This window comes from Rathayibacter sp. VKM Ac-2759 (assembly GCF_009834225.1).
GTDB lineage: Bacteria > Actinomycetota > Actinomycetes > Actinomycetales > Microbacteriaceae > Rathayibacter.
Map to the genome: position 1 here is coordinate 3,229,624 of NZ_CP047176.1, position 225,748 is coordinate 3,455,371.

The following is a 225,748-nucleotide window of genomic DNA, read 5'->3' on the forward strand; positions in this document are numbered from 1 at the left end:
CAAGGGGAAGTCGCTCGACCAGGTCCGTCCGATCCGCGACGACATCAAGGCTCGCGTCGAGGCCCTGCTCGCCGAGCTGCTGCCCGCGAAGGTCTGACGACGGCCGACCCGCCGCGCTCTGCCCGGCGTGGTCCACCCGGAAGCGTGACTCCTGCGTCTCGCCGGTGATCTCAGCGAGAGGTTCCACGGCGTCGTCGCGCCCGACCGGCTCACCGACCTCGCCCAGGCGAAGGGCGCGTGCGCGCACGACGTGGCGCCCTACCGCGAGGCGGCGACCGCCCCCGCGACGAGCGCCTCGTCGAGCCGGTAGAACTCCTGCGCCGTCCCGCCCCAGAGACGCGCCGACTCGGCCTCGCTCCAGCCGGCGGTCGCCTCGTGCAGCGCCGCCCAGATGCGGGCGTAGCCTCCGGCCGTCAGCGAGACCGGCCAGTCGCCGCCGTACATCAGGCGCTCGGCGCCGAACGAGGCGAGCGCGTGCTCGACGACGGGCACGAGCTGCTCCGTCGTCCACGACGCGGCATCCGGAGTCGCCGAGTACAGCCCGGAGACCTTCGCGAAGACGCGCGGGTTCTCGGCGGCGCGGGCGATCAGCGAGCGCCACGGCTCGTCGGAGGAGAGGCCGATCGGAGGCTTCGAGAGGTGGTCGATGACGATCGAGAGCTCCGGATGCCGCTCCGCGAGGACCGGCAGGTGCTCGAGGTGGCGCGGCAGCACGGCCACGTAGTCGAACGGCACCCCCGCCGCCTCGAGCACGCCGAGGCCCTCGTCGACGTCGGGGCGGAGGATCCAGTCGGGATCGGGCCGGTCGTGGATCAGGTTCCGGACGCCGACCACGTGCGCGTCCCGCCGCAGCTCGACGAGGCGGTCGTGCGCCTCCTGCGGCCGCTCGAGCGGCACGTGGACCACCACACCGGCGATCTCGGGGTTCGCCGCCGCCACCCGCAACATCTCGTCGGTGTCGGCGGCCTCGTCGGCCGACTGCACCAGGACCGTCGCGTCGACTCCCGCGGCGCGCAGCTGCGGCCGGAGCTCGTCGAAGAAGATCGAGCGGTCGATCTCGGGCAGGTCGGGGCCGAGCCAGTCGTAGCGGGCCCTCGTCCTGTCCCAGACGTGCTGGTGGGAGTCGATGACGACGCTCACGCGACGCCGACGCGGGTCGCGGCGGCCGGGTGCTCCTCGAGCGGCACCACGTCGGCCGTCACGATCGGATGCGCCCGCCCTGCCCAGTAGCTCCCGGCCGGGAACGTGTACTCGTCGAGGGTCGACTCGAACATCTCGGCGCTGTAGCCGGGTGCTCCCGGCAGCCGGTACGCGCCGTCCTCGACGATGCACGGCTCCACGAAGTGCTCGTGCAGGTGGTCGACGAACTCGGTCACCCGTCCCTCGAGGCTGCCGGAGACGGCGACGTAGTCGAAGACCGAGAGGTGCTGCACCAGCTCGCACAGCCCGACGCCGCCCGCGTGCGGGCAGACGGGGACCCCGAACTTCGCCGCCATCAGGTAGACCGCGACGATCTCGTTGACGCTGCCCAGCCGCGCGGCGTCGAGCTGGCAGAAGTCGAGCGCGCCGGCCTGGAACATCTGCTTGAAGAGCACCCGGTTCATCCCGTGCTCCCCCGACGCGACGCCGATCGGCGCGACGGCCCGGCGCACGGCCGCGTGCCCGAGCACGTCGTCCGGGCTCGTCGGCTCCTCGATCCAGAGCGGCCGGAACTCGGCCAGCGACTGCACCCAGTCGATGGCCTCCGGCACGTCCCAGACCTGGTTCGCGTCGATCATCAGGTCGGCATCCCAGCCGATCACCTCGCGGGCGATGCCGAGACGGCGGTGGTCGTCGGCGCGGTCGGCGCCGACCTTGAGCTTGATGTGCCGGTAGCCCTGGTCGACCGCCTCCTGGCACAGGCGCCGCAGCTTGTCGTCGCTGTAGCCGAGCCAGCCGGCGGAGGTGGTGTAGCAGGGGTAGCCGTCGCGCTCGAGCTCGGCGATGCGCAGGGCGCGGGTGGGCTCGAGCGCCCGCAGGATCCCGAGCGCCTCGTCGCGGGTCAGGGCGTCGGAGAGGTAGCGCAGGTCGGCGGCGTCCACGAGCTCCTCCGGGGTCATCTCGACCAGGAGGCGCCACAGCGGCTTGCGGGCGACCCGCGCCGCGAGGTCCCAGACCGCGTTCATCACGGCGGCGAGCGCGAGGTGGATGACGCCCTTGTCCGGCCCGAGCCAGCGCAGCTGCGAGTCGCTCTGCAGCGTGCGGTAGACCCCGCCCAGGTCGGCGACCAGCTCGGCGACGTCGCGCCCGATCAGCGGCTCGGCCCGCTGCAGGGCGGCGGCCACGCAGAGGTCGTTGCCGCGGCCGATGGTGAAGGTGAAGCCGAAGCCCGAGAGCTCGGGGTCGTCGGTGCGCAGGACGACGTAGGCGGCGGAGTAGTCGCCGTCCTTGTTCATCGCATCGCTGCCGTCGGCGCTGAGCGAGGTGGGGAACCTGACGTCGTAGGCGTCGACGGCGGTGATCGTGGTCATGCGGGGAGTCCTCTCGTGGTGACGGTGGCGGCCTCGGAGCGCGGCGCGGTGCCGTGCACCTCCGGGCGCAGCAGCCCTGCGCGGGCGAGATCGGTCCAGAGCGCGTCGGGGACGTCGACCGACGCGCGCCGCGCGTTCTCGACGGCCTGAGCCCGGTCGCGCTGCCCGACCACGACCGAGACGACGGCCGGATGGAGCCAGGGGAACGCGAGCGCCGCCTCCGGGAGGGTGACGCCGTGGCTCTCGCAGACGTCGGCGAGCGCGTTCGCCCGCGCGATCAGGGCGGCGGGGGCGGAGTCGTAGTCGTACTTCGCGTCGGCCGGCGGCCTCTCGCGCGAGAGCAGGCCGGAGTTGTAGACGCCGGCGATGACGATCCCCACTCCGCGCTCCTCGGCGAGGGGCATCAGATCGTCGAGGGCGTCCTGCTCGAGGAGCGAGTAGCGACCGGCCAGCATGATCAGGTCGATGTCGCACTCGGCGACGAAGCGGGCGGGCAGCGCCGACTGGTTCATGCCGGCGCCGACCGCTCCGATCACGCCCTCCTCGCGCAGGGCGATCAGCGCGGGCAGGGCCTCGGCGATCACCTGGTCGCCGAAGTCGTCGGGGTCGTGCACGTAGACGATGTCGATCCGGTCGAGGCCGAGGCGGCCGAGGCTCTCCTCGAGCGAGCGCTTCACACCGTCGGCGCTGTAGTCGAGGCGGCGCACGACATCGGCCGGGACGGCGAAGCCCTCGGTGTCCTGGTGCTCGGCGCCGCGCGGGTCGGGGTTGGGCTCGAGGAGGCGCCCGACCTTCGTCGAGATGGTGAACTCGCTGCGGGGTCGGCCGCGCAGCAGGGCGCCGAGGCGGCGCTCGCTGAGGCCGAGCCCGTAGTGCGGCGCCGTGTCGAAGTAGCGGACCCCCGCGTCCCAGCTCGCCTCGAACGCTCCGGCGACCTCGTCGTCGCCGGTCGGCCGGTACAGGTTGCCGAACTGGGCGGTGCCGAGGCCGAGTGCGGTGACGGGGACGCCGTCACCGACGGTGGTGATGCCGTGCATGGATCCTCCATGATCGCGAGAGATATGATGATTAGACACTCGACCGCGCGTCTTCCGCAAGCTGGTGGAGATATCGGGTCTATTCAGCAGACAAGACGCGGGCGGCCTCCTGCACCGCGAGCGCGAGTCGCGGCGAGGCGTCGACACCCCGCCAGACGACGTCGTCGACCAGCCGGTTGAGCACCTGCACCAGCTCGGGCAGCTCGGGCACCATCGGCAGCGGGCGGGAGGCGCGGTGCGCCTCCTCGAAGAGCGCCGACGTGCCGGACACCGCCAGCACCCGGGGATCTCGCCACGTGTCCAGGCGCGTCCCGGAGGAGCCCGCCAGCGTCGTGCGGACGTCGGCCTCCGCGGTGGCCAGCTCGCGCACCACGGCCCAGGCGTCGCCGAGGGACGGCGCCCCCGTCGTGACGGCGAGCGCCCAGAAGGCGTTGACGACCGGCAGCGGCGAGCCGTCGGAGCGGGCGGGCGCGATCCCTACGCCGACCCTCCCCTCGACCGCGCTGCCCGGCGCCTGGGCCCGCTGCGCGTAGCCCGCCCAGTTGACCATCACGGCGATCCGGCCCTCGGCGAAGGCCGCGCCGCTGCCGACGCTGTCGAGCTCGTGCGCATCGGGAGGCACGCGGCCGGCGACCACCTGCGCGCGCAGCCGGCCGAGCGCGGCGAGCCCCGCCGCGCCTCCGAAACCGGGCGCCCCGTGCTCGTCGAGCACGTCGGCCCCGAGCACCCGGAGCCGGGTCACGAAGTCGTAGACGTTGTTGTGGCCGTCCGGGGCGCCGGCGAGCACCGTGCCCCACAGCCCCTCGTCGGGCCGGGTGAACCAGGCCGCCTGGGCGTCGAGCTCCTCCCACGTGCGCGGAGGCGCCAGGTCGCGCCCGGTCGCCGCGCGGTAGCCCTCGCGCTCGCGGGTCGACTCGTAGAGGTCGGTGCGCCACACCAGCAGCGGCGGGCCGTCGTGGAACGGGATCCCCCAGACCGAGCTGCCGCCGCGCGACGGCACGGCGAACGAGACGACGTCGGTGAACGCGGGCGACCACGCCTCCGGCCAGTCGTCGATCGGAGCGTCGTCGAGGAGGTCGTCGAGGGGGCGCACGGCGCCGCTCTCGGCGAGGCGGGGCAGCCAGTCGGCCGGGACCAGGACGAGGTCGGCGGAGCCGTCGGTGCACACGCCGGTCTCGAAGAGGGCGTGCTCGAGCTCGGGCAGCCCGATCCAGTGCTCGTCGAGCACGAGGCCCTCCTGGGCGCGGATCGAGGCCTGGAAGCCGTCGCCCGCGCGGCCCCAGAACGAGGCGGTCACCGCTGCACCGGCTCGCTCGCGGTGAGCAGCGCGAGATCGGAGCGCCGCGGCAGCCCCTCCCAGTCGCCCGGGGCGAGGCACTGGAACGCGCCGACCGTCACCGCGGTCGCGAGGCAGTCCTCGGCCGGCAGGCCCTGCACGAACTCGGCGAGGTAGCCCGCGACGAAGGCGTCGCCCGCCCCGACCGTGTCGACCGCCGTGATCGGCAGGGCCGAGCGGCGGAGCTCCTCTCCGTCGACCACCGCGACGCAGCCGGCCGGGCCGAGCTTCACCACCGCGTGACGCGGGCCGAGATCGGCGAGGCCGTGGGCGAGAGCGAGCGGATCCAGGTCCGCGCCGACCAGCAGCCGCGCCTCGTCCTCCCCCGCGAACACCAGCGTCGCCGCGCGCGCGATCTCGCGGTAGGCGGCGGCGGCGTCCCTCCCCCGCCAGAGCGACGGGCGGTGGTTGACGTCGAACGAGACCGGTACGCCGGCCGCCACCGCGAGGCGCACGGCCTCGAGGGCGGCCTCGCGCGCGGAGTCCGACAGGGCGAGGGTGATCCCGGTCACGTGCAGGCAGGAGGCGCGCCGCACCAGCTCGGCCGGCACATCGCCCGGTCCGAGGGTGCTGCCCGCGCTGCCACGGCGGTGGTAGGTGACCCGGGCGGTCGTCGGCGTGGGCCGCTCCTTGAGCATCACGGCGGTCGGCGCCTCGGAGTCGCGGCGGACGACCAGGTCGACCCCCTCGCCGCGCAGCTCGCGGAGCACGCGGTCGCCCGCGCTGTCGGTGCCGAGCACGCCGATCCAGGTCGCCGCCGCACCGAGGCGGACGAGCGCGATCGCGACGTTCGACTCCGCCCCGCCGATCCCGACCTCGGCGGTGCCGGCGTGTGCGAGCGACCCGTGGGTGTGGAAGAGGGCGAGGGTCTCGCCGAGGGTGACGATCGGGCCGCTGGAGTCGCGCTGCTCGAGGGCGGGGAGCGGCAGAGCGGGCCGCCGCACGCGCTCGAGCGCGGCGCGAGCGGTCTCCGCGAGGGCGGAGGAGTCGCCCGCCGCCACGTCGGCGCGGGAGGCGAGCCAGCTCGCGCCGACGGCGAGCACGAGCGGGCTCGCGAGGAGCAGTCGCGCCTCCTCGACGTCCACCCCGCCGCTGGGGAAGAAGCGGACGCCCGGGAACGGACCTGCGAGCGCCTCCAGAGCCGGCAGACCGCCGAGCAGAGACGAGGGGAAGAACTTGAGCACCGAGAGCCCGAGGCCCACTGCGCGCTGGAGCTCGCTCGCCGTCGCGATCCCCGGCAGCGGGAGCACGTCGAGGGCGAGGCAGCGCTCGACGAGACTCTCGTCGAGCCCCGGGCTGACCACGAACCGCGCGCCCGCCTCGACCACGCGGTCGACCTGCTCGACGGTGAGGACGGTGCCCGCCCCGACCACCAAGTCGCCCCGCCGCGCGAGGCGGCGCAGCGCCTCCAGCCCGGCCCCGGTGCGGAGCGTCACCTCGACGGCGACCACCCCGGCGGCCACGAGGGCGTCGCCCAGGGCCTCCGCGCGATCGGCGTCGTCGATCACGACGACGGGCACGACCCCCGAGCGGGCGAGCGCGTCGATCGTCGACGCGCTCACCGCCCGAGCCACCCTCCGTCGACCGGCAGGGTGATGCCCGTGACGTAGGCGGAGGCGTCGCTCGCGAGGAACACGGCCGCGCCGCCGAGATCCTCCGCGGCCCCCCAGCGACCGGTGGGGATGCGCTCGAGGATCGACCGGGAGCGATCGGCGTCGCTCTGCAGCGCCGCCGTGTTGTCGGTCGCGATGTAGCCGGGCGCGATCGCGTTCACCCGCACGCCGCGCGCCGACCACTCGTTCGAGAGCGCCCGCACGAGCCCCGCGACCGCCGACTTGGAGGCGGTGTAGCCGGGGACGGTGATGCCGCCCTGGAAGCTCAGCAGCGACGCGGTGAACACGATCGACCCGCGACCGCGCTCGAGCATCGGCCCCGCCAGCGCCTGGGTGAGGGCGAACGGGCCCGAGAGGTTGACCTCGAGCACCCGGTCCCAGAGCTCGAGCGGATGATCCACGGCCGGCACCCGCTCGATGGTCCCGGCGTTGTTCACCAGGACGTCGATCGGCCGGCCCAGGCCGTTGAGCCTCGCGCCGAGGGCGAGCGTGGCGTCGCGGTCGGCGAAGTCGCAGGCGATCCCGGTGAACTCCCGCCCCGCCGCGCGCACCCGCTCGCCGACCTCGCCGCCGTCCGGCGCCATCGCGGCACTGACCCCGACGACATCGGCTCCCGCGCGCGCGAGCGACTCGGCCATCGCGAGGCCGATCCCCCTCCGCGCCCCGGTGACGACGGCGAGGCGGCCGGAGAGATCGAACGGCCCGCTCATCGGGTGCTCGTCCCGCGGACCTCGATCAGGATCTTCATCGCCTGGCCGGCGTCGAGTGCCGTGAACGCCTCCTGCACCGCCTCGAGGGGCTCGATGCGCGTGATGAGCAGCTCGGCGGGCACGACGCCGCGGGCGACCAGCTCGACGGCGGTCTCGAAGTCGGGGCGCTCGTAGACGCGCGCTCCGATCAGGGTGAGCTCGCGCCAGAACACGCGCTGCAGGTCGATCGGGCGCGGCTCGGGGTGGATGGCCACGACCACGACCCGGCCGCGCACCCGGGCGAGCGAGGTCGCGCCGAGGACGGCGGCCGCCGCTCCCGACACCTCGAACACCACGTCGGCGCCGGCGCCGCCCGTCCAGCGCTCGACCCACTCGACCTGGTCGACGGCCCGGGGGTCGAGCACCTCGAACCCGAGCTCGGCGACGGCCGCGCGGCGGGTGGCGTCGAGCTCGATGACGACCACGTCGCCGCCGAACTCGCGCGCGGTCGTCGCGATGAGCACGCCGATCGGTCCACCGCCGATCACGACCGCCTTCTCGCCGGGGACGAGGCCGGAGCGGCGCACGTCGTGCACCGAGACGGCGACCGGCTCGACGAGCGCGGCGTGGTCGAGGCGCAGCCCCTCGGGGAGGCGCACGAGCGTGCGGGCGGGCACGCTCCAGTACTGCTGCAGGGCACCGGGCGAGTCGATGCCGATGAAGTCGAGGTTCTGGCAGATGTGCTCGTTCCCCGCGAGGCAGGCGGGGCACGTGCCGTCCCAGTCGAGCGGCATCACGGTGACGCGGTCGCCGACGGCCCAGCCGTCGACGCCCTCGCCGATCGCCGAGACGGTGCCGCTCATCTCATGACCGATGACCGCGTCCCGGGCGACCCGGCCGTCCATCGAGCCGTGGAAGATGTGCAGATCGGTTCCGCAGAGGCCGACGAAGCCGACCTCGATCTCGACGGATCCGGGACCGGGCGCCTGCCGGGGCTGCTCCGACACCGCGAAACGGCGATCTCTCCTGTACTGGACGGTGCGCACGCTGTCTCCTTCGACGGGCCGATTCATATTACGTATCAGCCTATATCGCCGCCGGACGCGCGCAGAAGCCGCGTGAAGCCCGCAGTGCTCACATCTTTGCCGGGGAGCGGCGTGCGACGGCTCAGGCGGAGGCGCGAGCGCGGCCCGCGAGGCGCGACTTCGCCGACCAGAAGCGCATCAGCGCGCCCGCCAGCAGCGAGCCCGCGGCCCCCGCGGCCAGATCGCCGAGCGTGTCCTCGTAGCCGACGAAGATCGAGGCGTCGACGAAGCGGTGCCCCGCCCACTCGCCCCACTCCCACAGCACGCCCGCGGTCGTCCCGAAGCAGGCGCAGAGCACGATCGCGGGAGCGAGCGGCCCGCGCTCGCCGACGACGGAGGAGACGACTCCGGCCCGTGCGGCGACGAGGTAGGCGACCGCCGCGACCAGACCGTTGAGCACGAAGTGCACGACCAGGTCCCACGACGCCCAGGCCTGGTAGAGGTCGAGCACGCTGCTCCAGGAGGCGACCAGCAGCGCGACGCCGAACGCCGCGTCCAGCGCGGGACGGATCCCGAGGAAGCGCGGGATGACGAGCCCGATCGCCGAGAGCGCGAAGACCATCACGTCGACGAAGCCCCAGCCGATGCCCGCGGCCACCATGCTCGCCACGCCGGCCAGGCGCACCGCGTCGGCGAACCACTCGCCCCGGGTGCTCGGCGGCGCGAGGAAGGTCTCGACGAGGACGTCGGTCCTCACGGCGTCGTGAAGCGCAGCAGCGCCTGGACCGGCTCGTGGTCGGACGCGGCCGCTCCGTCGTAGCGCACCGCGTTGATCCCGGCGGCGACGACCTCGAAGGCGCTCGCACTCTGGACGAGCCAGTCGATGCGGCGGCCGGGCTTCGGGGCGCGGTAGTTCGAGAAGGTGCTCCAGGGGCGGGTGAGGTGGTGGCCCGCGACGACCCACGAGTCGGCGAGGCCCGCCGCGTCCAGCAGCGCGCGGTAGGGGGCGGTCCCGGCGTCGGTGTTCGCGTCGCCCATCACGATCGCCGGGCGCCCGAGCGCGAGCACCCGCTGCGCGACGAGCTCGGCCGAGTGCAGGCGCGAGCGCCGCGAGAGGTGGTCGAAGTGGGTGGAGACGACGGTGAGGTCGCGGTTCGTGCCGTAGTCGGTGAGCTCGGCGATCACGGCCGTGCGCGGGATCCGGTTGCCCCAGCTCCGCGAGCCGGCCACGTCCGGAGTCTCGGACAGCGCGATCTGCGTCCAGTCGCGCACCGCGAACCGCCGGCGGTCGACGAAGAGCATCACGCGCTCGCCGCCGCGGTCGGGATCGCGGCCGAAGCCCATGCCCTCGAACGACGCGCCGAGCACCTCGTGCACGAACGCGGCCTGATCCGGCAGGGCCTCCTGGATCGCGAGGATCGACGGCTGCTCCGTCTGGAGCAGGCGGCGGACGAGCGGACGACGGCGGTCCCACTGGTCGACCGATCGCGAGGTGAGCCGCGGCATCCTGCGCCGGATGTTGTAGGTCATCACGTGCAGCTCGGGCGCCTCGGTCCGGCCGATCAGAGGCGTCGGGTCGGTCATGCTCCCACCCTAAACGGGCGTCGTCCAGTCATGAGGAGGCTTGCGGTGGCGAGCGCCCGCGGCCATACGCTTCGAGGCATGACCCTCTCCCCCGCCCTCTCGGCGCTCAGCGACGAGTCCTTCGTCTCGCTCACCACGTTCCGCAGGACGGGTGCCGGCGTCTCGACGCCGGTCTGGATCGCCCGCGACGGCGCCGAGCTGATCGTCACCACTCCCCGCAGGAGCGGCAAGGTGAAGCGGCTGCGGAACGATCCTCGCGTGACCCTCGTCCCGTGCGACCGCCGCGGCCGCGTGCAGGAGGGGGCGCCCGTGATCGAGGCGTCGGCGCGCATCGTCTCGGACGAGGACACGGTCGAGCGCCTCGGCGGCGTCTTCGCCCGCAAGTACCGGCTCGAGTACCGCGTCTTCCTCTTCATCGAGCGGATCGCCACCCGCGGCGACCGCACGCGCGTGATGCTGCGCCTCTCGGACCGCTGAGCGGGCCCTACACCGCCGCGGGCCGCCTCCGGTAGGCCCTCCGCGCACCGCGGGCCCGGGTCTAGCGTGGGGTCGCCGGTGCGGATGCGCGCTCCCGCGCGCACACCGGCGTCCGCAGAAGGAGCACGTATGAGCATCGGAGCAGGGATCTTCCTCCTCGTCGTCGGCGCGATCCTCGCGTTCGCCGTCGACGTGCAGGTGGCGGGGATCGATCTGAAGACGATCGGCTACATCCTGATGGCGGCCGGCGTCGTCGGCCTGATCCTCGGCCTCGTGCTGATGACGCGTCGCCGCCAGGCCGTGTCGACCACGCGCTCGGCCGTCGACCCGGCCAGCGGCGAGCACGTCACGCGCCGCACGAGCGAGGGCGACGGGCCGCTGGTCTGAGGTCGCAGGAAGGGCGGGACGCTCGCGTCCCGCCCTTCCGTGCGCCCGTGGCGCAGCGCTACTCGTCGGCGTCGCCGCCGGAGACCGTGTCGGTGTCGCCGCCGCCGGGCGAGGTGTCGGTACCCGTGCCGTCGGGCAGCTCCTCGGTCTTCTCGGTGTCCTCACCGGGGGTGCGGTCGTTCTGATCCGTGTCGTTCTGGTCCATGCGGGCCTTCTCCTTCCGGCCGGCGACCTGCCGACTCCCCCTACTCTCCTCCGGCGCCGTCGGCCGGGGCAGGGGGTAGCGGAGGCGAGCGCCGCGTGTCAGGTCGCGTCGTCCCAGCCGAGGTTCCCGGCGATGCGGCGGAGGGTCTCCACGGTCCGGTCGTGGTCCTCCTCGGTCACGCCCTCGGTCAGCGCGGTGCGCGCGGCCCCGACGACCTCCTCGAGGCGGGCGGTCGCGGCTCCGCCGTGCTCGGTGAGGGCGAAGACCTCGCCCTCGTCGACCACCCACCCGCTCTCGACGAGCTCGGCGAGGTGCTCGGCGACGCTTGCGGGCTCCTCCGCCGGCGCGGCGGGCAGGAACGGGGCGAGCGCCCGGTCGAGCGCGCCGACCGCCGCCGGCCCCCGCCGCAGCAGCTCGAGCAGCTGCCACTGCATCCGGGTCACCCCGTGCTCCTCGAGCGTCGCCGCGAAGCGCTCCTCGAGGAGGCGGGCGGCGAGAGTCAGCCAGTATCCGATCGGTCGTTGATCAGCCATGCCGTCACGATACGCCGGGTGCATCGGAGGGGGTACCGCCCGGCGAGCGCACAAGGCCCTCTCGGAGGCGGCCGCGTTCCGCTTGACTGTCCTCGCACCGCCGACTGACGGCGGCACCCGGGAGGCGACATGGCGAACCACCGTTTCGAGCTGCGGTCCGGCCGCGGGATCGGCGTCTCGGCGGCGGGAGATCCGATCGCGGACCGACTCGTCGTCTTCTGCCACCCCACTCCCGGCGCGGGCGGATTCGATCCCGATCCGCTGGTCACCGGCCCCTGGGGGCTGCACCTGCTGATCCTCGACCGCCCCGGCTACGGCGCCTCCGACCCGGTCGACGCCGCTCACTCGAGCGTGCAGGACCGCGCGGACGACCTCGCCGAGTACCTGCGCCGCTCCGAGCGCACCGCGCGCATGGTCGAGGGCGCGCGCTTCGGCAGCGTCGGCGTGGTCGGCTGGGGCTCGGGCGGCGTCTTCGCCCTCTCGCTCGCGGCCCGGCACCCCGACCTCGTCGACCGGCTCGCGATCGTCGGCACCCCGGCGCCCCCGCAGGCGGGCGTGCTCGTCCGTCCGACCGGGGCGTGGGAGCGCCGCGAGATCCTCGAGGGAGAGGACGCCTCGGCCATCGCGGCCGCCCTCCCCGCCGACGTCCCCGGGCTCGCCTCGCTCGGCGTCGACTCCGACGACCCCGTCCTCACCAGCCACGGCGGGCTGCGCAACCGCCTGCAGCGCATGCTCGGCGAGGGCTGGCGGCAGGGACCGGGCGGGGCCGCGACCGATCTGGTGGCGCTCCGCGACGGATCGTGGGCGGACGAGCTCGACCGGGTGACCGCCTCGAGCCTGATCGTGCACGGCGACGCCGACCCCGTCGCGAGCGCGGAGGACGGCCGCTGGTACCGGAGCCGCCTCGCCGACGCCCGGACCGCGACCGTCGACGGCACGGGACGCCTCGCTCTGGTGCGCGAGTGGCGCCGGATCCTCGACCACGTCGCTCCGCTCGAGCGCGGCGCGGAGGACCGGTGACCGTCCGCCCGCTCGGCACCGGCCCGCTCGTGCTCGCCTCGGCGATGGCGGTCTCGGGAGTCGTGCACCTCGTGCACCCGAGCACCTTCGACGCGGTCGTGCCGCGCGGGATGCCCGGCTCCGCGCGCGGCTGGGTGCTCGCCTCCGGTGCCGCCGAGCTCGCGTGCGCGGCCGCGATGCTCTGGCCGCCGACGCGGGCGGCCGGCGGTCTCGCCTCCGCGGCGCTGATGGCCGCCGTGTTCCCCGGCAACGTGCAGATGGCCCGCGACGCGCGGCGGCCGCGGACCCGTGCGATCACCCTCCTGCGGCTCCCCCTGCAGATCCCGCTCGTGCTCTGGGGGCTCCGGGCGGCACGCTCGACGGGGCGCTGAGCGCCCGGCGCAACCCCGAGCGCACCGCTCGTGCGCGCTGCTACCGTCCAGGCATGAGCGACCAGATGGCGGATGATCGCCGAGACCAGTTGACCAGCGCCCCGAAGGCGACCGAGGCCGATGCCGCGCCCCGCATCGACGTCTCGACGACCGAGGCCGGCGACACGCACATCGAGATCCGCGAGGACGCCGCGGTGCGCCCGGGCCGCCTCGACGAGGACGAGGACGGATCGGATGTCTGAGCGCCGCCGTGCCGCGATGGTCTACAACCCCGTCAAGGTCGACATCGAGGCCGTGAAGGCCGCTGTCGCGCGCGCCGAGGAGGCCGCGGGCTGGGACGAGACGCTGTGGTTCGAGACCTCGGTCGAGGACCCGGGAGCCGGGCAGACCCGCGAGGCGCTCGAGGCCGGCGCCGACATGGTGATCGCGGCGGGTGGAGACGGCACGGTCCGCGTGGTCGCCGAGGCCCTGCGCGGCTCCGACGCGTCGCTGGCGCTGCTGCCCTCGGGCACCGGCAACCTGCTGGCCAGGAACCTCGACCTGACGCTCGACGACGTCGACAACGCGCTGACCGTGGCGTTCACCGGCACCGATCGCGCGATCGACATCGGCATGATCGACATCGAGACCGGCGAGGGCCGCGAGCGCCGCGCCTTCGTCGTGATGGCGGGCCTGGGCATCGACGCGAAGATGCTCGCGAACACCGACGACGACCTGAAGAAGCGCGCCGGCTGGCTCGCCTACGTCGACGCGCTGCGGAAGGCGCTGCTGGACAAGAACCAGCTCGAGTTCCGCTACCAGCTCGACGGCGCGAAGACCCGCAGGGTGCGCGCGCACACGATCATCGTGGGCAACTGCGGCTCGCTGCCCGCCAACATCCTGCTGCTGCCCGACGCGGCGGTCGACGACGGAGTGTTCGACATCGTGCTGCTGCGCCCCGAGGGGTTCCTCGGCTGGGTGCAGATCATCTTCAAGGTGGTGTGGGAGAACGGCGTCCTGCGCCGCACCGGCGTCGTCGGCCAGAAGCTGATGGGCCTGACCAAGGAGGTCGCGGCCCTGCGCTACGTCAAGGGACGCGAGCTCGTCGTGCGCCTCGAGCGCGCTCAGGAGATCGAGCTCGACGGCGACCCCTTCGGCTCGACGTCGGCGTTCCGCACCTGGATCGAGCCCGGCGGGCTCACGGTGCGCGTCCCGGCCTAGCGGGTGCCCGCGAGACGCCTCTCCGGTACGCGGCACGCCGGTGGCGTCGTACCGGAGAGGCGTCTCGCAGCGCCGATCAGTAGGCGGTGTCGCCCCAGGAGGGGGCGGCCACGGTGTCGGCGTTCGGTGCGGTGGCCGTGGCCGAGAGCTGCACCTGGCCGGGGACGTCGGCGTTCAGCGTGTACGTCAGCTCCGGGGTGGAGCGCGACGGCGCCAGGGCCGCGCCCGACCAGGTGAAGACGTACTCGACCGCGCCCCGGGCGTCGGCGGTCGCCGCCGTCCAGCTCCAGCCGTCTCCGGCCAGGGCCACCGGGCGCGCGCCGACGCGCGCCGACGCCGGGTAGCGCACGCGGACCGACAGCGTCGGAACCGGTGCGCCCACCGTCGTGAGATCGCCGGTGCCGGTCCAGTAGCGGTTCTGCACCTGGATGCGGGTGTCGATGCCGGTGCGGTGCCCGGCTCCGTCCCAGTGCACGTTGTTCTGCCAGGTGTCGAAGACGAGCGTCGACGTCGCCCGGGTCACGGGCGGGGCGACCGTGGCGGAGGCGGCCGCCGCGGGCGCCGCGAAGGCGACGGCGACCACGGGGGCGCTCCAGAGCGCGGCGCGGACGAGGGAGCGGCGGTCGGTGGACGAGGTGCCCGAGGGCACAGCGGAGAGCTCCGGCGCGCGGGAGAGCGCGCCGGAGTCACCCCGCAGAGGGGTGGTGGGCATGGGGTCGTACTCCAGGGGGTGCGGGTGTTCCGGGGGATGGATCCGCCGTGGCTCCACCGGGAGTTTCGGGTTCCCGATCGAGCTGCGCGAGAGTTTCGGGTTCTCGACGCGGCGGTGTCCTCGGGTGGACGGGAGTTTCGGGTTCCCGGCCGTCGAGGCGATCACGAGCGGGCGCGGATCTGCGGTGCGGCTTCGGGTGCTGCACCCCATGCGCCTGCATGGACATCCGCACCTTAGTGCGCATTCAGTCGCCGCAGCAATGGATTCAGAACCGAAATCGATGCATTGCCCCGCTTGGGGGTCGAGAACCGCCGTGATCCGTCGGAACGGCGAAGGATTCCGCACTCCGACCGCTCGCGTCGGACCGCACGAGCGGCTCGGGTTCTGCAGCCCCGGCCCACCCCGTCAACCCACGGCGCCCGATCGGGCCCTCCAGTACCTTTCACCCCATGGGCTTCTTCGACCGCACCGACTCCACGACCCCCGAACGCGAACCGCGGCCCGAGCCGGCTCCGACGGTCTGGCGGGACGGAGCAGGCCGCTTCGCGCTCCGCTGCCTCCAGGTGATCATCGTCCTGGCGCTCGCGACCGTGCTCGTGTTCGCGATGACCCAGCTCACGATCGTGCTGATCCCGGTGATGATCGCGATCATCCTCGCCTCCGCGATCCACCCGGTGCTCTCCTGGCTGCGCCGGAAGGGCGTGCCGTCGATCCTCGCGACCTGGCTCGCGCTCCTCGGCCTCCTCGCGATCCTCGGCGCGGTCGCCTGGCTGATCACGGTCGCGGTCCGCAACCAGTGGGACGAGCTGGTGAGCAGCGCCTCCGACGGCATCGCCTCGCTGCAGGACTACGTCCAGCACCTGCCGTTCCAGATCGACGAGCAGCAGATCGAGGACGCCCGCCAGAGCGTCGTCGACTTCCTCACCTCCAGCAGCTTCGGCTCCGGAGCGCTCGCCGGCGCCGCTGCCGCCGCGAACTTCGTGACCGGCCTCGTGCTGATGATCGTGGTCCTCTTCTTCTTCATGAAGGACGGCCCGAAGATCTGGGAGTTCCTCCTCCGCCCCTTCACCGGCGCGAGCTACGACCGCGCCAAGCGCGTCGGCGCCAAGACGGTCGACGTGCTCGGCGGCTACATCCGCGGCACGGCGACGGTCGCCGCGGTCGACGCGATCGGCATCGGCGTCGCCCTCGCGATCCTCCAGGTCCCGCTGGCCATCCCCCTGGCCGTGGTCGTCTTCCTCACCGCCTTCATCCCCATCGTCGGAGCGACGGCGGCCGGCATCCTCGCGGCGCTCGTCGCCCTGGTCGGAGTCGGTCCGGTCGCCGCCCTGATCGTCATCGGCGTCGTCATCCTCGTCAACCAGCTCGAGGGCAACTTCCTCCAGCCCGTCGTGATGGCCCGCTCGCTCAAGCTGCACCCGCTGATCGTCCTGATCGCCCTGACCGTCGGCACCGTGCTGGCCGGCATCGTCGGCGCGGTGCTCGCCGTGCCGATCGCCGCGGTGGCCTGGGGGATCGTCACGATCTGGAACGGCCCCGACCAGCCCGCGGAGCCCGCTCGGCAGAAGCGGCGCGAGAGCGTCTGACCCCGACGGGGGTCAGTGCCCCCCGATGATGCCGTCCCGCCGCGCCTGGGCGCGCAGCGAGATCTTGGTGCTGACGCTCCGGCCCGCCTCGCGGTACTTGGCGCGGGCGCTGCGGAGCGAGCTGCGCGCGGCGTCCTGCGTGATCCCGAGCGAGGTCGCGACCTGCTTGAGCGACATCCCCTCGACGAAGAGGCCCACGATCCGGCGCTCGCGCGCACTGAGCGTCGCGGTCCCGGCCCCGCCCGGCGCCGCCCCCGCGGTCGGCACGCGCTCGCCGGCGGCGGCCCGGCGGATCGCGTCGATGATCACCTCCGTCGGCTCGCTCTTGACGAGGTAGCCGCGGGCACCGGCCTCGAGCGCCCTGGCGACCGTCGCGGGCTGCGAGTGCGTGCTGATGATGACCGTGGCCGCGCCCGCCGCCGTGATCGTGCGGATCTTCATCGCGAGGTCGAGATCGTCGCCGAGGTCGATGTCGAGCAGGACCACATCGGTCGGGAAGGCGGGATGCGCGAGCAGATCGGTCCAGCGGCTCGCCGTCGCGACGACCCGGATGGGCGCTCCGGAGTGGTTGATCCACTCGGTCAGAGCGGTGAGGAGGATGGGGTGGTCGTCGAGGATCGCCAGAGCGATCTCGCCGTCGGGGAGGGCGGCGGTCTCCTCCGCGTGACTCGTCATGAGGGCCTCCGTGCGACGGCGTGGTCGAGGCGGAGCGTCGTGCGCACGCCGGCTGCGGTGACCCGGTAGTCGCCCAGCTCGCTCAGGATGCCCCAGATCGCCGGGTCGAGGTCGCGCGACCGGACCCCCACTGCCTCCAGAACGAGGGTCACGACGGCCCCCTCCCCGGGCGACAGCGACAGGGCGATCGCGGGCCGCCTCGACGCGACCGACGGAGCGGAGAGCAGCCAGAGCACCGACAGCAGCCGGGATCGATCGGGCGGGCGGAGCGCGGCGGCGGCGTTCCCGGGGTCCTCGAGCGAGACGGTCTCGGAGAGGTGCGTCGACTCCTCGATCGCGATGCCCAGCCAGGTCTGGTCGTGGCTCCTCGTCAGTGCGGTGCGCAGCTCGTCGCCGAGACGCCGCGCCCGCTCGCCGAGGACGTCGTCGAGCGGCTCGGTGCGGACCGCTGCGAGCAGCTCCTCGACCCGGGCGTCGACCCGCGAGATCTCGGAGGCGGCGAGGCTCCCCGGCCCGGTGCCCGGCCCGTCCACCACGCTGTCGGCGATCGTGCGGTCGAGCGAGCGGTGCACGTGCCGCTCCAGCGTCGTCAGCAGCGAGACGCAGACGCCGACGGGGGCGAGCGCGAGCAGGATGGTGGTGACGGCCAGGCCGGGACTGCGATGGCCGATCAGCGCCTGCGCGAGCATGCCGGCAAGGCTCAGGCCCACCAGGAGGCCGACCGCCGCCCACGTGCGCGAGAGCGGCTGGAACGAGATCAGCGCCATCAGCGTCGCGCCGATGCCGACGCAGACGCTCGGGTAGTACGACCGCGACGGGTCCGTGAGGCCGAAGTCGGAGAACTCGAGGAGCAGCGCCGCGGTGTCCACTGCGAGGACCGCGACGAGGACCGCCCTCGGCAGCTCGCCCCGCCGGAGCAGCGCGACGGCCGGCCCGACGACGAGACCGGCGATCACCATCAGCCAGGCGGCGCCGCTCAGCCAGGTCGCCGAGTGCGTGGCGAGGGCCCAGAGGAACGAGGCGAGCCCGCGGATCATGAGCAGCACGGCCATCCCGACGAAGCCGAGGCCCAGGTAGCTCGCGCTGAGGCGGTGCGTCCGCGTGATCCGGTGACGGACCGACTCGAGCGTCCGCGAGCCGGTCTCGGCGGCGCGGACGAGCTCGAGGAGCGTCCCCTCCCCAGCCCGGCCCTCGCGCCGCCTCATCGCGGCACGCTCAGCAGGACCGTCGTGCCCGAGCCGGGAGCGGAGAAGACGCGGACGTCGCCGCCGACGGCGTCGATGCGCGCGCGCACCGACTCGGCGAGCCCGAGCCTGCCCGCCGGCACCTCGTCGGGTGCGAAGCCCCTGCCCGCGTCCGAGACGGCGACGCGGACCGTCTCGTGGTCCTCCGCCACGGTCACATCCACCGAGAGCACGCCCGCGTGCCGGCGCACGTTCTCGAGGCACTCCCCCGCGGCGCGCACCAGGGCGTCGAGCGCGGAGGGGGCGAGCGGACGGTCCGCGGCGCCCCGCTCACCCGTCGTGTGCCAAGTGATCTCGAGCCCGACGGCCTCGAAGCGCCTCTCGAGCGCAGCGAACGCGGCGGGCAGGGGGACGGAGTCGGAACCGGAGCCGGAGTCGGCCCGCCGCCCCTCGTCGGCGCCCGGCCGGCCCAGGCGCCGCAGCAGCCCGAGGTCGGCCGCGGCCTGCGCCTGCACCGTGTCGGGAGGGACGCCCTCGCCGCGGTGCGCGACCAGCGTGAGGGTGCCCAGGATCGTGTCGTGCAGCAGCCGTGCGTCGTACCGGCGGCGGGCCTCGCTCTCGCTCGAACGGCGCTCCGCGGCGTGCGCGGTCCGCAGCCGCGCCGTGCCGACCTGCGCGCGCTCGACGCTCGCGGCGATCCAGCGCGCGGCGGCGGTGAGCACCGCCCAGCAGACGACCACCGAGAGGGCGACGTAGAACCCGCGGCCCGACTCCCGGGTGGCCGCGAGGGCCAGGAGGAGGACGGGCACCATGCCCGTGAGGGCGATCAGCGGGAGCCGCCTGACCGCTCCGATCGCGAAGAGCGCCGACGGCAGCGCCATCGACGCGATCATCGTGACGCCGCCGATCACCGCGGGGATCGTCCCGTCGATCCCGGGGGCGAGCGAGGCGGCGAGAGCGGCGAGCCCGAGAGCGGTGCCGATGATCACGGCGAGGGCACCGCCCGGCCCGGACCGGCTCCCGACGAGCAGGACGACGGCCGCGGCCGCGAGCAGGAGCAGGGTCGGCAGCGCGGCGAGGAGGCCCGGCGCGTCGAGGGTGAGCAGGTGCAGCGCCGAGGCGACGGTGAAGACGCCGCCCGCGAGCCGGGCGCACACGACTCCGACGTCGGCCTGCTCTCGGCGGAGCGCATCCCCGGGTGAGCGGCCGAGGGTCCTCGGAGCGGGCAACAGCGACCTCGGCGGCGGAGGCTCCCGAGGGCGCGGCGGCCCGGGAGGCGGTGGACGGGAGATCATCGTGGCACACCGGCGCGCGCGACAGCACCGGGCGCTCCTCGGCCTCGGCGGCGGGGCGTCGTCGGGCGCGCGCGACGGGCGCGTTGCGCCGGACGGTCGCATTCGGGGCGCCCCATCCCGTAGGCTGGGGTCATCTCCTGGGCACTCGCCCGAATTCCACGGCTGAGAAGTCGCACCACGACGAAGAGACTCAGCCCCTGATAGAGACCGCGACGATCGAAGGCACCGTGTCACACGGCCTCGCTCCCGCGGTTCGAACGCCCGCCTCGCACGCGGGTACCGCCCTTCACAGGACGCCGCGGAAGCCGCGCCGTTCCTCGTTCGACCCCCGCCCCACCGACTCCGTCGGCTCGCGGGACGTTCTCCCCCGCGCAGCTGCCGCTCCCTCGCGGAACGGCATCCTCCGCCCCCACAACGACCCGTACGACTCCCTCCCGACGTGTGATTCATCCACGCAGGGGCGGAGGCGGACGGGTACCGCACAGTCGTGCGGAATATAGAAGACGTCGGCTCCGGCCGCGTCACCATCACGTAAGGAAAAGACATGCCTACTGGCACCGTTAAGTGGTTCAACTCCGAAAAGGGCTTCGGCTTCATCGCTCCCGACGACGGAGGCGCCGACGTGTTCGCGCACTTCTCCGCCATCGCGAAGCAGGGCTACCGCGAGCTCGTCGAGAACCAGCACGTCGAGTACGACGTCGAGCAGGGTCGCAAGGGCCCGCAGGCCGCGAACATCCGCGGCGTCGGCGAGTAATTCCCCGACTTCGAGCTCTGCGGCCCTCCGGGGCCGCCGGACTCCACGAACGCCCCGTCAGCCGTGATCCCAGGATCCGGCCGGCGGGGCGTTCGTCGTCGGTGCGGAGCGCGCGGGGATCGGTAGGCTCGGGTCCATGGGACGACTGATCTACGGGCCGCAATCACTCGAGATCGACTTCGACGATCGACTGCTCGCGCACCTCAAGGTGGCGATGCTCACCAAGATGCGCCGCAACGAGTCGTTCAGCCTCTCGTGGGCCGAGCCCGAGTCGACCGGCTTCGGCCGCAGCTCGGTCTGGATCCACCCGACGACACCGCTGCACTTCCGCTTCCACGTGGCCAAGCGCCCGGCGCTCAACCGCACCTGGATCGAGCAGTTCGTCTCGGTGGCGAACAACACGGGCGAGATGGTCGTGGGGCCGGAGCCCGAGGGCGACTGAGCCCGAGGCTCAGACCACGCGGGGCCGCGCGGTGTGCACGAGCTCGTCGTGCGGCAGCGCGCGCAGGCGCTCGGCGATCTCGGCCCGGGCCGTCGCGTCGACGCTCGCCCACGCGTACTCCTCCGGCCACAGCGGCGTGAGGGGCACGAGTTCGGCGTGACCGGTCGCCAGGTCCATCCGCTCGGGCAGGCCCGCGTTCCGCAGGCCCAGCAGCACGCCGACCGCGCCGTCCTCGTCGGCCCAGGCCGGTGGCGCCGCCACGCCGGTCAGTCGGCAGGTGTCGACGCCAGTGCGGCAGCAGACACCCTGCAGGGCGGCGAGGCGGGCGGCCTCGTAGAGCAGCCGGAACTGCCAGTGGTTCCAGAGCTCGGCGGTCGGCACCCCGCGCAGGGCCGAGGTCTCGAGGCACAGCTCGAGCCCGAGCCCCGTTCCCGGGCTCGCGAGCCGGTCGAACGGGTCGCTCAGGCCGTCGGTCGCGAGCACGACGGAGGCGCCGCGGTCGACGCGGAGGAACGCGCGGTGGTCGGTGGGCCAGCGGGCACCGCCGCGGACTCCCGGGTCCTCGGTCGAGACGACGACGGTGCGGTCGAGCTCGCCGATCCCGCGCCACAGCTCGGCGCGGTCCTCGGCGACGGCCTCGGCGAGAGCCCGCCGCTCGTCCGGGGTCCAGCGGACCTCTCGGGTGCGATGGAGGAACAACGACATGGCACTCCCTGTCCGCGCGGCCGGACCGACCGCGCTCCCGGCACGCTACGGGGCGCGCCGGAGCGACTCCTCCGAGCGACCGGGGTAGTTCCTGGACGCGCGGTTCGGGACCGCCGACCCCGGGAGGTCAGCCGAGGGGGTCGACGCCGTTGGTGCGCCAGCGCTCGTCGGCGAGCTGGCCGGCCGAGCCCTCGGCACGGAGGGGCTGCTCGTGCTCGGACGGGACGGCGCCGAGCGAGGTGCCGGCGCCCTCCGCAGTGCTGCCGGGAGCGAGGAGTCCCTCCTCGTCCTCGGAGTCGGCCACCTCGTCCTCGGCCGCGTTCTCGGAGCCGCTCTCGGCCATCGGGTCGTAGCCGTGGTCGGGGTCGCGGCTCTCGTCGGGCGTCGTGTTCTCCTCGACCTCGGCGCCGGCGGGCTGCACGTCGTCGGGGCCGGCCACGCTGCTCGGGCCCGCACCGCTCGGATCCGCTCCGCTCTGGCCCTCGCCGTTCCAGCCGGAGAACTCGGGACTCGTGTCTGCGCTCATGGGGGCACGGTAGCACCGGCGCTCCCCTCCCCCGCAGGGGTCGACAGCGAGGCCTCCCGCACCACCGCCTAGGCTCGATGAAGAGCCGCGACAGCGGTGCAGGCGACGGGAGCAGCATGCGACGACTCGGATACGAACGGTTCGGCGGACCGGACGTGCTGTCGTGGCGCACCACTCCGGTGCCGATGCCCGGACGCGGCGAGGTGCTCGTGCGCACCCGCGCGGCGAGCATCAACGCGACCGACGAGAAGATCCTCTCGGGCAGCGCCCGGATCATGACGCTCGGCCGCCGGCGGCCCTTCGGCTTCGGGCTCGACATCGCCGGCACGGTCGAGGCGCTCGGCCCCGGCACCCGGGGCTTCGCGATCGGCGACCGCGTCGTGGGGATGACCCGTGACGGCGACGCCTTCGCCGACGCCTCGATCGCCAGGGGCAGCGCGCTCGTCCCGCTGCCCGACTCCCTCGACGCCGTCCAGGGCGTCACCCTCGCGATGTCGGGCGGCACGGCGATCGGCACTGTCGACGCGCTCCGCGTCCGGGCGGGCGAGCGGGTGCTCGTCGGTGGCGGCTCGGGGGCCATCGGGAACCTCACGGTGCAGCTGCTCCGGCGCGCCGGCTGCACGGTCGCGGCGACCGGATCCGCCTCCTCGGCCGACCTGCTGCGCGAGCTCGGCGCCGAGCCGCACGACTACCGGGCGCTCGATCTGGGCGTGCTCGCGGGGCGCTTCGACGCCGTGATCGACGTCTCCGGCCATCTGCCCGCCTCCGACGCCGCGATCCTGCTCGCCGACGGCGGCCGCTACGCGACCCTCGTGCCCAGCGGAGCCGCGCTCGGCGCCCAGGCGGCGAGCGTCGTCCGCCGCGACCGCCCGCGCGTGCAGAACCTGCTCCTCCCGGCCACGGCCGAGCGGATCGGACGCGCGGTCTCGCTCGCCGCCTCCGGCGACCTGCGCCCCCTGGCCGGCGCCGTGCATCCGCTCGAGGAGATCGTCGCCGTGCTCGAGCGCCGAGCGGCCGGCACCGACACCGCCCACGGCAAGATCGTCTTCACGGCCGACGACTCGGCTCCGCTCAGCTGATCGGCGCCGGGTCGTCCCGAGCCGGGCCGCCCGCCGGCACCTCCTCCGTGCGCCCGCTGCCGAGCGACAGGGTCGCGACGAAGCCGATCGCGAGGAAGCCCGCGGCCGAGAACGCGGCGTAGCGGGTGCCGTCGGAGAACGCCTCCCCGGCGGCGCGCGCGACCTCGGCGGTGGCGTCGGAGGCGGCCAGCCCCGCGATCGCGGCGCCCGAGGAGTCGACGACCGCGTCGACCGTGCTCGAGACCTGCTCGGCCGGCAGCCCCTGCTCCTCGAGAGAGGCCGTGAGGACCCCTGCGGTCGAGGTGTAGAGGACCGTCCCCAGCACCGCGATGCCGAGCGCCGAGCCGATCTGGCGCGCGGTCGACTGCGTGCCCGAGCCCTGACCGCTCCGCTCGACCGGGACGTCGCGCAGCACGACTCCGGTGAGCTGGGCGGTCGCCAGCCCGACGCCGAAGCCGTACACGGCGAGGAGCGGCACGAGCGCCCACCACGGGGTCGAGTCCGAGATCACCGCCCCGATCCCTGCGACACCGATGATCTCGGCCGCGAGGCCCACGCGCACGATCAGCACCGGCGAGACCCTGTTGCCGTAGGCGCCCGCGAAGCCGGAGGCGACGAACGAGCCCAGCGCGAGCGCGATCAGCACCAGCCCGGTCTGCACCGCCGAGTAGCCGAGCACGTTCTGCAGCCAGATCGGCAGGGCGAGGATGATGCCGAACTCGCCGAGCGAGACGATCATCGCGGCGAGGTTCCCGTTGCGGAACGACGGCAGCCTGAAGAGCTCGAGTGCGAGCATCGCCGAGCGGCCGGCCCGCTCGCGCGCCCGGGCCCAGAGCACGAACGCGACGGCGGCGAGCGCCGCCACGGCGAAGGCGATCGGCACGGGCGAGAGGTCGAGCGGCCAGCTCCAGCCGCCGATCGAGAGGCGCTCGTCGACGCCCCACCAGCCGAGCGTGCGGCCCTCGATCAGCGCGAAGACGAGCGAGGCGGAAGCGACGACCGACAGCAGGGCGCCCACGAGGTCGACACGGCGGCCGTCGGCCTGCTTCGACTCGTCGACGAACAGCAGGGCGCCGACGACGATGACGATCCCGAGCGGGATGTTGATGCCGAAGGCCCAGCGCCACGAGAAGTCGGTGGTGAGCCAGCCGCCGAGCAGCGGACCGACGGCGGTCATGCCTCCGATCGTCGACCCCCACACGGCGAAGGCGACGGCGCGCTCGCGCCCGCGGAAGGTGGCGTTGATCAGCGAGAGCGTGGACGGCAGCACCATCGCGCCGCCCACGCCCTGCACCACCCGCGCGAGGATCAGCAGATCGCCGGTCGGAGCGGCGGCGGCCGCGATCGAGGAGAGGGCGAAGAGCGAGACGCCGAGGACGAGCATCCGGCGCCGGCCCCACCGGTCGGCGAGCGTGCCGAACGCGAGCAGGAGGGCGGCGAAGACGAGCGTGTACGACTCCTGCACCCACTGCACCTGCGTCGAGGTGATGCCCAGATCGGCGACGATCGACGGGATCGCCACGTTCACGATGGTCGAGTCGACGATGATCGTCGCCACGCCGAGGCTGATGACGACCAGCCCGATCCACTTGCGGTTGCGCATCCGCCGCTCCTCTTTTAGTCAGCCGGCTGACTATATGCCTGCGGAGGGCCGGAGCGCCAGTTCGGGGGCAAGGAGGTTACCGGCTGCGAGTGCGCCGGGCAAGGACGAGAAGCGCCCGGAGGCGTCCGGACAGGATGGTCGCATGCCCGCTTCTCCCCGTTCCTTCCCCTATCCGCTCGGCGTCTCCCTCCGCGGCGACGACGGCGCCAACGTCGCCCTCTACTCCGAGACCGCGGACAGCGTCGAGGTCTGCCTCTTCGACGAGTCCGGAGCCGAGACCCGCGTCACCCTGACCGACCGCACCGGCCACGTGTTCCACGGCATCGTCCCGGGCATGACGATCGGCACCCGCTACGGCCTGCGCGTCGACGGCCCCTGGGACCCCGCCAACGGCCTCCGCCACAACGCCGCCAAGCTGCTCCTCGACCCGCACGCGACCGCGATCGAGGGCTCGTACACCTGGTCCGAGGACGTCTTCGGCCAGTTCTACGAGGACGCCGACACGCGCAACGACGCCGACGACGCCGACGCGGTGCCCCGCTGCGTCGTCACCGACCCCGCCTCCTTCGACTGGAGCGGCGACGTCGCACCGCGGATCCCGCTCGAGGAGACCGTGGTCTACGAGGTGCACGTGAAGGGCTTCACCAAGCTGCACCCCGACATCCCCGAGGACATCCGCGGCACCTACCGCGCACTCGGCCACCCCGCCGCGATCAAGCACTTCACCGACCTGGGCGTGACCTCGGTCGAGCTGCTGCCCGTGCACCAGTTCGTGCAGGACTCGCACCTCGAGGAGAAGGGGCTGCGCAACTACTGGGGCTACAACTCCCTCGGCTTCTTCGCCCCGCACAACGAGTACTCGCACGCCGGCGACGACGGCTCGCAGGTCGACGAGTTCAAGGCCATGGTCAAGGCGTTCCACGAGGCGGGCCTCGAGGTCATCCTCGACGTGGTCTACAACCACACCGCCGAGGGCAACGACAAGGGACCGACCCTCTCGTTCAAGGGCATCGACAACGGCTCCTACTACCGCCTCGTCGAGGACGACCGCGCCAACTACTTCGACACCACCGGCACCGGCAACAGCCTCAACGTCGCGCACCCGGCGGCGCTTGGTCTGATCATGGACTCGCTGCGCTACTGGGTCACCGAGATGCACATCGACGGCTTCCGCTTCGACCTCGCCACCACCCTCACCCGCCAGACGGGCGAGGCCGAGGTGCACAGCGCGTTCCTCGACCTCATCGCGCAGGACCCGGTGCTCGCGCCCGTCAAGATGATCGCCGAGCCGTGGGACACCGCCGGCTACCAGGTCGGCGGCTTCCCTGCCGACTGGTCGGAGTGGAACGGCAAGTTCCGCGACGACGTGCGCGACTTCTGGCACGGCGCCGACTCGGTGCTCGGCACCACCGCGCAGCGGATCCTCGGCTCGCCCGACGTGTACGAGGCCGACAAGCGCTCCCCCGTCTCGAGCGTCAACTTCGTCACCGCGCACGACGGCTTCACCCTCGCCGACCTCACCGCCTACTCGCGCAAGCACAACGCGGCCAACGGCGAGGACAACAACGACGGCGAGAGCGACAACCGCTCCTCGAACAACGGGGCGGAGGGGCCGACCGACAACGAGGCCGTGAACGAGCGGCGCGCGCGCATGCGCCGCAACTTCCTCGCGACCCTGCTGCTCTCGGCCGGCGTGCCGATGATCCTCGGCGGCGACGAGATCGCCCGCACGCAGGGCGGCAACAACAACGCCTACTGCCAGGACGACGAGATCTCGTGGTTCGACTGGGAGAACGCGGACCAGGAGCTGCTCGCCTTCACCCGCGAGCTGATCGCCCTGCGCCGGGCCGAGCCGGCGCTGCGCCCGAAGTGGTTCCGGCGCGCGCCGGGCGACGGCGGCCCCGACACCGTCGACATCCTCCGCTCCGACGCCGAGGGCTTCGCCGACGAGGACTGGGACAACCCCGACGCCCGCTCGATCACGTTCGTGTTCGAGCACGAGGGCAGCGACTCCTTCGCCCTGCTGATGAACGCGGCCGAGAACGGAGTCGAGTTCACGGTCCCGAAGGCACCGGGCGCGGAGTGGGTGCTCGCCTCCTCGAGCGACCCCGGCCAGGTCGTCGAGGGCGAGGTCACCACGCTGATCGTGCGCGACGGCTCGTTCACGCTGCTCCGCTCGGCCTCCTGATGCCCGGCCGGGCCCCGCGGCGCCTCCGCTTCAGCGGGCGCATCGCGGGGTTCGGCACGGCCTCCGGCACCCGCGTGGTGCTGGGGATGTGGGAGCGGACGCCGCTCGGCCCCTTCGCCGACGCGATGATCGAGGACCCGGGCGGGCACCGCCTCCTGATCGCGCCGTCTCCTGAGGCCGCAGATCTCATCGCAGCGACGTACTCGTTCGACGAGGTGCGGATCGCCCCGGTCGCGTGGCGGCGGATCGACGGCGGGCTCTCGCTCACCGCGGGCCCGCTCGCCGTGACCCTGCGCCTCGGCGGGCTGACTCCGCTCGGCCGCCTGCTGCGCGTCGTGCCGCGCGCGCTCGCCGAGCACCCGGCCTGGCTCACCGCGATCTCGCCCGTCGCGTCCCTGCTCGTGCGCGGCGTCCGCACCGCGGGCTCGGCCGGCAACGGCCGGCGCGAGTACTACGGCGTGCGCGCGATCCGCCGCGTGCTCGCGGTCGACGCGGCGCTCGACGGAGGCGGCCTCGGGCCGCTCGGGCCGCTGTCGCCTCCCGTGCGCTTCGGCTTCTCGTCGGCTCCCGCGACCCCGGCGATCGTCGACGTCACCACCACCATCGTGCTGCCGCGCGGAACCGCCGCACCGGCAGCCACCCGAGAGAGAGGAAGCGCCTCGTGAAGAAGGGCGACAAGATCAGCTGGAACACCTCGCAGGGCGAGACCCACGGCGAGCTGGTCGAGAAGAAGACGAAGGAGTTCCAGTTCGAGGGCCAGAAGTTCAACGCCTCGGACGACGAGCCGTACTGGATCGTGCAGAGCGACAAGACCGACGCGAAGGCCGCCCACAAGGAGTCGTCGCTGACGAAGAAGTAGGGCCGGGGGAACTCCGGCTCGAGCGGATCGATCCGTCACGGAAGGCCCGTGCTGCGCACTCGCACGGGCCGTTCGTGACGGATCGATCGCGCTCTGCCCCTCGCCCCGGGCACCGCGCGGAACCACGTACCTGTCAGCAGGAGGTCAGTCCCCGTCGCGGAGGCGCTTCGGGGCGCGGACGTCCCACGCCTCGCGGAGCAGCTCGGCGAGACGGTCGGGCGCGACGCGATCGAGGCGCACCAGCACGCTCGGGTGCCCGTCGTAGTGGCTCGTGGTGAAGAACGCATCGGGGTCGCTCTGGAGGAGCGCCTCGCGGTCGCCGAGGTCGGCGCGCCAGACGAGGAGCACGCCCGGCTGCTGGTGCAGCCGCGCGAACATGGCAGGTCCTGCATAGAAGGCGGGGGTCCTGTAGGCGGTCCGCTCCTCGGTGCCCGGGAGCGCGAGCGCCAGCCGGCGCACGTCGTCGTCGCTGCTCATGCCGCCAGTGTGCGCCCCGCCCGCGGCGCCGGCCAGGGGCTGGTCCCCGGCAGAGGAGGATCGATCCGTCACGAAAGGCCCGTGCTGCGCACTCGCACGGGCCGTTCGTGACGGATCGAGCACCGTCAGAGTGCGCCGACGAGGTGCTCCTGGCGGCCGTCGCGCGCGAAGACCGGGACGACCGGGAGCGGCGCGGCGGCGGTGATCCACCGGCCTCCGTCGTGCTCGGCGCCGGTCGACAGCTCCGTCCAGCGCGCCCCGGCCGGCAGGTAGACCTCGCGCGAGCGCGCTCCGGCCTGCGTGACGGGGGCGACGAGCAGGTCGGGACCGAAGAGGTACTGGTCCGCGAGCGTCCACGCCACCGGGTCGTCGGGGAAGCCGTGGAAGACCCCGCGCATGACCGGCTGGCCCGACTCGTGCGCCTCCCGCATCACCTCCCGCGTGTAGGGCCGCAGCAGTTCGCGCAGCTCGAGCAGCGACGTCAGCACCGGGGTGACCTCGTCGCCGAAGCTCCAGATCTCGTTCGCGGCGCCGGTCGCGGCACGCCGCGTCCCGTTGGCGGCCTGCACGGGCTGCGAGGGCGCCCGGTCGCCGTGCAGCCGCATGACGGGGCTGAAGGCCCCGAACTGGAACCAGCGCACCAGCAGCTCGCGGAACTCCGGATCGCCCGGGTCGCCTCCTGCGAAGCCGCCGATGTCGGTCGTGAACCACGGGATGCCGGCGACGCCCATGTGGATGCCCGCCGTGATCTGGTGCCGCAGATCGGCGAAGGTCGAGTGGATGTCGCCCGACCAGACCAGGGCGCCGTAGCGCTGACTCCCCGCCCAGGCGGTGCGGACGAGGTTGACGATCTCGGTCTCGCCGCCCTCTCGCTGCCCCTCGTAGAACCCGCGCGAGAACGCCTGCGGGTACAGGTTGCCGACCTGCACCGTCGGGCCCGCCGCGTAGCGGTAGTTGTCGAAGTCGTAGACCCCGTACTCGGGCTCGGCCTCGTCGAGCCAGAACAGGCGGATCCCGTGCGCGCCGTAGTTGCGGCGGCACGCGTCCCAGACGAACCGCCGGGCCGCGGGGTTCGTCGCGTCGTAGAACGCGCTCGGGCCCTCGAACTGCATGTGCAGATCGAGCCCGCGCTCGGCCTTGACGAGCAGATTGCCCCGCTTCATCGCGACGTAGTTCTCGGAGTCGACCGAGACCTGGGGCCAGACCGAGACCATCAGCTCGATGCCCAGCTCGCGCAGCTCGGCGACCATCGCGGAGGGGTCGGGCCAGAACTCCTCCTCGAAGCGGAAGTCGCCCATGTGCGGCCAGTGGAAGAAGTCGGCGACGATCACGTCCATCGGCAGCCCGCGCCGCTTGTGCTCCCGGGCGACCTCGAGGAGCTGCTCCTGGTTCCAGTAGCGCAGCTTGCACTGCCAGAAACCGAGGCCGTGCTCGGGCATCATCGGGACGTGCCCGGTCGCGTCGGCGTAGGCGCGCGTGATGTCGGCGGGGGTGTCGCCCGCGGTCACCCAGTAGTCGAGCTGCTGGGACGACTCCGCGAACCACTCGGTGCGGTTCGCGGCGAACGTCGCCCGGCCGATCGCCGGGTTGTGCCAGAGGAACCCGTAGCCGCGGCTGGAGAGCACGAACGGGACGCTCGACTGCGAGTTGCGGTGCGCGAGCTCGAGCGTGCAGCCCTTCAGATCGAGGATGTCCTGCTGGTACTGCCCCATGCCGTAGAGCTTCTCGTCGGCGGCCGTCTCGAACAGCGCGGTGAGGCGGAAGTCGCCGCCGAGGTGCGCCCGCTGCTCCCGGGCGCGCAGCTTGAGCGCCCCTCCGCTGCCGAGCTCGGAGAAGAGCAGCTCACCCCGGGCGTCGAAGAACGAGAGAGCGCAGGACATCTCGTGGTAGCCGGTCTGGTAGCCGTAGCCCTCCTTCTGCTCGAGGACGACCGTGATCCCTCCGTTGCGCAGCGTCGCCCGCGACCCCTCGATCGTCACCTCGGGGTCGAGGTGCTCGGGGGTCACGAGCGCCCAGTCGGTGTCGAGCACCTCGCCCATCACGATCGCCCGGACCCGGACGCTGTCGGCGCCCCACGGTTCGACGACGATCGTCTCGCCGTCACCCCTCCAGACGAGGCGGGTGCCGTCGACGTCGAACGCGTGCTGAGTCATGTGTTCCTTCGAGTTCGTCACGGGATCAGTCCTTGACCGCGCCGGCCGTGACGCCCGCGGCCACGTAGCGCTGGGCCACGATGAGCAGGACGGCTGCGGGGATCGAGGCGATGACAGCGGTGGCCATGATCCCGTTCCAGTTGGTGGTGGTCGATCCGATGTAGCGGTAGAGGCCGAGCGTGAACGGCACGATGCTGTTGCCGGACGTGAGCGAGTTCGCGTTCAGGAAGTCGGCCCAGGCGAACAGGAACGAGAACAGCCCCGCGGTCACGATGGAGTTGCGGCTCAGCGGGATCACGATCGAGACGAACGAGCGCCAGTTGCTCGCTCCGTCGATCCGGGCCGCCTCGATGAGCTCGTCCGGGATCCCGAGCATGAAGGCGCGCAGGATGATCACCGCGAACGGGACCGAGGCGGTCGCGTCGGCGAGGATCAGGCCCGGATAGGTGTTGAGGAGCCCGAGCGCGTTGTAGATCGCGAAGAGCGCGGTCACCAGGACGATCCCGGGGATCATCTGGGCGAGCAGGAACACGAACATCACGAGGCCCGTGCCGCGCACCCGGAACTTCGCCATGGCGAACGCGGCGGGCAGCGCGATGGCGAGCGTCAGGATGACGCAGCCGATCGAGATCACCAGGCTGGTGACGAGGTTCGGCAGCTGGGTCGAGAACGCCTGGATGTAGCCGTCGAGCGTGGGATCCGAGGGGAAGAGGCTCGGCGGGGTCTGGATGAGGTTCTGCGGCTTGGTCAGCGAGACGTTGACCATCCAGTAGAGCGGGAAGAGCAGGAAGCCGCAGAGGACGATCGCGATGGCGACGTCGATCCCGCGTCGCAGCGGTGTGGTGGTCGGATTCATCCGAGGGCCTCCTTGCGCTGGGCGCGGATGTAGATGAAGCCGAAGACGAGGGCGACGATCACGAGGATCTGGCCGGCGGCGGCTCCGACTCCGAACTGCAGGTCGGTGAAGGACTGCTCGTAGGCCCAGGTCGCGAGTGTGTGCGAGCTGTTGGCGGGGCCGCCCTTCGTGAGGATCCAGATCACGTCGAAGACCTTGATCGTGTAGACGAGACCGAGCAGGAGGGTCACCGAGGTGACCGGTCGCAGCAGCGGCCAGGTGATGCTCCAGAAGGTGCGCCACCGGCTCGCCCCGTCGAGGGCCGCCGCCTCGTAGAGGTTCTCGGGGATCCCCTGCAGGCCGCCGTGGAGCAGCACCATGTTGAAGGGGATGCCGAGCCAGATGTTGGCGATGATGACCGACCAGAGCGAGACGGACGGATCCGTCAGCCAGCCGATCTGAGCGCCGAGGGCGGCGTTGAGGATGCCGAACTGCTGATCGAAGATCCAGCGCCACGCCGTCGCCGAGACGATCAGCGGCAGGAGCCAGGGCAGGAGGATCAGCGAGCGGAAGGTCGCCGACAGCGGGAACCGGCGGCTGAAGAAGAGGGCGAGGGCCATCCCGATCGTGAACTGGCCGGCGAGCGAGACGACCGTGAAGACGACCGTGTGCCAGGCGATGCTGCCGAAGATCGGATCGGTGACGACCGTGATGTAGTTGCCGAGTCCGACGAAGGGCGCGTCCCCGGTGACGAAGGCCCTGGGGCCGAAGTCCTGGAAGCTGAGGATGACGCCCCGGATGATCGGGTAGACGAAGAAGACCAGGAGGAAGATCACCACGGGGGCCATGAAGCCGATCGCGGCGAGCCTCAGGTGGGAGCGGGGCCGGCGGCGGGCGGGAGGCGGCGTCGCCGTCCCGCCCGCGACCGGCGCCGTGAGAACGGCGGAGTCGGTCATCCGGCCGCTACTTCAGGCTCGCCGCGGCGTCGTCGAGAGCGGCCTGCGGCGTCTTCGAGCCGGTCAGCGCCTCCTGGATGGCCGTGTAGAGGGCCTTCGAGGTGTCGGGGTAGGCGACGCCGAGGTCGCTCGTGCGACCCTGCGCCACCGTGATGGCCTCGACCCACGGCTCCAGCGCCGGGTCCTCCGTCGCCTGGTCGGCGGCGGCGTCGGCGTACGGCATGATGTACGACTGGCCGGCCGCCCAGGCCTTGAGGCTGTCGGGCTCGATCACGCACTGCGCGAACTCGGTCGCGAGCTTCTGCTTCGCGTCGTCGGCCGTGACGACCTCGATGAACTCGCCGCCGAGCGGGCTGGGCGCCGCGCCGCCGTCCTTCGCCGGGAGGGGGACGACTCCGTAGTTCATGCCGGCCTCGTCGAGGGCCGAGAGCTGCCAGGTGCCGTTGACCATCATGCCGAGCTTGCCGGCGAGGAACTGGTCGCGGACGTCCTGCTGGTTCGAGTTGACGTTGGCCTGGGAGGCGGAGCCGGCCTTGACGAGGTCGGTCCAGAGCGCGAGCGCCGAGACGGCGTCGTCCGAGGAGATGTCCTCGAGCGTGGCGCCGGAGCCCCAGAAGAAGGGCAGGAACTGGAAGGTGCCCTCCTCGGAGGCGTTCGCCGAGAAGCCGATTCCCTTGACGTCGCCCGAGGTGAGCGACGCCGCCGCGGCGGTCAGCTCGTCCCAGGTGGTCGGCGGCGTGATCCCGGCAGCGTCGAACAGATCCTTGTTGTAGAAGAGCGCGAGGGTGTTCGACCCGATCGACGAGCCGTAGGTCTTCCCGTCGAGCCGGCCGGCCGCGAGCACGTTCGGCAGGACGTCGGAGGTGTCGAGCCCCGAGGTGCCGTTGTCGACGAGCAGCCCCGTGTCGGCGAACTTCGCCACGTTCGGGTTGTCGAGGATGACGAGGTTCGGCGTGGTCTTCGACGAGGCCGCCTGCAGCAGCTTGGTCGTCAGATCCGGATCCGAGGTCCGCTCGAGAGTGACGCCGGTCGACGCCTCGCAGCTCGAGAGGAGCGTGCCGTAGGGCGACGAGGCGTCGTACTGGGTGAAGCCGTCCCAGATGGTCAGGGTGGTGTCGGAGCCCTCGGAGCCTCCGCCCGCGCTGCACGCGCTGAGGGCGACTCCGGCGAGGAGGACGAGGGAGGCGGCGCCTGCCGCCCGTCGGGTGCTGTTCTTCACGGTATTCCTCTCTGAATACGGTCGGTCCGAGCCGTTCGCTCGCGCCGAAGAAGCCTCGAGTGATCCGCGTCGAACCGGTTCACCCGAGAGTACGGCGAGCATAACCAGAACGGAGAACCGGTTCAATAGCGAATAGAGAACCGGTTCTCCACTGGGGCCGGACGAGCCCTCCGCGGCGAGGCGCGCCTCAGCGGCGGGCCCGATGCCAGGAGGCGATGAGGCTCGCGCCGCGTCCGGGGTCGAAGGGAGCGGTGGTGCCGAGATCCGCGATGACCGCGGGAAGGAGCTCGACGACGCCCGGCGCGGCCGCGCCGGTCAGCTCGTCGAGCACGAGGTTGACGGCTCGCGAGACCATCTCGTCACCGGGCAGGTCGATGACGGTCACGGGACGGTCGGCGTGCCGCATGACCGCCTCCGGAGCGACGGTCATGATCGAGCAGTCTCCCGGAACGGACAGCCCGAGCTCGGTGAGCCGCTCGACGAACGGCTCGAGGACGCCCGGCCCGTGCGTGACGACCGCACTCAGACCGGGGAGCGCCTCCTGAGCCTGCTCGAGCCAGAGGTCGACGGTGCCGGCGCTCGGGATCACCGCACCACGGACCCCGCGGAGGCGGCACTGGTCGAGGAAGCCCTCGCGGAACCGCAGCGCGAACGCGTATCCGCTCTCGTAGGCGTCGGGCCCCATCCCCAGGACGGCGATCTCGACGTGCCCGAGATCGGCCAGGTGATCGACCGCGACGCGAGCGGCGCCGTCGAAGTCGAGGTCGATGGCGCTGAACGGGCTCCCCTCGCCCGGATAGCCCACCAGCGCCGTCGGAAGTCCGATCCCGGCGAGCACCGGGAGGCGCGGGTCGTCCCTCCGGATGTCCATCACGACGAGCGCATCGGCGAGGACATCGCGCGCCAGCTCGCCCTCGCCCGTTCCCATCATCAGGAGGTCGAAGCCGCGTGCGCGCGCCGCGTACATCGCGGCGCGCACGAACTGCATGAAGACGTCGACGTCGGTCTGCGCGGAGTCCGGGTCGACCGAGGCGAAGAAGCCGAGGATGTTCGTGCGCCGGAGCGCGAGTGCCCGCGCCATCGGATCCGGCCGGTAGCCGAGGCGCGCGACGCTCTCGAGCACGCGCATCCGCGTGGCCTCCGGCAGCTTCTTGTTGCCCGACAGGACGTACGAGACGGTGCTGCGGGCGACCCCCGCATCGGCCGCGACATCCCGGATGGTCACCATGTGCTCAGCGTAGCCAGCGCTCCCAGCGCGTCGGAGCGGTGGGGCCTCCGGCTCGTCGGATCCGCTTCGGCTCGCTGCGATCGGCCGATCCTGCGAGCCGAGCGCGATCCTGCGAGCCGGAGGTGCGCCGGGAGCCGTCAGGCCGAGCGGCGCACCAGCTCGTGCACCCAGCCCAGCTTCTCGGCGATCACCGGAGTGATCACGAACGGGTAGAGGTCGTCCTTGCCCATCGAGCGGTTCACGCTGTTGAGCGCGAGCGAGAAGCCGTGCCAGCGGCCGAGGATCTCGGGCATCTCGAGCGACGAGACGCGGTCGGCGCCGACCGCGTGCACGCTGCCGACCAGCGACTCCGGCAGGCGGCCCCACGGCCCCGCGACGGTCATGCCGACCGAGGCGGTCGTCTCGAGCGCGTCCGCGATGTGCAGGTAGTGGGCGAAGGTCTCGGCGAAGTCCTCCCACGGGTGGGTGGTCGCGTACTGCGAGATGTGGTCGTCGGCCCAGTCCTCGCTCCCCGACGCTCCGGAGTAGTGCGTGTCGAGCGCCGCCGCGTAGTCGGCGCGCTCGTCGCCGAAGAGCGCGCGGAAGGCGGGGACGAGATCGGTGCCCTCGACGAGCAGCTGCCAGTAGTAGTGGCCGATCTCGTGGCGGAAGTGGCCGAGCATCGTGCGGTACGGCTCGCCGAGGCGCGCCTTGAGGGCCTCGCGGTGTGCGTCGTTGCCCTCGGAGAGGTCGACGGTGACCACTCCGTCGGCGTGCCCCGTCGTCACCTTCGGCCCCTGACCGGAGGAGAGGAGCTCGAACGAGAGCCCGGAGCCTCCCGAGCGGCGCCGGACGGGCAGGTCGAGGTGGCGCAGCTGGCGCACGAGGCGCCGCTTCGCGAACTCGGCGACGGTGAGCTGGCTCAGGGTGGCGGCGTCGTAGACCGCGGGACGCACACCCGTCAGGGCGCAGGACGCGCAGGCGCCGCCCGTCCCCTCCTCCGCGAGCCAGGTGCAGCCGATCGTGTCGCGGTAGCGGCAGAGCTGCCGGCCCTCGGCCTCGGCCAGCTCGTCGTGGTCGAGGTCGTAGGCGAGCGCGGTGCGGCAGCGGAGGCACACCGCGTCCTCGAACTCGACGCGGGCCTCGCAGTGGGGGCAGCCGAACACGCGCATGCGGAGGGGGCCTTCCGGGGTGGTGAGGCGGCGGCGGGCGCCGCAGTCCGACCCTAGTCAGCCGCCGGGGAGTCCGCGCGGGGTTGCCGCGCGCACTCGCCGCCGCCTACGCGATGCGGATCAGCTTCTTGTTGACGAACTCCTCGAGCGCGCTGCGGCCCATCTCGCGACCCGTGCCCGAGCGCTTCACGCCGCCGAACGGCAGCTCGACCGCGTCGCCGAGGACGAGGTTGATCCAGACCATGCCCGCGTCGATCCGGTCGGCCAGACGCAGCGCCTGCTCGGAGTCGGTCGTGTAGAGGTAGGAGCCGAGACCGAACGGGGTGTCGTTCGCGACCGCGATCGCCTCGTCCTCGTCGCGCACGCGGTAGAGCGCGGCGACGGGTCCGAAGAACTCCTCGCGGTAGGCGTTCATCTCGGGAGTGACGTCCTCGAGGACGGCGGGCGGGAAGAAGTTGCCCGTCACCTCGCCGCTCGCGCGCACGGTCGCGCCCTGCTCACGGGCGGTCGCGAGCTGCTGCTCGAGGCGCGAGGTGGCGGCGGAGGAGGAGAGCGGGCCGAGGAGGGTCCCGTCGGCGAACGGATCGGCCGGCTGGGCCGCGGTGAACGCCTCCGTGAACTTGGCGGCGAACTCCTCGTACAGGTCGTCGACGACGATGAAGCGCTTGGCCGCGTTGCAGGACTGGCCGTTGTTGTCCAGGCGCGCCGAGACCGCGTCCTCGACGGCCTTGTCGAGGTCGTCGGTCGACAGCAGGATGAACGGGTCGGAGCCGCCCAGCTCGAGCACGACCTTCTTGAGGTGGCGCCCGGCGATCTCGGCGACGGCCGCGCCGGCGCGCTCGGAGCCGGTGACCGACACGCCCTGCACGCGCGGGTCGGCGATGACCGTCGCGGCCTGGTCGTTCGAGGCGTAGAGGTTCACGTAGACGCCCGCGGGGGCGCCCAGCTCCTCGGCCGCGGTGCGGAAGATGTCGGCGATCGCGGCGGCCGACTCCGGGCACTGCGGCGCGTGCTTCAGCAGGATCGTGTTGCCCGCGACGATGTTCGGACCGGCGAAGCGGGCCACCTGGTAGTAGGGGAAGTTCCACGGCATGATGCCCAGCAGCACGCCGAGCCCTGCGCGGCGGACGAACGCGGAGCCGGTGCCGTCGGACAGCTCGATCGGCTCGTCGGCGAGGAACGCCTCGCCGTTGTCGGCGTAGTAGCGGTAGATGTCGGCCGCGAAGCCGACCTCGCCCTGCGCCTGCTCGAGCGGCTTGCCCATCTCGCGCACGATGATCTCGGCGAGGGCGTCGGCCCGCTCGACGTGCAGGTCGGCCACGCGCGCGATCAGGGCGGCGCGGGTCGCGACGGGCACGGTCCGCGACCACGTCGAGTACGCGTCGTGCGCGGCTCCGATCGCCTCGGTGAGCTCGGCATCGCCGATGCCCGGGTACTCGCTCAGGGTCTCGCCGGAGGCGGGGTCGATCACGGCGTAGTGGGTGCTCATGCGGGCAGTGCTCCTTCGCGGTGGTGGGCCGGAGCGGTCGCGCCGTCCTCGTCGATGATCTCCTGCGCCAGCCGCCGGCCGACGCGGATCGCGCCGTCGACGTGCTGGTAGCCCTCGGCAGCGAGGTCGCTCGAGCCGAACCGGAGGGGACCCTCTGGCTCGAGCTGCAGCGCGCCGTAGCGGGTCAGCCCGCCCAGGTCGAAGCTCGCAGCGTAGGCGCCCTGCGTCCACTCCTCGGCGGCCCAGTCGCTCTCGTAGTAGACGACCGGATCCAGCGCGGCCGGCCCGTAGTAGGCGGCGAGCGAGTCGAGGATCGCGGCCTTCCGCTCGGCCTCGGGCAGGCGGAGCAGCCGATCGGCCTTCTCGTCCGAGACGAAGCCGACGAGCGTGCCGCGCTCCTCGCCCGCGTTCGAGTTGTCGTAGGCCTCGTGCACGAGGGCGTGCGGGCTGAACGCGGTGCCCGAGAGGCCGTCGGCGCGCCAGAACGGGGTCGCGTAGGTGGCGTGCACCTTGATCACGAGACCGAGCGACTGGTGCTGCAGCGACTGCTGGCGCAGGCGCGGCAGCGGCGGATCGAACGCGATGCGGCCGACGAGGTTGGGCGGCACGGCGACGACGGCGTGGCGGGCGCGCACCGTCGCGTCGTCCGTCCGCACCTCGACTCCGTCGGCATCCCAGTGCACCGAGCGGACCGGCGCGTCGAGCACGACCCGCTCGGCACCGAGGCGCTCGGCGAGGCGCTCGGGCACCTGCTGCAGGCCGCCGAGCACGCGCTTGTCGAGGATGAAGTCGGCGTCGACGAGGTGGCTGAAGCCGCCCGCGCTGGCCGCCATCAGCAGCGCCTGGAGCAGCGAGAACGAGTGGGCGGGCTTGGTGAGCATCGCGTCGGCGACGAACAGCGCGATGTTGGCGCGCGCCTCCGCGTCCTCTGTCTGCTGCTCGAGCCAGGCGCTGAAGCTGATGCGGTCGTAGTCGTGGGCGAGCGGATGCGCCCACGGGGCGGCCGGGTCGGTCTCGGACACGAGGCGGTCGAGCAGCCCGATCAGGCGCTCGATCTCGGCCTCGGTGGTCTCGGTGCCGGGGAAGATGTCGCCGGTGAAGCGGAGGGCACGGCCGTCGGCGCCGATGTAGACGCTCTCGCCGTCGCGGTAGCGGGAGTAGGTCGCGAGGCCCAGCTCGTCGAGCGTCTCGAGCAGCGCGGTCTGGTCGGGCGAGACCCACTGGCCGCCGAGCTCGAGCATCTGACCGTCGACCACGCGGGTCTCGAGGCGGCCGCCGACGCGGTCGCGGGCCTCCAGGACGAGGACGCTGCGGCCCTCCTCGTGCAGGCGGAGGGCGGCGGTGAGGCCGGTGGCGCCGGCTCCGATCACGACGACGTCGTACTCGCGCTCGATCCGGTGCATCTCGCTTCGGTGCATGACAACTCTTTCCGTCGGTGATCGCCGCGCTGCGCGAGGGATTACGAGCCATTTTGCCACACGGACAGCGGAGATGGGCGGTACACGGGGAGCCCTCCGAGAACTACATAGGCGTGCTATGTTTATGGACGTGCCCGATTCCAGCGCCCCCGTGCGCCTCGCCTCCGCCGCCACCGCCCTCGCGCGGTTCGCCGGCCGGTCCAGCGGTGCCACGGGTCTCGGCGCCCAGTCCGGCGCGGTCTGGTCGACGCTCGCCGAACTGCGCACCTCGCCGCCCGTCCGCCTCGGCGAGCTCGCCGAGCGCGTCCGCGTGACCCAGCCGACGATGACGGGCCTCATCGCCCGCCTCGACGAGACCGGCTGGATCCGCCGCGTGCACGACGAGAACGACGGCCGCGCCTGGCTGATCGAGGGCACCGCGGAGGGGTTCGCCGCACTCGGCGAGCACCGCCTCCGCCTCGAGAGCGCCCTCGCGCCGCTCTTCGACGGCCTCGACGACGACGAGCACCGCGCCCTCGAGCGCGCCGCGTCGATCATCGAGAGCCGCGTCGCCCGCACCCGCTCCCCCTCCCCCGAGAAAGGCCCCACGCCGTGACCCCCTCCCCCTCCGCCGCCGGCGGCTCGATCCTGAAGCAGCCGCTCGCCGTCTGGGCCGTCGCCTTCGCCGCGGTCATCGCCTTCATGGGCATCGGCCTGGTCGACCCGATCCTCCCCGCGATCGCGGAGAGCCTGGAGGCGACGCCGACCGAGACCTCGCTGCTGTTCACCAGCTACCTGGTGATCACCGGCGTCGTGATGTTCTTCACCAGCTGGCTCTCGAGCCGCATCGGCGCCAAGAAGACCCTGATGATCGGGCTCGTGCTGATCGTGGTGTTCGCCGCGCTCGCGGGAACGGCCGGGAGCGTCGAGGGCGTCATCGGCTTCCGCGCCGGCTGGGGCTTCGGCAACGCCCTCTTCATCTCGACCGCGCTCTCGACCATCGTCGGCGCGGCCAGCGGAGGCTCGTCGGCCGCGATCGTCCTCTACGAGGCGGCGCTCGGCATCGGCATCGCGATCGGCCCGCTGCTGGGGGGCCTGCTCGGCAGCGTCTCGTGGCGCGGACCGTTCTTCGGCACCGCCGTGCTGATGGCCGTCGGCTTCATCGCGATCGCGACCCTGCTCCGCGAGGACGGACCGCGACCCGCACCCACTCCCCTGTCGGCGCCGTTCGCCGCACTGAAGGTCCCCGCGATCCGCACCCTCGCCGGCGCGGCGCTCTTCTACAACATCGGCTTCTTCGTGTTGCTCGCCTACACGCCCTACCCGCTGGGGCTCGACGAGATGGGCCTCGGCTTCACCTTCTTCGGCTGGGGTCTCGGAGTCGCGATCACCTCGGTCTTCGTCGCCCCGCTGCTCACGCGGCGCCTGCCCCGCACCGTGGTCCTGCGGTCGGTGCTCGTGCTGCTCGCCCTCGACCTCGTCGCCGGCGGCCTGGCGATCTCGTCGCGGGTCGGGCTCATCGTCTGCATCATCGTCGGCGGACTCCTGCTCGGCATCGTGAACACCGTGCTCACCGAGTGCGTGATGGAGGCGACCGACCTGCCCCGCTCCGTCGCCTCCTCCGCCTACTCGGGTGTGCGCTTCCTGGGCGGCGCGATCGCCCCGCCCGCCGCCTCCGCGCTGGCCGCCGCGATCTCGCCCGCGTTCCCGATGTACGCCGCCGCCGGCGCCGTGCTGGTGGCGTCGCTGATCGTGCTGCTGGGCCGGAAGACGCTCACCCGGGCGGACGCCCACGGCGAGGAGCCGGCCGCCGTCGAGGCCCAGGCGATCGCTGTCGGCGAGTCGCTCTGAGTTCTCTGGGAGGGGCGTCCCCGCCGCCCCTCCCGCGGTCGGCTCGTCGAGGTGGTCGGGTACCGCAGAGCGTCCTGCGTTCGCTGCGCGGAATCGCCTGGCACGCGATTCCGCGGTGCGCTCGAGGATCCTGCGGTGAGCGACAGGTCGAGAAGACCGCCCCTCCCGCGGTCGGCTCGTCGAGGTGGTCGGGAATCGCAGAGCGTCCTGCGTTCGCTGCGCGGAATCGCCTGGCACGCGATTCCGCGGTGCGCTCGAGGATCCGGCGGCGAGCGACAGGTCGAGAAGACCGCCCCTCCCGCGGTCGGCTCGTCGAGGTGGTCGGGTACCGCAGAGCGTCCTGCGTTCGCTGCGCGGAATCGCCTGGCACGCGATTCCGCGGTGCGCTCGAGGATCCGGCGGCGAGCGACAGGTCGAGAAGACCGCCCCCGCCCGCGGTCGGCTCGTCGAGGTGGTCGGGTACCGCAGAGCGTCCTGCGTTCGCTGCGCGGAATCGCCTGGCACGCGATTCCGCGGTGCGCTCGAGGATCCAGCGGCGGCGGGAGGCCCGGAGACGGTCATCATTGCGCGCACCATCAGCTGAGAGGGGGCGGCCTCCTCCACTGAGCGAGGCCGACCTCTCTCAGCTGATGGTGCGCGGCGCTCAGGCCGCCACCTCGAACATCCTCGGGCGCAGCGGGGCCGTCAGCGGATCCGCCGCGCACGCCGCCAGCGCCGCCGCGAGCACCCCGGGCGCCGGGCGCGCCGAGCGCACGTACACGTCCACTCCGGCCGGCGTGAACGGCGAGCGGGCGAAGCGCGTCAGTGCCCAGCCCGCGTCGGGATCGGCCGCGACGAACGACCACCGGCTGCGCGCGAGCAGGGTCAGCGGCTCGACCCCGCGCCAGCGGAAGCCGAGCGGATCCGCGGGATCGGGCGTGTCGATCCCGACCACGTAGCGCGTCCCGCGGCGCCCGCGCCAGCTCACGACATCACCGACCTCGCCGCTCGGCAGCGGGGCGTAGGTGATCGCCACTCCGGCCCGCGAGCGCCAGAGCGGCAGGCTGGAGCCGCGCACGAACCACGTGCCCGTCGCGAGAGCGTCCCGGTCGATCACCGCAGGGCGTGCTTGATGTTGGTGCGGGCGAGCGCGACGGCCTCGCCCGCGCCTCCGTTCATCACGATCTTCGACATCGCCAGCGCGAAGCCCTTCACCTGGGCACCGGTGATCGTCGGCGGCAGCGACAGGGCGAGCGGATCCGTCACCACGTCGACGAGGACCGGCCCGTCCTCGGCGAGCGCCTCCCGCAGCGCACCCTCGACCTCCCTTGGGTCCTCGACCCGGATCCCGCGGATGCCCACCGCCTCCGCCACCTTCGCGTAGTCGACCATCGGCACGTCGACCGCGAAGTCGGGGAAGCCGTCGACCAGCATCTCGACCTTGACGAGCCCGAGCGTCGAGTTGTTGAACAGGACGATCGTCACCGGCAGCCGGTACGCAGCCACGGTCACCAGCTCGCCCATCAGCATCGAGAGGCCGCCGTCGCCGCTCAGCGAGACGACCTGCCGGCCGGGGTGCGAGAGCTGGGCGCCGACCGCCTGGGGCAGCGCGTTGGCCATCGACCCGTGCAGGTACGAGCCGATCAGTCGCCGCCGGCCGTTGGGCGTGATGTAGCGGGCCTGCCAGACATTGCCCATGCCCGTGTCGGCCGTGACGATCGCGTCGTCCGAGAGCAGGCCGTCGAGGGTGGAGGCGACCAGCTCGGGGTGGATCGGGCGGCGCTTCTCGACCTCCGTGTACTTGCCGACCACTCCGGTGACGAGCTTCTCGTGCTTCTTCAGCGTCTTGTCGAGGAAGCGGTGGTCCTTCGGCTTCACCAGCGGCGTGAGGGCGGTGAGGGTCGCGGCGACGTCTCCGTGCACCGGGTGCGCGACGCTCACGCGCCGGCCGAGCTTCGAGGCGTCGGTGTCGACCTGCGCGACGACGACCTTCCCGTCATCGGGCAGGAACTGCTCGTAGGGGAAGTCGGTGCCGAGCAGGATCAGCAGATCCGCGTCGTGGATGCCGGCGTGCGCCGCACCGTAGCCGAGCAGGCCCGTCATGCCGACGTCGTACGGGTTGTCGTACTGGATCCACTCCTTGCCGCGCAGCGAGTGCCCGACCGGCGCGCCGACCAGCTCGGCGAACGCGACGACCTCGTCGTGCGCATCGCGCACACCGGCGCCGGCGAAGATAGCGACGGTCCTCGCCTCGTCGATCGCCGCGGCCAGCGCCCGCACATCGGCGTCGGCCGGCACGAGCGTCGGAGTCGCGGGCAGCACGAACGCGGGGAACTCGCCCACCGCCTCCAGCTCGGCGATGTCGCCCGGGAGGGTCACCACGGCCACGCCCTTCAGCGCCACCGCGCTGCGCAGCGCGGCGTTGACCACCCGCGGAGCCTGCGCCGCGGTCGACACCAGCTCGCGGTAGTTCGAGCACTCGACGAAGAGGCGGTCGGGGTGCGTCTCCTGGAAGTAGGAGGAGCCGATCTCGTTGCTCGGGATGTGGCTCGCGATCGCCAGCACCGGGGCGCCGGAGCGGTGCGCGTCGTAGAGCCCGTTGATCAGGTGCAGGTTGCCGGGGCCGCAGCTGCCCGCGCACACCGCGAGCTTCCCGGTGAGCTGGGCCTCGGCGCCGGCGGCGAACGCGGCCGCCTCCTCGTTGCGCACGTGGATCCAGTCGATCCCTCCCTTCGCCGACCCGCCGCTGCGGCGGACCGAGTCCACGATCGGATTCAGCGAGTCCCCGACGATCCCGTAGATCCGGGAGACGCCGGCGTCGATGAGCTGGGCGATGAGCTGGTCTGCGACCGTCTTCTGAGCCATGGCCCTATTCGACTACTGTCCGCTGAGCGTCCGCCACTGCCGAGTGTCGGGAATCCGCCCTCGGAGGGACCCCCGCGCCCCCGTCCCGCCCTAGCCTGGGGGTCGATCCGTCCCCGCAGCCTCGTCTGGAGCAGCCCATGAACCGCCGTCGTACCGCCCTCGTCCTCGCCGCCTCCGCTCTCGCCCTCGGCCTGACCGGATGCTCGGGGATCAACAGCATGATGGGCGGCGAGACCCGCGACGACACGTCGGGCGAGATCGTCGAGGGCGGCACGACCGACGTCTTCCAGCTGCGCGTCGGCGACTGCCTCAACGACGAGTTGACCGAGACGGCCACCGAGGTCACCGACGTGCCGACCGTGCCGTGCACCGAGCCGCACAGCTACGAGGTGTTCCAGAACGTGACGATGGCCGAGGCGGACGAGTACCCGGGCGAGACGGCGACCACCACCCAGGCCGAGACCGACTGCACGGCCGCCTTCGAGGGCTTCGTCGGCCTCAGCTACGAGGAGTCGCAGTACGACTTCAGCTACTACTACCCGACCCAGCAGAGCTGGGACGGCGGCGACCGCACGATCAACTGCCTGATCACCGACCCGGCGGGCCCGAACTCGGGCAGCCTCGCGGGCGTCGCGGCCTGATCGTCTGCAGAAGTAAGGCTGGATCGCTCGAATCGCCGATTCCTGGCAGAGCGAGCGGATCCAGCCTTACTCGTGCGGCACCTTCGGCTGAGACGCGATTCCCGGGCGCGGGAAGAGGCGCAGCAGCAGGCCCGAGACGATCCAGATCGTCGCGATGCCGACGACCAGCCAGCCGGCCGGGAGTCCGGAGGCCGCGCCCGCGAGCACCGCTCCCACGGCGGCGGCCGCGGCGCGCAGGCCCGCGCCGATCGTGAACACCTGCGAGCGCACCGCCGCCGGGCTCTCCTGATCGCGCAGGAGCAGCATGGCCGCGTTGGCCGGGGCGGTGAAGATCCCCGCCACGGCGAACGCGACGACAGCGACGACGATCCCGAGATCGGGTGCGGCGATCAGCAGGGTGGCGCCCGTCGCGACGAAGCCCGCGCCCATCACCCAGGCCGGGGGCCGGCGGGTCCAGCGACGGGCGGCCACCGCGATCGCGCCGACCAGACCGCCGACGGCGAAGGCGGTGAGGATCCACGCGGCGCCGGCCGTGCTGCCGAGCCGCTCGAGCGAGAGCCCGATCGCGGCGACTCCCGCGGCGCCGCCTCCGACCTGGCTCAGCGTCCCCGCCAGGGTGACCACCGCGATCGGGCGGTGACGGACCAGGTGCGTGACGCCGGCCGCGATGGTCCGGCCGACGCCGACGGTCGGCATCGGCCGCGGCTCCATCACCAGCGCGAGGGAGCCGAGGACGCCGACGAGGGCGAGAGCGGCCATGGCGAGCATCGCGACCTGCGCGGAGCCCACTCCGATCGCCAGCCCCGCGATCGCCGGGCCGCTGATCGAGGCGACCGTGTACGAGAGCGAGTCCTGCGCGTACGCCCGCCGCGGGTCGGCGATCGCACTGGTGACGAAGCTCGACATGCCGCCCATGTAGACCGGAGTCGAGAGCCCCGCCAGGAGCAGGAGCAGGGCGATCAGCGGAGTCGGCACGTCGCCGAGGAACGCCGCCACGGCGAACGCGGCGGCCGTGACCAGGGCCGCGCCGACCAGCAGGCGGCGGGGCTTCCGGATGCGGTCGAGCACCGTGCCGACCAGCGGTGCGGCGACGACGCTCGGGAACAGCGCCGCGCCGGTCAGCAGGGCGCCGAGCGCCACGTCGTCGAGCCGCTCGACGGCGAGGACGGGCAGGGCGACGACCATCCCCGAGCTCGCGAGGCGGAGCGGGATCGACGCGGCCTGATAGGTGAACGCGCTCATGCGGCTCCGGAGGACATCACCCTCGATCGTGTCATGCCCGCAGGCCGGCCGCGCACACGCACCGGCGCGACGTCAGGGCAGCAGGATCACCTTGCCGTTGAGCGTCCGCGACTCGGCCAGCTCGAGGGCCGCGACGACCTCGGTGAGCGGGAACCGCGCGGCGATGTTGGCCGTGACGGTCCCGTCGGCGAGGAGCCCGAAGAGCCGGCCCAGATCCTCCTGGAGCCGCGCGCGGAAGCGGGCAGGCCGCAGGGAGTGCCCCGCCCAGAGGTTGTAGAACGTCGCGGTGCGGCCGTTGGGCGCGAGGCTCCAGAGGGCGACGCGGCCCAGCGCCTTCAGGAAGGGCACCCAGACGTTGCCGGTCGCGGGGGCGGAGACGATCGCGTAGGCGACGAGCGCGCCTCCGGGAGCCAGGAGCGACCAGGCGACGCGCGTCGTCTCTCCGCCCACGTTGTCGAACGCGGCGTCGACCCCGCCGGGCGCGAGCGCACGGACGGTCGCGGCGAGATCCGGGTCGGCGTAGTCGACGGGCTCGACGCCCGCCGCCCGGAGCGCCTCGTGGTGCCGCGGCGAGGCGGCGCCGATCACGCGGATGCCCGCGTGGCGTGCGAGCTGGATCAGGATCCCGCCGACCCCGCTGTTCGCCCCGAACAGCAGGATCGTGCCGCCCCGCCGGACGCGGGCCGACCGGTGCAGCATCTGCCAGGCGGTCACTCCGTTGACGGCGACCGCCTCGGCGTCCTCCGAGGTGATGCCGTCGGGGACGACGACGGAGTCGCGAGCCTGCACGCGCACGTACTCGGCCCAGCCGCCGGTCTTGGTGATCGAGGCGACGCGACGGCCGATCAGGGCGTCGTCGCCTCCCGGGCCGACCGCGAGGACGCGGCCGACGAGGTCGTACCCCGGGGTGAACGGGAAGGCCGGCTGGCCGAAGTAGCGGCCTCGGCGCATCGACTGCTCGGCGAAGGCGATGCCGGTCGCCTCGACGGCGACGAGCAGTTCCCCTGATCCGGGCTGCTCGACCGGGGCGTGCTCGAGCACGAGGCCCGAGGGCTCGACGAGCCCGGGGAGGACGACGCGGAGGGTGGTGGCGGGGAGATCGGACACGGTAGACTCCTTTGTTAGTGATTGAACAGTCACAAATGCGGACATGGAAAAGAGAAGGAAGAGGAGGGCGGGGCTCAGTCCGGGTGCCGGATCCCGGCGGTCGCGATGCGCGCCCACTCGGAGTCGACCCCGTCAAGCTCGGCCTGCACGATGAGGTGGCAGAGCTGCCCGTAGGCGAGGAACCGCTGCACGGCGGGGCCGTCGGCGCCCGACACGACCGAGACGGAGCGCACCAGCTCCGAGAGGCCGCGGCGGACCGCCTCGCGGATCTCGGGCACCTCGCAGGCGCTCTGCGCGTGCACCTGGAGCCGGATGAGATCGCGGTCGGCGACGAGGGCGATGTACGCCTCCGACATCGCCTCGAGGCGGTCGGCCGGATCGGAGGAGGGCGACGCCTCCCCCGCCGCCGCGAGCGTCGACGAGACCAGCGCGTAGCACCGGTCGACCGCGGCGACGAAGAGGCCGAGCTTGCCCGGGAAGAGCCGGAAGACGTAGGCGGGCGAGACGCCCGCGTCGGCCGCCACCTCGGTGACCGGAGTGGAGGAGTACCCGGTCGCCGCGAAGACGCGGAGGGCCGAGAGGGTGATCCGCTCGCGCTGCGCCTCGGCGGTGGAGCGGAGTCCGGTGGCTGACATGTGACTGATCACACACTAACAAAGCGCCGGTGTCAAGACCTCCGACGACTCCGGAGCGCGAGCTGCAGCGCCGCGAGCAGCAGCAGGGCCGCGAAGAGGACGCCGGAGAGCTGCGCGGGCAGGAGGAACGAGAGCGCGACTCCGGCGAACGAGAACGCCGTCGCGGCGAGGCCGACGACGAGTCCGGCCCGCACATCGAGCAGCCCGCGCCGGGCGTTCGCGATCGAGCCGGTGACGGCCGTCGGGATCATCGCGGCCAGCGACGTGCCCTTGGCGAGCAGGTCGGCGAGGCCGAACGCGCCGACCAGCACGGGCACGGCGATGGCGCCGCCGCCGATGCCGAAGAGTCCGGAGGCGACGCCCATCCCGATCCCGAGGCCCGCGAACCCGGGCCAGACGCCCCAGCCCTCCGCGACGTCGCCCGTCTCGTTCGATCCGAAGACGGACATCCGCACGGCCGCGGCGACGAGGAGGCCGACGAACATCCACCGCAGCACCCCGAGGGGCAGGCGCGCCAGCAGCCACGAGCCCAGGACCGCGCCGAGCATGGCCGCCGCGGCGATCACGGCGGCGGGCACCCACGCGACCTGCCCCGAGAGCGCGTAGGCGAACGCGCCAGCGACCGAGGTCGGCGCGATGGCGAGCAGCGAGGTGGCGGAGGCGCGGCGCTGGTCCATCCCGGCCCACGCGATCAGCATCGGCACCATCACGATCCCGCCGCCGACGCCGAAGAGGCCCGAGAGCACCCCGCCGATCGCGCCGATCAGGGCGAGCAGGAGCAGGGTCCGCGGCCGCACGCGCGGCGCAGGCGTCAGGGTCGTCGCATCGTCGGTCACGGGTCCATCGCATCACAGCGCGGGCCGGGCGGCGAATCACCGGGCGGCGTCGCACGGGCGGGGCCCCGGGTGCGTACCCTTCGTCGTGCGGGGCGGGCCGCGGGCGGGGGCCCGCGTGATCACGGCGGAGACGGATGACTCGTCCGATCCGCGGGAACAGGGGGCACGGATGGCGAGGACAGGTGTGCTCGCGGCAGCGCGCCGCCCGTCGGCCCTCGCGATCAGGGCCGTGTTCGAGCGGGAGGCCCGGCGCACGGCCGCCGGGATGCGCCGGCACGCGCCGGAGGGGATCGCGCGCGTCGCCGAGGTGATCCCGGCCCGCCGGGGAGTGCCCGCGACGACCGCCGACGTGTTCCGCTCCCCCGGCGCCGGCGCGCGCCCGGCCGTCGTCTGGATCCACGGCGGTGCCTGGATCTCGGGGCACCGGCGCGACGTCGACCCCTACCTGCGCCTCCTCGCCGACGCGGGGTACACGGCCGTCGGCCTCGACTACAGCCGCGGGCCCGAGCAGGTCTACCCGACCGCGCCCCGCCAGCTCCTCGCCGCGCTCGAGCACCTGCGGAGGAACGCCGGCCGCCTCGGGATCGCCCGCGACCGCGTCGTCCTGGCGGGCGACTCCGCCGGTGCGCAGCTCGCGAGCCAGCTGGCCACGGCGGTCACGAACCCCTCCTACGCCCGCGACGCGGGCCAGACGACCTCGCTCCCGGTGGACGCCGTGCGCGCCGTCGTCCTGCACTGCGGAGTCTTCGACCTGGGCGCGATGGCGAAGGTGACCGGAGTCGCCGGCTGGGGTTTCCGCTCGGCGCTCTGGGCGTACACCGGGCAGCGGAACTGGTCGGAGTCGGCGGCCGGCGCCCAGATGTCGACGATCGACCACGTCACTCCGCGCTTCCCGCCGGTGTTCATCAGCGGAGGGAACGCCGACGCCCTCACGGCCCGCCAGTCGCGCCCGTTCGCCGCGCACCTGCGCTCGCTCGACGTCCCGGTGACCGAGCTGTTCTGGGGCGCCGGCCACGAGGCGCAGCTCGGGCACGAGTACCAGTTCGACCTCGACCTCCCCGACGCCCGGACCGCGCTCACGCGCACCCTCGCCTTCCTCGACCGCGTCACGGCGCGCTGAGACCGCCCTCGTCTGGCAGTTCCCTGGGCGCTCCGGATCGGACCGTGACGTTCGAGAGCCGTCCAGCGTCCTATCCGCAGAAGCGCCCGGTCACGGTGACCGGGCAGAGAGCGAAAGAGGAGATCATGGCCGAGAGCATCACCACCCCCGCAACCGGAGCCGGACGCACCGTCATCGACGACGGCGTCATCGCGAAGGTCGCCGGCATCGCCGCGCGCGAGGTGCCCGGCGTCCACGCTCTCGGCGGAGGCGCCGCACGCGCCATCGGCGCCCTCCGCAGCGCGATCGGCAGCGACGACCGCGCCCAGGGCGTCAAGGTCGAGGTCGGCGAGCGCCAGGTCGCGGCCGACGTCACGATCGTCGCCGAGTACCCGATCCCGCTCCAGGAGGTCGCCGAGGGTGTCCGCTCGGCCGTCGCCGGGGCGATCCAGCAGATCATCGGCATGGAGGTCGCCGAGATCAACGTGACCGTCCAGGACGTGCACATCCCCGAGGACGACGCTCCGGAGGCCGAGCCTCGCGTCGCCTGACCCCAGTAGTAGTCCCTTTGCGCGACGCCTCGCGGCTGGACGGCCGCGAGGCGTCGTCCGTGCGTCAAGATCGGGAGCGCGAGATCCCCGGACCCAGGATCCCACCCTCCCCGACCATCGATTCCGAAGTGGAGGTGCGTCGTGGAGCGATCCAGCACCCGGCCCCTTGATGTGGACGACGCCGTCACCCTGGTCGCCGTTCTGGCCGCCCTGGAAGCCCTCGTCGCATCCGGGCGGGTACCGGACGGCGATGTCGCCGTCCTCCAGCACAGCCTGGCGCTGGGCGGAGCCGTGCTGCCCGGCGCCGATGCCGACGAGATCGTCGCCGCACTGGGCGCGCTGAACGGGCGACTCCGTGACACGATCGCCTGATCGGCGCGCCGCTCGGCGGCTAGTCTGGGCTGGCCCGTCGATGAGGGCCACGTCGACGCGCGGAGGACTCCCGACGGCGCGGCGGCGGACGAGTGCGGAGGAGCAGCGATGAGCGGAGACCACTTCGTGCTCTCGACCGCCACCCCCTGGGACGACCGCACCGAGATCATCGGCGTGTACGCCTCCGAGGCCTGGGCCCGGGAGGCGGCGACCACCTGGCTCCGGGCGCCCGACCGCGAGGCGTTCCCCCGCTGCGTCGTGGAGCGCTGGAACGGACCGCACCTGCTCGACCGCGCGCTGATCGAGGGGATCGACGCGGAGGACGCGGACACCCGCGTCGACTGAGCCCGCGGCTCCGGCCTCCGCGGCTCAGCGGGCCCAGTGAGACGGGCGCGCGAAGTCGTGCGGCAGCACCGTCGCCGCGTCACCGCGGGTGCTCGAGACCTGCGACTGCGTGAGGTAGATCGCCTCCGACAGATCCGCTCCCGAAACATCGGCGTCGCGCAGATCGGCCCCGAGCACGTCGCACGCGCGCAGATCCGCTCCGCGGAGATCCGCGGCGATCAGCAGCGCGCCCCGGAGGTCGGCGCCGCGCAGGTCGGCGCCGGCGAGGGCTGCCGCGACGAGATCGGCACCGGGCGAGAGCCGCTTCCGGGTCGGCCCGCGCCCTCGCCGCCCCGCCCTCGCCGCCGCGCTCGCCGCGATCAGCGCCGGGCGCGACGCCGCGTACTCCGCGTCGACGTCGAGCGTCAGAACGGCCGCCGCGTCCTGCAGCGTGAGCGCGTGCACCGCGTCGAACCGCTCTCGGACGCTCCGGCGGAGGCCCGCGTCGGCGCCGGGCAGCGCCAGGGCGACGTCGAGGTACCAGAGCAGCTCGTGCAGCCGCCGCATCAGCGGGAAGACCGCGAACATCTCGGCGCGCACCGCGTCGTCGCCGCGCCACGAGACCCCGCCGAACGTCTGCATCGAGACCTTCTGCCCCGCGCCGAAGCAGTCGAAGACCGTGCAGCCGACGAAGCCCTCGGGGCGCAGGCGCCGGTGGATCGAGCACGAGTCGTCGCCGGCGAGGTTCGTGCACGGGTCGCCGGCGGGCTTGTCGAGGGGGAAGTCGGCCGAGCGGGCGAACGCGAGCGCGACGCAGCACAGGGCGAAGCAGTTCGCGCAGTCGGCGCCGAGGTCTTCGCGGCGGCCGAGCTCGACCCTGGTGCGTGAGGACATCGCCTCCGAGACTACGCGCGGGTGCCGGTCAGTGCGCGAGCGCCAGCACACCGACGACGAGCGCACCGAGACCGACGAGGCCCAGCAGCGAGACGAGGCTCTGCCGCCAGCCGAGTCCCGAGCGGGCGACCGCGATCAGGGCGATGCCGGCGAGCGTGGCGACGTAGACGCCGACTCCGATCCAGAGGCCCGTCCGCGGCTCGATCCAGCCGAGCGCCGCGGCGGCCAGGGCGAGCACGGGCACGGAGGCGGAGGCGAGCGCGCCGCCCGCGATCCGCAGCATGGTGCGCGCCTCGGCGGCCGAGGGCGTCGCCGCGTGGGTGACCTGGTGCGCGATCACCTCGGCGACGAAGCCCGCCGCCGAGATGCCGACGATCGAGACCACGAGGCTGCGCAGCGCGTGCGCCGCGTCGGGTTCGTCGCCGACGGCGTAGATCATGACCACGGCGAGGCCGGTGAACGCGGCGTAGACCCGCTCCTTGAGCGCCCGGGCGATCTGGTCGAGGGGGACCCTGGAGTCGGCGAGCCGCCGCGACGCCGGACCGCCCGGTCCGGGCCGGCCGCTCACGCCCGGCCGCTCACGCCCGGCCGCTCACGCCCGGCCGCTCACGTCAGTAGGAGGCGGCGTCGACGCGCGCCGCGCTCGAGTCGCCCGAGAGCCTCGCGGCGAGGTCGCCGAGGATCGTGGCCGAGCCGCTCGTGCCGAAGCGGGTCACGCCCAGCTCCCGGTAGGCGAGGAGCGTGTCGAGGTCGCGGACGCCTCCCGAGGCCTTCACCTCGACGGCGTCGGAGACCGCGCCGCGCATCAGCCGCAGGTCGTGCTCGTTGGCGCCGCCGCCTCCGAAGCCCGTCGCCGTCTTGACGAAGTCGGCGCCGGCGCGCTCGGACGCCTCGCTGCCCGCGACGATCTGCTCGTCGTCGAGGTAGCTGGTCTCGAGGATCACCTTGACGACGTGGCCGTCGGCGGCCTCGACCACCGCGCGGATGTCGTCCTCGACGTCCTGCAGCAGGCCGCTGCGCAGGCGCCCGATGTTGACGACCATGTCGAGCTCGGAGGCGCCGTCGGCGAGGGCCTGGCGCGACTCCGCGACCTTCGCCGCCGTCGAGGTGGTGCCGTGCGGGAAGCCGATGACGGTGCCGACGAGGACCCCCGAGCCCTCGAGGCGGGCGACGGCGTGCGCGATGTCGGAGGGGCGGACGCAGACGCTGAAGACGCCGGACTCGCGCGCCTCGTCGAGCTGCGCGTCGACCTCGGCGCGGGTCAGCTCGGGCTTCAGGATCGCGTGGTCGATGAGCGCCGCGATCTCGGCGACGGTCGGAAGGCTGCGTGTCATGCGCCCCATTTTACGCGGCGCCTCGGGCGCCTCTCCTACGGACGGTGGTGGATCTCGATACGCCCGCTGCGCGGGCTACTCGATCAGCAGGCATGCGGCGGGTTCCGACCGATCCGTCACGAACAGCCCCCTGAGCCGAGCCAGGGCAGCCCTCCGCGACGACTCGATCCTCCGGAACGTGGACAGCAGGAGGGAACCCCGAGCGCATCGTCGAATCGCGTGCCAAGCGATTCGACGCAGCGGACGGAGGACGCTCTGCGGATCCCGGCCACCTCGAGGAGCCGACTGCGGCGAGGGGCGGCGGGGACGCCCCTCGCCCGGGAACACCGAAGGCCCCGGATCGCAGGATCCGGGGCCTTCGGTCGTGAGCGCAGCGGCCGCTGGTGGTCAGCAGCGCTGCGCGCTGCTGACTACCAGCTCGACTTGGTGATGCCGGGCAGCTCGCCGCGGTGCGCCATGTCGCGGAAGCGGACACGCGAGATGCCGAACTTCGAGAGGTTGCCGCGGGGGCGGCCGTCGACGGCGTCGCGCGAGCGGACGCGGACGGGCGAGGCGTTGCGGGGCAGCTTCTGGAGGCCGACGCGGGCCTCCTCGCGGCTCTCGTCGGTCCCGGCCGGGTCGACGAGGGCCTTCTTCAGCTCGAGGCGCTTGGCCGCGTAGCGGTCGACGACGATCTTTCGCTGCTCATTGCGGGCGATCTTGCTCTTCTTAGCCATACTTAGCGCTCCTCGCGGAAGTCGACGTGCTTGCGCACTACGGGGTCGTACTTCTTGAGCACGAGACGGTCGGGGTCGTTGCGACGGTTCTTCTTGGTCACGTAGGTGTAACCGGTGCCTGCCGTCGAACGGAGCTTGATGATGGGACGGACGTCCTGCTGCTTTGCCATTAGATCTTCACCCCACGAGCGAGAATGTCCTTGACGACGGACTCGATGCCACGGGCATCGATGACCTTGATGCCCTTGGCCGACAGCGTCAGGGTGACGTTACGGCGGAGCGAGGGGACGTAGTACGTCTTCTTCTGCACGTTCGGGTCGAAGCGGCGCTTGGTGCGCCGGTGCGAGTGCGAGATGGCGTGTCCGAAGCCGGGGACGGCTCCGGTCACCTGGCAGACTGCTGCCATGGTTTCCTCCATGTGTGGTTACCGTGGGCCACGCGCGGCACGAGGCCCCGCCCGACCCACCCAAGGTCACTTGTCGGCGCACCACCCGCCCACGACGAGACTCTCGCCGGTTGGGCAGCACGCAAGCGCGTGCAGATGCACGCAACCTGAGTAGCTTAGGCGAGGGCGGACCGGGCCGCAAGGATCGCCGGGCGGCACCGCGTTGCGGGGTGCGCCCGCGCCCCGCTACGGTCGCGAGTGGCGCCGGGGGTCGAGCGCCGCGAGGGGGACGGCGTGGAGCGGATGAGGCGGCGCGCGCTGCTGCTGGGGATCGCCTCCGCCGCGGTGACCCTGACCGCGTGCACCCCGCAGACCGCGACCCCGACTCCGACACCCACGCCGACTCCGACGCCCACCCCGACTCCGACGCCCACTCCCCCGCGGCCGTCCCCGACGGTCACCGCCGCCGCGGCTCCGGTGCGGGCCCGCGTGCCCCTGCCCGAGGGGACGATCACCGAGCTCCCCGGCGAGGGGAACCTCCTCGCGTGGACCGTCGACGACGGCTCCGACACCGAGGTGGTCGCCGCGTACGCGCAGTTCGCGAAGGACACCGGGACGCGGCTGACGTTCTTCCTCAACGGCCAGTACGACTCCTGGACGGCGTGCGCGCCCGCGCTCGCACCGCTGGTCGAGTCGGGTCAGGTGCAGCTCGCGAACCACACCTGGTCGCACGCCGATCTCACGAAGCTCTCGTCCGACGGGATCCAGGAGGAGCTCGGCCGCAACGGCGACTTCATCCGCTCGACGTACGGTGTCGAGGCGGCGCCGTTCTACCGCCCCCCGTTCGGCTACACCGATCCCGCGAGCCGCGCCGCCGCGGCCGGTATCGGCTACACGGCGACGACGCTCTGGTACGGGTCGCTGTCGGATTCGGGGCGCATCACGCCGGAGCAGGTGATCGACTTCGCCGACCAGTGGTTCCTGCCGCAGCACATCGTGATCGGGCACGCGAACTTCGATCCGGTGACGCAGGTCTACGCGCAGCTGGTCGACATCCTCCGCTCGCGCTCCCTCGAGACCGTCACGCTCCGCGACGTCTTCGCGGTCTGAGGCGCGGGGGCGCTCCGCGGGGTCAGGGGCGGAGGGTCGCGCGGGCGGCGGAGGCGATCGCCGTCGCGACCCTCTCGAGGCTCGGGGTGCGCAGCGCCCACTGCTGCCAGTAGAGGGGGACGTCGACGGGCGCGCCGCCGAGGGCGATCAGGCCGGGGGCGCCGACGGGCGCCTGCAGCTCGGGCAGCATCCCCCAGCCGAGTCCGAGCCGGACGGCCGCCTCGAAGTCGGCCGACCCGGGCACGCGGTGCTGCGGGGGCCGTCCGTCGACTCCGCGCGTGTGCAGGTAGCGCTCCTGCAGCCGGTCCTTCTCGTCGAAGACGACCACGGGGGCGCGGTCGAGGGCGGCGAGGTCTCCGGAGGGGAACCAGCGGTCGGCGAAGGCGGGCGCCGCCATCGCGCGGTACCGCATCACTCCGAGGGACGCGACGGTGCAGCCGAGCACCGCCTCCGCCTCCGCGGTGACGGCGGCGAGCACCGTGCCGTCGCGGAGGAACGCGGTCGTGTGCTCCTGATCCTCGCGATGCAGCTCGAAGACGACATCGGGCACCTCCGCGAGCGCCGGCAGCACCCAGGTCGCGAGCGAGTCGGCGTTCACCGCGAGGGGCACGACGACCGGGCCGGCGGCGTGCACCCCGTCGCCGTCGAGCGCGCGCACCGCGTCCTCGGCGAGCAGCTCGATCTGTCGGGCGAGGCGGAGGAGCCCGGCGCCCGCCTCGGTCGCGACGACGGGCCGCGATCGCACGAGCAGCACCCGGCCGGCGGCCGACTCGAGCGCCTTGATCCGCTGGCTGAGCGCCGAGGGCGTGATGTGCAGCGCCCGGGCCGCCGCGTCGAAGGAGCCGTGCCGGACCGCGGCGGCGAGGGCGCGCAGGCGCGAGAGATCGAGGTCGTCGGTCAGCATCAGTACTGCTTACGCTACTGAAGGAGCATCAGCTGGTCTACAGAACCGTGCCGCCGTACGGTCGTCCCGTGTCCTCCCTCCTCGCCGCCGCCTCCGGTCTGGGCTTCGGCCTCTCCCTCATCGTCGCCATCGGCGCCCAGAACGCCTTCGTCCTGCGGCAGGGGCTGCGGCGCGAGCACGTGCTCGCGGTCGTCGCGATCTGCGCCCTGGCAGACGCGGCGCTGATCGTCGTCGGCATCGCGGGGATCGGAGCGGTGCTCGAGTCGGCGCCCTGGCTCCTCGTGGTGATCCGCTGGGGCGGCATCGTCTTCCTCCTGGCGTATGCGCTCCTCGCCGCGAGGCGCGCCCTGCGGCCGGGGAGGCTCGAGGGAGATCCGGCCGGCGCCTCCACCACGCTCCGCACCGCGATCGGCACCTGCCTGGCGCTGACGCTGCTGAACCCGCACGTGTACCTCGACACGGTCGTGCTGCTCGGCTCCGTCGCGAACACCCACGGCGACGAGCGCTGGTGGTTCGGCGCGGGCGCGGCGCTGGGCAGCGTGCTCTGGTTCACCGCGCTCGGGGTCGGGGCGCGGGCGCTGCGACCGCTGTTCCGGAGCCGCGGGGCGTGGCGGGCGCTCGACGCGGGAGTGGCGGTGGTCATGGTGGCGCTGGCGGTGTCGCTGGCGCTGAGCTGAGGCAGCGGCCGGGACTGTCGACATCCGTCCACCCGGCCGACCCGGAGTCGCCGCCCGCCGCTAGCATGCGGCAGCGGCCGGCCCCGAGCGGCCGCGGACGGAGGACGGCACGGGCCATGCGCATCGCCCTCGTCGACGACGACCCGCGGGTCAGGCGCGCCCTGGGGGATCTCCTCCGCCGCTCCGACGCGGTCGACGAGCTGAGCGAGCACGGGGACGTGCTCTCGCTGCTCGACCTGATGCGCGAGCGCGCCGTCGACACGGTGCTGCTCGACATCCGTCTCCAGCACAGCAACGCTCTGGCGGCCGTGCCCGCGATCCGCCGTGCCGGGCCGCGCACGAGGATCGTCGCGATGACCGCGGTCGCCGACGCCCCCTTCGCCGCTCACGCGAGGAACGCGGGGGCCGACGCGGTGATCGCGAAGACCGCCCCGAGCGCCGACGTCCTCGACATCGCCGTAGGGAACCCGCCCCGGACGGGCCTGCCCTGGGACACCCTGACCCCGCGGGAGCACGGGATCGCGGAGCTCGTCGTCGCCGGCTTCTCGGACGCCGAGATCGCGGTGCGGCTGGGAGTGCCGGCGATGGCGGCGCGGGCCCGCGTGGCGGCGGTGCTCGCGAGGCTGGGCCTCGACGTCCGGGCTCAGCTCGCCTCGGCCGGGCGAGGCTCTGCGTGACGGCCGGGCGCGAGGTCACCGACCGGAGGCGAGCAGCGACCGTCCTGTGAGGAACCAGACGAGACCGACCGCGATCAGCGAGAGCGTCTCGGCGACGGAGCCGATCGCGTAGAGCGCGAACAGCAGCTCCTGCGCCGGTACCGCGACGACGAGACCGGGGATCGAGGTGATCACGCCGCCGAGCACGTGCAGCGCGAGCGCGACGACCGCGACGACGACCGCGCGCCGCGGGACCGAGCGGGCGGCGGCGAGCGCCGTGAGACCCAGGGCCGCCGCGATGACCGACAGCGCCAGGATCGCCCCGGAGAGCACCGACGAGCCGACCATGATCCCCAGCGAGTCGCTCGCCGGAGTGGCCAGGCGGACGACGGGGCCGAGCACGAGCAGCACGGCGAAGGCGATGAGGGCCGCGCCGCCACGACGGCCCACCAGTCCGCCTCCGGCGTCGGCTCCTCGTGCGAGGACGACGGCGGCGGAACCGAGGAGCCCGGCGAGCAGGATCGGCGCGACGCGACCGGCCCCGACGAGTCCCAGTGGCGCGAACCAGAGCGCGATCTGGAGGAGCCCCGCGGCCCCCACGAGGACGCCTGCGAGTCGCAGCGCGGCTCCGCGCGAACGGACGGTCGGTCGGACTGCGGTCATGCGATCCCCTCCCCCGAGGTCGTCGGCCACGTTACCCGACGAGAATCGGGCGACGTCGTGCTCTGACTCACTTGTTCTAGTAACATTGCAAACATGTTGTTCCGCGTCGACCACTCCTCGCCGCGCTCCCTGGCCGACCAGATCGAAGCGCAGGTGCGCGCCGCCGTCGCCGACGGCGTGCTCTCGGCGGGCGACCGCCTGCCCCCCGCCCGTGAGCTCGCCGACTCGCTGGGCATCAACATGCACACCGTGCTGCGGGCCTACGGCGCACTGCGCGACGACGGCCTGCTGCAGATGCGGCGCGGTCGCGGCGCGTGGATCGCGGAGTCGGCGGGGCCGGGCCTCGTCCGCGTCACCGCCCTCGTCGAGCAGCTGCTCGCCGAGGCCCGCCGCAGCGGGATCAGCCCCGCCGACCTCGTCCGCCTGATCGAGAGGACCACCCCGTGACCACCCGCCTCCGCCGCCTGCTGGCCGGCGCCTCCCTCCTGCTCCCGGCCCTCGGAGTCGTCGCCTCGCGCCTCGCACTGGCCGACCGCCTCCCCGGGACCCTCGCCTCGCACTGGTCGAGCACCGGCGCGGCCGACGACACGATGACGGTCGGCGCCGCGCTCACGCTCTCGCTCGTGATGGCGGGCGGGGCGGCCGTGGCGGGGATCGTGCTCGTCGCGCTCGGCCGCGCACCCCGGCTCGTCCTCGCGACCGCCGGCGGCGTCGCCGGCCTCGGCGCCTCGACCTGGGCGACCTCGGTCGGCACCACGCTCGCGGCCGGATCCGCCGAGGGCGCCGTGCTCGGGCCGTGGCTGCTCGCGCTCCTCGCCGGTGTCCTCTACGCGATCGCGCCCGCCCTGATCGCGCCGGCGACCGTCCGCGAGCCGCGCACCGCCGTCGACCGCCTCCCCCTCGGCAGCGCGGAGACGGGCGCGTGGTCGTCGACGATCACCGGCCGCGTGTTCGCGGTCGTCGGAGTCGTGCTGATCGGCTCGGCCGCGATCGCCACCTCGACGCTGCTGGCGGAGGGAGCCGTGGGCCCGGCCGTCGCGATGGCCGTGCTGCTCGGGGCGAGCGCCCTGGTGACGCTCGGCTTCGCGCGCCTCCGCGTGACCGCCGACCGCCGCGGCCTCCGGGTCGTCTCGCGCGTCCTCGGGATCCCGCTGCGCCGCATCCCGCTCGCCGACATCGCCTCGGCGAGCACGGCGCAGCTGCGCCCGTCGGAGTGGGGCGGCTGGGGCTACCGCATCATGCCGGGCCGCTCGGCGCTCATCCTCGGCGCGGGCCCCGGCCTCGTGATCACGACGGCGAACCAGCGCGAGTTCGCGATCAGCCTCCGCGACCCCGAGACGCCGGCGGCGCTGCTGGAGGCGCTGCGCGAGCGCGGCTGACCCCCGCGTCCGCCGCGTGCTGACTGCCGCGTGCCGCCTGCTGATCGGGGAGCCCGCGCAGAGGGTCTGGACAAAAGTCGGAACATCGGGGCCGGCCGTCCGCCGGGCGATCGCCCGGCTCTATCGTGGAGCCACTCTCCGCCCCCAGGGGGAGAGATCACCCTGGATTCGACCCGGGCGGGGCTCGGGGTCGACCTGAACACGGAGGTTGAATCATGCCGTTTGTGACGACGGACGATGGCGTAGAGATCTACTACAAGGACTGGGGCAGCACCGACGCGCAGCCCATCGTGTTCCACCACGGGTGGCCGCTCTCCTCGGACGACTGGGACGCGCAGATGCTGTTCTTCCACGCCCGCGGCTACCGCGTCATCGCGAGCGACCGTCGCGGTCACGGCCGGTCGACCCAGGTCGGCACCGGGCACGACATGGACCACTACGCCAGCGACGTCAACGCCGTGGTCGAGCACCTCGACCTGCGCAACGCGATCCACATCGGCCACTCGACCGGTGGCGGACAGGTCGCGCGCTACGTCGCCCGGTACGGCGAGCCCCAGGGCCGCGTCGCGAAGGCGGTCCTCGTCTCGTCGGTGCCTCCGCTGATGGTGCAGACCGACGCGAACCCCGAGGGGACGCCGATCTCGGTCTTCGACGGCTTCCGCGAGGCGCTCGCCGCCAACCGGGCCGAGTTCTACCAGGCCGTCGCCTCCGGCCCGTTCTACGGCTTCAACCGACCGGGTGCCGACGTCTCGGAGCCGGTGATCGCCAACTGGTGGCGTCAGGGCATGACGGGCGGAGCGCTCGCGCACTACGAGGGCATCAAGGCGTTCTCCGAGACCGACCAGACCGAGGACCTGAAGGCCATCACCGTGCCGGTTCTCGTCACGCAGGGCGACGACGATCAGGTCGTGCCCTACAAGGACGCCGCGCTGAAGCAGCACGAGCTGCTGCAGAACTCCACCCTCAAGATCTACGAGGGCTACCCGCACGGCATGCTGACGGTCCACGCCGACGTCATCAACCCCGACCTGCTGGCCTTCATCCAGGCCTAGCGGGAGCGGCACCGGCACGACCTGCGCGGGTGCGCCCCGGACGTTCCGGGGTGCACCTGCGCGTGTCGGCCGGAGACGTCGGCAGCGGGACGAGAACGGCTCGGACCGGGGAGGGAGGCGCGGTCGCCCGACCCCCGCATCCACTCGTCTTCGTCATTTGTCGAGTCCTTCGCACGGTCCGATGCGCGAGCCCGCCGCGGCTTCGTAGTGTTCGACCATGTCCTCACCCTCTGCACCTCCGCCGGCGCAGCCGTCGGCATGGGCACCCCTGGCGATCACCGCCTTCAGGGTGCTGTGGTTCGCCCAGCTGGGCAGCAACATCGGCACGTGGATGCAGACCGTCGGAGCCCAGTGGTACCTGGTCGAGGCTGCTGCGGGCGCGGCGGTCATCGCTCTCGTGCAGACGGCGAGCCTGGCGCCCTCCATCCTGGTCGCCCTTCCCGCGGGCGTCCTGGCCGACTCACTCGACCGACGACGGCTGCTGATCTGGGGGTCATCGGCGAGCGCGCTGCTGGCGGGCGCTCTGACGGTCGTCGCAGCCATCGGCGCTCTGACGCCGTGGACGATCCTGGCCTTCACCTTCCTGCTCGGCATCACCTCCACACTGACCTCGCCTGCCTGGCAGGCGATCCAGCCGGAGCTCGTGCCCCGAGATCTGATCGCCGCGTCGTCCGCTCTCGGCGGCGTGACGGTGAACGGCGCCCGAGCGGTGGGACCTGCGCTGGCAGGAGTCGTCCTGTCGGTGTTCGGGGCTCCCGTCGTCTTCGGCATCAACGCGCTGAGCTTCATCGGGGCCGTGATCGCCCTCCTCTGGTGGAAGCGTCCCGCGCAGGCCGGCCTCGACGACCGCGAGCAGTTCGGCGCTGCGCTGAGGGCGGGGATCCGCTACGTCGCCTCGGCGCACCTCGTCCGCCGGATCCTGCTCCGGTCCGCGCTCTTCGCCCTGCCGGCCAGTGCGCTCTGGGCTCTCCTGCCCCTCACCGCCAAGCGACTCCAACTCGACTCGAGCGGCTACGGCGTCCTCCTCGGTGCTCTCGGCGCCGGTGCCGTGCTCGGCATCTTCGCCCTGCCGCTCGCTCGGCGCCGGTTCTCGGACAACATCGTCATCGCGGCGAGTTCGGTGCTCTTCGCGGCGGGGTCGCTCGCGGCGGCGTTCCTCCCTTTCGCGCCGACCCTGGTCCTGCTCGTGCTCGCGGGGCTGGCCTGGATCGGCACCCTCACCGTGCTGAACGCGGCCCTGCAGCTCACCCTGCCGCAGTGGGTGCGGTCCCGCGGAGCCTCGATCTACATCTTCGTCTTCATGGGAGTGATGGCCGTCGGCTCGATCGGCTGGGGCCTGGCAGCGCAGGCGCTCGGCACGTCGCTCGCCTACGCGGCGTCGGCCACCCTGCTGCTCGTCGTGGCGGCCAGCGTGCGGGTGCTCCCGCTGCTCCCCGGAACGGGCACCGTCGATCGCAGCATCTCGATGTCGTGGCCCACACCCACGCTGGTGTTCGAGCCGCAGCCGGCGGACGGGCCAGTGCTCGTGCAGATCTCCTACACGGTCGACTCCGGCTCCCTCGCCGCGTTCCGGACCGCGATGCGTCTCGTGGAGAGCTCTCGACGCCGCACCGGCGCCTCGAGGTGGGCCCTCTACCGGAGCGGCGAGGAGTCCGACGTGCAGCTGGAGACCTTCATGGTGCCGTCGTGGGGCGAGTTCCAGCGGCAGGAGACTCAGCGTCTCACCGGCCGCGACCGCGAGATCCGCGCTGCAGCGCTGGCTCACGCACAGGGCGACCCCACCGAACGCCACTTCTTCCCGAGCAGGACCTCCTCCCCGTGACGAGGAGCGTCGCCGCGGCGGTGTCGGACCGGCACTGTCAGCGCAGCGGTGTGATGCCCTGCGTGCCGGGCGGGAAGGTCCGGAGGACGTCCTCCGGGATGTCGAGGTGCTGCGCGACCAGCGACGGCGGGAGGTGGCTCAGCCACTGCGCGAGCGACACCTCCTCGTAGCGGGAGGCGATCGCCGGGTCATACTTGACCTGACGCGATGTCCGACTGCCGCTCGTTCCGGCAGGTTCTCCGACGGAGTCAGACGATGAGCACCCGCAGCCCCCTCGCGGACTTCCTCCGTGCGAGGCGTTCGGCGCTGCGGCCGGAGCAGGTCGGCCTGACGACCGCCGGGACCAGGCGGAGGGTCCCGGGTCTCCGCCGGGAGGAGGTCGCCGACCGCGCGAAGATCAGCCGCGACTACTACCTCCGCGTCGAGCAGGGCCACGACATCACCCCCTCGGACCAGGTGCTGAGCGCTCTCGCTCACGCGCTCGACCTCGACGAGTTCGAGCGCGCCTACCTGTTCCGTCTCGCCAGACCGCTCCCTCCGCTGCGCGGCCCCGGCTCCCGGACCGCCGCGCCGTCGATGGAGTCGCTGCTGGAGCACTGGCCGATGACTCCCGCGTTCGCGTTCGACCGGAACCTCGACGTCCTGGCGACGAACGACCTCCTGAGGCGTATCGCCCCGGACAAGGGGGTACCCGGCGCGAACCTGCTCCTCTCGGTCGCGGAGGGGTACGTGCGCGCCCGCGAGGACGGCATCCCGGCGGACCAGCTGGAGGCCTGGGACAGCATCTTCCGCGAGCTGATCGCGGCCCTGAGGTTCTACAGCGATCCCGACGACCCGCGTCTGCAGGAGATCGTCGGCGAGTGCTCGGTGCGCTACCGGCTGTTCCGCTCGGTCTGGGCCGAGTACGAGGTCCGCCCGATCACGCAGCGAGCACTGCGGATCGACGTGGCCCCGTTCGGGTGGCTCGACTTCGACATGCAGACGTTCGAATCGGCTGTCGCGCCGGGCCACTACGTGGTGACGTACCTCGCCCGAGCGGGGACTCCCGCCGCCGCCGCGATCGACCACTTCGCCGCGCTCCGTCCCGCCGCTCGACGGACGGAGGCCGACGTCACGGCGAATGCGGCGCCCGCGGTTCCCGAACGGTGACGGCCAGGCGCCCGAGCGCGTCGCGGGCCGCGGCGTCGGCGGGCTCGAACACGAGCAGCGTGTGCTCGTCGTCGTCCGGCGGCCGCGTCAGGCGGTAGCCCAGCGGCACGGTGCCGACGGCGGTGTCGAGGAAGCGGACGGATCCGCTCCCGCGCGCCGGAGCACCTGCGGCCCACGCCGTTGCGAAGCCGGGACTCCTGGCCGAGAGCTCACCCACGATGCTCCGGAACCCCCGGTCGGCGTCGTGCCGGTCGAGCGAGTCGCTCAGCAGCGCCGTGACCTGCCCCGCCGCCTCCCGCCAGCAGGCCCGGTCCTGCTGAGCCCGCGGGTCGAGGAACGTGAAACGGGCGATGTTCACGCCCTCGAGGAGACAGGGCGAGAGAGCCCGCGCGAGAGGCGTCGCGGACAGCACCTCGAGGTGCCGGTCGAGCACCACGGCGGGCTGGTGCGCCCACGGCGTCAGCAGCGCCCGCGCTCGGTCGCGATCCAGCGGCACGTCCGGCCCGTTGTGGTCCACGACCGTCACGGTAATCCGCCGTCCGCACCCCAGCGTGGCTGTCGGAGGGCCAGGGAAGCGCTCGTTCTGCTCGGAGAGTCATCCGACGCTCACCGTGACCCGCTCGTCCGTGATGGACTCGTCACCATGGACGATTCTCTGCACGAGGCCCCTTCCGGGCTCGACACGACGGCCGGCCTCTGATGGCCGAGGAGCGCGCGATCCTCGCGGGCGGATGCTTCTGGGGACTCCAGGAGCTCATCCGCGACATGCCGGGGGTCTTCAGCACCCGGGCCGGCTACGCCGGTGGCAGCACTCCGAACGCCACCTACCGCCACCACGGCGACCACGCGGAGGCCGTCGAGATCGAGTTCGATCCCGAGCAGCTCTCGTACCGCGACCTGCTCGAGTTCTTCTTCCAGGTGCACGACCCGACGACGAAGAACCGGCAGGGCAACGACGTCGGCACGGCCTACCGCTCCGTCGTCCTCTTCCTCTCCCCCGAGCAGGAGCGGATCGCCCGCGAGACGATCGCCGAGATCGACGCGTCCGGGCGATGGCCGGGCCCGGTCGTCACCGAGGTCGAGCCCGCCGGCGAGTTCTGGGACGCCGAGGAGGAGCACCAGGACTACCTGCGCAAGCACCCCGGCGGCTACACCTGCCACTGGGTCCGGCCGAGATGGACCCTCGACGCCTGACCCCGGGTCGGCAGCGGCGGCACACGGAGCCCGGCTCGCGCGAGGTCGTCGGAGGCGACGACGGTCAGATGCCTGTCCCTGACGAACGCGGGCGTCTCCACCCCTCCGTCGAGCAGGGCCCGGATCGAGTCGGGGATCTGCGGGAGCGCTGCGTCGTCCACCACGGCTCACACGGTAGGACCGCCCGCACCGGTGAAGGTGACCCCGCTGGACCCACCCCGGCCGCAACGCCCGCCGGATTCCGGGCCCCCGGGAGCCGGACCACCAAGGGGGGCCTGCGAGGGTCACGCTAGTGGAGCCGACCCTCCACAAAGATCGCCGCATGACCCCCCACCCGGACATCCGCCGATGAACCTGCAGGACGTGGTCGACGAGCTCGCCGGAGCACTCGGCCGGCCGGTCGCGATCGAGGACCCCCGCCACTTCGTCCTCGCCTCCAGCTCCGGATCCACGGTCGGCCGGCGCACGCCGGTGCGATTCCGCGAGGATCCCGCCCGCACCGCGGCGAGCGACGCCCGCCGGCGCGGCGTCTTCCCGGTGGGCGACCTCCGCGGCCGGCTCGCGGTGCTGAGGGTCGGCGACGACCAGCTGCCGCCGCTGGCACCCGAGCACTACTCCCTCATCGACGCGGCCGTCGACACCGTCCGCCGCATCCTGCGCCCGACGGCCCCGGTCTCCGAGAGCTCCCGGCGCGCAGAGGTCGTCTCGGGCCTGCTGGCGCCGGACGCGGGGAGGCGCCGGGCGTCGCTCGCCGAGGCCGTCGAGCGGCACTGGCTGCGGCGCGATCAGCACACCGTCGTCCGCGCGGTGCTGCTGGGCGGGGCGGGCGCCGCGCTGCAGCGGGCGTCGCTGGCCCGTCGGCTCGACGCGTCCCCCTCCTCCGGCCTGGTGCACCTGGCCGACGAGGGCGGGATGCTGCTCTTCGTCAGCACGGAGACGCCGGGATCCGACCACGGCGCCCGGACGGACGCGATCCTCCGCGCCGAGGTACGCGGCCACGGCACGAGCGTGCTGGCCATCGGGTCCGCCCGGCACCGACGCGAGGACGACGATCTGCGAGCGACCGCGGACCACGCCTCCCTCGCCGCGAGCATCGTCAGCTCGCTGCCGGACGGCCGCGACCGCGGAGACATCGCCGATCTCGGAGCCTGGGTGCTGCTGTCCAGCGTCGCCGCCGACAGCTCGCAGCTGGCGATGCTGTCGCCCGCGGCGGCGACCCTGCTCGAGAAGGGCGACGACGTCCAGCGCCAGACCGTCGAGGCCTACCTCGACGTGCGCGGCAGCGTGCGGGAGGCGTGCGCGATCCTGCACATCCACCGCACCACGCTCTACTACCGGCTGGAGAATCTGCCGGCAGCGGTCAGAGCCGCCCTCGACGACGGTCTCGCACGGAGCGCGCTGCACCTGTGCCTGAAGCTGATGAGGTTCCGCGGCGGCCACGAGAGGCTGAGGGCGTCGTGACCGGCCCCGTGCCCGCCCGCTCCACGCGCGAGCCCGAGCTCCCGCAGGTCCGGCTCTACGGACGGCGCGAGAGCCGCGACGCCTGGGAGATCCGCGACTTCCTCTCGCGCAGCGTCGTCTCGTTCGCGTGGACACCGCTCGACACCGACGAGCAGTGCCTGGCCGTCGCCGGCCGGCCCCTCGCCGAGGCGTCCCTCCCCCTCGTCCTCTTCCCCGACGGGACCCGGGCCTTCGATCCGAGCATCGCCGAGGTGGCCGGCCGCCTCGGCTGGGTGGGCTCGCCGCGCCTGGCCGAGTACGACCTCTCGATCTACGGCGCCGGACCGGCGGGTCTCTCGGCCGCCGTGTACGCCGCCTCCGAGGGGCTGCGGGTGGTGGTCCTCGAGCGGTCCGCGATCGGCGGGCAGGCCGGCTACAGCAGCCTGATCGAGAACTACCTCGGCTTCCCCCACGGCATCGCAGGCGCGAACCTCGCCGAGCGGGCGCGCCAGCAGGCCGTCGCCTTCGGTGCCGAGCTGCTGATGATGCGGGAGGGGATCAGGGCGCGCTTCGCAGACGACCGGATCCACGCCCTGCTCGCCGACGGGACGACCGTCGTCGCGCGCGCCAACATCTGCGCCACCGGCATCGAGTGGCGCCGCCTCGGCCTCGATCGGGAGGACGAGCTCCTGGGCGTCGGCGTCTACTACGGGGCGGGGACGAGCGAGGCGCCTCTGTGCGAGGGAGAGGACGTGGTGGTCGTCGGCGGCGGGAACTCGGCGGGTCAGGCGGTGATGAACCTCGCCGGGCACGCCCGGCACGTGACGATGCTCGTGCGGGGACGCGACCTGGCCGACAGCCTCTCCTCCTACCTCGCCGATCGGGTCGTCCGGCAGCCGAACGTCACGATCATGCTCGACTCGAGGGTGACCGGCCTCCACGGCGCAGAGGCGCTCGAGTCGATCGACGTCGAGAACACCGCGACGGGGGTGCACGGAGCCCTCGGCACCTCGCACCTGTTCGTCTGCATCGGCGGCGCGCCCGACACCTCCTGGGCCGAGGGGACCGGGATCGTCCGCGACGCCTCCGGGTACCTCGTGACGGGTCCCGACCTCACCGGCGCGCACGCGGCCCCCGACTGGCCGCTCGAGCGCGCCCCGTTCTACCTCGAGACGAGCGTCCCCGGCTCCTTCGCGGCCGGAGACGTGCGTCGCAGCTCGGTCAAGCGCGTCGCCTCCGCCGTCGGCGAGGGCGCCATGGCCGTGACCTTCGCCCACCGCCACCTGCAGGAGACGTCGTGACCCGCACGCCGCCGTCCCTCCGTCACGGAGCAGGGTCCTGGATCGTCGCGACGACGTCCCTGCTCGTGATGGCGCGCTCGACGGTGCCGAGGCAGTGCGGCGGTGGCCCGGTGATCGGGGCGGGGTCAGAAGTCCTCGCGCCGCTCCCGCTCGGCGTCGGCGACCGGCTCGAGGGCGGCGAGATCCTCGAGGGCGAGCCGCAGCTGGCGCACCAGCCAGCGCGAGGTGAGCGCGTCGCCGTCGAGCGCCTCGAGCTGGCGGAGCCGGTCGAGCGCGGACCCGGACAGGTCCCGCGCGGTCTCGTCCGGCGCGCTCATGCCCGGCACCCCGCCGCGCGCGGCGTGCGCCGCAGGGGAGTGTCGCGCTGGTTCGCGTCGAGGAGAGGTGCGTCGGTGGTCATGGGCTGCCCTTCGGGTTCGACGGAAGCGCCTGTGCGGCCTCCGGCATCGCCTCCGACGCTAGGACCGGCGCCGGCGCCCGCGCGCGAGTCGGATGACTCGACCGCCGCGCGCCTCGAGGGGCGGCGGCCGTGAACCCCGAGCCGAGCGAGCGCCTCGACGAGGAGGAGCCGCCGCAGTCGGCCGCCCTGCCCGATGCCGCCGTGTCGGCCTCGTCCCTCCCCGACCGGCCGGCGGCGTTCCTCAACGCCCTGCTCACCGAGCACTTCGTCCTGGAGTCGGCCAGGGGCATCACCGTGACCGAGTCGAGCAGCAGGGCGTCGCTCTACCTGACGATGCTGTCGAGCTCGCTCGTCGCCTTCGGATTCCTCGCGCCCACGAAGTACGCGATCGGGTTCCTGGCGGTGATCATCCCGGTCGTGGTCCTGCTGGGCGTCTTCACCTACGAGCGCCTCGTGCAGACCTCGATGGAGGACATCGCGGCGCTGACCGCCATCCAGCGCATCCGCCGCTACTACGGCACTCTGCTGCCCGGCGCCGGCAGCTACTTCACCATGCCGCGCGGCAGGCACGCCCCGAACGAGCTGCTCGAGATCGGACGGCGCCGCAGCTGGCGCGGGATCTTCTTCACCATGTCGTCGGCGATCGGCGTCGTGAACTCGATCGTCGCCGGGGCGGGCGTGGCGCTGGCGCTGGCCGAGGCAGGCGCCGACGAGACCCGCGCCATCGCGGCCGGGATCGCCGCCGCCCTCGTGCTCGCCGTGCTGCACGGCGTCTACCAGTTCCACCGCTACCGGCAGATGCGACTGCGCATCGCCGAGGCCGAGGCGCTGGACGGCTTCGAGGAGGCCTGAGTGCGGCCCGGGGCGCCTCCGGTCAGCGGCGCTCGGCGAGGAGGAGCTGCCAGTCGCGCGGCACACGGTCGGCCGGCCCGGGAGTGGTCTGGCCGGCCGGGTGGCTCTGCGGGTCGGCGAGACGCGGACCGTCGGTGTAGTCGTCGGCGGTGAAGTCCCAGAACCAGTCCTCGCCCGGCTCGAAGCTCTGCATCACCGCGTGCCCGGTGGTCCGGTAGTGCGCGGTCGCGTGACGGTTCAGGGAGTCGTCGCAGCAGCCGACGTGCCCGCATCGCGTGCAGCGGCGCAGGTGCAGCCACCACGAGCCGGTCTGCTCGCACTCGACGCAGCCGGGGCCGCTCGGGGGGACGGAGGGATCGATCATCTGCGACGTCATGCACCCAGGGTGCCGCGAAGGGGCCGGCTCGCGCCAGGTCGGATGACTCGATCAGCGACCGGTCGGGCCGCCGCCGCCGTCACTGCTCCGCGCGCTGATCGCGCTGCAGAGCCAGCAGCGCGTCCCTCAGTCCGGCCCGCGACGTCACGCCGAGCTTGGGGAAGACGCGGTAGAGGTGGCCGCTCACCGTTCGCGGTGAGACGAAGAGCCGGTTCGCGATCTGCTTGTTCGACAGACCCGCCGCAGCGAGAGAGACGACCCGGCGCTCCTGCTCGCTGAGCTCGGCCCCCGCGGCGGCGGCAACAGGGGTGGTCGGGCCTCCGCCCGCGGCCCGGAGCTCCTGCTGCGCCCTGGTGTGCCAGAGCTCGGCCCCCAGGGCGGTGAAGCCCGCCGCGGCGAGCCGGAACTGGGCCCGCGCCTCGAGCGGACGCGTCCGCCGCCGCAGCCACTCGCCGTAGCAGAGGTGGACCCGGGACCGCTCGAGCGGGAACTCGTCGGAGGCCAGTCCGAGGGCCTGCTCGAAGACCGCGCACGCTCCCTCGGTCGTGTCGAGGACGGCGGTCGCCGCGGTCACGAGCATCCGCTGCCGGGGAGTCGTGACTGCGCCCGCGAGGTCGTCCGCCGCCTCCCGGAGCGCGGCCGCGTGCTCGATCAGCCGCAGTCGGGAGGCGGCCTCGGCGGCGTCGAGCAGCTCGAGGGGGCTGTAGCCCGGCCCGGGGCCGATGGTCGCGGTCGACGGTCGGGCCGAGAAGCGGGCGTGCGCCTCCTCGAACCGCCCGCGAGCCAGATCGAGCGACGAGCGGGCCTGATCGGCCGCCCGAGCGATGGTCGGGGCGCCGTGCTGCAGAGCCCACGAGGTCGCGCGCTCGGCGCTGCGACGGGTGCCGGCGTCGTCGCCCCGCACCGCGTGGAGCAGAGCCCGGGTCGCCTCGATCAGCGCCGTGACCGTCGGCAGCTCCCGCGCCGAGAGCGCCGCGCTGTCGAGATCAGCGGCCGCCTCGTCGAGCCGACCGCGGTGGAGGGCTGCCACCGCCCTGCGGGTGAGCGCGAGGGTCGCGGGCAGGCCGCCCTCCCGCTCCGCCGCGTCGAGGGTTCCGGCGAGACGGGCGCTGCGCTCGTCCGACACCTCCAGGAGAGACCAGGCCAGGTGCAGCGCGACCTTCTTCCAGGGGTCGCCGGAGGCGGCCGACTCCTCCGCGAGCCGCATCCGCCGCTCCCACTCGTCGGGGGCGGTCGGCGCGACGCAGGCCTCGACCAGGCGGAGGACCGGGTCGAGACGACGTTCCGCGCCCAGATCGAGGGCCTCCTCCCACCACTGGGCGTCGCCCCGGAGCACGCAGGCGAAGTGCAGAGCGGTGAGGAGCAGGTCGGCGCTCGCGGAGTCCGGTGGCGCCTCGGCCAGAGCGGCGACGACCGCGCGTCTGCTCTCGCGGACGTCGCCGCGACGCGTCAGCGCGTCGACCTGCCGGGCCGCGTCGAGGAGCCGGGACGGCTCGCCGAGCGCGGCTCCGCCGTCGAGCGCCCGCTCGAGGGAAGCGGCGTCGCCCTCGAACGCCGCGATCACGGCGGTACGGGCGGTGATGCCGTCGCGGACGGTGCCGGTGGGCGCGAGTCCGCGCGCCTCCGAGAGGAGCACCAGCGCCTCCTGCGCCCGGCCCGCCCTGAGGCGCTCGTCCGCCGCCCTCTCGAGCAGGTCCACGCGCTCCTCGGGCGTCGCACCACTCGGCTCGCCCAGCAGCAGGCGCAGGTGCTCGGGTGCGCCGAGGCGGTCGGCGACGAGCACACGGGCGGCGCGCAGGGCGGCGGGTGCTGCCGTCGAGAGCACCACCGCTCGCACGACCGGATCGCGGAAGACGCAGCCCTCCCCGGCCGGGGCGAGCAGCCCCGCCTCGGCGGCCTCGCGCACGGGCCCCGGCTCCCCCACCCACGGGCCCGCCCCGGGGAGCTCGGCGGTGGCCACGGCCACCAGCAGCAGCTCGTCGCTGCACTCCCTCGACAGCGACCGCGTCCGAGCGAGAACCCTCTCCTCGGCCGCAGGGATCCGCGGGTGGGGGCGGAACGGCGAAGGCCCTGCCGAGGCGTCCTCCGCCCACGCCCGACCGATGACGTCGAGGAGCAGCGGGTTGCCCGCAGTGAGCATCAGGAGGCGCGAGACGAGCCGGAAGGGCAGGTCAACGTCGCGCGCACTCAGCAGTCCGCGGGCCGCCGCGGCGTCGAGCGGATCGAGCCGCCGGTGCGGCAGCTCGGTCCACCCCGTGACGGTTTGACGGTCGGTCGTCGCGATGATGCAGGCGGCTCCCGCCTCGGTCACGAGCTGGGTGAGGAGGGCCTGGAGGCTGGTGCGGGCTGCGGCATCGAACCGCTCCCAGTCGTCGACGACGATCAGGAAGGCGCGCTCCGGCGAGCTCGGCCGCGCCGCGCCGTCGCGCACCCGGTGCAGATGTCCGATGAGCGCCGCGAAGAGAGCGAGGGAGGAGGCGCTGATGACCGGATCGCCGCGGTCGGGCCGCACCTCGATCACCTCGTGTCCGGCCGCGCGGGCCGCCGCCGCGGCCGTGGTCAGCGCGTGCGTCTTCCCGCAGCCGATCCCACCCTCGACCACGAGGAGCCGCTCCCTCGCCGAGGAGCCGGGCGTCAGCATCCGAACGACGACGTCGGGCGATGCCGTGCCACCGCGGAGCGGAGGAGGCGCTGGGATGCTGATCGTCATCGTGACTCCCGGGTGCTGTGGACCGAGCCTGATGACCCCATGCTGTCGCGCGGTCGCGCCGCCGCCCTCCTCGGATCGTCGGAACACCCTCCGGGACGGCGACCGTCGACCCGGGCGCGTCTCCTCAGCCGCCGAGGGACTCGAGCAGGTCGCGCGACGGGACGAAGTAGACGCCTCCCGTCATCGCGGTCGAGAAGTCGAGGAGTCGGTCGTGCCGGCCGGCGGGGACGCCGACGAACATGCGCGTGAGCATCGTCTCGATCACCGAGAGGTCGGCGGCGAGACCGAGGAAGTACGTGCCGAACTCGCCCCGGCCGGGCCTGCCGAAGGGCATGTTGTCGCGGAGGATGTCGTGCTCGGTTCCTCCCTCGTCGACGACGGTCGCCAGCCCCCGGTGCGAGAGCTGCTCGGCGTCGTCGTCGGGTCCCTCGACGTTGTCCGCCTTGCGGCGGCCGATGACGCGCTCCTGCTGCTCCGTCGAGAGCGAGTGCCACGCGTCGAGGTCGTGCAGGTACTTCTGGGCGACCATGTAGGTCCCGCCGGCGAACGCCTCGTCCTCGGCGCCGATCAGCGCGACGCTCGGGAGCGCCTCTCCCGTCGGGTTCTCGGTGCCGTCCACGAAGCCGAGCAGATCGCGGTTGTCGAAGTACCGGAAGCCGACGACCTCGTCGCGCACGACGACGTCGGCCCCCAGCGCCTCGAGGAGGAGCCGTTCGAGCTCGAAGCAGGCGTCGTCGCGGTCGGAGCGGATGTGGAAGAGGAGGTCGGTCTGGGTCGAGACCGCCGTGTGCTTCGCGCCTGCCACCTCGCGGAACGGGTGGAGCTGCCCGGGCCTGGTCGTCGCGCCGAACCGGTCCCATGCGTCGCTGCCCACCCCGACCAGGCACGAGAGCTTCGCACTGAGGTCGCGGAAGCCGACCGCGCGGATGAGGCCGCCCACGTCGGTGACGACATCGCGCACGCGGTCGGCCGCGTCCTGCCCACCCACGATGTCCACCGACAGGAACACGGCGGAGCGGCTCAGCGGGGCGATGACCGCCTGCGGCTCGATCGGCACTCGGTCCGCGGTGGTCATCGCGCACTCACCGGTGCGGCCGTGTCGCGGCGCGGCTGGTTCCTGGACATCGTGACCTCCGGTCCGCGCGCCCTGGCGGGGCGCGCTCGTCGCGATCCTGTCAGGGCGGCGCGCGCCCGGCACGAGTCATTCGACCCGACCCGGGAGACCGGGGGACGCAGCGGGGTGCGCGAGCCGGTCGCGCCTCCGCGATCTCGCTTCGATCGCCCGGGCGATGTCGATCGGAGGGTGGGCGTCAGCTCGCGACGGCGGGCAGCTCCGCGACGGCGACGGTCGCACCCGAGTCGTCGGTGATCTCGACCGCCGAGACCGACTCGCGGAGGATCGCGGCGTTCATCTCGCAGTCGATCTCGACCGCGCTGCCCAGGAACGACCCGGACGGCAGCCGCTCCCCCTCGTCGGTGACGAGGACGAGGTCGTAGCTCTCGCCGACGGTGAAGCCGCTGGCCCGCAGGATCGTCTCGGTGCCCCAGGTGTGCGCGACGAGCGAGCCGTCGACCTCGACGCCCTCGGGGGCGCCGTCGAAGGCGATCGTCTCGACGGCGCCCAGGTCGCCCGGCGCGCCCTCGACCGGGCGGTCGCCGAGCAGGTACAGCCCCGCACCGCCGACGGCGCCGAGCGCGAGGCATGCCGCCGCGGCTCCGATCATCAGGGCACCGCGACCGCGCGCGACCGGCGCGACGCCCGCGAGGGTCTGGATGCGCCGGCGCAGATCCTCCGACGGCGCGACCTCGTCCCACCGGCCGACGGTGCGCAGATCGGCGAGCACGACGCCGAACGAGGCGAGCTCGCGGTCGATCGAGGGGTCGGCGGCGCGCAGGAGGTCGAACTCGGCGCGCTCGTCCGGGGAGAGCTCGCCGGCGAGGGCCGCGGCGATCAGCTCCCCGCGGCGATCACCGCGAGGGTCGTCGGTGTCGGTCATGATCGCTCCTCGGCGGTCGGCTCGGCGTCCGCGAGATGCTCGCGGAGCGCCCTCAGGGCGTAGAAGGCGCGGGTGCGCAGGGTCGCGACGGGGACGCCTGTCGCTGCGGAGACCTCGGCGTAGCTCTCGCCGCGCACGTGGACGGCGACCACGATGCCGCGGTGCTCGGCGCTCAGGCGCGCCAGCGCCTCCAGCATCATCAGCGGGACGAGCGGATCCGCCTCATCGCCGGGCAGGTCCTCGAGCACCTCCGCCGCGACCAGGCGCGGCAGCCGCTGCACCGAGCGGTGCACGTCTATCACGACGTTGCGCGCGATCGCGAAGAGCCAGGTGCGCTCGCTCGCCCGCTCGGCCGAGTAGCGCTCGCGCGAGCGCCAGGCGCGCAGGAACGTCTCCTGCACGCAGTCCTCGGCGAGACCGCGGTCGCGCAGGGCGTTGACGGCGAAGCCGAGCAGCGCGGCGCCGTGCTCGTCGAAGGCGGCGGTGAGATCGAGGTCGGCGCGACGACGCGATCGCCGGTCGGGCTGGGTCACGGCCTGCCCCTCTCGTCGTCGGCTCGTCGCAGCGAGTGCGATCGCCATCGGCCGCCTCCCCTCGGACCGGACGGTCCCTCTCAGAGGGGTACGGACGACCGGGCCCCTCCGTTCACCGGCGACGCGGGGTGGCACCCGATTGTAGGAAGAGAATCTCAGGACGCTCTGAACGCGCGGGGTGATCGCGGCGCACACCCCTGCATCGAGCGCTCAGAGGCGCGCGCGGAGGCCCTGCACCCGCGCGCGGATGTCGTCGCGCACGAGCCGCATCCGCTCCATGCCCTCGATGCCGCGCTCCGAGGGCTCGTCGGTGATCCAGGTCTCGTAGCGCGGACCGGGCACCTCCTCGACCTGCGCCTCGGCGCCGAGGACGACGACCACGTCGGCCGCGCGCAGCATCTCGTCGGTCAGCGCCTTCGGGTGCTCGTCGCCGAGGTCGATGCCGAGCTCGGTCAGCGACTCGACCGACTGACCGTTGAGGGCGTCCCCGGGCGCGGTGCCCGCCGAGACCACCGCGACCTCGTCGCCGGCGAGATCGCGGAGCAGGGCGGCGGCCATCTGCGACTTGCCGCCGTTCTTGCGGCAGACGAACAGGACGTGCGGGAGGGAGTCGCTCATGAGCGACACCGTACCGGCGGGAAATGTCCGGAACGGGTCGGCGAGGGGCGGATCAGAGCGTGACGACGAACTTCTCGGCGGAGGCCCCCCGGCGCAGCCGCGCGAGCGCCTCGGGGATCGCGGCGAGTCCGTGGCCGACGACGCGCGACTGCGGGGCGGCGCGGTGCCGGCCGTCCACGAGCGCCGCGGGCAGGTAGTGGTTCCAGATGCCCTCGCCGACCGGGGTGTCCTTCGGGCTGCCGCCCCAGATCGCCGACACCTGCACGCCGCGGCGACGGGCCAGCGCCGCCCGCAGGGTCGTCACCGGAGTCGGGTGGGCCGAGGCGATGCGCCGCACCCCGCCCACTCCCCGTGCGGAGTCGACCGCGAGCGCGATCGGCAGGGATCCGCTCGCGACCGCCATCGTGCCCGCGAGATCGTGCCCGTCGAGCGCACGGACGAGCTGCGCCACCGCGTCGGAGTCGTGGTAGTCGACGACCGCATCGGCGCCGAGCCCCCGGAGGAGCCCGGTGTTGCGCGACGACGCCGTGGCGACGACGCGATGGCCGGCGCTGCGGGCGAGCTGCACCGCGTTCATGCCGACGCTCGTCGCCGCCCCGAGGACGAGCACGGTCGTCCCGCGCGCCGGGGTGTCGACGCGCGGGAGCTCGAGCGCGAGCTGGTCGCCCTCGAAGAGGCCGGCGGCGGCCGTCGTCAGAGCGAGGGGCAGCACGGAGGCGTCGGCGAACGAGAGCGCATCGGGGATCGGCGCGCACAGGGTCGCGAGCAGCGTGACATGGGTCTGGAACGCGCCCTCGGCGGGTGAGTTCCGGCTCCGCTCCGCCCCGACCGCGAAGCCGGCGACCCGGTCGCCGACCGCGAGGGTCGTGACACCCGAGCCGACGGCGACGACCTCGCCCGCGACGTCGCTGCCGAGGACCGCCGGGTAGCTCAGCCACGGGTAGACGAACCCGCGGGCGATCCCGGGGAGGGCGTCGACGGGGTTCACCGCGACGGCGCCGGCCCGGACGACGACCTCGCCGGGGCCGGGAGTGGGCACGGGTGCCGCGCCCACCTCGAGCGAGCCGAACCGCGACCGCAGCCGGAGGGCCTCGTGCGCGGCCATCAGTGCGCCGCCCCGGGGCGGGCGTGCGAGTGGCGGGTGGGGTGCTGCGGCATGACGACTCCTTCGCGACGGTCCGATGACACGCCGTGTCATGAGTATCGATGATGACACGGCGTGTCGTCAAGTAGCATGTCGGTCATGACGCGATGGGCTCCGGATGCGGCGAGCCGACTCCACGAGTCGGCGATCGAGCTGTTCCTCGAGCAGGGCTTCGCGGCGACGACCGTGCCGCAGATCGCCCAGCGCGCCGGGCTGACGACGCGCAGCTTCTTCCGCTACTACGCCGACAAGCGCGAGGTGCTCTTCGTCGGCGAGGAGGAGCTGCCGGCGGTCGTCGCCCGGGTGGTCGACGAGGCCGATCCCGCGCTGGCTCCGATGGCGGTCATCCACAGCGGGCTGCGCTCGGTCGTGGTGCCGAGGCTCGAGCTGTACCGCTCCGAGCTGCTGCGGCGGTGGACGATCGTCCGGACGGACGAGGCGCTCCGGGAGCGCGAGCTGCGCAAGCTCGCGATCATCCACGACGGAGCGACGGAGGCGTTCGTCCGCCGGGGGCTGGCGCCCCTGCAGGCCGAGGTCGCGGGCCGCCTGGCCGTCGCGGTCTACGACCTGACGCTCGAGCGGTGGCTCACGGGCGGGGCCGTGGAGCCGCTCGCGGACGTCCTCGCGCAGGTGGTCGAGGTGGTGTCGGCGACGGTGACGGCCGACTGACCCGCTCACCGATCCATCGCGGAGGCGCTGTCGGAGCGGCCCGCGCGGGTCGATCGCACCGCCGCCTCAGGACGCGAGGTAGCGGCCCCGGGCCGTGATCAGGCGCTCGAGGTGGCGGGCGAGCACGAGCCTCTCGACGAGTCGCCCGAGCACGCCGAACGGGGCGGCGAACGAGACGCAGTCGATCATCACCGAGCCCGCACCGTCGGACTCGAACCGGTGCTCGTGCCGGAAGCTGCGGAACGGACCCCTCGTCTGCTCGTCGACGAAGCTCCGCGGGGCGTCGAGGGCCGTCACCGTGCTCGTCAGCGTGAGCGGCACCCCGAAGTGGCGGGCGCGGAACGTCACGTGGTCGCCGAGCCCGATCAGGCCCGACGTCACTCCGCCGATCGCGCGCTCGCGGGCGCGGGCCTGCGACGCGCGGTGCAGATCGATGTCGCGCGCGCGGTCGAACAGCTCGGCGGCGGGGCGGGCCGAGCGGGTGCGGCACTCGAACGAGACGGTCATGGCGGAGCGACGGGGCCGGGTCAGGCCGGATCGTGCGTGATCTCGAGGTGGCTGCTCATCGCGGAGGAGGTGTAGCGGCCCGGCGCGACGACGACGTGGCCCTCGTCGCCGTCCGCGTCCTCGCCTCCGGGGCCGCTGCCCAGCAGCAGCCGGGTCAGCGCCTCGCCGGAGGAGAGCAGCGCGTCGAGGGCACCGGCCAGATCGTCGTCGTCGGGCGTCGCGCCGCGGAGGGCGGCCGAGAGGACGCTGCGCCGCATCAGCTCCTTCGCGAAGGACCCGGTGGTGCCCTCCGCCCGGTCGGCCGCGCGCTCGAGAGCGGCGTCGCTGAACGGCAGCGAGCCCGCGTACCGGCGGAAGAGGCGCCGGCGCGCGGCCTCGCCGGGCAGCGGGATCTCGACCCCGAGATCGACCCGGCCCGGGCGAGCGGCCAGGGCGCGCTCGAGCACCTGCACCCGGTTCGTCGTCATCACGAACGCCACGTCGGCGTCGCCGTCGAGCCCGTCCAGCGCGTCGAGCACCTCGAAGAGCAGCGGCTGCGGACTGTGGCTGCGCTCCATCGCGACGAGATCGATGTCCTCCAGCACGACGAGCGAGGGCTGGAACGTGCGCGCGACCTCGGCCGCGGCCTGGATGAACTGGATGCTGGATCCGGTGAGCAGCACGGCCGTCACCCCGGGCGTGCGGGTCAGCAGGTGCCGCACGGTCAGGGTCTTGCCCGTACCGGGCGGGCCGTAGAGCAGCAGCCCGCGCTTGAGGTGCTGACCGGCCTCGAGCAGCTCGGCGCGGTGCTCGCCGATCCCCACGACGTGGTCGACGACCGACTCGAGCACCCCCTCGGCGAGCACGACGTCGCCGGAGGGGACCTCGGGGCGCGCGAGGAACGTCGCCCCCGCCTGGTGCCCGTACTCGGTGCCCGAGAACGACAGCACCTGCCCGCGCAGCACGCTGTGCTCGACCATCAGCTCGTGCAGGCGCCGGAGGAATCCGGGCACCGCGCTCTCGTCGGCCGCGACCACCTCGAGGGTCGCGGTCATCCGGCCGAACTGCGGCGAGGCGTCGCGCTGCAGGACCGCCACCGGCACGCCCTCGACGCGGAGCAGCCGCACCCCGAACGCGACGACGCGACGGTCGGAGTCGGGACCGGTCGCGCGGGTCGCGTAGGTCACGGGGCCGGGGGCGAAGCGGGTGTGCGGGTTGCCGAGCAGCTCGCCGATCGCGGAGTGGAAGCGCTGCTCGCCGCCGCCCACGCCGAGGACGCTCGGGCCGACCCCGCCGGTGCCGACCCCGTCGGTGCCACCCTCGCCGGCGCCGCCCTCGCCGGCCATCAGCTCGAGCGCGATGTCGGCGTCGACCAGGCGGTGCGGAGCGATCTCCTCGGTCGTGACGGCGAGCGCGGTCGCGTCGGCGCCCAGGAACTCGCTCACCGCGTCGCCCAGCGGCGTGCGCGCGGCGGCCTGCTCGGACATCTCGAGCGCCTCGATGCGCTTGAGGTAGCGGGCGACGGCCCGCATCAGATCGCGGTCGGTCTCGTCCAGTGGCACGGTGAGGTTCCCCCTTCGTCAGCGTGGTCCTGGGGGAACGCTAGCGGGGAGCGTCGCGCCGGTCCTCCACAGGTCTTCTTCGGGCGTGGGTCGTCCCGTTCCGGCCCTCGGGCCGCCCGGGTGTCGGTGGTCCCTGATTCAATATCGGTATGGCAGGAGCGGGTGTGGTGGAGGCGGCGGTGACGTCGCTCGAGGAGGTGCGCGAGGGCGCCGGCGAGGTCGGCCGGCTCGCTCGGGAGGCGTCGCCGAGACTGCTCGCCTCCGATGTCCGGTTGTACGAGGTGTATCGGGCGGCGCTGGCGATCCCGCTGTCGTTCGCCCGCGGGGGCCTGTCGGCGCGGGAGTCGAACCATCTCGTGGAGCGGTCGATCCGCGCGGAGCTGGCGGTCGGGTCGGGGGTGTCCGAGCGGGACGTGGCGCGCGATCTGGAGCGCGCGCACCTGCTCGTGGAGGATCTCCCGGTGACGCGGGCGGCGCTCGCGGGGTCGAGGATGCGGTGGGAGGCCGGGAAGGTGATCTGCTCCGTCGCGGCGACCCTGCCGAAGGAGTCGCTCGCCGTGTTCGACGAGCGCGCGGCCGACGCGGCCCTGACGAGGACCCCGACCCAGCTGCGCCGTTTCCTGGCGCGGCTGCGGGAGGAGCTGCACGAGAAGCCCCTCGCCGAACGGCACGCCCGAGCCAAGGAGGACCGGGCGGTGTGGCTGACGCCCGACCTCGACGGGATGGCGACCCTGTCCGCGTACCTGCCGGCGCCGATCGCCGTCGGCGTCTACGACCGCCTCGACCGGATCGCCCGGACACTCCGCGACGGTGGGACGGGCGCCGGTGACGGCGACCCCGGGGACGAACGGACCCTCGCGCAGCTGCGCGCGGATGCCCTGGCCGATCTGCTCTGCGACGGCGACATCTCCGGGACGACGCCCCTCGGCGACGAACGCGACGCCCCTCCGACGTTCGTGCCGGGCGTGCGCGCCGAGATCCGGTTGACCCTGGCCGCGAGCACCGCGGCCGGTCTCGACGACGCCCCTGCCGACCTCGACGGCTACGGCCCCGTCCCCGCCGACCTCGCGCGCGACCTGGTCCGGGTCGGGGCGTCGTTCACGCGGATCCTGACCGACCCGGACACCGGTGCCGTCACCTCCGTCGGCCGCACCCACCGCCTCCCACCCTCGCGGATGCGCCTGCACCTCCAGCTGCGCGACCAGACCTGCCGGTTCCCCGGCTGCACCCGCCGAGCGTCCACGGCGGAGGCCGACCACACGATCGAATGGCGCCACGGCGGACAGACCACGCTCGAGAACCTCGCGTCCCTCTGCACCGCGCACCACCACGTCCGCCACGGCGACCGGTGGACCTACCGCCTCCACCCCGACGGCACCACGGAGTGGACCACCCCCACCGGACGCCACGTCACCACCTCTCCACCCGCCCTCCCCGGCAGGCCACCCGCACCACCCCCGCGGTTCGACGACGACCCGCCACCGTTCTGACCGATCAACGGTTCCCGCGCGCGCGGATCGGTCCGGCGGCGCGCAGTGGCGCCCGGGGAGCCACCCGGCGGCGCGGATCAGTGAAGACACGGAACGGCAGCCCTCCACGGCACCGCCCGCGCAACCCCTCCGCGCTCGGATCGACGGCACAGGCGGGGTGCGGCACGATCGAGTCATGCCGCTCCCCCGCTTCCTGCGCCTCGACCGTCTCGCCGGGTCCCTCGCGCGCCTCGCGCGGTCGCAGGACACCCCGGCCGCGCCCGCCGGCGACGCGCCGACCGCGGTCGTCACGCAGGACGCGATCGAGCAGAGCACGCGGGTCGCGCAGTCGCTGCTCGACGGCGGCGGGCTGAAGGCGGGGCAGACGGTGACGATCGAGGGCCACCGGCCGATGACGGTCACCGTCGAGAACGAGAAGGTCGTCCTCGTGCCGCTCGAGGAGCCTCCGGCCGCCGACTGAGCCCCGGCGCGTTGCACGGCTGCTCGGCCCGCGCAAGTGCCGAAAACACCGGTCGGCCTGTGGTCGCATGGAAGACGTCGCGCCGGACGCGACCGCGATCAAGGAGCCAGCATGCCCCCGAGTGCCGCCGACACTCCCACCCTCTTCGCCCTGCACGGTCTGGGCCTCAGCCGACGCCTCTTCGACGCCCTCGCCCGCGAGCTCGACGGCGCGGTCGACGTGATCGCACTCGACCTGCCGGGGTTCGGCGACGAGCACGAGAGCCCGGAGACGTCCGTCGAGCAGATGACCGAGTCCGTCGTCCGCCGCATCCGCGAGCACTCGGCCCGCCGCTGGCTGATCGCCGGCCACAGCATGGGCGGCAGGATCGCCTCCCTCGTCGCCGAGCGGACGATGTCGGGCCGCTCCGGTCTGTTCGGCCTCGCCGGAGTCGTGCTCATGGCGGGCTCGCCGCTCTCGCCCGAGCCGATGGACGAGGAGCGTCGCCGCACCATGCTCGACTGGGTCGACGACGGCCCGCTCGACGACGACCAGGCGCGCACCTTCCTCGACCAGAACGTGGGAGCGCCGCTGCCGTCGGCGCTCGAGCAGCAGGCCCTCGCCGATCTGCGGCGCACCTCGCCGGACGCGTGGCGCGAGTGGCTCGAGACCGGGAGCCGCACCGACTTCTCGGGCGACGTCTCCGCCCTGCCCGCTCTGCTGATCGCGGGCGGCGAGGACGGCGACCTCGGCGAGGACGCCCAGCGCCGCACCAACGGCCGCCTCTACCCGCGCTCGCGGCTCGTCACCTTCGAGGGGGCCGGCCACCTGATCCCCCTCGAGCGCCCGGTCGAGCTCGCCGCCGAGATCCGCGCGTTCTGGGCCCAGGAGGCGGGCACCGGCCCGATCGTGCCGGGCGACGCCTCCCGCGCTATCGCCTCGGCCCGCACGAGCAGCCGCGTGCGCGCCGGGCTCGCCGAGCGCGCCCTGTCCGACGACCCGGACTACCAGCCGCAGGTGCTCACCTCCGCGCAGCTGACCACCCTGCGCGCCGTCGCCGACCGGGTGGTGCCGCAGGACGGCCCCCCGATCGATCTCGCCGCCCGCGTCGACGCCCAGCTGGCCGAGGGCACGGGCGACGGCTGGCGCAACGCCGAGCTGCCCGCCGACCCGGTCGCCTACGTCCTGGCGCTCGACGCGCTCGCCGGGTTCGAGTCGCTCGCCGATCAGGACGCGGCCCTCCGCGACCTCGGCACGAGCGCCCGAGGCGCCCTCTCGGCCGATCAGCTCACCGCCTGGTTCGAGGACTGCCGCGTCGACCTCGTGCGGCAGTGGCTCGCGCACCCCGCGACGATGGCGCGCGTCGGCTATGACGGCTACGCCACGGGCGGCGACACCGCCCTCATCCCCGGCTTCCGCCTGCTCGGCGCGGAGGAACGGGAACCCTGGGAGCCGACCGCGAGGAGCCGCCGATGAACACCGCAGGCATGCGCCGCTTCGCTCTCGACGAGGTCGTCGACGCCGTCGTGATCGGCACGGGCGCGGGAGGCGCGCCGCTCCTCGCCTCCCTCGCCGCGCGCGGCCTCCGCGTCGTCGCGCTCGAGGCCGGCCCGCACTTCGACCCGGTCGACTACACGGCCGACGAGGACGCGGCCACGCAGATCAACTGGATGGAGGAGCGCCTCAGCGGCGGCGAGACCCCCACCGCCTTCGGCCCGAACAACAGCGGCCGCGGAGTCGGCGGCGCGACGCTGCACTGGGGCGCCTTCACCCCGCGCCCCGACCCGCGCGACCTGCTGCTGCGCACCGAGTCGGGCCTCGGCCGCGACTGGCCGGTCGCGCACGCCGAGCTGACCTCCTACATCGAGCAGGTGGAGGCGACCATCGGCGTCTCGGGGCCGGCCGACTACCCGTGGGACCCCTCCCGCCGCTACCTGCAGGGGCCGGTCGGCCGCAACGCCTCGGCCGACATGATGCTGCGCGGCTGCGAGGCCCTCGGCATCCGCGCCACCGATGCTCCCGCCGCCGTGCTCAGCCGGGGCCGCGAGCAGAGCGCCTTCGGCGACCGCCCCGCCTGCGTCAACTGCGGCCAGTGCCACCAGGGCTGCCGCACCGGCGCCAAGGCGAGCACCGAGAACACCTACCTCCCGCAGGCCGTCCGCGACGGGGCCGAGATCCGGGCGGAGTCGTTCGTGCACGGCATCGAGCTCGATGCGGCCGGTCGCGTCAGCGCCGTCGTCTACACCGCCGACGGCGTCGAGCGCCGGCAGCGCTGCGCGGCGCTGTTCCTCTGCGCGGGCGGAGTCGAGACTCCGCGCCTCCTGCTGCACACGGGCCTCGCGAACAGCAGCGGGCAGGTCGGCCGCAACTTCCTGGCGCACGGCGCCACGCAGGTCTGGGGCACCTTCGAGAGCGAGATGCGCGGCTACCGCGGCTATCCCTCGTCCGTGATCACCGAGGACACGGTGCGCCCCGCCGACGCCGACTTCGCCGGCGGCTACCTCATCCAGAGCCTCGGAGTGATGCCGCTCACCCTCGCGACGACCCTCGCCCGCGGCGGAGGCCTGTGGGGACGCGAGCTGGTCGACGCGCTCGACGGCTACCGCTTCCTGGCGGGAGTCGGCATCAACGCCGAGTGCCTGCCCGCCGAGGGCAACCTGCTCGAGCTGACCGACGAGCTCGACGAGCACGGCGTGCCGAAGGCGCGCATCTCGTTCTCGGCCGGCGCGAACGAGAAGGCGATCGACGCGCACGCGATTCGCACCATGACGGCGATCGTCGAGGCGGCCGGGGCGACGAGCACACGCGTGCTGGCGCGCACCGCGCACACCCTCGGGACCTGCCGGATGGGGACGGACCCCGACGACGCGGTCATCGACTCCGACGGCCGCAGCTTCGACATCCGCAACCTCTGGGTCTGCGACAACTCGGTGTTCCCGAGCGCGCTGATCGCCAACCCGGCGCTCGCGACGATGGCGCTGTCGCTGCGCACGGCGGACCGCTTCCTCGCGCGGGCGTGACACCGTGCCCCGGAAGGGTGTCCGGGGTTTAACACGTTCGAAACCGCTCAGAAATGCCCGGACTTCTGCGCAGGGTTGAGTGGAGGCACGACGTCCCCGACAGCACGGGGTCGCGCACCTCTACCCCACGGAGCCCGCCATGCCCCAGTCCCGTTCCCTCCTCCGCGCCCTCGCTCTCGGCGCCACCGTCGCGGCCACCGTCTCGCTCGTCGCCTGCTCGGGGCCGAGCGACGCGTCGGGCGACAGCGGCGACACGGTCACCGTCACGGTCGGCACCCTGCGCGGTCAGCCGCACTTCTACCAGCCGTTCCTCTACGAGCAGTTCGCCGAGGAGGGAGTGGAGTTCGAGGTCATCACGCTCGACACGACCCCGGCGCTCTCGGACGCGCTCGTCGCCGGCACCATCGACTTCGCGATCTCGGGAGTCACGCCGACCATCTCGTCGATCGCCCAGGACCGCGACCTGAAGATCGTCGCCTCCGCGGCCGACGGCGGCTCCGGCTTCATCGGCGGCGAGGGCATCTCGTCGGTCGAGGACCTCGCCGGCAAGAAGGTCGGCTACATCCAGGGCAGCGCCCAGGAGGTGGCGCTGCGGTACTACCTCGAGCAGGCGGGCCTCACCGACTCCGACCTCGAGCTGACCACGATCCCCGTCCCCGAGATGGCGTCGGCGTACACCACCGGCTCGATCGATGCGTTCTTCGGCGTCGAGATCGGCGTCTCGCTCGCCGAAGCGGCCGGCGGCACCGAGATCGCCGACCCCTACGACACCCCGATCGGCCGCGTGAACATCGGCCTGGTGACCACCGGCGCGATGATCGAGGAGCAGCCGGAGGTCGTGCAGAAGGTCGTCGACACCCACGCGGCGACCATCGATTACATGAACGACAACGTCGACGAGTGGCTGCCCGAGATGATCTCGGAGTTCGGCGGCGACCAGGAGGTCCTCGAGTCGGCGCTCGAGAACTTCTGGCTCCGCTCCGACCTGACCGAGGAGTACCAGGGCCAGCTCGAGGCGCTCGCGACCCAGATGCAGGAGCTCGGCTTCATCGACGAGGCGCCCGCGATCGCCGACGTCGTCGACACGAGCTTCGCGCCGACCTCGTGACGACCACGGCCGAGCCGTCGACGGCGACCGAGCGGCTCTCGACCACGGCGCGCAGGCGCCGGCCCGCCCGCTCGGGCTGGACCACGTTCCTGCTCGGCCTGCCCGTCCCGATCCTGTTCGTGCTGCTCTGGCAGTTCGGGCGGGCGGGCGAGTGGGAGCTGCCGTTCGGCATCCGGATGGCGTTCCTGCCCTACCCGGGCGACGTGCTCGTCTCGCTGATCGACTACGCGTTCGCGGGCCTGCGGAACGACGCCTTCAGCGGCGGGCTCTGGGCCGACCTCGGCGCGAGCGCGGGCCGCGTGTTCGGCGGCTTCGCGCTGGCCACGGTGATCGCGATCCCGCTCGGCGTGCTGATGGGCCGCTACTACACGGTCAACTCGCTGTTCGATCCGTTCATCAACCTGTTCCGGCCGGTGCCGGCGACCGCCTGGGTGCCGCTCGTGGCTCTGCTCATCGGCTACGGCGACCAGGCGTCGATCTTCCTGATCACGCTCTCGGCCTTCTTCCCGATCGTGCTCGGCACCATCAGCGGCGCGCGGCAGGTGCCGCCCCGGCTGATCGAGGCCGCGCGGATGCTGGGCACCGGCACCGCGGGCGTCCTCGCGCGGGTCGTGCTGCCCGCCTCCGCCGCCGCGATCGTGAACGGCATGCGAGTGGGCCTCGGGCTCGCCTGGGTCGTGCTGGTGCTCAGCGAGACGACGGGAGTGAGCACGGGCCTCGGCTCGACGATCTTCCTCGCGCGCGACGTCGTGCGCACCGACCTGATCGTGGTCGGGATGATCTGCATCGCGATCGCGGGCTTCGCCTCCGACCGCCTGCTCCTCCTGGTCTTCCGTCTGCTCTTCGGCCGCCGGCCGCTCATCAAGTGAGGCCCTCATGACGCCCGCACCCGTCCGCACCGCCGACGTCCACGTGCTCGACCTCGTCAAGCGCTACGAGACCGCGATCGGCGGTGTGCTCGCCATGGCCGACGTGACGCTCGACATCCCCTCCGGCGAGTTCGTGGCCGTCGTCGGCGCGAGCGGCTGCGGCAAGTCGACGCTGCTGCGCATCCTCGCCGGGTTCGAGGAGGCGACCGAGGGAGTGGTCGAGGTCGGCGGCGTCCCCGTCGCCTCCCCCGGTCCCGATCGCGGCGTGGTGTTCCAGGACTACGGGCTCTTCCCCTGGCTGAGCGTGCGCGAGAACGTGGCCTACGGGCCCCGGCGCAAGAAGCTGCCGAAGGCGGCCGTGACCGAGGTGACCGACCGCTTCATCGAGGCGGTGCGGCTCACGCGCTTCGCCGACCGGTTCCCGGGGGAGCTGTCCGGAGGCATGCAGCAGCGGGTCGCGATCGCCCGCGTGCTCGCGAACGAGCCCTCCGTGCTGCTGATGGACGAGCCGTTCGGCGCGCTCGACGCACTGACCCGCTCGGACCTGCAGGCCGAGCTCAAGCGCATCCACCGCGAGACGCGCACCACCGTGCTGTTCGTCACCCACTCGATCGAGGAGGCGGTCTACCTCGCCGACCGCGTCGTCGTGATGACCGGGGGCGCCTCGCACGGCGTCCCCGGCCACATCAGCGAGATCGTGCCGATCGCTCTCCCGGAGGAGCGCGACGTCACCACGCCCGAGTTCAACGAGTACAAGCGGCGGATCTCGGAGCTGGTGCACGCGCCGGCCTGAGCCGCCTGCTCAGAAGTCGGTGCTCCGGCTGAGCGCCTCCCACTCGTCGGCCTCGGCGAGGAGGGCGTTCAGCGCGGTGCGGTAGGCGTCGGAGGCGTCGTTGCCGAGCAGCAGCAGGGACGGGGTCGACTCCGCCTCGACGACCTGGATCAGTGCGGCGGCCGCCTTCGCGGGATCGCCGGCCTGCGTGCCGTGGACGGTGTCGTTCTCCTTGCGGCGCTTGCCCGCCGTGTCGGCGTAGTCGGCGATCGGCTGCGACGACTGCGTCAGCGAGCGGCCGGCGAAGTCGGTGCGGAACCCGCCGGGCTCGACGGAGAACGCCGTGATCCCGAGGGGCGCGACCTCCTTGCGGAGCGAGAGGGTGAGCGCCTCGATCGCGGCCTTCACGGCGGCGTAGTAGCCCGAGCCCTCCGGCGAGACGCGCGCGCCGATCGAGGACAGGTTCACGATCGTGCCGGAGCGGCGGGAGCGCATCCCGGGCAGCACCGCCTTCACGGTGCGCACGGTGCCGAACAGCTGCGTGTCGAAGAGCCGCTGCACATCCTCGTCCTCGCCCTCCTCGACCGCGGCGCGGTAGCCGTAGCCGGCGTTGTTGACGAGCACGTCCACTCCCCCGAAGCGCTCCTCGGCCGCCGCGACCGCCGCGGCGACCTGCGCCTCGTCGGTCACGTCGAGCGCCAGCGCGAGAGCGGAGCCGGGGTGCTGCTCGGCGATGTCGCGCACCGAGTCGACGTCGCGGGCGGTGACGACGACGTCGTGCCCGTGCTCGAGGACGGCGGTCGCGAGCGCGCGGCCGAGTCCGGTGGAGCAGCCGGTGATGAGCCAGGTGGTCATGGGTCCTTCTTCCGTCGTGGTGCCCGGTGCGGGCGTGCCTCCATCCCATCGCGCCGCGGACCCCGGCGGACAGGGGTGGACGGTGCGTGCACCGCGAGTGCACGGGAGGCGCCGACCGCGCTCAGCGCAGCCTCGTCATCACGGTGCGAAGGAGCACGGAGAGGCGGTCGTCCACGGTGATCAGGAGCGCTCCGTTCTCGGCCAGGCCCTCGACGGCGCTCGCCCACTGCAGGGGCGCCCGCTGACCCGCCTTCCTGCGCGCCGCTTCGGCGAGCGACGAGAGCTCGCCCAGGCAGCCGGCCGACGAGACCACGTCCTCGACGGTGTCGGTGGGGAGCCCGAGCTCGGCCAGCAGCGAAGCGCGCACGGTCGCGGGATCCGCCCGGCGGAGCTGACTGGTGTCGGACACCGCTCCGAGGCACGCGCGCACCGCCGACGCCCGCTTGTCCCCCTTCGCCGCCCAGCGCAGGGCGATCCCGAGGCCCTTCTCGTCCAGAGCGGCGTCGAGGACCGTCTCGACCACGTCGTACGCGGCCCACTGCTGGGTGAGCGACTGGTCGATCGTGAAGCTCCCGGCGCTCGCCGGGAGGCGGAGCCCCTCGCCCGGCAGCATGAAGGCCCTCGCGGAGTTCACCGCGTGCACCGTGAGACGCCGGTCGCGAGCGGTGGCGGTGGGTCTATCCGCGTCGAAGCGCGTGTAGAGGAAGGCGAGGACGGTGTCGAAGCTCCAGACGACGTCGCTCCGGTTGATCACGACCGCCGATCCGGTTCCGCCGGGGTACTGCGTGCAGTACCGCATCTGTTCCAGGTACGGCCGTTCGTCCTCCCACTCGGGAGCGAGCGGCTGCGAGTACGGCTGCAGGAGGGTGCAGCCGCCGTCGAGGAACCCCGGGGAGGCGCCCGCGGACGGCGCGAGAGCGCCGGCGGGGAGGCAGAGCACGGCGAGCACCGCGAGAGCACGTCGGATCAGATGCGTGCGTCGGGCCTTCACCGGTGAAGACATGGCAGCCCCCTCGATCGGGACTGGGGAGGGACGCCGTGTCCCGCTCCGTCGAGCGAAACGTACTCCGACCGGTGGCGGGGCGGTAGTGCCCCGTGCGGCGCGAGTTCCGGACACGGCGCCGGGGCGCGGATCGCCGACGCCCGTGAAACGTTTTATGCTCGGTACTCGGCGGACGACGCGGCCCGGCCCCGTCACTCCGCACCTCGATCACGGAAGGGACGTCGCACGGATGATGCACTACGGAGGCGACTACAACCCCGAGCAGTGGGACGAGGCGACCTGGCGCGAGGACGTCGTCCGGATGCGCGAGGCGGGCGTCACCACCGTCAGCCTCGGCATCTTCGCCTGGGCGCGGATCCAGCCCGACGAGGACACCTTCGACTTCGAGTGGCTCGACCGCGTCATCGATCTGCTGCACGAGAACGGCGTCGCGGTGGACCTCGCGACCGCGACCGCCTCGCCTCCGTCGTGGGCCGCCAAGAAGTACCCGGGCCTGCTCCCCCAGGACGAGAACGGCGCCGTCTACTGGCCGGGCAGCCGCCAGGCCTACAGTCCGTCCTCGCCCGACTACCGCCGGCTCGCGGCCCGGCTCGTCACCGCGATCGCCGAGCGGTACCACGCTCATCCCGCCGTCGTGCTCTGGCACGTGAACAACGAGTACGGCTGCCATCTGCACTACGACTACTCCGACAACGCGGCCGCAGCCTTCCGCGTCTGGCTCGAGCGGAAGTACGACGGCATCGACGACCTCAACCGCCGCTGGGGCACCCTGTTCTGGTCGCAGCGCTACGGCGCGTTCGACGAGATCGTGCCGCCACGGAAGGCGCCGTACAGCCACAACCCCGCCGGCCTGCTCGACTTCCGCCGCTTCACCTCGGACACCCTGCTCGAGCTGTACACGATGGAGCGCGACATCATCCGCGCCGCGGGCGCGACCCAGCCGATCACGACGAACTTCATGGGTGCGTTCCCTCCGCTCGACTACTGGAAGTGGGCCGCCGAGGTCGACGTCGTCAGCGACGACAACTACTTCGACCCCGCCGATCCGGAGTCGTTCCGGGGCGCCGCCTTCACCCGCGACCTGATGCGGTCGCTGAAGCCCGGGCAGCCGTGGCTGCTGATGGAGCAGGCGACCAGCGCCGTCAGCTGGCGCCCGTCGAACGCGCCCAAGGCGCCGGGGCGGATGGCGGCGCTGTCGATGCAGGCCGTGGGGCGCGGAGCCGACGGGATCCTCTTCTTCCAGTGGCGCCAGTCGCGCCGCGGCAGCGAGAAGTTCCACTCGGCGATGCTCCCGCAGGCGGGCACGGAGACCCGCACCTGGCGAGAGGTGGTGGAGCTGGGGCGGACCCTCGGCGAGCTGCCCGACCTCGGACCGACCGCCTCCGGAGCGCGGATCGCCCTCGTGCTCGACTGGGAGAACTGGTGGGCGATCCAGAACCCGGACCACCCCGTCGTGCTCGACTACCTCGAGCTCGTGCAGCGCTGGCACGCCGCGCTCCACCGCCAGAGCCTCGCGGTCGACCTCGTGCGGGCGACGGACGACCTCTCGGGCTACGCGCTCGTCGTGCTCGCCCACTCCTACCTGCTGACCGACGACGCGGCGGCGACCCTGACCTCGTTCGTCGAGGGCGGCGGGCGCCTGCTCGTCACCGCCTTCAGCGACGTGGTCGACGAGGACGACGCACTCCGCGACGGCGGGTTCCAGGTGGGGCTGCGCGAGGTGCTCGGGGTGTCGGTGCTCGAGTTCGGCGCGACCGCCGCGGTCACCGCCGACGGGCCGTTCGGCGCCTTCGACGGGGCGTTCCTCGCGGAGGAGCTCGCGGTCGCGGAGGACGAGAGCCGCCCGGTGGCCGTGCTCGGCCGGTTCACCTCGGGGCAGGCCGACGGCATGCCGGCACTCACGGCGCGCTCGACCGGCTCCGGCACCGCGCACTACCTCGCGACGATCCCCGACGACGCGGGCATGACCGCGCTGACCGGCTGGCTGGCGGCCGAAGCCGGGATCTCCCCGGTGCTGAGCGCGGGCCCCTGGGTGGAGGCGTCGCGCCGCGGCGACGTCGTCACCGTGATCAACCACGGCGCCGAGCCGGTCGACGTCGCCGTGTCCGGCACGGACGTGCTCACCGGCGCGCCCGTCGAGTCACTGCACCTCGAGCAGTACGGCTGGGCCCTGGTGCGCGAGTCAGCGCCGGCCGAGTAGCCGGGGGGCGGGCTCGGGGCGGTGCACGCCGCGCGGGCGGTAGCCGAGCTCCGCGGAGGCGCCCAGCAGGTCGGTGAGGTACCAGAGCGTCGCGAGCCACATCTCGGTGCCCTGCAGTCCGGCATCGGCGTCGTGCAGCCGGAAGGCGAAGCCCCGGCCGGGTCGCCACTGCCCGAGGGCCTGCGCGAGGAGGGTGCGCGCGAGGGCCTGCACCTCCTCGTCGCGGTAGGCGGTGGCGCGGGTCAGCCAGAGCGGATGGACGACGTCGAGCGCCGCGCAGGCGTCGACGCGGTCGAGCCGGAACCAGCGGTCGTCGCGGGCGTGGCGGAGGACGGTGTCGCGGACCGCCTCCGGGTACGGAAGGGGGCGCCCCTGCTGGGCGAAGGTGCCGCGGGTGGTGCGGTACGACCCGTTGACGAGCAGGAGCAGACCGCGGTCGGCCGAGGCGTCTCCCCACATCCCGCTTCGCGGATCGGCGCGGGTGAGCAGCCAGCCGTACAGCGCCTCCTCGAGGCCGGGCGGCACGGGGTCGCCGCGGCGGTGCGTCCAGTGCAGGGCGGTGCCGAAGGCGTCGACGTAGTGGCCCGCGTTCCACGGGTCGTCGTGCCAGCGGAGGCGGTCGAGCCGCCCGACGAGGCCCTCGGCGCTCTCGCCGGTCACCGCCGCCAACGGGTGGGCGAAGCCCGATCCGAGCAGGTCGAGCGCGTAGCCCGCGCTGAGCACCTCGTACGCCGCGTCCGGGTCGCCCCAGAGGTCGCCGATCAGCCCCGTCGCCGGGTCCTGCCGCGCGCGGAGCAGGCCTGCGAGCGACTCCGCCGTCGTCCCGGGCGGGACGGTGCCCAGCAGGAGGTCGGCGAGCTCGACCGAGTCGCCGATCGCCCGCGCACTCGGCTCGACGCCCGGCCGGTCGCGGACGCCGTCCTCGCCCCGGGCGACGCGGAGGACGCCCTCGATCTCGGCGCGGGCGCGGTCCGCGAGCCGGGCGGCGTCCGAGACCTCCGGCGCGACGGGCGGGACCCGCCAGCGCAGGCGGCGGGCGGGATTGCCGCCGACCACGGCGCCGGAGGGCACGTCCTTCGTCACCACGGCGCCCGCCGCGAGGACGGCGTGGTCGCCGACCCGCACGCCGTCGAGCACGACCACGTGCGAGCCGATCCAGACGTCGTCGCCGATGCGGACGCCCCGGCTCGTCAGCGGCTGCCGGAACACCTCGGTCCCGGGCTCCATCGAGTGGTTGAAGCCGAGGATCGACGTGTGCGCCCCGACGCGGACCGCCGAGCCGAGGACGACGTCGCCGCGGACGGCCGTGGAGGCGTTGATCGAGCAGTCGGCGCCGATCACCACCTCGCCCGTGATGCTCGCGCCGGCCGCGAGGTACGAGCGATCGCCCAGCTCGAGCCGCTCGGCGTCGATCGCCGCCCACTCCGAGACGAAGCAGTCGGGGCCCAGCACCCATGCCGGGTGCGCCTCGAGCAGCTCCCGCTGGCGGTCGAGCTGCCGCTGCCGGCTCTCCGGCTCGGCCTCGGCCCAGAACGACCAGGGGAAGTACTCGTGACGGTCGATCATCGCGGGCTGTCTGCCCCCGGCGCCGCCGTCGAGGCGCGGACGATCAGGCTCGGGTTCAGCTGCACGCGGTGCACGGGCCGATCGGGGTTCTCGATCCGCTGGACAAGCAGGTGCACGGCCGCCTCGCCGACGCCGGCGCGCGGGGGGCTGACCGCCGTCAGCGCCGGAGTGAACAGCTGCGCCACCTCGTCGTCGTACGCGATGACCGAGAGATCGCCGGGCACCGAGATCCCGCGGTTGAGGGCGAGGTCGACGAAGGCCATCGCCTCGGGGTCGGAGTGGACGAGCAGGGCCGTGACCCCGGTCGACAGCGCCGTCTCGAGGGTCGCGTTCACGACCTCCGAGAAGTCGTGGCTGGCGCGGTCGGGCAGGAGCTGCTCGAAGTGGTCGGCGGGAGTGAGGCCGAGCGACTCGCAGGCGGCGAGCCAGCCCGCGGTGATCTTGCGCGAGGTCGGCGAGGAGCGCGAGAGGATCAGCCCGACCTTGCGGTGCCCGAGCTGCGCGAGGTGCCGGGCGGCGAGCACCGCGCCCAGGGCGTGGTCGGTGGTGACCGACTCGACCGGTGTGCCCTCGGGCTCGAGGATCGCGTCGCGCTCGACGAGGACCGCCGGCACTCCGGAGTCGGCGAGCCAGCGGACGACGTCGGGCGCGTGCTCGGTGTCGGTGTTCGGGGCGACGATGAGGCCCTTGACGTCCCCCGACCGCAGGAGCCGCTCGAGGACGGGGCGCTCGTCCTGCAGCTCGTAGGACGCGCCGCGCAGGATCACCTCGTAGCCCAGACGCCGGCCGGCCTCCTCCATGCCGCGCAGGACCCCGGGCCAGTAGTACGCGAGCGAGGGGACGAGGACGGCGATCGACCCGAGCTTCTCCTCCGCGACCGCCTGCGCGGGCGCACCGCCGCCGGCCGCGCCCGAGAGCACGACCGCGCCGCCGTGCACGCGGCTGAGCAGTCCCTCCCGCTCCATCTGGACGAGATCGCGGCGCAGCGTCACGGTCGCCACTCCGAGCGCCTCCGTGAGCTGCGAGATGCGCACGGCACCGTCCACGGCGAGCGCGGCGAGGATGTGCGCCCGGCGCTCCGCCGCGAGGGGCGGGGATTGAGTCTGATCGCTCATCGTGGGTCTCCGATCGGTGTGTCCAGTTCTATCGCCATCCGGAGCGATCGACGATCCGTCACGACGATCTCGAGTCGCGTCAGCCGCTCGCCCCACACCTCCGAGAGCATCGGATCCTCGAGGGCGCGCACCTCGGTCCGGTGCTCGCAGGCGGGGTCCCAGGTGACGCGGACCCGTCGATCCGACCCGATCGGCCGCACGACGGCGACGCCGGGCGACGTCGTGGGATCGCCCGCGAGGAGCAGCCGGACGACCGTGCCCGGCTCGACGTCACGATCGTCCCACGGCGCCAGCCGCCACTCGTCGTCGAGGACGACCCGCGCCGCGCGGCGCTCCAGGACGATCCGGCGGCGCCACGAGATCAGACCCGATCCGGGGTACGCGTCGGCCAGCTCCGCCGAGAAGACGGAGCGCTCGTCGTCCGCGAGCGCCGTGACTCCGGAGGCGCTCGCCTCGCGCCCGGGCGGCTGGGCGACGCCGCGGACGGACGGCACGTTGTGCCAGTCGCTCTGCATCGTCCAGATCCGGTAGCGGTCGGGGCCGAAGGTGGCGGCCGTGTACGTCGGCCGCCCGGCGTCGACGACGACGGGCACCCCGTCGCAGGCCACCGTGAAAGATCCGACGTCGTTGTGATTGTGGTGCTCGGCGTTGTGCCCGCCCTTGGCGACGAGCGTCAGGCCCTCCGCCGATCCCTCCCGGCCGCGCGCGAGCATCACCTCGATCGACTCGAGCCAGACGTCGCGCGGGAGCGGGGGCGCGGCCGTCGGCGCGGCCGACCAGGCGGGGTCGGTCACGCCGCGCAGCAGCCGCCCGAGGCCCTCCTGCTCGGAGGCGGCGGGCACGCCGGCGCGGCGGTGCGAGGCCGCGTGGGCGGTCGCCTCCGCGTCCCCCACCCACCGGCCGGCGCGGTGCACCGCGTGCCACGGCTGGTCGATGCTCTGCAGCGCCCGGCTGTCGGCGTGGTCGACGTACCAGTCGCCGCCGAGGTGGGAGCGGTGCGGGAACCCCACCGTCGCGCGCAGGGCCGGCACGGTGGCCGCGTCCCACGCGCCCGCTGTCGCGTGGGCGACGAGATCGAGCGCCTCGATCGCGCGGCAGGCGCCGTTCCACCAGTAGGCGTAGCCCTCGTCGATCGCTCCGTCCTCCGGCAGGACGGCGACGTAGCGGTCGAGGGCGGCGACGGCGCGCGTGACGACGTCGGCGCGCTCGTCCTCCTCGCCCTCCTCGTCGAGCAGGCGGAGGGCGGCGAGCAGCACATTGCCGGTGATCCACGGGTTCCAGTTGTGCACGTCGCCGTCGAGACCGAGCCAGTGCCAGTCGTCGCGGAGGCGGAACGGATCGAGCACCCGGTGGCGCGACTCGGCGCGCACGCGCTGCCGCAGTCCGGGGTACCGCTCGTCGAGCCGCGCTCCGAGCACCTGGTCGATCCACGCGAGCTGCGCGACGACCTCCCCCGCACCGAGGTCGAGGAACGGATCGGAGACGGTGGCGAGCACCGCGCCGTGGCGCCGGAGGGTGTCGTCGTGGGCCGGCCAGCACCACGAGCTCTGCTCGAGCAGCAGCTGCACTCCGTCGGCGACCTGGTCGAGCCAGGCGTCGTCGAGCGTCGTCGCGGCCATCAGCACCGCGCGGCTCAGCCGGCGCTGCCGCTCGAACGCGGCCTGCTCCCACTGGTCGCGGTTGCCGTCGCGGTGCACTCGGACGGCCTGGCTGGCGAGCGGCTGCGGCCACGGCGAGGCGAGGTCGGCCGACGCCCGTGCCCCGATCATCGCGGCGGTGGCCACGTCGACCGCCTCCCAGACCTCGCGATCGGAGGCGGGCGGCACCGGCAGAGCGCGCTCGGGAGCGAGGAGGAGGCCGCGCGCCGAGAGCGGCCGACCGGGCGAGAACGCCGCGGCGAGCGGACCGCGGAACGACTCGACGACACCGTCGGTCGCGCTCGGCAGGGGGTTCTGGTTCACGAATCGATCATAAACAATCATTTCCATCCAGGTCCAACCTTGTTGTGATCGATTCGCGTATGTATGCTCCTATTTTGTTCGGTGGGCACTGCTGCAGCGCCGATGACACGATTCAAAGGGGAACGACCGTGGACGAGATGAACCTCCGCGCCGACTGGACTCGCGAGCGCTGGCTCGGATTCGCGGACGCACTGCTCTCCTCCGCTGCGGACCACGCCAGCGAGGGCAACGGGCGCATCCTGCTCCCCGGCGCCGAGGGCGGCTACGGCCGCGCGGTCGACGGGCTCGAGGGCTTCGCCCGGACCTTCCTCCTCGCCGGCTTCCGCATCGCGGGGGCCGAGGGCGTCGGAGTCGACGACCTCCTCGACTTCTACCGCCGGGGCATCGCCACCGGCGTCGACCCCGACGCCGCCGACCGCTGGGTGCGGATCGACGAGCACGCGCAGGCCAAGGTCGAGGCGGCCTCGATCGCGCTCGTCCTCGACATGACCCGCCCCTGGATCTGGGACCGCCTCTCCGAGCTGACCCGGCAGCGCGTCATCGCCTACCTCGAGTCCGTGGTCGGCGACGACACGTACCCGCAGACCAACTGGGTCTGGTTCCGCATCGTCGTCGAGACCTTCCTCCGCTCGGTGGGCGGGACGTGGTCGCTCGAGGACATCACCGCCGATCTCGCGCGGCACGACTCCTTCGTCCGCCGCGACGGCTGGCTCGCCGACGGCGAGGAGCGGGCGTTCGACCACTACGTCGGCTGGGCCCTGCACGTGTACCCCGTGCTGTGGGCCCGGATGTCCGGAGCCGCCGAGCTCGCCGCCCCGCGCACCGCGGGCGACGTCGCGCGGCTCGACCGCTACCTCTCCGACGCCCTCGCCCTCGTCGGCGGCGACGGCTCGCCGCTCCTGCAGGGCCGGAGCCTCATCTACCGCTTCGCCGCCGCCGCGCCGTTCTGGGCCGGAGTCGTCGCCGAGGTGCCCTCGCACGCGCCGGGCCGCCTCCGCCGCGCCGCGAGCGCGATCGTCGAGCACTTCGCCCGGAACGGCGCGCCCGACGACGAGGGCCTGCTCTCGATGGGCTGGCACGAGCCGTGGCGGCAGCTCGCCCAGTCCTACTCCGGTCCCGGCTCGCCGTACTGGGCGGTCAAGGGCCTGCTCGGGATCTCGCTCCCCGCCGGCCACCCCGTCTGGGCCGCCGACTCGGCGCCCCTCCCGATCGAGGAGGGCGACGAGCTGCGCGCCGTCGTCTCCCCGGGATGGATCGTGTCGGGCACGCAAGAGGACGGCATCGTCCGCGTCGTGAACCACGGCACCGACAAGGCCCTCGAGGGGGCCGTCCTCGCCGACTCCCCCCTCTACGCGCGCCTGGGCTACTCGACGGCCACCGCGCCGCTCCTCGACGCCCGCGGCTGGGAGGAGGCGCTCGAGCAGAGCGTCGGCCTCGTCGACGCCTCGGGCGCGGCGACCCACCGCACCGGGATGGAGCTCACCGAGGTGCGCCTCGACTCGGACGGCCGGGTCGGTGCGGCCGGATCGACGTGGCAGGCGCACTGGATCGAGCCCGAGGCGAGCGCGCACCGGCACGGCGAGGGACTGCGCGGAGCGGCCCGGCCCGCCGGCCGCCTCAGCGTCCACTCGCTGGTCAGGGGGCCGTGGGAGCTGCGGATCATCCGCGTCGACGAGCTCGCCGACGGCCTGCGGGCGGGTGACCTGCGCCTGCGCCTGGGCGGCTGGCCGCTCGCCGGCGACCGGGTCGACTCCCGCGTCGACGGCGCGACGGCCTCGGTGCGCGCGGGCGGCAGGATCAGTGCGATCACGCGGATCGGCGCCGACGCCTCCGCCGGGATCGTCGAGCGCGACGGAGCGAGCCCGCTCGGGCCCCGGGTCGCCGTCCCCGTGCTGAGCCTCCCCGTGATCGTCGGCGAGAGCGTCGTCGCGCTGATCACCCTCACCGGAGCGGAGGCCCGCGCGACGGGCCCCGCCCCCACCGCCGTCGTCCGCGACGACGGACTGTCCGTGTCGGCGACCTGGCCCGACGGCCTCGTCACCGAGCACCGACTCGCAGATTCCGGACGCGCCGCTGGGCAGCGCCGGTACCCCGGGACCCGAGGTGGAGTCCTGCACGCCGATGCAAAGGAGCAGCACGCATGAAGAGAAGATTCACGGCAGCCGGAGTGGCCCTCGTGGCCGCCCTGTCCCTCACCGCCTGCTCGGGAGGCGGATCCGGTGACGAGGCGGCCGCCGACGGACCGATCACCCTCACCCTCTCGGGGTGGAGCGTGAGCACCACGCCCGAGTTCCAGGCGCTCGCCGACGCGTTCCACGAGAAGGACCCCGACGTCACCGTCGAGGTCAAGGAGTACGACGCGACCAACTACGACACCCTGATGACCGCCGACCTGGCGGCCGGCAGCGGCCCCGACATCGTCACGCAGAAGAACGTGAAGAACGTCGTCACCTACCAGGCCGGCGGCCAGCTCATGGACGTCTCGGACGTCGCACTGCCCGACGGCATCGGAGGCGCGGAGGCCTACGAGGTCGACGACACCCAGTGGGCGGTCCCGTACCGCCAGGACTCGTGGGTCCTCTTCTACAACAAGGACCTCTTCGACCAGGCCGGCGTCGCCTACCCCGACGGCTCCTGGACCTGGGACGACTACGCCGACAACGCCGAGGCGCTGAAGACGGCGCTGGCGGCGGCCGGCAGCCCCGCCGCGGGCACCTACGAGCACAGCTGGCAGTCGACCGTCCAGGGCTTCGCCAACGCGCAGGCCCCCGACGTGGACATCCTCGACGGCGACTACGGCTACCTCGAGGAGTACTACGACCGCGCGCTCGCGCTCCAGGAGGCCGGTGCGCAGGCCGAGTACAACACCGTCGTCGCCAACAAGCTCACCTACCAGGCCGAGTTCGGCAAGCAGAACGCCGCGATGATGCCCATGGGCACCTGGTTCGTCGCCTCGCTGATCGCCCAGCAGGCCTCGGGCGACTCCGACACCTTCAACTGGGGCATCGCGCCCATCCCGCAGTTCGACTCGTCGACGGCGGGCACCGACAACACCCCGGTGACCTTCGGCGACCCGACCGGCTTCGCGATCAACGCGGCCATCGACTCGGGCAAGGCCACCGCCGCCAAGGAGTTCCTCGAGTTCGCCTCCAGCGAGGAGGGCGCGGAGGTCGTCGCCTCGCTCGGCATCACGCCCGCTCTGACCAGCGACGCGGTGACCGAGGCCTACTTCGCCGTCGACTCCGCCCCGACCGACGACCTCTCGAAGTTCGCCTGGTCGACCCACGAGACGAAGCCCGAGAACCCGACCTCGGCCAAGACCGCCGCCGTGCAGAACATCCTCCTCGACCTGCACACCGCGGTGATGTCGGGCTCGGCGAGCATCGGCGACGCCGTCACGACCGCCGAGGACCGCGTGAAGAGCGAAGTCGGCACCGACTGATCGACCCCGGCGGCCGGCCCTCCCCGGCCGGCCGCCCCCACCCCCTTCGGACCCTGGAGGTCTCATGACGACCCTCGCCGCCGCAGACGCCGGCACGTCGACCCCGCCGCCGCGCCGTCGCCGCTCCGCCTACCGCATGCGGACCACGCTCATCGGCTGGACCTTCATCCTCCCGAACTTCCTCGGTTTCGCGGCGCTCACGCTCGTGCCGGTGATCACCCTCTTCTACATGTCGATGACCGACTGGAACGTCTTCGGTCAGGCGAACTGGGTCGGCTTCGCGAACTTCGAGCGGCTCCTCGGCGACGGCAGCTTCCGCATCGCCCTGACCAACACGCTCTACTACGCGGCGCTGCACATCCCGCTGACGCTCGTCGTCTCGCTCGGGCTCGCGCTGCTGCTCAACAACAAGCTGCGCGGAGTCGCGTTCTTCCGCACCGCCGCCTTCTTCCCGTACATCACGTCGATCGTCGCGATCGCCGTCGTCTGGAACCTGCTCTTCAGCCCCGAGTACGGGCCGGTGAACCAGCTGCTGAACCTGATCGGCATCGCGGACCCGCCCGGCTGGCTCACCTCCTCCGAGTGGGCGATGCCGGCCGTGGTCATCATCAGCACCTGGCGGGACATGGGCTACTACATGATCCTGTTCCTCGCCGGCCTGCAGACCGTGCCGCGCGAGCTCCACGAGGCCGCGCGCGTCGACGGAGCGAGCGTCTGGCAGCGCTTCGTGAACGTCACGATCCCGTGCCTGCGCCCGACCACCTTCTTCGTGACGGTGATGCTCACCATCAACTCCTTCAAGATCTTCGACCTGATCCTCGTGATGACGCAGGGCGGCCCGGGCCAGGCGACCCTCGTGCTCTCGCAGTTCATCTACCAGAAGGGGTTCCAGGAGAACCAGTTCGGCTACGCCTCGGCCGTGTCGGTCGTGCTGTTCCTGCTCTGCATCCTCGTCACGCTCGCGCAGTTCTTCCTCAACAGAAGGAGTGAGTCCCGATGACCGGACTTCTCATCCCCGACGGCGCGCCGACGGTCGTCGGCGTCGCCGAGCCGCTGCCCCCGAAGCAGACGGACGCCGGGCGCTCCCCCGCCCGCCGGATCGGCCGCCTGCTCGGCTACGCGGTCATGATCGTCGCCGCCGCGGCCCTCCTGCTGCCCTTCTTCTGGATGATCATGAGCTCCCTGAAGACCCCGAACGAGGTCTTCTCGGTGCCGGTGAAGTGGTTCCCGGAGTCGTGGGTCTGGAGCAACTACGTCCAGATCTGGACCGAGTCGGACATGCTCACCTGGATCCGGAACACGCTGCTCCTGGCGGTCGTGGTCACGATCCTGCAGGTGGTGACCGGATCCTTCGCCGCCTACGGCTTCTCGCGGATGCGGTTCCCGGGCCGCGACGTCCTCTTCCTCGTCTACATCGGCACGATCGCGGTGCCGTGGCAGTCGTACATGATCCCGCAGTTCATCCTGCTGTCGAACCTCAAGGTGTCGAACACGCTCTGGGCGATCATCCTGATCCAGGCCTTCGGAGCCTTCGGCGTGTTCCTGATGAAGCAGTTCTACGAGACCATCCCGGAGGAGCTCTCGGAGGCCGCGCGCATCGACGGCCTGAGCGAGTACGGCATCTGGGCGCGGATCATGGTGCCCCTCTCGATCCCCGCGATCGCGAGCCTCACCCTCCTCACCTTCGTCGCCACCTGGAACGACTACCTCGGACCGCTGATCTACCTCCGGAACCCCGATCTGTGGACGATCCAGCTCGGACTGCAGAGCTTCGTGAGCACCCTCTACGACGCCAACTACGCGCTGCTGTTCGCCGGTCTCACGATCTCGGTGGTCCCCATCGCCGTGGTGTTCCTGCTCGGGCAGAAGTACTTCGTCGAGGGCATCGCGACCAGCGGACTGAAGGGCTGATCATGCGACGCATCCCGAACGGCCTCTACGCCTCCCTCTTCGGCGTCGTCTATCTGATCCTGATGACCGACGCGCTGCTGCTGATCGCCTGCCTGCCGCTCGTGCTCCTCCTGGTGACCACCGACCCGATGCTGTCGTGGCCGATGATCGCCGCGGCCGTGCCGCTCTGCGGACCGGCTCTCGCCGGAGCCTGCGCGGTGTTCGCCGCGCACGGTCGGGGCGAGACCGCGGTCGTGCGGACCTTCTGGCGGGCGTGGCGCCGGGGCTGGCGACGCCCGCTCCTCCTCCTCACCGGTGCCACCGCGGTCGTCGTGCTGGTCCTGGTCGACGTGCGCTTCCTCGCACCGACGCAGATCGGAGTCGTCGTCATCCCGTTCCTCGCGGTGATCGGCCTCCTCGTGGTCGGCGCGCTACCGGTCGCGCTCGTCGCCCTCGCCGACGCTCCCGGATCCACGCTCCGCCAGGCGGGCAAGGCCGCGGTGTACCTCGCCGTGCGGCGCTGGCACCTGACCACGGTCTCCCTCCTGGTGCTCGCGTTCCAGGCGTACCTCTTCACCCTGTCGCCGGCGCTCGCGGTCGGAGTCTCGGCCGCCCCCGCCCTGTACCTCGTGTGGGCGAACGCGCGCTTCACCCTCCGCTCCGCTCTCCCCGCCGACCAGCCCGTCGCGGCCTGATCACGAAGGACTCCCCTCCATGACGACCACTCCACCCACTGCGTACGGGAGGACGACCACCGAGCAGGCCGTGGCCGACGCGCTCGAGGTCGTCCGCCGCATGATCGCGACGTTCGGCAGCGACTACCCCGACGACACCACGACCGGCGGACGCTACCCGCTCCGCCCCGCGGCGCCCGGCTTCGCCGCCGGAACCAACCGCGGCTGGACGACGAGCTTCTGGCCCGGGATGGAGTGGATCGCCTGGGAGCTGACCGGCGAGGACGTGTTCCTCGACTCGGGTCGCGCCCACCTCGCCGACTTCGCCCGCCGGGTGCGGGAGGGCGAGGACCTCGACACCCACGACCTCGGCTTCCTCTACACGCTCTCCTCCGTCGCCCCGTACCGCCTGCTCGAGGACCCGCTCGGTCGCTCCGCCGCGCTCGAGGCGGCCGACCACCTCATGACGCGGTTCCTGTCGACCGCCGGCATCGTGCAGGCCTGGGGCGACCTCCGCGATCCCCGCCAGCGCGGCCGGACCATCATCGACTCGCTGATGAACATGCCGCTGCTGACCTGGGCCGGCGAGCAGACCGGCGACGCCCGCTTCGCGGACGCGGTGCGCTGCCACGTCGAGGCGCTGCGGCAGAACATCCTCCGCCCCGACTCCTCGACCTTCCACACCTTCTACTGGGACGCCGAGACCGGGGAGCCGCTGCACGGGGCGACCGAGCAGGGCGCGTTCGACGACTCCTGCTGGGCGCGCGGCCAGGCCTGGGGGATCTACGGCTTCGCGATGAGCCACCGCGTGACGGGCGACCCCGCGCTGCTCGAGGCGTCGCGCGCCTGCGCCGACTACTTCCTCGCGCACCTCCCCGGCGACCTCGTCCCCTACTGGGACCTGGTGTACACCGACGGCAGCGACGCCCCGCGCGACAGCTCGGCCGCCGCGATCGCGGTCTGCGGGCTCCTCGAGCTCGCCTCGGTCGAGAGCGACTCCGATCGCGCCGAGCGCTACCGCGCCGCGGCCCACGCCGTCCTCGACGCGCTGATCGAGCACTGCGCCCCCGAGAGCCCCGAGGCGGCCGACACCGTGCTGCTGCACGGGGTCTACGACCTGCCGAAGAACGTGGGCGTCGACGAGGGCACGCTCTGGGGCGACTACTTCTACCTCGAGGCGCTCATGCGCGTCTCCCGACCGGAATGGCGGCCCTACTGGTGAGACTGATCCGCTACTCCTCGCCCGACGGGGACCGCACCGGGCTCGTCCTCGACGACCGCGTGCTCGACCTCGGCACGGTCACGGTGCCGGAGCTGCTCGCCGACGACGCGCTCCTCGGCTCGGCGCGATCGCTCGCGGCCTCCGCCGAGCTCTCGGCCCTGCCCCCGCTCGAGAGCCTGCGGCTGCTGCCGCCCGTCGTGCCGAGCAAGATCCTCTGCATCGGCTACAACTACCGCGGTCACGTGCCGAGCGGAGGCGAGGACCGCCCGGTCCCGACGACTCCCGACGTCTTCGTGAAGACGCCCAACACCCTCGGCGCGCCCGGCGACCCGGTCACGCTCCCGGCGAGCGCCGCCGACGTCGACTACGAGGGCGAGATCGCTCTCGTCATCGGCCGCGGCGGCCGCGACATCGCGCTCGAGGACGCCGCCGCCCACATCGGCGGCTACACCCTGATGAACGACGTCTCGGAGCGCAGCTGGCAGGGCCGCTCGAGTCAGTGGACGCTCGGCAAGTGCTCCGACGGCTTCGCGCCGCTCGGGCCGTGGCTCGTCACTCCCGACGAGATCGCCGACCCGCACGACCTCCTCGTCGAGGTCGTCCGCGACGGCCGCGTCACGGTCTCGCAGAGCACCGCCGACCTGGTCTTCAGCATGGCCGCGCTCGTGCACCACCTCAGCGAGGGGATGACCCTGCACCCGGGCGACGTGATCTCGACGGGCAGCCCGCAGAAGCTCCCCGACGCCCTCGCGGCGCACCGGCCGCTGGCCGACGGCGACGCGGTGACCGTGCGCGTCGGCGGCATCGGCACCCTCACCTCGACCTTCAGGAGCGGACGACCATGATCCTCGACACCTTCCGACTCGACGGCCGCGTGGCCGCCGTCACCGGGACCAGCAGGGGCATCGGCCGCGGAGCCGCCCTGGCCCTCGCCGAGGCGGGCGCCGACATCGCGCTGATCGACCGCGGCGACGCCTCCGAGACCGCCGAGCTGATCCGCGGGCTGGGGCGCCGCGCCCACCTGATCCGCCGCGACTTCGCCACGGCCACGGCCGACGAGCTGCACTCGGCGATCGACGAGGTCGTCGCCGGGCTCGGGCGGATCGACGTGCTGGTGAACAACGCCGGCACCATCCGCCGCACCGCCGCGGCCGAGCACAGCGCGGCCGACTGGGACGAGGTCCTCAAGGTCAACCTCGACTCCGTCTTCCACCTCACCCAGGCGGCCGGGCGCCGCATGCTCGAGCAGGGCTCCGGGCGCGTCATCACCGTCGCGTCGATGCTCTCGTTCCAGGGCGGCGTCCTCGTCCCCGGCTACACCGCCTCCAAGCACGCGGTCGCCGGGCTCACCAAGGCCTTCGCCAACGAGTGGGCGGCGTCCGGAGTGACGGTCAACGCCATCGCCCCCGGCTACCTCGCCACCGACAACACCGCGGCGATCCGCGCCGACGCGGCGCGCGAGGCCTCGATCGTCGCGCGGATCCCCGCCGGCCGCTGGGGCACGCCCGCCGATCTGCAGGGCGCCTTCGTGTTCCTCGCGTCCGACGCTGCCGCCTACGTCACGGGGACGATCCTCCCCGTCGACGGCGGCTGGCTCGTGCGATGACCCCGACCACCGACACCCACCTCACAGGAGCATCCGACATGGAGCAGCGCTACGCCACGAACCCCGCCCAGATCCCGGGCATGACCACGGAGGATCTGCGCGCGCAGTACCTCGTGCCCGAGGTCTTCGTCGACGGCGAGATCCGGCTGGTCTACACGCACCACGACCGCATCGTGCTCGGCGGTGCCGTGCCGGCCGGCGGGCGGCTCGAGCTGACCGGCTACGCGGAGATCCGCAGCGACACCTTCCTCGAGCACCGCGAGCTGGGCGTCATCAACGTCGGCGGCACCGGCACGGTGACCGCGGACGGCGAGCAGTACACCCTCGTCGCGGGGGCGTGCCTGTACCTCGGCCGCGGCATCGAGTCCGTCGTCTTCGAGGACGCGGACGGGCCGGGAGCCCAGTTCTACCTGTTCTCGGCTCCCGCGCACACCACGTACCCGACGGTGCTCGTCGCCCCGGGAGAGGGCACCGTGCGCGAGCTCGGCGAGCAGGCCACCAGCAACCGCCGCACGCTCAACCAGTACATCCACGAGAACGGCGTCCGCAGCTGCCAGATCGTCATGGGCGTCACCACCCTGCACGAGGGCTCGATGTGGAACACCATGCCCGCGCACACCCACGACCGCCGCACCGAGTGCTACCTCTACTTCGACCTGCCCGAGGAGGCGCGGGTCATCCACCTCCTCGGCGAGCGCCAGGAGACCCGCCACCTCGTCGTCGCCGACCGCCAGGCGATCATCTCGCCGAGCTGGTCGCTGCACTCGGGCGTCGGCACGGCCGCGTACTCGTTCGTCTGGGCGATGGCCGGCGAGAACCAGGCGTTCGACGACATGGATGCGGCTCCGGTGAAGGATCTGGCGTGACCGGAGTGCTGCTGGCCATGGGCGAGACCATGGCCGTGGTGGTGCCGGACGGCGGATCGGTCGCGGAGGCGGACGACTTCCTCGTCGACGCGGGCGGCGCCGAGTCGAACGTCCTCGCGCACGCCTCCGCGCTGGGAGCCCTGACCCGCTGGCACAGCAGGCTCGGCGCCGACGCGCTCGGCGAGCGGATCCTCCGCCAGCTGTCCGCGCGGGGCATCGACGTCTCCGGAGTGGTCTCGGACACCGAGCACCCGACCGGTCTGTACGTGAAGGACCCGGGGCGCGGCGTCAGCTACTACCGGAGGGGCTCCGCGGCGTCGTTCCTCGACGCGGCCGATGCCGACCGCGCGCCCTTCGAGGGCGTCGCGCTGCTGCACCTCTCGGGCATCACCGCCGCACTGTCGGATCCGGCCGACCGGTTCCTCCGGCGCGCGGCCCTCCGCGCCCGCGAGCTCTGCATCCCCGTGAGCGTCGACGTCAACTACCGCGCCGCCCTCTGGAGCGTCGCCGATGCCGCTCCGGTGCTCGCCGAGCTGGCGCGCCTGGCCGACGTGGTCTTCGTCGGCCGCGACGAGGCCGAGACGCTCTGGGGCACCTCGTCGGCGGAGGACGTCCGCGCGGCCTTCCCGGAGGTGGGCGAGCTGGTCGTCAAGGACGGCCACATCGGCGCCACCGCGTTCGCCGGCGACCGCACCGTCTTCGAGCCGTCGCACCGGGTCGAGGTGCTCGACGCCGTCGGCGCGGGCGACGCCTTCGCCGGCGGCTACCTCGTCGCCCGGATGCGCGGCGCCGACCCCGCCGAACGCCTGCGGAGCGGCCACGACCGCGCCGCGCTCACCCTCGCCGTGGCGGGCGACTCCATCGACGAGAGGACCCCATGACCGTCACCACCACCGAGCGCCTCGACGCCGTGTTCGCCGACGCTCCCCTGATGGCGATCCTCCGCGGGACCGGCGTGGAGCGCTCGATCGCGCTCGCCACCACCGCGTGGGACCTGGGCATCGACTCCGTCGAGGTCACTCTGCAGAGCGCCGACGACCTGACCGCCCTCCGCGAGGTCGCCCGGCTGGGCGCCGATCGCGGGAAGACCGTGGGCGCCGGCACGATCCTGCACCCGTCGCAGGTCGAGGCCGCACGCGCGGCCGGCGCCGGCTACCTCGTCTCCCCCGGACTCGACCCGCGCCTGGTCTCGGCCGCCGCGGCGGTGGATCTGCCGCTGCTCCCCGGCGTCGCCACGCCGTCGGAGGTGCAGCTCGCGGTCTCGCTCGGCCTCACCTGGGTGAAGGCGTTCCCCGCCACCTGGCTCGGACCCGGCTGGTTCACGCACATCCGCGGACCGTTCCCCGGCGTCCGCTTCGTCGCGACCGGCGGGCTCCACGCCGGGAACGTCCAGGACTACCTCGACGCCGGCGTCCGCGTCGCCGCCGTGGGCTCCGCCCTCGAGGACGCGGCCCAGCTGGAGCGCCTGGGCGCCCTGCTCACCCGGGTGTGACGAAGCCTGCTGGTCGAGCAGCCGCCGCAGGCGGCGTATCGAGACCCACCTCACTACGAACGTCGGTCTCTTTCCCGCCCTCCACAAGCACCGCACCACCAGCATTCTCCCCAGAATCCCCGATGACGCCGTCGATCCCCACCTGCGAACGGCACTCTCGTTCGCATGCCCTTCGTCTACATCCTCCGCTGCAGCGACGGCAGCTACTACGTCGGCAGCACACGCTCGCTCCACCGACGCGTTGACGCGCACATGATGGGCAAGGGCGCCGCCTACACGAGCAGACGACTTCCCGTCACTGCTCTGGCACCAGGAGTTCGAGAGCATCGCCGAAGCGTTCTGGTGGGAGAAGCGCATCCAGAACTGGAGCCGCGCCAAACGCGAAGCCCTCATGCGCGGCGACTACGCCGCCCTCCGCCGCGCCTCGAAGAAGACCTTCCCGCCGCCGAAGGACACCTCCCCTGCCTGCTGATCGAGTAGTCCGCGCAGCGGACGTATCGAGATCCACCAGCACCAGAAGGCGAGGTCTGCAAACGCGCCTGCTCACGGGCGGGGTCTCGATACGCCGCCTGCGGCGGCTACTCGACCAGCATGCTGTTCGGGGTCCCTTCCTCGAGGAGGGTCACCTCACACGCTCGCGAAGGTGTCGCGCCAGACGAGCACCCCGTGCTGCAGGAACGCCTCCGGCACGTCGGCCGCCCCGGGGACGGGATCAGCCGGGTCGATCCGCAGAACACGGGACCGGCTCAGCGTGCGACTCGGCTCGGCGACCCACTCGGGCAGCGGGACCCCCTCCTGCCCCAGACGCCACGATGCGAGAGCGGCGATCGCGGCGTCCCACACCTTCTGGCCTGTGCTCTCAGGGGCTGTGACCGCCAGCACGCCACGAACGAGGCCCTTCTCGGCGAGGAGGTCGTCGTTGAGCTGAATCAGATGCCGCATCGCAGCGAGTCGATCGCCCCGCTCCAGACTGACCCGGATCCGGACCGCGACCGTTGCCGCATCGTCCCGCCGCGTGGGCGCGGCGTACAGCCGGTGTCCTGCTCCGGCGAGCAATCGATCCACGGTGTCGAATCGCGGACTCTCGTGATCGCTCTCGGACCGCGACACGCGAGCCTGGTCCAGTCCCGTCCGCTGTGCCAGCTGATCCTGCGTGAGGTGGCGCGACCTCCGCGCGGCGCGAAGTAGCGGTGCCGCTGATGCCATCTCCACCGCCTCCCTCATGTTTTTTGCAGCATACCAGCGCCTTTAGCGTTCCGAAGTCGCTACGCCCTCGCTCCACGACGAAGCCGGCGCCGGCCCTCCCTCTCGGGACGGGCGGCGCCGGCTTCGTCATGACAGCGGGCGTCAGCAGCTCGCGGCCGGGTACTCCTCGCTCTGCTCGCGGCTCACGCTCTCCCCGTCGAGGACCGCGGTCACCGAGAGGTCGACGGCGTCGGCGGGAACGCTCTTCGCCCGCGTGGTGAAGGAGTGGAACGCGTTCGCCCCCGGAGCCACGCTCGCGAACGACTTGGCCCCGTAGGGCGTCGTCATCGTGATCGCGACCGGCACGTCGGCCGTGTTCGTCGCGGTCACGCCCAGCTGCACCTTGCCGGCCACGCAGCGGCTCTGCACCGCGACGTCCAGATCGGGGATAGCGGGTGCGGAGGCGGCGACCGCCAGCCACGAGAGCACCGGCTTCTCGCCACCGGCCCCCTCGTTGGTGACCCGGTACTCCACGGTCCCCGCCTGCGCGAGCGTGAACGTCAGGTCGGCGGCGAGCGGAGTGCTCGTGCCCGAGAGGGGCACGTTGCCCTTCACGAGCTCCCGGCCGTCCACCGAGACCGTGTGGTTCATGGTCCGGCTGAGACCCCACCACTCGGTGAACCCGCCCGTGAGGGTGTAGGTCCCCGCGGCCAGCGGCAGTCGGTAGATCAGCTGGGTCGTGTCCTGGTAGAGGCCGGTCGAGTACTTGTCGTTCACGTCCGTCCCGGACTTCACCTTCATCCCGTCCGCGAGGAAGCCCCACTGGCCGGCGCCGGTCGACGCCTGGTCCGAGGTCGCGTTGAGGAGCGACGGGAACGACGCCTTCACCGCGCCGTACTGCGGCGAGGAAGTCGCCGCCGTGCCGGAGTCGATGTAGTAGACGAGCCCCTCGGGCACGATCTCGTAGCGCGCGCTCACCGCCGCTCCGTTCGCGAGGGTCCCCCGCACGGTCACCGGCGCGTACAGCGAGCGGGTCTGCGCCGCGGAGTCCGCGTCCCAGGTGACCGCGGTCGCCGCTCCGTCGACCGTCACCGTCGCGGGCAGCGGGGCGTCGGTGGTGAGCGCCCCCTGGAACCCGAGGTCGCGTGTGACGCTCTGCACGTACACGAGCGCGAGCCGCGCGTTGTAGCCGCTGGTGCCGTCGGTGCCGAACGCGACGTCGACGACTCCCGGTGCGCTCAGCGTCACCTGCTGGCGGATCGGCGTCGCCGCTCCGGTCGAGACGGCGGTGACCCTCTTCGACACTCCCGCCACGGTGACGGTCGAGGCGAGGTTGGTGGTCAGGCCGGCTCGCGGCGCCTGGACGCTCACGATGTCGTAGGTCCCCGCGGGCAGGGTCAGGTGCGTCACGACGGGCCGGTTGAAGTCGGCCGGCACGTACGACGAGCTCCAGTCCGCCGGGCTGCCGGGCACCACCGCGCCCGTCGAGGTCGTGGAGTACCCCCAGGTGCTCCCCGCGGCGACGCCGTCCCACTTCTGGTCGGCGGCGCCGTTGAGGATCCCCGGCTGGGCCGCCTTCACCGCGGCGTGGGCGGAACCGGCGGCGGAGCCGGACGAGCCCGAGTCGATGAAGTACCTCAGGTCGGCGGGGGTGACGAGCATCTTCACTGTGAAGCGCTGGAACACGCCCGACGACGCCACCTTCTGCGTCGTACGACCGGTCACCACGACCGACCCGAGCTCCGCAGTCGCGGCGAGGGCCTGCGCGGCCCCCGCGTCCCAGGTCACGGCCTGGTCGACGCCGTCGACGGTGAGCGTCGCCGGGAGCCCGGCCGACGCGGTCACCGACACGAGGCCGAGATCGCGGACGTCGCTGCTGACGCCCTGCGGCACGAGCTGCGACGCGGCCTTCGCGAGGCGCGCGGTCTGCGCGGCAGCACCCTCCGCGTCGAGGCCGAAGGCGGCCGGATCGGCCACCGCCGACGACGCCGCGCTCACGATGCTCGCGAACGGCGCCCACGACTGCGGGCTCCACTCCGCCTCCTCGTACTCCTCGGCCGTCGCGAGCGCCGCCTCGAGGGCCGTCGTGTCGACCGCGGAGGAGTCGGCGTTCGCCGTGACCACGGCGACGGCGTCGATGTTCAGGACGCCGTCGTTCGCGGTCTCGAGCACCACGGTGTGCGCGCCGTCCGCGAGACCGCGGAGGGTGAACGCCGTGCGCTCGCTGCCCGCGGCCCAGGTCGGAGCCCCGCTCGCCAGGCGCACCCCGTCGACGGTGACGTCCAGCGTCGCCGCTCCGGTGTTGCTGCCGAGCACGTCGAGCCCGGTGCCGGTGAAGGAGTAGGTCAGTGCCGCGCCCTTGCCGGTGCTCTTCGAGGCCGTGCGCTGCCACTCGAACATGCCCTGGCCGTTGACGTGCGTCCACTGCTCGTCGAACACCAGCACGGGCGTCGAGCTGTCGCTCCAGCTGGTCTGGTGCATGCCGTCGACGACGCTCGTGTAGTACGGGGTGTAGCCGGCGACCGGCTCGATCGTGAGGTCGTCGAACTGCGTGAAGGTGAACGCCGAGCCGAGCTGCACGCGGCCGGCGGCCTGCGGCGTCGGATCGGTGTACGCCGCGACCTCGACCCCGTTGAGGTAGGCGGTGTAGCGGTCGCCCGCCACCTGGACGGCGATGCGGTTCCACACGCCGGTGCCGGACTTGAACGCCGTCGCGGGCGTCGCGGAGGCGGTGCCCGAGGCCACGGCGGTGCCGTAGCGCAGGAGGCTCCACGCACCGTTCGCATCGACCTTCAGCTCGGCGGCCGACACGTTCTGGCCGTTGGCCGTCCCGCCCTGCTCGCGCGCGCCGATCGTCGCGTAGCGGCCGGCGCCGTCCTCGAAGAGGACGTCGACCGAGGCCCGGTAGTTCGCCCAGCGGTAGTCGCCGATCGTGGTCTTCGGATCGCCGCTGTTCCAGGCGGAGCCGGCCATGCCGGGGCCCACCTGCTGCCGCAGCACGCGGTCGCGCGCCGGGTCGGCGGTCGCCACCGACTCGAAGGCGCCGTTGGTGTCGTTCGTGTAGCGCGGGATCGCTCCGTCGTCCTCGGGCTGGACGGAGGGGGTGCCCGCCGGCTTCTCCGCGGCGCCGCGGCTCGCGAGGAAGCTCTCGCCCGAGTCGCCGAGCGCGCCCGTCGCCGGGTCGTAGGAGCGGATGTCCGCGGCCTCGGTGTAGTCGAAGTCGTCGGCGTAGAGGACGGAGTCGGTGGTGACGCCGTTGACGTCGCCGCTCGCGTCGGTGTCGAGCACGTCGCGTCCGCCGTCGGCGTCGGTGTACTCCGGCGAGGTCGGCAGGGTCGATCCGTAGCCGTCCCGCGCGGTGAGCGCACCGCCGGCGCCCGCCGTCGCGTGGTCGAGGGTGGTCGCCGTCGCGGTCGACCAGGGCTTCACCGTCACGGTGTAGGTGCCGTTCGCGTCGGCCGCCAGCTCGGCGACGGGCACGACGTAGTTCGCGTCGTAGGCCTCGCCCGCGTCGGCCGCCCGGGTCTCCCAGACCTCCATCGTGCGGTCGGCGCCCAGGGCGAGACCGTCGGCGGTGATCGCGTAGGTCTTGGTGTACGGGCTGTCGTTCACGATCACGGTCGAGAAGTCGGAGGCGTCGGGCGCCGCGAGGGTCGTGTACGACACTGCGCCGGTCGACGCTCCGCTCGGCGGGTTGCCGCCGCCGAGGGCGTTGCCGGAGGCCTGCGGGATGCCCCGCCAGACGCCCGCGGTGTTGTCCTCGTTCTCCCAGCCGAGCTGGGCGAACTGCGTGTACTGCTCGACGGCGGCGAGCCCGCCGTCGTAGTACAGCCAGCCCGACCACGGGTCGCGCGCGCTGACCAGCTCCTTCGACGAGTACTGGAACCCGTCGTAGAACGAGCCGATCGCCGGCTGGAAGATGTTGAGGGTCCGCAGCGACTTCGCGAAGCCGGAGGTGACCCAGTTGCTCATCTCGAGCGCGCTGTTGGTGCCGCCGAACTCGGTCCCGGTCCCGCCCTGCCCGTCGGCGTTGGTGTTGTTCGGGCGGTCGGCCGAGTTCGAGAAGGTCGCCTGCCCCTCCGAGTTCCAGATCTCGCGGTCGTAGGTCCGGGCGAACTTCTTGAGGTTGCCGTTCGCGTCGTCCGAGGTGGCGTAGTGGAAGCCGACGATGTCGACCGCGTCGCGCAGCGAGGAGTCGGTGGCCGAGTTCAGCTGGTCGCCGAACGAGGTCGGCGGAGTCCCGACGGTGTCGGCCGCGACCGTCCTGATCGCGCGGTAGAGGTCGCCCTCCTCCGGCGTCGCGAATCCGCTGTTCGGGTCGCCGGCGGTCGCGCCCTCGTAGCCCTTCGTGTCGGTGCGGAGCCAGGCCGAGAACGTCTTGTAGAGCGCCGCGCTCGGGGCGGTGGTCTCGTTGGTGTCGGGGTTGATGGAGTCGACCATCACGCCGTACTCGCGGTACGCGGCCAGCACCGTGTTCTTGAACCAGACGTACTGGTCCGCGTCGCTCGTCACCCAGGTGGGCCGGCTCCAGCGCAGGATGCTGACGTGCACGTCGCCCTCGGCGACCGACTGCGCGTCGGCCGCGAGCTGGAAGCCGGGCTCGCGCAGCACGTTCGGGTACTCGTCGCGCGAGCGCATCGTCGACGCGTTCGGCCCCGTGGACGTGTTGCGGTCGTTGCCCATCTCGATCTTGATCGTCGTCATGATCGGGTGCTCGCCGCCGAAGAGCGTCTCGACGAGCTCCCAGTACTTCTCGGGGTGCTGCGACTTGTAGTCGAGCAGCAGCGCGCTGGTGGAGTTCGCCGAGAGGATGCCGAAGCCCTTGAACGTGAGCGCGTTGACGCTCTCGGCCGCGGCGGCGACGTCGGCGGCCGTGACCGTCACCGCCTGCACGTCCGTCGGCGCGGCCTGCGCCCCTGGCGTGAGCCCGGTGGCGAGGAGGACGCCGAGGGCGCTCGCGGCGACGAGCCGGCTCCCCCACCCGCCCCTGCGGCGCGAGGAGGAGCGATCGGGATCGCGTCGGGAAGATCGAGTGAGCATCGTGGTCGTGCCTCGCCTTTGAGTCGGATCTGATGTGGTGCGGGTTCATGATCGATATCGATCAGAAAGCGACATCACTGTCGCTGAACGTGCTTCTCAGCAACCTACCGAGCGGAATCGCGCGAAGCAATGGCGTCGTTCAGGACTTCCGCGACGCGGAGAGTCGGAGGAGGAACAGCGGTCCGGAGGAGCAGCGGCCGTCGATGCCCCGATCAATGATCGATAATGATCGATTCTCCGACCGCGCTCAGCTCCCCGCCTGCACGGCGTGCAGGGTCGCGTAGCGCCCGCGGGCCGCGAGCAGCTCGGCGTGCGAGCCGACCTCCACGACGCTCCCGTGCTCGAGCACCACGATCCGGTCCGCCGAGCGGATCGTGGACAGCCGGTGCGCCACCACCAGCGTCGTCCGCCCCCGCATCAGCCGCTCGAGGGCCTCGCGCACGAGCGCCTCGGACTCGGGGTCGAGCGCGCTCGTCGCCTCGTCCAGCACCAGCACGCGTGGATCCCGCACCAGCGCGCGGGCGATCGCGATGCGCTGCCGCTGGCCGCCCGAGAGGCGCGCGCCCCGCTCGCCGACGACGGTGTCCCAGCCCTCGGGCAGCGCGTCGACGAAGTCGAGCGCGTTCGCGTCCCGCAGCGCCGCGGTGATCCGCTCGTCACCGACCGCGCCGAGCCCGTAGGCGACGTTCTCGCGGATCGAGCCCTCGAACAGCACCGAGTCCTGCGGCACGACCGAGACGAAGCGGCGCACGCTCCGCAGGTCCAGCGACTCGGCGTCGCGCCCGTCGAGCAGGATGCGGCCGCTGGTGGGCCGGAGGAAGCCGAGCACCAGGTTGAGCATCGTCGACTTGCCGGAGCCCGAGGATCCGACGAACGCGACGGTCTCCCCCGGCTGCACGTCGAGCGAGACGTCGTCGATCGCGACGACCTCGCCGTCGTAGCGGTAGCCGACGCGGTCGAGGCGGATCGCGCCGCGCAGCTCGTCGACGCGCGCCTTGCCCTCGTTGTGCTCGAGGTCGGGATCCTCGAGCAGCTCGCCGATCGAGCGCACCGACTCGGTGCCGCGCGCGATGATCGGCAGCAGCATCAGGAGGTTCGTCACGGCCCCCGTGAGCAGCGCGAAGTAGGAGCTGAGCAGCACCACCTGCCCCGCCGTGATCGGGACCCAGCCGCTGATCGACGCCCAGGCCGCGGCCACGAGGCACGCGACTCCGAGCAGCTGCAGCCCCACCCACGAGAGCGACGCGAAGCGCCCGTTGAGCAGGTCGAGGCTGTAGCCGGCCGAGCGCACGCCCTCGGCGCCCGCCGCGACCCGGTCGACCGCCGTGCTCTCGAGCCCGTGCGCGCGGGTGATCGGGATGAGCGTCGCCATCTCGCCGACGCGCGCTGAGAACTGCTCCACCTCGCGCCGGAACAGCTCGTTGCCCCTCCGCGAGCGCTTGGTCAGGAAGGCGCGCAGCAGCACCGCGAGCGGGATGGCCAGCGCGTAGACGGGCAGGAACCCGGGCACGTTCAGCGCCGTCATCACGAGGGCGCCGATCGCGACCATCACGGCCGAGAGCAGCGGATGCGCGACCTGCTGCAGCATCGTCTCGATGTTCTCGACGTCGCGGACGACCTTCGTCTGCACGATCGACGCGCTCGCCCGGGTGTGGAACCCGATCGACAGGTTCTGCAGCCGCGCCGCGAGCGCGTTGCGGAGGTCCTTGCCGGTCTGGCGCACCGAGCTCATGTAGAGCCGCGTGTACATCACGTGGTTCGGGTAGTTCTGCAGCAGCGCGACCAGCGCGATCGCCGTCCAGAGCCAGAGCGTCGAGGAGGGTCCACCCGCCACGACGACGTCGACGATGGCGCCGGTCACCACGGGCAGCAGCCAGAGCGGGGTGTCCTTCACCGCGAAGAAGAGCACGGCGACGCCGATCCGCTTCCGGTAGCGGCCGAGCAGCCGGAGCGAGGAGCGGGCGGGTCGGTGCCGGTCGATCCGGATCGGCGCGAGGGACGGGCGGGCTTCTCTCAACGGGGATCGTCTCCGATTCGACACCTCCGGCGGCGGCTCCGTCGGCGTGGTCGGAGGCGACGCTACTCGCGATCCCGATGGCGGGCAAGCGTTTTCCGAGCTAGGGTTCCCAGAGCGCCGGCACGCGCCGACGCCCTGATCGCGAGGACGCCCATGGACGCCGACACCCTCCCTCCGCTCCGCGTCGGCATCATCGGCACGGGCGGAGTCGCCCACCTGCACGCCGCCGCACTGACCGGTCGCGACGACACCCGAATCGTCGCGGCCATCGACACCGACGCCGAGCGCGCCCGCCTGTTCGCCGCCCAGTACGGCATCCCCGCCTCCGGGACCTCGTTCGCCGACCTCCCCGAGGTCGACGTGCTGCACCTCTGCACACCGCCCGGCGTGCACGCCGAGCAGGCCGAGGCGGCCTTCGCCCTCGGCGCGCACGTGGTCGTCGAGAAGCCGCCCGCCCTCTCGCTCGCCGAGGTCGATCGGATGCTCGCCGCCGCCGCGCGCGCCGATCGCCGCCTGGCCGTGGTGTTCCAGCAGCGCACCGGCACCGCCGCCGCCCACGTGCGCGGCCTGCTGCGCTCCGGCGCGCTCGGCCGCCCGCTCGTCGCGCGCTGCGACACGCTCTGGTACCGCGACGACGACTACTTCGCCGTCCCGTGGCGGGGCCGGTGGGACACCGAGGGCGGAGGCACGACCTTCGGGCACGGCATCCACCAGCTCGACCTGCTCGCGCACCTGCTCGGCGACGTCGACGAGGTGACCGGCCAGGCCTGGCGCCTCGGCCGCGAGATCGAGACCGAGGACGTCTCGACGGCCGTCCTCCGCTTCGCCTCGGGAGCGGTCGCCTCCGTGCTCACGAGCGCTCTCTCGCCCCGGCAGTCGAGCTCGATCCGGATCGACACCGAGCGCGCGACCGTCGAGCTCGAGCACCTGTACGGGCACGGTCACGCCCACTGGCGCCTCACCCCCGCACCGCACGTCGACCCCGCCGAGGCGGCGGGGTGGGCGTTCCCCGCCGACGAGGTGGCGAGCGGGCACCAGCCCTACCTCGACGCGGTCTACGCGGCTCTGCGCACCGGCGCTCCCCTGCCCGACGTCGCCGACGCGCCGACGCGCTCGCTCGAGATCGTCGAGGCGCTCTACCTCTCGACGCAGCGGGGCGGGGCGGTGCGGATCGAGGAGCTGCGGGAGGATCCCGGCCTGCGATCGGCCGTGCGCGCCGACGTCGTCGACCTGCGCCCGGAGGCGCGGGCGTGATCGACGGCATCGCACAGCTCGTCACCGACGACCCCGCCACTCCCCCGCGCGACTCGCCCCGGCCGTACCTGCACCCGCTGCGCACCCCGGGCGGCGTCGTCGTCTCGGACCTCCGCCCGCCCGATCACGACTGGCACCTCGGCCTCTCGCTGACCGTCGCCAACGTGAGCATCGGCGACGAGCCGCAGGACGCGAACTTCTGGGGCGGAGTCACCTGGGTCGCCGGCGAGGGCTACCGCCGACTCGACAACAACGGCTCGCAGCGCGTGCTCGAGCAGACCGGCGGGGCGCTGCACCTCGGCTGGTTCGACGCCGGCGGCCGGCTGCTGCTGCGCGAGCAGCGCCGCCACGAGGTGCACAGGCCCGCGGCCGGAGTCGCGGTGCTCGGCATCGAGAGCGAGTGGACCCCCGAGGTGCCCGGCCTGCGCTTCGGATCGCCGACCACCGCGGGCCGGCCCGACGCGGGCTACGGCGGGCTGTTCCTCCGCCTGGCGCCGTCGTTCGCCGAGGCCCGCGTCCTGACTCCGCGCGGGGAGACGACCGCCGACGCCGCCCGGGGCGCCGACGCGCCGTGGGTGGCCCTCGCGACCGGCGCCGCGACCGTCGCGATCGCCGCCTCCGCGACGAACCCCGTCGCTCCGTCGCCGTTCTTCGTCCGCACCGACCCCACCCCGATGCTCTGCGCCGCCCCGTTCTTCCACCGCGCCTGGCCCCTCGACGCGCCGGCGCGCTGGTCGTGGCGCGTGCTGGTCGCCGACGGCCGCCTCACCTCCGACGAGCTCACGACCCTGCTGCCCGTCTTCTGACCCCGCCGCACCCCTCGCGCTTGACGCGCGGATACTCGCGACGTACTTTAGGGCAAACGCTTTCCCGAAACGTTTCACCGAGACGTCGGGGGTTCGAAACAATGATGTTCTCGAAAGGACGAAGATGTTCCGCACACACAGCACCCGCGTCGCGGCAGTAGCCCTCATGGCCTCCGCCGCACTCGCGCTGACCGCCTGCTCCGGTGGAGGCTCCGGCGCCTCGGCCACGCTCGACCCCGACGAAGAGATCACCCTGAACTACACGTTCTGGGGCAACGACGACCGGGCGGCCCGCTACGACCAGGCCATCGCGCTGTTCGAGGAGGAGCACCCGAACATCACGATCAACTCCACCTTCACCGACTACGGCGGGTACTGGGAGAAGCGCCAGACCGAGGCCGCGGGCGGCGGGCTCCCCGACGTGATGCAGTTCGACTACACCTACCTCCGCCAGTACGGCGACAACGGCCTGCTCGGCGACCTGTCCGAGTACTTCGGCGGCGCGGTCGACGAGAGCACCATCTCCGAGGACCTCCTCGCCACCGGCGTCCTCGACGGCGCGACCTACGCCATCCCCACCGGCTACAGCGCGTGGGCGATCTTCCAGAACCAGGACCTCCTGACGGCGAACGGGCTCGAGCCCTACGCCGGAGGCGGCAGCTGGGACGACTACGCGGCCTACGTCGCCGACGTCACCGCCAAGACCGGCGGCTCGGTCTACGGCGGCACCGACTACACCGGCCGCATCCAGAACTTCGAGCTGCAGCTGCGCGCCGAGGGCAAGGAGCTGTTCACCGAGGACGGCGAGCTCGCCTTCACCGAGGACGACCTCGCGTCGTTCTGGGAGCAGGGCGACGAGATGCGCACCACGACCGGCGTGCCGGCCGCGCGCCTCCAGGAGCTGCTGCCCAAGTCGGGCTTCGGCGCCGGCATCGCCACCAGCGAGATGAGCTGGAGCAACTTCCTCGGCGGCTACATCGGCGACAGCGGCGCCTCCGAGATCGTGATGACCGCGCCGCCCACCGCCGACGAGGGCAGCAAGGACCTCTACCAGAAGGTCGGCCTGATGCAGGCGATCTCCTCGAGCACCGAGCACCCCGAGGCCGCGGCCACGTTCCTCGACTTCCTCATCAACAGCCCCGACGTCGGCGAGATCTTCGGCGCCACCCTCGGCATCCCCGCTTCCTCCGAGCAGCTCGCGGGAGCGAACCTCGAGGGCGCCGACAAGCAGGTCTCCGACTACCTCGACTCGGTCGAGGACCGCATCGGCGAGGCTCCGGCCGCTCCGGTCGCCGGCTACGGCGCGATCGAGGCCAACTTCCTCGACCTCGGCACGAGCCTCGGCCTCGGTGCCGTGAGCGTCGACGAGGCCGTGACGCAGTTCTTCGACGAGACCGCCGTCACGCTCGACAACTGATCGACTCCCCAGGCCAGGAAAGGCATCTCATGACGACGACGTCGACCCCGAGCGGCACCGCCGCATCCGGTCGCGTCGCGCCCACCCCCGGCCGGACGAGCACTCCTCGTCCGGCCGGCGGGGAAGCACGACGCCGCCCCCGGCGGGACACCCTGGCCGGCTACGCGTTCCTCTCGCCGTGGCTCATCGGCTTCGTCGGGCTCACGCTCGGCCCGATGCTGATGTCCCTCTACTTCGCGTTCACCGACTACAACCTCTTCACCTCGCCCGAGTGGGTCGGGCTCGCCAACTTCGAGCGCCTGCTCGGCGACCCGAAGTTCATCCAGTCGGTGCAGCTGACCCTCGCCTACGTGTTCATCGGCACGCCGGTGAAGCTCGCCGCGGCGCTGGTCGTCGCGATGCTCCTCAACTACAGCGCCAAGGGCACCGGGTTCTTCCGCTCCGCCTTCTACGCGCCGTCGCTGATCGGCGCGAGCGTCAGCATCGCCATCGTGTGGCGCGCGATGTTCTCGACCGGCGGCCCCGTCGACTCCGGTCTCCAGATCTTCGGGATCGAGATCGGCGGCTGGGTGGGCGTGCCCGCCCTCATCCTGCCGATGATGATCATCCTCGCGGTCTGGCAGTTCGGCGCCCCGATGGTGATCTTCCTCGCCGGCCTCAAGCAGGTCCCGGCCGAGCTCTACGAGGCGGCGATGATGGACGGCGCCGGCCCCTGGCGCAAGTTCCGCAGCGTCACGCTCCCGATGCTCTCGCCGGTCATCTTCTTCAACCTGCTGCTCGAGATGATCAACGCGTTCCAGGTCTTCGCCTCGGCGTACATCATCGGCAACGGCACCGGCGGCCCCGCGGGAGCCACCAACTTCTACACGGTGTACCTCTACACCCGTGCCTTCACGAACAACCAGATGGGCTACGCCTCGGCGATGGCCTGGGTCCTGCTGCTGTTCGTCGGACTCCTCGCCTTCGTCCTCTTCAAGACTCAGAAGAGCTGGGTGCACTACTCGGGAGACACCAAATGACGACCTTCGACACCACGCTCCCCTCGGCCGACACGCAGGTGCTGACCGAGCCGGCTCCGCGTCCCCGCGCGAAGCGCAAGCGCCCCACGACCGCGACGCTCCTCTGGATCGCCGCCATGATCGTGCTCACCGCGATCGTCCTGTACCCGCTGGTGTGGATGGGCGCCGCGGCGTTCAAGCCCAACAGCGAGTTCGGCGGCCAGACCTCGCTGCTGCCGCAGAACCCCACGATCGACAACTTCGTGAAGGTCTTCGCGGGCGTCGGCGGCGTCCCGCTCTGGCAGTTCTTCCTCAACTCCACCGTCCTGGCGATCGGCTCGGTCATCGGAGTCGTCATCTCGTCGTCGATGGCCGCCTACGCCTTCGCGCGGCTCGACTTCCGCGGCCGTCCGCTCTACTTCGCGCTGATGATCGGCACGCTGCTGCTGCCGATGCACGTGCTGCTCATCCCCCAGTACACGATCTTCCGCACGCTGGGGATGATGGACACCTACTGGCCGCTGCTGATCGGCAAGTTCCTCGCGACCGAGGCGTTCTTCGTCTTCCTGATGGTGCAGTTCATCCGCAACCTGCCCCGCGAGCTCGACGAGGCCGCGCGGATCGACGGGGCCGGGCACGTCCGGATCTTCGGCTCGATCACGATCCCGCTGATCCGCCCCGCGCTGATCACCTCGTCGATCTTCGCGTTCATCTGGAGCTGGAACGACTTCCTCGGCCCGCTGCTCTACCTGAACACCCCCGACAAGCAGCCGCTGCCGCTGGCGCTGCGCGTCTACAACGACCAGACCTCCGCCTCGGACTACGGAGCGACGATCGCCGTCTCGGTGCTCGCGCTGCTCCCGGTGCTGATCTTCTTCATCGTCTTCCAGCGCTTCCTGGTCGACGGAGTCGCCACGCAGGGCCTCAAGGGATGAGCACGTCGCGCGCCCGCCGCGCCGCCCGGGACGCCCGGGCGGCGGCCGCCGACGGCACGGCGCTGCGCTGGCCGGGCGCCGCGAACAAGTTCGCCCTGTTCGCCGAGGTGCTCTTCACCGGCGTGCTGGTGACGGTGCTCGCGCTGCCGCTCGTCACCCTGCCGCTCGCGCTCGCGGTCGGCGCGCGCCACCTCCGCCGCTTCGTGCTCGACGAGCCCTCGACGCTCGGGGCGGCACTGGCGGAGGCGCGTGCCGGCCTGCTCCGGTCCCTCCCGATCGGCCTGGGGCTGGTCGTCGCCTCCGCCGCCCTCGCGCTCGATCTCGCGCTCGTCGCGGGTGGAGCCCTGCCGGGGGCCGCGGCCGTCGGCGTCGTCTGCGCGGCCCTGCTGGCCACGGGGCTCGTCGTGCTGCTCACGGCGTGCGCCGCGTGGCAGCCCGACTCCCGCTGGGTGCCGCTGCTCCAGGAGGCGGCGGTCCGCTCGGTCCGCGACCTCCGCGGATCGGGCGCGGTCCTCGTGGCCCTCGTGCTGGCCGCGGTGGTCACCTGGCAGCTCGCGCCGCTGATCGTGCCGGCCCTCGGCTGCACCGTCTTCGCCGCGGTCGCGGTGCGCTTTTCGCGCACACCTGTCGAATAGTCGTCCGCACCGGGGTTTTCCCCGGCGCCCTCTCGGGCGAACGCTTTCCTCCTCAGCGTCGCCGAGTGGCACAATGACGACCGTGGAGCGGGCACGCAGCCCGCCGAGGAGTGATCGATGGCACAGAAGGATCGCACCGCGGCCGTGACCCTGCACGACGTCGCCCGCGAGTCCGGAGTGTCGCTCGCGACCGCCTCCCGCGCCCTCAACGGCAGCGCCCGCAAGGTGAACGACGCCTACCGCGCCCGCGTGATCGAGGCGGCCACCCGGCTCGGCTACTCGACCAACCTCTCGGCGCAGGCCGTCGCCAAGGGCACGACCTCGACGGTCGCCCTGCTGGTCAGCGACATCGCCGACCCCTACTTCTCGAGCATCGCCTCCGGAGTCCTCGCCGCGGCCGAGGCGGCCGGGCTCGTCGTCACGATCGGGGTGACCCACCGCGATCCGCAGCGCGAGCTCGAGCTGGTGCGCACCCTCCGCGGCGGGCGCCCGCGCGTGATGCTGCTGGCCGGCAGCCGCTTCGACGACGAGTCCTCCCGCGACGCGCTCGTCGCCGAGCTCGAGGCGTTCGAGCGCTCGGGCGGCCGGGTGGTCATGCTGAGCCAGCGCTCGCTGCCGTTCCCGACCGTGCAGCTCGACAACCGCGCCGGCGCCAGGGCCCTCGCCGTCGAGCTGGTCGCGCTCGGCTACCGCCGCTTCGCGATCGTGCACGGCCCGGCGACCCTGCTCACCTCGGCCGACCGCGTGCAGGGCTTCGCCGACGGCCTCGCCGAGCACGGCGTGAGCGTCGACCCGGCGCTCGTCGTCGAGACGGCCTTCACCCGCGACGGCGGCCACGCGGCGACGCTCCGGCTGCTCGACGAGCACGCCGACGACATCGACCTCGTCTTCGCCGTCAACGACGTGATGGCGATCGGCGCCTCCTCCGCCCTCCGCGAGCGGGGCGTCGAGCCGGGCGCCGGCATCGGAGTCGCCGGCTTCGACGACATCCCGACCCTGCGCGACGTCAGCCCTGCGATCACGACGGTGGCCGTGCCCCTCACCGAGATCGGACGCCGCGCGATCGCGATGGCGCTCGACGAGGGCGCCGACGGCGACTCCTCCGTCGTGCTGCCGACCGCCGTGGTCGTGCGCGAGAGCACGCCCGGGCGCTGAGCCTCGGGCCCCGGCCCGGGCCCCGGTCGACCTCCGGCTCGCAGAATCACGTTCGGCTCGCAGAAACCCGTTCGGCTCGCAGAATCCCGCGATTCCGACGAGCCGAAGCAGATTCGACGAGCCCGAGCCACTCCGGAGGCACCTTCGGCTCGCAGAAACCCGCTCGGCTCGCAGAAACCCGCGATTCCCGCGAGCCGAACGCGTTCTGACGAGCCGGACGTCCCTCGCCGAGACCCGCACCCGCCCCGGAAACCGCTTGCCCACCCGCCGCCCCTCGCATACGATGCGGTAAACGCTTTCCAGCTCCCATCGAAAGGGCCCCCGTGTCAGAGTCGACCACGCCCCGCACCATCGGCATCATCATGAACGGCGTCTCGGGCCGCATGGGCTACCGCCAGCACCTCGTCCGCTCGATCCTCGCCATCCGCGAGCAGGGCGGCGTCCTGCTCTCCGACGGCACCCGCGTGCAGGTCGAGCCGCTGCTCGTCGGCCGCTCCGAGGCCAAGCTCGCCGAGCTCGCCGCCAAGCACGGCCTGGAGCACTGGACCACCGACCTCGACGCCGCCCTGGCCGACCCCGCCTGGCCGATCTACGCCGACTTCCTGGTCACCAAGGCCCGGGTCCCCGCCATCAAGAAGGCGATCGCGGCCGGCAAGGACATCTACACCGAGAAGCCCACCGCGGAGTCGTACGCCGAGGCGCTCGAGATCGCGGAGGCGGCGAAGGCGGCCGGCATCAAGAACGGCGTCGTCCACGACAAGCTCTACCTGCCGGGACTTCAGAAGCTGAAGCGCCTGATCGACTCCGGCTTCTTCGGCCGCATCCTCAGCGTCCGCGGCGAGTTCGGCTACTGGGTCTTCGAGGGCGACTGGCAGGACGCGCAGCGCCCCAGCTGGAACTACCGCAGCGAGGACGGCGGCGGCATCATCGTCGACATGTTCCCGCACTGGAACTACGTGCTCGAGAACCTCTTCGGCCCCATCGAGGGCGTCTACGCCAAGGCCACCATCCACATCCACACCCGCGTCGACGAGCAGGGCGAGCCCTACACCGCGACCGCCGACGACGCGGCCTACGCGATCTTCGACGTCGCCGGCGGCATCACCGTGCAGCTGAACTCGTCGTGGGCCGTCCGTGTCGACCGCCCTGAGCTCGTCGAGTTCCAGGTCGACGGCACCCTCGGCTCGGCCGTCGTCGGGCTCTTCGGCGCCAAGGTGCAGCCGCGCGTCGCGACCCCCAAGCCCACCTGGAACCCCGATCTCCCCGAGACCCACGACTACTCCGGCGACTGGCAGGAGCTGCCCGTCAACGACGTGTTCGAGAACGGCTTCAAGACCCAGTGGGAGCAGTTCATCCGCCACGTGGTCGAGGACGCGCCGCACGAGTACGACTTCTTCGCCGGCGCCCGCGGTGTGCGCCTGGCCGAGCTGGGCCTCGAGTCCTCGCGCGACGGCCGCCGCATCGACGTGGCGGCCCTCGACGCCGCCGCCGACGCGGAGGCGCTGGCCTCCGTCGAGGTCGTGAAGTGACCGACGTCACGCTGCTGTCCACCGACGCCACGCTGAGCGCGTTCGAGCTCGGAGGCGCCCCCGCCTTCGTCCGCCCGCGCGCGCCGCTCGCCTCCCGGGTCGCCTACGCCGCCGCCCACGTCGTGCCGCTCGTGCACGGCGAGAACGTGCCCGGCCACCCCGCGCAGGTCGACTGGGACGCGACCCTCGCGTTCCGCCACCACGTCTGGTCGTGGGGCCTCGGAGTCGCCGACGCGATGGACACCGCCCAGCGCAACATGGGCATGGACTGGTCCGCGACCCAGGAGCTCATCCGCCGCAGCGCCGCGGAGGCCGCGTCGGTGAACGCCTCCGTCGTCGTGGGGATCAACACGGACCAGCTGACCGACGAGGTCGTGCCGCTCCAGGGCGTCATCGACGCGTACCTCGAGCAGCTCGCCTTCGCCGAGGACGCGGGCGCCGGAGTGGTCATGATGGCCTCGCGGCACCTCGCGCGCGCGGCCACCTCGGCCGCCGACTACGAGCGCGTGTACGCGGCCGTGCTCTCGCGCGCCTCGCGGCCCGTGGTGCTGCACTGGCTCGGCGAGGCGTTCGACTCGGTGCTCGCCGGGTACTTCGGGTCCTCCGATGTCGCCGAGGCCTCCGAAACCGTCATCCGGATCATCGAGGCTCACCTGCCGTCGGTCAGCGGCATCAAGATGTCCCTGCTCGACGCGGAGGCCGAGATCGCCGTCCGCGCGCGCCTCCCCCTCGGGGCGACCCTCTACACCGGCGACGACTTCAACTACGTCGGCCTCATCGAGGGCGGCACGGATGCGGACGGCGTCACCCGCCACTCCGACGCCCTGCTCGGCGCGTTCGCGGCCGTCGCCCCGAACGCCTCCGCCGCGATCCAGGCCCTCGATGCCGGCGACGTGGAGTCGTACCGCCGGATCCTCGGACCCACCGAGGCCCTGTCCCGCCAGGTCTTCGCCGCGCCCACGCAGTACTACAAGACCGGAGTCGCGTTCCTCTCGTGGCTGAACGGCCACCAGCAGGCGTTCTCGATGGTCGGCGGGCTGCATTCCGCGCGGTCGCTGCCGCACCTGTCCGAGATCGTCCGGCTGGCGTCTGAGGCGGGCGCCCTGGAGCGGCCCGAGCTGGCCGCCGCGCGGTGGACGCAGCTGCTGGCGCTGAGCGGCGTCGACGCGCTGAGGACGGTGCTGGTGTGACGCATCCGCGACTCTCCCTGAACCAGGCGACGATCAAGTACGCACCGCTCGCCACCGCGCTCGACGTGACGGCCGCCGCCGGCTACTCCTCGATCGGCCTGTGGCGCGAACCCGTCGCCGAGGTCGGTCTCGCGGAGGCCGTCCGGCTCGTCGCCGACAGCGGCCTGCGCGTCTCGTCCCTCTGCCGCGGCGGCTTCTTCACCCTCGCCGAGGGCCCGGAGCGCCGCGCCGCCCTCGACGACAACCGCCGCGCCATCGACGAGGCCGCCGCCCTCGGCGCCCCCGCGCTGGTGCTCGTCGCCGGCGGACTCCCCGCCGGATCCCGCGACCTCGTCGGCGCCCGCTCCCGCGTGCAGGACGCCCTCGTCGAGCTCGCCCCCGCCGCCGTCGCCGCCGGCGTCCAGCTCGCGATCGAGCCCCTGCACCCGATGTTCGCCTCCGACCGCGCCGTCGTCTCGACCCTGAAGCAGGCCCTCGACCTCGCCGCCCCCTTCGACCCCGCCGCCGTCGGAGTCGTCGTCGACACCTTCCACGTCTGGTGGGACCCGGAGGTCCTCCCCCAGATCATTCGCGCCGGTGCGGAGAAGCGCATCGCCAGCTACCAGGTCTGCGACTGGGCGACCCCGCTGGCCTCCGATGTGCTGCTCTCCCGCCACTACGTGGGCGACGGCGTCATCGACTTCACGGTGCTGACGGAGGCGGTGGTCGCCGCCGGCTACACCGGCGACATCGAGGTCGAGATCTTCAACCAGGCGGTCTGGGATGCGGAGTACGCGGCGGTGGCGACGCGGGTGGCGGCAGACTTCGCGGAGCGGGTGGCGCCGCACCTCTGAGGTGCGCCGAGCGCGGCTCACGACGCTGCGTCGCACCTGAGCACGGCGGTGCGGTCATCGGCTGCGCTCCGGCGACTCCCGCGAGTGCGGCCGTGCCGACTCCCTGGTCGTTCAAGATCGCCGCTCACCGGTCTCGGCACCGGATGCACTGCGGTACTTTCGTCGTCGATGGGGGGAAAGACACCGCTCGCTAGGTAGTACTACGCGCTCAGAACGCTGGTGACAACTATTCGTCCGCATTGAAGTCAATTCCCTCAGTAGGTTGAGGATTCGGGCTGGTCCTACGCGATCCACCTCTGCGAGACCCCCGAACACACCCGACAGAACCGGACGATCGACGCGCCTAGAAACGCTCTCGAGTTGATGCGCCGCAAGAACCCGAAAGAGCTGAAATGCCCGATCAAGCACCTGCCGGCTGGTATGCCGCCGAGCACGCCAACAACGAACAGCGTTACTGGGACGGCACTCGGTGGCACGACGATGCACCGCCGCCCCCTCCCGCCCCCGGTCAGCCCTCTTCCGCCGGTGGAAGTGGAGCGCCTCGACCGTACGGCGAGCAGCAGCCCGGGTCTTCGCCGCGGCCGAAGTACACCGGACCGAAGATGCTCGCGCTCTTCGCTCTGATCCTCGGAATCCTCGCGTTCCTCACCGGCCTCGTTCCCGGACTCGGTCTCATCCTCGCCATCGCGGCGGTAGGCCTCGGCATATTCGCTCTCGTGAAGAGACAGCCGAAGGGCTGGGCCATCACCGGGCTGGCACTCGGGTCGATCGCTCTCCTCACAGGCATCGTCGCCACTTCCGTCTCCCTGACGTCGGAGACGCGGTCCGACGAGACCACCGTCGCTGAGCCCGCTGTGCCCGCGCCCGCGGAGGAGGAAGCGGAAGCTCCCGCCGAAGAGGCGCCCGCCCAGGAAGCACCGGCCGAAGAAGCACCGGCCGAGGAGCCGGCCGAGGCGGCGGCGCCGTCGGCCGACGGTACCGCCCAGAATCCGCTCCCCCAGCCGTATGTGGCCGAGGGCCTCTTCGGCGGCGACAAGTACAGCCTGTCGGGAAAGGTCGTCGACGCGAACGCGGGCGCGCTGGTCAACGGGTGGAACCAGTTCAACTCCGAAGCGCCCGCCGGGTTCAAGTACGTCGTCGCCGAATTGACCATGACCGGTATCGATCCCGACGGCGTCGAGCCATCGCTCGCAGAATTCGACCTCTCCCTCGCCACTCCGGAGGGAAACCGCTACGACCGCGAGTACATCGTGCTCGGGGACGGAATGTCGTCCATGAGCGACGGCCCGACGCTGTACCCGGGTTCGGTATTCACCGGTTACACGGCGTACATCGTGCCAGAGAGTGCGCAGAGCTTCCTTCTGTACGACAACGGGAAGTACATCGTCCTCTGATCTCCTCGGCGCGCCGCTGCACTCTCGTCAGCGGTGCGCCGATGAATGCCGATGGGAACAGGGGCATGACCCGGGGCACCACCGAATGAGTGGAGCACGCGTCTGGAAGCAGTTGGCCTTTGCCAGTTGAACGCCCCTCCAGGGACGATGAAACTGATCGTCCGACTGTTCTTCAGATAAGAAATCCACAGCGGCATGCCGCATCTCTCTTGGAAGCGATCGCCATGAATCTCCGTCGTATCACCCTCGGCCTCTGCTCCATTGCTCTCGGAGCCCTCCTCGCGGCGGGCATCACCGCCGACCCGGCATCAGCTGAAGTCGCTCCGCCAGGGACGATCAGCGGCACGGTCACCGCCCCGGCCGACGTCCCGGGGGAGCACCGCTACTACATCGCCGCGTGGGACCTCGGATCGACAGAGTTCGGCTTCGCCCAAGCCGCTGCCGGGACCGAACTCGTCCTGGGGCGAGGAGAAACGGCGACGTACACGCTCAAAGAGGACCCCGAATCGGGGAACTACTTCGGGGAAGGGACCTGGAAGGTGCGCGTTCTCGCCAGCCCGGTCGCCGGGGGCACACCGGAGATCGGTGATGAGTACTGGAAGGACGCCGACCGGTTCAGCACCGCCACGAACGCCACGGTCCCCGCCGGACGCGGCCTCACCGGAGTCGACTTCTCGCCCTCGGCCTATGCGTTCACAAGCACACGTATCGCGGGCGACGACCGATACGGGACGTCCGTCGCAAGCACACAGGTCTTCGCCCCCGGGATCCCGGTCCTCTACATCGCGAGCGGGGAGAAGTGGGCGGATGCACTGAGTGCTGGACCAGCAGCGACCCACCAGTACGGTGCCCTCCTCCTGACCGACCCCGATGCTCTTCCATCGGCCGTAGCGTTGGAGATCAAGCGGCTCGCTCCCGTGAGGACGATCGTCGTCGGCAGCGACCTGACGGTCTCTGATGCTGTCTACGAGGAGATCGACGCCATCGTCGGCGAAATCACCCGAGTCGGGGGTACCGACCGATACGACACCTCTCGGAAGGTGATCAGCGGGGCATACAGATTTTCCTCGAGTCACTTCTACGAGGTCCATCTCGCTACGGGTAACAACTTCCCCGACGCTCTTTCGATTGCCGGGGCTTCGGCGCGGATCGGTGGGCCAGTGCTGCTTGTCGACGGTGCCGAGCAAGGTCTCGATGACAAGACCCGGGACATCCTCACCCAGATGCATCCCTACCACGCCTATGTACTCGGAGAGACCCCGTCGATCTCCGCCGGTATCGAAGACGATCTCGTCTCCTCCGGTCTCGTGGACTCCGCGGAGCGGATCGGCGGTCGCGACCGCTACGAGACAAGTCGCCTGATCAACGAGGAATGGCCTGCGTGGCAACTCGAGGACACGACCTATCTCGCGACAGGCGAGGACTTCGCCGATGCTCTCTCGGGCGCGACTGCCGCCGCCTTCGAGCACTCCTCCGTCTCACTCAGCCGTCCGGACTGCGTGCCGGCCGCCACTGTCGCCTCACTCAAGAGCGCCTCGATCGACACCGTCAAGGTCCTCGGAAGCGAGCGCACGCTGTCCCGCACCGCCGGCTCGATCACGCCCTGCTGAGCGACTCGGGGCGACGGAGCTGCCGGCAGCGCCTCCCGCCCAGGCACACCGCCCGCGTTCGGCACTGCTACCTCGCCCGATAGTTGCTTCAACGCAGCGTCAGCCCACGTCAGTCCACTCTGTCGGGCTCGCGGGTGCAGCCTTCGACAGGACGGAAGCCCGTGCGAGCGAACCGCGGTCACCCCGCGTTCGGCAGCAGCACCTCCACGCGACCCTCGGTGATGCGCGTCTCGAACCTCGGCTGCGGAGAGGTCGCCGGCCCGCGCAGCACCTCGCCCGTCTCGAGCGAGAACACGCTCGAGTGCCACGGGCAGGCGACGCAGGCCTCGCCACCTTCTTCAGTGACCTCACCGTCATCGAGCGGCCCCGACAGATGGCTGCACACGTTCGACAGCACATTGACGCGGTCGCCGCGGCGGAAGACGAGCAGGGGCATCCCCGCGACGTCCTTCTTCACGGACTTCCTCTCCGGCAGATCCTCGAGCGGGCCCACCAGCTGCCACCCGGTCGGGAAGCGGTGCGGGACGTCCTCGGCGTGGTTCACGCCCGCCGCCTGCCGGTAGCTCAGGTGCCCGCCGAGGTAGCCGCCGCCGGAGACGACGGCGAGACCGACCATGCTGAGCACCTTCCCGCTGACGCGATGCCCTCGCCCGCGCTGGACGAAGGACGCCGCGTAGAGAGCCGTCGCGATCACGTTGGCGCCGGCGTGGACGAGTCCGACGCGCATCTGCTGCTCGTGCAGCTCCGACCAGTCGGTGTAGCCGGCGGCAGCGGTCGGCAGGACGCTGACGACTCCTACGCCGATGAGGGCTCGCGACGCGCGCTCGTTGCCGGGCAGCAGGTCGAGGACCGCCGCCGAGAGCCAGGCACCGGCGGGGATGAGCACGAGCAGCGGATGCACGGGGTGACCGACCGGCACACCGTGCAGCACGTCGCGCACGGGCTGGGGGCGGATGACCCTGTTGACCACCGTCCGCACGCGACCGACGAGCGGGTCGAGGGCGGCGGCGTCCTCGAGGCGGGTGACGAGTTTCACGAACTTCATTTCACGCATGGTCAAGCGCACCGCCCGGCGCCCGCCGACGAAAGGGGATTGCCAAGCGCCGGATGTGCGGAGCGAGGGCGTTCCGAGCGCAGGGAGATCATCCCGACCAGAGCAAAGGGTACCTGCACTATTATTCCGTCGAGGGAGGGTTTACGCATGGACGGGTTCGTGACGACCGATGAAGCGGCCAGGCGCCTAGGGGTGTCTCCTCGACGCGTCGTCGACATGCTGACGACCGCGCAGCTCACCGGCGAGAAGGTCCATCGCAGCTGGCTGGTCTCGGCCGCCGCGGTGGGCGAGCGCGAGCGCCTGAACCATGCTCCGGGCCGACCGATCTCCGCCGTCACCGCGAGAGCCCTCGTCTCGGCCCTCTCGGACGGAGACCGGCTGACGTCGCGGCAGGAGGCGATCATCCGCCGGCGAACCGCCGAGCAGCTCGTCGCCGCCGTGTCGCGATCGGTCCGCGTGGAACGATTCGCGACGCGAAGACCGGAGCTCGCGGCCGACAACATGCATCCAACCGGCGAGAGCGCGATCGCGCGTCTCAGCGCGCGCGCCGGTGAAGGACTGGTCGGACAAGCCAAGCGCTTGCACGGCTACCCCAGAGGCATGACCTACGACGAGCTCGTCGACCACGCCATGCTCGTCCGCGATGACGAGACGGGCGGGATCACGCTGCATCGGTTCGTCGACGAGATCTTCCCGTGGTCCGAGACGCCCGCAGCCCTGATCGCGATCGACTCAGCGCGCGATGGTCAGGCTCGAGTACGGAGGGCGGGGCTGGACGCGGTCGAGCGATTGAGGAACTCGTGGCTGGCAGATCGCACGTAGTCGAGGCGCCCCGGGACTCGCCGTGGCCACTCGTCTTCGAACTGGCGGCGGCGACCCCGCCGGGAAGCTGGATGCTGGTCGGCGGCTTGATGGTCCATCTGCATGCACTTCGCGCCGGAGTCGACGCCATTCGACCGACCAGCGACGTCGATGTCCTGCTCGACATCAGCTCGAACTCCGTCCTCGATGTCGCGGGTCCGCTCACCTCGCTCGGTTTCTCTGCGCGCACCCCTTCGCAAGGCACCCCGCTGCACCGGTTCGTGCGCGATGACCGCGACGTCGTGGACGTCATGGTCTCCCGCGACGTACGGACACGAACCCGGTGGCAACGGATCCCACTGCTGCGCTCACCCGGTGCCGCACAGGCCCTGATGCGACGAGACGTCTACACGCTCACGTCTGGCGGCGACTCCGCGGCCGTAGACGTGCCGGACGAACTCGGAGCGATCATCGCCAAATCGGCGGCGTACTCCATCGACTCGCGCGACCCCCACCGGCACCTCGACGATCTCGCCGTCCTCGCCGCGGCCGCGGGGACTCCCCGCGTTCTGGCGCTGGACTCGCTGACCAGGAAGGACCGCTCGCACCTGCGACGCGTTCTCCCGCGTCTCTCCGACGACCAGCACCCGTCGTGGCGAGTGCTCGATCAGTACGACCGGGCCCTGGGCCAGCGCGTGTGGAGGGCGATCAGCGCAGCGTGCTCGCCAGGATGATCGCCGCGTCGACGTCGCTACCGATCCACGGCCGCCTGCCCCCGTGCAACGCCCCCGTCCGCAGGAGACGTTCCCTCCGCCACCCGCATCGTCCCGCCCGCCTGCGCCGCGAACGCCCGCGCCGTCGCCGCGATCGTGCGCTGCATCACGCGCACCGCCGCCGTCGGCGCAAGATCCGCCGGGCGGGCGAGGCTGATGGTGCGGGTCAGGCGGGGCCCGTCGGGCTCCTCGATGCGGATCGAGCGCAGGCCGGGGCGGCCCTGCAGCACCATCGCCGGGACGACCGCGATCCCGAGGCCGCGCTCGGCGAAGCGCAGCACTGCGTCCATCTCGGCGCCCTCCAGCACCACGTCGGGCACGAGGCCGGCCGACGAGAACGCGGCGTCGGTCGTCCGGCGCAGGTCGTAGCTCGAGTTGAAGACGATCTGCGGCAGGCGGGCCACGGCCGCCAGATCGAGCGCGTCGCCGTCGGTGAGGGGCGGCTCCGCGGCGGAGGAGACCACGACGAGCTCCTCGACGAGCAGCGGAGTCACGGTGAAGGCGCCGCCGAACGCCGCCGTCGAGGTCGTCACGAGCGCCAGGTCGAGCTCGCCGCGCGCGAGGCGGTCGAAGAGGCTGCGCGAGCCGTCCTCGGCGAGGTGCAGCTCGATGGCGGGATGAGCGGCGTGGAACGCGTGCAGCACCTCCGCGACGAGGCTGATGCAGAGCGTCGGAGTCGCGCCGAAGCGCACCCGGCCGCGCTCGAGTCCGGCCAGCTCGGCCAGCTCGCGGCGCACCGACTCGGCATCGGCGAGCATGCGCCGCGCGAGCGGCAGCAGGAGCTCGCCGGCCGGGGTGAGGGTGCTGCCCGTGCGAGCCCGGTGGAACAGCTCTGATCCGAGATCCTGCTCCAGCGACGCGATCTGGCGGCTCAGCGACGGCTGCGCCAGATGCAGCTCCTCCGCGGCCCGGGTGAAGCTGCTGAGGCGCGCGACCTCGACGAAGCCGGTCAGCTGCTCGAAGTTCATGGTCATAGCGTACGCGCATGCTCACCACCCGGTATATGCATTGGAGTAATGGAGAAGCGCTGCTTAGCGTGGAGGAATGAGCACCTCAGCACCCACCACGGAGCGTCGGATCTCCACCTCCGTTCTCGTCATCGGCACCGGCGGCTCGGGCCTGCGCGCCGCGATCGAGCTGGCCGAGGCCGGCGTCGACGTGCTCGCCCTCGGCAAGCGCTCGAAGTCGGACGCGCACACCTCCCTCGCCGCCGGCGGCATCAACGCCGCCCTCGCTACGATGGACCCCGACGACAGCTGGCAGCAGCACGCCGCCGACACCATCACCGAGTCGTACCTGCTCGCGAACCCGCACACCGTCGAGATCGTGACGAAGAACGCCGCCCGCGGCATCCAGGACCTCGAGCGTTACGGCATGCCGTTCGCCCGCGAGGACGACGGCCGCATCTCGCAGCGCTTCTTCGGCGCGCACACCTACCGCCGCACCGCCTTCGCCGGCGACTACACCGGCCTCGAGATCCAGCGCACGCTCGTCAACCGCGCCGCGCAGCTCGAGATCCCGATCCTCGACACCGTCTACGTCACGCGCATCCTCGTGAACGAGGACGGAGCCGTCTTCGGCGCCTACGGCTTCGACCTCGTCGACGGCACCCGCTACCTCATCCACGCCGACGCCGTGATCCTCGCCGCCGGTGGCCACAACCGCATCTGGCGCCGCACGTCCTCGCGCCGCGACGAGAACACGGGCGACTCGTTCCGTCTGGCCGTCGAAGCCGGTGGGCGCCTGCGCGACCCCGAGCTCGTGCAGTTCCACCCGTCGGGCATCATCGAGCCCGAGAACGCGGCCGGCACTCTGATCTCCGAGGCCGCGCGCGGCGAGGGCGGCATCCTCCGCAACGGTCTCGGCGAGCGCTTCATGGGCAAGTACGACCCCGAGCGCCTCGAGCTCTCGACTCGCGACCGGGTCGCGCTCGCCTGCTACACCGAGATCAAGGAGGGCCGCGGCACGCCCAACGGCGGAGTCTGGCTCGACGTCTCGCACCTCCCGCGCGAGACGATCATGACCCGCCTCCCCCGCGTCTACCAGACGATGCTCGAGCTGCAGATGCTCGACATCACGAAGGACCCGATCGAGATCGCGCCGACCGCGCACTACTCGATGGGCGGAGTCTGGGTCCGCTCCGACGACCACAGCACCAACGTCCCCGGCCTGTACGCCATCGGCGAGGCCTCCAGCGGCCTGCACGGCGCGAACCGTCTCGGCGGCAACTCGCTGATCGAGCTGCTCGTCTTCGGCCGCATCGTCGGCCAGGCCGCCGCGGAGTACTCGTCGTCGCTGACGGCGCAGACCCGCTCGGCCGCCTCCGTGCAGGTCGCCCGCGACGAGATCGCCCACCTGCTCGCCGCCGACGGCGAGGAGAACGTCCGCGCCCTGCAGCGCGCGATCCGCAACACCATGACCGAGCACGCCGGAGTCGTCCGCGACGAGGCGGGCCTGCTCGCCGGCCTCGCCGAGCTCGACGCCATCGAGGCCCGCATCGCCGACATCGGCATCCACCCCGACATCGCCGGCTTCCAGGACCTCGCGCACGCCTTCGACCTGAAGTCGGCTGCTATGGCCGCGCGGGCCACCCTTGAAGCCGCACTCGAGCGCCGAGAGAGCCGCGGCTGCCACAACCGTAGCGATTACCCGGACATCGACCCTGCCCTTCAGGTGAACCTGGTGTGGTCGCCGCGCACAGGGATCACACGCGAGGAGATACCGGCGGTTCCGGAGGAGATCCAGGCGCTGATCGGCGAGGTCGAGACGGCGGGGAAGCTGCTCGAGTAAGCAGGAGAGGGTGCGGGACTCGCGCGCGGCGCATGCCCGGCGGAAGTTGTTCCCCAACGGCCCGCGCACCGTGGTCGACAAGCCCGCGGCGCTCTCGGAGTCTTGACGGCCATGCCGGCGGCGAGGGCGGCACCTTGCACTCGCCGCCGAGCCAGACATATTCACGATTATCGGATGTCGCCGAGAAGGGCAAAACGCCTGTCTCCTGCGCGCGCCAGCGCCGAAGTAGACCGGCGCTCGCGCTAACTTCTGCCTCACTCGGAGGGCGAACGAGCTCATCGGACTTGAAATCGGCGATGAAGCGCGCAACGAGATCTCGCTGGCCATCCAAGACGCCGTCGTCCGCAAAATGGTCGAGCGTCTCGTCGACAGTCCACTCGGAGGCGAGGCTACTTCTGTTCTGCCGACGCCCGCTCAATCGGTGCGATGAAGACTTCTACACCTTGCGCTCCGAGCTGGGCGACCTGACGAGACAGATTCACCTGGGTGAACGTGAAGAGACTGTCCGGCGTTATCGTGGCCCCTCGCCTCGCAACAACAAGGACCACCCGCTTCGGCCGACCCGAGTATTTTTTCGGATCCCAACCAGCCTTCTTGACCTTCTTCCGAAAATCCTGCTGCGCCACCTTGTCGAAAGTTAGGACTTCCGTCGAGACCAACGCCTGCGCCAAGAGGTGACTTGCAGGAGAGGACGACTCGATATTTTTTACGTGAATAAAGGTACCATCCTCTAAGAGGACATCACATGCTTCGATTCCATGCTTGTGAAAATCGCTCCTCATTAGCTTTCGGTCGAGGCAGACGCCACCAAGCTCTTGAGCTAACAGGGTGTTATAAGAGGCTTCGTCGGAAGCGGATGCGGGCCAATTCGGGATCTTTGACACCCCAGGTCCGAGTTCGAAAATTTCCGCGGTTCGTTCTTTAACTTGCTCCGCATACGATTTTTCCATCGCGTACCATTTTCCGTCATGCAAGTTGAATCGTCGGTCATCAACCTCGGCTTGAAAAGCCAACCACCTGCGTGCAGGTATGCGCGGCGATATCGGATCCTTACCATCCGAATCACGAAATAGCATGACCGCCGTGCGCTCCAGCTGCTGTTGACGCTCGTTTGTAGACACCGCGCGGATTGGCGTGAGGATTGAGGGAAGCGTCGGTACGTCGTCCTGAGGTTCACTTCGACCAAACCCCATCAGTTTGAATGACGACGGTGTCCCATTTTCGTCAATCTTTTCGTGCGGCCACGACAAAGCGAGCAGGGGATTCTCGGGTTCTCCGATTGCCTGCAGTAATAGGCCATCTAGTAGTGTTATCAGTTCTTGGTCTTTGACAAGAGCAAGCTGTTCAAGAAATCCAAGTTCCCGGCTTGCCGGCGGTTTGTCTTGTAGCTTTTCGATGACTTTCAGGTCTTTTAGCAGAGTGGCCGGGTTCTTGGAGAGGGGGATACTGAGTGCGTCCGCGCCACGGACCTTTATGACTTTGTCGCCACTACTCAGGCCAGGTATCTTTGCAGAGGCTACGAGTCGGGTGACTAGTTCCCCAAGATCGCCTAGACCGAAACCCCGGAGGTGAGCTCCCGCGGGGATCGTCGACCGCTCGACACGGGATCTCTCGTCAAGTGTGACACGTGTGACGGAGTTGAGATCTTTAGGGTTTGCGCTCCTGATGGCAATTCGTTGGCCGAAGCCCGTGTCAACACGATCTTGGTCGAGCAGTTGAAACCCCATTCCGTAGGTCAGCACCCACGCCGCCTCCGGTTCCAGACGTTTCTCATCATTCAGCGTGAGGTCGACATTATCCTCGTCCGGCGCATCGGTAGATGGGACTTGCCCAGTGTTCGTCTCGACGAAAGCCACTTTCTGCGCAATCTTCTCCACCGCGGGGATTTTGCTTTTTTTCGCGACCGGGATTATGAGGACTGCGGCGGCTGTAACGTTTGATAGGTCAATTTGCTCGCTTGTGAGACCGCGGAGAACAGGCGCCCAGCTGACATCCTTACCTTCGGTTTTGCCGGATATCAATAGACCCGAGCGGGACCCGACCTCAACTCGGACCGAGGTGAATCCATCCTTCTTGCGATACTTGGACTGCACAGCGGCATCAAGGGTAACCAATCCGGTTACGTGATACACGCTGGTCCGCGCTTCAGTTGAGGCCGGTCGAGCCACAGTTCCCCCAAAATACTTTGGCCGAGATCTTCCTCGACAGAAACGAGCTTATAGCTGTCAACGCGACGGACAGCTTGCCGGTCTGCGCGAGGTGCATCAGCAGCACCATCGCGTTCCCTGCGGCGGAGGGATCTCGACTTCGCCGGCATCGATGGCGGTGGCGGAACGCCTGGTCGGTGGGCACTGCCCACGAGCGTGCTGTGTCCCGACGGCACGCAGCTCGTCGGCGGCGGCATCGCCTTCAGGACGATCGCTCGCGCGTGCGCCGGAACGAGCCTGCTCGCCGCAGGGCTCGCGCTCGAACGCCGCCGGAGCCCAGGACGCGCCGCCCCGATCACCGCTGTAGGACTGCTCGCGCTCTATGCGGCACACCCCGTCGCCATTGAAGCCCGAGCAGCAGCTCAGAACACAGCAGCGCGAGCACACGCGGCCGAGCTGCAGAAAGACGGCGTCAGCAATGCAGCCGCCCAGCGGGAAGCGGCGGAAGTCGCAAACATCCTTATGGCGGGCGTCGGTCTAGATACGAACGCACCATCACCGATCGTCTTCCGCGAAGTCGCCTGCCGCTACGGTCCGAAGTTTTTTGCAAACGGATTCCTGCCGATCCCCGCCGGGGCCGCAGCGGGAACCACACACTCGACCGCGCAGGACGCTCTCCTCGAACGCGGCTTCGAGAGGCTCGGCTGAGATTTGGAAGAGCGAGGACGAGCTCTACTACTCACTCACGACCAAATGCCTCGGCGTCGACCAGCAGCCCGAGTGACGGGGCGGCCGTCGTCTCGACGGAGCGGAGATACGACCGAGAACCCGCGAGCGTCGCAGCGTGAGACCTACGGGTCGCAGGAACAGGCGCCTCGTGCGCCGCCGGGCCGTGGCGTGACAGGCTGAAGTGTTGCCGAGGAGCTTCAACTATGTCCTGCCCTGGCTGGCGGACGCTGAACCGCGATTTGCCTGCACTACCAGCATGAGATCCCGGTCGGTGATCGCGTACATTGGTGGCAGTATGCGCTCTGGCACTCGAAACCTTGCCCCGCGGATGCGTCCTCGTGACTGACGCCCAGTCTTGTTTGGCCATGGTCTGTCTGACCGAGCTCGGCCGTGCGCGACGAAGTGCGGGGGATCAGCGCGAACGCCGACTCGTCCCCACAAGCGCCCCGCTCCCACGCTTCACGCCCGGCACGATAACGAGTGTCTGTCGCCCGCCATCTCTCGTTCCCTCAAGAACCTGAGGGTTTGTCCGATAAATTGCCTCATGTCAGGTTGGCAATCGACAGACTCCTTTTGCGCTTTCGGCCAGCAGCGTTGGCAAGCTCGGCGGCGAACTAGCGAAGTCGCTACCTTTACTTCCGCGACTAATCCGACAAGCCGGGCAATGCAGAGCTGGAGGGACGGCGCCTGAGCGGCCACCGCACTGCCGGCCCTGATCGAACAGCCGGCGCGGCTGGCGGGCGATCAGTGGGCGGAAGCGTCACGCCTTGCGGAGGAGACGCACGCGGCGCTCGACCGTAAGTGGGGTTCGCCGCGGGCACTATAGGAACAAGAGCTCGTCGCTGACCTAAAGACCTCGAACGCGGCCCACGCGAACGCGGCTTACGCGGTCGAGGTCGCGCGTTTGGAGGTCCATCAGCGCCCATCGGCCGCCGTTTCCAATGCGAGCGCAACGGCTTCGAACTCAGCAAGCGCTGCGGTCAGGTCTTCGACGATCTCTCTCGCGATCACGTCGGGCGCGGGCAGGGAGTCGAGGTCTTCGAGGGAGTCGTCGCGCAGCCAGCTGATGTCGAGGTTTGCCTTGTCGCGGGCGATCAGCTCGTTGTATCCGAAGGAGCGCCAACGCCCGTCTTCGCCCGTGTCAACACGTCTGGTGCGCGGACGGCCGGGGCCGAAACTCTCGACGAACTCGTCGAGATGGGCCCGCCGCAGCGGGTTTTGCTTGAGCGTGAAATGCTGATTAGTGCGCAGATCGTATATCCACAGCTTTTGAGTCCACGGCCTCTCGCTCGCCGGCTTCTTGTCGAAGAACAGCACGTTCGCCTTCACACCCTGCGCGTAGAAGATGCCGGTGGGCAGCCGCAGCATGGTGTGCAGGTCGAAGTCGGCGAGCAGCTTTCGGCGGAGGATCTCACCCGCGCCACCTTCGAACAGAACATTGTCAGGCAGCACGACGGCGGCGCGACCGTTGATCTCGAGGATCGTCATAATGTGCTGAACGAAGTTGAGCTGCTTGTTCGACGTGGTCGCGACGAAGTCAGCGCGCTCAATTTCGGTGTCTTCGCGTGCTTCACGTCCGTCCGCTCCGATCATCGTCAGCGACGATTTGCGACCGAATGGCGGATTGGAGAGCACGACGGAGTAGCGCTGACCCAAGTCCGCGATGAGCGAGTCACGGACGTCGATCTGCGACGGACCGTTGGATGTGCCGATGCCGTGCAGGAGCAGGTTCATCGCCGCGAGGCGGGCGGTGCCATCGACTAGTTCCGTGCCGTGAGCGAAGCCGTCGCGCAGGTGATCGCGCTGAGTAGGGGTGAGGTTCTCGGCGCCCTGGGACGCGTAGTCGTGGGCGACGAGCAGGAATCCGCCGGTGCCGCACGCGGGGTCGTCGACGGTGTCGCCGGGCCCGGGCTGAATCACGTCAACGATCGCCTGAATGAGGTCGCGTGGAGTGAAGTACTGGCCCGCGCCCGAGCCCTTGTCGGAGGCGCCGCGCGCGAGGAGCTGCTCGTAGGCGTCGCCCTTAATGTCGGTGCCCGACGCCGACCACTGCTCGCGATCGATGAGGTCGACGATGAGTCGCTTAAGTTTCGCCGGGTCTTGGATCCGGTTCTGCGCCTTGCGGAAGATGACGCCGAGCGTGCCGGGCTGCTGAGCCAGGCCGGTGAGGATGCGTGTGTACTCCGCCTCGAGTGCTGTCCCCTCGGCATCGAGCAATCGTTGCCACGAGTACGAGTTGGGAACGATCTTTTGTGGCTTGAGTTTGCGGTTCGCGCGCTCGTGCGCCATTTTTAGGAAAAGCAGGTACGTCAGCTGCTCGGTGTACTCGATGACGCCGACGCCGTCGTCGCGTAGCACATTGCAGTACGCCCACAGCTTGTCAACAAGGCGGCGAGACTCAGACATCGTTCGTGGTACTCCAATTGGTGGCCAGTTCGAGCCGTGGCGCGTTCTGGTAGATGCGGTCGACGGCCAAGATCGGCACGTCTTTCGGAATAGCGCACGCTGCGACCCATCGGTCGCCGGTGTGCAATTTGCTCTGTAACGGATGGCCACTGCGTCTGCATTCGGCGAAAAGTTGAGCGTGCGCATCGATAACGGCGTTGTCTACACCGATCGTTGGTGTTTCGTCCAAGATCGATCGCACCCGCACGTACCGCGTCTGCCCCCAGCCCGCTGCAACTGCTCCTTGGAGCACTTCGGTGCGGGTCTGAAACGAGATGATTGCCCGTCGACCACGAAGCGTCAGCCGCCATTGCGCGTCTAGATCAGTGGCAGCCGACGGACTCCGGATGAAGAGGTGGCTGAAGACGTCCGTATCGACGAGCACAGGGCCGGGCTCGCTCACCCGCGAACCGCTTTGATGAAGGAGGCGAATTCTTCGTCCGAGAGCTCGATTCCGCCGTCGAGGTCCGGCCCGGGTGCCGAGCGAAGGATCTCGTCGAGTGAGATGTCGTTCGTCACGGTGCCGTCGCCCAACGGGTCCGGGGCAGCCTTGAGGAAGTACTCCATGTCGGACGCATTGGCCTCCGGCAGACGCGGCATCGGCGGCGCACAACCGTTCGCGAGGGTGACGCGCCCCGCCTGCGTGCCGAGTTCGATAAGCCTCGACTCGAGGTACTTGCCGTGCGACTTCGTGAGGTTGGTGTTCTTAGACGTGATGACCACGACCTGATTCCAGAACGGCTTGTCGCGCACGTGGCTCCGCAGTCCGGTCGCGACCACGTCGGCCTCACCGATGTAGCACCGAGTCTCGCCGAGCGCCCCCTCATCTTCGCCGAGTAAACGGTAGACGCCGGTGCGCTCGGCCTCTTCCCGCTTAAGCGGCTCGGCCAGGTCGGAGCGCCGCGCGGAGAGCACGTGCCCCGTCCAGTTGGTGATCTCCGCCGTCGTCAGGCCCCTCGGCGTGCCATCGACGAGGAAGAGCTTCATCTGCTTGCCGTTCATGCCCCGATCATGTCCTCAACTACCGCCGCCGGGTTGGGCACCCCCGCGAGCCGCCCGGAGAACGCGGCGTCGAGCAGGGCGCGGCGGAGGGCTTGTGAACGGCGCATCGCGACGTTCGTCACGCCTATTGCCTCTCGCCGCTGCGCCTCAATCGCCTGAATACGGGTCATCACCTCGTCCTGGGTGCTCAGGGAAGGGACAGGGATCATGAGCCCATTTAGCTTTCCAAGACTCAGGTTAAGCTGGCCGGCACTCGATGCGGCGAGGGCCTGCAGTGTCGCTCTGACTGACGGAGTAGACAGGATTGTCTGAACCCATTCAGGACGAACCAAGTTCATATCTACTCGATATCGAATCAGGTAGGATGCAAAAGCGGCCTCCACACCGTCTTGAACTACGGCAGACCGTCCAATAAGGCTTGGCGAGCCGTTCGTCCTGACGATAAGCAAATCACCGGGAGAGAGCAATGATCCACTTACATTGGCATCTGACGTCGCCACTCTCTTCTCGTCCCTGAGATCGATGTGGCCGTCAATCAGGTTCGGTATGCGAACTACTGCGGGCCCCGGCCCTCCGACGACGCATTTCACGGAAGTTCCGTAGTCAGATTTGACCGCCAGTTTGGCGAGGCTAATAACATCATCAAACGGAATCTCTGAAAGAACTCGGGCTCGCAGCAGATCGGCTCGATGCAGCGCCGAGAAAAGGTAGCTGTCCGCAGCATCGAGACGCGAGAGGTGGTCTTCGAGGATCGCGATAACTCGGCGCTGCTCCTCAATAGGAGGAATTGGTACCGGGATCGATTTCATGGCGAGTTGAGTGAGCTTCAGGCGCGTGGTTCCGTTCGCGTATCCGCGATAATCCGCTATGTTCAAAAAGTACCCTAACCATCGGCGATCAACCCCAGGCCTAGCCCTGAGCACGTGGGAATGGTTGTTAACCCAAGCGGGGCCATCGATTAGATATGCCTTTGGCTTACTCGGATCGAAGAACTGGATTCCATCCTCCCCAAGAAGGATTAGTGGCTCGTCAAAGAGCGCCTCGTCAATCGTGCCTACCGGTCCAGCGGCCCCGTAGTAGGGGACCGTTCCAGGACGCTTCGCTCTCTCGGCGGCGCTAACGGGAACCCGGCGACGGTCGAGCACGTCAACGAGATCTCCGAGCTGACGCAACGCCCACGAATCGTGTGGGTTCATCAAGCCGTCAACTCCCGATTCAACTCATCCACCAACTCGCCCGCCCCGTCCCCCAGATCGCGGAGCGCCCCGTCGATGCCGCCGCGCTCGGTGAAGGGGGCCTCATCGAGGTCGTCGGCGTCGATGCCGGCCGAGTTGACGACCACCTGAACGATGCGGTCGAGCCACCAGAGCTGCGAATCGGTGAAACTTGCGCCACCCTGATCCTGCCGAGCGAGCCAGTTAGCGTAGTTCTCCATCACCTGATCGCTGTACGGCACAAGCGCCTGCTCGCTGACCGTCTCGTAGCGCAGCAGCGAAATTAGGTCCGTGAGGGTGTGGCGGTCGCGGGTCTCCGGCCTACCTCGATACTCGACTCCGACAGAGAGGTACGCGTTCCAGATCAGGTCGACGGTCCAGCGGTACGGTGGGCGGGCAATCCGATCGGCGAGTTCTTGGATGTCGGCGAAGCCGATGCCCCGACCCTTCGCGTCGAACATCAGCTCAAGAGCGCCGATCTCAGAGCGGTGCTCCGCAAGGTAGGCGCGCCATGACTCGATCGTCGACTTCGCGCGATCGGGCTCCATCACCCCGTACGCGTCGAGGAGGTGGTCGGCGCTGACCTCGTCGATGGTTTGATCGTGGCTGCGCCGGAGTTCCAGGATGCGCGTGCGCAAATCCGGGTTGGCGGCAATCGGCCGCAGCGCGTGTTGGAGCAGGTCTTCAACGATCTTCGCCGGATCCGTACCAGGGTTGGCCTCGATCACCGCCGCTTGGAGATCCGAATTCACCGCGTCGACAAGTCCACGCACGATCTGGCGGAGCGGACGCTCGGCGACGTCGTCGAGCTCGGTCCGCTCGGCAGGAGTGACCTGCTGTTCGAGAGCTGCGAGGCGACTGGCGAGGGTCGCCGTCTCGTCCTCGGTCAACGTCATTGAGGCCGCTTTACCGAGCAGTTTCTCGAGGCTGATTCCCTTTTCGCGGTTCAGCGGCGGCTCGACGAAGTCGTGCTCGGTCACGCCGATGGCATCAACGATGACGAAGCGCGTCTTGCTCGCCGCATCCTCGGTGACCGCCTGGAAGGTCGCGTCGTCGATGGTGCGCGAGCCGCGGCCCTTCATCTGCTCGAAGTACTGGGCCGAACGCACGTCGCGCATGAAGAACACGCACTCCAGAGGCTTTACGTCGGTACCGGTGGCGATCATGTCGACCGTCACCGCGATTCGCAGAGTCGGGCTGGTGCGGAATGCTTTGAGCTGACCCTTCGGATCCTTCGCGCTATACGTGATCTTCGCCGCGAAGTCGTTCCCTTTGCCGAAGACTTCGCGCACCGTCTGCACGATCTCTTCGGCGTGGTTGTCGTCCTTGGCAAAGATCAGCGTCTTCGGCACGACGCGGCGGCCAGGAAAGATTTCGGTGAAGAGCCGTTCTCTGAACGTCTCCAGCACCAGACGGATCTGTGACTTCGCGGTGACGGCACGGTCGAGGTAGGCCTTTGAGTACTCGAGGTCGGCGTCGAGCGCCTCGAGCCGTTGCAGGCGTGTGCGCTTGTCGACCTTCGGCACGATCGTGCCCGCCTCGATCAGCGAACCGTTTTCGGTGATGTCGGTCTTGATCCGGTAGATGTCGAAGTCGACGTTCACCCCATCGGCCACCGACTCCGTGTAGGTGTACTCGGACACGAGGTTCTGCTGGAAGAAGCCGAACGTCTGCTTGCCCGGCGTCGCGGTAAGGCCGATCACGTGAGCGTCGAAGTACTCGAGCACGCGGCGCCATACACCGTAGATCGAGCGATGCGCCTCGTCGACGATCACGAGATCGAAGGTCTCGGGTGGCAGGGCCGCGTTGTAGGCGACCTCGACGGGCGCCGCGGGGATGAAATCGTCCAGGCTCGAGTCGTCGCCCTCCGGCACCGCTTCGTTCTTGATGACCTTGAAGACCCGTTGGATGGTGGAGATCGCGACCTTCGTCGAATCTGGCATGCCGGCGCGGGTGAGCTTGCCGACGTTGTACAGCTCGGTGAATCGCCTGCCGTCGTCGGGGGTGCGGTAGTTCTGGAACTCGCCGAGCGTCTGGTCTCCCAAGTTATTGCGGTCGACGAGAAACAGCACCCGATTGAAGCCGCCCCACTTGAGGAGACGGTACGACTCGGTCACGGCGGTGAATGTCTTGCCCGCACCAGTAGCCATCTGCACGAGAGAGCGACTGAACTGTTGATTGCGCAACGCCTTCTCGATGCCCGTCACGGCCTCGATCTGCGCGTCTCGCATTCCGGCTTCGGCGAGTGGCGGCATCGCGTGAACTCGGCCGCGCCAGGTCGCGGGCTCGTCGCCAGTGCTGTCCTCGGCGTCGCGGATCGTTCGTGCGAGCGTCTCGGCTTTGGGGAAGTGGAAGATCAGACGGGCGCGCGGCTCGGGATCGTAGCCGTTGGTGAAGCGCGTCTCGCCACCGGATGCCTCGAAAACGAAGGGCAAACGGCCATCCTTCGTGAGTGCACTGAGGCGAACATCGGTCGGCAAGCCCGTCGCGTACATCGCCGACTGCCACTCCACACCGGCGAGCGGCGTGCCGACGGGCTTCGCCTCGATGACTCCGACCACGCGTCGGTCGAGATATAGGAGGTAATCAACCCGCCCGTGGCCCGCCTTCATGTGCACCTCGCGCACAGCGACACCTGACGCGGCGTAAAGGTTAAGTCCAGCGCGGTCTTGCACCGCCCAGCCCGCCGCGTCGAGCTGGCGATCGATCAGAACCCGCGCTCGTTGCTCGGCGGCAAGCCGATCCCCCTCATTCGCAGACATCGTTGCGATTCTATCGGCGCGGCTGGCTGGCGCCGTGCTCGGTGTCTTGGAACTTCGTTGCGCAACGGCGCTGCGAGATGGTGTGCCCGGCGGGAGTTGCGAGAGAGCACCTGTCAATGTGGGGTTCACCCCAGCGCAACACCTTCGGCAAGGACAGGACGCGTTGCACTGAGGTCATTCTCGTGGCAACGCAATGGATCTGGATCAGAATCTCGACCCGACGCAACGCGGCGGACCAAGCTCGGCGGCCGTTGGCTCCCGGCGCGATCGCTGCCGAAAGTAGCAACAGTCTCGGAGCGTGATTGTGCCGAAATCTAAGGTCGCTTTGGACCGCGTACCGCGGGGACCACGCCGCAAGAGGCGCCACCTGAGGTGAGCGCGGCTCGATCTAGCTTGTACTCGCCGGACACAGGATCCCGCACCTGGCATTCCCGATTCGGCCGCTACAACCCCGACCACCAAATCGTCCAGGCAGCAGAACCCCTGCCACCGCGCTGCTCTGCGGCCGATCAGCGCTTGATCGCCTACCGACCATCACAGCACTAACCACTTGGACACCCAGCACCCCGTCGTATCGTCCAGCAACTCCGCCAGATCCGCCATAGGCCCGCACCTCACCCGCTCCTTACGCTGGCGCCATGCTCATCGACGAGTACGACTCCCGCACCCCGCCCGTACCGCTCGCGCCGCAGATCCCGGACCAGCTGACGATCACCCTCTGGGACTTCTCCTGGTACGTGCGCACCGGCCCGGGCGAGCCGTTTGAAGACCTGGACGCCGCCTTCGCGGGCGCCACAGAGCGCGGGTACAACACGATCCGCATCTGCGCGATGCCGTTCCTGCTGTTCGGCACGGACATCGACACGAGCGCGCTCAAGCTCGGCCCGCTCGGCGGCGGGTACGCGCAGCGGGTGCGCTGGTACGACGTCAAGGCGCCGACCGTCATCGACGCGCGACAGCACCTCCTGAAGCTGTTCGAGGCGGCGAAGCGGCACGACGTGTTCGTGATCGTTTCGTCCTGGGAGTACCAGCAGTCCTCCTCCTTCGCGGAGGATCGCGCGTGGTTCGACGCGCTGATGTCCATCGCCCCGGAGGAGCGTGCTGAGCGGCTGGCGGAGGCGCACGCGGGACTCGTCGCGTTCCTCAAGCAGCACGACCTCGACGACCGCATCGCCTTCGTCGAGCTGCACAACGAGGTCCAGGCCGGCCACCTCACCGCGGGGCTCGAGTACAGCAACCTCGATGAAGCCACCCTCGCCCTCCGCCCCCGCCTCACCCGCGGCATCGACCGCTTCCACGAGCTCGCGCCCGGCGTCCCCTGCTCGGTCAACTACGCGCACGTGCCCGTCGGCGGCATGCGCGGGATCCCGTGGAACTCCGACGTGCTCGTCGTGCACCCCTACATCTACGGGGTGCTCGACGACTTCATCCGCGACTTCGCGCTGCGGCGGCCGATCGAGGAGTTCGCGCAGGAGAAAGCCGCAGAGACCTTCCTGCTCGACGGGGCGCCTCCGATCGCGGAGTGGACGCTGCCGCCGGAGTCGCAGTGGAAGCTGACCGCGACCATCGTCGGCAAGGGCGAGATCTACGCGCACGACTGGGGAGACGCGCAGCAGATCGACCGGTTCCTCTACGAGCACTACGGCCGCCACCAGCTCGAGATGGAGGCGACGCTCACGACGTGGATCGCGGTCGCGGCCGATCACGCGGCGATGCGCGGTATCCCCCTCGTCTTCGGGGAGGGCTGGGTCGGCTACACGCCGCTCGAGGGCCGCTTCGAGGAAGGACCGATCGGCGCCGAGTACTGCCGGCTCGCGATGCGCGAGTCGCGGCGGGTCGGCGCCCGGGGCTCGATCGTCTGCTCGAATGCGGCGCCGCAGCACCCGATGTGGGAGGACGTCGCCCTGCAGCTCGAGTGCAACGCCCTCTTCACCGGAGCGCGCTGACCCTCAGCCCTTCCCCTCGCGCCGGTACCGGATCGGCGGCATGCCGTGCACCGAGGTGAACTGGCGCGCGAAGTAGAACGGGTCGGCGTAGCCGACGCGGGCGGCGATCTGCGCGACGGGCAGGTCGGTGGTGTCGAGCAGCTCGCGCGCCCGCGCCATGCGCAGCTGCGTCTGGTACTTCAGCGGCGACGATCCCGTCTCCTGGCGGAACCGGGCGGCGAAGTGCGACGGGCTCAGCCGCGCCATCCGCGCGAGATCGGCGATCGAGATCTGGTCGGTGACGTGCTGGCGCAGGTACTCGATCGCCTGGTCGATCGCCGAGACCCGCGGCGCCCCGGCCGTCCGCTCGGCGCAGAGCAGGGCCATCAGGTGCCAGGCGGCCCCGGAGGCGGCCAGCGTGCTCGCGAAGGTCTGGTCGCGCTCCATGGCCTGCACGACCTCCTCGACGAGGGCGACGATGCGGAAGGTGTCGGAGAGCTCGCGCACCGGCGCCGCGGCCGTCACTCCGGCGACCCGCAGGAACTCGGCGAGGTCGCGGCCGACCACGTGCAGCCACCAGAGTGTCCAGGGGGCGGCGGTGTCGGCGCCGTAGGAGTGCGGGGTGCCCTGAGGCAGGATCACGACCTGACCGGCCCGCACGGGGTGCCGGACCCCGCCGACCTCGCACCAGCCGGCACCGTGGGTGCAGACCAGGATGATGCCCTCGCCGATCCCCTCGGTCCGCGTCCTGCCGTGCGCGCGGGCCTCGGGGAAGTAGCCGGAATCGGTGACCACGAGGTGCGAGGCACCGGGACCGGCGAGGACGGCCTGCACGCGCGGCCGCGGCATCACCAGCAGCCGCTGCCCGGGGAATCCGTCGGTGATCGCCATCCGGCCAGCCTGGTGCACCGTCGTCGTTCCGTCCAGGCACGCCGCCGGATCGGTCGTTCCACCGCGCACCGGCCGTTCCTACGCTGAGGCCATGCTCACCGCCGAGTCGACCCTGGTCCTCCCTCCCGTCCCCGTCGATCAGGCCGGCGCGGGCGTCGCCGCCTGGGCGGAGCCGCTCGTGATCGACACGTACCTGCCGGGCGAGCCGGACCGCTATCCCGCGTTCCTCGACTCCCGCGTCTACCAGGGGTCGTCGGGGCGGGTGTTCCCCCTCCCCTTCCACGAGCGGATCGCGGCCGAGAAGGCTCCGCACGCGTGGGACGCGGTGCACCTCGAGAACCGCTGGCTGCGGCTCGTCGTGCTCCCCCAGCTCGGCGGCCGGCTGCACATCGCCTACGACAAGAGCGCCGACTACGACGTCTTCTACCGCAACAACGTGATCAAGCCCGCGCTGGTCGGGCTCGCCGGCCCGTGGATCTCGGGCGGGATCGAGTTCAACTGGCCGCAGCACCACCGGCCCGCGACCTTCCTGCCCACCGACGTCTCGATCGAGCGGGAGGACGACGGCGCCGTGACGGTCTGGTGCTCCGACCACGATCCGTTCGCGCGGATGAAGGGGATGCACGGGATCCGCCTCCGCCCCGACTCCTCGCTCATCGAGGCGCGCGTGCGCCTGTTCAACCGCAGCGACGAGACGCAGACGTTCCTCTGGTGGGCGAACGTCGCAGCCGCGGTGAACGACGACTACCAGTCGTTCTTCCCGACCGACGTCGAGTACGTCGCCGACCACGCCAAGCGGGCGGTCGTCTCGTTCCCCCGGGTCGAGGGCGAGTACTACGGAGTGGACTACCCGGCCCGCGTCGACGCGGAGCATCCCGACGCCGACCGGCTCGACTGGTACCGCAACATCCCGGTGCCGACCTCGTACATGGTGACCGAGACGGCCGACGCCTTCTTCGGCGGCTACGACCACGGCCGCCGCGCGGGCTTCGTGCACTGGGCCGACCGCGCGATCTCGCCCGGCAAGAAGCAGTGGACCTGGGGCGACGCTGCGTTCGGCCACGCCTGGGACGCGAACCTCACCGACGGCGACGGCCCCTACGTCGAGCTGATGGCCGGCGTCTACACCGACAACCAGCCCGACTTCGCGTTCCTCGCTCCGGGCGAGACCAAGGCCTTCAGCCAGTACTGGTACCCGATCACCGAGATCGGGCCGGCGCAGCAGGCGACGCGCGACGCGGCGCTGCGCATCGACCTGGTCGACGAGTCGGTGCTGCGGATCGGCGTGGCGGTCACGGCGGTCCGCTCCGGTCTCGAGATCACGGTGAGCGGAGGCGTCGCCACGCTCCACGACGCGGCGCCCGGCTCTCCGGTGGTCGCCGACCGTCCCGTGCCGCCGGGCGTCCGGCTCGCCGATCTCGTGGTCGAGGTGCGGCACGAGGGACGCCTGCTCGTCGCGGTCCGCGGCTCCGCCCTCGAGCGCACCGAGCGACGCAGCGAGGCACCCGCGCCCGCCGTCGCGCCGCCGAGGCCGGCCGAGGTCGGCACCGTCGACGAGCTGTTCCTGATCGGGCAGTACCTCGAGCAGTACCGCCACGCCACGCGCTCCCCCGAGCCGTACTGGGAGGAGGCGCTGCGCCGCGATCCCGGCGACCTGCGCAGCAACGTGGCGCTCGCCGCCCGCCGCCACGGCGCCGCCCGCTACGAGGAGGCGCTGGTGCTCCTCCGCAGAGCCCTCGCGCGCCAGCTCGCCTGGGCGCCGAACCCCGCCGACGGCGAGGCGCACTACCGCCTCGGCCTCACCCTGCGGAGACTGGGTCGCGCGGAGGAGGCGGCGGAGGCGTTCGCGAAGGCCGCCTGGAACGCCGCGTGGGTCGCCCCCGCCTCGCTCGCTCTCGCCCGGATCGCCGGCGCCGCCGACCCCGCCCGCGCCGAGGAGCTGCTGCGCACGGTGCTGCGGTACGACGCCGAGAACCTGCAGGCGCGCGATCTGCTGGTGCTCAACCTCCGGGCCCTGGGGCGGTCGGAGGAGGCGGACACGCTTCTGCAGGAGACCCTCGCGCTCGACCCGCTCGACCAGTGGGCGCGGCACCTGGCGGGCGGGCCGCTCACCGCCGATGCGCCGACGCTGCTCGACATCGCGCTCGAGTACGCGTCGGCGGGCTTCGTCGACGAGGCGCTCGAGGTCCTCGACCTGGCCGACAGCGGCACCACCGCGCTCGGGCAGGTCAACGTCGGCCCGCTGATCGCGTACCACCGCGCGGCCCTCCTCGGCCGGGCCGCTCCGGAGGCGCGCCACCGCGACGCGACGCACTGCCTCCCCTCGCGGCTCGACGACATCGCGGTGCTCGAGGAGGCGGTCGCACGAGACCCGCGCGACGGACTGGCCTGGTCGCTGCTCGGCAGCTGGCGCTACGACCGCGGTCGCGGCGCCGACGCCATCGACGCCTGGCACGCGGCGCTCGCGGGCGACCTCGACGACTCGGCCGCTGCGCTCGTCGAGCGCAACCTCGGAGTCGCCGCCCACAACGTGCTGCACGACCCGGATCTCGCCGCGCGCCACTACGCCTCCGCCCGCCAACGCCTGCCCGGCGACGCCCGGCTGCTGTTCGAGGCCGACCAGCTGGCCGAGCGCCGCGGCGAGAGCGCCGCCTCCCGGCTCGCGGCCCTCGAGGCGCAGCCCGCGCTCGTCGAGGAGCGCGACGACCTCAGCGTCGTCTCCGCGCGGCTGCTCACCGCCGTCGGCCGGCACGACGAGGCGCTGCGGGCGATCGCGTCGCGCCGGTTCCAGCCGTGGGAGGGCGGCGAGGGCCAGGTGCTCGGCGCCTGGGACGACGCCTCCCTCGCGGCGGCGCGTGCGGCCGCGGATCCCGAGACCGCGCGATCCCTCGTGATGGCGGCGCTGACGCCTCCGCCGACCCTCGGAGAGGCCAGGCATCCCCTCGCGACGACCGCGGAGCTGCACCTCGCGCTCGGCGACGCGCTCGCGGCCTGCGGCGACACCGCCGGCGCGCGGGAGGCCTGGGCGGAGTCGTCGCGCGCGACCCGCGACTTCGCCGGCATGGCGGCCCAGCCGTTCACCGAGCGCAGCGCCGCGGCGATCCTCGCCCTCGCGCGCCTCGGCGACGAGCGGGGCGCGACCGACGTCCTCGACCGCTTCGAGGCCTTCGTCGACGAGCTCGCCGCCACCCCCGGCGAGGTCGACTACTTCGCGACCTCGCTGCCGACGATGCTGCTGTTCCACACCGATCCGCAGCAGCTCCGCGACGCCGAGGTGGCGCAGCTGCGCCGGGTCGCCGCCGACCTGCGCGCGACGCTCCCCGAGGTGCCGTGATCGTCGAGCCCCGCGGCACGGCCGAGCTGCCGCTGCTCGCCGTCACCACCCCCGATCTCGCGCTGGTGTTCGCGCCGAGCTGCGGCGGGCGCCTCCTCTCGCTCGTCGTCGGCGGGCGCGAGCTGCTCTGGCAGAACCCCGAGCTGGTCGATGCGGCGCTGACCCCGATCGTGCCCGTGTCGGCCTGGCCCGCCGGGAAGGGCGGCATGGCGACCTGGGCGAACCTCGGCGGCTCGAAGACGTGGCCCGCGCCCCAGGGCTGGTCCGGGCCGGACGAGTGGGCCGGGCCGCCCGACCGGGTGCTCGACTCGGGCGCCTGGGCCTCGCAGTGGACGCGGGATGCCCCGGGCGTCGAGGTGGTGCTGACGAGCCCGGACGACCCGCGGTCGGGCCTCCGGGTGACGCGGCGCTTCACGATCCCGCGCACCGGCACGTCGTTCACCGAGCGCGTGACGTTCGAGAACGTCTCCGCGACCGAGCGGAGGTGGGCGGTCTGGGAGGTGTGCCAGGTCGCGACCGCGCCCGACGGCGTCGTCGCCGTGCCGCACGATCAGGACCCGATCGAGCTCGACCTCGGCTCGTACGAGGGCGCGGTCTCGTCCTCCCGTGACGGCCGCGACCTGGTCCTCCCCCTCGGCACCGGCGTCGCCAAGCGCGGCTATCCGCGGGCCTCGGGATCCGTGCAGTACCGCGAGCCGTCCGGTGCCTCCCTCCGCCTCGCGACCGACCCCGAGCCCGGCGGTGAGTGGCCCGACGGCGGCTCGAGGGTGGAGGTGTGGCTCCAGCGCCCCACCGCCGCCCCGATCGACGCGCTCGCCGGCCTGCTCCCGTCGGCCCACCTCGTGGAGCTGGAGGTGCTCGGGCCGCTCACCGGGCTGCCGCCCGGCGGACGCAGCGACCTCGCGATCGCGTGGAGCGCCTCCGGCCCGGACGAGGAGCCGTCGTGAGCGAGGTCAGCCCGCCCGCAGCGCGAGGAGCCCGGCGTAGACGGCCATCGACAGCAGGTAGCAGCCGACGATGATCGCGTAGCCCGCGACCTGCACGCGCCGAGAGCTGCCCCGCTCGGTCCACCAGCTGAAGAGCCGGAACGCCCACGGCACGAAGATCCAGCCGAGCAGCTGAGTCGAGACGACGTTGCCGATGAAGAGCGAGAGCCAGAACGGGACGCCGTGGGAGGCGAACAGCGGATCCGCGATGAAGTAGCTCCACAGGAACACGATCGGGTACAGCATCAGCAGCACCAGCAGATTGCTCTTGAACACCGGATCCGGCACCGGCTTGTCCCGCCCGGCCCAGAAGCCGAAGCCGTAGCTCGCGCGCGTCAGCGAGAGCTGCTGGTTGAAGGCCGCCCCGTCGGCGAGCAGAGCCCGGCGCTCGGGCGAGTCGATCCAGCGGTTCAGGTCCGCCTCCGTCGCGAAGCTCAGCACCACGACCCAGTCCTCCTGCAGACCGGGGATCGGACGCTCGACCCGGTGCCCGGCGAAGCCCTCGAAGTGCGACTCCGCCGCCGAGATGCGGCGCTGCCAGGCGAGGAACGCCCCCTCGTCCTCGGGAGCCACCCGAGTCGTGATCAGCACCGACGCCGCCTCGGCGGGGTGCTTCGCCTCCTCGGTGACCAGGTGGACGGCGTCGTTGCCGACGAACAGCCCGTCGATCCGGGCGAGGAGGGCGGCGCGCTCGGGGCTCTGCATCCAGCTGCGCGCGGCATCGCGGTCGCGGAAGCGCTCGATCACGATCCAGTCGACCTGGTGGGGCGGATCCGGTCGGATGCTCTCGCGGCCGAGGAAGCCGTCCCGCCCCTCCAGCCGCGCGCCGACCTCGTCCTGCCACGCCTCGTACCGGGCGTAGTCCGCCTCGGCGAGACGCCGGTGCACGACGAGCGAGACGGGGGCCGACGTGGTGGTCTCCGCCACCGTCAGGCCTTCCGATAGGCGAGCTCGCCCATCACCCAGGTCTGATCCACCGCGCGCTCGTCGCCGACCATCATGATGCCGAACAGCAGCTCGCGGACCGCGTCCTGGGTCAGCTCGCCGCCGTCGTAGGCGAGGCTCTGGTGCCAGGCGGAGGCGGGGGGCCCGGCCGTCCAGTCCAGCGCCACGAAGTCGGCCTCCTTGCCGATGTCGAAGCTGCCGACGAGATCGTCGATGTACAGCGCCTCCGCACCGCCCTTCGTCGCCGAGTAGAAGGCTCGGTAGGGCGAGAGCTTGTTGCGCTCGGACTCGGCGAGGTCCATCTCGCTCGGCACGATGCTGCCGTCGAGGATCGTGTTGTTGAGCATCCCCACCTTGTAGGCGTCCTCGAGCGAGTTCAGGAGGCTGAAGCGGTTGCCGCCGCCCATGTCGGTGCCGAGGCTGAGCAGCACGCGGTGCTCCGGATCGGTCGCGCGGCCCAGGCGGAACAGACCGGAGCCGAGGTAGAGGTTCGACGACGGGCAGAACGCCACGGCCGCTCCCGACCGCGCGAAGCGCCGGAACTCGTCGTTCGAGAGCCACACGCCGTGGCCTCCGGTGAACTTCGGACCGACGAGGTCGTACTTCTCGTACACCGCGAGGTAGTCGTGGCAGTCCTGGTGCAGCGCGAGCACGCCGTGGATCTCGGCGGGGTTCTCGGAGATGTGCGTGTTGATCCAGACGTCGGGGTACTCCTCCTTCAGCCGGCGACAGGCGTCCAGCAGCTCCTCGGAGGCGCCGAACGCGAACCGCGGAGTGATCGCGTAGAGGCTGCGGCCGACCCGGTGGTGCTTCTCGATCAGCGCCCTGCTGTCGTCGTAGAACTGCTCGGGCGTGTTCGCGAAGTACTCGGGACGTGGCGGTCGATGCCGGTGAGGCCGCCGATCATCCTCATGTTGCGCTTCGCCGCCTCCTCGAAGAACACCTCGTTGCAGGTGAGGCTGCCGGTGGTGAACGCCTGCGCCGTCGTGGTGCCCGAGGCGAGCAGGTTGTCGAAGAAGTGCGTGGTGCCCTCGAGCGCGTAGTCGCGGTCGGCGTACTTGTGCTCCTCCGGGAACACCCACTTCTGCAGCCACGGCAGCAGCTGCTCGCCGTAGGCCCCGAGCACGCGGGTCTGCGGCAGATGGATGTGACCGTCGATGAAGCCCGGCACGATGATCCGGTCGGCGATCTCGGTCACCGGCACGTCCGGGTGCTTCGCCGCCAGCTCGGCGTACGGGCCGAAGTCGACGATCAGGCCGTCCTCGAGCACGAGCAGCCCGTCGGCGTGGAACCGGGTGGCCGCCTCCTCGTCGCCCACGTGCTTCCATGGATCGTCGATGAAGTCGAGGAACGTGCCGCGGATCGCCTTCGTGGCCACCGTGTACTCCTTAGCGAGGTGCCCCCGGGCGCGCGCGCGGGATGTCGACAGCCAGCGTGGCAGGCGGGAGGCACCGCCCGGACCCCCCTTTAAGACCCGTGTCGCGCGAGACGCGGAGGCGTCGCCGGATCGAGCGCCACAGCGCTCCGCGACAGGAACGTCCCGATCCCTTGCCGTCGTCCCCGTTCTCTTGGAGTCTTCACTCCATGAGCCTCTTCATCACCTGCCCGGTCGAGAGCGTCGAACGCGCGACCGCCTTCTACACCGCCCTCGGCTGGACTCTCGATGCAGGGATGAGCAGCGAGAGCGCGTCGTGCTTCGAGATCGCACCCGGCCAGTACGTCATGCTCGGCAGCCGCGAGATGTATGCGAGCGTCGGCGGCACCGAGGAGCTGATCGGCGGCCCCGGCACTCCCTCGAAGGTCACGGTCTCCTTCGACCTCGGCAGCCGCGAGGCGGTCGACGAGCTGACCGAGCGCGCGGGCGCCGCCGGCGGGCGGATCGGCGACACCGACGAGTACCCCTTCATGTACCAGCGGCAGTTCGACGACCCGGACGGCTACCACTACTCGCCGTTCTGGATGAAGCCGGACGCCGAGCCCGCGGCCTGAGCGGACGCGCTGCTCGCGATCGTCCGCGCCGCGAGGAGGAGGTCGCCGTGAGGGTGCTCACGGCAGGCCCTCGTCCGAGAGCCCGTCACCACCTCCGGTAGATGCGGTAGGGCCCGTCGGAGTGGACGAGGCTGAACCGGTCGAGCCGCTCGGGGTGCCGCGAGAGCATCCTCGCGATCGTGTCGACGTCGTTGTCCTCGTTCAGGAAGATCCACTCGACGGAGTTCCCCGGGTCCTCCTGCGCTCGGAGGAACGCCTCACCGGCCGCGTAGTCGACGAGCTCGACGAGCGGCAGTCCCAGGTCGAGGACGAAGGGGTTCTGGCTCTCGTCGACGAGGATCCCGCCTCCCTCGTACTCCCCGCCGAGCCAGGTGAACGAGCGGCGGAGATCGGCGAACGCCACGCGCTGGTCGGCGGCCTCGGCGAGCACGGCGACCCGGTCGGGCTCCTGGAGCATCCACAGCGACTGGCCGCCGAGCGCTAAGAGCACCGCCGCGCCGAGAACCGTGCGGAAGCCCCTCCGGGTGGGCCGAGCGCGGCGGGCCGCCTCGATCACCGACTGCACGAGGTATCCGATCAGCACGGAGGTGAAGAGTCCGGCGACCAGGGCGTAGCGCGTGTTCCACCAGCCCGTGGGCAGGGTGTGGTCGCTGTAGATCACCGACTGGCCGGCGGCCAGGCTGACGAGCGAGAACAGTGCCGGCACCGCGGTGAGGCCGAGCAGGAGGAAGCGATCCGAGAGCCCGTCGCGGACGGCGACGAGCACCGCACCGCAGGCGGCCAGCACGGCGGTCACCGGGCCGAAGGCCTGGACGATGCTCCAGCCGTACACGTAGACCGAGATGCCCGGGTTCCCTGCGGTGGTGACGAGGCCCGACTCCGTGATGCCGCGCTGCAGCTCCGCGGCGGAGAACTCGCCGTTCGCGAACTCGAGCGGATTGCCGTAGGTCGCGGCGTTGTAGGCGAGCCACCACGCGATGGCCAGCGCCGACGGCAGCGCCAGCCCGAACGCCGAGGCCGCTGCGGAGCCGATCCGCCGGTCGCGGCGGAACGAGACCACGAGGACGAGCAGCGTGCCGCCCGCGAGCAGCGCCCAGCCCTCGTAGCGCGACATGACCGCGATCGCGAGCGGGATCCCGCAGAAGACCGCGGTCTCCCCGAACGAGTGCCGGCGGCGGGCGGTGACCCAGCGGGCGAGACCGGCGACGCACCCGAGCAGACCGGCGATCAGCACCGGCTCGGTGAGCGGCGTCGTGAACACGTAGAGCACGGCGGGGCTGCTGACGAAGGCCGCCACGGTCACGAGGCGCGCCGTGCGCCCCCCTCGCATCCGAGCGGTGATGCGGTACAGAGCGGAGGCGGAGAGGGCGAGGCAGACCGTCCCGACGATCGCGGCACCGGCTCCGCTGACCCACCAGCCGAAGTCGATCACGAACGGGGCGAGGATCAGGTGGGGCACCGGCAGCCACACCGTGCCCAGCTGCTGGAAACCGGGCGTCGCGCTATCGAAGAGCCGCCGGGCGATGCTCAGGTGCAGCTGCTCGTCGCGGTACGTGATCCCCGCCCCCGACGAGACCGAGACGACCGAGGCGAGGGCGCCGATGACGAGGACGACGACCGAGACCGTCACGCTGCCGGGGACCCGTCGCCCGGCGGGGTGCGCGCCGAGGTCCGACCACCGGGCGCGTGCCCAGGCGGCGACGGAGCGCAGGAGGGCGGTGGCCCGGGGGACGCCGGAGTCGAGCGCGGGCAGCGGATCCGGGGCTGTGGCGGTGTCCATCGGAGTCTTCCGTGTCGATGGAGCAGGGCGAGAAGCGCCTGCCACTCTGTCCTGGAGCCGCGAGGAGTTCTCACACCCGAAGTGGGGTCAGCACGGCCGGGTCTCCCGGCCCGCCGGGCCAGGGGCGGCTCAGGAGGCCGGACTTCGATCCCCGGGACGAGGCGGTTCTACTCAGTGCTGCCGCCCGTCCGGGGCGATCCGGCCGACCCCCAGCCCTACGCTCCCCCCATGGAGTCAGTGCTGCTGGTGCGGAGGCCGACCTCGGCGGACATCACCTCGATGGCCCGCGTGCACGCGGCATCGTGGCGAGAGACGTACCGGGGCGTGATGCGCGACGCCGTGCTCGACGACCTCGACCTCGTCGGTCGGCGAGAGCACTTCTGGACGGCGGCGCTCACGGATCCGCAGTACGCGCAGAACCGGATCGCCGTCGCAGAGCTCGACGGCGCGCTGGTCGGAGTCGCGATGGCCGGACCCGCCCTCGACCCAGACCGAGGCACGACCGACCAGCTGTACCTCCTCTACACGCTCGCCGCCGTGCACGGTCGCGGCGGCGGTGACGCCCTCCTCGAGGCCGTTCTCGACCCCGGAGCCGCCACTGGGCTCTGGGTCACCGACCCGAATCCGCGGGCCCAGGCCTTCTACCGGAGGCACGGCTTCGTCGGCATCGAGTCGAAGGTCGAGGACGGCGTGCGCGAGGTGTGGATGGTGCGCCGTCCGACGGTGTGAGGGGCGGGGCGGCCGGTGGCGCCTCGGCGGCGAAGCGATGCGAGGGCGAGGGCATGACCGAGCCCTCATCCACGCTCTCGCGGAGCTAGACCAGCTCGCTCCTGCCGAGCAGCTGGTGCAGGTCGGTGACTCGCGAGGCCTCGTGGAACCGGTTCGAGTCGGGCCGGTCCAGGTGCACCGCGCGCAGGCCGGCCGCCCGCGCGGCAACGACGTCGAGGTCGTACTCGTCGCCGACGTAGAGCACGGCATCGGGCGCGACGTCGAGACGAGCGCAGGCTCTGGTGAAGATCGCCGGATCGGGCTTCGCGACGCCCAGCCCGTCGGCGGTCAGGACGTCCGGCACGAGTCCGGCGAGCCCCGTACGACGCAGCTTCCCGCTCTGCTGGGCGTCCTGACCGTTCGAGATGATCGCGACGGTGAAGCCCCGGGCGATCAGCTCCTCCAGAACGGGACGCGCGTCCGGGTACGCGGTCCAGCTGTCCTCGTAGGCGGGGAGGTAGCCCTCGCGGAAGCAGCGATCGAGGTCCCCGGGCTCCCCCACGGCACGACCGATGAGAGGCAGGAACTCGCGCAGGCGCTGTCGCCGCTGCTCGTCCCAGCTGATCGAGCCTTCGCGCCAGGACGTCACGTGCTTCTTCTCGATGCGGAACCACTCGGCAGTCAGCTCGGCTGTCGGAGTCGCGTCGAGCGAACGCAGCCAGCGATGCAGGCCGTTCGTCGCGGCTCCCTCGTGGTCGACCAGGGTGCCGTCGAGATCGAACGCGATCAGCGCGGGACGGGTCATGCGCGAACGCTATCGCGACGGTCCCGAGCGCGGGCCGCGCCGGAACGAGTCGGCGTGCCGGGCGGAGCGATGGCTAGGGTCGTGCCGTGCGGTTCCGCGGTGTGCTCCTCGACTTCTACGGCACCCTCGTCAGTGAGGACGACGACGTCATCCGCAGCATCTGCGAGGACATCGCGGCAGAGAGCGGTCGAGCGCCTTCGGACGTCGCGGCGCAGTGGGGCCGCGAGTTCGCGGCCGCGACCGCAGGGGCGACGGGGCGCGAGTTCCGGCCTCAACGCGACATCGCGGTGTCGTCCCTCTCCGCGGTGCTGACCGGCATCGACTCGGACCTCGACGCGGACGAACTCTGCACGCGTCAGTTCGCCTTCTGGCGTGCGCCGGCTCTGCGAGAGGGCTCGCTGGAGTTCCTCCGCTCGTGCGAACTGCCGATCTGCATCGTGTCGAACATCGACCGCGACGATCTCGAGGCGGCGATCGAGAATCACCGACTGCCGCTCTCGCACCTGGTGACGAGCGAGGACGTGCGAGCGTACAAGCCTGATCGGGCCCCCTTCGAGGCCGGCCTGAAGCGTCTCGACCTGGATCCCAGCGAGGTGCTCCACATCGGCGACTCCCTGTCCGCTGACATCGCGGGCGCGAACGCCCTCGGCATCGCCGCTGCCTGGGTCACCCGAGGCGGCCGAGTGGCGCCCGCCACGGCTCGGATCGACTACGAGGTGGCGGACCTCCGCGATCTCCTCCCCGTCCTTGCACCGGCGCGGTGAAGGGGCGCCTACCGTCCCCGAAGCAGCGCGGAGCGGAACGTCCCGCGGTGGCGCCGGAGCTCGGCGCGGTCGCCGGAGGCCCACTCGATCGCCGCTGAAGCGTGCGCTCTCCGTGCAGCACTGGCGCCGGCGTCCGCGAGGATCTCCGACTCCCTCTCGATGATGCGGTTCTGCGCGTCCTCGACGGCGCTCAGCACGACCTCCGGAGAGAAGTCGACGCCGTATCCGTCGACCAGCTCGCGGAGGCGCCGCGCCTGATCCGCCACCGGAACAGCGCCGACCGACTGGACGCACCAGGTCCAGCCCGCGTACCCCACGTCCTCGAGCGGGTCGCCGGCGTGAGCGCTGTCCCAGTCGATGAGCGCCACGGGCAGGCCGCCCGTCACGATGACGTTGTAGGGGCCGGGGTCACCGTGGACCACGCAGGCGCCTCCGGAGGCGAGCGGACTGCGGCGGGTGGACTCGTGCAGCTCGCGCAACAGGGTCTCCACCCGCCGGTAGGCGGCCTCGTCCCGCTGACTCGGGTGGTCGGTCGTGGTCCCGTCGACGAACGAGAAGGAGTCGCGGCCCTTCTCGTCCACGCCCAAGTGGCGCGGAGCCCAGGCCAGACCGGCACCGTTCAGCTCTCGGAGCAGTTGCGCGACGAACGACGAGCGGGGCCCACGCGGGCGCCGCACCGTGTCGCCGATCCGCACCACTCCGGCCGTCGTGTTGCCGCCCACCAGCGCCTCTTCCACGCACACCTCCTCGCGCGTCCCCTCTGCACGGTGCCATACAGGCGGGGCCGACGGGAGGGCAGGGCCGCCGCCGCTGAGGACGGCGGCCCTGGCCGTGACCTCTAGGAGGTGTAGCCGGCCTGGATCGACTCCAGGACCTGGTCGGTGCTCGAGCCGTCGACCCAGTCGACGATCCCCTTGAAGAAGCTGTCCGAGCCGACGGCCTTGGGCATCAGGTCGGACGCGTCGAAGCGGAACGTGGTGTCCTCGCTCTGCAGGATCGAGATCGAGCTGCGGAGCAGGTCGCTGCTCGCGTTCGCCGGGTCGAGGCCGGTGTTGGCCGAGATCACTCCGCCGAGCGAGACGCGGCTGTTCGCCCAGTCGGCGCTCGCCAGGTACTCCTGGACCTTCGCGGTGTCCTCGTCGTCCGAGAACGCGGCGACGAACTCGCCGCCTCCCGTGACGGCCTGGTCGTCGTCGGCGCTGATCGGCGGGGTGAGGAAGGCCCACACATCGCCGTCCTCCGCCACCGTCGCATCGGCGGAGGTGAGGAAGCCCTCGAAGAACGACGCCTGGTGGGTCAGCGCGCAGGAGCCGTTGGCGATGTTCTGCGCGACGTCGCCGAAGGCGGTGGAGTTGATCGACGAGACGTCGCCGTAGCCGGCGTTGACCAGGGTCGGGTCGAGCAGGATCGAGCCGACGGAGTCGAACGCCGTCTTGATCGCCGGGTCGGTGAACGGGGTGTCACCGGCGACCCAGGAGTCGTAGACATCGGGGCCGGCCTCACGCAGCACGGCGTCCTCGATCCAGTCGGTACCGGGCCAGCCCGAGGCGGCGTCCGAGGCGAAGCCCGCGCACCAGGAGGGTCCGCCGGACTTCTCGGCGATCGCCTTGCCGAGCGCCTCCATCTCGTCCCATGTGGTCGGGACCGAGACGCCCCACTCCGCGAACTTCGCCGGCGAGTACCAGATGTAGCCCTTGACGGACGCCATCAGCGGCGCGCCGTACTGGGTGCCGTCGACCTGGCCGTACTTCTGCCAGTCCTCCGACCAGTTCTCCTGGACGTTCGCGAGGGCGCCCTCGGGCAGCTCCTTCACCTTGCCGGAGGCGACCGTGTCGGCGAGCAGACCGGGCTGCGGGAAGATCGCGAGGTCGGGCACGTCGCCGCCCTGCACCTTGATGCCGATCTGCTGCTCGAAGCCCTTGTCGCCCGTGTACTTGATGTCGATCCCCGACTCCTCCTCCCAGTCCGCCCAGGACTGCTCGAGGAGGGTCGCCTCGTCGCCGTTGATGGTGCCGTAGATGTTGACGACGCCGTCGCCCGCGGCCGCGGTTCCGCCGCTGCCGCCGCCGGCGTTGGGGTCGTTGGGGTCGCTGCTGCTCGAGCAGCCCGCGAGAGCGAGACCGGCCGCCGCGAGAACGGCGATCGGCAGGGTGATACGACGGTGCAGGGATGCCCGCATGGTTCCTCCTCGTTGAGTGGTGATGTCGCCGGGGACTCTTCGGGCCGACTACCCGCGCGACTCGCGCCCGGTCGAGATCGGACATCGTGTCCTGAGCAGGATACGTGTGGAGAGAGCGCTCTCACGAGTCACGATTCGGTCTCGGCGGGGAGTGACGGTGTGAGCCCCCGGGAGGCGCGGTGACGTGTCCCGGGAGAGGCGAGTTCCCGTGGACGTCGGGACATCCCCGCTCGGCACGTTCACCCGATCGGGCGGGCGCGTCAGAACGGCGGTGGGCCGTCGGTGAATCGCGGGGGTGGTGCGGGTGGTCGCCCGGGGAGCGCGGGAGGCCGGGTGGTGACGCGCCGGCCGGTGGGGGTGGTCCACTCGGCGGTGCCGTCGGGGTGGAGGCGGTAGGTCCAGCGGTCGCCGTGGCGGACGTGGTGGTGGGCGGTGCAGAGGGAGGCGAGGTTCTCGAGCGCGGTCTCTCCGCCGTTCCGCCATTCGAGAGTGTGGTCGGCTTCGCTGGTGGAGGCTCGGCGGGTGCAGCCGGGGAAGCGGCAGGTCTGGTCGCGCAGCTGCAAGGCGAGACGCATCTGCGCGGGCGGGACGCGGTGGGTGCGGCCGACGGAGACGACCGCACCGGCGTCCGGGTCGGTGAGGACGCGGGTGAACGTGGCGGCGACTCCCGCGAGTTCCCGGGCGACGGTGGCGGGGATCGCGCCGTAGCCGTCGAGGTCGGCGGGAGCGTCGTCGAGCCCAGCTGCGGTGCTCGCGGCGAGCGTGAGGCGCACTTCTGCGCGCACTCCGGGCACGAACGTCGGCGGAGCCTTCGTCCCGTCGCTGATGGGGGTGGTGCCGATGATGTCGCCGTCGCAGAGCAGATCGGCGAGCGCGTCGGCGCGCAGCTGTGAGAGGGTCCGCTCGTCACCTGAGCCGCGGACGGCGTCGGTGCTGTCGACCCCGTCGCGGAGGGTTCGGGCGATGCGGTCGAGGCGGTGGTACACGCCGACCGCGGCGGCGGCCGGGAGGAGGGCGGTGAGTGTGGCCATCCCGTCGATCTCGGGGGTGAGCCAGACGCCGCGGTCCTCTCTGGCCCGCGCGTGTCGCTCGGCGAGGGGCTTCGCGTGCAGCTCGTCACGCAACCGGTCCACCGCTCGTCGCAGCTGGGTCGGGGTCTTGGTGAGGGCGAGGTCGGCGGCGCGTTCGTCGAACTCGGCGCGGGACTCCTTCGGCAGCAGCGCGGCGGCCGAGCAGATCACCTCACCCGCCCGCCACCGGATCCGGGCCGCGGCCAGCGCCGCGCGAGTGCGGGGCAGGTCCTCGACCAGCAGATGCGCGCGCTCGAGTTCCCGCGCCAGTTCCCACTCCGACACCCCTGACCCGGTCGCGAGTTCGGCGCGGAGGGACCGCTCAACGAGATCGTGGGACTCGCGGTTCGACCGGCCGCCGCGAGCGAAGGCGAGGGGGAACGCGAGCCCCTGCCGGTACACCTCGTAGAGGCGTTCGGCGGAGGCGAGGAGGTCGAGGGACGCGTGGCGAGCGAGCCGGCCGACCTCGTCGGCGCCCTCGCGGATGTCGTCGAGTGACGCCTCCGCGGGTCGGGTCTCTGCTGCAACTGCCATACGGATATCGAAGCAAGAACCACCGACACCCAGGACGGAAGAGCGCCAGATCCGGACAACTCGCGCGCCACTAAGGGCTGTGGAGGAAGGATCCGCGGTCGGGAGACGACCTGCCCACTCGGCTGCCGGCGCTGGTGGGTCTCGATACGCCCGTCCGGGGCTACTCGACCAGCACGTACAGGACAGGCGTCAGCCGGGCAGTCGAGGAAGCAGGCCGCCGCGAGGACGCGACCACCGAGCCCCTCCTCGCACGAGCACCGCAGCACGAAGGAGCCGCCGCCCGCTACCGGTCGATCGACGCCATGTTCGCCTCGTCGTGCCGCTCCCCGGCGGCCGGCTCGAGCGCGTTCAGGCGGTCGAGCTGCTCCGGGCTCAGCTCGACGGCGTCGGCGGCGGTGTTCTCCTCCACGCGGGCCACGCGGCGAGTGCCGGGGATGGGCGCGATGTCGTCGCCGCGAGTGAGGATCCAGGCGAGCGCGGTCTGCGCGGGAGTCGCGCCGATCTCGGCACCGACGGCACGGACCTCGTCGACGAGAGCGAGGTTGCGGTCGAAGTTCTCGCCCACGAAGCGCGGGTTGGTCTTGCGCCAGTCGCCGTCGGGGATGTCCGCAGCGGAGCGTAGCTGCCCGGTGAGCAGCCCGTGGCCGAGCGGGGAGTAGGGGACGAAGCCGATGCCCAGCTCGCGCAGCAGCGGCAGGATCTCGTCCTCGACGTCGCGGGTCCACAGGGAGTACTCCGTCCGGAGCGCCGAGACCGGCTGCACGGCGTGGGCGCGGCGGATCGTCTCGGGCGACGCCTCGAGAGTCCGAAGTGCAGCACCTTGCCCTCCGCGATCAGGTCGGCGACGGCTCCGGCGGTCTCCTCGATCGGCGTGCGCCGGTCGACCCGGTGCTGGTAGCAGAGGTCGATGCGGTCGGTGCCCAGGCGCTCGAGGGAGCCCTCGACCGCGGCCCTCACGTTGGCGGCGCTGCTGTCGACGGTGCCGGGTCCGCCTCCGGAGTGCGAGACGAGACCGAACTTGGTGGCGATCACCACCTGATCGCGACGGCCCCTGATTGCGCGGCCGACCACCTCCTCGCTGTGGAAGGGGCCGTAGATCTCGGCGGTGTCGATGTGGGTGACGCCGAGATCGAGGGCGCGCTGGACGGTGCGGATCGACTCGTCGTCGTCGAGGCCGCCGCCGGTCGTGTAGGTTCCGGCCATGGTCATCGCGCCGAGGCCTATGCGCGAGACCTCGAGGCCTCCGAGTCGTGCGTTCGTCATCTGCGTCTTCTCTCGTCGAGTGCGGGGATGCCTCCACTCTCGGCTCCCGCCGCGAGGGGAGGGAGCCCCTGCCGACAGGGTTAACGCTGGTGACCCCCTCGACGGGCGGGACCGCCGTAGGTTCGACGGCATGGACACTCCGAACGAGATCCGCGAGTTCCTGATCTCCCGCCGCAACCGGCTCACTCCGCAGCAGGCCGGCCTGCCCGACTTCGGCGGCCGTCGCCGCGTGATCGGGCTGCGCCGCGAAGAGGTCGCCCTGCTGGCCGGGATGAGCGTCGAGTACTACGTCCGCCTGGAGCGCGGCAACGCCTCCGGAGTCTCGGACACCGTCCTCGAGGGCATCAGCCGCGCCCTGCAGCTCGACGACGCCGAGCGCTCCCACCTCTACGACCTCGTCCGCACCGCGAACGACGGCGCCCATCCCCTGCGCCGCCGCCGCACCGCCCGGCCGCAGACGGTGCGGCCGATCGTCCAGCAGATCCTCGACGGGATGCGCGACGTCCCCGCCCTCGTGCAGAACGGCCGGCTCGACGTCCTCGCGACGGACCGGCTCGGAGCGGCGGTGTTCTCGCCGATGCTGGAGCAGCCGCAGCGCCCGGCGAACTTCGGTCGCTTCGTCTTCGACGACCCCCGCGCGTCGGGCTTCTACCGCGACTGGGACGGAGTCGCCGCGCAGACCGTGGCGCTGCTCCGCGCCGAGGCCGGCCGCGCCCCCCACGACCGGCTCCTCACCGACCTGATCGGCGAGCTCTCCACTCGCAGCGAGCCCTTCCGCCGGCTGTGGGCGTCGCACGACGTCCGCGAGCACCGCACCGGAGTGAAGCGCGTCCGCCACCCGGTCGTCGGCGACCTCGAGCTCGGCTACGAGGGCATGGAGCTCACGGACGACCGCGGCCTGCTGCTCATCGCGTTCACCGCCCCGGTAGGGTCTCCCTCCGCGGAGGGTCTGCGGCTGCTCGCGAGCTGGGCGGCTCCTGCCGGCCTCACCGCCCAGCAGCCCGGGCTCGGCTGACGCTCCTGCTGCAGAACGGGGCTCTGCCGGCACGCGAGGTCACGAACGGAGGCGCTGCGATGGAGGATCCGACGGTCCCGGGCGCTCGGTCCCGCGCCCATGCGATCCGTGCTCTGGTGGGCGCCGTCCTCGCCGTCGTCCCGCTCTCGGTCGGTGCGCTGAGCGACATCGCGACGGGCACGGCCGCGACTCGGCTCGCCGCGGATCCCGGCTTCACGCTGCTCGCCCTCGCCGCGCTGCTCGCCGTCGCCGCGCTCGCGAGCATCCCGGTCGGAGTCGTCACCTACCTCCTCGACCGACTCGTCGACCGCGTCTGGCTCAGCCGTGGCGGCCGGCTCGCCGCGGGCACCGTCGCGAACGCCCTCGTCGCCGCGGGCGCGGGCCTCCTGCTCGGCGGACTGATCGCTCCGCTGTGGCGGCCGCTGGATCGCGCACTGGTGTTCACCGCGCCGTGGGCGATCGCCGCGGCCGCGCTGTTCGTGCTCGCGTCGCTGCTCGGGAGGCGCCGAGCGTGAGAGTGGGCCGTGCCCCGGCTGAACGTCGATGGCAGGCCCGCGCGCAGGATCGCGGAGTACGCTCACGGCGTCGCGTCCCTGTCCCCGATGCGCCGTGCCCTGTTCGCGCGGCCATCGGAGACGCCCCGTGAAGACTCTGTTCCACGCCGGTGGCTCTGTGCACCTCGACGACACGACGGCCGACTCCGTCCTCCGGTACTCGCTCCTTCCGGCCTCGCGCGGCGAGATGGGCGCCGTCACGCTCGACGACGTCGCGTTCCCGGAGGACCGGGCGCAGGTGGTGCTCGTCGTCGGCCTCGGCGTTCCGCTCTCCGTCGTCGGCACCCGCAGTCCGGAGGGTGTCCTCGACCGATCGGACTCCGGCACCGACATCGACCGTCGCGTCGAGACCCTCACGGCACCGCGGAACATCGTCCCCGAGGCCACGGCGGACTGGCGCGCCGGCTCTCCGTTCGACCTCGACCTCGTCTGAGCGATCAGTCGGGGTCGGAGCCGCCCTCCTCGTTCCAGCGGTCGATGTCCCGCTCCCCCCGCGCGGCGGCGGCGGGCGACTGCCAGGCGAGGGCGGCCGCGTCCGCCCAGGCCGTCGACGAGGACGGATCGGTGTCGTAGGACTCCCAGAACCTCGCGGCGGTCGGGGCGCTGTCGGTGACGAGGATCGGTGCGTGGTGCGTGGCTTTCCCACCGGTCGATGCCGGGTTCGTGCTGATCGCTGCACTCATCCTCGGACTGTACGCCTCGGCGAGGGGGCAGAACCGAGGTCGGCGGGATCAGCCGTCCCACCGCTCCGATGCGGTCGAGGAGCTCTCCCGGTGCAGACGGGATCACCGCCGCGCACCGATCCTGACCGCCTTCTCAGAACCCGCGGGTGGCAGGTGTACCGTGCAGACGGCACTCATGACAGGAACGTCTCTTCGACGCTCCCGCCCCGCGGACCGCACCGACTCCGCCGCCGACGATCCGTCACGACCGACAGCATCGAGGCCCTCCCATGGGACAGCTCATCTACGGCGCCTGGCGCTGGCGCATCGACTTCGACGACCGCACCCTGCACCACCTGCGGATCGCGCTCGAGCGCCGAGTGAAGGCGGGGGCCTCGTTCCAGCTGACCTGGACGCCGCGCGGACCTGCCGAGCACCACCCGAACTCGATCATGATCCACCCGGGCACCCCGCTGCAGTACCGCTTCGACGAGCGCGAGAGGAGCGGGATGAATCCGCGCTGGTTGAGCGCGCTGCTGCGGCCCGTGCTCAACCAGGACATGGTCGTCACCCACGAGCCGGGCGCGGTCGCTCCGTAGCCCGCCCGGGGGCGGCACTCGAGGCGAGCGGCCCGCGGCGTCCGATCACGAGAGCCTCGCCCGCGGCGCGCGCCATGTACTCGACGAAGACGTAGTACGACCCCACGGGCACGCTGAGCGCGATGTCGCTCCGTCAGCGAACTCGGACAGGCGGCGCTGCTCGCGCTCGTGGCGCTGCTCGGGAGGCGCCGGTCCCGGCGGGGCGGTAGCCACGGCTCGCCCCGTCGCCGTCACTCCGAGGGGACCGCGCACGTCTCCTCTGCCGCGGTCTGGCCGGGAGCGGCGATCGCCTCGGGCGCCGGAGTGACGGGGGCCGCCGCTTCCGACGCGGGAGGCGCCGCCGTCACCGGCTCCTCGGCCACCGGCTCCTCGCCGGGCGCCGGCGCGAGCGTGACCGGTGCGTCGCTGAGGACGCGGGCCATCAGCTCCTCGCCGGCCGCGGTGTCGGGGACGACCTTCCCGGGGTAGTCCGGGTCGTCGAGCGCCGGGTACTGCACGAACACCATCTGCGAGAGGTCGACGTCCTTCAGCGCGAGCGCGAGCGAGATCATCGTCGCCGGGCTCGTCATCGTGGTCGAGAGGTGCAGGTTCGACGAAGCCGCCTGCGCGAGGCCGTAGAGGGCGGGCAGGTTCGAGAGGGTGTCGGCGGAGCGGACCGTGCGCATGAGCGACGCGAGGTACTGCTGCTGCGAGGAGATCCGGCTGAGGTCGCTGCCGTCGCCGACACCGTGCCGGGTGCGCAGGAAGGCGAGGGCGGTGGCGCCCGAGACGGTCGTCGTGCCGGCGGGCAGGTCGAGACCGGAGTCGGTGTCGCGGATCGGCCCGGCGAGGCAGATCGGCACTCCCCCGACGGCGTTGCTCATCTCGATGACGCCGTTGAACGAGACCCAGCCGGCGTAGGGCACCGTGAGGCCGGTGAACTGCTGCAGGGTGTCGTTCACGCAGGCGAGCCCGCCGTACTCGAACGTGGAGTTGAGCGGCACGCTGCCGTCCGCCTCCGTCACGGTGCCCGTCTCGGGATCGGTGCACTCGGGGCGGTCGAGGATCAGGTCGCGCGGGAAGCTGATGACGGTCGCGCTGCGGTGGTCGGCGGAGACGTGCAGCAGGATGTTGACGTCGTTGAGCGTCGCATCGCGGACTCCGAACCGATCGCCCTGGACCGCGTCGTTGTCGGTGCCGACGATCAGGACGTTGAAGCCGCCCTCGATCGCGCCCAGCTGCACCGCCTCGGGCTCGGCCGACGGTGCGATGCCCAGCTCGACGGCGTTCTCGGTGACGTTGCGGCTGATGCTCGCCGAGGCGATCGCGACGAGCGACGTCCCGCTCACGGCGAGGACTCCCACGCACGCCGCGACTCCGAGGAGCAGAGTGCGGGCACCGGACCGGGTGCGGAGGCGTCCGTGGCGGACACCGCGCTCGTTCGTCGTCATCGTCTCGGCACCCTCCTCCGGCCTGACCCCCGAGGGGAGGGTCGACGTCGTCGGCCAGTGTACGGAAGGGGGCGCGGCGCGCAGAGCCGGCCGATGCGGTCGGCGCCGCCGGGCCTGGGTGAGAATGTGGCCATGTCACCGCGACCCGATGCTCCCCTCGATCCCTCCTCGGACATCCCGGAAGACGGCCGGGACGAGACCGAGACGGAGCGGCTGGACCGGAACTGGAACGAGATCCTGCAGGAGCTGCGGGTCATCCAGACCGGGACGCAGATCCTCACCGGATTCCTGCTGGCCATCGCCTTCCAGCAGCGGTTCACCGACCTCGACCCGTTCCAGGTCGACGTCTACCTCGTGCTGGTGACCGTGTCGGTGGCCGCGACGCTCCTCGGCCTCGCTCCCGTGAGCCTGCATCGGGAGCTCTTCCGCCGCGGGGCGAAGGGGACGCTGGTGCACTCCGCGGACGTCCTCCTGCGGCTCACCCTCGCCGCCGTCGCCCTCGTGCTGGTCGGCACCGTCCTGCTGGTGTTCGACGTCGTGACGACGAGGCCCCTCGCGATCACGATGGCGGCCGTCACCGCGGTGGTCATCGCCGGAGTCTGGCTCGTGCTCCCCCGGCGCCTCCACGGCCGCTCCTGATCCGAGCGGCGGGCGGGAATCGCGCGGGCGGGCCGACCCGCAGGATCGACGAGTACGCTCGCGAGCGTCGCGTCCCTGCCCCCGATGCGCCGAACCCCGTTCGCGCGCACATCGGAGACCACCCGTGAAGACCATGTTCCACACCGGCGGCTCCCTGCGCCTCGACGACGCGACCGCCGAGTCCGTCCTCCGGTACTCCCTCGTCCTGGCCGCTCGGGGCGAGATGGGCGCCGTCACCCTCGATGACGTCGCGTACCCGGAGGGCCGAGCGCAGGTGGTGCTCGTCGTCGGCCTCGGCGTCCCGCTCTCCCTCGCCGGCACCCGCAGCCCGGAGGGGATCCTGGACCGCTCGGACACCGGAGCCGACATCGACCGTCGCGTCGAGACGCTGATCGCGCCCCGGAACATCGTCGCCGAGACCGGCGTCGACTGGCGCGCGGACTCCGTCTTCGACATCGATCTCGTCTGAGCGGTCCGTCGGGGAGATCGCCGCGCACCGATCCTGTCCGCTCTCTCAGGATCCGTGGGGGGACGAACCCGCGCCGGCCGAGCGCGCTGCTGCGCCCCGTGCTCGACCAGGACGTGGTCGTCGTCCCCGAACCGGCTGCGAACCTGTGACGGGCCTCTCGGCTTACTGTGGAGTCATGATGTCCCGATTCCTCCGCCTCGGCGCGACCGTCGCCGTCGCCGCTCTCCTCACCGCCTGCTCGTCCCCCGCCGACAGCGGCTCCGACGCCGACGAGATCGACACCGCCGCCGCGGCGGGCGTGCAGGTCACCGGCGACGGCTACAGCTACGCCGTCCCCGAGGGCTGGGACATCCCCGACACGGACGCCGCCTCGATCGGCGCGGACACGCTCGCGGCCGACCTCACCGACACCGACGGATTCTCCGACAACGTCAACGTGGTCCTGAGCCCCGCCGGCGCCGTCACTCCGGAGCAGGTCGAAGACGCCGGAGTGAGTGAGCTCACCGGCGCCGGCGCCACCGACGTCGAGGTCCAGGACCGCGTCCGGGTCGCCGGGACCGAGTCCGCGCACCTCAGCGGCTCGCTGACCGCGCAGGGCGCCTCGTACAGCATCGAGCAGTACTACCTCACCCAGGACGACCAGACCTACGTCGTGACCTTCTCCTTCAGCCCGACCGTGGACGACGACGCCCGCGAGGACGTCGCCGAGTCCGTCCTCGCCTCCTGGGCCTGGGCCTGATCCGCAGCCCGCGCCGGCTCCGCTTGGCCCGAGGGAACCCCGGACCGTCGAGACCGCCCGAGAGGGCGGGCTCCCTCGACGGTCCGGGGTTCCCTCGATGCTTGACACGGTCGCGAGCCGTTCGTACTGTATCGATACACAGCGTTCCTGTACCGATACAGGAACGCTCTCGGCACGAAGGAGTGCGATGAACGACACGACGGCGGCGCCCTCGCCCTCGCCCCTGCAGCGGTTCCTGGCCGACCCGTCGCTGGTCGTGATCGGCGGACGCTGGCACCTCTTCCCCACGACCGACGGCATCGAGGGCTGGGGCGCGACCGCCTTCCGCTCCTACTCCTCGAGCGATCTGGTCGACTGGACCGACGACGGCGAGATCCTGCGCCTGGGCCGCGACGTCGCCTGGGCCGACTCCTCCGCCTGGGCGCCCTCCGCCATCGAGGCCGACGGCGTCCACTACCTCTACTTCACCGCCGGCAACAACATCGGAGTCGCCCGCGCCACGAGTCCGGCCGGGCCGTACACCGACCTCGGAGCACCCCTGGTGGCCGCCGGTCGCTTCGCGGGCACGACCATCGATCCGTCGGTCTTCCGGGACGAGGACGGCACGGTCTACCTGCTCTGGGGCAACGGCGTCGCGCACCTCGTCGAGCTCGCCGACGACCTCGTGTCGTTCGACGAGGCGGACGTCCACTCGTGGGTGCCCACCGGGTTCCGCGAGGCCGCGCACCTGCATCGCCACGGCGACTCCTACTTCCTCACCTGGTCCGAGAACGACACCCGCGAGGCCGACTACCGCGTGCGCTGGGCCGTGGGACCGAGCCCCTACGGCCCCTGGACCGACGGCGGCGTCCTCCTCGAGAAGAACCCCTCGATCGGGATCCTGGCGACCGGGCACCACTCGATCACGGCCGTCCCCGGCACCGACCAGTGGGTGATCGCGTACCACCGCTTCGCCGTCCCGGACGGCGACGGGGTGCACCGCGAGATCGTCTTCGACCTGCTCGTGCACGACGGCGACCGGCTCGTGCCGGTCGTCCCCCGCCACGAGCACCTCCGCCTTCCCCTCACCCCGACCGACTCCTGACCCCTCTCCACCGGATCCCCTACACAGAACGAGGAATGCAATGTCGCATCGCTCCCGCACCACCCGCTCGGCGGCGCTCGTCGTCGCCGCCGCGGCCGCTCTCTCCCTGACCGCCTGCGGCGCCTCGGGCGCCTCCGACGGGAAGACCAGCCTCAGCTTCTTCTCGTGGGACAACGAGGCGACGATGACACCGGTCATCGACGCCTTCGAGGCCGCCCACCCCGACATCGAGATCGAGTTCTCGAACGCGCCGCCCGTCGCCGAGTACATCTCGACGCTCCAGACGCGCCTCGCGGGCAACAACGCCGCCGACGTCTTCATCATCGCCGCCGAGAACAAGACCAACCTCATCGAGGGCGGCTTCGTGAAGGACCTCACCGACGAGCCCTTCATGTCGGCGATGTCGCCGTACAACACCGAGACCTACAGCGCCGACGGCAAGGCCTACGGGATGTCCACCTCCTCGTGGGCGGGCGGCATCCTCTACAACCGCGCGCTGCTCGAGGCCGCCGGCGTCACCGCGATCCCGACCGACTGGGACGAGTTCCTCGACGTGCTCCAGACCGTGAAGGACTCGGGAGTCACCCCGTACTACGACTCCGCGTCGCAGATCCCGCTGGGCGTCTCCGGCCTGGTCGGATCGGCCGAGGCCGAGCAGGGCGGCGGAGTGGACGCCGCGATCTTCGACGGCTCCGCGACCTTCGGCGACCTCTGGGAGGAGCCCCTCACGGCCTGGAGCGAGCTGCTCACGAGCGGCCTCATGAGCCAGGACGTCGTCAGCCTCACCGGCGACCAGATCGTCGACGAGTTCGTCAACGGCCGCGTCGCGATGATGTCGGCCGGCCCCTGGAACCTGCCCTCCGTCCGCGAGAAGGCACCCGATCTCGACGTCGCCTTCGCTCCGTTCCCGACCCTCGACGGCGAGGGCTACTGGGCCGGCGCCGCGTCGCCCGGCTTCGCCATCAACTCGAAGACCGAGCACACGGCCGAGGCGGAGGAGTTCCTCACCTTCCTCGGCAGCGAGGAGGGCGTGCGCATCTACCAGGAGGGCACCTCGGCGCTCACCACCACGACGAACTACACCCCCGTCATCGACCCGGCGCTCGAGCCCAACCTCGCAGGGCTGCAGGCGGGCGAGTTCTACCTGCCGCAGATCGCCTGGTCGCGCGACCAGGACGCGCTGAACACCGAGGCCGTGGCGCAGATCCAGCTGCTCGCCCAGGGGCAGGCCACCCCGGCCGAGGTCGCCGCCGCCCTCCAGGCGCGACTCGAGTCGCAGGGCTGAGGCCCGGGCCCTCGATGACCGCCCACACCGCCACCCGCCCCGCCGGAGCCCTCGCGCTCCGGCGGGCCGCCTCTCCGCTGCGCCGACGCGAGACCGTCAGCACCGGCCTGTTCCTGGTGCCGATCCTGATCGTCTTCGCCCTGCTGTTCGCCGTGCCGCTCGCGCAGTCGTTCTACTTCAGCCTGACCGACTTCGACGGCTACTCGGTCGAGTCCGACTTCGTCGGCTTCGCCAACTACGTCAGCATCTTCCGCGACCCCGCCATGCTCGCCGGGCTCGTCTTCACCCTCACCTACAGCCTCGGAACGACGCTGATCGTCACGGCGCTGGCGATCCCGCTGGCCCTCGCCCTCAACCGGCCCTTCGTCGGCCGCGGCGCCGTCCGCGCGATCCTCTTCTTCCCGGCGATCCCGAGCATCGCGATCCTCGGGCTGGTCTGGGGGCTGATCCTGTCGCCACTGGGCTCGGGAGCGATCAACCGGGTCCTCGAGACCGTCGCCGGCCTCGGCCCGGTGCCGTGGCTGTCCAACGGCGCCCTGGCGCAGCTCTCGGTCATCGTCGTGGGCGTGTGGTCGAGCACCGGCTGGCACGCGATCCTCTACCTCGCCTACCTGCAGTCGATCCCGGAGGACTACTACGAGGTCGCCCGGATCGACGGGGCGTCGGCCCCCCGCCGGTTCTTCTCGATCACGCTCCCCCTCCTCGCCCCCGCGGTGACGGTGAGCACCCTCCTCCTGATGACGGGCGGGCTGAAGGTCTACGACCTCCCGTTCACCCTCACCAAGGGCGGCCCGGGGTTCTCGACCTACACGATCACGCAGTCGATCATCCAGAACGGAGTCGCGCAGGCGCAGTTCGGCAAGGCCTCGGCCCTCGCCGTCGTGTTCCTGCTCGTCGTCGGCTCGATCGTCGCCGTGCAGCTGCTCATCTCGCGCCGATTCGAGGCGAGGACCTCATGACCACTCTGATCGAGGACCCCTCCCCGACCGTCCGGCTCGACGGCCCCCGGCGCCGACGACCCGCCGGGCCCGCTCAGCGCCGCCGCCGCTGGGGCAGTGCGCTGACCAGCGTCGGGATGATCGCGCTCGCCGCGCTCGTCGGCGCCCCCTTCTACTACATCGTCGTCAGCACGCTGAAGACGCAGCAGGAGGTCGCGGCCGCCCCGTTCGCCCTGCCGAGCACCTTCGATCCGAGCAACTACGCCGACGTGTTCGCCTCCGTCCCCGTCCTCGGGGCGTTCATGAACACCCTGTACGTGACGCTCGCCTCCGTCGCTCTGATGCTCCTCGTCGGATCGATGGCCGCCTACGCGATGCTGCTGCGGAAGACTCTCGTGACCCGGATCGCCTCCGTCGTCCTGATCGTCGCGTTCCTCGTGCCCGGCCAGGCGACGCTGATCCCGCTCTACCGGCTGCTCGCCGGCGCCGGGCTGGTCGACAGCCTCGAGGGGCTGATCCTGCTCTACGCGGCGGGATCGATCTTCTGCTACTTCCTGATCCAGGGGTACATGAAGTCGCTGCCGCTCGAGATCTTCGAGGCCGCGCGCATCGACGGCGCCGGACCGTGGCAGATCTACTGGCGCATCGTGCTCCCGCTGATCCGCCCGATCCTCATCACGGTCGGCGTGTTCCAGACGATGTGGGTGTGGAACGACTTCATCACCCCGAACGTGTTCATCAGCTCGCCCGAGAAGCAGACCCTCGTGCTCCAGGTCTACAAGGCGGTCGGGCAGTTCGGAGTGAACTGGCCCGCCTTCCTGACGCTGAGTGTGATCGTGCTGCTGCCGATGGTGGTGTTCTTCATCGCGATGCAGAAGCACATCGTCGGCGGTCTCGTCTCGGGCGGGGTGAAGGGGTGAGCGGGTTCCTGCTCGCCCACTTCCTCCCCGGTGAGCGCGAGGACGGCGAGCGGGTGCGCCTCGCCGTGAGCGAGGGGGCGACCCCGGAGTCGTTCCTCCCGCTCCCGGTGGAGGTCCCGGTGCCGACCGTCGGCGAGGGCGGCGCCCGCGATCCGTTCCTCGTGCGCGACGCGGCGACGGGCGGCGTCGTCCTCCTCGCCACCGACCTGCGGACCTGGCCCGACGACGACTGGCACCGGGCCGTCCGGCGCGGGAGCCGCTCGATCCTGGTCTGGCGCTCCGACGACCTCGTCTCGTGGGGCGGCGCCTCGCTGCACGAGGTCGCCCCCGAGTCGGCCGGCAACGCCTGGGCGCCGAAGGCCTACTGGAGCACCGAGCGCGACCGCTGGCTCGTGTTCTTCTCGGCCGGCCTGTTCGCTCCGGAGTCGGATCGCGCCGTCGCCGCGCACCAGCGGATCCTCGTGGTCGAGACCGCCGACTTCGCCGCCTTCTCGCCGGCCAGGGTCGCCCTCGACACCGGGCGCGACGTCATCGACGCCGCCTTCCTCGACCGGGGCGACGAGTGGCTCCGCTTCACCGTCGAGGCCGAGGCCGACGGAGGTCCCACCGCGATCACGCTCGCCCGCGGCCCCTCGCTCGAGGGCGCGTTCGAGACGGTGCGCACCGGTATCGGGACGCCGGAGCTGGCGCACGGCGAGGGGCCGGCGGTCGCCGTCTCGCCCGACGGGGAGCGGACCTGGCTGCTGATCGACGAGTTCGGGCTGCGGGGCTACCGGGTGTTCGTCAGCGACGATCCGCGCACCGGCGCCTTCGAGCCGGTCGGGGGCGCCCGCCTCCCCGCCGATGCGCGGCACGGCTCGCTGCTCGCGCTCGAGCACGACGAGGCGGAGCGCCTCCGCACCCTCGTGCGATGACCGCGCCGTCGCCCGTGGGACGATCGGGGGGAGGAGGCGCGACATGGTGACGATCCACGACGTGGCGAAGGAGGCGGGGGTCTCCCCCATGACCGTCTCGCACGTCCTCAACGAGCATCCGCACGTGCGCGAGAGCACCCGCGAGCACGTGCTCGACGTCATCGCCCGCCTCGACTACCGCGTCAACGTCGCCGCCCGCAACCTGCGGACCGGGCGCACCGGCACCATCGGACTCGCCGTCCCCGAGATCGACCGCCCCTACTACGGCCGCCTCGCCGCCGAGATCATCACCGCCGCCGAGAAGCACGGCCTCCGCGTGGTCGTCGAGCAGACCGGGGCCCGGCGCGAGAACGAGCTCGAGGCGCTCGCCTCCTCGCGCAAGCGCCTCTACGACGGCATCATCCTCAGCACCGTCGGTCTCGGCGCCGCCGACACCGAGCTGCTGCGGGTCGATCATCCGCTCGTCATCCTCGGCGAGCGCATCTTCGAGGGGCCCGTCGACCACGTCGCGATGGCCAACGTCGACGGCGCCCGCACCGCGGTCGCCCACCTCATCGAGCGCGGCTGCCGCCGGATCGTCATGGTCGACAATCCGGAGCACGACGAGGTCGACGTCTCGAGCCTGCGCCTCGAGGGCTACCGGCGCGCCCACCACGAGGCAGGGCTCCCCGTCGACCCGGAGCTGCACGTGAACGTCTCGGAGTTCACGATGACGGGCGGTGCGGAGGGGATCCGCGACTTCATCGACCGGCGGATCGACTTCGACGGCGTGTTCTGCATCACCGACACGGTCGGCATCGGCGTCCTCCGCGGCCTGGCCGATCGGAGCGTCGCGGTGCCGGCGGACGTGCGGGTCGCCGCGTTCGACTCCATCATCGAGGGCGAGTACACGATCCCGAGGCTGACCACGATCGATCCCGACCACGCCTTCATGGCCCGGACGGCGGTCGAGCGCCTGGTCCACCGCATCGCGGGCGGGACCGACCCCGCGGGCGAGTACATCGCCGTGCCGAAGCTCGTCGTGCGGGAGAGCTCGGCCTGAGCGCGGCCGCGGGCCGGAGTCACCGCTCAGACGCGGGAGACGAGCCCGTGCCCGAGGGCGGCGAGGGCCTCCTCGTCGCGGCGGTAGTGCGACCACTGGCCGATCCGCGTGCAGGTCACGAGGCCGGCCCGCTGGAGGGTCGCCATGAACTGCGAGGCGGTCGACTGCGAGACCCCGGCCCGCGCCTGGATGTGCTTGAGGCACACTCCGACCTCCGCGGCCGGCCTGTCCTGCGGGGGGAACGAGTCGGGCTCGCCGAGCCAGCCGAGGATCGCGAGACGGGTCGGGTGGCCCAGGGCCTTGAAGGCCGCCACCATCTGCTCGTCCGTCAACTCCGCCACGGACACGACCATATCGCAGTATCGCGATGCAACGATGCTGTGCTACCTCTTAGATCGGTAAATCACGATACGACGATGGAGGCGGCATGACGCAGCGGACGGCACTGGTGGTCGGAGCACGGGGAGTGATCGGGGGCAACCTCATCGCGCATCTCGAGCGGGAGGGCGGCTGGGACGTCATCGGGCTCTCCCGGCGCGGCGGCGCCGACGAGGGAGCGGTCCGGCACCGGTCGGTCGACCTGCTCGACCGCGCGGCGACGGCGGAGGCGCTCCGCGATCTGACCGGGGTGACCCACGTCTTCTACGCCGCCTACCAGGACAGGCCGACCTGGGCCGAGCTCGTCGAGCCGAACCTCGCGATGCTGACGAACGTCGTCGACGCGATCGAGCCCGTCGCCGGGCGACTGGAGCACATCGGCCTGATGCAGGGGTACAAGGTCTACGGCGCGCACCTCGGGCCCTTCTCGACGCCGGCGAAGGAGGAGGACCCGCCGCACATGCCGCCCGAGTTCAACGTCGACCAGCAGCAGTTCCTCGAGCGCCGCCAGGCGGGCGCCTCGTGGACGTGGTCGGCGCTGCGGCCGTCGGTCGTCGCCGGAGTCGGGCTGGGCAACCCGATGAACCTCGCGATGGTCATCGCGGTCTACGCCTCGATCAGCAAGGAGCTCGGCATCCCGCTGCGGTTCCCCGGCAAGCCCGGCGCCTACACCGCGCTGATCGAGCTGACCGACGCCGACCTGCTGTCCCGGGCGATCACCTGGGCCGCGACGACTCCCGAGACGCGGAACCAGGCGTACAACATCACCAACGGCGACCTGTTCCGCTGGTCGAGGATGTGGCCCGCGATCGCGGCGTTCTTCGACCTCGAGACCGCCCCTCCGCTGCCGATGAGCCTGACCGAGGTCATGGCCGACAAGGGGCCGCTGTGGGACGCGATGACCCTCCGGCACGGTCTCGTCAGAACCCCGTACTCCGAGGTGTCGTCGTGGCGGTTCGGCGACTTCGTCTTCGGCTGGGACTACGACGTCATCGCCGACACGTCGAGATCGCGGCGAGCGGGGTTCCACGAGTACGTCGACAGCGAGGCGATGCTCCTGCGCATCTTCCAGGACCTCCGCGACCGCCGGCTCATCCCGTGATCGCCGGAGACGGAGCGGGTCCTCGGTCTCGACGCCCGAGCCCCGCGCTCGCTACGGTGACCGCATGGCCACCGCACGAGTCCTCGCTCCCGAGCCGCCCGCCGACGGGTCGACGCCGAAGGGGCCCGCGTCGTACTTCGCGAGCATCGAGCGCACCTACGGGCGCCCGATCCAGGAGTGGCTCGACCTCGCGAACGCGGAGCTCGACGAGGCCCCGCACATGCAGGTCGTCGCCCGGCTGAAGGACGAGCACGGGATGGGCCACGGGCACGCGAACGCGGTCGTCGCATACGTGAAGGCCGCGCGCGGCTGACAGGTCCGGGTGGCCCCGCCCTCTTCAGGGCGTGTCCGCAAGCGGACCTTGCCCGGCCCGTGCGCGGTCGCGAGACTCGGGGTCGGCGCATGCTCGGCAGCGCGCCGACGTCCCGCCGCGCCCAGACAGGAGTGACGCCTTGATCGAGACCTCACCCGGCGCCTCCCGGCAGAGCGCGCGGCAGGGGCTCCGCGCGTGGCTCCGGGGCGGCGCGTTCGGGCCGACCGAGCTGTCGCGCCGCGGCGTGATCCTGGTCGTCGTCTCGGTGGTCGTCGTCGTCATCCCGGTCGTGGGCCTGACGCTGCTCTCCGTCGAGGTGCACCTGGCGCTGAAGGTGTCGGTGCTGGCCGTCACGGTGGTCGCGCTCGTCGGAGCGGCGCTGCGGGTCGTCGCCGACGCGCGGCCCACCCCTCGGGGCGATCTCGACCGGGCGGGCAAGGTGATCGGGGCGGTCGCCGCCCTCTTCACGGCGCTCGCCGTGCTCCTCGACTGGGGCGGCCTCGACCTCTGACCACGATCCCCGGCCGAGGACCCGCGGACCGCACGGTGAGCGCGCGCCCTACAGCCCCTCGACGAGGGCCGCCCGGAGCGCGTCGCTCATGTCGCCGGGCGGCTCGACCTCGACGGCGAGCGCCTGGACGGCGCGGCTGTAGAAGTTGCGCGCCGCGGCGGCGAGCGCGATGTCGACGATCTCGCGATCGGTGAAGCCGGCCTCGCGCAGCCGGGTGCTGTCCGCCTCCGTCATGTCGGCGGCATCGCGGCTGACCCGCTCCGCGAACGCCATCATGGCCACCTCGGCGGGGGTCAGGCCGGCGTCGCGGTAGTCCCGCGCGATGCGGAGCAGCTGCTCCTCCGGGATCCAGCGCGAGGCGACGCGTCCGTGGGCGAGCAGGCAGTGCGCCGATCGGGCGCCGCGGGCGGCCGCGAGGGTCACGAGCTCGTAGCGGCGCCGGTCCATCCGCGCGGTGATCGCCCTGCTCAACCCGTCCCACGCGAGGAGCGCCTCCGGGTTCAGGGCCAGGACCTTCGTGTGGGCGGCGACGTGGCCCTGGTCGTGCACGTCGTCGGCGTAGAGCTCGGCCACCGGCCCGGTCGCCTCGGCCTCGGGGACGGTCACGATGATCGACACGGTCGCTCTCCTCGTCCTCCGACAGCGGCGCCGCGGTGCGTCCGCCCTCGGATGCTATGCCCGCGGACGCGGAACCGACAGGCCCGCGGCCGTCAGGGCTCGAGGAAGAGCACCGGCAGGTCGGCGATGCGCAGACCGGAGTCGCGGAGGGCGGCCTCGATCGCGGCGTGCTGGTCGTCGGGCGCGACGATCTGGACCTTGGGGACTCCGTCGATCTGCTCGCCGCCATCGGCGTAGTAGCGCGTGACGCCGTGGTCGTCGACGAGGCGGGCGAGCAGGGCGCGGTACCGCTCCGACTCCCCGGGCTCGACCAGGACGGCGAGGGTGGAGCCGCCGATCTCGACGGGCGCGGTGGCGTCGGCACCCGCGGCGTCGCGGAGGACCTCGGCCTCGGCGACGAGCGGGAGGAGCGAGGTGATCCGAGCGTCGGCCTCCTCGAGCGCGACGAGCGCGAAGGTGCCGTCGAGGCGGGTGGAGGCGTACAGGTCCAGACCCCCCACGGCGCCGCCGACCCGCTCGGCGAGGGCCGCCGTGTCGAGGCCGGAGTCGAGACAGCTGCCCTGGGCCGCCGCTCCCTCCGCAGGGCTGTTCACCGCGACCGCGCTCCCGGCGCCGGTCTGCACCCGCACCGTCCACTGGACGTCGTCGGGATACGTCGACGCGCACGTGCTGTCGACCAGATCGGGCAGGCCCGCCTCGTCGACGGTGAGTCCGATCCACGAGGTCGGATGAGCGAAGGCGGGCGCCTCGACCCACCGCTCGCTGCCGTCGACACTCACGCCGGGGAGGCCCTCGATCTGCGCGGTCAGCCGGTCGAACCCCTCGTCGGGCCGGTCGAAGTGCGTCTCGTCGATCATCCAGCCGAAGACCACGACCGCCGCACCGCCCAGGACGACGGCGACCCCGGCGCCGAGGGTGAGCCACAGCTTCGTCGACATGCCACCAGCCTCCCCCTGGCGGGCGAGGCGCGGGGCGAACTCGCGGTGAACGTCCGCTTGAGGACGTGTCCGCAAGCGGATGTTGCCGTGCCGAGGGTCGGATCGGAAGACTCGGGAGGTTCCCGAGCCCAGGAGTCGCCGCGATGCCCGAGATCCCGCCCCTCGCCACCGGTTCATGGCGATGACCGAGACGGCCCAGGAGCGTCCCGCCGCCGACGCGACCCCGCGACTCCGGCTGCGGGCGTGGCTCCGCGGGGGATCCTTCGGGCCGACCGAGCTCTCGCGCCGCGGCTGCCTCCTGGTGCTGGCGTCGGTCCTCGCCGTGCTGATCCCGGTGGTGTCGCTGACGCTGATGGCCGTCGACGCCCACCTGGCCCTCAAGGTGTGGGTGCTCGCGATCACGGTGATCGCCGTGGTCGGGGCGGTGCTGCGCGTCGTGGCGGATGTGCGGCCGGACCCGCAGGACGATCTGGACCGCGCCGGGAAGGCGATCGGGGCGGTGGCCGCCCTGTACACCGCGCTCGCGGTGATCATCGACTGGAGCCTCCTGCACCTGTGAGGGGCTCGAGGCCGTCGGAGTCGGTTCAGGACACCGGATCGTGCCCGGTCGGTGCGTGCCGATCACCCGGAGTCACCCGAGCACTCTCCGCGTGATCGGCACCCGGGGGCGTGGAGCCGTCGGCCGCCCACGCCGCACCCAGCGCGAACAGGGTCGAGACGCCGTGGTGCTCCATCGCGGCCGCGACGCGGCGCCGGCCCGTGCGGGGGTTGATGCCCAGGCGGTGCGACGCCGATTCGAGCGTGACGCCCGTCCGCATCAGCCGCAGGAGCGAGGTCCACGGCTGGTCGACGGCGCCGATCGGAGCCGCCTGCCGCCACAGCTCCTCGAAGTACGCGCTGACCAGCCCGGCCAGGGCGTGCTGACGGACGCCGAGCACGCTCGTGGGCCGCGTCTCGCCCCACCGGAACGGCACGGCGAGGTGCTCGCCGTCGACCCAGAACCAGCACGGCGGGGTCTCGAGCAGCCGGTACTCGACTCCCGCCTTCTGGTACGCCTCGATGCGGGCGAGCACGCGCGGGTCGCCGATGCCGTCGGCCGGGATGATGACGCGCACCCGGTCCTTCGCGAGCAGCGCCTCGCCGAAGCGCTGCGCCCGCTCGGTCGGCGGGTCGAGGAAGCGCTCGACATCGGGGAGGACGGCGTCGAGCGTGCCGGAGTCGCGGCGGACGAGGTCGAACCAGAGGTCCTCGGAGGCGTGCGGACCGTGCCGCAGCAGGGTCGGCACGAGATCGGCGGAGGACTCGCCGACCGACCACGCGCCGAGCAGCGCCGGCAGAGCGGCGACGAGGCGCTCGATGCCGTCCATCGAGTCGCGCGCCGCCTCGGCGTGCCGCGCGATGGTCGTCGCGGCCCACTCGGCGGGAGGCACGAAGGCGAGCACGTCGCCCTCGCCGCGCAGGAGACCCCGACCGCGGAGGCGCTCCACCGCCTGCTGCAGCTCGGCGCGGTCGAGGTGCGTCAGCTCGGCGGCCTCCGCGAGGGTGGCCGGGCGGCCGCGGTGCAGCGTCGCGAGCAGGTCGTCGTCGTCCATGCGTCTCCCGTGATGTGAGGGTCCGGGATCGACAGTGCCGCCTCGGAGCGCGGAGGCCGAGCCCCGGAGCGATGTCGGCGGAGGCACCGCAGGTCGAGTAGAGCATGCCGACCCGCTTCCACCACCCCTCCGTTGGACGCTTTCTGCTGTTCTCAGCGCGTCGGAGGGACGAGAAGCGGCGAACGGAACGCCCGGTGCCGGCGAGCGGCTCCCGCTACTGCAGGGTGTGCGCGTGGTCGGGCACGGTGCGGAACCGGTCGCGCGCCGGGCGCTCGTAGGTGTCGGACGCCGGCCGCGGCGGGAAGTCGATCGGCTCGGGATCGCGGTGCTCGTAGGGGATCTGCGAGAGCAGGTGCTTGATCACGTTGAGCCGCGACGAGCGCTTGTCGTCACTCGGGATGGTCCACCACGGCGCATCGGCGTGGTCGGTGGCCTCGAACATCTCGTCCTTGGCGCGCGAGTAGTCCTCCCACCGCGTGATCGACTGCAGGTCGGTGTCCGAGAGCTTCCAGCGCCGCATCGGATCCTCCAGGCGCGAGCGGAAGCGGGCCTCCTGCACGTCGTCGGACACCGAGAACCAGTACTTGAGCAGGATGACGCCGTCCTCGACCAGCATCCGCTCGACGACCGGCGCCTGCTTCAGGAACAGCTGGTACTGCTCCGGGGTGCAGTAGCCCATCACCCGCTCGACGCCGGCGCGGTTGTACCAGGAGCGGTCCATCAGCACGATCTCGCCGGCGGTCGGGAGGCGCTCGAGGTAGCGCTGGAAGTACCACTGGCCCTTCTCGCGCTCGCTCGGCGTCGGCAGCGCCACCACGCGCGCCGACCGCGGGTTCAGGTACTGCACGATCCGCTTGATCGCGCCGCCCTTGCCCGCGGCGTCGCGGCCCTCGAAGACCACGACGACGCGCGCCCCCGTCTCGATCACCCAGCGCTGCATCGTGACCAGCTCGATCTGCAGGCGCTCGAGCTCGGCCGCGTAGAGCGCCTTGCGGATGCGGTGCCCGTGCGTGCTCGACTTCGACATCCCGTGACTTCCGACCTGTCCCGACGGGGACTCCGACGATCGCCACCGTGACGAACGGAGTGGACGCTACGCCTCTGCGAGGCGGGTGTCAGGGGGTGGTGCGGAGGGACGACGCGGTGATCGCGGGGCCGGCCGCCGATCGGACCGCCGCCCGATCAGACGATCCGCTCCCCCGCCGCCCAGACCTGCGCGATCGAGTGGTCGGCGGCGATCGCCACGACGTCGGCCGCGCAGCCGGCGGCCAGGCGGCCGAAGCGGTCGTCGAGGCCCAGTGCCCGGGCCGGAGTCGACGTGAGGGCGGCGACCGCCTCCTGCTCACCGAGGCCCGCGCGCTCGACCGCGATCCTCAGCGCCGCGTCCTGGGTGAGCGTCGAGCCGGCGATGGTGCCGCTCCCCTCGACCCGCGCGACGCCGTCGACGACGCTCACTCCGAGCGAGCCGAGGCGGTAGGCGCCGTCGGCGGCGCCGGCGGCCGCCATCGCGTCGGTGATCAGGGCGATACGGCCCGGAGCGGCGCCGAAGAGGAGGCGCGCCACGGGAGGGGCGACGTGGACGCCGTCGAGGATGAGCTCGAGGGTGACCCGCTCGTCCTCCACCGCCGCGACGATCGGGCCGGGCTCGCGGTGGTGGACGCCGGGCATGGCGTTGAAGGCGTGGGTGAGCACCGTCGCTCCGGCGGCGAACGCCTCGCGGGCCTGCTCGTACGACGCGACCGTGTGGCCGACCGCGGCGACGACACCTCCGTCGACGATCCTCCGGATCGCGTCGAGCGCCCCGGGGAGCTCGGGCGCGACGGTGATCTGGCGCAGCACTCCGCGGCCGGCCGAGAGCAGCGCCTCCACGTTCTCGCGCGTGGGCTCGAGCAGCGTGCCCGGGTCGTGGGCGCCGTGGTTGCCGGGCGAGAGGAAGGGACCCTCGAGGTGCGCGCCCAGGATCAGCGGGTCGCGCGACATCGCCTCGCGGATCGTGGCGAGCGATCGCTCCAGGGCGGGGAGCGGGTTCGCGACGAGACTGAGCACCGAGCGCGTGGTGCCGTGCCGTCGGTGCAGCGCGAGGGCGGCGGCGATCCCGTCGGGGCCGTCGTCGTACGATCCGTGCGCGCCGCCGTGTCCGTGCAGGTCGACGAAGCCGGGGACGAGCACGACGTCGCCCGCGTCGACCACGCGATCGGCCGGCGGAGCGTCGGGGCCGGAGCCGACCGCGCCGATGCGCTCGCCGGCGAGGAGGACCCACGCGTCGCGGAGGTCCGCCCCCGCGTCGATCAGGCGCGCGCCGCGGAGGAGGACGGTGCTCACCATGCCCTCATCCTCGCGTACTCGGGGGCGTAGCCGCCCGAGGAGGGAGGCGGAATGCGGGCCTCCGGGCACGGCACCGCGGCGCGCAGCGGCGCAATACGACAGGTCTGCGCCGGTCATCGGGGCGAAACGAGAGGCCGGTTGACTGGGCGTCACCAGCACGACGAGGAGACCGCCAGCATGAGCGCGCAGAACCAGCAGCCGACCGTCATCACCGGAGTGGTCGTCCCCGGCGACCAGCGCGGCCGACTCCTCGGCTTCCCGACGGCCAATCTGCCGCTGGCCGACGGCGGAGTCTCGGACGGCGTCTACGCCGGCACCGTGATCGACGCGACCGACGGCTCCGAGCACCTCGCCGCCGTCTCGGTCGGCCGCCGCGCGAGCTTCTACGGTCGCGACGGCGTCCGCCTGCTGGAGGCCCACCTCCTCGACTTCGCCGGCGACCTCTACGGGCACTCGATCACCGTCGAGCTGCACGCGAAGCTGCGGCCGCAGCGCCGGTACCGCGGGGCGGAGGCACTCGTCGAGCAGCTGGGGCGCGACGTCGCGGCGACGCGCACCTGGTCGCTCGAGAGCGCCTCCGCACCCGAGCACCGGGGGCGACGGCACCCCGTCGGAGCGCGCCGCCCGCGCGACGAGGCCTCTCCCGGCCGGCGCACCGCCGAGCGGCTCGCGGCCCTCGCGGGGTCGCTGGAGGACACCGACGCCACCCACGAGATCGTCGCCGAGCGCAGCAGGCTCCCGCTCGACTACCTCCGCTGGGCGTACCCGAGCACGCAGGAGCTCCTGTCCGCGGTGCAGTCCTCGACCGCGCCGGAGCAGCCGTAACCCAGCTTTTACGCGACACGCGATCAGGCGCATAGAAGCCCACCTACGGTGGGGTTTCGGGCCGCGGCCCCCCGAGGAGGCACACCATGGACGACGATTTCGAACTCGCGGAGGCCCTCGGCCGGGCTCGCGAGGGCAGCCAGCGCCGGATCCGCGAGCTCCTGCAGAGCAGCCCGCGTCGCGCCCACGCACTGCTGCGCGCCAGCATCCGCCGCGGACTGATCACCGAGAAGGACCTGGTCGAGGAGCACGACCTCGTCATGTCGATGATGATGAGCCGCAACTCCATCCGCAGCGCCCTGCAGCAGCTGGGCTCGGAGGGTCTCATCCGCCGCCGGCAGCGGATCGGCACCAACGTGGTCGGCAGCATCTGGGAGCTCCCGCTCCTCTCCCTCCTCCCCACGAGCGGCTGGGTGATGGGCTCGGACTCGGTGCAGCACCCGGGCGGCCTCGCGATGACCTGCGAGGTCACGGACGTCAGCGAGGTGATCGCCCACCGCCACATCCGCGAGCGCCTCGAGCTCGACGGCGACCGCGTCGTGATGGCCGAGCAGCTCGTGTCGATCGAGGGCGTCCCGGCCGGGATCATCGTCGGCTACCACCCCATCGCGGGGACGACGCTGCCCGGGATGCGCCCCGATCCGATGCCCTTCATCGACTCCGTCCGCGCCGCTCCCGGCAATCAGGTCGAGGCGACCGTCGAGGCGGTGAACGCCGACGAGCGCACGGCGCGCATCCTCGGCCTCAAGGAGGGCGCGGCGATCCTCACCCGCGAGACCCTCGTCCGCGATGCCGCCGGGGTGCCGCAGATCCTCGCCTACGGCCACTACCGCGGAGATCGCGTCGCGCTCTGGGCCGAGGACCCCGACGTCGAGGCGATGCGCTTCACCGCCCCGCCCCTCGACGAGCGCACGGCCGACACCGCACCGGCGAATTGACGGCTCCGGTGACCGGAAACCCTGGTCAACAACGCTTTCCGTCTCGATGACGCGACGCGCAATCAGGTGTTGACGGCGGCGACGCCCTCCCGAAATACCCACCCGCTGTACTGATCACACCCCCGACAGCACCGGTCGCGCTCCTGCGCGTCGCCCCAGCACAAGGAGAGCGAGCATGGTCCGCTTCGTCTCACGACGGCTCGTCCAGGGCCTCGTCACGGTCTTCGGAGTCGTGACCGTCGCGTTCTTCCTCGTCCGGCTCTCCGGCGACCCGGCCGCGCTCCTCCTGGGGCCGGAGGCGTCGCAGGAGGACATCGCGCGCCTCTCGGCCAGCCTCGGCTTCGACCAGCCGCTGCTCTTCCAGTACACCGGCTTCCTCGCGGGGGCGATCACCGGCGACTTCGGCGACTCGCTGCGGCAGGGCACTCCCTCGCTCGAGCTCGTCCTGCAGCGGATGCCCGCGACGCTCCAGCTCGCCCTGACGAGCTTCGTGCTCGGACTCGTGCTGGCCTTCGTGGTGGTGCTGATCCTGCAGCTCTCGGACTCGTCGCGGCTGCGCAACGCGGTGCTCTGGTTCGCCAGCGCCCGCCAGGCGATCCCGTCCTTCTGGTTCGGGATCCTGCTGGTGATGGTCTTCGCCGTGAGCCTCGGCGTGCTGCCGGCGCTCGGCAACAACTCGCCGCTGTCGATCATCCTGCCGGCGGTGACGATCGCGACCCTCGAGCTCGCGCTCTACATCCGCCTGCTCGACACGGGCTTCGCCGATCAGTACCGGATGGACTACGTCCGCACCGCCTACGCGAAGGGCCAGCGGCGCAGCGTCGTGATCCTGCGGCACATGCTCCCCAACGCCCTGCTGCCCGTGATCACCGTCGCCGGGCTCAACCTCGGCGCCCTGCTCGGCGGAACGGTCGTCGTCGAGCTGGTCTTCAACTGGCCGGGAGTCGGGCAGCTGCTCATGCAGTCGATCTCGAACCGCGACTACACCGTCGTGCAGTCGGCGATCCTCGTCATCGCGATCTTCTTCGTCCTCGTCAACGTCGTCGTCGACCTCCTCTACGCCGCCCTCGACCCGAGAGTGAGACTCCAGTGAGCCCCCTCGAGACGGACGCCGCCCAGGGCAGCGTCCCCGCCACGATCGATGCGCGCGAGCCGATCCCGGTGCCGACTCCCGCCTCGGCCCGGACGTCGACGCAGGCCCTCGCGATCCAGCGGGTGCGGTGGCTGTTCCGCCGCCCGCAGCCCGGATCGACGCGGGCCCCGCTGAGCGCCTCGTTCTACGTCGCCACCGGCCTGGTCGCGATCGTCGTCCTGACGATCGTGCTCGTGCCTCTGCTGCCGTTCTTCGACCCCGACACGCAGGATCTGCGCGGCCGCTTCCTCCTGCCGTTCGCCGATCCCGCGCACCTGCTCGGCACCGACGCCCTCGGCCGCGACATGCTCTCGCGCCTCGCCGTCGCCGGCCGGGTGTCGCTCTCGATCGCGGTGCCCGCCGTGGCGCTGAACCTCCTGATCGGCGTGACGCTGGGCCTCGTCGCCGGCTACTTCGGCGGGCGGCTCGACACCGTCATCTCGGCGCTGTCCGACATCCAGCTCGCGATCCCGATCATGCTGCTGCTGATCGCGATCGTCTCGGCGATCGGCCCGAGCATCCTCACCCTGATCGTGGTCATCGGAGTCGCCAACTGGGTCGGCTACGCCCGTGTCGCCCGCGCGACCGCGTGGTCCCTCCGCGAGCGCGAGTTCATCTGGGCACCGAAGACGCACGGAGCGACCCACGGCTGGATCCTGCGCAAGCACCTCGTGCCCAACGTGGTCCCCGCGCTCGCCGTGCTCGTGCCGTTCGACCTCGGCGTGATCGTGCTGCTCGAGGCGGCGCTGTCGTTCCTCGGCCTCGGCATCCAGGCGCCCACCCCGAGCTGGGGCGGGATGATCGAGGAGGGCCAGACCTACCTCCGCGACAGCCCCGTGATCACGATCCTCCCCGGCCTGATGCTCTTCATGCTCGTGGCCGGGCTCCAGTTCATGAGCCAGCGCCTCACCGGCGTCCAGTCGCAGAAGGCGGAGTAGCCCATGTCCCACGAAGGTGCAGTCCCCGTCCTCCGCGTCCGCGATCTGGTGATCGAGGCGGGCCCGAAGGACGCCCCCGTCCGCCTCGTCGACGGCATCGGCTTCGACGTGATGCCCGGAGAGGTCGTCGCGATCGTCGGCGAGTCCGGCTCGGGCAAGTCGATGACCATGCTCTCGACGATGGGCCTGCTGCCCCGCGGCGTGCGCGTCACGAGCGGCGAGATCCTCCTCGGCGGAGTCGACCTGCGCGGGGTCGACGAGGCGGCGCTCCGCTCGATCCGCGGCGCTGAGCTGTCGATGATCTTCCAGGACCCGATGACCTCGCTGAACCCGGTGATGCGGATCGGCACCCAGATCGCCGAGATGATCACGCTGCACCGGAAGGGCCTCTCGAAGGCCGAGGTGCGTGCCGAGTCGCTCCGGCTGCTCGAGCTCGTGCACCTGCCCGATCCCGAGCGGAGGCTGCGCTCCTACCCGCACGAGCTCTCGGGCGGTCAGCGCCAGCGCGTGATGATCGCCATGGCGATCGCGCACGAGCCGGCGATGCTGATCGCCGACGAGCCGACCACGGCGCTCGACGTCACGGTGCAGGCGCAGGTCATGCGCGTGCTGCAGGAGGTGCGCGAGCGCCTCCGCTCGTCGCTGGTGCTGGTCACCCACGATCTGGGCCTCGTCGCCGAGAACGCGGACCGCGTGCTGGTGATGCACCAGGGGCGGATCGTCGAGAGCGGCACGGCGCTCGACGTGTTCCGCGATCCCCGGGACGACTACACGAAACGGCTGCTGGCCAGCATCCTGCCGGTGACGGGCACGGAGGCGCGCGCCGTCGCGCCCGTCGTCGTCTCCGTCGAGCACCCGCACGCCGAGCCGGTCGTCGAGGTGTCGGAGGTGCGCGTGCACTTCCCGCAGCGGGGCGGCTGGGGCCGGGCGGCCGAGCCGTTCCGCGCCGTCGACGGCGTCTCGTTCCGCCTCGAGGCGGGCCGTACCCTCGGCCTCGTCGGCGAGTCGGGCTGCGGCAAGTCGACGCTGGTCCGCACGATCCTCGGCATGCAGAAGCCGACGTCCGGCTCGGTCAGCTACCGCGGCACGAAGGTCTCCGAGCTGGGCGATCGCGCCCGCCGGCCGCTGCGCTCCTCGATCCAGGCGGTGTTCCAGGATCCGTACTCCTCGCTCGATCCGCGCCTGACCGTGCACGAGATCGTGGCCGAGCCGCTGCGGATCAACGGGCGGTACTCCGCGGCCCGCGTGGCGGAGGTGCTCGAGCAGGTCGGTCTCGCCCGCGAGTCGGCCAAGCGCCGCCCCGCCGACTTCTCGGGCGGCCAGCGCCAGCGCATCGGCATCGCCCGGGCGCTCGCGCTCAAGCCCGACGTGCTCGTGCTCGACGAGCCGACCTCGGCCCTCGACGTGTCGATCCAGGCCCAGGTGATGGCGCTGCTCACCGAACTGCAGTCCGAGCTCGGGCTCGCCTACCTCTTCGTCTCGCACGACCTCTCGGTCGTCCGCGCCCTCGCCGACGACGTCGCGGTCATGCACCGCGGTGTCTTCGTCGAGACCGGGCCGACCGCCGCGGTGTTCGACGATCCGCAGCACGAGTACACCCGCTCGCTGCTCGCCTCCGCCCCCGTCCCCGACCCCACCCGCCGTCGGCGCGCCCTCCCGGCCGCCGCCTGACGCACCGCAGCACCCGCCTGTCGCGGTCTCCTCCCGCATCAGTAAGCCTCCGCTCTTCCCTCCCGCAGCACTTCCCTCCCGCAGCACCGACGCACCGCAGCTCCGCCTTCACGACCCTCCCGCGCACCCCGCGCCGGCCGGCGACTCCCTCGCGCGCCCCGGCCGCCTCGACGAAAGGCACTCCCCCATGCTCCGACGCACCCGGCACTCCGCCGCCGTGGCCTCCGCCGCCGCGCTCGCCCTCCTCCTCACCGCCTGCAGCGGCGAGGCCTCCTCGAGCGAGGGCGGCGCGACGAAGGACTCGATCGTCGTCGCCCAGCCGAGCGACCTGGCCAACGCCGACCCCGTGATCGACAACGGGCTCTACAGCACCAACATCTTCCACGCGGTGTACGACCAGCTGACGACGGTCGACGGCGAGGGCGCGCTGCAGCCCCGCCTCGCCACGGAGTGGACGGCCAGCGAGGACGCGAAGACCTGGACCTTCACCCTCCGCGACGACGCGATCTTCACCGACGGCACCCCCGTCACCGCCGAGGACGTGCGCTTCAGCTTCCAGGCGGTCATCGACTCGCCCGACTCGCTGAACAAGATCTACACGAACAACATCGCGAGCATGGAGGTGACCAGCGACACCGAGATCACCTTCCAGCTCACCGCCGGCGACTCGGTCTTCACCCGCCGCGCCTACTACATCTCGATCGTGCCGGAGGCGTACTACACCGAGGTCGGCTCCGAGGGCTTCGCGAAGGCGCCCATCGGCTCCGGGCCCTACACCTTCGAGAGCTGGACGCCCGGAGTCTCGACCGAGCTCGCCGCGAACCCCGACTACTGGGGCGGCGAGCCCGCGATCGCCAACGTGACCGTCGAGCCCATCGCCGACCCGGACGCGCGGCTGAACGGGCTGCTGTCGGGCGACATCGACCTGACCGCGATCACCCCCGCGCAGGTCGCCTCCGTCGACGGCTCCGGCTACACCGTCGCCGAGGGCCAGTCGAACCAGCTGATCTACGTCGGCTTCAACGAGACCTCCGGCGGGCCGCTCGCCGACGCCGACCTCCGGAACGCCATCAGCCTGGCGATCGACCGCGAGACGATCATCGAGACGATCCACGACGGCTACGCGACCGTCGCGAACGCCTCCTCCGTCGCCCCGAACGTGAACGGCTTCGACGCCGAGCTGCCCGACCTCGCCTACGACCCCGACGCGGCGGCCGAGCTGGTCGAGTCCTCCGGCTACGACGGCAGCGCCATCACCTTCCAGTACCCCACGGGCGGCAACGTGCCGAACTCGGCCGAGGTCGCGCAGGCCATCGCCTCGCAGCTGGCGGAGGTCGGCATCACCGTCGAGCTCGAGGGCGTGGAGTACTCGTCGTACGTGCTGCTGACCTCGTCGAAGTCGCACCCGGGCATGTACATCACCCAGTTCTCGCCGTCGATGATGGACGCCTCGACGACGCTCAACTACCTCTACGGACCGACCGGCTACGCGATCTTCTCCGACCCCGACGTCGACGCGCTGATCGTCGAGGCCAACGCCACGGTCGACACCGACGCCCGCAACGACGTGATCGCCGACATCTGGGAGCTGAACGCCGAGCGCACCCACCTCGCGAACATCGACTACACCGTCGCGACCTACGGAGTCGCCCCCGGTCTCGACTGGACGCCGCGCGCCGACGGCCACGTCGACTGGCGCGAGGCGAGCTGGCAGTAGCCCGACGGCCCTCCCCGATCACGAAGGAGCACGCATGTACCTCGCCGACGACACCGGCAGCCCGCACGACTTCACCTGGATGGTCAAGAACGCGGTGGTGCCGCGCCCCATCGCGTGGGTCGGCACCGAGAGCGCGGACGGAGTGGGGAACCTCGCCCCGTTCTCGTACTTCACGCTGGTCACCATGGACCCGCCGACGCTGATGATCTCGTTCACCGGCGAGAAGGACTCGCACGACAACATCCGCGCCACGGGCGAGTTCGTGGTGAACCTCGTCACCGACGGGCAGGCCGAGGTCGAGACGGCGACGGCGGCCATCACTCCGCCGTCGCTCGACGAGGCCGCCCTGCTCGGCCTCGAAGTCGTCGACTCGACCAGGGTCCGGCCGAAGCGGCTGGCGATCGCGAAGGTCGCGCTCGAGTGCGTGCTGCTGCGCGAGACCGAGGTGTACGACGCCCATGTGGTCTTCGCCCAGGTGCTCGCGGTGCACGCCGACGACGGCATCCTCGACCCGAGCGGCCGCATCGACATCGCGAAGTACCGCCCGGTGGCCCGCCTCGGCGGCTCGCTCTACACGACCGTCACGAGCGACTACAAGCACCCGGTGCCGGTCGCGACGGAGGAGTGGCTCGCCGCGCAGCCCGGCGGCGGAGTCGTCGCGCCGGTCGACCCCGACGAGCTCGCGGCGGCCGCCGCCTGGTCCCGCGAGCAGGCGGCCGCCGCGGTCTGAGGACCGGCGCGGGGCGCGCTGCTGGTCCGCGGCCGGGGGGCTCGGTGGGCGCTCGCGCGCTGCTGGTCGTGCGGAGAGCCGCCCGCGTCGGCAGGCGGACTGCGCCGTCGACGGTGGGGAGCTCGAGCCGCCTCGCTCCGCGGGGCTGCTCGACTGCCTGGCCTGCGTGTCCGGCGGCCTCCAGCCTGCCGACTGCCAGCCGCTGGCCGCTGGCCGCTGGCCGCCGCCCGCTGGTCGAGTAGCCCCGCAGGGGCGTATCGAGACCCACCCGCGTCAGCAGGCCAGCCCACCGACCCCCTCGCTGAGGGTCGCGGATCTCGATACGCCCGCTGCGCGGCCTACTCGATCAGCGAGCGCGAGAGCAGGAGGCCGCCTCTCCGCGGCCCACCCGCCTTCCCGCCCGCCCGCTTGCATGCCTCGCCCGCCTGCCTGCCCTGCCTGCTCTGCCTGCTCCGCCTGCTCTGCCTGCTCTGCCTGCTCTGCCTGCTCCGCCTGCCCTGCCTGCCCTGCCCGCCCTGCCTGCCCTGCCTGCCCTGCCTGCCCTGCCTGCCCTGCCTGCCCTGCCTGCCCTGCCCGCTGGTCGAGTAGCCCCGCAGGGGCGTATCGAGACCCGCCCACGTCAGGAGGCGAGTGCTTCAGAGCGCTCCCCCGGCGAGAACGGTTCCTCCACAGGCCACTTCTGGGCGGGAGTTGTCCCGTTCGGCCGTTGTCCGGGCCCGGGTGTCGGTGGTCCCTGATTCAATATCCGTATGGCAGTTGCAGCTGAGACCCGACCCGCGGAGGCGATCCTCGACCGCGTCCGCGAGGGCGCCGACGAGGTCGGCCGCCTCGCCCGCAACGCCTCCCTCGACCACCTCGCGTCCGCCGAGAAGCTGTACGAGGTGTATCGGCAAGGCCTCACGATCCCGCTCGCGTTCGCCCGCGGCGGCCTGTCGAGTCGCGAGTCGAACGACCTCGTCGAACGCTCCCTCCGCGCCGAGCTCGCCACCGGCGCCGGAGTGTCCGAGCGGGAGCTCTCCCGCGACCTCGAACGCGCACACCTGCTGGTCGAGGACCTGCCGCTCACCCGAGCCCTGCTCGCGGCGGCCAGGATCCGCTGGCGGGCCGGCGAGGTGATCTGCTCCGCCGCCGCGACCCTGCCCAAGGAGTCCCTCGCCGAATTCGACGAGCGCGCCGCCGACCTCGCCCTGTCGAAAACCCCGACTCAGCTGCGACGCGCCGTCGACCGTCTCCGCGATCAACTCCACACCGAGCCCCTCGCCGAACGGCACGCGCATGCGAAGGAGGACCGCGGCGTCTGGCTCACGCCCGAGATCGACGGGATGGCCACACTCTCCGCCCTCCTCCCCGCTGCCGCCGCCGTCGGCGTCTACAACCGGCTCGACCGCATCGCGCGCACCCTCCGTGAGCGGACCGACATCGACCGCTCCGACAGCTCCGACCGCTCCGACCGCTCCGACCGCGACATCACCCGCAGCGACTGCGGCGCCGGCGACGAACGGACGCTCGCCCAGCTGCGCGCCGACGCCTTCACCGATCTCCTCTGCGACGGAGACATCGCCGGCACCACCCCGATCGACGGCGGCACCCACGCCCCGCCGACGTTCGTCCCCGGAGTGCGCGCCGAGGTGCGGCTGACGCTCGCCGTGAGCACCGCTTCCGGAGCAGACGACGCTCCCGCGGACCTCGACGGCTACGGAGCGATCCCCGCCACCATCGCCCGCCAACTCGCCGGAGTCGCCGCCACCTTCACCCGAGTCCTCACCGACCCCGACACCGGCGCCGTCGTCTCCGTCGGCCGCACCCACCGCGTCCCACCCCCGCAGATGCGCCTCGCCCTCCAGCTGCGCGACCAGACCTGCCGCTTCCCCGGCTGCACCCGCCAGGCCTCCACCAGCGAAGCCGATCACACGATCGAATGGCGCCACGGAGGCGAGACCTCCCTCGAGAACCTCGCGTCCCTCTGCACCGCCCACCACCACGTCCGCCACGGCGACCACTGGACCTACCGCCTCCACCCCGACGGCACCACGGAGTGGACCACTCCCACCGGACGCCACGTCACCACCCGACCACCCGCCCTGCTTCCGCCCGTTCCCCTCCGACCCGCGTTCCGCGACCCGGGATCACGCGAGCCCGGATCACGCGAACCCGGATTCCCCGGATCCCCGCCCCCCGGATCCCCGCCCGTCGGAGCCCCGCCCTTCGGATCCCCGTCTCTTCGACCCTCACTCTTCGGGCCCCCACCGGAGCCACCCCGTTCCTCCGCGACACCGTTCCCGTTCTGACGCGCCCAACAGCGCCTCCTCGCCGACCATCACTCCTCGGCGCGCCCCGACCACCCCGCCCGCCGAGGCACCATCGACCCGACGCGCTCAACGGCGCTGCTCCGCTCCCGCCTCAGCGCCTCATCGGAGCAGGACCCCCCACTCCACCGAGACACCACCGCCGTTCCCTCCCGCCCAGTGGCCCTTCCCCTCCTCGGCGAGACGCGGCCATCCCTGCCACCGCGAAACCACGGCCTCCCCGACCCGCCCGGCGGCCTCCGCATCTCCCCTGCCACCGCGCCTCGGCGAGACCCGGCCATCCCTGCCACCGCGAAACCACGGCCTCCCCGACCCGCCCGGCGGCCTCCCCACCTCCCCGCCATCGCGCCTCAGCGCAGGAGCACCCACTCCTCCGATACCACCGCTGTTCTCACCGACCCAACGACCCTTCCCCTCCTCGGCGAGACCCGGCCATCCCGCACCACCGAGACACCACGGCCATAACGACCCGCCCGGCGGCGTCCCCGCCTCCCCCGCGCCTGGCGCAGCAGGAGCACCCCACGCCTCCGAAACACCGCCCTCGTCCGCGCGCTTTTCAGCGACCCTTCCCCTCCTCGGCACGCCCCGTCACCCCGGACCGCTCCTCCTCGACGAGCTCAGCCCGCCCCGCTCCAGCGAGACACCACCCCGTCCTCACGCCGCCAGCAGCTCCCCCTCCCCTGCCGTCGCTCCTCGGCGCACCCCGACCACCCCACCCCACCGAGACACCACCCCCGCCGCCGCGACTCCGCCCGCTCGCACCGGATCCGCGCCCGGCGGATAGCGCGGCGAGCGCCACAGCGACCTGCGCAGACGGCACGTGCCTCCCGGCGAATTGCCCAGCGCAGCATCACAGAACACCCGGTCAGCGCCCGATCGCACCGCCCGCGCACTGCGCAATCAGATCGGCACCGCCCCGCGCTCCCGGCGAAATGTGCGCCCTGTGGAATGGCCTCCAGAGCAGCGGCACCGGCACCGCCGCACGCACGCGCCACTTCCGAAGGAGCCCGATCCCATGGTCACCCCGTTCCATCTCGCCTGGTTCACCCCGTTCAAGACGCCCGCTTGGAAGAGCCCGTGGGCCGCCGACACCCCGACGACCTGGCTGAACGGCGACTACTACATCGACATGGCGCGCCAGCTCGAGCGAGCGGGCTTCGACTTCATGATGTTCGAGGACTCCACTCTCGTCTCCGACACCTACGGCGGCACCACCGAGAACGACCTGAAGCACGGTCTGCACTCGCCCAAGGGCGACCCGGTGCCGCTGCTGCCGGTGCTCGCGCAGCACACGTCCAAGATGGGCTTCATCGCGACGATGTCGACCAGCTTCTACCCGCCGTTCATCCTCGCCCGCACCATGGCGACCATGGACCACCTCACCCGCGGGCGGGTCGGCTGGAACATCGTCACCTCCTCCGAGGATCTCGCCGGCCAGAACTACGGGCTCGACCACCTGCTGCCGCACGACGAGCGCTACGCGATGGCCGAGGAGTACGTCACCGTCGTGAAGGCGCTCTGGGACTCGTGGGAGCCGGGCGCGATCGTCGCCGACCGCGAGACGGGCGTGCTCGCCGATCACACGAAGGTGCATCCCATCCACCACGAGGGGAAGTACTTCAAGGTCCGCGGCCCGCTCAACATGCCCGCCGGGCCGCAGGGGCACCCCGTGCTCTGCCAGGCGGGCGGTTCTCCCGCCGGCCGCGACTTCGCCGCGAAGCACTCGAACGTGCTGCTCTCGCAGCCGAGCGGAGTGGACGGGATGAAGGAGTACCGCGACGACATCCGCGCCCGTGCCGCCGCTCACGGCCGGAACCCCGACGACGTGAAGGTGATGTACATCATCCAGCCGGTGCTCGGCGAGACGCAGGCCGACGCCGAGGAGCTCGCGCGCCGCCGCTACGAGCTCAGCCAGGACCAGATCGAGACGGTCCTCGGCATCATGTCGATCACGACCGAGGTCGACTTCAAGCAGTTCGACCTCGATCAGCCGCTGCCCGACGACGTCACGACGAACGGGCACCAGTCGGGGCTCGCGTCGTTCAAGAAGCGGGCCGCGGGTAAGACGATCCGCGAGGCGCTGATGGGCCAGTCGTCCGAGTCGGTGAAGCTCGTCGGCACGCCGGACTCGGTGGCCGAGCAGATGGAGGAGGTCGTGGACGCCGTCGGAGGCGACGGCTTCCTCGTCCGCGGCGAGCCGGTGCGCACGCACTCGCGCCGCTACATCGACGAGATCGCGAGCGGTCTGGCCCCGGCTCTGCGCCGCCGCGGCCTGATCCGCTCCTCCTACGACGAGCCCACCTTCAAGGCGAACCTGGCGGCGTTCTGATGTCCGGGGTCGCTCCGTTCCACCTCGGCTGGTTCCTCAACGGCACGTCGGTGCCCGCGTGGGGCCAGGAGTTCTCGGGCGCCATCGGCACGCAGTGGCAGCAGGCCGAGATCTTCGTCGACCTCGCGCGGGCGATGGAGCGGGCGCGCTTCGACTACGTGCTGATCGAGGACAACACCTTCGTGGGCGACCGCTACGGCGACTCGATGGAGCTCTACCTCAAGCACGCGTTCCAGACGCCGCGACAGGATCCGATGGTCACCGCGACCCTCCTCGCGCAGGCGACGGAGCGGCTCGGGATCATCGCGACGGCGGGCACCTTCGCCTACCACCCGTACATGCTGGCGCGTCTCACCGCGTCGATCGACCAGATCTCGCGGGGCCGGATGGGCGTGAACGTCGTCACCGGCACCTCCGACCGCGCGCTGCAGAACTACGGCTTCGACGGCATGGACGAGCACGACTCGCGCTACGACGTGGCCGAGGACTTCCTGAAGGCGGCCCTCGCCCTCTGGGACACCTGGGAGCCCGACTCCGTGGTCGCCGACCCGGACACGGGCTACTGGGCCGACCACACGAAGGTGCGGCGGGCCGACTACCGCGGCAGCCACTACTCCACCCGCGGGCCGCTCAACACGGGCCCGCTGCCGCAGGGCCGCCCGGTGATCTCGCAGGCCGGAGGCTCGCCCCGCGGTATCGCGTTCGCCGCGCAGTACGCCGACACCATCGTCGCCATCCACGCGACGGCCGAGGGGATGAAGGCCTACCGCGACAAGGTCCGCCAGGCGGCGCTCTCGTTCGGCCGCGACCCCGACGACATCAAGGTGCTCTTCGGAGTCGGTCCGATCGTCGGCTCGACCGAGGCGGAGGCCGAGGAGCGCGTGCGCCTGCGCCGCGACGACATCGCCGAGAACATCGAGGTGCATCTGGCCGCGATGGCGAAGTCGACCGACATCGACTTCGCACAGGTCCCGCTCGACGTGCCGCTCGGCTCGCTCGAGCTCCAGACGAACGGCACGCAGCAGCTCAGCGACTTCGTCGCGCGCAACGCGACCAGGACGCTGCGGGAGGCGGTGGTCTCGCGCGGAGTCGGCAACGGCCCGGTCATCGCCGGCACACCCGAGTCGGTGGCCGATCAGCTCGAGGAGATGATGCGGGTCGCCGGCGGCGACGGATTCCTGATCTCGACGAGCGGCGTCACCCGCCGCTTCATCGCCGAGATCTGCGACGGCCTGGTGCCCGAGCTGCAGCGCCGCGGACTCACGCGCCGCGAGTACTCGTTCGACCAGCTGCGCGACAACCTGCTCGAGTTCTAGGAGAACGCACCATGCGCGGATACGTCGACACCGACTGGGGTCAGCTGCACTACCGGAGGAGCGGCTCGGGCGACCCGGCGCTCGTGCTGCTGCACGAGTCGCCCCGCACCTCGGCCGTCTACGAGCCGGTGCTGGAGGCGCTCGGCGCGCACACGACGACGATCGCCTTCGACACCCCCGGCTTCGGGCAGAGCGACTCGGCGCCCGCCGATCAGCCGCTCGCCGAGTACGCGCGCATCCTGGTCCAGGCGCTCGACGCGCTCGGGGTCGACCGGTTCGTGCCGGTCGGGATGAAGACCGGCAGCTCGCTCGCGACCGCCCTGGCCGTCTCGCTCCTGGGCACCGGCCGCGTGGAGCGCGCCGTGCTCTACGCCCTCGAGGAGCCCGACGAGGAGTCGACCGAGTACTGGGCCGCGAACTGGGCGCCGGAGCTGCCGGTCACGGCCGACGGCGCGGTGCTGCAGTACCTGTGGCAGAAGAACATCGGCCTCTACGGCACCGACGATCCGCGCGCGCTGCTCGGCTGCGTCGCCGACACGCTCGGCAATCTCGAGCGCTACAACTCGATCTACCCCGCGGTGTTCCGGGGCCGGACGAAGACCTGGGCCGACAACCTCGCGCTGGTCGAGGCGGGAGTGGAGCTGACCGTGCTGCGCCCGCCGTGGGCGCGGATGACGCTCGACATCCCGATCGAGTTCACCGACATACCCGGCACCCGCGTCGTCGAGATGCCGGTGAGCGGCCAGTTCCCGGCGAGGGCTCCTCGCGAGTTCACCGCGGCGGTCCTCGCCGGCGCCGGCCTGGGGTCGTGACCTCGGGCGTCGCCACCGCGGCGACGACGGCCCTGCCGCGCGACGTGCGCGCGCCGCTCTCGGGCCTGATGATCGCCCAGTTCGTCGCCGGGCTCTCGGCGACGATCGTGGCGACCAGCATCCCCACCGTGATGCGCTCGCTCGAGGGCGCCGCGGGCCTGTCGACCTGGCTGGTGGCCGCGACGATCCTCGGCAACACGGCGACGACTCCGCTGTGGGGCCGCCTCGCCGACCTGGTCGCGCCGAAACGGATCCTGCAGAGCGCGATCGCCGTGTTCGTCGCCGGCTCGGTGCTCGCCGCGCTCGCCCCCTCCACCGCCGTGCTGCTGACCGCCCGCGCCGTGCAGGGCATCGGTCTGGGAGGCACCGCCGCCGTGTCGATGGCCGCGGTGGCGCTGCTCGTGCCGCTGCGCGAGCGCGGCCGGGTCAACGGATCGCTGCAGGCGCTGCAGACCTCGGCGACGATCCTCGGCCCCATCGTCGGCGGCCTCGTCGTGCAGTCGCTCGGCTGGCGCTGGTGCTTCGTGGTGGCGCTGCCGCTCGCGCTCGCGTCGTTCGCCGTGCTGACCGCGACGCTGCACGTGCGCCTCCCGGTCACCGCGCGCGGCGGACGGACCGACTACGCCGGAGCGCTGCTGATCGCGACCGGCGTCCCCTCGGCGCTGATCGCCCTGACCCTGCTCGGCGAGGGCTCGTTCGGCACGGCCCTCCTCGCCTTCGCCGCGTTCGGCGCGCTCGCCCTGATCGCCCTCGTGATCGTCGAGCTGAGGGTGGCCGCTCCGATCATCCCGCTCCGGCTGCTCGGCGGCCGGGTGACGCTGGTCTGCACCGTCGCCGCCCTGCTCCTCGGCTCGACGCTGTTCGGAGGCTCGGTGTTCGTCACGCAGTACCTGCAGATCGGGCTCGGCATCGACCCCGCGCCGGCGGGCCTCCTGCTCGCGCCGCTGGCGGTCGGCGCGGTCGCCGCCTCCTGGTTCGCGGGCCGCCGCATCACGCGCACCGGCCGCCTGAAGGGCGTGCTGCTGCTCGCGGCGTCGGCGATGCTCCTCGGCAATGCGCTGCTCGCCCTGGCGCCGCTGGCCCCTCTGCCGTTGGCACTCGGCGGCGCGCTCCTGCTGGCCGCCGGCCTCGGCATGACCCTGCAGAACCTGGTGCTCGCCGCGCAGACGGTCGCGCCCCTCGGCCGCACGGGCTCGGTCAGCGCGGCCGTCGTGTTCTTCTTCACCCTCGGAGGCACCGCCGGCCTGGTCGGCTACGGCGCGGCGCTCTCGGCCCGTCTCTCGGTGCTGACGCGGGCGGGTGCCTCGGAGGCGGAGGCGTACGCCCTCGGGCTGCCGCTGGTGTTCGCGCTGTCCGCGGCCGCCGCGGGGGTGGCGCTGGGGGCGCTGCTGCTGCTGCCGCGGGTGCGGCTGCGCGACCTGCGCTGACCGCTCACTCCGCCACGAGGTCGAACACCGCGCGCTCGGTCTCGACGCCGTTGATCTGCAGCGCGATCGCGTGCGGGCCGGCGTAGTAGCGCCGCGTGGTGATCGCCCGGAACGAGTGCGCGCGCCGCACCTCCAGCACGTCGCCCGGCCGGACGGTGGCGGTCGTCAGCTTGAAGGTCTTCGAGGTCTGGCCGCCATTCGACTTGCGGTGGTGCACGACGTAGTCGACGGCCAGGCGCAGAGCTTCGCTTCCGATGTTGCGGATGCTCGCGCGGAACTCGACGGCCCCGCCCATCGCGACGACGGCGCGGTCGAGGTGCGGTCCGTCGATCTCGAGGGAGTCGGCCGCGGAGGGGAAGCCCAGCAGCGCGAGCGCCGCGGGATCGCCGCGCTTGACGAGGGTGCGCAGGGCGTGGCGCACGAGGCGGGCCGTGTTCTCGTCGGGGTCGGCGAGCCAGCGCGCAGCGGTCTCGGTGACGAGAGCGGGGGCGTCGCGGCTGAGGTCGTTGAGGTGGTTGGCGACCGAGCGGCGGACGTACTCGGACTCGTCGCGGTAGAGGCCGTCGAGGATCGGCACGGTCGCACCGGGGCGCCCCGTCAGCGCGGGGACGCGCACCGACCACGGCAGGTACGGGCGCGTGCCCTCGGAGGCGAGACGGCGCACGTGCTCGTCGCCCGACGCCGTCCAGGTCGCGATCGTCGCGAGCGCACGATCGAGGTCGTGGCGGAGGAGGATCCGGATCGCGAACTCGGAGGTCAGGAGACCGGTCAGCTCGGCGAGGAGGGCGAGGGCGTCGTCGAAGGCGGTGTCGTCGGGATCCTCCACCGCCCTGGTCGCCACCGCGGCGGTGACGGGCCAGATCAGCCAGCCGCGGAACGTCGCCGAGCGTGCCGCGCGGACCACCCGCGCCAGCTCCGCGTAGCTCCCGGGGACGTCGGCGAGCAGCGCATCCCGAAGCAGGTCCGCCCGCTCGCGCAGCGCGAGCCCGGCGAGGCGCGCGCCGGCCGCATCGAGTTCCGCAGTGCTGGTGTGCACGAGCGCGATCGCCGCGGCGAGATCATCGGCGGTACGGGAGTCGATCAGCTGATCGGCGAAGGGCACGGCGACTCCTCGGTGTCAGCGGCTCGCCGGTCGCGTGCCGCCCGACAAGTCTGCTGGTTCCCCGTCGCCTCGAGTCCTCCGCCTCGACTACGGTCGCCACCATGGGGAGATCACGCAATCGTATCGGATCGACAGCACGGGCAGGGGCCGCCATCGCCGCGGCCCTCGTCCTCACGGCGCTCACGGGGTGCGCCGCCACGGCCGGAGCGGAGCCGGCGCCGACCGTGACCGTCACGGTGACCGCCGAACCGGACGCGGCCGCTCTCGACGGCGGCGACCGGAGCGCGGCCTACGCGTGCGGCCGGTACAGCTCGCTCCTCAGCCTCGGGTGGACCATGCAGTGGTACTTCCAGCAGGGTCAGGTGACGGAGGACGCGTACCGGCAGTTCCTCGAGCGCCAGGCGTTCCAGCTCACGACCGTGCAGACCGACGACCCGGCGCTGACGACGGCGAGGACGAGCGTCACGAACCACCTCAGGGACGCGCCCGTGACCGCCGAGGGCTGGCCCTACGATCCGGAGGACGCCGAGTGGGGCGGCATCCTGAGCGATCTGGGCACCTCGTGCTCGGCGGCCGGCTCGGAGCTCGCCAGCTGGGCCGAGCCCGGCATGGGCGGCTGAGGGCCCTCAGGCCACCGAGCGCAGGTGGCGGAAGGCCGAGCCGTGGAAGACGAGCGGCTCGATCGTCGCGTCGTTGTGCAGGGCGGTGACCTCGAGCAGCACCACGTGGTGGTCGCCGGCCGGGATCTCCTGGAAGATCGAGCACTCGAGCCACAGCGGCGAGCCGTGCACGAAGACCGCGCCCGCCTCGCTCCGCTCGATCTCGAGACCCTCGAAGCGCCCCGCCTTGTTGCGGGAGGCGAGCTGCCGCGCCGCGCCGTCGTGCCCGGCCCCCATCACCGAGACCCCGATCCGGCCGGCCGAGCGCAGCACGGGCCAGGTGGTCGACGAGTTCTGGATGGCGAACATCACCAGGGGCGGATCCATCGAGACGCCGACCGAGAAGGAGGAGGCGACCATCCCCTCGAGCCGCCCGTCGACCTCGGCGGCGAAGGCGGCGACTCCGGACGGGAAGTGCGAGAAGGCCTGGCGGAGCAGCTGCGGATCGGGCGAGTAGGTCTCGAGACTCATGGCGCAGGAGTCCTTTCGGTCGGAGGGCACGGCGGGGTCGGGCACGATCCTGACAGCCGATTGTTGAATCCGGATTGCGCCGGTGGAGGCGTTCTCGGCGGTCGGGCGGAGGGGCGCTCGCGCCGCCCGGGAGGGGCTCGGATCCGCGTCAGCGCGGGGAATCCGAGACGATTGCGCCTCCTGCAGGGCCTTCCACCAGTGACCCCGCCCGCCTATTCCGCCGCCTCCTGACGCCGGTCGGTCTCGATACGCCCCTGCGGGGCTACTCGACCAGCAAGGGGGGGCTCGACCAGCAAGAGGTGGCTCGACCAGCAAGGGGGGGGCTCGACCAGCAAGGGGGGTCTCGACCAGCAAGGGGGGGGGGGCTCGACCAGCAAGGGGGGGCTCGACCAGCAAGGGGGGCGGCCAGCGAGGGGCGCCGGCGCCGCACGCTCAGCGCAGTGGCGGACACCGCCCCGATCGGCGCCACGACGGCGATCCGGGGTGCGCAATCCAAGCTTCACGCCGCCGCAATCAGCGCGCGTCACCGCGGCTCCTACGCTCCTGACTCATCGACCGGGCACCCGTCCCGGCAGAGGAGAAGGAGGTGAGGACCGTGGTCCGGTTCCTCGGCTGGCGCGCCGTCAGGGCGATCCTGACGCTGCTCGCCGTGCTCACCTTCGCGTTCGTGCTCGCCCGGATGACCGGCGACCCGGTGCGCCTGATGCTGCCCGACCAGGCGACCGCCCAGGACGTCGCCGAGGTGCGCCAGGCGCTCGGCCTCGACCGGCCGCTGATCGTGCAGTACGGCGCGTTCCTCGCCGACATCCTCCGCGGCGACCTCGGCGACTCCATCCGCCAGGGCCAGCCGGCGCTCGCGCTGGTGCTCGACCGGCTCCCCGCGACGCTCGAGCTCGCGATCACCTCGTTCGTGATCGGCTTCGTCCTGGCCACGACCCTGGCGGTCCTCGCCGAGGTGACCGGCGATCGCCGCCTCCGCACCGTGATGCTCTGGGCCGCCACCCTGCGGCAGGCGGTCCCGCCGTACCTGTTCGGGATCCTGATGATCCTGGTCTTCTCGGTCGGGCTCGGCCTCCTCCCCGCGCTCGGCCGCACCTCCTACGCGAGCTACGTGATCCCGGTGATCACGATCGCGACGTTCGAGGTGGCGCTCTACCTCCGGCTCTTCAACGCCTCGTTCGACGAGACCCGGTCGCTCGACTTCGTGCGCACCGCCCGCGCCAAGGGCGTCTCGAACGGGCGGATCGTCATCCGCCACCTGCTGCCGAACGCGCTGCTGCCGATCATCACGGTGGCGGGCATCAACCTCGGCGTGCTCGTCGGCGGCCTGGTGGTGCTCGAGACGGTCTTCAACTGGCCCGGCCTCGGGCGGCTGATCGTGCAGGGCGTCACCCAGCGCGACTACCCGATCGTGCAGGCCGGGGTCGTCGTCATCGCCCTGCTCTTCATCGTGATCAACCTGGTCGTCGATCTGCTCTACGCGGTCCTCGATCCGAGAGTGAGGCTGTCGTGACCACCGAGACGATCAGGACGCGCACCCGCTGGCAGCTCGCGGCCGCACGCCTGCCCGGCCCGTCGGTGGCCGTCGCGGTCGTGATGCTCGCGATCGTCGCGCTGGTCGTGGTCGTCGTGCCCTTCCTCCCGGGCTTCGACCCGTACTCGCAGGATCTGGCGGGGAGTCGCGCGGCCGCGTTCACCGACCCGGCGCACCTGCTCGGCACCGACGCGCTCGGGCGCGACACGCTGAGCCGGCTCGCGGTCGCCACCCGGGTGTCGCTCCTCGTGGCGTTCGGCGCCGTCGCGATCAGCGCGCTCGTCGGGCTGACGATCGGGCTGATCGCCGGCTGGCGGCGCGGCCGCCTCGACAGCGTGCTGATGGCGGTGGGCGACGTGCAGCTGGCGATCCCGGTCGTGCTCCTGCTGATCGTGCTCGTGGCGGCGCTCGGCTCGAGCCCGCTGCTGCTGGTGACGCTGCTCGGCCTGACCAACTGGGTCGGCTACGGCCGGGTCACCCGCTCGCTCGCGGTGTCGCTTCGCGAGCGCGACTTCGTCAGCGCCGTCACGGCCGCGGGGGGCGGGGGCTGGTGGATCGTCCGCAAGCACCTGCTGCCCAACGTGCTCCCCCAGGTGCTGATCCTCGCCGCGTTCGAGATCGGAGTGGTCATCACCATCGAGTCGTCGCTGAGCTTCCTCGGCCTCGGCATCCAGCCGCCCACTCCGAGCCTCGGTCTGATGATCAACGAGGGCCAGAAGTACCTCCAGACCGATCCCGCGCTCACCCTCCTGCCCGCGCTGATGATCCTGTTCGTCATCGGAGGCGTCCAGTTCGTCTCGCAGGGCGCCCGCCCGCGCCCGTGACCCCCTCCCCCACCCGAAAGGCCCCTCCCGTGATCCCTGCACACCCCCGGCACGCACTCGCCGCCGTCGCGCTCGTCGGCGCCGCCGCCCTGACCCTCGGCGGCTGCGCGAGCTTCGACGACGGCTCCGCCTCGGCCGCCGACACGACGAGCATCACCGTCGCCCTGACCGGCGAGCCCTCCTCGCTCGATCCGCTCTACGACACCCAGCTGCCGGCGCTGAACATCTTCTACAACGTGTTCGACCAGCTCGCGCAGGTCGACGCCGACGGCACCGTCTCGCCGCGGCTGGCGACGGAGTGGACCCACGACGACTCCCTCACCAGCTGGGTCTTCACCCTCCGCGACGACGCCACCTGGCACGACGGCAGCGCCGTCACTCCGGAGGACGTCGTCTTCACCTACGAGACCGCGATGGCCGACCCGGCCTCGAACCTCGGCGGGTACATGACCGCCATCGACTCGGTCGCCGCGACCGGTGAGAACGAGGTCACGTTCACCCTCAACACGCCCTTCGCCCCGTTCGACCGCCAGGTGACCCTGGTGCCGATCGTGCCGAAGGCCGTCTACGAGGCCGAGGGCGCCGACGCCTTCGCGAAGGCGCCCGTCGGCTCCGGCCCCTACTCCGTGGCGTCCTGGGTGAACGGCGACTCGATCACCCTCGAGCGCAACGACGACTACTGGGGTGCGGAGGGCGCCTACGAGGAGGTCGTCTTCCAGCCCGTCCCCGACGAGACGACCCGCGCCAACTCGGTGCAGTCGGGCGATCTCGACCTGGCGCTCCTCGGCCCCTCGAACGTCGCCGCGGTCGAGGGCTCCGGCACCGTCGACATCGTTGAGCAGGAGTCGAACCGGGTGCTCTACACCGGCTTCAACGCGACCGCGCCGTGGCTCTCGGACCCCGAGGTGCGCGAGGCCGTCGACCTCGCGATCGACCGCGACGCGATCAGCGACGACCTGCTCAACGGCTCCGTCACTCCGACCGCGCAGCTCATCGCCCCGGTCTCGTTCGGCTACGACGAGGCGCTGCCCGCGACCGAGACCGACGCCGACGCCGCCCGCGCCCTGATCGCCGCCTCCGGCTACGACGGCAGCCCGATCACGCTCTCGTACCCCACGGCGGGGCTCCCCCAGATCGACCAGATCGCGCAGGCGATCGCGAGCCAGCTCGAGGACGTCGGCCTGACGATCGAGCTCGACGGCCAGGAGGCGAACACCTTCAGCGGCACCTGGTTCTCGGCCTCGCTCCCCGGGCTCTACCTCTACGCCTTCGCGCCGTCGGTGATGGACGCGGATCTGCCCCTCACGATGCTGCTGAAGACCGGCGGCCAGGGCTACGTCTCGGACCCGGCGATCGACCAGCTGCTGGCCGACGAGACCGGTGAGGCCGACGAGACCGCCCGCGCCGACGACTTCGCGCAGATCTCGGCGCTCGTCGACGAGAACACCTACTACGCGCCGCTGTTCACCGACACCTACACCTACGGAGTCGCGCAGGGCCTCGACTGGACCCCGCGACCCGACGGCATGATCGTCTTCAACTGAGAAACCACGTCTGATCAGGAGTATCACCATGACCACCATCCCCCGCGAGAACACCGCGCTCATCGTCGTCGACATGCAGCGGGCCTTCTTCGACAACGACGACTCCCTCGGCCGCTCGGGCATCGACGTCACGCCGCTGCGCGACGCGATCCCGGGCACCGTGCGCCTCGTCCAGGACGCCCGCGCCGCCGGTGTGCCGGTGATCTTCACCCGCTACGTCTACATGCCCGGCATGGTCGACTTCGGCCCCGTCCGCGGAGCGAAGGCCGCCGAGCGCATCGCGTCGAACTCGCTGGGCGCCGGCACCGACGAGATCGAGCTGATCCCCGAGCTGGAGGCGCGTCCCGACGAGATCGTGATCGACAAGTCGCGCCCGAGCGCCTTCTACGGCACGCGGCTCGAGCCGGTGCTGAACGGCATGGGCGTACGCAATGTCGTGATCTGCGGAGTGACGACCAACATCTGCGTCGAGTCGACCGCGCGCGACGCGGGCCAGCGCGACTACGGCACCTACGTGGTGCGCGACGCGGTCGCCGAGTTCACGGCCGAGCGCAACCACTACGCGCTGTTCGGCATCGCGTGGTCGTTCGGCGAGGTCGTCGACATCGCCGAGATCGAGTCGGCGTGGGAGCTCGAGACCGCCGGGGCCCTGTAGTGACCGAGCCGCTCCTCGCCCTCCGGGACGTGACGATCTCGTTCACGACCCCGGCGGGCGAGGTCGAGGCCGTGCGCCACCTCGACCTCGAGCTGCGCGCCGGCGAGACGATCGCGATCGTCGGCGAGTCCGGCTCGGGCAAGTCGACGACGGCGGCGAGCATCAACCGCCTGCTGCCCGAGAACGGGCGGATCGCCTCGGGCTCGATCGTGTTCGAGGGCGAGGATCTGGCGCAGGCGACCGAGAAGCGGATGACCGCGCTGCGCGGGGCGGGCATCGGCCTCGTCCCGCAGGATCCGATGTCGAACCTGAACCCCCTGCAGCGGGTCGGCGCGCAGATCCGCGAGGCGCTGCTGGTGCACGGGCGGATGCGCCGGGCCGAGGCCCAGGCGCGCGTCGTCGAGCTGCTCGAGATGGTCGGGATCCCCGAGCCCGCCCGCCGGGCGCGCCAGTACCCGCACGAGCTCTCGGGCGGCATGCGGCAGCGCGTGCTCATCGCGATCGGCCTCGCCTGCCGGCCGCGGCTGCTCATCGCCGATGAGCCGACGAGCGCTCTCGACGTCACCGTGCAGCGCGGGATCCTCGATCAGCTCGAGCAGCTGACCGCCGAGATGGGCACGGCGGTCATCCTGATCACGCACGACCTCGCCCTCGCGGCCGAGCGCGCCGACCGGGTGCTCGTGCTGTTCCGGGGCGAGGTGGTCGAGCAGGGCGAGGCCGCGCAGATCCTCCGCCACCCGGAGCACGAGTACACGCGGCGGCTGCTGGCCGCCGCGCCGAACCTGACCTCGGAGCGGCTGGTCGCCGAGGCGCCTCTGGAGACCGAGGCGCCGCTCGTCACCCTGCGCGAGGTCGGCAAGCAGTACCCGGTGCGCTCCGGCTTCGGCCGGGCGACGCCCTTCACCGCCGTCGAGTCGTCGTCGTTCGACATCCCGCGCGGGCGGACGGTCGCGGTGGTCGGCGAGTCGGGGTCGGGCAAGTCGACGACCGCCAAGCTCGTGCTGCGGCTCGAGGAGCCGACGACCGGCTCGATCGAGTTCCGCGGGCGGAACGTCGCCCACCTGCGGGGGGCCGAGCTGAGCGACTTCCGTCGGCACGTGCAGCCCGTGTTCCAGAACCCCTACAGCTCGTTCGATGCGCGGTACACCGTGTTCCGCTCGATCGAGGAGCCGCTCCTCCTGCACCGGATCGGCGACGCCTCGACGAGACGGAGGCGCGTGGAGGAGCTGCTCGCGCAGGTCGCGCTGCCGCCCGAGGTCGCTGCGAAGCTGCCCCGCCAGCTCTCGGGCGGGCAGCTGCAGCGCGTCGCCATCGCCCGGGCGCTCGCGCTCTCGCCCGAGCTGGTCGTGCTCGACGAGGCGGTGTCGGCGCTCGACGTGCTCGTGCAGGAGCAGATCCTCGCGCTGCTCGCCGATCTGCAGCGCGATCTCGGCGTCAGCTACCTCTTCATCAGCCACGACCTCGCGGTGGTGCGGATGATCTCGCACACCGTGCACGTGATGCAGAAGGGCCGCATCGTCGAGTCGGGCACCCCCGCGCAGATCTTCGACGCCCCGCAGCACCCGTACACGCGCGCCCTGCTCGCGGCGATCCCGGCCCCGGAGGCGGCGAGGGCCTGAGGCGGAGCTGCTCCATCCAGGTTCAGGTGTGCGGTCTGTCGAGTGCTGCGGCGATCTGCTCGGCGGTGGGCAGTGCGGCCTGTTCTGCCGGCGGAAGAGTCTCGTAGGTGTAGCTGGCCACGGCCATGGGAGAGCCGGTCTGACTGAGGGCGTAGCGGACGGTGTGCGTGTTGCGGCCCCCGCAGATGAGGATCCCGACCGTGGGCCGATGGAAGTCACGCCTCATCCGGTCGTCGACGATGGCGACGTAGAAGCCGAGCTGACCGGTGAAGGCCGGCTCGAACCTCCCGGTCTTCAGCTCGATCACCACGTATCGCAGCTGCTCCGTATGGAAGAAGAGGAGGTCTGCGTAGAAATCGTCGCCGTCCACGTCGAAATGCACCTGGCGCCCGACGAAGGCGAAGCCGGAGCCGAGCTCCCGGAGAGTGTCGACGATGCGGTCCATCAGCGCCTGCTCGAGCTCACGCTCAGCAACGTCTCCGGTGAGCTCGAGGAAATCGAACACGTACGGATCCTTCGCGAGTTGACGGGCCAGGTCGGAATCGGCGGGAGCGAGCTCGCCGGCGAAGTTGGAAGGCGCGGACCCGATCCGATCGCGGGTACGGTTCATGATCTGATTGAGGAGCACGTTGCGGGACCATCCGTGCTCGGCGGCGGCCGTGGCGTACCAGGCCCGGGCATCCGGGTCGTCGAGCTTCTGCAGCAGCAGGACGATGTGGCCCCAGGGCAGTAGTCCAACAGCCTGTTGGACTACTTCCTCACGCGTCGGCCAGGCCTGCGCGAAGGCTCGCATGCTGAAGAGGTTGGACCGCGAGAAACCCTTCATCTGCGGGAACTCGGCACGCAGATCCTCGGCGAGCCGGGTGACGACGAAGCCACCCCAGGACGAGTCGGCTTGGCGTTGCATGATCGCGTGGCCCAGCTCCCAGTAGAGCTCGATCAGCGCCGTGTTCACACGACGCTGCGCAGTCAGCTGCGCGGAGCGTACGCGGCTCTTCAGCTCGGCGAGGACCGCGGCGTACTCTTCGGGGAGCACGCGCATCTCGGAGGCCACGCCTCAGCGTAACGATCCGGCCTCGTCGGCCAGGATGCTGCGCGCTCCGCGTTGGGGGACACCGGCAACTCCTTTCAGGCGTGCGCCTCCGCCACCTCCACCAGGCACTCGCGGAAGGTGCGGACCGCGGGCGAAGCGAGGCCCGCCTCCCGCTGCGCGGTGAAGATCGTGCGGCGGGGCAGGCCCGGCAGGTCGAGGAGGCGGCAGTCCGGCGTCTCGCCCGCCCAGACCAGGTCGGGCATCAGGGCGACCGCGTTGCCCGAGGCGACGAGGCGGATCTGCGCCTGCAGGTCGGCCGTCTCGAAGCGCACGTCGGGCTCGAAGCCGGCGACACGGCAGAGCTGCTCGGCGAAGTGGCGGCTGGCGGTGCCGCGCGGCTCCATCACCCAGGCGGCGTCGCGGGCCTCCGACAGAGATCGCACGGCGGAGTCGCGGCGCACCGCGAGGCGGATCGCGTCGGTCGTGAGGTCGGCCCGCACCAGGCCCGGCAGCCACGACACCGAGTGGCCGGGGTACTGCTCGGCGACCACGAGGTCGAACTCGCGCGCCCACGACGTCTCGTGCAGCGCCCCCTCCGGCTCGCGCTGCACCATCTCGACCCGGACCTCGGGCGCGCGCTCGGCGATCGCCCGCAGTGCGCCGGGCATCAGAGCGAGCGCGGCCGACTGGAACACGGCGACCCGCACGCGCCCCGTGACCGACTCGCCCGACGCGGCGAGCGCCGCCTCCGCCCGCTCGAGCAGCGCCAGCACCTCGCCCGCGGCCTCGACCAGGATCTCGGCCTGCGGGGTGAGCTGCACCCGCCGCCCGACCTTGCGCAGCAGCTCGAGGCCGGTCTCGCGCTCGAGCACGCTCAGCTGCTGCGACACCGCCGAGGGGCTGTAGGCGAGCGCCTCGGCGGCGGCCGCGAGCGTGCCGCGGATGGCGACCTCGCGCAGCAGCACGAGGCGGCGGACGTCGAGCACGGCGTCTCCCATCGGTCAGTTCAGCTGACCGATACCGGTAAGGAACGATCGCTTCTGCTCAACGGTACCGCGGCGAATACTGGGGTCACCGCCGCCTCCCGAGCAGAAGGACACCCCGTGACCGACCTCGCCGCTCCCGCCCGCCCGACCGGGCCCTCGCCCGACTCCGTCGACCCCCGCCTGGTCGAGGAGAGCGTCGCCCTGGTGCGCCGCTGGCTGCACGAGGCCGCGCAGATCCCGGTCGACGCCTCCGGGACGCAGCTCGCCGGCGTGCTGAAGGACCCGTCGGGCCTCGACTTCACGGTCGGCTTCGTCGACGGGGTCGTCCGCCCCGAGGACACGCGCGTCGCGGCCGCCGCCCTGCGCTCGATCGCGGGCGGCGTGCCGAGATTCCTCCCCGCCCCGATGCGCGGCGCCGTCGCGCTCGGCGGGGTGATGGCACCGCTCCTCCCCGACGTCGTCGTGCCGATCGCGCGCCGCGTGCTGCGCCGGATGGTCGGCCACCTCATCATCGACGCGACCGACTCGCGCCTCGGGCCGGCGATCGCGAGGATCCGCCGCGAGGGCGTGCGGCTGAACATGAACCTGCTCGGCGAGGCCGTTCTCGGCCGGGCGGAGGCGCAGCGCCGCCTCGCGGGCACGCACCGCCTCCTCGCCCGCGACGACGTCGACTACGTCTCGATCAAGGTCTCCTCGACCGTCGCCCCGCACAACCCGTGGGCGTTCGACGCCGCGGTCGACGACATCGTCGACGAGCTCGCTCCCCTGTTCGCGCGGGCGGCGGCGGCGACCCCGCAGAAGTTCGTGAACCTCGACATGGAGGAGTACAAGGACCTCGACCTCACGATCGCGGTCTTCACGCGCCTGCTCGACCGCCCCGAGCTCCTCGGTCTCGAGGCCGGCATCGTGCTGCAGGCCTACCTGCCCGACGCGCTGGCGGCGATGATCCGGCTGCAGGAGTGGAGCGCCGCCCGTCGCGCCCGCGGCGGCGCGGGCATCAAGGTGCGCCTGGTCAAGGGCGCGAACCTGCCGATGGAGCAGGTCGAGGCGTCGGTGCACGGCTGGCCGCTCGCGACCTGGAGCACGAAGCAGGACTCGGACACCAACTACAAGCGCGTCGTCGACTACGCGCTGCACCCCGAGCGGATCCGGAACGTGCGCCTCGGCGTCGCGGGGCACAACCTCTTCGACGTCGCCTACTCGTGGCTGCTCGCGGGCGAGCGCGGGGTCCGCGACGGCATCGAGTACGAGATGCTCCTCGGCATGGCGCAGGGTCAGGCGGAGGCGGTGCGCCGCAGCGTCGGCTCGCTCCTGCTCTACACGCCGGTCGTCGCGCCCGCCGAGTTCGACGTCGCGATCGCGTACCTCATCCGCCGGCTCGAGGAGGGCGCGTCGAGCGAGAACTTCATGTCGGCCGTCTTCGAGCTCGAGGCGAGCGAGGCGCTGTTCGCGCGGGAGGAGTCGCGGTTCCGCGCCTCCGTCGCCGCCCTCGACGGGGCGGTGCCGCCCGCGCACCGCGTCGCCGACCGCTTCGCCGCGTCGGAGCGCCCGAGCGTCGGCGGCTTCCGCAGCACACCCGACACCGATCCCTCCGTCGCGGCGAACCGCGACTGGGCGCGCGCGATCCTCGACCGCGTGCCGTCGTCCCGGCTCGGGGTCGACGCGATCGAGGCCGCCACGATCGCGACCCGCGACGAGCTGGAGGCGGGTCTCGCCGCGACCCGCGCCTCCGGCTGGGGCTCGGTGCCCGCCGACGAGCGCGCGCGCATCCTGCACCGCGCCGGCGAGGAGCTCGAGGCGCGTCGCGCCGAGCTGCTCGAGGTGATGGCCGCCGAGGCCGGCAAGACGATCGACCAGGGCGACCCGGAGGTCTCGGAGGCGATCGACTTCGCGCACTACTACGCCGAGCGGGCGCGCGAGCTCGACCGCGTCGACGGGGCGCGCTTCACCCCGGCCGCTCTGACGCTCGTCGCGCCGCCGTGGAACTTCCCCGTCGCGATCCCGGCCGGCGGCGTGCTGGCCGCGCTGGCCGCGGGCTCGGCCGTCGTGCTCAAGCCCGCCGGGCCGACCGCGCGCTGCGGGGCGGTCGTCGCCGAGGCGCTGTGGGCCGCGGGCGTGCCGCGCGAGGCGCTGCTGCTGCTGCGCCTCCCGGAGGAGGAGCTCGGGCGCGATCTCGTCGCGCACCCGGCCGTCGACCGCGTGATCCTCACCGGCGCGTACGAGACCGCCGAGCTGTTCCGCTCGTTCCGCCACGACCTGCCGCTGCTCGCCGAGACCAGCGGCAAGAACGCGATCATCGTCACTCCCTCGGCCGACCTCGACCTGGCGGTGAAGGACGTGGTCTCGAGCGCCTTCGGCCACGCCGGTCAGAAGTGCTCGGCGGCCTCGCTGGTCGTGCTCGTCGGCTCGGTCGCGCGCTCGAAGCGGTTCCGCGCGCAGCTGCTCGACGCGGTCGCCTCGCTCACCGTCGGGTACCCGACCGACCCGGCGACCCGCATGGGCCCGGTCATCGAGCCGGCCGCGGGCAAGCTGCTGCGCGGGCTCACGACCCTCGGCGAGGGCGAGACCTGGCTGCTCGAGCCGCGGCGGCTCGACGACTCGGGTCGGCTCTGGAGCCCGGGCGTGCGCGACGGCGTGCGGCGCGGCTCCGAGTTCCACCGCACCGAGTACTTCGGTCCGGTGCTCGGGATCATGACCGCCGACTCGCTGGAGGAGGCGATCGCGGTCGTGAACGAGGTCGACTACGGCCTCACCTCGGGGCTCCACGCGCTCGACCCGGCCGAGATCGGCACCTGGCTCGACGGCATCGAGGCGGGCAACCTCTACGTCAACCGCGGCATCACCGGCGCGATCGTCGAGCGCCAGCCGTTCGGCGGCTGGAAGAAGTCGGCGGTCGGCCCGGGCACCAAGGCGGGCGGGCCCGACTACCTGCTGGGTCTCGGGGCGTGGGACGCCGCGGAGTCGGAGGCGACGGCACCGGTGAGCGCGCGGGCGGCCGCCCTCGTGGCGGCGGCGCGCGCCGAGCTGAGCGGCGCGGAGGCGTCGTCGGTCGAGCGGGCCGCCCGCAGCCTCGCGGCCGCGTGGGACGCGCTCGGTCCGGTCGATGTCACGGGGCTCTCGGCCGAGCGCAACGTGTTCCGGCACCGGCCCTACGACTCCGCGGTGCTGGTGCGCCTGGCACCGGAGGAGCCGCTCGGCTCACTCGTCCGGGTGCTCGCGGCCGCGGCGACCGCCTCCGCGGCAGTGGTCGTCTCGAGTGCGGTGGCGCTGCCTCCGCAGCTCGCCGCCGCGCTGGCCGACGTCGCCTCGCCGCTCGTCGTCGAGGACGCGGCGGCGTGGGAGGCGCGCGTGCGCGACCACGGAGCCGGCCGCGTGCGGCAGCTCGGCGCGCCCGCCTCCTCCGTCACCGCGGTCACCGGCGGCCGCCCCGATCTCGCGGTCTACGCGGGCCCCGCGACCGAGTCCGGCCGCCTCGAGCTGCTCCCGTTCCTCCGCGAGCAGGCCGTCTCGATCACGGCGCACCGCTTCGGCACGCCCGATCACCTGACGGACGCGCTGCTCTGAGCTCGGCGACAGCCCCGCCCGAACAGCCCCGCGCTAGAACAGCCCGCGCGGCGACTCCACCGAGGCGAGCACACCCGGAGCCGCGACGACCGTGAGCCGACCGACCTCCTCGGGGGTCAGCTCGGGCAGCCGCTGCGCGAGCTCGAGGAAGCGCTCGATCTCGGCGCCCTCGAGCACGCCCTCGGCGAGCGTGCGGAACTTCGCCACGTACTGCTCGCGGGTGAACGGGTGGGCGCCGAGCGGGTGCGCGTCGGCCACCGCGATCTCGTCGACGATCGTGCCGCCGTCGGTGAGCACGATCTCGACGCGCGCGCCGAAGGCCTTCTCGGCCGGGTCGGTGGAGTGGTAGCGGCGCGTCCACTCCGCGTCCTCCTGCGTGGTCGTGCGCTGCCAGAGCGCGACCGTGTCGGGGCGGGCGGCGCGCTCGGGCGCGTAGCTGCGCTCGTGGTGCCAGGCGCCGTCCTGCAGCGCGACCGTGAAGGTGTAGGGCACGGAGTGGTCGAGCGTCTCGCGCGAGGCCGTCGGGTCGTACTTCTGCGGGTCGTTCGCGCCCGACCCGATGACGTAGTGGGTGTGGTGCGAGGTGTGGATGACGATCCGCTCGACGCGCTCGGGGTCCGCCACCTCCGGGTGCGCGTGGTGCAGACGGCGGGCGAGGTCGATCAGCGCCTGCGCCTGGTACTCGGCCGAGTGCTCCTTCGTGTACGTGTCCAGGATCCCGCGCTTGGCCTCGCCCGCATCGGGCAGCGGGACGTCGTACGAGGCGCCGGGGCCGTCGAGCAGCCAGGCGATCACGCCGTCCTCGCCCTCGTAGATCGGCGACGGGCTCGTCTCGCCGCGCATCGCCCGGTCGACGGCCTCGATCGCCATCTTCCCGGCGAACGCGGGAGCGTGGGCCTTCCAGCTCGAGATCTCGCCCTTGCGCGACTGCCGGGTCGCGGTAGTGGTGTGCAGCGCCTGCGCGATCGCCTGCTCGATCGTGGCGACGTCGAGCCCGAGCATCGTGCCGATGCCCGCGGCGGCCGAGGGGCCGAGGTGCGCGACGTGGTCGATCTTGTGCGCGTGCAGGCTGATCGCGCGGACGAGGTCGACCTGGACCTCGTAGCCGGTGACGATGCCGCGGAGCAGCTGCGCGCCTCCGATGCCCGCGTGCTGCGCGACCGCGATCAGCGGGGGGATGTTGTCGCCCGGGTGCGAGTACTCGGCCGCGAGGAACGTGTCGTGGTAGTCGAGCTCGCGCACGGCGACGCCGTTGGCCCAGGCGGCCCACTCGGGCGAGACCCGGCGCGCGGCGTCGGCGCCGAGCACGTTCGCGCCGTCGCCGCCGATGGAGGCGGGGTGCGCGAGCGCCTGCGACCGCGCGGCCACGACGGGGCGGCGCAGCAGCGACGCGGTGGCCACGGCGGCGTTGTCGATGACGCGGTTGACCACCATCTCGGCGACGTCGGCGTCGATCCCGACGGGGTCGGCGGCGACCTCGGCGAGCGCGTGGGCGAGCTGCCCGTGACGGGGAAGCTCCTCGTCGCTGCGGTGGACGCGGACGTGGTGATCGTGCACGGGGGCTCCTTCGACGGTTCCCGCCAATCTATCGTCGTCGTTCCAGGGCGCCCGAGCGCTTGCGGGGGCCGGAGAATGGGGGGATGCTCCCTCCTGCCCGTGTCGCCGCGTTCGACTGCGGCACGAACTCCCTCCGCCTGCTGATCGCCGACGTCGAGGACGGCGCCCTCGTCGACGTGCTGCGCCGCACCGAGATCGTGCGCCTCGGGCACGGCGTCGACCGCACCGGCCGCTTCGACCCGGCCGCGCTCGAGCGCACTCTCGCCGTGACCCGCGAGTACGCGGAGCTGGCGCGCGGGGCCGGTGCCGTGCGCCTGCGCTTCGTCGCGACCTCGGCGACCCGCGACGCCGCCGATCGAGACGAGTTCCTCGACGAGGTCGAGCGGATCATCGGCGCCCGGCCCGAGACCATCAGCGGCGAGGAGGAGGCGGCGCTGTCGTTCCGCGGCGCCGTCTCGGCCGTCGACTCGGCCCGGCCCGTCCTCGTCGTCGACCTCGGCGGCGGCTCGACCGAGCTGGTCCTCGGTGGCGCGGCGCCCGAGCAGGCGCACTCGATGGACGTCGGCAGCGTCCGGCTGACCGAGCGCCACCGCCGGGCCGCCGCGCCGACACCGGCCGAGCGCGACGCGATCCGCGGCGACGTGCGGGCGGCGCTGGCCGCCTCCTCCGTCGACCTCGGCGCCGCCCGCAGCGTGGTCGGCGTCGCGGCGACGGTGCTGACCATCACCGCGCACGCGCTCCGGCTCGAGGCCTACGACCGCGCGGCGCTCGAGGCGACGCTGCCCCTCGCGGAGGTGCTCAGGGCCTGCGACGAGCTCGCCGCACTCTCGCCCGCCGAGGCGGCGGCGCTGCCGTACGTGCGGAGCGGCCGCGAGGACGTGCTCGCGGCCGGCGCGCTGATCTGGAGCGAGGTGCTGCGAGCGGCGCAGGAGGCGGCTCCGGCCCTCGACTCGGTGACCACGACGGCGCACGACATCCTCGACGGGATCGCCCTCGGCCTGGGCTGACCGCCCCGGGGTACGGTGGGCGGACCGCCTCTCGAAGGAGCACTCATGCCAGGACCCGTCGTCCACGTCGTCTTCACCCCCGCCGAGGGCGCCCGGGAGCGGATGGTCGAGGCCCTCCGCGCCGGCATCGCCGAGGTGCACACCGAGCCCGGCTGCGAGCTGTACTCGATCCACGACGCCCCCGACGGCACCGTCGTCATGATCGAGAAGTGGACCACCGCCGAGGAGCTCGACACGCACGGAGCGGGCGAGCCCGTCGCCCGGATGAACGCCGCGCTCGACGGACTCCTCGCCGAGCCGCCGCGCATCGTGCGCCTGGTGCCGATCCCCGCCGGCACCCCGGAGCAGGGCGCGCTCTAGGCGCTTCGCACTCCGGCTCAGCCGCCCGTCACCCCGGACATCCGGAACCGGAAGACGAGCGGCCCCTCCCCCGAGCGCACCCGGTACTCCGGGTGGGTCCGCGCTCCCCAGGAGTCGTCCCCCGCGACTCCCCGCCGGCGCAGCGCCGGACGCAGGACCGTCCGCTGCACCGGCGGCAGCTCGTTCGGGTGCTGCGCGTTCTCGATCTCGTACGGCGTCCACGGCAGCGCCGAGAACTCCATGCCGCCCGCGCACTCGAGCCGGAGCCCCCAGCCGTCGTCGTCGGTCACCTCGGCCCAGCGGACCCCCGTGCGGCTGCCCGACTCCTGCGGCTTCAGGTACGGGGGCAGCTCGTGCGCGACGTCGCTCTCCCAGACGTCCAGCCTCGATCCGAGCCGGCGGTCGGAGTAGCACTCGTCCGGTCCGTCGCCGTACCAGCGGAGGCGGTGGGCGTCGGCGCTCGTCGTGAGCTGCATCCCGAACTCCGGGAGGTCCGGGAGGCCGTCGGGGACCTCCATCGAGACCGTCACGTCGATCCGCCCGTCGCCCGTCACCCGGTAGTCGACGGAGCAGACCGCCCGCGGAGTGGTCGGCAGCTCGTAGCGGAAGCCGACCGTCACGGCGGAGTCGTCCTCCGTGACCTGCGCCGTCCGCAACGAGGCGCCGACGGCGCGGGCGTACCGGCTGGCCAGGAGCCACTGCCCGTCCTCGAAGGGCCCGCCCCAGCCGCGCTCGTTCGCCGTCGGGGCGTGCCAGAAGGACGGCATCGGGATCGAGGTGAGCAGCTCGCGCCCGCCCTCGGCCCCTCCGCCCCACCGGTACGACATCAGGCCGCCGTGCAGTCGCGAGAAGAGGACGCTGAACCCCTCCCCGCGGACCCCGACGTTGTGGGTGCCGTCGACGACCTCCGGCCTCGGCGACGACTCGCGCGCCGGCCGTCCCGCCACCTCGAGCACGTGCTGACCGCGCGCGACGACGTGCCCCGCCTCCGCCCACCGCGTCGCCGCCGGGAGCCGCAGCTCGACGTCGACGGTGTACTCGCCCGGCAGCTCGGGAACGGCCACCGGGCAGGCGTAGCGCTCCGTGGCGCCCGGGGCGACCGCCGTCTCGAGCGTCCCCGCGGCGAGCTCGCGCCCCTCCCGCCGCAGCGTCACGACGGTGTCGTACGCGGAGGACGGCGTGAACAGCGACCGGTTCTCGATCGTGATCTCCCCGCCCGAGACCTCGATGCGGAAGGGCTGGTAGAGGTGGACCACCTCCTGGAGCTTCGGCGTCGGCGTGCGGTCGGCGAACAGGATCCCGTTGCCGCTGAAGTCGCCGTCGTGCGGCGACTCCCCGCTGTCACCGCCGTAGCCGAAGTAGGGGCGCCCGTGGCGGTCGATCATCGCCACGGCCTGGTCGGCGAAGTCCCAGATGAACCCGCCCTGGAACAGCGGTTCGCGCCGGGCGAGGTCGAGGTAGCGGTCGACCGCGCCGAACGAGTTGCCCATCGCGTGGGCGTACTCGCACAGGATGACCGGCTTGTCGCGGTGCTCCGCGAGGTACCGCTCGATCTCGGCGGCCGGGGTGTACATCTGACTGACGACATCGGTCGTCTCGGGGTAGCGGGAGTCCCAGTGCACTCCCTCGTAGTGGATCGGACGGTCGTCGACCTCGCGGAACCAGTCGGCGAGGTCCCGGAGGACGCTCCCGCCGAACGACTCGTTGCCGAGCGACCACATCACGACGCTCGGGTGGTTCTTGTCGCGCTCGAGGAGGCTCCGCGCCCGGTCGCGCAGCGCGGGCGCCCACTGGCCGTCGTCCCCGGGCACCGCCTCGGCGAGCGGCGCGTCGAGATAGCGGACCCGGTCCCACAGCCCGTGGGTCTCGAGGTTCATCTCGTCGATGACGAGGAAGCCGTACTCGTCCGCGAGCTCGTAGAAGAAAGAGTTGTTGGGGTAGTGGCTGGTCCGGATCGCGTTCACTCCCGCGCGCTTCAGGATCCGCAGGTCCTCCTCGGTCCGCTCCCGGGTGACGACGCGGCCCTCGAGCCCGAACTCGTGCCGGTTCACTCCGAGGAACACGATGCGCCGGCCGTTGAGCCGCAGCACGCCCTCCTCGATCGCGAACCGGCGGAGGCCCACCGTCTGGGGGATCACCTCGGTCACGGCGCCGTCGGCGTCGTGCACGCGCACGAGCAGGCGGTGGAGGTGCGGATCCTCCGGGCTCCAGAGACGCGGTGCGTCCAGACGGACGCGGTGGCGGCCGTCGGCGCCCCGGAGCAGCTCCCCGGCGCCCTCGAGCTCGATCGTGGCGGTGCCCGCGCCGTCGATGCTCAGCTCGACGACGATCTCGGCCGCACCGTCCTCGACGACGGTGGTGACGCGGAGGTCCTCGACGTGCGTCCGGGGCCGGCGCAGCAGCACGACATCGCGGAAGATCCCGGAGAAGCGGAAGAAGTCCTGGTCCTCGAGCCAGGATCCGCTGCTCCACTTGACCACCTGGGCGGCCAGCGTGTTCGCCCCCGGGACGAGCGCGTCGGTGAGGTCGAACTCGGCCGGTGAGAAGCTGTCGGCCGAGAAGCCGAGGTAGACGCCGTTCAGCCAGAGCGCGATGGCGCTCTCGGCGCCGCGCACGTCGAGCGCGATCCGCTCGCCGGGCGCGACGGGCTCGGCGAGCTCGAACGTGGTCAGGTACGACGCGACGGGGTTGAAGCGCTCGGGAGCCCGCCCCGGGCCGACCGCCTCGCGGCCGTCCCAGGGGTACTGCGTGTTCACGTACTGCGGGCGGTCGTAGCCGTGCAGCTGGATGTGCGCGGGCACGGGGATCAGGTCCCAGCCGGACGCGTCGAACCCGGGCTGCTCGAACCCGGGGACCGTCCCCGAGAAGTCGGTCGCGTAGTGGATCCGCCACAGCCCGTTGAGCGACTGCTCGAACGAGCTCGCCCCCGACCGCGCCTCCGCCTCCGAGCGGAACCAGCGGTGGTCGGAGTGGGCGGGCCGGCGGTTCTCGGCGAAGAAGCCCGGGTCGGAGAGCCGCGCGGGATCGAACCCGGTGACGGACGGCGCGCCGGAGGAGGGGAGGTGCGCGAAGCTCACTTGATCGCTCCCGTGATGCCCTCGGCGAACGAGCGCTGCAGGATCATGAAGACGATCACCGTGGGCACCGAGGCCAGGAACACCGCGAGCATGAGGATGCCGTAGTCGACCACGTAGCCGGCGCTGAGATTCGAGATCAGCATCGGCATGGTCTGGAAGTCGTTGTTCACGAGGATCACCTTGGGCCAGAGGAAGTTGTTCCACGCGGTCATGAAGGTGATGACCGCCGCCGCCGCGTAGGTCGACTTCATCGACGGCAGGTAGATCCTGGCGAAGATCCCCAGCTCGCTCACTCCGTCGATCCGGGCGGCCTCGATGATCTCGTGCGGGAACGACCGCGAGGCCTGCCGGAACAGCAGGATGAGGAAGGGCGTCGAGACCGCGGGGATGACGACCGCGGCGAGCGAGTTGATCATCCCGAGCTCGGCGAAGACCTGGAAGAGCGGGATCATCGTCGCGGCGAACGGGATCATGATCGCGATGAGCAGGACCGCCATCACGAAGTCCTTCGTCCGCGAGTGGAAGACCTCGAAGCCGTAGCCGGCGATCGAGCAGACGATCAGGGCGAGCACCGTGGTGCCCACCGCCACGGTCAGCGAGTTCCAGAGCGCCGAGCCCACGTCCTGCAGCTCGAGCAGGCCCGCGAGATTGTCCAGCAGCGCGGTGCCGGGGATGAGGCGGGAGTCGAGCACGTCCTGACTGGTGTTCGTCGCCGAGACGGCCATGAAGTACAGCGGGAAGATCGAGAACACCGCGAAGACCGCCAGGAAGACGTACTTCGGCAGGCCGCGCAGCCGGGTCGCCACCGACACCGAGCGCACGGGCGCGGTCGCGGGGCGGGAGTCCGAGGGGTCCGTCTCGGGGAGGGAGAGGACCGGATCGGTCACCGGCAGGGTGCGGGTGGGGTCAGTCACGCTTGTCACCGACTTTCAGCTGGGCGAACGCGAGGATCGCGACGAGGATGAGGATCACGTAGGAGAGCGCCGACGCGTAGCCGAAGTTCGGGTTCTTCAGGAACGAGACCTCGTAGAGGTAGTGCGACATCGACATCGTCGTGTACGCCGGCCCGCCCCGGGTCAGCGCCCAGGACTCGTCGAAGAGCTGCAGGGTGCCGTTGGTCGACATGATCGCCGTGAGCAGGATGATCGGCTTCAGCTGCGGGATCGTGACGTGCCAGAAGGTCTGCAGCGCGTTCGCGCCGTCCATCTTCGCCGCCTCGATGCTCGAGTAGTCGACGTTCTGCAGCGCCGCCAGGTAGAAGACCATGTTGTAGCCCGTCCAGCGCCACAGCAGTCCGAGGATGATGACGAAGCGCGCGGTGTCGGGGTTGCCGAGCCAGTTCACGGGCGAGTCGAGCAGGCCGATCCCCACCAGCACGTCGTTGACGAAGCCGTCGTTGGCGAAGAGCGTGCGGAAGACCAGGGAGTAGGCGACGAGCGAGACCGCGCACGGCAGGAAGATCGCGGTGCGCCAGAAGGTCTTGTACTTCAGCGTGCGGCTGTTGAGCAGATTGGCCAGCACCAGCGCCAGGATCAGCATCACCGGCACCTGGATGAGCAGGTAGACGAAGGTGTTCTGCAGCGTCAGGCGGAAGATCTCGTCCTGCAGCAGTCGCTCGTAGTTGAGCCAGAACGGCTCGGCGTACGACAGGTTGGCGCCGCGGCCCGTCTGCAGCGAGAGCAGGAACGCCTGCGCCATCGGCAGGAAGCTGACCAGCAGGATCAGCAGCGATGCCGGCAGGAGGAAGGCCCAGCCGGTGAGGCTGCGCCGGCGCTCGCCGGTCATCCGGGGCGGGCGGCGCGTGTCGCGCTGCCGCGGAGAGGGGACGCGCGGTCTCGGGCGCGGTGGGGCGGAGGTCGTCACGGGGTGCTCGCAATCTGCAGGAGGGGAGGGAGGAGGGCCGGGCCGGGGCGTCGGCCCCGGCCCGGCCGGACGGTCAGCTCATCGCGAACTCGACGTTCGCCTGCGCCTCCTCGAGCGCCTTGGCCGGGTCGGCGCCTCCGATGATCTGCGTGATCGCCGCGCTGACGGAGTCGCGGCCCTCGTAGTAGTACGCACCGGTGTTGTTGCTGGGCACCTCGGCGCCGAACTGCGCGACCTCGGCGAAGATCGGCTGTCCGCCGAAGTACTCGCTGGGCTGCTCGTACGCGGCGGAGGAGGCGGCGGGCAGCCAGTTCGCGACGGCGCCGGTGGCGGGGAGGATCGTGTCGTACAGCTCGGTCGAGCCGGCGAAGGTCGACGCGAGGAAGTCGGTCGCGAGGTCGACGTCGGCGTTGGAGCTGATCGTCCACGACGATCCGCCGTTGGCCGAGTAGTTGGTCGCGCCGCTCACGCCGTCGAGCGAGGGCAGGTTGGTGACCTCCCACTTGCCGGCCTGGTCCTCGGCCGCCTGGATGGAGCCGACGATCCAGATGCCGTTGATGGTGCCGCCGACGGAGCCGTTCACGAAGGTGCCGAGGTACTCGTCCCACGAGTTCACCTCGACGAAGACACCCGACTCGACGAGCTGCTTGTAGGTGTCGATCGCGGTGAGCAGCGCCTCGTTGTCGCTGATCGTGGGCATGCCCTCGTCGTCGAAGAGGCTGGCGCCCGCGCTCTGCAGCATCATCATGATCATGTCGGCGGAGCCGGCCTGGCCCGACAGCAGCGGCGAGCCGGTCTTCGCCAGGACGTCCTTCCCCTTGGTGATGAACTCGTCCCAGGTGATGTCGGTGAAGTCGTCGATCGTGTAGCCGGCCGCCTCCAGGACGTCGGTGCGCAGCGCCGTGACCGCGGTGCCCGAGTCGAACGGGACGCCGTAGTTGACGCCGTCGACGGTGGAGTACGCGGTGACCGCCTCGGGGAACTCCGAGAAGTCCACGGCGTCGGTCGAGATCTCGCTGAAGATCTCGGGGTAGTTGAGCGCGTTCTTCTGGAACGCGTTGTTCTGCATCAGGAAGATGTCCGGCAGCTCCTCGTACTGCCGCGACTGGGCGAGCGTGGTGAGCTTGGGCTGCAGGTCCTCCCACGGCGTCTCGATGACCTCGAGCTCGAACTCGGGGTGGTCCTTCTGGTAGATCTTCTCGGCCTCCTCGAGGGCGGCGATGTTGAACGTCGGGTCCCAGGCCCAGACGCTGAGCGTCTGGTCGCCGTCGCCCTCGCCGCCTCCGGAGGAGGAGCCTCCGCCGGCCGAGCAGGCGCTCAGGGCGAGGGTGAGCGGGAGGGCGAGGGCCACGGCCGTCGTGACCTTCTTGGTGAATGTGCGCACGATGATCTGTTCCTTCTGTGTGGGTGCAGGGGTGATGAGTGCAGGTCGAGGGGTACGGGTCGGAGTGCGCCCGGCGAGCCGGGCGCGAGGAGAGGCGGGTCAGCCGACCGGCCGCCAGGGGCCGTAGGGGTCGCCGGGGGCCTGGTTGCGGGTCCACCACTTCGCCTGGAAGCGCTTCCCCTGGTGCACGACGATCTCGCCGGTGTCGAAGATGCGCGACGCCGTCCAGACGGCGGTGCCGTCGGGCGCGGTCGTGATCTGCTGCCAGGGGCCGTTCACGTCGCCCGGAGTCTGGTTGCTCGAGTACCACGAGGCCCGCCACTCGGAGCCCGCGAAGAGGACGGTGTCGCCCTTCTGGTACACCGCGGTCGCCGACCAGGCGGCGCGGACCTTCAGGTCGAGCCGCGCCTCGACGCCGGCGCTGCCGGTGGCGAGGAGGCTCGGGACGACCGACAGCGTGGCGGTGCGATCCCCCGCGGTCGCGGTGTCGAATCCGGTGACCGTGTACTCGGCGGTCCCGAGAACACGCGTCGTGCCGTCGGCGAGGGTCGCGGTGACGGCGACGGCCGCGGGGTCGAAGACCGACCCGACCGGCACCTGGAGTGTCGACGGGGTCACGGCGATCGAGCGGACTGCCGTCTCGCTGCCCTGACGGCGGAGCGACAGCGCGTCGACGGTGAGGCTCCGGCCGCCGGGACCGGTCGCGAGGATCGTGACGCGCGCCGTGCCCGCCGGGAGGACGAACTCCTCCGAGGCGACGTCCGCCCATCCGCTCGTCACGGGGATGTCGGTGGCGTGCTCGGTGCCGTCGGCGCCGGTCACGACGACCCGAGCCGCCGAGAGCCCGCCGGGGTTGTCCGCGCGGAGGGTGAGGGCGTAGACGCCGGCCGGCACGTCGTTCTCCTGCTGCACGCCGCCCGAGAAGGCCTGCGCCGCCCCGAGTCGGAGCGCGAAGCGCGAACCGTCGGCTCCGGGCGAGGGGTTGGAGACGAAGGCGGTGGTCGAGGAGGCGGGGTCGGTGACCTGCGTCCAGCCGGTCACCGTGCTGACGGCGATCCGGTCGGCCGCGAAGTCGGGGTTCAGGATCCAGTTGTTGCCGGAGCCCGCCTGCCACTCGCCGGTGCGGGCGTTCAGGTCCCACTCGCTGAGCGAGTTGAAGCGCACGTCGGCGCCCGTTCCGCTGAGCGGCACCCACTGGTTGTAGCCGAGCCCGTTCCAGGCGAAGTCGGCCCAGCGGTCGCCGGCGTAGACCACCGTGTCCTGCTCGGTGCCCTGCACCGTGAGGAAGAAGCCGCTCTGCGTGACGTGGCTGTAGTCCTTCTCGGTGCCGGGGAGCACGTACATGCTCGAGTAGGGCCCCTGGATCCGCCCCTCGAGCGAGCGCACGAGGTAGGTCTGCGAGGTGTTCCAGCCGTGCAGGTCCGAGCTGGCGACGTAGTACTGCCCGTCGAGCTTGAACATCGCGTTGCCCTCGCGGCCGGCTCCGCGGTACACCTCCACGGCGGTCTCGATCGAGAGCGAGTCCGCGTCGCTGATCCTGGCGACGTAGGTGCGGCTCCGGCCGTCGCGGTACGAGAAGACGAGGTAGTCGGTGCCGTCGTCGTCGGTGAAGACGGTCTGGTCGCCGGTGCCCTGGTTCCACCCCGGCTTGCCGGGGTTCTCGTAGACGCCGGGGATGCGGGTCTGCAGGTTCGCGTACTCGAAGTCGGCGACGGGCGAGTCGCCGCTGAGGAAGAGGACGCCGGCGTTGGTGACCCGGGCCGGGTCGGGGCTCTCGAACTGCGTGAGGAGCACGTAGCGCCCCGTGTTCTCGTTGTAGGCGACGCCGAGGCGGCCGATCCACACCGAGTCGGCGAGCGTCTCCATGTCCGAGAAGTAGCTGCCGGCGACGTCCTTCGTCGTCGGGATGTGGAGCCGAGTGTCCTTCGTCGCGACGTCGTTCTCGAAGGTCCAGTGCACGAGGTCCTCGGAGGAGTACGCGGTGACCGCGACGAAGTCGCCCTCCCCCGCCCGCGTGTAGGTGCGGGTCGGGTCGTCGTAGTAGAGCTGCGAGCCGGTGTACTCGACGCCGTACCAGTAGTACCGGTCGCCGAAGCGGAAGATGCCGCCGCCCTGCGAGAAGATCGGGTCGCCCGCGGTGTCGAGCCAGAAGCGGTTGTTCTCGATCGTCTCGAGGCCGCCGTCCGAGAGGGGCTCGAGCTCGGCGGCCGTGTCCTGCAGGGCGTTCTTGGCGGCGACCACGGAGGCGTTCGCGGCGCTCGGATCGTCGAGGACCTCGCCCGCGCTCACCGTCGCCGCGGCGAAGGGCGCCCACGAGCCCGCCGTGTACGCCGAGGGGACCCGGGTGCGGTACCGGTCGAGCATCTCGCGCAGGCCCGAGATCCTGACGAGGGCGCCCTCGGCCGAGGCGAGCTCGGTCCCGGCGGCGATCAGCTGGGCGTCGGTCGAGGCGGCGGAGTCGCGGACCGCGGTGGCGCGGTCGCGGACGGAGGAGAAGGCCGCCCAGGAGTCGGCCGTGACGTCCTCCTCGGCGAGGGAGGCCGTCCGGTCGAGCTCGCCGGTGAGACGAGCACGCTCGTCGACGGCGACGGCGGCGGTGAACTCGGCGGAGGCGTGGTTGATGTAGCCGACGGTGACCACGCGCAGGACGTGGTCGCCGGGCACGAGGCCCGTGTGGCTGAAGATCGGCACCGTGGTGGTCGACCGGGTCCCGCGGTAGTCGGCCGAGCCGACCTTCACGCCGTCGACGAAGACATCGGCCGTGCCGTTGGTCGTCGCCCTGCGTCCCGAGAGGGAGACCGTCTCGCCCGTGAACGGGATCTCGAACGAGGCACCGCCCGTCGCCCACGTGTGCGTGCTGTTCTTCGCCCAGTCGCCCTCGTAGAAGGTCTTGAGGGCGGTGCCGCGGACGGTCGTGGTGTCCGAGAAGGCGACCGTGGTCGTCCGCACCTCTGCGGCCGAGGCGGGCGCGGACCCGGCGGACGTCAGGCCGGCGAGGACGAGCAGTCCCGCGAGGAGCGCGGCGACCAGCCCGTGCAGACGCCCCGGCTCCGTCGTCGTTCGTGTCATGAAGATCCTCCGTCATCGCAGGTCCACCGTGATACAGCGCTGTACCACGGGAGCGAATCTAACCGGGAGGAGGCGAAAGGGCAAGAAGCGCTTTCCGGGCCTCAGCGCGTCGTGCCGCGGGCGATCACCCGCGACCGGGCGAAGACGGTGGCCGGCGCCGCGTCGACCCCGTCGATCCGCGCGGTCAACCGCTCGAGCGAGGTCCGGGCGATCCACTCGATCCGCGAGTCCATCGACGTCAGCGGGGGCGTCAGGAACGCGGACTCCTCGACGTTGTCGAAGCCGATCACCTGCACGTCCTCCGGGATGCGGAGGCCGCCCTCGCGCAGCGCCGAGATCGCCCCGGTCGCGAGACCGTCGTTGAAGCAGACCAGTCCGTCGAAGGGGACTCCCGACCGCACGAGCTCGCGGGCGACGCGGAATCCGGAGCCGATGGACCAGTCGTAGCCGGTCACGCCGACCAGGCGGGGATCGAGGGCGCGCCCCGCGGCCGCCAGCTCCTCGGACACCCCGCGCATTCTCAGCTCGGCGTTGCCCTCCCGGGCGGTGCCGATGACGGCGGCGTCGAAGGGCATGTGGGCTCCCACCACGGCGAGGGAGGTGCTGCCCCGCTCGAGGAGGTGGGCGGCGGCGGCCCGGGCATCGGCCACGTCGTCGGTCGTCACCCTGTCGGCGAGGTCGAAGGTGTCCCGGGTTCCGACGCAGACCAGGGGGAACTCGACCTCGAAG

At 71.9% G+C, this 225,748-nt stretch carries 212 protein-coding genes and 2 pseudogenes (2 of these 214 running past the window's edge); 114 read left to right on the plus strand and 100 right to left on the minus strand.

What is annotated here, in order from left to right:
* Window positions 1–97 carry the 3' end of an arsenate reductase ArsC gene (locus GSU68_RS15095; protein ID WP_159909493.1) on the plus strand. It extends 314 nt beyond the left edge of the window, so the window shows 97 of its 411 coding nt (coding positions 315–411); its start codon lies beyond the left edge, outside the window; it ends in the stop codon at window positions 95–97.
* A 161-nt stretch (window positions 98–258) separates the two neighbouring features.
* On the opposite strand, the gene GSU68_RS15100 is transcribed toward GSU68_RS15095, so the two are convergent.
* The 9 genes from GSU68_RS15100 to GSU68_RS15140 form a co-directional block, all read right to left on the minus strand.
* Complete coding sequence (locus GSU68_RS15100; protein WP_159909494.1) at window positions 259–1,140, minus strand: amidohydrolase family protein; 882 nt, start codon at window positions 1,138–1,140, stop codon at window positions 259–261.
* Window positions 1,137–2,510, minus strand: coding sequence for an L-fuconate dehydratase (locus tag GSU68_RS15105; RefSeq protein WP_159909495.1), 1,374 nt, complete (start codon window positions 2,508–2,510; stop codon window positions 1,137–1,139). The genes GSU68_RS15100 and GSU68_RS15105 overlap by 4 nt, the downstream gene beginning before the upstream one ends.
* Complete coding sequence (locus GSU68_RS15110) at window positions 2,507–3,547, minus strand: aldo/keto reductase (protein WP_159909496.1); 1,041 nt, start codon at window positions 3,545–3,547, stop codon at window positions 2,507–2,509. Before GSU68_RS15110 ends, GSU68_RS15105 begins: the two co-directional genes overlap by 4 nt.
* 79 nt (window positions 3,548–3,626) lie before the next feature.
* Window positions 3,627–4,844, minus strand: coding sequence for an extracellular solute-binding protein (locus GSU68_RS15115; protein ID WP_159909497.1), 1,218 nt, complete (start codon window positions 4,842–4,844; stop codon window positions 3,627–3,629).
* The gene (gene eda / locus GSU68_RS19915) at window positions 4,841–6,445 is read right to left on the minus strand and encodes a bifunctional 4-hydroxy-2-oxoglutarate aldolase/2-dehydro-3-deoxy-phosphogluconate aldolase (protein WP_159909498.1); all 1,605 of its coding nucleotides are present in this window, start codon (window positions 6,443–6,445) and stop codon (window positions 4,841–4,843) included. The genes GSU68_RS15115 and eda overlap by 4 nt, the downstream gene beginning before the upstream one ends.
* Complete coding sequence (locus tag GSU68_RS15125) at window positions 6,442–7,206, minus strand: SDR family oxidoreductase (protein WP_159909499.1); 765 nt, start codon at window positions 7,204–7,206, stop codon at window positions 6,442–6,444. The genes eda and GSU68_RS15125 overlap by 4 nt, the downstream gene beginning before the upstream one ends.
* A complete protein-coding gene (locus GSU68_RS15130) occupies window positions 7,203–8,231 on the minus strand; it encodes an alcohol dehydrogenase catalytic domain-containing protein (RefSeq protein ID WP_244259300.1) in 1,029 nt (342 codons plus the stop codon). Before GSU68_RS15130 ends, GSU68_RS15125 begins: the two co-directional genes overlap by 4 nt.
* Window positions 8,232–8,352: 121 nt before the next feature.
* Entirely contained in the window at window positions 8,353–8,967 is a 615-nt protein-coding gene (locus GSU68_RS15135; protein ID WP_159909501.1) for a hypothetical protein, read from the minus strand.
* The gene (locus GSU68_RS15140; RefSeq protein WP_159909502.1) at window positions 8,964–9,794 is read right to left on the minus strand and encodes an endonuclease/exonuclease/phosphatase family protein; all 831 of its coding nucleotides are present in this window, start codon (window positions 9,792–9,794) and stop codon (window positions 8,964–8,966) included. Before GSU68_RS15140 ends, GSU68_RS15135 begins: the two co-directional genes overlap by 4 nt.
* Window positions 9,795–9,872: 78 nt before the next feature.
* Between GSU68_RS15140 and GSU68_RS15145 the strand changes: the two genes are divergently transcribed.
* Window positions 9,873–10,271, plus strand: a complete 399-nt coding sequence (locus GSU68_RS15145; RefSeq protein WP_159909503.1) for a PPOX class F420-dependent oxidoreductase — start codon at window positions 9,873–9,875, stop codon at window positions 10,269–10,271.
* Between the two features lie 129 nt (window positions 10,272–10,400).
* On the plus strand, window positions 10,401–10,658 hold the full coding sequence (locus GSU68_RS15150; protein ID WP_159909504.1) for a DUF6458 family protein: 258 nt from the start codon (window positions 10,401–10,403) through the stop codon (window positions 10,656–10,658).
* A gap of 58 nt (window positions 10,659–10,716) precedes the next feature.
* Here GSU68_RS15150 and GSU68_RS15155 read toward each other — a convergent pair whose 3' ends face one another.
* Both GSU68_RS15155 and GSU68_RS15160 read right to left on the minus strand, forming a co-directional pair.
* A complete protein-coding gene (locus GSU68_RS15155; RefSeq protein ID WP_159909505.1) occupies window positions 10,717–10,863 on the minus strand; it encodes a hypothetical protein in 147 nt (48 codons plus the stop codon).
* Between the two features lie 98 nt (window positions 10,864–10,961).
* Window positions 10,962–11,396, minus strand: a complete 435-nt coding sequence (locus tag GSU68_RS15160) for a MarR family transcriptional regulator (protein WP_159909506.1) — start codon at window positions 11,394–11,396, stop codon at window positions 10,962–10,964.
* Between the two features lie 129 nt (window positions 11,397–11,525).
* Between GSU68_RS15160 and GSU68_RS15165 the strand changes: the two genes are divergently transcribed.
* Genes GSU68_RS15165 through GSU68_RS15180 form a run of 4 tightly spaced genes read left to right on the plus strand, consistent with a single transcriptional unit; the run spans window position 11,526 to window position 13,987 of the window.
* Window positions 11,526–12,416, plus strand: coding sequence for an alpha/beta hydrolase (locus tag GSU68_RS15165; RefSeq protein WP_159909507.1), 891 nt, complete (start codon window positions 11,526–11,528; stop codon window positions 12,414–12,416).
* Window positions 12,413–12,787: a MauE/DoxX family redox-associated membrane protein gene (locus GSU68_RS15170; protein WP_208544585.1), complete on the plus strand. Its 375-nt coding sequence runs from the start codon at window positions 12,413–12,415 to the stop codon at window positions 12,785–12,787. The genes GSU68_RS15165 and GSU68_RS15170 overlap by 4 nt, the downstream gene beginning before the upstream one ends.
* Before the next feature lie 53 nt (window positions 12,788–12,840).
* Window positions 12,841–13,029, plus strand: coding sequence for a multidrug transporter (locus tag GSU68_RS15175; RefSeq protein ID WP_159909508.1), 189 nt, complete (start codon window positions 12,841–12,843; stop codon window positions 13,027–13,029).
* Window positions 13,022–13,987 (plus strand): diacylglycerol kinase family protein, encoded by a 966-nt coding sequence (locus tag GSU68_RS15180; protein ID WP_159909509.1) that lies wholly within the window; start codon window positions 13,022–13,024, stop codon window positions 13,985–13,987. The genes GSU68_RS15175 and GSU68_RS15180 overlap by 8 nt, the downstream gene beginning before the upstream one ends.
* A 76-nt stretch (window positions 13,988–14,063) precedes the next feature.
* Here the strand turns inward: GSU68_RS15180 and GSU68_RS15185 are convergent, their stop codons facing one another.
* Window positions 14,064–14,699 carry a hypothetical protein gene (locus GSU68_RS15185; RefSeq protein ID WP_159909510.1) on the minus strand — a complete coding sequence of 212 codons (636 nt, stop codon included), beginning with the start codon at window positions 14,697–14,699 and terminating at the stop codon, window positions 14,064–14,066.
* Window positions 14,700–15,148: 449 nt separating this feature from the next.
* Here GSU68_RS15185 and GSU68_RS15190 point away from each other — a divergent pair, with 449 nt between their 5' ends.
* Window positions 15,149–16,285 carry an AI-2E family transporter gene (locus tag GSU68_RS15190; RefSeq protein WP_159909511.1) on the plus strand — a complete coding sequence of 379 codons (1,137 nt, stop codon included), beginning with the start codon at window positions 15,149–15,151 and terminating at the stop codon, window positions 16,283–16,285.
* Window positions 16,286–16,297: 12 nt separating this feature from the next.
* On the opposite strand, the gene GSU68_RS15195 is transcribed toward GSU68_RS15190, so the two are convergent.
* From GSU68_RS15195 to GSU68_RS15205, 3 genes are read right to left on the minus strand one after another with little or no spacing between them, the layout of a single operon-like run.
* Window positions 16,298–16,960: a response regulator gene (locus tag GSU68_RS15195; protein WP_159909512.1), complete on the minus strand. Its 663-nt coding sequence runs from the start codon at window positions 16,958–16,960 to the stop codon at window positions 16,298–16,300.
* Window positions 16,957–18,165, minus strand: a complete 1,209-nt coding sequence (locus GSU68_RS15200; RefSeq protein WP_159909513.1) for a hypothetical protein — start codon at window positions 18,163–18,165, stop codon at window positions 16,957–16,959. Before GSU68_RS15200 ends, GSU68_RS15195 begins: the two co-directional genes overlap by 4 nt.
* A complete protein-coding gene (locus GSU68_RS15205; protein ID WP_159909514.1) occupies window positions 18,162–19,373 on the minus strand; it encodes an ATP-binding protein in 1,212 nt (403 codons plus the stop codon). Before GSU68_RS15205 ends, GSU68_RS15200 begins: the two co-directional genes overlap by 4 nt.
* A gap of 610 nt (window positions 19,374–19,983) precedes the next feature.
* Here GSU68_RS15205 and GSU68_RS15210 point away from each other — a divergent pair.
* On the plus strand, window positions 19,984–20,193 hold the full coding sequence (locus tag GSU68_RS15210; RefSeq protein WP_055786246.1) for a cold-shock protein: 210 nt from the start codon (window positions 19,984–19,986) through the stop codon (window positions 20,191–20,193).
* A gap of 136 nt (window positions 20,194–20,329) precedes the next feature.
* A complete protein-coding gene (locus tag GSU68_RS15215; RefSeq protein ID WP_159909515.1) occupies window positions 20,330–20,635 on the plus strand; it encodes a hypothetical protein in 306 nt (101 codons plus the stop codon).
* 9 nt (window positions 20,636–20,644) lie between these two features.
* Here the strand turns inward: GSU68_RS15215 and GSU68_RS15220 are convergent, their stop codons facing one another.
* On the minus strand, window positions 20,645–21,340 hold the full coding sequence (locus GSU68_RS15220; RefSeq protein ID WP_159909516.1) for a hypothetical protein: 696 nt from the start codon (window positions 21,338–21,340) through the stop codon (window positions 20,645–20,647).
* Between the two features lie 127 nt (window positions 21,341–21,467).
* Window positions 21,468–21,866 carry a hypothetical protein gene (locus tag GSU68_RS15225; protein WP_159909517.1) on the minus strand — a complete coding sequence of 133 codons (399 nt, stop codon included), beginning with the start codon at window positions 21,864–21,866 and terminating at the stop codon, window positions 21,468–21,470.
* Window positions 21,867–21,982: 116 nt separating this feature from the next.
* Between GSU68_RS15225 and GSU68_RS15230 the strand changes: the two genes are divergently transcribed.
* Window positions 21,983–22,945, plus strand: coding sequence for an NADP-dependent oxidoreductase (locus GSU68_RS15230; RefSeq protein WP_159909518.1), 963 nt, complete (start codon window positions 21,983–21,985; stop codon window positions 22,943–22,945).
* Here the strand turns inward: GSU68_RS15230 and GSU68_RS15235 are convergent.
* On the minus strand, window positions 22,938–24,548 hold the full coding sequence (locus GSU68_RS15235; protein ID WP_159909519.1) for a DHA2 family efflux MFS transporter permease subunit: 1,611 nt from the start codon (window positions 24,546–24,548) through the stop codon (window positions 22,938–22,940). The two genes, GSU68_RS15230 and GSU68_RS15235, sit on opposite strands and share 8 nt — an antisense overlap.
* Window positions 24,549–24,690: 142 nt before the next feature.
* Between GSU68_RS15235 and glgX the strand changes: the two genes are divergently transcribed.
* From glgX to GSU68_RS15250, 3 genes are read left to right on the plus strand one after another with little or no spacing between them, the layout of a single operon-like run.
* Window positions 24,691–26,736, plus strand: coding sequence for a glycogen debranching protein GlgX (gene glgX / locus GSU68_RS15240; protein WP_159909520.1), 2,046 nt, complete (start codon window positions 24,691–24,693; stop codon window positions 26,734–26,736).
* On the plus strand, window positions 26,736–27,401 hold the full coding sequence (locus GSU68_RS15245) for a hypothetical protein (protein WP_159909521.1): 666 nt from the start codon (window positions 26,736–26,738) through the stop codon (window positions 27,399–27,401). Before glgX ends, GSU68_RS15245 begins: the two co-directional genes overlap by 1 nt.
* Window positions 27,398–27,595 (plus strand): DUF2945 domain-containing protein, encoded by a 198-nt coding sequence (locus GSU68_RS15250; RefSeq protein WP_056866275.1) that lies wholly within the window; start codon window positions 27,398–27,400, stop codon window positions 27,593–27,595. Before GSU68_RS15245 ends, GSU68_RS15250 begins: the two co-directional genes overlap by 4 nt.
* A 144-nt stretch (window positions 27,596–27,739) precedes the next feature.
* Here GSU68_RS15250 and GSU68_RS15255 read toward each other — a convergent pair whose 3' ends face one another.
* The 9 genes from GSU68_RS15255 to GSU68_RS15295 all read right to left on the minus strand — a co-directional run bounded on the left by GSU68_RS15255 (window position 27,740) and on the right by GSU68_RS15295 (window position 38,506).
* On the minus strand, window positions 27,740–28,072 hold the full coding sequence (locus GSU68_RS15255; protein WP_159909522.1) for an MmcQ/YjbR family DNA-binding protein: 333 nt from the start codon (window positions 28,070–28,072) through the stop codon (window positions 27,740–27,742).
* Between the two features lie 125 nt (window positions 28,073–28,197).
* Window positions 28,198–30,225, minus strand: coding sequence for a TIM-barrel domain-containing protein (locus GSU68_RS15260; RefSeq protein WP_159909523.1), 2,028 nt, complete (start codon window positions 30,223–30,225; stop codon window positions 28,198–28,200).
* A 25-nt stretch (window positions 30,226–30,250) separates the two neighbouring features.
* Window positions 30,251–31,081, minus strand: a complete 831-nt coding sequence (locus GSU68_RS15265) for a carbohydrate ABC transporter permease (protein ID WP_159909524.1) — start codon at window positions 31,079–31,081, stop codon at window positions 30,251–30,253.
* Window positions 31,078–32,016, minus strand: a complete 939-nt coding sequence (locus GSU68_RS15270) for a sugar ABC transporter permease (protein ID WP_159909525.1) — start codon at window positions 32,014–32,016, stop codon at window positions 31,078–31,080. Before GSU68_RS15270 ends, GSU68_RS15265 begins: the two co-directional genes overlap by 4 nt.
* Before the next feature lie 7 nt (window positions 32,017–32,023).
* Complete coding sequence (locus tag GSU68_RS15275) at window positions 32,024–33,235, minus strand: extracellular solute-binding protein (protein WP_159909526.1); 1,212 nt, start codon at window positions 33,233–33,235, stop codon at window positions 32,024–32,026.
* Between the two features lie 187 nt (window positions 33,236–33,422).
* Window positions 33,423–34,463 carry a LacI family DNA-binding transcriptional regulator gene (locus tag GSU68_RS15280; protein ID WP_159909527.1) on the minus strand — a complete coding sequence of 347 codons (1,041 nt, stop codon included), beginning with the start codon at window positions 34,461–34,463 and terminating at the stop codon, window positions 33,423–33,425.
* 137 nt (window positions 34,464–34,600) lie between these two features.
* On the minus strand, window positions 34,601–35,614 hold the full coding sequence (locus GSU68_RS15285) for a putative zinc-binding metallopeptidase (RefSeq protein WP_159909528.1): 1,014 nt from the start codon (window positions 35,612–35,614) through the stop codon (window positions 34,601–34,603).
* 106 nt (window positions 35,615–35,720) lie between these two features.
* A complete protein-coding gene (locus GSU68_RS15290) occupies window positions 35,721–37,103 on the minus strand; it encodes an NAD-dependent succinate-semialdehyde dehydrogenase (RefSeq protein WP_159909529.1) in 1,383 nt (460 codons plus the stop codon).
* The gene (locus GSU68_RS15295; RefSeq protein ID WP_159910331.1) at window positions 37,100–38,506 is read right to left on the minus strand and encodes an NAD(P)/FAD-dependent oxidoreductase; all 1,407 of its coding nucleotides are present in this window, start codon (window positions 38,504–38,506) and stop codon (window positions 37,100–37,102) included. Before GSU68_RS15295 ends, GSU68_RS15290 begins: the two co-directional genes overlap by 4 nt.
* A gap of 145 nt (window positions 38,507–38,651) precedes the next feature.
* Between GSU68_RS15295 and GSU68_RS15300 the strand changes: the two genes are divergently transcribed.
* Window positions 38,652–39,116, plus strand: coding sequence for a MarR family transcriptional regulator (locus GSU68_RS15300; RefSeq protein WP_159909530.1), 465 nt, complete (start codon window positions 38,652–38,654; stop codon window positions 39,114–39,116).
* Entirely contained in the window at window positions 39,113–40,351 is a 1,239-nt protein-coding gene (locus GSU68_RS15305) for an MFS transporter (RefSeq protein ID WP_244259301.1), read from the plus strand. Before GSU68_RS15300 ends, GSU68_RS15305 begins: the two co-directional genes overlap by 4 nt.
* Before the next feature lie 643 nt (window positions 40,352–40,994).
* Here GSU68_RS15305 and GSU68_RS15310 read toward each other — a convergent pair.
* Both GSU68_RS15310 and GSU68_RS15315 read right to left on the minus strand, forming a co-directional pair.
* Window positions 40,995–41,447, minus strand: coding sequence for a hypothetical protein (locus tag GSU68_RS15310; protein WP_159909531.1), 453 nt, complete (start codon window positions 41,445–41,447; stop codon window positions 40,995–40,997).
* Window positions 41,444–43,195 (minus strand): pyruvate dehydrogenase, encoded by a 1,752-nt coding sequence (locus GSU68_RS15315; protein ID WP_159909532.1) that lies wholly within the window; start codon window positions 43,193–43,195, stop codon window positions 41,444–41,446. The genes GSU68_RS15310 and GSU68_RS15315 overlap by 4 nt, the downstream gene beginning before the upstream one ends.
* 137 nt (window positions 43,196–43,332) lie before the next feature.
* Between GSU68_RS15315 and GSU68_RS15320 the strand changes: the two genes are divergently transcribed.
* The gene (locus tag GSU68_RS15320) at window positions 43,333–43,836 is read left to right on the plus strand and encodes a septum formation family protein (protein WP_159909533.1); all 504 of its coding nucleotides are present in this window, start codon (window positions 43,333–43,335) and stop codon (window positions 43,834–43,836) included.
* 66 nt (window positions 43,837–43,902) lie between these two features.
* On the opposite strand, the gene GSU68_RS15325 is transcribed toward GSU68_RS15320, so the two are convergent.
* From GSU68_RS15325 to GSU68_RS15340, 4 genes are all read right to left on the minus strand, one after another.
* Entirely contained in the window at window positions 43,903–45,078 is a 1,176-nt protein-coding gene (locus GSU68_RS15325; protein WP_159909534.1) for an MFS transporter, read from the minus strand.
* Window positions 45,079–45,150: 72 nt separating this feature from the next.
* Window positions 45,151–46,185, minus strand: coding sequence for a medium chain dehydrogenase/reductase family protein (locus GSU68_RS15330; RefSeq protein WP_208544586.1), 1,035 nt, complete (start codon window positions 46,183–46,185; stop codon window positions 45,151–45,153).
* Between the two features lie 74 nt (window positions 46,186–46,259).
* Entirely contained in the window at window positions 46,260–46,820 is a 561-nt protein-coding gene (locus tag GSU68_RS15335; protein WP_159909536.1) for a TetR/AcrR family transcriptional regulator, read from the minus strand.
* A gap of 32 nt (window positions 46,821–46,852) precedes the next feature.
* A complete protein-coding gene (locus GSU68_RS15340; RefSeq protein ID WP_159909537.1) occupies window positions 46,853–47,656 on the minus strand; it encodes a sulfite exporter TauE/SafE family protein in 804 nt (267 codons plus the stop codon).
* 169 nt (window positions 47,657–47,825) lie between these two features.
* On the opposite strand from GSU68_RS15340, the gene GSU68_RS15345 reads away from it, so the two are divergent.
* The 4 genes from GSU68_RS15345 to GSU68_RS15360 all read left to right on the plus strand — a co-directional run bounded on the left by GSU68_RS15345 (window position 47,826) and on the right by GSU68_RS15360 (window position 50,023).
* Window positions 47,826–48,776, plus strand: a complete 951-nt coding sequence (locus tag GSU68_RS15345) for an alpha/beta hydrolase (protein ID WP_159909538.1) — start codon at window positions 47,826–47,828, stop codon at window positions 48,774–48,776.
* A gap of 125 nt (window positions 48,777–48,901) precedes the next feature.
* Window positions 48,902–49,306 carry an Asp23/Gls24 family envelope stress response protein gene (locus tag GSU68_RS15350; protein WP_159909539.1) on the plus strand — a complete coding sequence of 135 codons (405 nt, stop codon included), beginning with the start codon at window positions 48,902–48,904 and terminating at the stop codon, window positions 49,304–49,306.
* Window positions 49,307–49,447: 141 nt separating this feature from the next.
* Window positions 49,448–49,678, plus strand: coding sequence for a hypothetical protein (locus tag GSU68_RS15355; RefSeq protein ID WP_159909540.1), 231 nt, complete (start codon window positions 49,448–49,450; stop codon window positions 49,676–49,678).
* A 108-nt stretch (window positions 49,679–49,786) separates the two neighbouring features.
* A complete protein-coding gene (locus tag GSU68_RS15360; protein ID WP_159909541.1) occupies window positions 49,787–50,023 on the plus strand; it encodes a hypothetical protein in 237 nt (78 codons plus the stop codon).
* Window positions 50,024–50,047: 24 nt separating this feature from the next.
* Here the strand turns inward: GSU68_RS15360 and GSU68_RS15365 are convergent, their stop codons facing one another.
* The 6 genes from GSU68_RS15365 to rpmB form a co-directional block, all read right to left on the minus strand.
* On the minus strand, window positions 50,048–50,896 hold the full coding sequence (locus tag GSU68_RS15365) for a pentapeptide repeat-containing protein (protein ID WP_159909542.1): 849 nt from the start codon (window positions 50,894–50,896) through the stop codon (window positions 50,048–50,050).
* Between the two features lie 28 nt (window positions 50,897–50,924).
* Entirely contained in the window at window positions 50,925–51,464 is a 540-nt protein-coding gene (locus GSU68_RS15370) for a hypothetical protein (RefSeq protein ID WP_159909543.1), read from the minus strand.
* A gap of 43 nt (window positions 51,465–51,507) precedes the next feature.
* A complete protein-coding gene (deoC, locus tag GSU68_RS15375; RefSeq protein WP_159909544.1) occupies window positions 51,508–52,230 on the minus strand; it encodes a deoxyribose-phosphate aldolase in 723 nt (240 codons plus the stop codon).
* Between the two features lie 410 nt (window positions 52,231–52,640).
* Window positions 52,641–52,946, minus strand: a complete 306-nt coding sequence (gene rpsN / locus GSU68_RS15380) for a 30S ribosomal protein S14 (protein ID WP_056038146.1) — start codon at window positions 52,944–52,946, stop codon at window positions 52,641–52,643.
* Window positions 52,947–52,948: 2 nt separating this feature from the next.
* The gene (gene rpmG, locus GSU68_RS15385; protein ID WP_027692168.1) at window positions 52,949–53,116 is read right to left on the minus strand and encodes a 50S ribosomal protein L33; all 168 of its coding nucleotides are present in this window, start codon (window positions 53,114–53,116) and stop codon (window positions 52,949–52,951) included.
* Complete coding sequence (gene rpmB / locus GSU68_RS15390; RefSeq protein ID WP_055786157.1) at window positions 53,116–53,352, minus strand: 50S ribosomal protein L28; 237 nt, start codon at window positions 53,350–53,352, stop codon at window positions 53,116–53,118. Before rpmB ends, rpmG begins: the two co-directional genes overlap by 1 nt.
* Before the next feature lie 237 nt (window positions 53,353–53,589).
* Here rpmB and GSU68_RS15395 point away from each other — a divergent pair, with 237 nt between their 5' ends.
* Entirely contained in the window at window positions 53,590–54,441 is an 852-nt protein-coding gene (locus tag GSU68_RS15395; RefSeq protein ID WP_208544587.1) for a polysaccharide deacetylase family protein, read from the plus strand.
* A gap of 22 nt (window positions 54,442–54,463) precedes the next feature.
* Here the strand turns inward: GSU68_RS15395 and GSU68_RS15400 are convergent, their stop codons facing one another.
* The gene (locus GSU68_RS15400) at window positions 54,464–55,345 is read right to left on the minus strand and encodes an ArgP/LysG family DNA-binding transcriptional regulator (RefSeq protein WP_159909545.1); all 882 of its coding nucleotides are present in this window, start codon (window positions 55,343–55,345) and stop codon (window positions 54,464–54,466) included.
* A gap of 68 nt (window positions 55,346–55,413) precedes the next feature.
* Between GSU68_RS15400 and GSU68_RS15405 the strand changes: the two genes are divergently transcribed.
* Both GSU68_RS15405 and GSU68_RS15410 read left to right on the plus strand, forming a co-directional pair.
* Window positions 55,414–56,022: a LysE family transporter gene (locus tag GSU68_RS15405; protein WP_159909546.1), complete on the plus strand. Its 609-nt coding sequence runs from the start codon at window positions 55,414–55,416 to the stop codon at window positions 56,020–56,022.
* Window positions 56,023–56,138: 116 nt separating this feature from the next.
* Window positions 56,139–56,699, plus strand: a complete 561-nt coding sequence (locus GSU68_RS15410) for a response regulator transcription factor (RefSeq protein ID WP_159909547.1) — start codon at window positions 56,139–56,141, stop codon at window positions 56,697–56,699.
* Window positions 56,700–56,714: 15 nt separating this feature from the next.
* On the opposite strand, the gene GSU68_RS15415 is transcribed toward GSU68_RS15410, so the two are convergent.
* Complete coding sequence (locus GSU68_RS15415) at window positions 56,715–57,341, minus strand: hypothetical protein (RefSeq protein ID WP_159909548.1); 627 nt, start codon at window positions 57,339–57,341, stop codon at window positions 56,715–56,717.
* A gap of 93 nt (window positions 57,342–57,434) precedes the next feature.
* Here GSU68_RS15415 and GSU68_RS15420 point away from each other — a divergent pair, with 93 nt between their 5' ends.
* From GSU68_RS15420 to GSU68_RS15435, 4 genes are all read left to right on the plus strand, one after another.
* Window positions 57,435–57,788, plus strand: a complete 354-nt coding sequence (locus GSU68_RS15420) for a GntR family transcriptional regulator (RefSeq protein WP_159909549.1) — start codon at window positions 57,435–57,437, stop codon at window positions 57,786–57,788.
* Window positions 57,785–58,720 (plus strand): hypothetical protein, encoded by a 936-nt coding sequence (locus tag GSU68_RS15425; protein ID WP_159909550.1) that lies wholly within the window; start codon window positions 57,785–57,787, stop codon window positions 58,718–58,720. Before GSU68_RS15420 ends, GSU68_RS15425 begins: the two co-directional genes overlap by 4 nt.
* A 215-nt stretch (window positions 58,721–58,935) precedes the next feature.
* Complete coding sequence (locus GSU68_RS15430; protein ID WP_159909551.1) at window positions 58,936–59,772, plus strand: alpha/beta hydrolase; 837 nt, start codon at window positions 58,936–58,938, stop codon at window positions 59,770–59,772.
* Between the two features lie 217 nt (window positions 59,773–59,989).
* Window positions 59,990–61,594: an MFS transporter gene (locus tag GSU68_RS15435; RefSeq protein WP_159909552.1), complete on the plus strand. Its 1,605-nt coding sequence runs from the start codon at window positions 59,990–59,992 to the stop codon at window positions 61,592–61,594.
* Between the two features lie 37 nt (window positions 61,595–61,631).
* Here the strand turns inward: GSU68_RS15435 and GSU68_RS20080 are convergent, their stop codons facing one another.
* Window positions 61,632–61,754 carry a hypothetical protein gene (locus GSU68_RS20080; RefSeq protein WP_279631040.1) on the minus strand — a complete coding sequence of 41 codons (123 nt, stop codon included), beginning with the start codon at window positions 61,752–61,754 and terminating at the stop codon, window positions 61,632–61,634.
* A 95-nt stretch (window positions 61,755–61,849) separates the two neighbouring features.
* On the opposite strand from GSU68_RS20080, the gene GSU68_RS15445 reads away from it, so the two are divergent.
* Window positions 61,850–62,743, plus strand: a complete 894-nt coding sequence (locus GSU68_RS15445; protein ID WP_159909553.1) for a helix-turn-helix transcriptional regulator — start codon at window positions 61,850–61,852, stop codon at window positions 62,741–62,743.
* Here GSU68_RS15445 and GSU68_RS15450 read toward each other — a convergent pair.
* Window positions 62,706–63,260, minus strand: coding sequence for a hypothetical protein (locus GSU68_RS15450; RefSeq protein ID WP_159909554.1), 555 nt, complete (start codon window positions 63,258–63,260; stop codon window positions 62,706–62,708). The two genes, GSU68_RS15445 and GSU68_RS15450, sit on opposite strands and share 38 nt — an antisense overlap.
* A 182-nt stretch (window positions 63,261–63,442) precedes the next feature.
* On the opposite strand from GSU68_RS15450, the gene msrA reads away from it, so the two are divergent.
* The gene (gene msrA, locus GSU68_RS15455; protein ID WP_159909555.1) at window positions 63,443–63,937 is read left to right on the plus strand and encodes a peptide-methionine (S)-S-oxide reductase MsrA; all 495 of its coding nucleotides are present in this window, start codon (window positions 63,443–63,445) and stop codon (window positions 63,935–63,937) included.
* Here the strand turns inward: msrA and GSU68_RS15460 are convergent.
* A complete protein-coding gene (locus GSU68_RS15460) occupies window positions 63,892–64,101 on the minus strand; it encodes a hypothetical protein (protein WP_159909556.1) in 210 nt (69 codons plus the stop codon). The genes msrA and GSU68_RS15460 overlap by 46 nt on opposite strands.
* A gap of 184 nt (window positions 64,102–64,285) precedes the next feature.
* On the opposite strand from GSU68_RS15460, the gene GSU68_RS15465 reads away from it, so the two are divergent.
* Both GSU68_RS15465 and GSU68_RS15470 read left to right on the plus strand, forming a co-directional pair.
* Window positions 64,286–65,398: a helix-turn-helix domain-containing protein gene (locus GSU68_RS15465; protein WP_159909557.1), complete on the plus strand. Its 1,113-nt coding sequence runs from the start codon at window positions 64,286–64,288 to the stop codon at window positions 65,396–65,398.
* Window positions 65,395–66,678, plus strand: coding sequence for an FAD-dependent oxidoreductase (locus tag GSU68_RS15470; RefSeq protein ID WP_208544588.1), 1,284 nt, complete (start codon window positions 65,395–65,397; stop codon window positions 66,676–66,678). Before GSU68_RS15465 ends, GSU68_RS15470 begins: the two co-directional genes overlap by 4 nt.
* A 125-nt stretch (window positions 66,679–66,803) precedes the next feature.
* On the opposite strand, the gene GSU68_RS15475 is transcribed toward GSU68_RS15470, so the two are convergent.
* Entirely contained in the window at window positions 66,804–66,995 is a 192-nt protein-coding gene (locus GSU68_RS15475) for a hypothetical protein (RefSeq protein WP_159909558.1), read from the minus strand.
* 212 nt (window positions 66,996–67,207) lie between these two features.
* Between GSU68_RS15475 and GSU68_RS15480 the strand changes: the two genes are divergently transcribed.
* Window positions 67,208–67,930, plus strand: a complete 723-nt coding sequence (locus GSU68_RS15480) for a hypothetical protein (RefSeq protein ID WP_159909559.1) — start codon at window positions 67,208–67,210, stop codon at window positions 67,928–67,930.
* A gap of 22 nt (window positions 67,931–67,952) precedes the next feature.
* On the opposite strand, the gene GSU68_RS15485 is transcribed toward GSU68_RS15480, so the two are convergent.
* The 7 genes from GSU68_RS15485 to GSU68_RS15515 all read right to left on the minus strand — a co-directional run bounded on the left by GSU68_RS15485 (window position 67,953) and on the right by GSU68_RS15515 (window position 75,269).
* Complete coding sequence (locus tag GSU68_RS15485) at window positions 67,953–68,306, minus strand: UBP-type zinc finger domain-containing protein (protein ID WP_159909560.1); 354 nt, start codon at window positions 68,304–68,306, stop codon at window positions 67,953–67,955.
* 79 nt (window positions 68,307–68,385) lie between these two features.
* Window positions 68,386–71,016 (minus strand): LuxR family transcriptional regulator, encoded by a 2,631-nt coding sequence (locus GSU68_RS15490; protein ID WP_159909561.1) that lies wholly within the window; start codon window positions 71,014–71,016, stop codon window positions 68,386–68,388.
* A 124-nt stretch (window positions 71,017–71,140) separates the two neighbouring features.
* Complete coding sequence (locus GSU68_RS15495) at window positions 71,141–72,091, minus strand: Dyp-type peroxidase (protein ID WP_159909562.1); 951 nt, start codon at window positions 72,089–72,091, stop codon at window positions 71,141–71,143.
* A gap of 235 nt (window positions 72,092–72,326) precedes the next feature.
* On the minus strand, window positions 72,327–73,013 hold the full coding sequence (locus GSU68_RS15500) for a hypothetical protein (RefSeq protein WP_159909563.1): 687 nt from the start codon (window positions 73,011–73,013) through the stop codon (window positions 72,327–72,329).
* The gene (locus GSU68_RS15505; RefSeq protein WP_244259302.1) at window positions 73,010–73,546 is read right to left on the minus strand and encodes a sigma-70 family RNA polymerase sigma factor; all 537 of its coding nucleotides are present in this window, start codon (window positions 73,544–73,546) and stop codon (window positions 73,010–73,012) included. The genes GSU68_RS15500 and GSU68_RS15505 overlap by 4 nt, the downstream gene beginning before the upstream one ends.
* Before the next feature lie 210 nt (window positions 73,547–73,756).
* The gene (locus tag GSU68_RS15510; RefSeq protein ID WP_159909565.1) at window positions 73,757–74,164 is read right to left on the minus strand and encodes a low molecular weight phosphatase family protein; all 408 of its coding nucleotides are present in this window, start codon (window positions 74,162–74,164) and stop codon (window positions 73,757–73,759) included.
* A gap of 52 nt (window positions 74,165–74,216) precedes the next feature.
* On the minus strand, window positions 74,217–75,269 hold the full coding sequence (locus tag GSU68_RS15515) for a zinc-binding alcohol dehydrogenase family protein (RefSeq protein ID WP_159909566.1): 1,053 nt from the start codon (window positions 75,267–75,269) through the stop codon (window positions 74,217–74,219).
* A gap of 138 nt (window positions 75,270–75,407) precedes the next feature.
* Between GSU68_RS15515 and GSU68_RS15520 the strand changes: the two genes are divergently transcribed.
* The gene (locus GSU68_RS15520; protein ID WP_159909567.1) at window positions 75,408–75,977 is read left to right on the plus strand and encodes a TetR/AcrR family transcriptional regulator; all 570 of its coding nucleotides are present in this window, start codon (window positions 75,408–75,410) and stop codon (window positions 75,975–75,977) included.
* Window positions 75,978–76,043: 66 nt separating this feature from the next.
* Here the strand turns inward: GSU68_RS15520 and GSU68_RS15525 are convergent, their stop codons facing one another.
* Together GSU68_RS15525 and GSU68_RS15530 are read right to left on the minus strand one after the other, a co-directional pair.
* Complete coding sequence (locus tag GSU68_RS15525) at window positions 76,044–76,484, minus strand: SRPBCC family protein (protein ID WP_159909568.1); 441 nt, start codon at window positions 76,482–76,484, stop codon at window positions 76,044–76,046.
* A gap of 20 nt (window positions 76,485–76,504) precedes the next feature.
* Entirely contained in the window at window positions 76,505–78,025 is a 1,521-nt protein-coding gene (locus tag GSU68_RS15530) for an ATP-binding protein (protein ID WP_244259303.1), read from the minus strand.
* Window positions 78,026–78,174: 149 nt separating this feature from the next.
* Here GSU68_RS15530 and GSU68_RS15535 point away from each other — a divergent pair, with 149 nt between their 5' ends.
* From GSU68_RS15535 to GSU68_RS15565, 7 genes are all read left to right on the plus strand, one after another.
* Window positions 78,175–79,515: an HNH endonuclease signature motif containing protein gene (locus tag GSU68_RS15535; RefSeq protein ID WP_159909569.1), complete on the plus strand. Its 1,341-nt coding sequence runs from the start codon at window positions 78,175–78,177 to the stop codon at window positions 79,513–79,515.
* Window positions 79,516–79,690: 175 nt separating this feature from the next.
* The gene (locus tag GSU68_RS15540; protein WP_159909570.1) at window positions 79,691–79,975 is read left to right on the plus strand and encodes a hypothetical protein; all 285 of its coding nucleotides are present in this window, start codon (window positions 79,691–79,693) and stop codon (window positions 79,973–79,975) included.
* Window positions 79,976–80,086: 111 nt separating this feature from the next.
* Complete coding sequence (locus GSU68_RS15545) at window positions 80,087–81,430, plus strand: alpha/beta hydrolase (protein ID WP_159909571.1); 1,344 nt, start codon at window positions 80,087–80,089, stop codon at window positions 81,428–81,430.
* Window positions 81,427–82,974, plus strand: coding sequence for a GMC family oxidoreductase (locus GSU68_RS15550; RefSeq protein WP_159909572.1), 1,548 nt, complete (start codon window positions 81,427–81,429; stop codon window positions 82,972–82,974). The genes GSU68_RS15545 and GSU68_RS15550 overlap by 4 nt, the downstream gene beginning before the upstream one ends.
* Window positions 82,975–83,113: 139 nt before the next feature.
* Window positions 83,114–84,082 carry an ABC transporter substrate-binding protein gene (locus tag GSU68_RS15555; RefSeq protein WP_159909573.1) on the plus strand — a complete coding sequence of 323 codons (969 nt, stop codon included), beginning with the start codon at window positions 83,114–83,116 and terminating at the stop codon, window positions 84,080–84,082.
* Window positions 84,079–84,951: an ABC transporter permease gene (locus GSU68_RS15560; RefSeq protein WP_159909574.1), complete on the plus strand. Its 873-nt coding sequence runs from the start codon at window positions 84,079–84,081 to the stop codon at window positions 84,949–84,951. The genes GSU68_RS15555 and GSU68_RS15560 overlap by 4 nt, the downstream gene beginning before the upstream one ends.
* Window positions 84,952–84,958: 7 nt before the next feature.
* Entirely contained in the window at window positions 84,959–85,744 is a 786-nt protein-coding gene (locus GSU68_RS15565; RefSeq protein ID WP_159909575.1) for an ABC transporter ATP-binding protein, read from the plus strand.
* Window positions 85,745–85,753: 9 nt separating this feature from the next.
* Here the strand turns inward: GSU68_RS15565 and GSU68_RS15570 are convergent, their stop codons facing one another.
* Both GSU68_RS15570 and GSU68_RS15575 read right to left on the minus strand, forming a co-directional pair.
* A complete protein-coding gene (locus tag GSU68_RS15570; RefSeq protein ID WP_159909576.1) occupies window positions 85,754–86,578 on the minus strand; it encodes an oxidoreductase in 825 nt (274 codons plus the stop codon).
* A 121-nt stretch (window positions 86,579–86,699) separates the two neighbouring features.
* Complete coding sequence (locus GSU68_RS15575) at window positions 86,700–87,581, minus strand: hypothetical protein (RefSeq protein WP_159909577.1); 882 nt, start codon at window positions 87,579–87,581, stop codon at window positions 86,700–86,702.
* 229 nt (window positions 87,582–87,810) lie between these two features.
* Between GSU68_RS15575 and GSU68_RS15580 the strand changes: the two genes are divergently transcribed.
* Window positions 87,811–89,781 carry a beta-galactosidase gene (locus tag GSU68_RS15580; RefSeq protein WP_159909578.1) on the plus strand — a complete coding sequence of 657 codons (1,971 nt, stop codon included), beginning with the start codon at window positions 87,811–87,813 and terminating at the stop codon, window positions 89,779–89,781.
* Here GSU68_RS15580 and GSU68_RS20085 read toward each other — a convergent pair.
* From GSU68_RS20085 to GSU68_RS15595, 3 genes are read right to left on the minus strand one after another with little or no spacing between them, the layout of a single operon-like run.
* Window positions 89,764–91,347: an acyltransferase gene (locus GSU68_RS20085; RefSeq protein WP_159909579.1), complete on the minus strand. Its 1,584-nt coding sequence runs from the start codon at window positions 91,345–91,347 to the stop codon at window positions 89,764–89,766. The genes GSU68_RS15580 and GSU68_RS20085 overlap by 18 nt on opposite strands.
* Complete coding sequence (locus tag GSU68_RS15590) at window positions 91,344–92,462, minus strand: substrate-binding domain-containing protein (protein ID WP_159909580.1); 1,119 nt, start codon at window positions 92,460–92,462, stop codon at window positions 91,344–91,346. The genes GSU68_RS20085 and GSU68_RS15590 overlap by 4 nt, the downstream gene beginning before the upstream one ends.
* Window positions 92,459–94,423 (minus strand): heparinase II/III family protein, encoded by a 1,965-nt coding sequence (locus GSU68_RS15595; protein ID WP_244259304.1) that lies wholly within the window; start codon window positions 94,421–94,423, stop codon window positions 92,459–92,461. Before GSU68_RS15595 ends, GSU68_RS15590 begins: the two co-directional genes overlap by 4 nt.
* Before the next feature lie 137 nt (window positions 94,424–94,560).
* Between GSU68_RS15595 and GSU68_RS15600 the strand changes: the two genes are divergently transcribed.
* The 12 genes from GSU68_RS15600 (at window position 94,561) to GSU68_RS15655 (ending at window position 106,095) form a co-directional block, all read left to right on the plus strand.
* Window positions 94,561–96,567 (plus strand): DUF2264 domain-containing protein, encoded by a 2,007-nt coding sequence (locus GSU68_RS15600; protein WP_159910336.1) that lies wholly within the window; start codon window positions 94,561–94,563, stop codon window positions 96,565–96,567.
* Complete coding sequence (locus GSU68_RS15605; RefSeq protein WP_159909582.1) at window positions 96,564–97,865, plus strand: extracellular solute-binding protein; 1,302 nt, start codon at window positions 96,564–96,566, stop codon at window positions 97,863–97,865. Before GSU68_RS15600 ends, GSU68_RS15605 begins: the two co-directional genes overlap by 4 nt.
* Before the next feature lie 64 nt (window positions 97,866–97,929).
* The gene (locus GSU68_RS15610) at window positions 97,930–98,865 is read left to right on the plus strand and encodes a sugar ABC transporter permease (protein WP_159909583.1); all 936 of its coding nucleotides are present in this window, start codon (window positions 97,930–97,932) and stop codon (window positions 98,863–98,865) included.
* Window positions 98,862–99,776, plus strand: coding sequence for a carbohydrate ABC transporter permease (locus tag GSU68_RS15615; RefSeq protein ID WP_159909584.1), 915 nt, complete (start codon window positions 98,862–98,864; stop codon window positions 99,774–99,776). The genes GSU68_RS15610 and GSU68_RS15615 overlap by 4 nt, the downstream gene beginning before the upstream one ends.
* Window positions 99,777–99,778: 2 nt before the next feature.
* Window positions 99,779–100,450 carry a DUF624 domain-containing protein gene (locus tag GSU68_RS15620; protein ID WP_159909585.1) on the plus strand — a complete coding sequence of 224 codons (672 nt, stop codon included), beginning with the start codon at window positions 99,779–99,781 and terminating at the stop codon, window positions 100,448–100,450.
* A gap of 19 nt (window positions 100,451–100,469) precedes the next feature.
* Window positions 100,470–101,651, plus strand: coding sequence for a glycoside hydrolase family 88 protein (locus tag GSU68_RS15625; RefSeq protein ID WP_159909586.1), 1,182 nt, complete (start codon window positions 100,470–100,472; stop codon window positions 101,649–101,651).
* A complete protein-coding gene (locus tag GSU68_RS15630; RefSeq protein WP_244259305.1) occupies window positions 101,648–102,496 on the plus strand; it encodes a fumarylacetoacetate hydrolase family protein in 849 nt (282 codons plus the stop codon). The genes GSU68_RS15625 and GSU68_RS15630 overlap by 4 nt, the downstream gene beginning before the upstream one ends.
* Window positions 102,493–103,257, plus strand: coding sequence for a 2-dehydro-3-deoxy-D-gluconate 5-dehydrogenase KduD (kduD, locus tag GSU68_RS15635; protein WP_159909588.1), 765 nt, complete (start codon window positions 102,493–102,495; stop codon window positions 103,255–103,257). The genes GSU68_RS15630 and kduD overlap by 4 nt, the downstream gene beginning before the upstream one ends.
* Entirely contained in the window at window positions 103,254–104,123 is an 870-nt protein-coding gene (gene kduI, locus GSU68_RS15640; protein ID WP_244259306.1) for a 5-dehydro-4-deoxy-D-glucuronate isomerase, read from the plus strand. The genes kduD and kduI overlap by 4 nt, the downstream gene beginning before the upstream one ends.
* Window positions 104,120–105,004, plus strand: a complete 885-nt coding sequence (locus tag GSU68_RS15645) for a sugar kinase (protein ID WP_159909589.1) — start codon at window positions 104,120–104,122, stop codon at window positions 105,002–105,004. The genes kduI and GSU68_RS15645 overlap by 4 nt, the downstream gene beginning before the upstream one ends.
* Window positions 105,001–105,615 carry a bifunctional 4-hydroxy-2-oxoglutarate aldolase/2-dehydro-3-deoxy-phosphogluconate aldolase gene (locus GSU68_RS15650; protein WP_159909590.1) on the plus strand — a complete coding sequence of 205 codons (615 nt, stop codon included), beginning with the start codon at window positions 105,001–105,003 and terminating at the stop codon, window positions 105,613–105,615. Before GSU68_RS15645 ends, GSU68_RS15650 begins: the two co-directional genes overlap by 4 nt.
* A 165-nt stretch (window positions 105,616–105,780) precedes the next feature.
* Complete coding sequence (locus tag GSU68_RS15655; protein ID WP_244259307.1) at window positions 105,781–106,095, plus strand: GIY-YIG nuclease family protein; 315 nt, start codon at window positions 105,781–105,783, stop codon at window positions 106,093–106,095.
* A 147-nt stretch (window positions 106,096–106,242) separates the two neighbouring features.
* Here the strand turns inward: GSU68_RS15655 and GSU68_RS19930 are convergent, their stop codons facing one another.
* The 4 genes and pseudogenes from GSU68_RS19930 to GSU68_RS15670 form a co-directional block, all read right to left on the minus strand.
* A complete protein-coding gene (locus GSU68_RS19930; RefSeq protein ID WP_244259523.1) occupies window positions 106,243–106,557 on the minus strand; it encodes a hypothetical protein in 315 nt (104 codons plus the stop codon).
* A 114-nt stretch (window positions 106,558–106,671) separates the two neighbouring features.
* Window positions 106,672–106,839, minus strand: a pseudogene (locus GSU68_RS19935) (helix-turn-helix transcriptional regulator); the annotation flags it as partial.
* Window positions 106,840–106,962: 123 nt separating this feature from the next.
* Window positions 106,963–111,840, minus strand: a complete 4,878-nt coding sequence (locus GSU68_RS15665; protein ID WP_159909592.1) for a family 16 glycoside hydrolase — start codon at window positions 111,838–111,840, stop codon at window positions 106,963–106,965.
* A gap of 247 nt (window positions 111,841–112,087) precedes the next feature.
* A complete protein-coding gene (locus tag GSU68_RS15670; protein ID WP_208544589.1) occupies window positions 112,088–113,857 on the minus strand; it encodes an ABC transporter ATP-binding protein in 1,770 nt (589 codons plus the stop codon).
* Between the two features lie 153 nt (window positions 113,858–114,010).
* Between GSU68_RS15670 and GSU68_RS15675 the strand changes: the two genes are divergently transcribed.
* From GSU68_RS15675 to GSU68_RS15730, 12 genes are all read left to right on the plus strand, one after another.
* Window positions 114,011–115,111 (plus strand): Gfo/Idh/MocA family oxidoreductase, encoded by a 1,101-nt coding sequence (locus GSU68_RS15675; RefSeq protein ID WP_159909593.1) that lies wholly within the window; start codon window positions 114,011–114,013, stop codon window positions 115,109–115,111.
* A complete protein-coding gene (locus GSU68_RS15680) occupies window positions 115,108–115,917 on the plus strand; it encodes a DUF6807 family protein (RefSeq protein WP_159909594.1) in 810 nt (269 codons plus the stop codon). The genes GSU68_RS15675 and GSU68_RS15680 overlap by 4 nt, the downstream gene beginning before the upstream one ends.
* A gap of 124 nt (window positions 115,918–116,041) precedes the next feature.
* Window positions 116,042–117,334 (plus strand): extracellular solute-binding protein, encoded by a 1,293-nt coding sequence (locus GSU68_RS15685; protein ID WP_159909595.1) that lies wholly within the window; start codon window positions 116,042–116,044, stop codon window positions 117,332–117,334.
* Between the two features lie 29 nt (window positions 117,335–117,363).
* Entirely contained in the window at window positions 117,364–118,353 is a 990-nt protein-coding gene (locus tag GSU68_RS15690; RefSeq protein ID WP_159909596.1) for a sugar ABC transporter permease, read from the plus strand.
* A complete protein-coding gene (locus tag GSU68_RS15695; RefSeq protein ID WP_159909597.1) occupies window positions 118,350–119,267 on the plus strand; it encodes a carbohydrate ABC transporter permease in 918 nt (305 codons plus the stop codon). Before GSU68_RS15690 ends, GSU68_RS15695 begins: the two co-directional genes overlap by 4 nt.
* Window positions 119,264–119,902 (plus strand): hypothetical protein, encoded by a 639-nt coding sequence (locus GSU68_RS15700; protein WP_159909598.1) that lies wholly within the window; start codon window positions 119,264–119,266, stop codon window positions 119,900–119,902. The genes GSU68_RS15695 and GSU68_RS15700 overlap by 4 nt, the downstream gene beginning before the upstream one ends.
* 117 nt (window positions 119,903–120,019) lie before the next feature.
* Window positions 120,020–121,057, plus strand: coding sequence for a LacI family DNA-binding transcriptional regulator (locus GSU68_RS15705; RefSeq protein ID WP_159909599.1), 1,038 nt, complete (start codon window positions 120,020–120,022; stop codon window positions 121,055–121,057).
* 362 nt (window positions 121,058–121,419) lie between these two features.
* Entirely contained in the window at window positions 121,420–122,586 is a 1,167-nt protein-coding gene (locus tag GSU68_RS15710; protein WP_159910339.1) for a Gfo/Idh/MocA family oxidoreductase, read from the plus strand.
* Entirely contained in the window at window positions 122,583–123,776 is a 1,194-nt protein-coding gene (locus GSU68_RS15715) for a dihydrodipicolinate synthase family protein (protein ID WP_159909600.1), read from the plus strand. The genes GSU68_RS15710 and GSU68_RS15715 overlap by 4 nt, the downstream gene beginning before the upstream one ends.
* A complete protein-coding gene (locus GSU68_RS15720; protein ID WP_159909601.1) occupies window positions 123,773–124,609 on the plus strand; it encodes a sugar phosphate isomerase/epimerase family protein in 837 nt (278 codons plus the stop codon). The genes GSU68_RS15715 and GSU68_RS15720 overlap by 4 nt, the downstream gene beginning before the upstream one ends.
* A 602-nt stretch (window positions 124,610–125,211) precedes the next feature.
* Window positions 125,212–126,003: a DUF4190 domain-containing protein gene (locus GSU68_RS19720; RefSeq protein ID WP_208544590.1), complete on the plus strand. Its 792-nt coding sequence runs from the start codon at window positions 125,212–125,214 to the stop codon at window positions 126,001–126,003.
* Window positions 126,004–126,227: 224 nt separating this feature from the next.
* On the plus strand, window positions 126,228–127,613 hold the full coding sequence (locus tag GSU68_RS15730) for a cell wall-binding repeat-containing protein (RefSeq protein WP_159909602.1): 1,386 nt from the start codon (window positions 126,228–126,230) through the stop codon (window positions 127,611–127,613).
* Between the two features lie 178 nt (window positions 127,614–127,791).
* Here the strand turns inward: GSU68_RS15730 and GSU68_RS15735 are convergent, their stop codons facing one another.
* The gene (locus GSU68_RS15735) at window positions 127,792–128,667 is read right to left on the minus strand and encodes a Rieske 2Fe-2S domain-containing protein (protein ID WP_159910340.1); all 876 of its coding nucleotides are present in this window, start codon (window positions 128,665–128,667) and stop codon (window positions 127,792–127,794) included.
* Between the two features lie 147 nt (window positions 128,668–128,814).
* Between GSU68_RS15735 and GSU68_RS15740 the strand changes: the two genes are divergently transcribed.
* A complete protein-coding gene (locus tag GSU68_RS15740) occupies window positions 128,815–129,489 on the plus strand; it encodes a helix-turn-helix domain-containing protein (RefSeq protein WP_159909603.1) in 675 nt (224 codons plus the stop codon).
* The gene (locus GSU68_RS15745; RefSeq protein ID WP_159909604.1) at window positions 129,468–130,202 is read left to right on the plus strand and encodes a hypothetical protein; all 735 of its coding nucleotides are present in this window, start codon (window positions 129,468–129,470) and stop codon (window positions 130,200–130,202) included. The genes GSU68_RS15740 and GSU68_RS15745 overlap by 22 nt, the downstream gene beginning before the upstream one ends.
* 17 nt (window positions 130,203–130,219) lie before the next feature.
* On the opposite strand, the gene GSU68_RS15750 is transcribed toward GSU68_RS15745, so the two are convergent.
* Window positions 130,220–131,209 carry a LysR family transcriptional regulator gene (locus GSU68_RS15750; protein ID WP_159909605.1) on the minus strand — a complete coding sequence of 330 codons (990 nt, stop codon included), beginning with the start codon at window positions 131,207–131,209 and terminating at the stop codon, window positions 130,220–130,222.
* 76 nt (window positions 131,210–131,285) lie between these two features.
* Here GSU68_RS15750 and GSU68_RS15755 point away from each other — a divergent pair, with 76 nt between their 5' ends.
* The gene (locus GSU68_RS15755; protein WP_159909606.1) at window positions 131,286–133,031 is read left to right on the plus strand and encodes an FAD-binding protein; all 1,746 of its coding nucleotides are present in this window, start codon (window positions 131,286–131,288) and stop codon (window positions 133,029–133,031) included.
* Window positions 133,032–133,420: 389 nt separating this feature from the next.
* Here GSU68_RS15755 and GSU68_RS15760 read toward each other — a convergent pair whose 3' ends face one another.
* Window positions 133,421–135,124: a DUF6119 family protein gene (locus tag GSU68_RS15760; RefSeq protein WP_159909607.1), complete on the minus strand. Its 1,704-nt coding sequence runs from the start codon at window positions 135,122–135,124 to the stop codon at window positions 133,421–133,423.
* Window positions 135,125–135,394: 270 nt separating this feature from the next.
* On the opposite strand from GSU68_RS15760, the gene GSU68_RS15765 reads away from it, so the two are divergent.
* Window positions 135,395–135,886 (plus strand): hypothetical protein, encoded by a 492-nt coding sequence (locus GSU68_RS15765; RefSeq protein WP_159909608.1) that lies wholly within the window; start codon window positions 135,395–135,397, stop codon window positions 135,884–135,886.
* 936 nt (window positions 135,887–136,822) lie between these two features.
* Here the strand turns inward: GSU68_RS15765 and GSU68_RS15770 are convergent.
* From GSU68_RS15770 to GSU68_RS15790, 5 genes are read right to left on the minus strand one after another with little or no spacing between them, the layout of a single operon-like run.
* On the minus strand, window positions 136,823–138,313 hold the full coding sequence (locus GSU68_RS15770; protein WP_159909609.1) for a class I SAM-dependent DNA methyltransferase: 1,491 nt from the start codon (window positions 138,311–138,313) through the stop codon (window positions 136,823–136,825).
* Window positions 138,306–138,755, minus strand: a complete 450-nt coding sequence (locus GSU68_RS15775) for a PIN domain-containing protein (protein WP_208544591.1) — start codon at window positions 138,753–138,755, stop codon at window positions 138,306–138,308. Before GSU68_RS15775 ends, GSU68_RS15770 begins: the two co-directional genes overlap by 8 nt.
* On the minus strand, window positions 138,752–139,354 hold the full coding sequence (locus GSU68_RS15780) for a GIY-YIG nuclease family protein (protein ID WP_208544592.1): 603 nt from the start codon (window positions 139,352–139,354) through the stop codon (window positions 138,752–138,754). The genes GSU68_RS15775 and GSU68_RS15780 overlap by 4 nt, the downstream gene beginning before the upstream one ends.
* Window positions 139,351–140,550: a restriction endonuclease subunit S gene (locus GSU68_RS15785; protein WP_159909610.1), complete on the minus strand. Its 1,200-nt coding sequence runs from the start codon at window positions 140,548–140,550 to the stop codon at window positions 139,351–139,353. Before GSU68_RS15785 ends, GSU68_RS15780 begins: the two co-directional genes overlap by 4 nt.
* Window positions 140,550–143,330 (minus strand): DEAD/DEAH box helicase family protein, encoded by a 2,781-nt coding sequence (locus GSU68_RS15790; RefSeq protein WP_159909611.1) that lies wholly within the window; start codon window positions 143,328–143,330, stop codon window positions 140,550–140,552. The genes GSU68_RS15785 and GSU68_RS15790 overlap by 1 nt, the downstream gene beginning before the upstream one ends.
* Before the next feature lie 638 nt (window positions 143,331–143,968).
* On the opposite strand from GSU68_RS15790, the gene GSU68_RS15795 reads away from it, so the two are divergent.
* Window positions 143,969–145,276 carry a cellulase-like family protein gene (locus GSU68_RS15795; RefSeq protein ID WP_159909612.1) on the plus strand — a complete coding sequence of 436 codons (1,308 nt, stop codon included), beginning with the start codon at window positions 143,969–143,971 and terminating at the stop codon, window positions 145,274–145,276.
* A gap of 3 nt (window positions 145,277–145,279) precedes the next feature.
* Here GSU68_RS15795 and GSU68_RS15800 read toward each other — a convergent pair whose 3' ends face one another.
* Window positions 145,280–146,146 carry an AraC family transcriptional regulator gene (locus GSU68_RS15800; RefSeq protein ID WP_159909613.1) on the minus strand — a complete coding sequence of 289 codons (867 nt, stop codon included), beginning with the start codon at window positions 146,144–146,146 and terminating at the stop codon, window positions 145,280–145,282.
* 91 nt (window positions 146,147–146,237) lie between these two features.
* On the opposite strand from GSU68_RS15800, the gene GSU68_RS15805 reads away from it, so the two are divergent.
* Window positions 146,238–149,480, plus strand: a complete 3,243-nt coding sequence (locus tag GSU68_RS15805) for a DUF5107 domain-containing protein (protein WP_159909614.1) — start codon at window positions 146,238–146,240, stop codon at window positions 149,478–149,480.
* Window positions 149,477–150,427, plus strand: a complete 951-nt coding sequence (locus tag GSU68_RS15810) for a DUF4380 domain-containing protein (RefSeq protein ID WP_159909615.1) — start codon at window positions 149,477–149,479, stop codon at window positions 150,425–150,427. The genes GSU68_RS15805 and GSU68_RS15810 overlap by 4 nt, the downstream gene beginning before the upstream one ends.
* A gap of 6 nt (window positions 150,428–150,433) precedes the next feature.
* Here GSU68_RS15810 and GSU68_RS15815 read toward each other — a convergent pair whose 3' ends face one another.
* From GSU68_RS15815 to GSU68_RS20090, 3 genes are read right to left on the minus strand one after another with little or no spacing between them, the layout of a single operon-like run.
* Complete coding sequence (locus tag GSU68_RS15815) at window positions 150,434–151,393, minus strand: antibiotic biosynthesis monooxygenase (protein ID WP_208544593.1); 960 nt, start codon at window positions 151,391–151,393, stop codon at window positions 150,434–150,436.
* A 2-nt stretch (window positions 151,394–151,395) separates the two neighbouring features.
* Window positions 151,396–152,232, minus strand: a complete 837-nt coding sequence (locus GSU68_RS19940; protein ID WP_279631069.1) for an amidohydrolase family protein — start codon at window positions 152,230–152,232, stop codon at window positions 151,396–151,398.
* Complete coding sequence (locus GSU68_RS20090) at window positions 152,229–152,789, minus strand: amidohydrolase family protein (RefSeq protein ID WP_208544594.1); 561 nt, start codon at window positions 152,787–152,789, stop codon at window positions 152,229–152,231. The genes GSU68_RS19940 and GSU68_RS20090 overlap by 4 nt, the downstream gene beginning before the upstream one ends.
* Window positions 152,790–152,995: 206 nt before the next feature.
* Here GSU68_RS20090 and GSU68_RS15825 point away from each other — a divergent pair, with 206 nt between their 5' ends.
* The gene (locus GSU68_RS15825; protein WP_159909616.1) at window positions 152,996–153,400 is read left to right on the plus strand and encodes a VOC family protein; all 405 of its coding nucleotides are present in this window, start codon (window positions 152,996–152,998) and stop codon (window positions 153,398–153,400) included.
* Window positions 153,401–153,485: 85 nt separating this feature from the next.
* Here the strand turns inward: GSU68_RS15825 and GSU68_RS15830 are convergent, their stop codons facing one another.
* A complete protein-coding gene (locus GSU68_RS15830) occupies window positions 153,486–155,180 on the minus strand; it encodes a hypothetical protein (RefSeq protein WP_159909617.1) in 1,695 nt (564 codons plus the stop codon).
* Between the two features lie 228 nt (window positions 155,181–155,408).
* On the opposite strand from GSU68_RS15830, the gene GSU68_RS15835 reads away from it, so the two are divergent.
* Window positions 155,409–155,909 carry a GNAT family N-acetyltransferase gene (locus GSU68_RS15835; protein ID WP_244259308.1) on the plus strand — a complete coding sequence of 167 codons (501 nt, stop codon included), beginning with the start codon at window positions 155,409–155,411 and terminating at the stop codon, window positions 155,907–155,909.
* 85 nt (window positions 155,910–155,994) lie between these two features.
* Here GSU68_RS15835 and GSU68_RS15840 read toward each other — a convergent pair whose 3' ends face one another.
* Complete coding sequence (locus GSU68_RS15840) at window positions 155,995–156,693, minus strand: HAD family hydrolase (protein ID WP_244259309.1); 699 nt, start codon at window positions 156,691–156,693, stop codon at window positions 155,995–155,997.
* Window positions 156,694–156,779: 86 nt separating this feature from the next.
* On the opposite strand from GSU68_RS15840, the gene GSU68_RS15845 reads away from it, so the two are divergent.
* Window positions 156,780–157,457: an HAD family hydrolase gene (locus GSU68_RS15845; RefSeq protein ID WP_159909618.1), complete on the plus strand. Its 678-nt coding sequence runs from the start codon at window positions 156,780–156,782 to the stop codon at window positions 157,455–157,457.
* Between the two features lie 8 nt (window positions 157,458–157,465).
* On the opposite strand, the gene GSU68_RS15850 is transcribed toward GSU68_RS15845, so the two are convergent.
* The 4 genes and pseudogenes from GSU68_RS15850 to GSU68_RS15865 all read right to left on the minus strand — a co-directional run bounded on the left by GSU68_RS15850 (window position 157,466) and on the right by GSU68_RS15865 (window position 162,503).
* Window positions 157,466–158,194 carry an aminoglycoside phosphotransferase family protein gene (locus tag GSU68_RS15850; protein WP_159909619.1) on the minus strand — a complete coding sequence of 243 codons (729 nt, stop codon included), beginning with the start codon at window positions 158,192–158,194 and terminating at the stop codon, window positions 157,466–157,468.
* A 101-nt stretch (window positions 158,195–158,295) separates the two neighbouring features.
* A complete protein-coding gene (locus GSU68_RS15855) occupies window positions 158,296–159,636 on the minus strand; it encodes an extracellular solute-binding protein (RefSeq protein ID WP_159909620.1) in 1,341 nt (446 codons plus the stop codon).
* A 260-nt stretch (window positions 159,637–159,896) separates the two neighbouring features.
* Window positions 159,897–161,240 carry an HNH endonuclease signature motif containing protein gene (locus tag GSU68_RS15860; RefSeq protein ID WP_159909621.1) on the minus strand — a complete coding sequence of 448 codons (1,344 nt, stop codon included), beginning with the start codon at window positions 161,238–161,240 and terminating at the stop codon, window positions 159,897–159,899.
* Window positions 161,241–161,523: 283 nt separating this feature from the next.
* A pseudogene (locus GSU68_RS15865) lies at window positions 161,524–162,503 on the minus strand (aldo/keto reductase).
* Between the two features lie 130 nt (window positions 162,504–162,633).
* Here GSU68_RS15865 and GSU68_RS15870 point away from each other — a divergent pair.
* The 3 genes from GSU68_RS15870 to GSU68_RS15880 all read left to right on the plus strand — a co-directional run bounded on the left by GSU68_RS15870 (window position 162,634) and on the right by GSU68_RS15880 (window position 164,505).
* A complete protein-coding gene (locus GSU68_RS15870) occupies window positions 162,634–163,518 on the plus strand; it encodes a helix-turn-helix transcriptional regulator (protein ID WP_159909622.1) in 885 nt (294 codons plus the stop codon).
* A gap of 116 nt (window positions 163,519–163,634) precedes the next feature.
* Entirely contained in the window at window positions 163,635–164,033 is a 399-nt protein-coding gene (locus tag GSU68_RS15875) for a hypothetical protein (RefSeq protein WP_208544595.1), read from the plus strand.
* A gap of 127 nt (window positions 164,034–164,160) precedes the next feature.
* Window positions 164,161–164,505 (plus strand): hypothetical protein, encoded by a 345-nt coding sequence (locus GSU68_RS15880; RefSeq protein ID WP_159909624.1) that lies wholly within the window; start codon window positions 164,161–164,163, stop codon window positions 164,503–164,505.
* A gap of 4 nt (window positions 164,506–164,509) precedes the next feature.
* Here the strand turns inward: GSU68_RS15880 and GSU68_RS15885 are convergent, their stop codons facing one another.
* Window positions 164,510–164,755 carry a hypothetical protein gene (locus tag GSU68_RS15885; RefSeq protein ID WP_159909625.1) on the minus strand — a complete coding sequence of 82 codons (246 nt, stop codon included), beginning with the start codon at window positions 164,753–164,755 and terminating at the stop codon, window positions 164,510–164,512.
* 269 nt (window positions 164,756–165,024) lie between these two features.
* Here GSU68_RS15885 and GSU68_RS15890 point away from each other — a divergent pair, with 269 nt between their 5' ends.
* Window positions 165,025–165,333 (plus strand): hypothetical protein, encoded by a 309-nt coding sequence (locus GSU68_RS15890; RefSeq protein ID WP_159909626.1) that lies wholly within the window; start codon window positions 165,025–165,027, stop codon window positions 165,331–165,333.
* Window positions 165,334–165,563: 230 nt separating this feature from the next.
* Here GSU68_RS15890 and GSU68_RS15895 read toward each other — a convergent pair whose 3' ends face one another.
* On the minus strand, window positions 165,564–166,763 hold the full coding sequence (locus GSU68_RS15895; RefSeq protein ID WP_159909627.1) for an LCP family protein: 1,200 nt from the start codon (window positions 166,761–166,763) through the stop codon (window positions 165,564–165,566).
* 132 nt (window positions 166,764–166,895) lie between these two features.
* On the opposite strand from GSU68_RS15895, the gene GSU68_RS15900 reads away from it, so the two are divergent.
* The 9 genes from GSU68_RS15900 to GSU68_RS15940 all read left to right on the plus strand — a co-directional run bounded on the left by GSU68_RS15900 (window position 166,896) and on the right by GSU68_RS15940 (window position 174,793).
* Window positions 166,896–167,402, plus strand: a complete 507-nt coding sequence (locus GSU68_RS15900; protein WP_159909628.1) for a DUF6328 family protein — start codon at window positions 166,896–166,898, stop codon at window positions 167,400–167,402.
* Window positions 167,403–167,526: 124 nt separating this feature from the next.
* Complete coding sequence (locus GSU68_RS15905; protein ID WP_159909629.1) at window positions 167,527–167,871, plus strand: hypothetical protein; 345 nt, start codon at window positions 167,527–167,529, stop codon at window positions 167,869–167,871.
* 175 nt (window positions 167,872–168,046) lie between these two features.
* Entirely contained in the window at window positions 168,047–168,610 is a 564-nt protein-coding gene (locus GSU68_RS15910) for a hypothetical protein (protein WP_159909630.1), read from the plus strand.
* Window positions 168,611–168,797: 187 nt separating this feature from the next.
* Window positions 168,798–169,694, plus strand: a complete 897-nt coding sequence (locus tag GSU68_RS15915) for a family 43 glycosylhydrolase (RefSeq protein WP_159909631.1) — start codon at window positions 168,798–168,800, stop codon at window positions 169,692–169,694.
* 40 nt (window positions 169,695–169,734) lie between these two features.
* Window positions 169,735–170,979, plus strand: a complete 1,245-nt coding sequence (locus tag GSU68_RS15920) for an extracellular solute-binding protein (RefSeq protein ID WP_159909632.1) — start codon at window positions 169,735–169,737, stop codon at window positions 170,977–170,979.
* 14 nt (window positions 170,980–170,993) lie between these two features.
* Window positions 170,994–171,938, plus strand: a complete 945-nt coding sequence (locus GSU68_RS15925; RefSeq protein WP_159909633.1) for a sugar ABC transporter permease — start codon at window positions 170,994–170,996, stop codon at window positions 171,936–171,938.
* On the plus strand, window positions 171,935–172,837 hold the full coding sequence (locus GSU68_RS15930; RefSeq protein ID WP_159909634.1) for a carbohydrate ABC transporter permease: 903 nt from the start codon (window positions 171,935–171,937) through the stop codon (window positions 172,835–172,837). The genes GSU68_RS15925 and GSU68_RS15930 overlap by 4 nt, the downstream gene beginning before the upstream one ends.
* Window positions 172,834–173,751, plus strand: coding sequence for a glycoside hydrolase family 43 protein (locus GSU68_RS15935; RefSeq protein ID WP_159909635.1), 918 nt, complete (start codon window positions 172,834–172,836; stop codon window positions 173,749–173,751). The genes GSU68_RS15930 and GSU68_RS15935 overlap by 4 nt, the downstream gene beginning before the upstream one ends.
* A 43-nt stretch (window positions 173,752–173,794) precedes the next feature.
* Entirely contained in the window at window positions 173,795–174,793 is a 999-nt protein-coding gene (locus tag GSU68_RS15940) for a LacI family DNA-binding transcriptional regulator (RefSeq protein WP_159909636.1), read from the plus strand.
* A 26-nt stretch (window positions 174,794–174,819) separates the two neighbouring features.
* On the opposite strand, the gene GSU68_RS15945 is transcribed toward GSU68_RS15940, so the two are convergent.
* Window positions 174,820–175,134, minus strand: a complete 315-nt coding sequence (locus tag GSU68_RS15945; protein WP_244259310.1) for a metalloregulator ArsR/SmtB family transcription factor — start codon at window positions 175,132–175,134, stop codon at window positions 174,820–174,822.
* An 86-nt stretch (window positions 175,135–175,220) separates the two neighbouring features.
* Here GSU68_RS15945 and GSU68_RS15950 point away from each other — a divergent pair, with 86 nt between their 5' ends.
* From GSU68_RS15950 to GSU68_RS15960, 3 genes are all read left to right on the plus strand, one after another.
* On the plus strand, window positions 175,221–176,273 hold the full coding sequence (locus GSU68_RS15950; protein WP_159909638.1) for an SDR family oxidoreductase: 1,053 nt from the start codon (window positions 175,221–175,223) through the stop codon (window positions 176,271–176,273).
* A 64-nt stretch (window positions 176,274–176,337) separates the two neighbouring features.
* Window positions 176,338–176,586, plus strand: a complete 249-nt coding sequence (locus GSU68_RS15955) for a DUF4287 domain-containing protein (RefSeq protein ID WP_159909639.1) — start codon at window positions 176,338–176,340, stop codon at window positions 176,584–176,586.
* A 139-nt stretch (window positions 176,587–176,725) separates the two neighbouring features.
* Window positions 176,726–177,097, plus strand: a complete 372-nt coding sequence (locus GSU68_RS15960) for a hypothetical protein (RefSeq protein WP_159909640.1) — start codon at window positions 176,726–176,728, stop codon at window positions 177,095–177,097.
* A 48-nt stretch (window positions 177,098–177,145) separates the two neighbouring features.
* On the opposite strand, the gene GSU68_RS15965 is transcribed toward GSU68_RS15960, so the two are convergent.
* Window positions 177,146–177,715, minus strand: a complete 570-nt coding sequence (locus tag GSU68_RS15965; protein ID WP_159909641.1) for a carboxymuconolactone decarboxylase family protein — start codon at window positions 177,713–177,715, stop codon at window positions 177,146–177,148.
* A gap of 92 nt (window positions 177,716–177,807) precedes the next feature.
* The gene (locus GSU68_RS15970; protein WP_159909642.1) at window positions 177,808–178,653 is read right to left on the minus strand and encodes a hypothetical protein; all 846 of its coding nucleotides are present in this window, start codon (window positions 178,651–178,653) and stop codon (window positions 177,808–177,810) included.
* Window positions 178,654–178,828: 175 nt separating this feature from the next.
* Here GSU68_RS15970 and GSU68_RS15975 point away from each other — a divergent pair, with 175 nt between their 5' ends.
* Window positions 178,829–179,212 carry a hypothetical protein gene (locus GSU68_RS15975; protein WP_159909643.1) on the plus strand — a complete coding sequence of 128 codons (384 nt, stop codon included), beginning with the start codon at window positions 178,829–178,831 and terminating at the stop codon, window positions 179,210–179,212.
* A 25-nt stretch (window positions 179,213–179,237) separates the two neighbouring features.
* On the opposite strand, the gene GSU68_RS15980 is transcribed toward GSU68_RS15975, so the two are convergent.
* From GSU68_RS15980 to nagA, 3 genes are all read right to left on the minus strand, one after another.
* A complete protein-coding gene (locus GSU68_RS15980; RefSeq protein WP_159909644.1) occupies window positions 179,238–180,245 on the minus strand; it encodes a hypothetical protein in 1,008 nt (335 codons plus the stop codon).
* A gap of 214 nt (window positions 180,246–180,459) precedes the next feature.
* Entirely contained in the window at window positions 180,460–181,272 is an 813-nt protein-coding gene (ppk2, locus tag GSU68_RS15985; protein WP_159909645.1) for a polyphosphate kinase 2, read from the minus strand.
* A gap of 155 nt (window positions 181,273–181,427) precedes the next feature.
* Complete coding sequence (nagA, locus tag GSU68_RS15990) at window positions 181,428–182,570, minus strand: N-acetylglucosamine-6-phosphate deacetylase (RefSeq protein WP_159909646.1); 1,143 nt, start codon at window positions 182,568–182,570, stop codon at window positions 181,428–181,430.
* Window positions 182,571–182,747: 177 nt separating this feature from the next.
* Here nagA and GSU68_RS15995 point away from each other — a divergent pair, with 177 nt between their 5' ends.
* The 12 genes from GSU68_RS15995 to GSU68_RS16055 all read left to right on the plus strand — a co-directional run bounded on the left by GSU68_RS15995 (window position 182,748) and on the right by GSU68_RS16055 (window position 198,711).
* Window positions 182,748–183,395, plus strand: a complete 648-nt coding sequence (locus GSU68_RS15995; RefSeq protein ID WP_159909647.1) for a riboflavin kinase — start codon at window positions 182,748–182,750, stop codon at window positions 183,393–183,395.
* An 86-nt stretch (window positions 183,396–183,481) separates the two neighbouring features.
* Complete coding sequence (locus GSU68_RS16000) at window positions 183,482–184,333, plus strand: GntR family transcriptional regulator (protein ID WP_159909648.1); 852 nt, start codon at window positions 183,482–183,484, stop codon at window positions 184,331–184,333.
* Window positions 184,334–184,508: 175 nt separating this feature from the next.
* Window positions 184,509–185,426: an ABC transporter permease gene (locus GSU68_RS16005; protein ID WP_159909649.1), complete on the plus strand. Its 918-nt coding sequence runs from the start codon at window positions 184,509–184,511 to the stop codon at window positions 185,424–185,426.
* Window positions 185,423–186,403 (plus strand): ABC transporter permease, encoded by a 981-nt coding sequence (locus tag GSU68_RS19655; protein WP_167305288.1) that lies wholly within the window; start codon window positions 185,423–185,425, stop codon window positions 186,401–186,403. The genes GSU68_RS16005 and GSU68_RS19655 overlap by 4 nt, the downstream gene beginning before the upstream one ends.
* A gap of 3 nt (window positions 186,404–186,406) precedes the next feature.
* Window positions 186,407–188,074, plus strand: a complete 1,668-nt coding sequence (locus tag GSU68_RS16020; protein ID WP_159909652.1) for an ABC transporter ATP-binding protein — start codon at window positions 186,407–186,409, stop codon at window positions 188,072–188,074.
* A 187-nt stretch (window positions 188,075–188,261) separates the two neighbouring features.
* Window positions 188,262–189,791 (plus strand): ABC transporter substrate-binding protein, encoded by a 1,530-nt coding sequence (locus tag GSU68_RS16025; RefSeq protein ID WP_159909653.1) that lies wholly within the window; start codon window positions 188,262–188,264, stop codon window positions 189,789–189,791.
* A 34-nt stretch (window positions 189,792–189,825) separates the two neighbouring features.
* A complete protein-coding gene (locus GSU68_RS16030) occupies window positions 189,826–190,521 on the plus strand; it encodes a flavin reductase family protein (protein WP_159909654.1) in 696 nt (231 codons plus the stop codon).
* Window positions 190,522–191,270: 749 nt separating this feature from the next.
* The gene (locus GSU68_RS16035; protein WP_159909655.1) at window positions 191,271–192,809 is read left to right on the plus strand and encodes an HNH endonuclease signature motif containing protein; all 1,539 of its coding nucleotides are present in this window, start codon (window positions 191,271–191,273) and stop codon (window positions 192,807–192,809) included.
* A 1,033-nt stretch (window positions 192,810–193,842) separates the two neighbouring features.
* Window positions 193,843–195,156 (plus strand): NtaA/DmoA family FMN-dependent monooxygenase, encoded by a 1,314-nt coding sequence (locus GSU68_RS16040; RefSeq protein WP_159909656.1) that lies wholly within the window; start codon window positions 193,843–193,845, stop codon window positions 195,154–195,156.
* Entirely contained in the window at window positions 195,156–196,472 is a 1,317-nt protein-coding gene (locus GSU68_RS16045) for an NtaA/DmoA family FMN-dependent monooxygenase (RefSeq protein ID WP_159909657.1), read from the plus strand. Before GSU68_RS16040 ends, GSU68_RS16045 begins: the two co-directional genes overlap by 1 nt.
* 11 nt (window positions 196,473–196,483) lie before the next feature.
* The gene (locus GSU68_RS16050) at window positions 196,484–197,284 is read left to right on the plus strand and encodes an alpha/beta hydrolase (protein WP_159909658.1); all 801 of its coding nucleotides are present in this window, start codon (window positions 196,484–196,486) and stop codon (window positions 197,282–197,284) included.
* Window positions 197,281–198,711, plus strand: coding sequence for an MFS transporter (locus GSU68_RS16055; RefSeq protein ID WP_159909659.1), 1,431 nt, complete (start codon window positions 197,281–197,283; stop codon window positions 198,709–198,711). The genes GSU68_RS16050 and GSU68_RS16055 overlap by 4 nt, the downstream gene beginning before the upstream one ends.
* A 4-nt stretch (window positions 198,712–198,715) precedes the next feature.
* Here GSU68_RS16055 and GSU68_RS16060 read toward each other — a convergent pair whose 3' ends face one another.
* Complete coding sequence (locus GSU68_RS16060; RefSeq protein WP_159909660.1) at window positions 198,716–199,813, minus strand: DNA alkylation repair protein; 1,098 nt, start codon at window positions 199,811–199,813, stop codon at window positions 198,716–198,718.
* A 101-nt stretch (window positions 199,814–199,914) separates the two neighbouring features.
* Here GSU68_RS16060 and GSU68_RS16065 point away from each other — a divergent pair, with 101 nt between their 5' ends.
* Entirely contained in the window at window positions 199,915–200,433 is a 519-nt protein-coding gene (locus GSU68_RS16065) for a hypothetical protein (protein ID WP_159909661.1), read from the plus strand.
* Between the two features lie 6 nt (window positions 200,434–200,439).
* Here the strand turns inward: GSU68_RS16065 and GSU68_RS16070 are convergent, their stop codons facing one another.
* Window positions 200,440–200,943 carry a flavin reductase family protein gene (locus GSU68_RS16070; RefSeq protein WP_159909662.1) on the minus strand — a complete coding sequence of 168 codons (504 nt, stop codon included), beginning with the start codon at window positions 200,941–200,943 and terminating at the stop codon, window positions 200,440–200,442.
* Window positions 200,944–201,529: 586 nt separating this feature from the next.
* On the opposite strand from GSU68_RS16070, the gene GSU68_RS16075 reads away from it, so the two are divergent.
* The 5 genes from GSU68_RS16075 to GSU68_RS16095 are packed head-to-tail and all read left to right on the plus strand — an operon-like array spanning window position 201,530 to window position 207,119.
* Window positions 201,530–202,456 (plus strand): ABC transporter permease, encoded by a 927-nt coding sequence (locus GSU68_RS16075; RefSeq protein ID WP_159909663.1) that lies wholly within the window; start codon window positions 201,530–201,532, stop codon window positions 202,454–202,456.
* On the plus strand, window positions 202,453–203,301 hold the full coding sequence (locus GSU68_RS16080; RefSeq protein ID WP_159909664.1) for an ABC transporter permease: 849 nt from the start codon (window positions 202,453–202,455) through the stop codon (window positions 203,299–203,301). The genes GSU68_RS16075 and GSU68_RS16080 overlap by 4 nt, the downstream gene beginning before the upstream one ends.
* A 29-nt stretch (window positions 203,302–203,330) precedes the next feature.
* Complete coding sequence (locus GSU68_RS16085) at window positions 203,331–204,845, plus strand: ABC transporter substrate-binding protein (RefSeq protein ID WP_159909665.1); 1,515 nt, start codon at window positions 203,331–203,333, stop codon at window positions 204,843–204,845.
* Between the two features lie 28 nt (window positions 204,846–204,873).
* Complete coding sequence (locus GSU68_RS16090) at window positions 204,874–205,500, plus strand: isochorismatase family cysteine hydrolase (RefSeq protein WP_159909666.1); 627 nt, start codon at window positions 204,874–204,876, stop codon at window positions 205,498–205,500.
* Window positions 205,500–207,119 carry an ABC transporter ATP-binding protein gene (locus GSU68_RS16095; RefSeq protein ID WP_159909667.1) on the plus strand — a complete coding sequence of 540 codons (1,620 nt, stop codon included), beginning with the start codon at window positions 205,500–205,502 and terminating at the stop codon, window positions 207,117–207,119. The genes GSU68_RS16090 and GSU68_RS16095 overlap by 1 nt, the downstream gene beginning before the upstream one ends.
* Window positions 207,120–207,141: 22 nt before the next feature.
* Here the strand turns inward: GSU68_RS16095 and GSU68_RS16100 are convergent, their stop codons facing one another.
* Both GSU68_RS16100 and GSU68_RS16105 read right to left on the minus strand, forming a co-directional pair.
* Window positions 207,142–208,161 (minus strand): PDDEXK nuclease domain-containing protein, encoded by a 1,020-nt coding sequence (locus GSU68_RS16100; RefSeq protein ID WP_159910345.1) that lies wholly within the window; start codon window positions 208,159–208,161, stop codon window positions 207,142–207,144.
* Between the two features lie 86 nt (window positions 208,162–208,247).
* On the minus strand, window positions 208,248–209,138 hold the full coding sequence (locus tag GSU68_RS16105) for a LysR family transcriptional regulator (protein ID WP_159910346.1): 891 nt from the start codon (window positions 209,136–209,138) through the stop codon (window positions 208,248–208,250).
* A 117-nt stretch (window positions 209,139–209,255) separates the two neighbouring features.
* Here GSU68_RS16105 and GSU68_RS16110 point away from each other — a divergent pair, with 117 nt between their 5' ends.
* Entirely contained in the window at window positions 209,256–212,702 is a 3,447-nt protein-coding gene (locus GSU68_RS16110; RefSeq protein WP_159909668.1) for a bifunctional proline dehydrogenase/L-glutamate gamma-semialdehyde dehydrogenase, read from the plus strand.
* A gap of 33 nt (window positions 212,703–212,735) precedes the next feature.
* Here GSU68_RS16110 and GSU68_RS16115 read toward each other — a convergent pair whose 3' ends face one another.
* Complete coding sequence (locus GSU68_RS16115) at window positions 212,736–214,259, minus strand: MmgE/PrpD family protein (protein ID WP_159909669.1); 1,524 nt, start codon at window positions 214,257–214,259, stop codon at window positions 212,736–212,738.
* 83 nt (window positions 214,260–214,342) lie between these two features.
* On the opposite strand from GSU68_RS16115, the gene GSU68_RS16120 reads away from it, so the two are divergent.
* Both GSU68_RS16120 and GSU68_RS16125 read left to right on the plus strand, forming a co-directional pair.
* Entirely contained in the window at window positions 214,343–215,266 is a 924-nt protein-coding gene (locus GSU68_RS16120) for an exopolyphosphatase (RefSeq protein ID WP_159909670.1), read from the plus strand.
* Between the two features lie 45 nt (window positions 215,267–215,311).
* Window positions 215,312–215,626, plus strand: a complete 315-nt coding sequence (locus tag GSU68_RS16125) for a putative quinol monooxygenase (protein ID WP_159909671.1) — start codon at window positions 215,312–215,314, stop codon at window positions 215,624–215,626.
* A gap of 17 nt (window positions 215,627–215,643) precedes the next feature.
* Here GSU68_RS16125 and GSU68_RS16130 read toward each other — a convergent pair whose 3' ends face one another.
* The 6 genes from GSU68_RS16130 to GSU68_RS16155 all read right to left on the minus strand — a co-directional run.
* Complete coding sequence (locus tag GSU68_RS16130) at window positions 215,644–218,703, minus strand: glycoside hydrolase family 2 TIM barrel-domain containing protein (RefSeq protein WP_159909672.1); 3,060 nt, start codon at window positions 218,701–218,703, stop codon at window positions 215,644–215,646.
* Complete coding sequence (locus GSU68_RS16135) at window positions 218,700–219,617, minus strand: carbohydrate ABC transporter permease (RefSeq protein WP_244259311.1); 918 nt, start codon at window positions 219,615–219,617, stop codon at window positions 218,700–218,702. Before GSU68_RS16135 ends, GSU68_RS16130 begins: the two co-directional genes overlap by 4 nt.
* Window positions 219,610–220,488, minus strand: coding sequence for a sugar ABC transporter permease (locus tag GSU68_RS16140; protein ID WP_159909673.1), 879 nt, complete (start codon window positions 220,486–220,488; stop codon window positions 219,610–219,612). Before GSU68_RS16140 ends, GSU68_RS16135 begins: the two co-directional genes overlap by 8 nt.
* 151 nt (window positions 220,489–220,639) lie before the next feature.
* Complete coding sequence (locus GSU68_RS16145) at window positions 220,640–221,950, minus strand: extracellular solute-binding protein (RefSeq protein WP_244259312.1); 1,311 nt, start codon at window positions 221,948–221,950, stop codon at window positions 220,640–220,642.
* A 99-nt stretch (window positions 221,951–222,049) separates the two neighbouring features.
* Window positions 222,050–225,019, minus strand: a complete 2,970-nt coding sequence (locus GSU68_RS16150) for a family 43 glycosylhydrolase (RefSeq protein WP_159909674.1) — start codon at window positions 225,017–225,019, stop codon at window positions 222,050–222,052.
* Between the two features lie 101 nt (window positions 225,020–225,120).
* On the minus strand, window positions 225,121–225,748 hold the 3' portion of the coding sequence (locus tag GSU68_RS16155) for a LacI family DNA-binding transcriptional regulator (RefSeq protein WP_159909675.1). It continues 419 nt past the right edge of the window; only the last 628 of its 1,047 coding nucleotides appear in the window; its start codon lies off the right edge, out of view — the gene reads right to left on this strand; it ends in the stop codon at window positions 225,121–225,123.

Bases quoted from the DNA above. Each gene is read 5' to 3' on its own strand.
- GSU68_RS15970 (WP_159909642.1), bottom strand. From the start codon at position 178,653: ATGTCGACGAAGCTGTGGCTCACCCTCGGCGCCGGGGTCGCCGTCGTC.
- GSU68_RS15975 (WP_159909643.1), top strand. From the start codon at position 178,829: ATGGCGATGACCGAGACGGCCCAGGAGCGTCCCGCCGCCGACGCGACC.
- GSU68_RS15740 (WP_159909603.1), top strand. From the start codon at position 128,815: ATGGACGGGTTCGTGACGACCGATGAAGCGGCCAGGCGCCTAGGGGTG.
- GSU68_RS15885 (WP_159909625.1), bottom strand. From the start codon at position 164,755: ATGAGTGCAGCGATCAGCACGAACCCGGCATCGACCGGTGGGAAAGCC.
- GSU68_RS15520 (WP_159909567.1), top strand. From the start codon at position 75,408: ATGACGCGATGGGCTCCGGATGCGGCGAGCCGACTCCACGAGTCGGCG.
- GSU68_RS15915 (WP_159909631.1), top strand. From the start codon at position 168,798: ATGAACGACACGACGGCGGCGCCCTCGCCCTCGCCCCTGCAGCGGTTC.
- GSU68_RS15710 (WP_159910339.1), top strand. From the start codon at position 121,420: ATGAACGGCGTCTCGGGCCGCATGGGCTACCGCCAGCACCTCGTCCGC.
- GSU68_RS15145 (WP_159909503.1), top strand. From the start codon at position 9,873: ATGACCCTCTCCCCCGCCCTCTCGGCGCTCAGCGACGAGTCCTTCGTC.
- GSU68_RS15125 (WP_159909499.1), bottom strand. From the start codon at position 7,206: ATGAGCGGGCCGTTCGATCTCTCCGGCCGCCTCGCCGTCGTCACCGGG.
- GSU68_RS20085 (WP_159909579.1), bottom strand. From the start codon at position 91,347: ATGATCGACCGTCACGAGTACTTCCCCTGGTCGTTCTGGGCCGAGGCC.
- GSU68_RS15700 (WP_159909598.1), top strand. From the start codon at position 119,264: ATGAGCACGTCGCGCGCCCGCCGCGCCGCCCGGGACGCCCGGGCGGCG.
- GSU68_RS15650 (WP_159909590.1), top strand. From the start codon at position 105,001: ATGACCGTCACCACCACCGAGCGCCTCGACGCCGTGTTCGCCGACGCT.
- rpsN (WP_056038146.1), bottom strand. From the start codon at position 52,946: ATGGCTAAGAAGAGCAAGATCGCCCGCAATGAGCAGCGAAAGATCGTC.
- GSU68_RS15805 (WP_159909614.1), top strand. From the start codon at position 146,238: ATGCTCACCGCCGAGTCGACCCTGGTCCTCCCTCCCGTCCCCGTCGAT.
- glgX (WP_159909520.1), top strand. From the start codon at position 24,691: ATGCCCGCTTCTCCCCGTTCCTTCCCCTATCCGCTCGGCGTCTCCCTC.
- GSU68_RS16030 (WP_159909654.1), top strand. From the start codon at position 189,826: ATGTACCTCGCCGACGACACCGGCAGCCCGCACGACTTCACCTGGATG.
- GSU68_RS15900 (WP_159909628.1), top strand. From the start codon at position 166,896: ATGTCACCGCGACCCGATGCTCCCCTCGATCCCTCCTCGGACATCCCG.
- GSU68_RS15415 (WP_159909548.1), bottom strand. From the start codon at position 57,341: ATGACCGCAGTCCGACCGACCGTCCGTTCGCGCGGAGCCGCGCTGCGA.
- GSU68_RS15575 (WP_159909577.1), bottom strand. From the start codon at position 87,581: ATGTCTTCACCGGTGAAGGCCCGACGCACGCATCTGATCCGACGTGCT.
- GSU68_RS15155 (WP_159909505.1), bottom strand. From the start codon at position 10,863: ATGGACCAGAACGACACGGATCAGAACGACCGCACCCCCGGTGAGGAC.
- GSU68_RS15175 (WP_159909508.1), top strand. From the start codon at position 12,841: ATGAGCGACCAGATGGCGGATGATCGCCGAGACCAGTTGACCAGCGCC.
- deoC (WP_159909544.1), bottom strand. From the start codon at position 52,230: ATGACACGCAGCCTTCCGACCGTCGCCGAGATCGCGGCGCTCATCGAC.
- GSU68_RS15360 (WP_159909541.1), top strand. From the start codon at position 49,787: ATGAGCGGAGACCACTTCGTGCTCTCGACCGCCACCCCCTGGGACGAC.
- GSU68_RS15265 (WP_159909524.1), bottom strand. From the start codon at position 31,081: ATGAATCCGACCACCACACCGCTGCGACGCGGGATCGACGTCGCCATC.
- GSU68_RS15655 (WP_244259307.1), top strand. From the start codon at position 105,781: ATGCCCTTCGTCTACATCCTCCGCTGCAGCGACGGCAGCTACTACGTC.
- GSU68_RS15535 (WP_159909569.1), top strand. From the start codon at position 78,175: ATGGCAGGAGCGGGTGTGGTGGAGGCGGCGGTGACGTCGCTCGAGGAG.
- nagA (WP_159909646.1), bottom strand. From the start codon at position 182,570: ATGGTGAGCACCGTCCTCCTCCGCGGCGCGCGCCTGATCGACGCGGGG.
- GSU68_RS15235 (WP_159909519.1), bottom strand. From the start codon at position 24,548: ATGCGCAACCGCAAGTGGATCGGGCTGGTCGTCATCAGCCTCGGCGTG.
- GSU68_RS19720 (WP_208544590.1), top strand. From the start codon at position 125,212: ATGCTCGCGCTCTTCGCTCTGATCCTCGGAATCCTCGCGTTCCTCACC.
- GSU68_RS15750 (WP_159909605.1), bottom strand. From the start codon at position 131,209: ATGAACTTCGAGCAGCTGACCGGCTTCGTCGAGGTCGCGCGCCTCAGC.
- GSU68_RS15435 (WP_159909552.1), top strand. From the start codon at position 59,990: ATGTCCTCACCCTCTGCACCTCCGCCGGCGCAGCCGTCGGCATGGGCA.
- GSU68_RS15800 (WP_159909613.1), bottom strand. From the start codon at position 146,146: ATGGCGATCACCGACGGATTCCCCGGGCAGCGGCTGCTGGTGATGCCG.
- GSU68_RS15840 (WP_244259309.1), bottom strand. From the start codon at position 156,693: ATGACCCGTCCCGCGCTGATCGCGTTCGATCTCGACGGCACCCTGGTC.
- GSU68_RS15590 (WP_159909580.1), bottom strand. From the start codon at position 92,462: ATGAGCGATCAGACTCAATCCCCGCCCCTCGCGGCGGAGCGCCGGGCG.
- GSU68_RS15790 (WP_159909611.1), bottom strand. From the start codon at position 143,330: ATGTCTGCGAATGAGGGGGATCGGCTTGCCGCCGAGCAACGAGCGCGG.
- rpmB (WP_055786157.1), bottom strand. From the start codon at position 53,352: ATGGCAGCAGTCTGCCAGGTGACCGGAGCCGTCCCCGGCTTCGGACAC.
- GSU68_RS15920 (WP_159909632.1), top strand. From the start codon at position 169,735: ATGTCGCATCGCTCCCGCACCACCCGCTCGGCGGCGCTCGTCGTCGCC.
- GSU68_RS15860 (WP_159909621.1), bottom strand. From the start codon at position 161,240: ATGGCAGTTGCAGCAGAGACCCGACCCGCGGAGGCGTCACTCGACGAC.
- GSU68_RS15490 (WP_159909561.1), bottom strand. From the start codon at position 71,016: ATGACGATCAGCATCCCAGCGCCTCCTCCGCTCCGCGGTGGCACGGCA.
- GSU68_RS16150 (WP_159909674.1), bottom strand. From the start codon at position 225,019: ATGACACGAACGACGACGGAGCCGGGGCGTCTGCACGGGCTGGTCGCC.
- GSU68_RS15705 (WP_159909599.1), top strand. From the start codon at position 120,020: ATGGCACAGAAGGATCGCACCGCGGCCGTGACCCTGCACGACGTCGCC.
- GSU68_RS15550 (WP_159909572.1), top strand. From the start codon at position 81,427: ATGAACACCGCAGGCATGCGCCGCTTCGCTCTCGACGAGGTCGTCGAC.
- GSU68_RS15565 (WP_159909575.1), top strand. From the start codon at position 84,959: ATGACGCCCGCACCCGTCCGCACCGCCGACGTCCACGTGCTCGACCTC.
- GSU68_RS15400 (WP_159909545.1), bottom strand. From the start codon at position 55,345: ATGCTGACCGACGACCTCGATCTCTCGCGCCTGCGCGCCCTCGCCGCC.
- GSU68_RS15230 (WP_159909518.1), top strand. From the start codon at position 21,983: ATGCGACGACTCGGATACGAACGGTTCGGCGGACCGGACGTGCTGTCG.
- rpmG (WP_027692168.1), bottom strand. From the start codon at position 53,116: ATGGCAAAGCAGCAGGACGTCCGTCCCATCATCAAGCTCCGTTCGACG.
- GSU68_RS15855 (WP_159909620.1), bottom strand. From the start codon at position 159,636: ATGCGGGCATCCCTGCACCGTCGTATCACCCTGCCGATCGCCGTTCTC.
- GSU68_RS15665 (WP_159909592.1), bottom strand. From the start codon at position 111,840: ATGCTCACTCGATCTTCCCGACGCGATCCCGATCGCTCCTCCTCGCGC.
- GSU68_RS15540 (WP_159909570.1), top strand. From the start codon at position 79,691: ATGCCGCTCCCCCGCTTCCTGCGCCTCGACCGTCTCGCCGGGTCCCTC.
- GSU68_RS15625 (WP_159909586.1), top strand. From the start codon at position 100,470: ATGACGACCACTCCACCCACTGCGTACGGGAGGACGACCACCGAGCAG.
- GSU68_RS15290 (WP_159909529.1), bottom strand. From the start codon at position 37,103: ATGAGCACCCACTACGCCGTGATCGACCCCGCCTCCGGCGAGACCCTG.
- GSU68_RS15190 (WP_159909511.1), top strand. From the start codon at position 15,149: ATGGGCTTCTTCGACCGCACCGACTCCACGACCCCCGAACGCGAACCG.
- GSU68_RS15500 (WP_159909563.1), bottom strand. From the start codon at position 73,013: ATGACCGACACCGACGACCCTCGCGGTGATCGCCGCGGGGAGCTGATC.
- GSU68_RS15610 (WP_159909583.1), top strand. From the start codon at position 97,930: ATGACGACCCTCGCCGCCGCAGACGCCGGCACGTCGACCCCGCCGCCG.
- GSU68_RS16140 (WP_159909673.1), bottom strand. From the start codon at position 220,488: ATGACCGGCGAGCGCCGGCGCAGCCTCACCGGCTGGGCCTTCCTCCTG.
- GSU68_RS15835 (WP_244259308.1), top strand. From the start codon at position 155,409: ATGGAGTCAGTGCTGCTGGTGCGGAGGCCGACCTCGGCGGACATCACC.
- GSU68_RS15615 (WP_159909584.1), top strand. From the start codon at position 98,862: ATGACCGGACTTCTCATCCCCGACGGCGCGCCGACGGTCGTCGGCGTC.
- GSU68_RS15995 (WP_159909647.1), top strand. From the start codon at position 182,748: ATGAGCGCGCAGAACCAGCAGCCGACCGTCATCACCGGAGTGGTCGTC.
- GSU68_RS15605 (WP_159909582.1), top strand. From the start codon at position 96,564: ATGAAGAGAAGATTCACGGCAGCCGGAGTGGCCCTCGTGGCCGCCCTG.
- GSU68_RS15185 (WP_159909510.1), bottom strand. From the start codon at position 14,699: ATGCCCACCACCCCTCTGCGGGGTGACTCCGGCGCGCTCTCCCGCGCG.
- GSU68_RS15980 (WP_159909644.1), bottom strand. From the start codon at position 180,245: ATGGACGACGACGACCTGCTCGCGACGCTGCACCGCGGCCGCCCGGCC.
- GSU68_RS15315 (WP_159909532.1), bottom strand. From the start codon at position 43,195: ATGGCTCAGAAGACGGTCGCAGACCAGCTCATCGCCCAGCTCATCGAC.
- GSU68_RS15870 (WP_159909622.1), top strand. From the start codon at position 162,634: ATGGACACTCCGAACGAGATCCGCGAGTTCCTGATCTCCCGCCGCAAC.
- ppk2 (WP_159909645.1), bottom strand. From the start codon at position 181,272: ATGTCGAAGTCGAGCACGCACGGGCACCGCATCCGCAAGGCGCTCTAC.
- GSU68_RS15685 (WP_159909595.1), top strand. From the start codon at position 116,042: ATGTTCCGCACACACAGCACCCGCGTCGCGGCAGTAGCCCTCATGGCC.
- GSU68_RS15475 (WP_159909558.1), bottom strand. From the start codon at position 66,995: ATGAGCGCGCCGGACGAGACCGCGCGGGACCTGTCCGGGTCCGCGCTC.
- GSU68_RS15950 (WP_159909638.1), top strand. From the start codon at position 175,221: ATGACGCAGCGGACGGCACTGGTGGTCGGAGCACGGGGAGTGATCGGG.
- GSU68_RS15755 (WP_159909606.1), top strand. From the start codon at position 131,286: ATGAGCACCTCAGCACCCACCACGGAGCGTCGGATCTCCACCTCCGTT.
- GSU68_RS15485 (WP_159909560.1), bottom strand. From the start codon at position 68,306: ATGACGTCGCAGATGATCGATCCCTCCGTCCCCCCGAGCGGCCCCGGC.
- GSU68_RS15465 (WP_159909557.1), top strand. From the start codon at position 64,286: ATGAACCTGCAGGACGTGGTCGACGAGCTCGCCGGAGCACTCGGCCGG.
- GSU68_RS15785 (WP_159909610.1), bottom strand. From the start codon at position 140,550: ATGAACCCACACGATTCGTGGGCGTTGCGTCAGCTCGGAGATCTCGTT.
- GSU68_RS15350 (WP_159909539.1), top strand. From the start codon at position 48,902: ATGGCCGAGAGCATCACCACCCCCGCAACCGGAGCCGGACGCACCGTC.
- GSU68_RS15165 (WP_159909507.1), top strand. From the start codon at position 11,526: ATGGCGAACCACCGTTTCGAGCTGCGGTCCGGCCGCGGGATCGGCGTC.
- GSU68_RS15420 (WP_159909549.1), top strand. From the start codon at position 57,435: ATGTTGTTCCGCGTCGACCACTCCTCGCCGCGCTCCCTGGCCGACCAG.
- GSU68_RS15110 (WP_159909496.1), bottom strand. From the start codon at position 3,547: ATGCACGGCATCACCACCGTCGGTGACGGCGTCCCCGTCACCGCACTC.
- GSU68_RS15495 (WP_159909562.1), bottom strand. From the start codon at position 72,091: ATGACCACCGCGGACCGAGTGCCGATCGAGCCGCAGGCGGTCATCGCC.
- GSU68_RS15325 (WP_159909534.1), bottom strand. From the start codon at position 45,078: ATGAGCGCGTTCACCTATCAGGCCGCGTCGATCCCGCTCCGCCTCGCG.
- GSU68_RS15570 (WP_159909576.1), bottom strand. From the start codon at position 86,578: ATGACCACCTGGCTCATCACCGGCTGCTCCACCGGACTCGGCCGCGCG.
- GSU68_RS15555 (WP_159909573.1), top strand. From the start codon at position 83,114: ATGCCCCAGTCCCGTTCCCTCCTCCGCGCCCTCGCTCTCGGCGCCACC.
- GSU68_RS15200 (WP_159909513.1), bottom strand. From the start codon at position 18,165: ATGAGGCGGCGCGAGGGCCGGGCTGGGGAGGGGACGCTCCTCGAGCTC.
- GSU68_RS15160 (WP_159909506.1), bottom strand. From the start codon at position 11,396: ATGGCTGATCAACGACCGATCGGATACTGGCTGACTCTCGCCGCCCGC.
- GSU68_RS15620 (WP_159909585.1), top strand. From the start codon at position 99,779: ATGCGACGCATCCCGAACGGCCTCTACGCCTCCCTCTTCGGCGTCGTC.
- GSU68_RS15955 (WP_159909639.1), top strand. From the start codon at position 176,338: ATGGCCACCGCACGAGTCCTCGCTCCCGAGCCGCCCGCCGACGGGTCG.
- GSU68_RS16065 (WP_159909661.1), top strand. From the start codon at position 199,915: ATGGGGAGATCACGCAATCGTATCGGATCGACAGCACGGGCAGGGGCC.
- msrA (WP_159909555.1), top strand. From the start codon at position 63,443: ATGGCCGAGGAGCGCGCGATCCTCGCGGGCGGATGCTTCTGGGGACTC.
- GSU68_RS16045 (WP_159909657.1), top strand. From the start codon at position 195,156: ATGTCCGGGGTCGCTCCGTTCCACCTCGGCTGGTTCCTCAACGGCACG.
- GSU68_RS15510 (WP_159909565.1), bottom strand. From the start codon at position 74,164: ATGAGCGACTCCCTCCCGCACGTCCTGTTCGTCTGCCGCAAGAACGGC.
- GSU68_RS16050 (WP_159909658.1), top strand. From the start codon at position 196,484: ATGCGCGGATACGTCGACACCGACTGGGGTCAGCTGCACTACCGGAGG.
- GSU68_RS15320 (WP_159909533.1), top strand. From the start codon at position 43,333: ATGAACCGCCGTCGTACCGCCCTCGTCCTCGCCGCCTCCGCTCTCGCC.
- GSU68_RS15940 (WP_159909636.1), top strand. From the start codon at position 173,795: ATGGTGACGATCCACGACGTGGCGAAGGAGGCGGGGGTCTCCCCCATG.
- GSU68_RS15675 (WP_159909593.1), top strand. From the start codon at position 114,011: ATGGACGCCGACACCCTCCCTCCGCTCCGCGTCGGCATCATCGGCACG.
- GSU68_RS15890 (WP_159909626.1), top strand. From the start codon at position 165,025: ATGGGACAGCTCATCTACGGCGCCTGGCGCTGGCGCATCGACTTCGAC.
- GSU68_RS15410 (WP_159909547.1), top strand. From the start codon at position 56,139: ATGCGCATCGCCCTCGTCGACGACGACCCGCGGGTCAGGCGCGCCCTG.
- GSU68_RS16000 (WP_159909648.1), top strand. From the start codon at position 183,482: ATGGACGACGATTTCGAACTCGCGGAGGCCCTCGGCCGGGCTCGCGAG.
- GSU68_RS15780 (WP_208544592.1), bottom strand. From the start codon at position 139,354: ATGAACGGCAAGCAGATGAAGCTCTTCCTCGTCGATGGCACGCCGAGG.
- GSU68_RS15695 (WP_159909597.1), top strand. From the start codon at position 118,350: ATGACGACCTTCGACACCACGCTCCCCTCGGCCGACACGCAGGTGCTG.
- GSU68_RS16020 (WP_159909652.1), top strand. From the start codon at position 186,407: ATGTCCCACGAAGGTGCAGTCCCCGTCCTCCGCGTCCGCGATCTGGTG.
- GSU68_RS15735 (WP_159910340.1), bottom strand. From the start codon at position 128,667: ATGCGTGAAATGAAGTTCGTGAAACTCGTCACCCGCCTCGAGGACGCC.
- GSU68_RS15925 (WP_159909633.1), top strand. From the start codon at position 170,994: ATGACCGCCCACACCGCCACCCGCCCCGCCGGAGCCCTCGCGCTCCGG.
- GSU68_RS16120 (WP_159909670.1), top strand. From the start codon at position 214,343: ATGCTCCCTCCTGCCCGTGTCGCCGCGTTCGACTGCGGCACGAACTCC.
- GSU68_RS15180 (WP_159909509.1), top strand. From the start codon at position 13,022: ATGTCTGAGCGCCGCCGTGCCGCGATGGTCTACAACCCCGTCAAGGTC.
- GSU68_RS15515 (WP_159909566.1), bottom strand. From the start codon at position 75,269: ATGGCCGCGCACGAGGCCCTCCGGCTGCGGTCGCGGTTCGGCTCGCTC.
- GSU68_RS15345 (WP_159909538.1), top strand. From the start codon at position 47,826: ATGGCGAGGACAGGTGTGCTCGCGGCAGCGCGCCGCCCGTCGGCCCTC.
- GSU68_RS15225 (WP_159909517.1), bottom strand. From the start codon at position 21,866: ATGAGCGCAGACACGAGTCCCGAGTTCTCCGGCTGGAACGGCGAGGGC.
- GSU68_RS15195 (WP_159909512.1), bottom strand. From the start codon at position 16,960: ATGACGAGTCACGCGGAGGAGACCGCCGCCCTCCCCGACGGCGAGATC.
- GSU68_RS15105 (WP_159909495.1), bottom strand. From the start codon at position 2,510: ATGACCACGATCACCGCCGTCGACGCCTACGACGTCAGGTTCCCCACC.
- GSU68_RS16025 (WP_159909653.1), top strand. From the start codon at position 188,262: ATGCTCCGACGCACCCGGCACTCCGCCGCCGTGGCCTCCGCCGCCGCG.
- GSU68_RS16125 (WP_159909671.1), top strand. From the start codon at position 215,312: ATGCCAGGACCCGTCGTCCACGTCGTCTTCACCCCCGCCGAGGGCGCC.
- GSU68_RS15335 (WP_159909536.1), bottom strand. From the start codon at position 46,820: ATGTCAGCCACCGGACTCCGCTCCACCGCCGAGGCGCAGCGCGAGCGG.
- GSU68_RS19930 (WP_244259523.1), bottom strand. From the start codon at position 106,557: ATGCGGCATCTGATTCAGCTCAACGACGACCTCCTCGCCGAGAAGGGC.
- GSU68_RS15295 (WP_159910331.1), bottom strand. From the start codon at position 38,506: ATGCACCGGATCGAGCGCGAGTACGACGTCGTCGTGATCGGAGCCGGC.
- GSU68_RS15825 (WP_159909616.1), top strand. From the start codon at position 152,996: ATGAGCCTCTTCATCACCTGCCCGGTCGAGAGCGTCGAACGCGCGACC.
- GSU68_RS15770 (WP_159909609.1), bottom strand. From the start codon at position 138,313: ATGTCTGAGTCTCGCCGCCTTGTTGACAAGCTGTGGGCGTACTGCAAT.
- GSU68_RS15255 (WP_159909522.1), bottom strand. From the start codon at position 28,072: ATGAGCAGCGACGACGACGTGCGCCGGCTGGCGCTCGCGCTCCCGGGC.
- GSU68_RS15730 (WP_159909602.1), top strand. From the start codon at position 126,228: ATGAATCTCCGTCGTATCACCCTCGGCCTCTGCTCCATTGCTCTCGGA.
- GSU68_RS15795 (WP_159909612.1), top strand. From the start codon at position 143,969: ATGCTCATCGACGAGTACGACTCCCGCACCCCGCCCGTACCGCTCGCG.
- GSU68_RS15220 (WP_159909516.1), bottom strand. From the start codon at position 21,340: ATGTCGTTGTTCCTCCATCGCACCCGAGAGGTCCGCTGGACCCCGGAC.
- GSU68_RS15690 (WP_159909596.1), top strand. From the start codon at position 117,364: ATGACGACGACGTCGACCCCGAGCGGCACCGCCGCATCCGGTCGCGTC.
- GSU68_RS15545 (WP_159909571.1), top strand. From the start codon at position 80,087: ATGCCCCCGAGTGCCGCCGACACTCCCACCCTCTTCGCCCTGCACGGT.
- GSU68_RS15140 (WP_159909502.1), bottom strand. From the start codon at position 9,794: ATGACCGACCCGACGCCTCTGATCGGCCGGACCGAGGCGCCCGAGCTG.
- GSU68_RS16070 (WP_159909662.1), bottom strand. From the start codon at position 200,943: ATGAGTCTCGAGACCTACTCGCCCGATCCGCAGCTGCTCCGCCAGGCC.
- GSU68_RS15430 (WP_159909551.1), top strand. From the start codon at position 58,936: ATGCCGTTTGTGACGACGGACGATGGCGTAGAGATCTACTACAAGGAC.
- GSU68_RS16090 (WP_159909666.1), top strand. From the start codon at position 204,874: ATGACCACCATCCCCCGCGAGAACACCGCGCTCATCGTCGTCGACATG.
- GSU68_RS16100 (WP_159910345.1), bottom strand. From the start codon at position 208,161: ATGCGCGTGCTCCCCGAAGAGTACGCCGCGGTCCTCGCCGAGCTGAAG.
- GSU68_RS15210 (WP_055786246.1), top strand. From the start codon at position 19,984: ATGCCTACTGGCACCGTTAAGTGGTTCAACTCCGAAAAGGGCTTCGGC.
- GSU68_RS15285 (WP_159909528.1), bottom strand. From the start codon at position 35,614: ATGCGCGTGTTCGGCTGCCCCCACTGCGAGGCCCGCGTCGAGTTCGAG.
- GSU68_RS16005 (WP_159909649.1), top strand. From the start codon at position 184,509: ATGGTCCGCTTCGTCTCACGACGGCTCGTCCAGGGCCTCGTCACGGTC.
- GSU68_RS15365 (WP_159909542.1), bottom strand. From the start codon at position 50,896: ATGTCCTCACGCACCAGGGTCGAGCTCGGCCGCCGCGAAGACCTCGGC.
- GSU68_RS15150 (WP_159909504.1), top strand. From the start codon at position 10,401: ATGAGCATCGGAGCAGGGATCTTCCTCCTCGTCGTCGGCGCGATCCTC.
- GSU68_RS15280 (WP_159909527.1), bottom strand. From the start codon at position 34,463: ATGGTGACCATCCGGGATGTCGCGGCCGATGCGGGGGTCGCCCGCAGC.
- kduD (WP_159909588.1), top strand. From the start codon at position 102,493: ATGATCCTCGACACCTTCCGACTCGACGGCCGCGTGGCCGCCGTCACC.
- GSU68_RS16040 (WP_159909656.1), top strand. From the start codon at position 193,843: ATGGTCACCCCGTTCCATCTCGCCTGGTTCACCCCGTTCAAGACGCCC.
- GSU68_RS15580 (WP_159909578.1), top strand. From the start codon at position 87,811: ATGATGCACTACGGAGGCGACTACAACCCCGAGCAGTGGGACGAGGCG.
- kduI (WP_244259306.1), top strand. From the start codon at position 103,254: ATGACCCCGACCACCGACACCCACCTCACAGGAGCATCCGACATGGAG.
- GSU68_RS15270 (WP_159909525.1), bottom strand. From the start codon at position 32,016: ATGACCGACTCCGCCGTTCTCACGGCGCCGGTCGCGGGCGGGACGGCG.
- GSU68_RS15930 (WP_159909634.1), top strand. From the start codon at position 171,935: ATGACCACTCTGATCGAGGACCCCTCCCCGACCGTCCGGCTCGACGGC.
- GSU68_RS15215 (WP_159909515.1), top strand. From the start codon at position 20,330: ATGGGACGACTGATCTACGGGCCGCAATCACTCGAGATCGACTTCGAC.
- GSU68_RS16035 (WP_159909655.1), top strand. From the start codon at position 191,271: ATGGCAGTTGCAGCTGAGACCCGACCCGCGGAGGCGATCCTCGACCGC.
- GSU68_RS15260 (WP_159909523.1), bottom strand. From the start codon at position 30,225: ATGACTCAGCACGCGTTCGACGTCGACGGCACCCGCCTCGTCTGGAGG.
- GSU68_RS15600 (WP_159910336.1), top strand. From the start codon at position 94,561: ATGAACCTCCGCGCCGACTGGACTCGCGAGCGCTGGCTCGGATTCGCG.
- GSU68_RS15910 (WP_159909630.1), top strand. From the start codon at position 168,047: ATGATGTCCCGATTCCTCCGCCTCGGCGCGACCGTCGCCGTCGCCGCT.
- GSU68_RS15830 (WP_159909617.1), bottom strand. From the start codon at position 155,180: ATGGACACCGCCACAGCCCCGGATCCGCTGCCCGCGCTCGACTCCGGC.
- GSU68_RS15445 (WP_159909553.1), top strand. From the start codon at position 61,850: ATGAGCACCCGCAGCCCCCTCGCGGACTTCCTCCGTGCGAGGCGTTCG.
- GSU68_RS15525 (WP_159909568.1), bottom strand. From the start codon at position 76,484: ATGACCGTCTCGTTCGAGTGCCGCACCCGCTCGGCCCGCCCCGCCGCC.
- GSU68_RS15245 (WP_159909521.1), top strand. From the start codon at position 26,736: ATGCCCGGCCGGGCCCCGCGGCGCCTCCGCTTCAGCGGGCGCATCGCG.
- GSU68_RS15895 (WP_159909627.1), bottom strand. From the start codon at position 166,763: ATGACGACGAACGAGCGCGGTGTCCGCCACGGACGCCTCCGCACCCGG.